The sequence below is a fragment of the Roseibium sp. ROS1 genome (assembly GCF_054658215.1).
Genome location: NZ_BAAGIG010000003.1, coordinates 228797 through 459482 on the forward strand (window position 1 = coordinate 228797; position 230686 = coordinate 459482).

Annotated in this window: 202 protein-coding genes, 3 tRNA genes and 2 pseudogenes (2 of these 207 cut by a window edge); 77 read left to right on the forward strand and 130 right to left on the reverse strand. The window is 58.7% G+C overall.

The genetic code is table 11. The features are described from left to right. The 9 genes from ACYQ6M_RS17205 to ACYQ6M_RS17245 all read right to left on the reverse strand — a co-directional run. On the reverse strand, window positions 1–454 hold the start of the coding sequence (locus ACYQ6M_RS17205) for a Gfo/Idh/MocA family oxidoreductase (protein WP_460074740.1). Its footprint begins 551 nt before the window's first position; only the first 454 of its 1005 coding nucleotides appear in the window; it begins with the start codon at window positions 452–454; its stop codon lies beyond the left edge, outside the window. 103 nt (window positions 455–557) lie between these two features. Then, window positions 558–1385: an ATP-binding cassette domain-containing protein gene (locus ACYQ6M_RS17210; protein ID WP_075284501.1), complete on the reverse strand. Its 828-nt coding sequence runs from the start codon at window positions 1383–1385 to the stop codon at window positions 558–560. A 10-nt stretch (window positions 1386–1395) separates the two neighbouring features. After that, window positions 1396–2484 carry an ABC transporter permease gene (locus ACYQ6M_RS17215; RefSeq protein WP_083660834.1) on the reverse strand — a complete coding sequence of 363 codons (1089 nt, stop codon included), beginning with the start codon at window positions 2482–2484 and terminating at the stop codon, window positions 1396–1398. A gap of 100 nt (window positions 2485–2584) precedes the next feature. Further along, the gene (locus ACYQ6M_RS17220; protein WP_460074741.1) at window positions 2585–3538 is read right to left on the reverse strand and encodes a substrate-binding domain-containing protein; all 954 of its coding nucleotides are present in this window, start codon (window positions 3536–3538) and stop codon (window positions 2585–2587) included. A gap of 209 nt (window positions 3539–3747) precedes the next feature. After that, window positions 3748–4779, reverse strand: a complete 1032-nt coding sequence (locus ACYQ6M_RS17225; protein WP_460074742.1) for an ABC transporter permease — start codon at window positions 4777–4779, stop codon at window positions 3748–3750. Window positions 4780–4789: 10 nt separating this feature from the next. Next, complete coding sequence (locus ACYQ6M_RS17230) at window positions 4790–5809, reverse strand: ABC transporter permease (protein WP_460074743.1); 1020 nt, start codon at window positions 5807–5809, stop codon at window positions 4790–4792. 112 nt (window positions 5810–5921) lie between these two features. Next, a complete protein-coding gene (locus ACYQ6M_RS17235; protein WP_209017830.1) occupies window positions 5922–6878 on the reverse strand; it encodes a substrate-binding domain-containing protein in 957 nt (318 codons plus the stop codon). A gap of 176 nt (window positions 6879–7054) precedes the next feature. Next, complete coding sequence (locus tag ACYQ6M_RS17240) at window positions 7055–8074, reverse strand: sterol desaturase family protein (RefSeq protein ID WP_460075703.1); 1020 nt, start codon at window positions 8072–8074, stop codon at window positions 7055–7057. Window positions 8075–8084: 10 nt separating this feature from the next. Continuing rightward, window positions 8085–9107 (reverse strand): sterol desaturase family protein, encoded by a 1023-nt coding sequence (locus ACYQ6M_RS17245; RefSeq protein WP_460074744.1) that lies wholly within the window; start codon window positions 9105–9107, stop codon window positions 8085–8087. 171 nt (window positions 9108–9278) lie between these two features. Here ACYQ6M_RS17245 and ACYQ6M_RS17250 point away from each other — a divergent pair, with 171 nt between their 5' ends. The 6 genes from ACYQ6M_RS17250 to ACYQ6M_RS17275 all read left to right on the forward strand — a co-directional run bounded on the left by ACYQ6M_RS17250 (window position 9279) and on the right by ACYQ6M_RS17275 (window position 16398). Then, complete coding sequence (locus ACYQ6M_RS17250; RefSeq protein ID WP_460074745.1) at window positions 9279–10307, forward strand: LacI family DNA-binding transcriptional regulator; 1029 nt, start codon at window positions 9279–9281, stop codon at window positions 10305–10307. Window positions 10308–10725: 418 nt separating this feature from the next. Then, the gene (locus tag ACYQ6M_RS17255; RefSeq protein ID WP_460074746.1) at window positions 10726–11418 is read left to right on the forward strand and encodes a hypothetical protein; all 693 of its coding nucleotides are present in this window, start codon (window positions 10726–10728) and stop codon (window positions 11416–11418) included. Window positions 11419–11630: 212 nt separating this feature from the next. Next, window positions 11631–11843, forward strand: coding sequence for a helix-turn-helix domain-containing protein (locus tag ACYQ6M_RS17260; protein ID WP_460074747.1), 213 nt, complete (start codon window positions 11631–11633; stop codon window positions 11841–11843). 127 nt (window positions 11844–11970) lie between these two features. Further along, window positions 11971–13689, forward strand: a complete 1719-nt coding sequence (locus ACYQ6M_RS17265; protein ID WP_460074748.1) for a tyrosine-type recombinase/integrase — start codon at window positions 11971–11973, stop codon at window positions 13687–13689. A 13-nt stretch (window positions 13690–13702) separates the two neighbouring features. Then, window positions 13703–14752, forward strand: coding sequence for a tyrosine-type recombinase/integrase (locus tag ACYQ6M_RS17270; RefSeq protein WP_460074749.1), 1050 nt, complete (start codon window positions 13703–13705; stop codon window positions 14750–14752). Then, the gene (locus ACYQ6M_RS17275; RefSeq protein WP_460075705.1) at window positions 14752–16398 is read left to right on the forward strand and encodes a recombinase family protein; all 1647 of its coding nucleotides are present in this window, start codon (window positions 14752–14754) and stop codon (window positions 16396–16398) included. Before ACYQ6M_RS17270 ends, ACYQ6M_RS17275 begins: the two co-directional genes overlap by 1 nt. Here ACYQ6M_RS17275 and ACYQ6M_RS17280 read toward each other — a convergent pair. From ACYQ6M_RS17280 to ACYQ6M_RS17305, 6 genes are all read right to left on the reverse strand, one after another. Next, a tRNA-Met gene (locus ACYQ6M_RS17280) sits at window positions 16355–16431 on the reverse strand. The two genes, ACYQ6M_RS17275 and ACYQ6M_RS17280, sit on opposite strands and share 44 nt — an antisense overlap. After that, the gene (locus tag ACYQ6M_RS17285; protein WP_460075707.1) at window positions 16393–18417 is read right to left on the reverse strand and encodes a VCBS domain-containing protein; all 2025 of its coding nucleotides are present in this window, start codon (window positions 18415–18417) and stop codon (window positions 16393–16395) included. Before ACYQ6M_RS17285 ends, ACYQ6M_RS17280 begins: the two co-directional genes overlap by 39 nt. Before the next feature lie 10 nt (window positions 18418–18427). Then, window positions 18428–19801: an HlyD family type I secretion periplasmic adaptor subunit gene (locus ACYQ6M_RS17290; protein ID WP_023001593.1), complete on the reverse strand. Its 1374-nt coding sequence runs from the start codon at window positions 19799–19801 to the stop codon at window positions 18428–18430. After that, window positions 19798–21765: an ATP-binding cassette domain-containing protein gene (locus ACYQ6M_RS17295; protein WP_460074750.1), complete on the reverse strand. Its 1968-nt coding sequence runs from the start codon at window positions 21763–21765 to the stop codon at window positions 19798–19800. Before ACYQ6M_RS17295 ends, ACYQ6M_RS17290 begins: the two co-directional genes overlap by 4 nt. A 32-nt stretch (window positions 21766–21797) precedes the next feature. Beyond that, a complete protein-coding gene (locus ACYQ6M_RS17300) occupies window positions 21798–23393 on the reverse strand; it encodes an ATP-binding cassette domain-containing protein (protein WP_460074751.1) in 1596 nt (531 codons plus the stop codon). A gap of 439 nt (window positions 23394–23832) precedes the next feature. Then, window positions 23833–24867: a capsular polysaccharide export protein, LipB/KpsS family gene (locus tag ACYQ6M_RS17305; RefSeq protein WP_460074752.1), complete on the reverse strand. Its 1035-nt coding sequence runs from the start codon at window positions 24865–24867 to the stop codon at window positions 23833–23835. 442 nt (window positions 24868–25309) lie between these two features. Between ACYQ6M_RS17305 and ACYQ6M_RS17310 the strand changes: the two genes are divergently transcribed. Genes ACYQ6M_RS17310 through ACYQ6M_RS17335 form a run of 6 tightly spaced genes read left to right on the forward strand, consistent with a single transcriptional unit; the run spans window position 25310 to window position 31435 of the window. Beyond that, window positions 25310–25990 (forward strand): FkbM family methyltransferase, encoded by a 681-nt coding sequence (locus ACYQ6M_RS17310; RefSeq protein ID WP_460074753.1) that lies wholly within the window; start codon window positions 25310–25312, stop codon window positions 25988–25990. Beyond that, window positions 25987–27018, forward strand: coding sequence for a hypothetical protein (locus ACYQ6M_RS17315; RefSeq protein ID WP_460074754.1), 1032 nt, complete (start codon window positions 25987–25989; stop codon window positions 27016–27018). Before ACYQ6M_RS17310 ends, ACYQ6M_RS17315 begins: the two co-directional genes overlap by 4 nt. Window positions 27019–27055: 37 nt before the next feature. Continuing rightward, window positions 27056–28258, forward strand: coding sequence for a glycosyltransferase (locus ACYQ6M_RS17320; protein WP_460074755.1), 1203 nt, complete (start codon window positions 27056–27058; stop codon window positions 28256–28258). A 3-nt stretch (window positions 28259–28261) separates the two neighbouring features. Continuing rightward, the gene (locus ACYQ6M_RS17325) at window positions 28262–29155 is read left to right on the forward strand and encodes a glycosyltransferase family A protein (protein ID WP_460074756.1); all 894 of its coding nucleotides are present in this window, start codon (window positions 28262–28264) and stop codon (window positions 29153–29155) included. Between the two features lie 58 nt (window positions 29156–29213). Then, a complete protein-coding gene (locus ACYQ6M_RS17330) occupies window positions 29214–30395 on the forward strand; it encodes a glycosyltransferase (protein ID WP_460074757.1) in 1182 nt (393 codons plus the stop codon). Window positions 30396–30397: 2 nt separating this feature from the next. Next, window positions 30398–31435: a glycosyltransferase family 2 protein gene (locus ACYQ6M_RS17335; protein ID WP_460074758.1), complete on the forward strand. Its 1038-nt coding sequence runs from the start codon at window positions 30398–30400 to the stop codon at window positions 31433–31435. A gap of 708 nt (window positions 31436–32143) precedes the next feature. Here the strand turns inward: ACYQ6M_RS17335 and ACYQ6M_RS17340 are convergent. Genes ACYQ6M_RS17340 through ACYQ6M_RS17350 form a run of 3 tightly spaced genes read right to left on the reverse strand, consistent with a single transcriptional unit; the run spans window position 32144 to window position 34943 of the window. After that, complete coding sequence (locus tag ACYQ6M_RS17340) at window positions 32144–33466, reverse strand: RkpR, polysaccharide export protein (RefSeq protein ID WP_460074759.1); 1323 nt, start codon at window positions 33464–33466, stop codon at window positions 32144–32146. Between the two features lie 32 nt (window positions 33467–33498). After that, the gene (locus tag ACYQ6M_RS17345; RefSeq protein WP_460074760.1) at window positions 33499–34158 is read right to left on the reverse strand and encodes an ABC transporter ATP-binding protein; all 660 of its coding nucleotides are present in this window, start codon (window positions 34156–34158) and stop codon (window positions 33499–33501) included. Next, window positions 34155–34943: an ABC transporter permease gene (locus ACYQ6M_RS17350; RefSeq protein WP_460074761.1), complete on the reverse strand. Its 789-nt coding sequence runs from the start codon at window positions 34941–34943 to the stop codon at window positions 34155–34157. Before ACYQ6M_RS17350 ends, ACYQ6M_RS17345 begins: the two co-directional genes overlap by 4 nt. A 595-nt stretch (window positions 34944–35538) precedes the next feature. Between ACYQ6M_RS17350 and ACYQ6M_RS17355 the strand changes: the two genes are divergently transcribed. Further along, window positions 35539–36831 (forward strand): Hsp70 family protein, encoded by a 1293-nt coding sequence (locus tag ACYQ6M_RS17355; RefSeq protein ID WP_460074762.1) that lies wholly within the window; start codon window positions 35539–35541, stop codon window positions 36829–36831. A gap of 69 nt (window positions 36832–36900) precedes the next feature. Here the strand turns inward: ACYQ6M_RS17355 and ACYQ6M_RS17360 are convergent, their stop codons facing one another. Both ACYQ6M_RS17360 and ACYQ6M_RS17365 read right to left on the reverse strand, forming a co-directional pair. Continuing rightward, complete coding sequence (locus ACYQ6M_RS17360) at window positions 36901–37215, reverse strand: DUF1905 domain-containing protein (protein WP_460074763.1); 315 nt, start codon at window positions 37213–37215, stop codon at window positions 36901–36903. A 66-nt stretch (window positions 37216–37281) separates the two neighbouring features. Continuing rightward, on the reverse strand, window positions 37282–37800 hold the full coding sequence (locus ACYQ6M_RS17365) for a glycine cleavage system transcriptional repressor (RefSeq protein WP_460074764.1): 519 nt from the start codon (window positions 37798–37800) through the stop codon (window positions 37282–37284). Between the two features lie 200 nt (window positions 37801–38000). On the opposite strand from ACYQ6M_RS17365, the gene ACYQ6M_RS17370 reads away from it, so the two are divergent. The 3 genes and pseudogenes from ACYQ6M_RS17370 to ACYQ6M_RS17380 form a co-directional block, all read left to right on the forward strand. Continuing rightward, on the forward strand, window positions 38001–38327 hold the full coding sequence (locus ACYQ6M_RS17370) for a hypothetical protein (RefSeq protein ID WP_460074765.1): 327 nt from the start codon (window positions 38001–38003) through the stop codon (window positions 38325–38327). Then, a pseudogene (locus ACYQ6M_RS17375) lies at window positions 38324–38566 on the forward strand (c-type heme family protein); the annotation flags it as partial. The gene ACYQ6M_RS17370 and the pseudogene ACYQ6M_RS17375, both read left to right, overlap by 4 nt. A 192-nt stretch (window positions 38567–38758) precedes the next feature. Then, window positions 38759–39562: pseudogene (locus ACYQ6M_RS17380) on the forward strand (PP2C family protein-serine/threonine phosphatase); the annotation flags it as partial. 143 nt (window positions 39563–39705) lie between these two features. Here the strand turns inward: ACYQ6M_RS17380 and ACYQ6M_RS17385 are convergent. Continuing rightward, window positions 39706–41106: a PepSY-associated TM helix domain-containing protein gene (locus ACYQ6M_RS17385; protein ID WP_460074766.1), complete on the reverse strand. Its 1401-nt coding sequence runs from the start codon at window positions 41104–41106 to the stop codon at window positions 39706–39708. An 85-nt stretch (window positions 41107–41191) separates the two neighbouring features. Then, a complete protein-coding gene (locus ACYQ6M_RS17390; protein ID WP_460074767.1) occupies window positions 41192–41566 on the reverse strand; it encodes a DUF2946 family protein in 375 nt (124 codons plus the stop codon). 406 nt (window positions 41567–41972) lie between these two features. On the opposite strand from ACYQ6M_RS17390, the gene ACYQ6M_RS17395 reads away from it, so the two are divergent. The 8 genes from ACYQ6M_RS17395 (at window position 41973) to ACYQ6M_RS17430 (ending at window position 49697) form a co-directional block, all read left to right on the forward strand. Beyond that, entirely contained in the window at window positions 41973–42212 is a 240-nt protein-coding gene (locus tag ACYQ6M_RS17395; RefSeq protein WP_031269597.1) for a DUF6732 family protein, read from the forward strand. Next, a complete protein-coding gene (locus ACYQ6M_RS17400; protein ID WP_460074768.1) occupies window positions 42209–43369 on the forward strand; it encodes a sirohydrochlorin chelatase in 1161 nt (386 codons plus the stop codon). The genes ACYQ6M_RS17395 and ACYQ6M_RS17400 overlap by 4 nt, the downstream gene beginning before the upstream one ends. Before the next feature lie 22 nt (window positions 43370–43391). Further along, window positions 43392–44033, forward strand: coding sequence for a precorrin-8X methylmutase (locus ACYQ6M_RS17405; protein ID WP_460075709.1), 642 nt, complete (start codon window positions 43392–43394; stop codon window positions 44031–44033). 252 nt (window positions 44034–44285) lie between these two features. After that, window positions 44286–45500, forward strand: a complete 1215-nt coding sequence (gene cbiE, locus ACYQ6M_RS17410) for a precorrin-6y C5,15-methyltransferase (decarboxylating) subunit CbiE (RefSeq protein WP_460074769.1) — start codon at window positions 44286–44288, stop codon at window positions 45498–45500. Beyond that, the gene (cobI, locus tag ACYQ6M_RS17415; protein ID WP_173013955.1) at window positions 45497–46222 is read left to right on the forward strand and encodes a precorrin-2 C(20)-methyltransferase; all 726 of its coding nucleotides are present in this window, start codon (window positions 45497–45499) and stop codon (window positions 46220–46222) included. Before cbiE ends, cobI begins: the two co-directional genes overlap by 4 nt. Beyond that, a complete protein-coding gene (gene cobJ / locus ACYQ6M_RS17420; protein WP_460074770.1) occupies window positions 46192–48114 on the forward strand; it encodes a precorrin-3B C(17)-methyltransferase in 1923 nt (640 codons plus the stop codon). The genes cobI and cobJ overlap by 31 nt, the downstream gene beginning before the upstream one ends. Continuing rightward, window positions 48111–48884, forward strand: coding sequence for a precorrin-4 C(11)-methyltransferase (gene cobM, locus ACYQ6M_RS17425; RefSeq protein WP_460074771.1), 774 nt, complete (start codon window positions 48111–48113; stop codon window positions 48882–48884). The genes cobJ and cobM overlap by 4 nt, the downstream gene beginning before the upstream one ends. Before the next feature lie 183 nt (window positions 48885–49067). Next, a complete protein-coding gene (locus ACYQ6M_RS17430) occupies window positions 49068–49697 on the forward strand; it encodes a class I SAM-dependent DNA methyltransferase (RefSeq protein WP_460074772.1) in 630 nt (209 codons plus the stop codon). Here ACYQ6M_RS17430 and ACYQ6M_RS17435 read toward each other — a convergent pair. Beyond that, window positions 49694–51013 carry a cobyrinate a,c-diamide synthase gene (locus ACYQ6M_RS17435; RefSeq protein WP_460074773.1) on the reverse strand — a complete coding sequence of 440 codons (1320 nt, stop codon included), beginning with the start codon at window positions 51011–51013 and terminating at the stop codon, window positions 49694–49696. The genes ACYQ6M_RS17430 and ACYQ6M_RS17435 overlap by 4 nt on opposite strands. Beyond that, entirely contained in the window at window positions 51003–51893 is an 891-nt protein-coding gene (gene cobA, locus ACYQ6M_RS17440; RefSeq protein ID WP_460074774.1) for a uroporphyrinogen-III C-methyltransferase, read from the reverse strand. The genes ACYQ6M_RS17435 and cobA overlap by 11 nt, the downstream gene beginning before the upstream one ends. Window positions 51894–52023: 130 nt before the next feature. Here cobA and ACYQ6M_RS17445 point away from each other — a divergent pair, with 130 nt between their 5' ends. After that, window positions 52024–53118, forward strand: coding sequence for a cobalt-precorrin-5B (C(1))-methyltransferase (locus ACYQ6M_RS17445; RefSeq protein ID WP_460074775.1), 1095 nt, complete (start codon window positions 52024–52026; stop codon window positions 53116–53118). Beyond that, window positions 53108–53869 carry a cobalt-precorrin-6A reductase gene (locus ACYQ6M_RS17450; RefSeq protein ID WP_460074776.1) on the forward strand — a complete coding sequence of 254 codons (762 nt, stop codon included), beginning with the start codon at window positions 53108–53110 and terminating at the stop codon, window positions 53867–53869. The genes ACYQ6M_RS17445 and ACYQ6M_RS17450 overlap by 11 nt, the downstream gene beginning before the upstream one ends. On the opposite strand, the gene ACYQ6M_RS17455 is transcribed toward ACYQ6M_RS17450, so the two are convergent. Beyond that, window positions 53866–54654: a WecB/TagA/CpsF family glycosyltransferase gene (locus ACYQ6M_RS17455; protein ID WP_229003215.1), complete on the reverse strand. Its 789-nt coding sequence runs from the start codon at window positions 54652–54654 to the stop codon at window positions 53866–53868. The two genes, ACYQ6M_RS17450 and ACYQ6M_RS17455, sit on opposite strands and share 4 nt — an antisense overlap. 163 nt (window positions 54655–54817) lie before the next feature. Continuing rightward, on the reverse strand, window positions 54818–55432 hold the full coding sequence (locus ACYQ6M_RS17460; protein ID WP_055658374.1) for an LbetaH domain-containing protein: 615 nt from the start codon (window positions 55430–55432) through the stop codon (window positions 54818–54820). A gap of 353 nt (window positions 55433–55785) precedes the next feature. Between ACYQ6M_RS17460 and ACYQ6M_RS17465 the strand changes: the two genes are divergently transcribed. The 4 genes from ACYQ6M_RS17465 to ACYQ6M_RS17480 all read left to right on the forward strand — a co-directional run bounded on the left by ACYQ6M_RS17465 (window position 55786) and on the right by ACYQ6M_RS17480 (window position 62297). Further along, on the forward strand, window positions 55786–57006 hold the full coding sequence (locus ACYQ6M_RS17465) for a glycosyltransferase (protein WP_460074777.1): 1221 nt from the start codon (window positions 55786–55788) through the stop codon (window positions 57004–57006). Further along, on the forward strand, window positions 57003–58325 hold the full coding sequence (locus tag ACYQ6M_RS17470) for a glycoside hydrolase family 5 protein (RefSeq protein WP_460074778.1): 1323 nt from the start codon (window positions 57003–57005) through the stop codon (window positions 58323–58325). The genes ACYQ6M_RS17465 and ACYQ6M_RS17470 overlap by 4 nt, the downstream gene beginning before the upstream one ends. A 164-nt stretch (window positions 58326–58489) precedes the next feature. Next, a complete protein-coding gene (locus ACYQ6M_RS17475; RefSeq protein ID WP_139314023.1) occupies window positions 58490–59803 on the forward strand; it encodes an O-antigen ligase family protein in 1314 nt (437 codons plus the stop codon). Window positions 59804–59948: 145 nt separating this feature from the next. After that, on the forward strand, window positions 59949–62297 hold the full coding sequence (locus ACYQ6M_RS17480; RefSeq protein ID WP_460074779.1) for a GumC family protein: 2349 nt from the start codon (window positions 59949–59951) through the stop codon (window positions 62295–62297). Window positions 62298–62315: 18 nt separating this feature from the next. On the opposite strand, the gene ACYQ6M_RS17485 is transcribed toward ACYQ6M_RS17480, so the two are convergent. After that, window positions 62316–63929 (reverse strand): alpha/beta fold hydrolase, encoded by a 1614-nt coding sequence (locus ACYQ6M_RS17485; RefSeq protein ID WP_460074780.1) that lies wholly within the window; start codon window positions 63927–63929, stop codon window positions 62316–62318. A 356-nt stretch (window positions 63930–64285) separates the two neighbouring features. On the opposite strand from ACYQ6M_RS17485, the gene ACYQ6M_RS17490 reads away from it, so the two are divergent. Beyond that, window positions 64286–65194 (forward strand): glycosyltransferase family 2 protein, encoded by a 909-nt coding sequence (locus tag ACYQ6M_RS17490; protein ID WP_460074781.1) that lies wholly within the window; start codon window positions 64286–64288, stop codon window positions 65192–65194. Between the two features lie 31 nt (window positions 65195–65225). On the opposite strand, the gene ACYQ6M_RS17495 is transcribed toward ACYQ6M_RS17490, so the two are convergent. Next, window positions 65226–66089, reverse strand: coding sequence for a polysaccharide deacetylase family protein (locus ACYQ6M_RS17495; protein ID WP_460074782.1), 864 nt, complete (start codon window positions 66087–66089; stop codon window positions 65226–65228). Window positions 66090–66141: 52 nt separating this feature from the next. Between ACYQ6M_RS17495 and ACYQ6M_RS17500 the strand changes: the two genes are divergently transcribed. Then, window positions 66142–67449, forward strand: coding sequence for a lipopolysaccharide biosynthesis protein (locus tag ACYQ6M_RS17500; RefSeq protein ID WP_460074783.1), 1308 nt, complete (start codon window positions 66142–66144; stop codon window positions 67447–67449). A 21-nt stretch (window positions 67450–67470) separates the two neighbouring features. Here ACYQ6M_RS17500 and ACYQ6M_RS17505 read toward each other — a convergent pair whose 3' ends face one another. The 10 genes from ACYQ6M_RS17505 to ACYQ6M_RS17550 all read right to left on the reverse strand — a co-directional run bounded on the left by ACYQ6M_RS17505 (window position 67471) and on the right by ACYQ6M_RS17550 (window position 77427). Beyond that, window positions 67471–69921 (reverse strand): glycoside hydrolase family 2 protein, encoded by a 2451-nt coding sequence (locus ACYQ6M_RS17505; RefSeq protein WP_460074784.1) that lies wholly within the window; start codon window positions 69919–69921, stop codon window positions 67471–67473. Next, window positions 69922–70944, reverse strand: coding sequence for a DUF1839 family protein (locus tag ACYQ6M_RS17510; RefSeq protein ID WP_460074785.1), 1023 nt, complete (start codon window positions 70942–70944; stop codon window positions 69922–69924). It abuts the gene before it with no gap. 11 nt (window positions 70945–70955) lie between these two features. Beyond that, window positions 70956–71864, reverse strand: a complete 909-nt coding sequence (locus ACYQ6M_RS17515) for an amino acid--[acyl-carrier-protein] ligase (protein WP_031269603.1) — start codon at window positions 71862–71864, stop codon at window positions 70956–70958. Window positions 71865–71866: 2 nt separating this feature from the next. After that, window positions 71867–73048, reverse strand: coding sequence for an acyl-CoA dehydrogenase family protein (locus tag ACYQ6M_RS17520; protein WP_023001638.1), 1182 nt, complete (start codon window positions 73046–73048; stop codon window positions 71867–71869). Between the two features lie 3 nt (window positions 73049–73051). Continuing rightward, window positions 73052–73300 carry an acyl carrier protein gene (locus ACYQ6M_RS17525; protein ID WP_006933785.1) on the reverse strand — a complete coding sequence of 83 codons (249 nt, stop codon included), beginning with the start codon at window positions 73298–73300 and terminating at the stop codon, window positions 73052–73054. Window positions 73301–73511: 211 nt separating this feature from the next. Beyond that, window positions 73512–74042, reverse strand: a complete 531-nt coding sequence (locus tag ACYQ6M_RS17530; RefSeq protein WP_023001639.1) for a cytochrome b — start codon at window positions 74040–74042, stop codon at window positions 73512–73514. Window positions 74043–74129: 87 nt separating this feature from the next. Further along, window positions 74130–74912: a class I SAM-dependent methyltransferase gene (locus ACYQ6M_RS17535; protein ID WP_460074786.1), complete on the reverse strand. Its 783-nt coding sequence runs from the start codon at window positions 74910–74912 to the stop codon at window positions 74130–74132. Beyond that, window positions 74909–75961, reverse strand: a complete 1053-nt coding sequence (locus ACYQ6M_RS17540) for a glycosyltransferase family 4 protein (protein ID WP_460074787.1) — start codon at window positions 75959–75961, stop codon at window positions 74909–74911. Before ACYQ6M_RS17540 ends, ACYQ6M_RS17535 begins: the two co-directional genes overlap by 4 nt. A 6-nt stretch (window positions 75962–75967) precedes the next feature. Further along, a complete protein-coding gene (locus ACYQ6M_RS17545) occupies window positions 75968–76366 on the reverse strand; it encodes a 6-pyruvoyl trahydropterin synthase family protein (protein ID WP_055658347.1) in 399 nt (132 codons plus the stop codon). A 38-nt stretch (window positions 76367–76404) separates the two neighbouring features. Beyond that, window positions 76405–77427: a zinc-dependent alcohol dehydrogenase gene (locus tag ACYQ6M_RS17550; RefSeq protein ID WP_228931123.1), complete on the reverse strand. Its 1023-nt coding sequence runs from the start codon at window positions 77425–77427 to the stop codon at window positions 76405–76407. Window positions 77428–77574: 147 nt separating this feature from the next. Here ACYQ6M_RS17550 and mdoH point away from each other — a divergent pair, with 147 nt between their 5' ends. Beyond that, a complete protein-coding gene (gene mdoH / locus ACYQ6M_RS17555; protein ID WP_460074788.1) occupies window positions 77575–79347 on the forward strand; it encodes a glucans biosynthesis glucosyltransferase MdoH in 1773 nt (590 codons plus the stop codon). A 159-nt stretch (window positions 79348–79506) separates the two neighbouring features. On the opposite strand, the gene ptsN is transcribed toward mdoH, so the two are convergent. The 15 genes from ptsN to ACYQ6M_RS17630 form a co-directional block, all read right to left on the reverse strand. After that, window positions 79507–79974 (reverse strand): PTS IIA-like nitrogen regulatory protein PtsN, encoded by a 468-nt coding sequence (gene ptsN, locus ACYQ6M_RS17560; RefSeq protein ID WP_023001645.1) that lies wholly within the window; start codon window positions 79972–79974, stop codon window positions 79507–79509. Window positions 79975–80034: 60 nt separating this feature from the next. Further along, entirely contained in the window at window positions 80035–80622 is a 588-nt protein-coding gene (gene hpf, locus ACYQ6M_RS17565; protein WP_023001646.1) for a ribosome hibernation-promoting factor, HPF/YfiA family, read from the reverse strand. Window positions 80623–80913: 291 nt separating this feature from the next. Further along, complete coding sequence (gene rpoN, locus ACYQ6M_RS17570; RefSeq protein WP_023001647.1) at window positions 80914–82467, reverse strand: RNA polymerase factor sigma-54; 1554 nt, start codon at window positions 82465–82467, stop codon at window positions 80914–80916. 89 nt (window positions 82468–82556) lie between these two features. Continuing rightward, window positions 82557–83312, reverse strand: a complete 756-nt coding sequence (gene lptB / locus ACYQ6M_RS17575) for an LPS export ABC transporter ATP-binding protein (RefSeq protein ID WP_023001648.1) — start codon at window positions 83310–83312, stop codon at window positions 82557–82559. 124 nt (window positions 83313–83436) lie between these two features. Continuing rightward, window positions 83437–84015 carry an LptA/OstA family protein gene (locus ACYQ6M_RS17580; protein WP_023001649.1) on the reverse strand — a complete coding sequence of 193 codons (579 nt, stop codon included), beginning with the start codon at window positions 84013–84015 and terminating at the stop codon, window positions 83437–83439. A gap of 3 nt (window positions 84016–84018) precedes the next feature. Next, window positions 84019–84669, reverse strand: a complete 651-nt coding sequence (gene lptC / locus ACYQ6M_RS17585; RefSeq protein ID WP_208984459.1) for an LPS export ABC transporter periplasmic protein LptC — start codon at window positions 84667–84669, stop codon at window positions 84019–84021. A 45-nt stretch (window positions 84670–84714) separates the two neighbouring features. Further along, window positions 84715–85335, reverse strand: a complete 621-nt coding sequence (locus ACYQ6M_RS17590) for a ribonuclease D (protein ID WP_031269608.1) — start codon at window positions 85333–85335, stop codon at window positions 84715–84717. A gap of 464 nt (window positions 85336–85799) precedes the next feature. Continuing rightward, window positions 85800–86225: a c-type cytochrome gene (locus ACYQ6M_RS17595; RefSeq protein ID WP_460074789.1), complete on the reverse strand. Its 426-nt coding sequence runs from the start codon at window positions 86223–86225 to the stop codon at window positions 85800–85802. After that, window positions 86225–86650, reverse strand: a complete 426-nt coding sequence (gene cueR, locus ACYQ6M_RS17600) for a Cu(I)-responsive transcriptional regulator (RefSeq protein WP_055658337.1) — start codon at window positions 86648–86650, stop codon at window positions 86225–86227. Before cueR ends, ACYQ6M_RS17595 begins: the two co-directional genes overlap by 1 nt. 11 nt (window positions 86651–86661) lie before the next feature. Next, window positions 86662–89019 (reverse strand): heavy metal translocating P-type ATPase, encoded by a 2358-nt coding sequence (locus ACYQ6M_RS17605; protein ID WP_460074790.1) that lies wholly within the window; start codon window positions 89017–89019, stop codon window positions 86662–86664. A gap of 97 nt (window positions 89020–89116) precedes the next feature. Continuing rightward, window positions 89117–89827: an ABC transporter ATP-binding protein gene (locus tag ACYQ6M_RS17610; RefSeq protein WP_023001655.1), complete on the reverse strand. Its 711-nt coding sequence runs from the start codon at window positions 89825–89827 to the stop codon at window positions 89117–89119. Beyond that, window positions 89827–90558 (reverse strand): ABC transporter ATP-binding protein, encoded by a 732-nt coding sequence (locus ACYQ6M_RS17615; protein WP_460074791.1) that lies wholly within the window; start codon window positions 90556–90558, stop codon window positions 89827–89829. The genes ACYQ6M_RS17610 and ACYQ6M_RS17615 overlap by 1 nt, the downstream gene beginning before the upstream one ends. After that, the gene (locus ACYQ6M_RS17620; RefSeq protein ID WP_075281342.1) at window positions 90555–91478 is read right to left on the reverse strand and encodes a branched-chain amino acid ABC transporter permease; all 924 of its coding nucleotides are present in this window, start codon (window positions 91476–91478) and stop codon (window positions 90555–90557) included. Before ACYQ6M_RS17620 ends, ACYQ6M_RS17615 begins: the two co-directional genes overlap by 4 nt. Then, window positions 91475–92338, reverse strand: a complete 864-nt coding sequence (locus ACYQ6M_RS17625; protein ID WP_023001658.1) for a branched-chain amino acid ABC transporter permease — start codon at window positions 92336–92338, stop codon at window positions 91475–91477. Before ACYQ6M_RS17625 ends, ACYQ6M_RS17620 begins: the two co-directional genes overlap by 4 nt. Window positions 92339–92396: 58 nt before the next feature. Beyond that, window positions 92397–93590, reverse strand: a complete 1194-nt coding sequence (locus tag ACYQ6M_RS17630) for an amino acid ABC transporter substrate-binding protein (protein ID WP_460074792.1) — start codon at window positions 93588–93590, stop codon at window positions 92397–92399. Window positions 93591–93802: 212 nt separating this feature from the next. On the opposite strand from ACYQ6M_RS17630, the gene ACYQ6M_RS17635 reads away from it, so the two are divergent. The 4 genes from ACYQ6M_RS17635 to ACYQ6M_RS17650 all read left to right on the forward strand — a co-directional run bounded on the left by ACYQ6M_RS17635 (window position 93803) and on the right by ACYQ6M_RS17650 (window position 97617). Beyond that, complete coding sequence (locus ACYQ6M_RS17635; protein ID WP_055658321.1) at window positions 93803–94504, forward strand: GntR family transcriptional regulator; 702 nt, start codon at window positions 93803–93805, stop codon at window positions 94502–94504. A 35-nt stretch (window positions 94505–94539) separates the two neighbouring features. Continuing rightward, window positions 94540–95988 (forward strand): aldehyde dehydrogenase, encoded by a 1449-nt coding sequence (locus ACYQ6M_RS17640; protein WP_460074793.1) that lies wholly within the window; start codon window positions 94540–94542, stop codon window positions 95986–95988. Window positions 95989–96256: 268 nt separating this feature from the next. Beyond that, the gene (locus tag ACYQ6M_RS17645; RefSeq protein WP_023001662.1) at window positions 96257–97072 is read left to right on the forward strand and encodes a hypothetical protein; all 816 of its coding nucleotides are present in this window, start codon (window positions 96257–96259) and stop codon (window positions 97070–97072) included. A 197-nt stretch (window positions 97073–97269) separates the two neighbouring features. Next, entirely contained in the window at window positions 97270–97617 is a 348-nt protein-coding gene (locus tag ACYQ6M_RS17650; RefSeq protein ID WP_055658316.1) for an SMR family transporter, read from the forward strand. Between the two features lie 100 nt (window positions 97618–97717). On the opposite strand, the gene ACYQ6M_RS17655 is transcribed toward ACYQ6M_RS17650, so the two are convergent. Further along, window positions 97718–97804 (reverse strand) — tRNA-Leu (locus ACYQ6M_RS17655). A gap of 178 nt (window positions 97805–97982) precedes the next feature. Here ACYQ6M_RS17655 and ACYQ6M_RS17660 point away from each other — a divergent pair. Further along, window positions 97983–98957 carry a complex I NDUFA9 subunit family protein gene (locus ACYQ6M_RS17660; protein WP_055659463.1) on the forward strand — a complete coding sequence of 325 codons (975 nt, stop codon included), beginning with the start codon at window positions 97983–97985 and terminating at the stop codon, window positions 98955–98957. A gap of 202 nt (window positions 98958–99159) precedes the next feature. Then, window positions 99160–100422, forward strand: coding sequence for an MFS transporter (locus ACYQ6M_RS17665; RefSeq protein WP_460074794.1), 1263 nt, complete (start codon window positions 99160–99162; stop codon window positions 100420–100422). Between the two features lie 29 nt (window positions 100423–100451). Here the strand turns inward: ACYQ6M_RS17665 and ACYQ6M_RS17670 are convergent, their stop codons facing one another. Further along, a complete protein-coding gene (locus ACYQ6M_RS17670; RefSeq protein WP_460074795.1) occupies window positions 100452–100688 on the reverse strand; it encodes a DUF1127 domain-containing protein in 237 nt (78 codons plus the stop codon). 150 nt (window positions 100689–100838) lie between these two features. Here ACYQ6M_RS17670 and ACYQ6M_RS17675 point away from each other — a divergent pair, with 150 nt between their 5' ends. Continuing rightward, window positions 100839–101867, forward strand: coding sequence for a helix-turn-helix transcriptional regulator (locus ACYQ6M_RS17675; RefSeq protein ID WP_168685881.1), 1029 nt, complete (start codon window positions 100839–100841; stop codon window positions 101865–101867). Window positions 101868–101950: 83 nt separating this feature from the next. Here the strand turns inward: ACYQ6M_RS17675 and ACYQ6M_RS17680 are convergent, their stop codons facing one another. After that, window positions 101951–102757, reverse strand: coding sequence for an undecaprenyl-diphosphate phosphatase (locus tag ACYQ6M_RS17680; RefSeq protein WP_055658273.1), 807 nt, complete (start codon window positions 102755–102757; stop codon window positions 101951–101953). Between the two features lie 218 nt (window positions 102758–102975). Here ACYQ6M_RS17680 and ACYQ6M_RS17685 point away from each other — a divergent pair, with 218 nt between their 5' ends. The 3 genes from ACYQ6M_RS17685 (at window position 102976) to ACYQ6M_RS17695 (ending at window position 107195) form a co-directional block, all read left to right on the forward strand. Further along, complete coding sequence (locus ACYQ6M_RS17685) at window positions 102976–103668, forward strand: glutathione S-transferase family protein (protein ID WP_023001669.1); 693 nt, start codon at window positions 102976–102978, stop codon at window positions 103666–103668. A 67-nt stretch (window positions 103669–103735) separates the two neighbouring features. Then, window positions 103736–104878 (forward strand): tRNA epoxyqueuosine(34) reductase QueG, encoded by a 1143-nt coding sequence (gene queG / locus ACYQ6M_RS17690; protein ID WP_460074796.1) that lies wholly within the window; start codon window positions 103736–103738, stop codon window positions 104876–104878. Window positions 104879–105026: 148 nt separating this feature from the next. Beyond that, on the forward strand, window positions 105027–107195 hold the full coding sequence (locus ACYQ6M_RS17695; RefSeq protein WP_460074797.1) for a hypothetical protein: 2169 nt from the start codon (window positions 105027–105029) through the stop codon (window positions 107193–107195). A 104-nt stretch (window positions 107196–107299) separates the two neighbouring features. Here ACYQ6M_RS17695 and fdhF read toward each other — a convergent pair whose 3' ends face one another. The 18 genes from fdhF to ACYQ6M_RS17785 form a co-directional block, all read right to left on the reverse strand. Next, window positions 107300–110068, reverse strand: a complete 2769-nt coding sequence (fdhF, locus tag ACYQ6M_RS17700; protein WP_460074798.1) for a formate dehydrogenase subunit alpha — start codon at window positions 110066–110068, stop codon at window positions 107300–107302. After that, window positions 110065–111741, reverse strand: a complete 1677-nt coding sequence (locus tag ACYQ6M_RS17705) for an NAD(P)H-dependent oxidoreductase subunit E (protein WP_460074799.1) — start codon at window positions 111739–111741, stop codon at window positions 110065–110067. The genes fdhF and ACYQ6M_RS17705 overlap by 4 nt, the downstream gene beginning before the upstream one ends. 273 nt (window positions 111742–112014) lie before the next feature. Further along, window positions 112015–112545 (reverse strand): RNA pyrophosphohydrolase, encoded by a 531-nt coding sequence (locus tag ACYQ6M_RS17710; protein WP_055658263.1) that lies wholly within the window; start codon window positions 112543–112545, stop codon window positions 112015–112017. Window positions 112546–112575: 30 nt separating this feature from the next. Continuing rightward, window positions 112576–113721: a divergent polysaccharide deacetylase family protein gene (locus tag ACYQ6M_RS17715; protein ID WP_208984457.1), complete on the reverse strand. Its 1146-nt coding sequence runs from the start codon at window positions 113719–113721 to the stop codon at window positions 112576–112578. A gap of 118 nt (window positions 113722–113839) precedes the next feature. Further along, window positions 113840–115171 carry a S41 family peptidase gene (locus tag ACYQ6M_RS17720; RefSeq protein WP_023001676.1) on the reverse strand — a complete coding sequence of 444 codons (1332 nt, stop codon included), beginning with the start codon at window positions 115169–115171 and terminating at the stop codon, window positions 113840–113842. Beyond that, window positions 115168–116547, reverse strand: a complete 1380-nt coding sequence (locus ACYQ6M_RS17725) for a murein hydrolase activator EnvC family protein (protein WP_055658261.1) — start codon at window positions 116545–116547, stop codon at window positions 115168–115170. Before ACYQ6M_RS17725 ends, ACYQ6M_RS17720 begins: the two co-directional genes overlap by 4 nt. Window positions 116548–116828: 281 nt before the next feature. After that, window positions 116829–117320, reverse strand: coding sequence for a GNAT family N-acetyltransferase (locus ACYQ6M_RS17730; RefSeq protein ID WP_460074800.1), 492 nt, complete (start codon window positions 117318–117320; stop codon window positions 116829–116831). A gap of 30 nt (window positions 117321–117350) precedes the next feature. Beyond that, complete coding sequence (rlmH, locus tag ACYQ6M_RS17735; RefSeq protein WP_023001679.1) at window positions 117351–117833, reverse strand: 23S rRNA (pseudouridine(1915)-N(3))-methyltransferase RlmH; 483 nt, start codon at window positions 117831–117833, stop codon at window positions 117351–117353. 80 nt (window positions 117834–117913) lie between these two features. After that, entirely contained in the window at window positions 117914–118297 is a 384-nt protein-coding gene (gene rsfS / locus ACYQ6M_RS17740; protein WP_023001680.1) for a ribosome silencing factor, read from the reverse strand. Window positions 118298–118527: 230 nt separating this feature from the next. Further along, window positions 118528–119163 (reverse strand): nicotinate-nucleotide adenylyltransferase, encoded by a 636-nt coding sequence (locus ACYQ6M_RS17745; RefSeq protein WP_230057653.1) that lies wholly within the window; start codon window positions 119161–119163, stop codon window positions 118528–118530. A 62-nt stretch (window positions 119164–119225) separates the two neighbouring features. Then, a complete protein-coding gene (locus tag ACYQ6M_RS17750) occupies window positions 119226–120506 on the reverse strand; it encodes a glutamate-5-semialdehyde dehydrogenase (RefSeq protein WP_152507299.1) in 1281 nt (426 codons plus the stop codon). A gap of 95 nt (window positions 120507–120601) precedes the next feature. Then, a complete protein-coding gene (gene proB / locus ACYQ6M_RS17755) occupies window positions 120602–121726 on the reverse strand; it encodes a glutamate 5-kinase (protein WP_023001683.1) in 1125 nt (374 codons plus the stop codon). Then, window positions 121726–122772 carry a GTPase ObgE gene (gene obgE, locus ACYQ6M_RS17760; protein ID WP_023001684.1) on the reverse strand — a complete coding sequence of 349 codons (1047 nt, stop codon included), beginning with the start codon at window positions 122770–122772 and terminating at the stop codon, window positions 121726–121728. The genes proB and obgE overlap by 1 nt, the downstream gene beginning before the upstream one ends. Window positions 122773–122818: 46 nt before the next feature. Next, window positions 122819–123361 carry a GNAT family N-acetyltransferase gene (locus ACYQ6M_RS17765; protein ID WP_460074801.1) on the reverse strand — a complete coding sequence of 181 codons (543 nt, stop codon included), beginning with the start codon at window positions 123359–123361 and terminating at the stop codon, window positions 122819–122821. After that, window positions 123361–123930 (reverse strand): GNAT family N-acetyltransferase, encoded by a 570-nt coding sequence (locus ACYQ6M_RS17770; protein ID WP_023001686.1) that lies wholly within the window; start codon window positions 123928–123930, stop codon window positions 123361–123363. The genes ACYQ6M_RS17765 and ACYQ6M_RS17770 overlap by 1 nt, the downstream gene beginning before the upstream one ends. Next, window positions 123927–124532 carry a GNAT family N-acetyltransferase gene (locus ACYQ6M_RS17775; RefSeq protein ID WP_031269624.1) on the reverse strand — a complete coding sequence of 202 codons (606 nt, stop codon included), beginning with the start codon at window positions 124530–124532 and terminating at the stop codon, window positions 123927–123929. Before ACYQ6M_RS17775 ends, ACYQ6M_RS17770 begins: the two co-directional genes overlap by 4 nt. Window positions 124533–124670: 138 nt before the next feature. After that, window positions 124671–124940 carry a 50S ribosomal protein L27 gene (rpmA, locus tag ACYQ6M_RS17780; RefSeq protein ID WP_006933726.1) on the reverse strand — a complete coding sequence of 90 codons (270 nt, stop codon included), beginning with the start codon at window positions 124938–124940 and terminating at the stop codon, window positions 124671–124673. Between the two features lie 50 nt (window positions 124941–124990). Continuing rightward, a complete protein-coding gene (locus tag ACYQ6M_RS17785) occupies window positions 124991–125590 on the reverse strand; it encodes a 50S ribosomal protein L21 (RefSeq protein ID WP_023014642.1) in 600 nt (199 codons plus the stop codon). A 633-nt stretch (window positions 125591–126223) separates the two neighbouring features. Here ACYQ6M_RS17785 and ACYQ6M_RS17790 point away from each other — a divergent pair. After that, window positions 126224–126313 (forward strand) — tRNA-Ser (locus tag ACYQ6M_RS17790). A 163-nt stretch (window positions 126314–126476) separates the two neighbouring features. On the opposite strand, the gene ACYQ6M_RS17795 is transcribed toward ACYQ6M_RS17790, so the two are convergent. Continuing rightward, complete coding sequence (locus ACYQ6M_RS17795) at window positions 126477–127085, reverse strand: NADPH-dependent F420 reductase (protein ID WP_460074802.1); 609 nt, start codon at window positions 127083–127085, stop codon at window positions 126477–126479. Window positions 127086–127176: 91 nt separating this feature from the next. Continuing rightward, window positions 127177–127929: an SDR family NAD(P)-dependent oxidoreductase gene (locus tag ACYQ6M_RS17800; RefSeq protein WP_031269625.1), complete on the reverse strand. Its 753-nt coding sequence runs from the start codon at window positions 127927–127929 to the stop codon at window positions 127177–127179. A 111-nt stretch (window positions 127930–128040) separates the two neighbouring features. On the opposite strand from ACYQ6M_RS17800, the gene ACYQ6M_RS17805 reads away from it, so the two are divergent. Beyond that, on the forward strand, window positions 128041–128943 hold the full coding sequence (locus ACYQ6M_RS17805; protein ID WP_460074803.1) for a LysR family transcriptional regulator: 903 nt from the start codon (window positions 128041–128043) through the stop codon (window positions 128941–128943). Window positions 128944–129135: 192 nt separating this feature from the next. Here the strand turns inward: ACYQ6M_RS17805 and ACYQ6M_RS17810 are convergent, their stop codons facing one another. Genes ACYQ6M_RS17810 through ACYQ6M_RS17830 form a run of 5 tightly spaced genes read right to left on the reverse strand, consistent with a single transcriptional unit; the run spans window position 129136 to window position 133844 of the window. After that, window positions 129136–130644, reverse strand: a complete 1509-nt coding sequence (locus tag ACYQ6M_RS17810; protein ID WP_075281364.1) for a tripartite tricarboxylate transporter permease — start codon at window positions 130642–130644, stop codon at window positions 129136–129138. A gap of 5 nt (window positions 130645–130649) precedes the next feature. Beyond that, window positions 130650–131111, reverse strand: coding sequence for a tripartite tricarboxylate transporter TctB family protein (locus ACYQ6M_RS17815; RefSeq protein WP_460074804.1), 462 nt, complete (start codon window positions 131109–131111; stop codon window positions 130650–130652). Between the two features lie 59 nt (window positions 131112–131170). Continuing rightward, window positions 131171–132124 (reverse strand): Bug family tripartite tricarboxylate transporter substrate binding protein, encoded by a 954-nt coding sequence (locus ACYQ6M_RS17820; protein WP_460074805.1) that lies wholly within the window; start codon window positions 132122–132124, stop codon window positions 131171–131173. Window positions 132125–132150: 26 nt separating this feature from the next. Continuing rightward, a complete protein-coding gene (locus ACYQ6M_RS17825; RefSeq protein WP_173017421.1) occupies window positions 132151–132831 on the reverse strand; it encodes an RraA family protein in 681 nt (226 codons plus the stop codon). A gap of 2 nt (window positions 132832–132833) precedes the next feature. Further along, on the reverse strand, window positions 132834–133844 hold the full coding sequence (locus ACYQ6M_RS17830) for a hydroxyacid dehydrogenase (protein WP_460074806.1): 1011 nt from the start codon (window positions 133842–133844) through the stop codon (window positions 132834–132836). 179 nt (window positions 133845–134023) lie between these two features. Between ACYQ6M_RS17830 and ACYQ6M_RS17835 the strand changes: the two genes are divergently transcribed. Continuing rightward, the gene (locus ACYQ6M_RS17835; protein WP_460074807.1) at window positions 134024–134923 is read left to right on the forward strand and encodes a LysR family transcriptional regulator; all 900 of its coding nucleotides are present in this window, start codon (window positions 134024–134026) and stop codon (window positions 134921–134923) included. Between the two features lie 151 nt (window positions 134924–135074). Here the strand turns inward: ACYQ6M_RS17835 and ACYQ6M_RS17840 are convergent, their stop codons facing one another. The 6 genes from ACYQ6M_RS17840 to ACYQ6M_RS17865 all read right to left on the reverse strand — a co-directional run bounded on the left by ACYQ6M_RS17840 (window position 135075) and on the right by ACYQ6M_RS17865 (window position 141852). After that, on the reverse strand, window positions 135075–136403 hold the full coding sequence (locus tag ACYQ6M_RS17840) for a TRAP transporter large permease (RefSeq protein ID WP_055658240.1): 1329 nt from the start codon (window positions 136401–136403) through the stop codon (window positions 135075–135077). Next, entirely contained in the window at window positions 136400–136963 is a 564-nt protein-coding gene (locus tag ACYQ6M_RS17845; protein ID WP_023001699.1) for a TRAP transporter small permease subunit, read from the reverse strand. The genes ACYQ6M_RS17840 and ACYQ6M_RS17845 overlap by 4 nt, the downstream gene beginning before the upstream one ends. Window positions 136964–137039: 76 nt before the next feature. Then, entirely contained in the window at window positions 137040–138095 is a 1056-nt protein-coding gene (locus ACYQ6M_RS17850; RefSeq protein ID WP_023001700.1) for a C4-dicarboxylate TRAP transporter substrate-binding protein, read from the reverse strand. A gap of 48 nt (window positions 138096–138143) precedes the next feature. After that, window positions 138144–140525 (reverse strand): xanthine dehydrogenase family protein molybdopterin-binding subunit, encoded by a 2382-nt coding sequence (locus tag ACYQ6M_RS17855; RefSeq protein WP_460074808.1) that lies wholly within the window; start codon window positions 140523–140525, stop codon window positions 138144–138146. Beyond that, the gene (locus tag ACYQ6M_RS17860; RefSeq protein WP_075281370.1) at window positions 140522–141022 is read right to left on the reverse strand and encodes a (2Fe-2S)-binding protein; all 501 of its coding nucleotides are present in this window, start codon (window positions 141020–141022) and stop codon (window positions 140522–140524) included. Before ACYQ6M_RS17860 ends, ACYQ6M_RS17855 begins: the two co-directional genes overlap by 4 nt. Next, complete coding sequence (locus tag ACYQ6M_RS17865) at window positions 141019–141852, reverse strand: FAD binding domain-containing protein (RefSeq protein ID WP_460074809.1); 834 nt, start codon at window positions 141850–141852, stop codon at window positions 141019–141021. The genes ACYQ6M_RS17860 and ACYQ6M_RS17865 overlap by 4 nt, the downstream gene beginning before the upstream one ends. A gap of 145 nt (window positions 141853–141997) precedes the next feature. Between ACYQ6M_RS17865 and ACYQ6M_RS17870 the strand changes: the two genes are divergently transcribed. Next, the gene (locus tag ACYQ6M_RS17870) at window positions 141998–142636 is read left to right on the forward strand and encodes a TetR/AcrR family transcriptional regulator (protein ID WP_460074810.1); all 639 of its coding nucleotides are present in this window, start codon (window positions 141998–142000) and stop codon (window positions 142634–142636) included. 267 nt (window positions 142637–142903) lie between these two features. Here the strand turns inward: ACYQ6M_RS17870 and ACYQ6M_RS17875 are convergent, their stop codons facing one another. From ACYQ6M_RS17875 to ACYQ6M_RS17910, 8 genes are all read right to left on the reverse strand, one after another. Then, on the reverse strand, window positions 142904–143809 hold the full coding sequence (locus tag ACYQ6M_RS17875; RefSeq protein WP_460074811.1) for a 2-oxo acid dehydrogenase subunit E2: 906 nt from the start codon (window positions 143807–143809) through the stop codon (window positions 142904–142906). 9 nt (window positions 143810–143818) lie between these two features. Further along, window positions 143819–145249 carry an NAD-dependent succinate-semialdehyde dehydrogenase gene (locus tag ACYQ6M_RS17880; protein ID WP_460074812.1) on the reverse strand — a complete coding sequence of 477 codons (1431 nt, stop codon included), beginning with the start codon at window positions 145247–145249 and terminating at the stop codon, window positions 143819–143821. 16 nt (window positions 145250–145265) lie between these two features. Beyond that, window positions 145266–146609 carry a biotin/lipoyl-containing protein gene (locus tag ACYQ6M_RS17885; protein WP_460074813.1) on the reverse strand — a complete coding sequence of 448 codons (1344 nt, stop codon included), beginning with the start codon at window positions 146607–146609 and terminating at the stop codon, window positions 145266–145268. Further along, window positions 146599–147597 carry an alpha-ketoacid dehydrogenase subunit beta gene (locus tag ACYQ6M_RS17890; RefSeq protein WP_460074814.1) on the reverse strand — a complete coding sequence of 333 codons (999 nt, stop codon included), beginning with the start codon at window positions 147595–147597 and terminating at the stop codon, window positions 146599–146601. Before ACYQ6M_RS17890 ends, ACYQ6M_RS17885 begins: the two co-directional genes overlap by 11 nt. 11 nt (window positions 147598–147608) lie before the next feature. Further along, window positions 147609–148604, reverse strand: a complete 996-nt coding sequence (locus tag ACYQ6M_RS17895) for a thiamine pyrophosphate-dependent dehydrogenase E1 component subunit alpha (RefSeq protein ID WP_460074815.1) — start codon at window positions 148602–148604, stop codon at window positions 147609–147611. Between the two features lie 54 nt (window positions 148605–148658). Next, the gene (locus ACYQ6M_RS17900; protein ID WP_006933717.1) at window positions 148659–149957 is read right to left on the reverse strand and encodes a M24 family metallopeptidase; all 1299 of its coding nucleotides are present in this window, start codon (window positions 149955–149957) and stop codon (window positions 148659–148661) included. 67 nt (window positions 149958–150024) lie between these two features. Continuing rightward, complete coding sequence (locus ACYQ6M_RS17905) at window positions 150025–150831, reverse strand: SDR family NAD(P)-dependent oxidoreductase (RefSeq protein ID WP_460074816.1); 807 nt, start codon at window positions 150829–150831, stop codon at window positions 150025–150027. A gap of 12 nt (window positions 150832–150843) precedes the next feature. Continuing rightward, complete coding sequence (locus tag ACYQ6M_RS17910) at window positions 150844–152598, reverse strand: extracellular solute-binding protein (protein WP_228148059.1); 1755 nt, start codon at window positions 152596–152598, stop codon at window positions 150844–150846. Window positions 152599–152898: 300 nt separating this feature from the next. Here ACYQ6M_RS17910 and ACYQ6M_RS17915 point away from each other — a divergent pair, with 300 nt between their 5' ends. The 8 genes from ACYQ6M_RS17915 (at window position 152899) to ACYQ6M_RS17950 (ending at window position 160810) form a co-directional block, all read left to right on the forward strand. Beyond that, on the forward strand, window positions 152899–153858 hold the full coding sequence (locus tag ACYQ6M_RS17915; RefSeq protein WP_460074817.1) for a sugar ABC transporter substrate-binding protein: 960 nt from the start codon (window positions 152899–152901) through the stop codon (window positions 153856–153858). An 80-nt stretch (window positions 153859–153938) separates the two neighbouring features. Further along, window positions 153939–154736 (forward strand): SDR family NAD(P)-dependent oxidoreductase, encoded by a 798-nt coding sequence (locus tag ACYQ6M_RS17920; RefSeq protein WP_460074818.1) that lies wholly within the window; start codon window positions 153939–153941, stop codon window positions 154734–154736. Between the two features lie 29 nt (window positions 154737–154765). Further along, window positions 154766–155797, forward strand: coding sequence for an ABC transporter permease (locus ACYQ6M_RS17925; RefSeq protein WP_228148060.1), 1032 nt, complete (start codon window positions 154766–154768; stop codon window positions 155795–155797). Window positions 155798–155808: 11 nt separating this feature from the next. Continuing rightward, window positions 155809–156810, forward strand: a complete 1002-nt coding sequence (locus tag ACYQ6M_RS17930) for an ABC transporter permease (RefSeq protein WP_460074819.1) — start codon at window positions 155809–155811, stop codon at window positions 156808–156810. Next, window positions 156807–158318: a sugar ABC transporter ATP-binding protein gene (locus ACYQ6M_RS17935; RefSeq protein ID WP_152511644.1), complete on the forward strand. Its 1512-nt coding sequence runs from the start codon at window positions 156807–156809 to the stop codon at window positions 158316–158318. The genes ACYQ6M_RS17930 and ACYQ6M_RS17935 overlap by 4 nt, the downstream gene beginning before the upstream one ends. Continuing rightward, window positions 158318–159193 (forward strand): NAD(P)-dependent oxidoreductase, encoded by an 876-nt coding sequence (locus tag ACYQ6M_RS17940; RefSeq protein WP_460074820.1) that lies wholly within the window; start codon window positions 158318–158320, stop codon window positions 159191–159193. The genes ACYQ6M_RS17935 and ACYQ6M_RS17940 overlap by 1 nt, the downstream gene beginning before the upstream one ends. Next, complete coding sequence (locus ACYQ6M_RS17945) at window positions 159190–159900, forward strand: ThuA domain-containing protein (protein WP_460074821.1); 711 nt, start codon at window positions 159190–159192, stop codon at window positions 159898–159900. The genes ACYQ6M_RS17940 and ACYQ6M_RS17945 overlap by 4 nt, the downstream gene beginning before the upstream one ends. Window positions 159901–160039: 139 nt before the next feature. After that, a complete protein-coding gene (locus ACYQ6M_RS17950; RefSeq protein WP_168685939.1) occupies window positions 160040–160810 on the forward strand; it encodes a sulfotransferase family protein in 771 nt (256 codons plus the stop codon). 109 nt (window positions 160811–160919) lie between these two features. On the opposite strand, the gene ACYQ6M_RS17955 is transcribed toward ACYQ6M_RS17950, so the two are convergent. From ACYQ6M_RS17955 to ACYQ6M_RS17965, 3 genes are all read right to left on the reverse strand, one after another. Further along, window positions 160920–161642, reverse strand: coding sequence for a FadR/GntR family transcriptional regulator (locus tag ACYQ6M_RS17955; RefSeq protein ID WP_168685941.1), 723 nt, complete (start codon window positions 161640–161642; stop codon window positions 160920–160922). A 197-nt stretch (window positions 161643–161839) separates the two neighbouring features. Next, window positions 161840–162754, reverse strand: a complete 915-nt coding sequence (locus ACYQ6M_RS17960) for a response regulator transcription factor (protein ID WP_152511648.1) — start codon at window positions 162752–162754, stop codon at window positions 161840–161842. Then, window positions 162744–166133: a hybrid sensor histidine kinase/response regulator gene (locus tag ACYQ6M_RS17965; RefSeq protein WP_460074822.1), complete on the reverse strand. Its 3390-nt coding sequence runs from the start codon at window positions 166131–166133 to the stop codon at window positions 162744–162746. Before ACYQ6M_RS17965 ends, ACYQ6M_RS17960 begins: the two co-directional genes overlap by 11 nt. A gap of 300 nt (window positions 166134–166433) precedes the next feature. Between ACYQ6M_RS17965 and urtA the strand changes: the two genes are divergently transcribed. From urtA to ACYQ6M_RS18005, 8 genes are all read left to right on the forward strand, one after another. Then, window positions 166434–167720, forward strand: coding sequence for an urea ABC transporter substrate-binding protein (gene urtA, locus ACYQ6M_RS17970; protein WP_031269634.1), 1287 nt, complete (start codon window positions 166434–166436; stop codon window positions 167718–167720). Between the two features lie 240 nt (window positions 167721–167960). Beyond that, complete coding sequence (gene urtB, locus ACYQ6M_RS17975; protein WP_168685945.1) at window positions 167961–169583, forward strand: urea ABC transporter permease subunit UrtB; 1623 nt, start codon at window positions 167961–167963, stop codon at window positions 169581–169583. After that, complete coding sequence (gene urtC, locus ACYQ6M_RS17980; RefSeq protein ID WP_209168538.1) at window positions 169580–170818, forward strand: urea ABC transporter permease subunit UrtC; 1239 nt, start codon at window positions 169580–169582, stop codon at window positions 170816–170818. Before urtB ends, urtC begins: the two co-directional genes overlap by 4 nt. A 4-nt stretch (window positions 170819–170822) precedes the next feature. Next, the gene (urtD, locus tag ACYQ6M_RS17985) at window positions 170823–171569 is read left to right on the forward strand and encodes an urea ABC transporter ATP-binding protein UrtD (RefSeq protein ID WP_023001728.1); all 747 of its coding nucleotides are present in this window, start codon (window positions 170823–170825) and stop codon (window positions 171567–171569) included. A gap of 114 nt (window positions 171570–171683) precedes the next feature. Then, window positions 171684–172379, forward strand: a complete 696-nt coding sequence (gene urtE, locus ACYQ6M_RS17990; RefSeq protein WP_460074823.1) for an urea ABC transporter ATP-binding subunit UrtE — start codon at window positions 171684–171686, stop codon at window positions 172377–172379. Between the two features lie 175 nt (window positions 172380–172554). Next, the gene (locus ACYQ6M_RS17995) at window positions 172555–173841 is read left to right on the forward strand and encodes an ArgE/DapE family deacylase (protein ID WP_460074824.1); all 1287 of its coding nucleotides are present in this window, start codon (window positions 172555–172557) and stop codon (window positions 173839–173841) included. 328 nt (window positions 173842–174169) lie between these two features. Beyond that, window positions 174170–175477, forward strand: a complete 1308-nt coding sequence (locus ACYQ6M_RS18000; protein WP_055658191.1) for a UDP-glucose dehydrogenase family protein — start codon at window positions 174170–174172, stop codon at window positions 175475–175477. Between the two features lie 279 nt (window positions 175478–175756). Then, window positions 175757–176509 (forward strand): sugar transferase, encoded by a 753-nt coding sequence (locus ACYQ6M_RS18005; RefSeq protein WP_228869449.1) that lies wholly within the window; start codon window positions 175757–175759, stop codon window positions 176507–176509. Window positions 176510–176554: 45 nt separating this feature from the next. Here ACYQ6M_RS18005 and aroQ read toward each other — a convergent pair whose 3' ends face one another. Continuing rightward, the gene (gene aroQ, locus ACYQ6M_RS18010) at window positions 176555–176998 is read right to left on the reverse strand and encodes a type II 3-dehydroquinate dehydratase (RefSeq protein ID WP_055658186.1); all 444 of its coding nucleotides are present in this window, start codon (window positions 176996–176998) and stop codon (window positions 176555–176557) included. On the opposite strand from aroQ, the gene ACYQ6M_RS18015 reads away from it, so the two are divergent. Next, on the forward strand, window positions 176985–177425 hold the full coding sequence (locus ACYQ6M_RS18015; protein ID WP_139314026.1) for a hypothetical protein: 441 nt from the start codon (window positions 176985–176987) through the stop codon (window positions 177423–177425). The two genes, aroQ and ACYQ6M_RS18015, sit on opposite strands and share 14 nt — an antisense overlap. 33 nt (window positions 177426–177458) lie before the next feature. Here the strand turns inward: ACYQ6M_RS18015 and ACYQ6M_RS18020 are convergent, their stop codons facing one another. Further along, window positions 177459–177989 (reverse strand): response regulator, encoded by a 531-nt coding sequence (locus tag ACYQ6M_RS18020; protein WP_023001735.1) that lies wholly within the window; start codon window positions 177987–177989, stop codon window positions 177459–177461. 257 nt (window positions 177990–178246) lie between these two features. On the opposite strand from ACYQ6M_RS18020, the gene ACYQ6M_RS18025 reads away from it, so the two are divergent. Beyond that, a complete protein-coding gene (locus ACYQ6M_RS18025; RefSeq protein WP_023014640.1) occupies window positions 178247–178447 on the forward strand; it encodes a hypothetical protein in 201 nt (66 codons plus the stop codon). Between the two features lie 30 nt (window positions 178448–178477). On the opposite strand, the gene ACYQ6M_RS18030 is transcribed toward ACYQ6M_RS18025, so the two are convergent. The 9 genes from ACYQ6M_RS18030 to ccoN form a co-directional block, all read right to left on the reverse strand. Beyond that, window positions 178478–179149, reverse strand: coding sequence for a methyltransferase (locus ACYQ6M_RS18030; RefSeq protein WP_460074825.1), 672 nt, complete (start codon window positions 179147–179149; stop codon window positions 178478–178480). Between the two features lie 72 nt (window positions 179150–179221). Next, complete coding sequence (ccoS, locus tag ACYQ6M_RS18035; RefSeq protein WP_023001738.1) at window positions 179222–179374, reverse strand: cbb3-type cytochrome oxidase assembly protein CcoS; 153 nt, start codon at window positions 179372–179374, stop codon at window positions 179222–179224. 7 nt (window positions 179375–179381) lie between these two features. Further along, window positions 179382–181628 (reverse strand): heavy metal translocating P-type ATPase, encoded by a 2247-nt coding sequence (locus ACYQ6M_RS18040; RefSeq protein WP_460074826.1) that lies wholly within the window; start codon window positions 181626–181628, stop codon window positions 179382–179384. 10 nt (window positions 181629–181638) lie between these two features. Further along, complete coding sequence (locus tag ACYQ6M_RS18045; RefSeq protein ID WP_023001740.1) at window positions 181639–182151, reverse strand: FixH family protein; 513 nt, start codon at window positions 182149–182151, stop codon at window positions 181639–181641. Between the two features lie 10 nt (window positions 182152–182161). After that, window positions 182162–183625 (reverse strand): cytochrome c oxidase accessory protein CcoG, encoded by a 1464-nt coding sequence (ccoG, locus tag ACYQ6M_RS18050; RefSeq protein WP_075281454.1) that lies wholly within the window; start codon window positions 183623–183625, stop codon window positions 182162–182164. 171 nt (window positions 183626–183796) lie between these two features. Continuing rightward, window positions 183797–184675 (reverse strand): cytochrome-c oxidase, cbb3-type subunit III, encoded by an 879-nt coding sequence (gene ccoP / locus ACYQ6M_RS18055; RefSeq protein ID WP_023001742.1) that lies wholly within the window; start codon window positions 184673–184675, stop codon window positions 183797–183799. Window positions 184676–184678: 3 nt separating this feature from the next. Beyond that, the gene (locus ACYQ6M_RS18060) at window positions 184679–184834 is read right to left on the reverse strand and encodes a cbb3-type cytochrome c oxidase subunit 3 (RefSeq protein ID WP_006933670.1); all 156 of its coding nucleotides are present in this window, start codon (window positions 184832–184834) and stop codon (window positions 184679–184681) included. Window positions 184835–184839: 5 nt separating this feature from the next. After that, window positions 184840–185574, reverse strand: a complete 735-nt coding sequence (gene ccoO, locus ACYQ6M_RS18065) for a cytochrome-c oxidase, cbb3-type subunit II (RefSeq protein WP_460074827.1) — start codon at window positions 185572–185574, stop codon at window positions 184840–184842. A 14-nt stretch (window positions 185575–185588) separates the two neighbouring features. Next, window positions 185589–187244, reverse strand: coding sequence for a cytochrome-c oxidase, cbb3-type subunit I (gene ccoN / locus ACYQ6M_RS18070; protein ID WP_023001744.1), 1656 nt, complete (start codon window positions 187242–187244; stop codon window positions 185589–185591). 393 nt (window positions 187245–187637) lie between these two features. Here ccoN and ACYQ6M_RS18075 point away from each other — a divergent pair, with 393 nt between their 5' ends. Next, the gene (locus ACYQ6M_RS18075; RefSeq protein ID WP_460074828.1) at window positions 187638–188543 is read left to right on the forward strand and encodes a DMT family transporter; all 906 of its coding nucleotides are present in this window, start codon (window positions 187638–187640) and stop codon (window positions 188541–188543) included. Window positions 188544–188566: 23 nt separating this feature from the next. On the opposite strand, the gene ACYQ6M_RS18080 is transcribed toward ACYQ6M_RS18075, so the two are convergent. Next, complete coding sequence (locus ACYQ6M_RS18080; protein WP_460074829.1) at window positions 188567–189448, reverse strand: LysR family transcriptional regulator; 882 nt, start codon at window positions 189446–189448, stop codon at window positions 188567–188569. Between the two features lie 101 nt (window positions 189449–189549). On the opposite strand from ACYQ6M_RS18080, the gene ACYQ6M_RS18085 reads away from it, so the two are divergent. Beyond that, window positions 189550–190872, forward strand: coding sequence for an aminotransferase class I/II-fold pyridoxal phosphate-dependent enzyme (locus tag ACYQ6M_RS18085; RefSeq protein WP_460074830.1), 1323 nt, complete (start codon window positions 189550–189552; stop codon window positions 190870–190872). Window positions 190873–190935: 63 nt separating this feature from the next. On the opposite strand, the gene ACYQ6M_RS18090 is transcribed toward ACYQ6M_RS18085, so the two are convergent. Both ACYQ6M_RS18090 and ACYQ6M_RS18095 read right to left on the reverse strand, forming a co-directional pair. Then, window positions 190936–191985: an AbrB family transcriptional regulator gene (locus tag ACYQ6M_RS18090; RefSeq protein ID WP_075281397.1), complete on the reverse strand. Its 1050-nt coding sequence runs from the start codon at window positions 191983–191985 to the stop codon at window positions 190936–190938. A gap of 100 nt (window positions 191986–192085) precedes the next feature. Continuing rightward, entirely contained in the window at window positions 192086–192832 is a 747-nt protein-coding gene (locus tag ACYQ6M_RS18095) for a glutathione S-transferase family protein (RefSeq protein ID WP_460074831.1), read from the reverse strand. 92 nt (window positions 192833–192924) lie between these two features. Here ACYQ6M_RS18095 and hemN point away from each other — a divergent pair, with 92 nt between their 5' ends. Further along, window positions 192925–194298 (forward strand): oxygen-independent coproporphyrinogen III oxidase, encoded by a 1374-nt coding sequence (gene hemN, locus ACYQ6M_RS18100; protein ID WP_206904960.1) that lies wholly within the window; start codon window positions 192925–192927, stop codon window positions 194296–194298. A 130-nt stretch (window positions 194299–194428) separates the two neighbouring features. Here the strand turns inward: hemN and ACYQ6M_RS18105 are convergent, their stop codons facing one another. From ACYQ6M_RS18105 to ACYQ6M_RS18125, 5 genes are all read right to left on the reverse strand, one after another. Further along, window positions 194429–195142 (reverse strand): Crp/Fnr family transcriptional regulator, encoded by a 714-nt coding sequence (locus ACYQ6M_RS18105; RefSeq protein WP_209017681.1) that lies wholly within the window; start codon window positions 195140–195142, stop codon window positions 194429–194431. A gap of 355 nt (window positions 195143–195497) precedes the next feature. Then, window positions 195498–195854: a response regulator gene (locus ACYQ6M_RS18110; protein ID WP_055658168.1), complete on the reverse strand. Its 357-nt coding sequence runs from the start codon at window positions 195852–195854 to the stop codon at window positions 195498–195500. A 142-nt stretch (window positions 195855–195996) separates the two neighbouring features. Further along, window positions 195997–196614: a response regulator transcription factor gene (locus ACYQ6M_RS18115; protein WP_023001753.1), complete on the reverse strand. Its 618-nt coding sequence runs from the start codon at window positions 196612–196614 to the stop codon at window positions 195997–195999. Window positions 196615–196621: 7 nt separating this feature from the next. Further along, a complete protein-coding gene (locus ACYQ6M_RS18120) occupies window positions 196622–197809 on the reverse strand; it encodes a two-component system sensor histidine kinase NtrB (RefSeq protein WP_023001754.1) in 1188 nt (395 codons plus the stop codon). A gap of 77 nt (window positions 197810–197886) precedes the next feature. Further along, window positions 197887–199059 (reverse strand): pyridoxal phosphate-dependent aminotransferase, encoded by a 1173-nt coding sequence (locus tag ACYQ6M_RS18125; RefSeq protein ID WP_460074832.1) that lies wholly within the window; start codon window positions 199057–199059, stop codon window positions 197887–197889. Window positions 199060–199333: 274 nt separating this feature from the next. Between ACYQ6M_RS18125 and ACYQ6M_RS18130 the strand changes: the two genes are divergently transcribed. Beyond that, window positions 199334–202855 (forward strand): PAS domain-containing hybrid sensor histidine kinase/response regulator, encoded by a 3522-nt coding sequence (locus ACYQ6M_RS18130; protein ID WP_031269641.1) that lies wholly within the window; start codon window positions 199334–199336, stop codon window positions 202853–202855. Between the two features lie 44 nt (window positions 202856–202899). Here the strand turns inward: ACYQ6M_RS18130 and ACYQ6M_RS18135 are convergent, their stop codons facing one another. Further along, a complete protein-coding gene (locus ACYQ6M_RS18135) occupies window positions 202900–205392 on the reverse strand; it encodes a putative bifunctional diguanylate cyclase/phosphodiesterase (RefSeq protein ID WP_460074834.1) in 2493 nt (830 codons plus the stop codon). A 265-nt stretch (window positions 205393–205657) separates the two neighbouring features. After that, complete coding sequence (locus tag ACYQ6M_RS18140) at window positions 205658–206341, reverse strand: response regulator transcription factor (RefSeq protein WP_023001759.1); 684 nt, start codon at window positions 206339–206341, stop codon at window positions 205658–205660. A gap of 455 nt (window positions 206342–206796) precedes the next feature. On the opposite strand from ACYQ6M_RS18140, the gene ACYQ6M_RS18145 reads away from it, so the two are divergent. Further along, complete coding sequence (locus ACYQ6M_RS18145; protein WP_023001760.1) at window positions 206797–207666, forward strand: thioesterase family protein; 870 nt, start codon at window positions 206797–206799, stop codon at window positions 207664–207666. 81 nt (window positions 207667–207747) lie between these two features. Here the strand turns inward: ACYQ6M_RS18145 and ACYQ6M_RS18150 are convergent, their stop codons facing one another. After that, window positions 207748–208290, reverse strand: coding sequence for a hypothetical protein (locus tag ACYQ6M_RS18150; RefSeq protein WP_460074836.1), 543 nt, complete (start codon window positions 208288–208290; stop codon window positions 207748–207750). A 164-nt stretch (window positions 208291–208454) separates the two neighbouring features. After that, window positions 208455–210110, reverse strand: coding sequence for a cisplatin damage response ATP-dependent DNA ligase (locus ACYQ6M_RS18155; protein WP_460074838.1), 1656 nt, complete (start codon window positions 210108–210110; stop codon window positions 208455–208457). 395 nt (window positions 210111–210505) lie between these two features. On the opposite strand from ACYQ6M_RS18155, the gene ACYQ6M_RS18160 reads away from it, so the two are divergent. Beyond that, window positions 210506–212623 (forward strand): DEAD/DEAH box helicase, encoded by a 2118-nt coding sequence (locus ACYQ6M_RS18160; protein WP_075281402.1) that lies wholly within the window; start codon window positions 210506–210508, stop codon window positions 212621–212623. Between the two features lie 252 nt (window positions 212624–212875). Here the strand turns inward: ACYQ6M_RS18160 and ACYQ6M_RS18165 are convergent, their stop codons facing one another. From ACYQ6M_RS18165 to ACYQ6M_RS18180, 4 genes are all read right to left on the reverse strand, one after another. Continuing rightward, on the reverse strand, window positions 212876–214279 hold the full coding sequence (locus ACYQ6M_RS18165; RefSeq protein WP_460074840.1) for a right-handed parallel beta-helix repeat-containing protein: 1404 nt from the start codon (window positions 214277–214279) through the stop codon (window positions 212876–212878). Further along, window positions 214272–214715, reverse strand: coding sequence for a DUF4440 domain-containing protein (locus tag ACYQ6M_RS18170; protein WP_209168524.1), 444 nt, complete (start codon window positions 214713–214715; stop codon window positions 214272–214274). Before ACYQ6M_RS18170 ends, ACYQ6M_RS18165 begins: the two co-directional genes overlap by 8 nt. A gap of 52 nt (window positions 214716–214767) precedes the next feature. Continuing rightward, window positions 214768–215790 carry a ligase-associated DNA damage response exonuclease gene (locus ACYQ6M_RS18175; protein ID WP_460074842.1) on the reverse strand — a complete coding sequence of 341 codons (1023 nt, stop codon included), beginning with the start codon at window positions 215788–215790 and terminating at the stop codon, window positions 214768–214770. A gap of 92 nt (window positions 215791–215882) precedes the next feature. Then, window positions 215883–216806, reverse strand: coding sequence for a DUF4189 domain-containing protein (locus ACYQ6M_RS18180; protein ID WP_460074843.1), 924 nt, complete (start codon window positions 216804–216806; stop codon window positions 215883–215885). 119 nt (window positions 216807–216925) lie between these two features. Between ACYQ6M_RS18180 and ACYQ6M_RS18185 the strand changes: the two genes are divergently transcribed. From ACYQ6M_RS18185 to ACYQ6M_RS18200, 4 genes are all read left to right on the forward strand, one after another. Further along, a complete protein-coding gene (locus ACYQ6M_RS18185; protein WP_460074845.1) occupies window positions 216926–219430 on the forward strand; it encodes a ligase-associated DNA damage response DEXH box helicase in 2505 nt (834 codons plus the stop codon). Then, entirely contained in the window at window positions 219427–220164 is a 738-nt protein-coding gene (gene pdeM, locus ACYQ6M_RS18190; protein WP_023001770.1) for a ligase-associated DNA damage response endonuclease PdeM, read from the forward strand. The genes ACYQ6M_RS18185 and pdeM overlap by 4 nt, the downstream gene beginning before the upstream one ends. Before the next feature lie 50 nt (window positions 220165–220214). Further along, window positions 220215–221168 carry an AraC family transcriptional regulator gene (locus ACYQ6M_RS18195; RefSeq protein ID WP_460074846.1) on the forward strand — a complete coding sequence of 318 codons (954 nt, stop codon included), beginning with the start codon at window positions 220215–220217 and terminating at the stop codon, window positions 221166–221168. Window positions 221169–221279: 111 nt separating this feature from the next. Further along, on the forward strand, window positions 221280–221567 hold the full coding sequence (locus ACYQ6M_RS18200; protein WP_152507352.1) for a putative quinol monooxygenase: 288 nt from the start codon (window positions 221280–221282) through the stop codon (window positions 221565–221567). Here ACYQ6M_RS18200 and ACYQ6M_RS18205 read toward each other — a convergent pair. The 5 genes from ACYQ6M_RS18205 to ACYQ6M_RS18225 all read right to left on the reverse strand — a co-directional run bounded on the left by ACYQ6M_RS18205 (window position 221564) and on the right by ACYQ6M_RS18225 (window position 229098). Continuing rightward, window positions 221564–222694 carry an AI-2E family transporter gene (locus tag ACYQ6M_RS18205; protein ID WP_460074848.1) on the reverse strand — a complete coding sequence of 377 codons (1131 nt, stop codon included), beginning with the start codon at window positions 222692–222694 and terminating at the stop codon, window positions 221564–221566. The genes ACYQ6M_RS18200 and ACYQ6M_RS18205 overlap by 4 nt on opposite strands. A gap of 204 nt (window positions 222695–222898) precedes the next feature. Next, window positions 222899–223681: a TIGR02186 family protein gene (locus ACYQ6M_RS18210; RefSeq protein WP_023001774.1), complete on the reverse strand. Its 783-nt coding sequence runs from the start codon at window positions 223679–223681 to the stop codon at window positions 222899–222901. Further along, entirely contained in the window at window positions 223678–224607 is a 930-nt protein-coding gene (locus ACYQ6M_RS18215; protein WP_031269647.1) for a sulfite exporter TauE/SafE family protein, read from the reverse strand. Before ACYQ6M_RS18215 ends, ACYQ6M_RS18210 begins: the two co-directional genes overlap by 4 nt. Before the next feature lie 78 nt (window positions 224608–224685). Beyond that, the gene (locus ACYQ6M_RS18220) at window positions 224686–224955 is read right to left on the reverse strand and encodes a hypothetical protein (RefSeq protein WP_460074850.1); all 270 of its coding nucleotides are present in this window, start codon (window positions 224953–224955) and stop codon (window positions 224686–224688) included. A gap of 72 nt (window positions 224956–225027) precedes the next feature. Further along, entirely contained in the window at window positions 225028–229098 is a 4071-nt protein-coding gene (locus ACYQ6M_RS18225; RefSeq protein ID WP_460074852.1) for a peptidoglycan-binding protein, read from the reverse strand. A 422-nt stretch (window positions 229099–229520) separates the two neighbouring features. On the opposite strand from ACYQ6M_RS18225, the gene ACYQ6M_RS18230 reads away from it, so the two are divergent. Both ACYQ6M_RS18230 and ACYQ6M_RS18235 read left to right on the forward strand, forming a co-directional pair. Continuing rightward, window positions 229521–229982 (forward strand): MerR family transcriptional regulator, encoded by a 462-nt coding sequence (locus ACYQ6M_RS18230; RefSeq protein WP_023001777.1) that lies wholly within the window; start codon window positions 229521–229523, stop codon window positions 229980–229982. A 332-nt stretch (window positions 229983–230314) separates the two neighbouring features. Then, a protein-coding gene (locus ACYQ6M_RS18235) for an acyl-CoA dehydrogenase C-terminal domain-containing protein (RefSeq protein ID WP_460074854.1) crosses the window boundary here: on the forward strand, window positions 230315–230686 show its start. 1425 nt of this gene lie beyond the right edge of the window; only the first 372 of its 1797 coding nucleotides appear in the window; its start codon is at window positions 230315–230317; the stop codon falls past the right edge of the window.

Here is a 230686-nt window from a genome sequence, read left to right on the forward strand (position 1 = left end):
TGTGCATCATGATCGCCTGGCCAAGCGTTCCGGCCGACAGCGCCTGCTTCATTTCGGCATAGGACTGGTCATAGCGGCGCATGAAGCCGAGCTGCACGAATTTTTCGCCGGCTGCCTGCTCAGCTTCCATGACCTGAAGACACTCGGCAGAAGACTGAGACAGAGGCTTTTCGCACAGCACCTTCTTGCCCGCCCTGATGCAGGCGAGACTGAGCGGTGCGTGGGTGAAGTCCGGGCTCGCAACGATTACGGCATCGACATCGCTGCGGGCAATCACGCCTTCCGGGTCGGTGGCGACATCTGCGGCACCGAGGCTGTCGGCAACCTTTCGTGCGCGTCCTTCGTCCATGTCGCAAACAACCTGGAGCGTTGCTCCAGACAAGTCTTCAGCCACAATTCTGGCATGGTCGGCACCCATGAGGCCCGCCCCGATAACGGCAATTCGCGTTGTCATCTTGGTTCTGCTTTTAGCGTTGAGGTCTACCGGCGGCCTGCGGGATAGACAGGCCGCCGGCGGGAGGAGAAAGAAGGCCAGACAAACCTTCTTTCACATGATTTCATTCTGCCGCCGGTGGCGGCGGGTGGCCTTCGTGAGACTCCATGTAGCCTTCGATGCTGGCCTCGAGATCGGCCATGGACTCACCGCCAGCCATCAGGTCCGCGATCTGTTCGCGGGTCTTCTCGCCCTTGCGGAAATCAGCGGCAACAGCGCCGCGAATTAGAACCGCGAAGTGATCGCCGACCGCCATGGCATGCATCACCTGGTGGGTGATAAAGATGACCGCGAGGCCACGTTTCTTGGCTTCGTTGACAATGCGCAGGACGTGTGCGGCCTGCTTGACGCCAAGTGCTGCCGTCGGCTCGTCCAGGATGAGGACCCGTGCCCCGAAATAGACAGCCCGTGCGATGGCGAGCGACTGGCGTTCGCCGCCCGACAGACCACCGACCAGACGGTCGCCGTCCGTAATCCGGGTGATGCCGAAATCCTGCACCGACTTGACCGCCACCTCATTGGCCTTCTTCCGGTCGAACACCTTGAACGGGCCCCAGCCCTTGGTTGGCTCGACACCGGCAAAGAAGTTCCGCCCAATCGACATCAGCGGATAGGTCCCGCCGAACTGGTGAACGGTCGCGATCCCCATTTCCTGGGCATCTTTCGGCCGCGCGAAGTGGACCGGTTTTCCGTCCATCAGCATTTCGCCACGGGTTGGCTGGTGCACGCCTGAGAGCGTCTTGATGAGTGTCGACTTGCCGGCACCATTGTCGCCGAGAAGGCAGAGGACTTCTCCTTCGTGCACTTTCAGGGAAATTTCGTGCAGGACGTCGATCGGGCCGAAGGACTTGTCGACGTTACGCATTTCCAGAACGGGTGTTTTGTCTGACATGGCTAGGTCCTCACTTTTTCTTTGTGGTCGACGCGCTCGTCGCCATGTTTCGGAACGTGTCGTTCATCAGGACTGCGATCAGAAGCATCACCCCGATGATGAGGTTCGACAGGTTTCGGTCAAAGGTCGTAAAGTTGATGCCCTGCTGGACGATCGCGAGCGTCGCAGTGCCGAAGGCAATGCCCAGGACGTTGCCGAAGCCACCGGTGAGAAGCACGCCGCCAACGACGACTGCGATGATCGTGTTGAAGATCATGGTGAACTGCGTCGTGGTGCTGGCGGAGTTCGACAGAATGGTTTCACTGATGCCGACAAGAGATGCAGCCATTGCGGTCAGCATGAACAGGCCGATCTTGAGCTTGTCGATCGGGATACCGGCATTGCGCGCGCTGTCCTGGTCGCCGCCGAGCGCGAACACCCAGTTGCCCCAGGGCGAGACATGCAGGAAATAGTAGCAGGCTACGATCATCAGCAACCAGATGAAGACCGAGCTCTGCACCCCTTGCCATAGCGTGATCGCGTTGTCTGCACCGCCAATCCGGAACGTGTGATAGGTGCCGAAGACAAATTCCGAGAGCCCATCAGTGTTGCTGTCCGGCAGGCCGAGCTGCGTGGTGTCCGTCAGCAGGATCGACAGGAACAGGGTCAAGCCGCCAACAGCGAAGAGCGTCGCAAGCGTGACGATCAGCGATGGCACTTTGGTCCGCGTTACCAGCATGCCGTTGATCCATCCGATGCCCCCTGCAATGAGCAGGGTGACCAGGATCCCGACCCAGATGTTCAGCCCGTAGAAACCCACGGCAATTGCAAGTGAGATCTTGGCCGCCGGCACCATCGCGCCGACGGAGATATCAAGCTCGCCCGCGATCATCAGAAAGCCGATCGGTATGGCGATAATGCCCACCGTCGATGCAAAGTTCAGCCAACTGGCGGCGCCGAGTGGGCTGAGAAAATTGCGATCCCAGCCGAAATAGCTGAAGAACAGGAAGATGATCAGCAGCCCGGCGAATGCACCGACTTCAGGACGGCGAAACAGTCCGAGAAGGTCGAAGCCGTCGAGGCTCGGCACCGAATTGTTGTTTTGTGTGGCGTCGGTCATTGTGTGTGTCCCTGCAGTGCTGCGGTGGACTGCCCGGCAAGCCGTGCATGAGTGTTCAGACTTGCCCCGGCCGCTTGGTCCGGCCGGGGCTGTTCGAGTGTCAGCGTGCGCCGAGCTTGACGCCTTCCAGCGCGCTTTCGATGTTCGAGGCATCGACGATGGCCGGGCCGGTGAGAACCGGGTCGGTCGCGATCTCGGTACCAAACTTCAGATGCGCGAACAGCATTGAGGTGGCCAGGAAGCCCTGCAGGTAAGGCTGCTGGTCGATGGCCATGGTCTGCTGACCTTCAGCGATCCGCTCCAGAACGGCTGGGCTCATGTCGAACGTTCCGATCATCTGCTTGCCACCGATCTGGCCGACAGCGTTTGCAGAAGCGTCAGATGCCCAGGCAGCAAGGTTGATGATGGCGTCGATGGACTGATCGCCGATGAGTTCGGCTTTGATCGATTCCGCGGTACCGGTCACGTCACCGTCGAGATTGGCCGGAACGCGCAGGGTTGTTACCTTGGCACCGGCTTCGGACGCTCCGTCAGTCACGCCCTTGCAACGTGTTTCAAGGTTGACGGCACCAGGCACCTGAATGTGGCAGAGGATGTGTTTTGCACCTTTTTCGGCCAGATACTTGCCGCCCGCGACACCCGCGACGTATTCGTCAGAGCCGAAATAGTTGATCGCACCGAGGTCGTCCTTGACGTCCTGACCGGCGTTGTACTGTATGATCACGATGCCCTGCTCGGCAGCGGCCTTCAGGGCCGGCACCTGTGCATCCGGCACCCAGACCGGAATGGCGATACCGTCAACTCCCTGCGCGACAGCCTGATTGATCAGGGTCACGAGATCCGGGCCGAAATTGTCGTAGTTCGGGGTGCGCAGATAGTTGACCGTGCCGCCGTTTGCCTCAACCATCAGCGTCGCATCATCGACGCCCTTCTTGATCAGGTTGAAGAAGCCGTCTTCGATCGAACCTGCGATCACGGCGATGTTCTGCGCCATGGCGCTGGTTGACATCATGACAGCAACCGTTGCCGCTACAATTGTCTTTCCGAATTTCATATTACTTCCTCCCATAGACCGTCGACTGACGGGGTCTTCTCCAGAGTTGGGTCGATATGGGCATCATCAGTTCCTCCCAGATGATGCCCGTTCCTTGCCTGTCCTTGCGTCCGGTTCGTCTCAGCGTTTTGCGAACCCGTCAGTCGGTGCCAGGCAAATCCTTGGTCTTGTCACATCACGTGTGCCCTGATCTCGTCCTCACACTTCAATCAGGCCTCCATCACACGGGGTTTTGGCGCTGTTTCTCGTTTCTTCGCTCCGGGCGCATACGAGAGCGCAGCGCGCCGGAAAATCTCGTTCAGGGCAACTGCGACAAGCAACATCAGGCCGACGATCAGGTTCGACCAGTTCCGGTCGATATCGGTGAAGTCGATGCCCTTGGTGACAATCGCGAAGGTGATCGTGCCAACGAAAACACCCGCGACCGAGCCGTACCCGCCGGTTAGAAGCACGCCGCCGACAACCACACTGACAATGATGTTGAAGATGTCGTTCATGCCGCCCGACACCTGCGCGGAGTTGAACAGGATTGCGTGGCACATGCCGACAAAGGAGGCCGAGGTAGCGGTCAGGATGAAGAGCAAAATGGTGATACCGTCGACCGGGATCCCGGCATTGCGTGCGCTTTGCTTGTCGCCGCCGATTGCGAAGATCCAGTTGCCGTATTTGGTCTTGTGCATCACGAACCAGAAGACGACCGCGATAATCACCCACCAGACAATAACTACCTGGTGACTGCCGCCGAACATCAGATGACCAAAGACTGTCTTGGCCCAGTCGGGGGCATTCAGCGGTACGGAAGCGCTGCCTGTGAGAAGTTTTGAGCCAGCCAGGACAATGCCTTGCATGGCCACCAATGTAGCCAGGGTGATAATCAGCGTGGGCACAGTCGTACGCACAGCCAGGACGCCGTTGATCGCGCCGACAATCACGCCGATGGCGAGTGCGCCAAGCACTGCGAAGATCATCGGCAGCTCGTAGTATCCGGAGATAATCGCGGTCGTCATCGCGCCGGCGGGGATCATGGCTCCGATGGAAATGTCGATCTCGCCGGAAATCATCAGCAGACCAACCGGGATCGCGACGATTCCAATACGCGCAGCGTAGTTCACCCAGCTCGCAGCGTTGAAGAGCTGTCCGAGATCGACACCGCCGATCACCACGTAGAAGGCGATCACACCGATCAGGCTCAGGATGGCTGCGGTGGCGGGTTTACGGAACAGGCTTGCGATCATGTCCATTGCTCAGCCCTCACTTCTTCTTCGCCGCCGCGCTCGTGGCGAGCGCTCGGAAGGTATCGTTGGACAGGACCGCCGCCAGCAGGAGGGCGCCGATAATGATCGAACCGATGTTCGGGTCGAGCGAGGCAAAGAAAATGCCCTGATTGACGACTGCGAAGGTCATGGTGCCGAGCACGATGCCGACAATCGACCCCGAGCCGCCGGTCAGCAACACACCGCCGATCACCACGCACATGATCGAGTTGAAGATGAAGGCCTGTCCACCGGCGACCTGGGCAGTCTGATAGGTCATGACCTGCACGACACCGACAAAGGCAGCCGCAAATCCGGAAGTCATGAAGAGGCCGATGGTGACCTTGCTGGTCGGTATTCCGGCATTGCGCGCACTCTCGCGGTCTCCGCCGATCGCAAACGCCCAGTTCCCAAGTGGGGAAACATGCAGGAAATAGAAAAAGACAGCGACGAAGCCCAGCCACCAAAGGATCGCAACGTTGAACATGCCATTGATGAACTGGCCGAGCAGTGCCTTGGTCAGCGGGTCCGGGACGTAGGAAACGCTGGTCGATCCACGGATCAGAACCGCGAAGCCGAGCGTCAGTCCCATGACCGCAAACATCACGCCGATGGTAACGATCAACGAGGGGATTGGCGTGCGGGTGACGAGAATGCCGTTCACGAAGCCGACCAGCAACCCGACGCCGAGGCCACCCGCGATCCCGACGAAGGCCGGCAGATCGTAGTGGCCTGACAGCATCGCCGTCATCATGGCCGACGCGGGTACGACGGACCCGACCGAGATATCGAGTTCCCCGGCAATCATCAAAAGACCGACGGGAAGCGCGATGATGCCGACTTCTGCCGCAATGTTCAGCCAGCTGGACCAGCCGGGAGCACCCAGAAAGACGGGTCCGCCGAGAATGGCAAAGAAGGTGTAGACGACGACGAAACCGATCAGGGACCCGGTTTCGGGACGACGGACCAGCTGGCCTGGCGAAAACCCCTTTCCACGAGTTTGAGTGTGCGTCGACATCTTGAGCGTTACCTGTCTGCGCCGGTTGTCAGATGGGGCCTGGCGCGTTTTTTTTGTTTTGATTTTTGTGGGGTCGCCCTGAAAGCGGGCGACCCGATCGTTCCTGGGATTCCTAGCGGGCGCCGGCTTCGACACCTGCAATGACCAGGTCAACGTTGCTGCTGTCGATGACGCCCGGACCGGTGAGAATTTCACGGGTCGGAATGGTCGTGCCGTACATGACGTGGTTGTTCAGGATCGACACGGCGAAGAAACCCTGCTGGTAACCTTGCTGGTCAATGGCGCAGGCTTGTGTGCCTTGCTGTATGTTGGCCAGGATAGAGTCGTTGAAGTTCATGCCACAGACATGAACCTGTCCCTGCTTGCCAGCCTGCTGGATACCCGAGACGGTCGCGTTGGTGTCGCCGTCGCCGATCGCGAACATCGCGTCGATGTCCGGGTTCTGCAACAGGTGCGCCCGCACTGCCTGGGCAACGGCAGTCGCATCGCCAAAGGCAGTCGCAGGCAGCTGCAGGACTGTACCGGTGCCACCGGCGGCGGCAAGGCCATCGTTGAAGCCGCTACAGAACGCTTCGATATTGGCAGCCCCCGGCAGCGTGTTGACGCATGCGCCGTTCTTGTGGCCGGCCTTGCCGAGGTATTCCCCACCAGCATAACCGGATTTGTAATCAACGGCACCGACATAGTTCATTGCGCCCAGACGGTCGGCCGCTTCGATACCGCCCGCGTTGTAGATCACGAGCGGAATGCCGGCATCGACAACAGCCTTGAAAGCCGGATCCATGGCTTCAGGAACCCAGTCAGGACCGACAATCGCATCCGCACCCTGATCGATCGCCTGGCGGATCAGTTCAGCTGCGTCCGGGCCAAGGTTGTCGTAGTTCTGCGGGCCAAGCCAGGTAACGGATCCGCCCTGGGCCTCAGCAACCTTACCGGCGTCTTCTGCACCCTTTTTCACCCGTGACCAGAACGGATCGTCCGGCTTGCCGCCGATGACGAAGATGTCCGCTGCGATTGCATTGGTGGCGATGATCGCGGTAGCGGCCGCCACCACAAAGGTCTTGATCAGTTTCACTTCAGTCTCCTCCCTAAAGCCTTTGGCGAACAGGTCTCCTCAGAGCTTGGTACATTTGGGCACACCCTTGTTCCTCCCGGATGCGAGCCCTCTCAACTTGCTTCGACCACCTTCCGATCCATCGCTCGCGTCGCGAAACAACTGGCAGGTGCCAAGCAATTCCGTCTCGGCTATTCAGCCGGCACTGCCGTGTTGCGCTGGCTGGTCCGCGCTTTCTTCTGGCGAAAACGTTCCTTCATGCGCTCGTCGGCTTCCTTCGTGCCGTCGTGCCAGGTACCGAACCACCGGTCCCAGGGCAGAACGCCGTCGTCGCAATAGTTCACCTCGAAGTACTTGTGGTGCAGGTAGTGCGCGTAGGCGTGGCTGTTGACAGCCGTATCCTCGGTGACTTCCAGCTTGTCGAAGCCGATGTGTCCCACCACCGCGCCATAGGCTGCCAGGTTCCACTGCCACACAACGACGAACGGGTTCGACCAGAGTACCAGGTGATAGAAGAGCGTTGCGAAGTAGAGCAGGCCTTCGACCGGATGCATCGACATGGACGACCACGGGCTCGGATTGATCGAGTTGTGGTGGACCGAATGAATCCAGCGGTAGAGCGGGCCCCAGTGAATGGCGCGGTGAATGAAGAAGAAGTGGGCCTCATGCAGAAGCGGCGACACCAGGATCATGGTAACGAACCAAACCGGGTTGCTGTCCAGGCTCACCATCGGCACCGCCCCGGAGGCAAACAGCCAGAGCACCAGAACTTCCACGGCTGTCCCGATCGGAACCGTCACGAGGATCGTGCGCAGGAAGTTGTCGAGGTTCTGGCTCTTGAACCAGAACACATCCGAAGGCTGTTCTGCGGGAAAGTTGCCGTTGTACTTGAAGCGTCTGGCCTGCTTGCGCTGAACGTAGTAGCGCAGTTCAAACGCTCCATAGAAAAAGAAGATGCCGCCCATGTTCACGGCAAGAAGCGTCATCGTCCAGACCCAGGAGAGGACCGACATCACTTCCTGCGACGGTAGAACCAGGAACCAGTAGGCCAGCGAGATGGCGAAGAAGGTCAGGTTCCAGCCGCTCAGGTAATCCTTGAAGAACCGAAGCGCTGCCCTGAGGGTTACCTTGCCGCTCCAGGGAAGCTTCAGGGCCTCGTTCGGGCGCCAGTTGCCACGCTTGTCGCGGGTGCCGAAATGAAGATCTTCCATGGTCTCGCCCTCACCCTGCAACCCGTGACCGGGAAGCCTTGGCATTGACGCGTTCCTTCTTCTTGCGGAAGCGCTCCTTCATTTGTTCTTCAGCTTCTTTCGAGCCGTCGTGCCAATAGCCAAACCACTTGTCGAGCGGGACCAGGCCGTCTGCGCCGTAGTTCACCTCGAAGTATTTGTGGTGCAGGTAATGGACATAGGCATGGCTGCCGAGAGCCTTCTCGTCGGTCAATTCGAGCTTGTCGAAACCGATGTGTCCGTTGATCGCGCCGAAGCCGGTGCCATGCAGCTGAAAAAGCATCACGATCGGGTTTGACGGGATGATCAGGTGCCAGAAGATTTCGGCAAAGTAGAGCGCCGATTCCACAGGATGCATCGACAGCGACGACCAGGGGCTCGGGTTGATGGAGTTGTGATGCACGGAGTGGACGTGTTTATAAAGGAACGGCGTATGGATCAGCCGATGAATGCAGAAGAAATGCACTTCGTGGATCGCAGGAACCAGCAACACGAGCAGGCTCAGCCATAGCCAGTTGTCATCCCAGTTCAGCCAGGTTGCCCAGCCGTTTGCAAACACCCAGAGCGCAACAACTTCACAAAGCGTCCATAGTGGGATCGACACCAGATAGGTGCGCAGGAAATTGTCCAGGTTCTGGCTCTTGAACCAGAAAACGTCGGACGGATGTTCCGACGGGAACTTGGCATTGTACTTGAACCGCGTGCCCTGCTTGCGCTTCACGTAGTAGAAGAGCTCGACCGCGCCGTACATGACGAAGATGCAGACTGCATTGACCGCGAACAGCCACAGCGCCCATCCCCAGGACAGTGTCTTCAGTGTTGCGACGTCCGGAATGACAAAGAACCAGTAAAGCAAGGCCGTCGCCATGTGGAAGGCATTCCACGGCCACAGATACTCAAGGAACCAATGGCCGATCTCCTTGAAATTGCCCGTCCAGAACGGTGCAATCTGCGCCAAGGCGTTTGGCGACCAGTTTCCGCGCTTGTCGCGGGTCCCGTATTTGAGATCGTCCATTTTTTCCTCCCGACCGATGTCTGATGCCCTGCTGGAGCGCCGCACCGGATTGACAGAAGGATGCCCGAATGACACAAAAATAATCAATAAGCTTCAGAATGGAATATTTATTTCATACCAAATTGTTTCAATGATATAGAATAATGAGACAAAATGAGATAACCAAACGTCATGACACGACCAACGATCAAGGATCTGGCGGACGCCGCGGGTGTTTCCGTCTCGACTGTGAACCGGGTGTTGAGCGATGCCTCTTCCGTACGCAAGCCAACGAGAGAACGCGTTCGGCATGCCGCAGAGCGCATCGGCTTCTATGGCCTCGGCACCATCGACTACTCAATCCGCGAGAGTGCCGAGGTCCATCGCCTCGGCATCCTGCTGCAACAGGGCAATCGGTCCTTCTATCGCGATCTCGGTGCTGTGCTTACCGAGGCAGCAGAAGACTACCAGGACGGCCGGGTGGAGTTGGTTCTTGAATTCCTCGACGACCTGTCCCCGAACAACGTCGCCGACCGGCTTCTGGCGATCTCCGGCGATTGCGACGCTATTGCCCTGGTGGCGGCGGAGCACCCGCTGGTTTCAGAAGCGATCGACACCGTGCTTCGCGCGGGCACATCGGTCTGCGGGCTCGTCGCTCCGCTCTCCGCCCGAGGCAATGTCGGCTATATCGGCCTCGATCACTGGAAGGTGGGTCGGACGGCTGCCTGGGCCTTCGACAGGATGTGCCGTGAACGTGGCAAGATCGGCATCCTTGTCGGCAACCACCGCTACAGAAACCAGGACCTCAACGAAAGCGGCTTCCGCTCGTATCTGCGCGAGCACAATTCCGGCTTCGCCTTGCTGGAACCACGCTCAACCTTTGAATCCGCAGCCGTCGCCCGGGAAATGACCGAAGAGCTTTTCAAGGAGCACCCGGACATGTGCGGCCTCTTCATTTCGGGCGGCGGCGTCACCGGCGCGGTCGGGGCCCTGCGCGACATCAATCCGGGAAAGGATTTCATCAGTGTCGGCTATGAACTCATCGATGTCACCCGTGCAGCCCTGATCGACGGTTTCCTGACCATGGCCATCTGCCACCCGATGAAGCAAATGGCCCGCGAAACCATCGCAGCCCTCGTCAAGGCCAAACGAACAGGCCCGGATGTCGGCGCGCAGAGCGTGACACTCGGATTTGAGATCTACACGTCGGAGAATGTCTAGAGGCTCAAACCCGCTTGAACAAGAAACCAAGTGGCGGGAAATGTCTGCTATCGCGACCGAGTGGAGACTTGGGGAACGTCAGATGTGGGGCCGTGAAGCTGACGTTAATTGACTAACAGACACAGGTCCTTTTCCTTGCGGCTTGCCATGGTCGCTGATATCCGAGCAGTCGACCTCGGTGCCTCACTGTGGATAGTTGGTGGTGTTTCGTAGACGCCGCGTTGAACGGTTGGCCCGAGAACTCCTATTGCTGTTCCTAATCAATAGGATTTTGGCATTCCCGATGGCCCCAGAGGCGATTTCATATTCCGCTGCTGATCTTGCTGCGATGGCCCGTGCGCTTCGAGTAACGCCGGCAGAGGTCCTGTCTCGCCGGCATCGTTTTGATCAGGCTCTTTTCTGGAGCGGCTTGGGTCGGGTGAGGTCGAACCTTGTCCCGGGTGCGAACCTGATTGACCGTGTGACGAAGCTTCAGAACAGCCTGGCCCGCTTTCTGCGGCAGGCTTATGCGCTTGCCCGACGAGACGGCGAAGACCTCCCGGCAGACATTGCTCCAGAGGAGCTTCCCACACCGTCTCCAGCCCGATATCGCGCGATGGCCGACGCTGTGTTCCAGTGCCTCGGCGTTGACCCTGCAGACGCTATCGACGGGATCGAGGACCGGGCGCTTTCGAACGCCCTGAGCGAGCCGACTGACCGTGATGAACAGCCCCTGACCGCTCTTGTCGTCTCGCTGGCCGCGTTTGACAAGGACAGAGCAGGCGCAATCGACGCGGCCCAGAACCTCACCCACCGCTGCACCCGGTCTATCGAAGACCTGACCAGAATTCGCGGCCTGACCGTACAACCCGGCCACCACGGCGATGGGCAGATCAACAGCTGGCTGGACGATATGCTCGGTCTGTATGAAGAGCTCACCGGCAAACCCGTCGGCATGTCGGTTGCTGCTCCTGGAAGCGACCGCGCCGGCGAAGTCTCGGGTCGCCTGTTCGATTTCCTGGTCGCTGCCGGCAAGCCGATTGGCCTGGAGTTTTCGCCGGACGCCTGGCGCAGCCGGGTGCGCACTGCCCAAAGAAGCGTCCAAAGAAGCGACAAACAAAAACAAAGTTGATTTGGCCATTTAGCGCCGCCAGCCACGCCCTCGTATTTTCCGGGCATGGCGGCAAGGCATTCAGACAAATCTCAAGAGAACAGAGCGGACCTCAAGGCATTGGTCCGGCTGCTGGCGATTGCTGAAGCCCGCCGCCAGTTCAGCTCTTCGACGCCAAACACCTCCCACGATATCCCTGATCTGTTCTCCCCTTCCCAACGGAACGGCAAGTGATGCCCGGCCGAACGCATTACAGCGCGAGCGAGATCGCCGATGCCCTCGGCAAGACCGAGCGCACGGTGCGCCGCTGGATCGCAGAAGGCAGCCTGCCGTCGGTCAAGATCGGCGGCTCGCGGCTGGTCGCGGTGGCGGAGTTCAACCGGCTCCTCGGCATCGAAGACTGGACCCTGCCCGACCTTGGGCAGCGCGCAGAAGCGCACAAGTAAAACACACAACTATCAAGAACTTGGAACCAACTCGGGAATACTCATGCCAAGTAATCGTTCCATCTATTATGGTATATAGTTCCCGAATGTCACGATTTTACACCACATTTCACAAAGAGGCAAAAGAATGCAGAACACCAGTCAAGCAACTTTCAAACCGACCGATGTTGTGACGCTCGCAAATGCAGTGGAGAGTGTGAAGGACATGCCTATCAGTGACATGCTGAAGCGTGACCGCATCTCCGCCGTCAATCGGATTTCCGATCTCGCTGACTTCCCTTTGCACAAGCCTATCGTCGGCCTGGAAGAGCTGCGAACCGCGTTCTGGTCGATCCGCCCGCTAGCACAAGGCATGACGGCAAAAACGCTGTCCAACCTGCGCAGCCTGTTTCGGACGAGCCTGGAAGATGTCGGCCTGCTGGACCCGGAATACAGGGGCGCAGCGCTCAGTCATCCGGAATGGGGCCCCCTCGTCAGACACGTCCAGATGGACAAACGGCTCACCGATGGCATGGCAAGTTTTGCCAACTGGTGCGCGGCAACCGGGAGAGCACCTGCCGACGTCAGTGACGAAGCGGTCCAACTCTTCCACACCTGGCTGACGACGAGAACCTTGAAGCAAAAGCCCAAGGACATCGCCCGGCGGGTTCCGCGGCTGTGGAACGAGGCATGCGAACGGATCGAGGAATGGCCTTCGATCGGGCTTTCACCGATTTCCTTCAAAGCCCCGAGCTTGCACCTGCCGATCGATGCCTTTCCGATCTCCTTCCAGAGGCAGGTCGAAGTCTATCTGGAAGGACGACGCGCACCGGACCCCTTCGATCTCAGTGACAAGGCGCCGAAGAAAGCGCTCAAGGCCTCCACCTTGCGCCAGCAAAGGGAACACATCCGCCTGGCGGCATCCGTCCTTGTTCAAACCGGAACGCCCGTCGCGACAATCCTGTCGCTCGCCGATCTCGTCAATCAGGACGCAATGAAGAAGGTCCTGAGACACTATCATGACAAGGCAGAAGGCAGACCCAATGCCTTTGCTGTCAGCCTCTCAAAAACCCTGCTTCAGATTGCCAGGTACCACCTAGATCTGGCGCCGGAAGAACTCGCCGTTCTGCGCAAGATGGCAAGCCGGCTTCCGGCTCCGGCCCACGATCTCACCGACAAGAACAAGGCGATGCTGCGCGCCTTCGACGGGGAGGCGATGCGGGCCCGATTGCTGCATCTGCCCGAACAGCTTCTGGGAGAGGTCAAACGCGCCTTGAGCGACGACCAGGTTCCTTTCGTGAAGGCACAGGTGGCAATCGCACTGGATATTCTGCTTGTGGCTCCCCTCCGCCCACAGAACCTGATTGCGATGGATAGCCGTGCCCATCTCAGCGACCTCTCTGGGCCGCGCGGACCAATGCGCCTGCGGATCCCTGCCGAGGAGACCAAGACCGGCCAGCGGGATCTGATCCGCGAGATCCCGACGGACGTTGCAATGCGCCTTCGCTGGTACAGGCAGATGATCCTGCCAAGACTTGGTGCAGACCCGATGGGGCCTCTGTTTGTCAATCGAAGCGGCGGGCGCAAGACCCAGCCGACACTCAGTGTGCAGATAACGGACGTGCTTTCGGAGCGTCTGGATATCCATATGACGCCGCACCAGTTCAGGCACTTTTCGGCAGCCCTTTACCTGGATGCCCGGCCGGAGGATTTCGAGACTGTCCGCCAACTCCTGGCCCACTCCTGGTCCAAGACCACCCAGATCTATGCGGGGCTTTCGACACGCCGTGCAAGCAAGGCGTTTTCCAGCCTGGTCGTCAGCAAACGCGACGCGCTGAAGACCAGGCAACAACGCGGCAAACGGTAAGGAGCGCGATCAGATGAAGCATCTACCGATCGAGCAATGGCCAGTCGAAGACCTCAAGGCCCTCACAGGCGCGTTCGAACCCGGAGACATCTTCGATGAGGATCTCGGCGCAGGCGCCCACCTCAGCGAAGGCAGCCGGCGCAAGATCACTTTTTCATATCGCAGATGGCTCGGGTTTCTAAAGGAACACGACCCGGCCGCTTTGGGAGCTCCCCTTGCGGAGCGAGTAACCCGCGATCGGGTGCGCGCCTATGTCAATGACCTCGCTCCTACCAACCGGCCGACCTCCATTGCGATCCAGATCGAGGGGCTGTTTCTGGCAATCCGTCTGATGTATCCTTCCCGCAACTGGAGTTGGCTTCAACAGATCGGTTACAGGGTCGCCGCAAACGGCCGGCCGCTCGATCGTTTCGACAGATTGGCACCGCCCTGGCGCGTTCTGGATCTCGGGTTGGATCTGATGGACACGGCCGATGAGCTTCAGGGCAGAACCCACAAGGCACTGGAGGTCCAGTTTCGCGACGGTCTGTTGATCGCGATCTTGAGCCTGTGTCCACTGCGGCGCAGGAGCCTGGCAGCCTTGAGTGTCTCGGGACATTTCCTCAAGACCGCGGACGGATACGCGCTCCTGCTCCCGGCCGAGGACACCAAGGCACATCGGTCAGAGGAGATCTGCTTGCCTGGCCTGCTGACGCCCTACCTCGAACGTTACCTCTCCGATATCCGTCCCAAACTCCTCAGAGCCGATCCCCACGACATGTTCTGGGTGTCCTGGCGCGGACGCCCGCTCTGTGATGCCCAGATCTACGACAAGTTTCGATACCTGACCGGCAAGGCATTCGGCAAGGGCATGGCGCTCCACCACATGCGCAGGTCAGCAGCAACCCACCTTGCCATCGACTGTCCCGACAAGGTCGGCCTCATTCCCGCCGTTCTACAGCACAAAAAAATGGAAACGTCTGAAGCACATTACAATCTGGCGAACTCCGCCCGAGCCAGTTCCAGTTACGTTTCCCTGATCAAATCGAAGCGCAAGACAAGACGCGTAAAGGAGACCTCGTGATGCGTGTTGCCATTTACGTCCGCTATTCGTCGGATCTGCAATCGGAAGCCTCGATCGAGGATCAGGTCGAGATCTGCAAACGCCTGGCAAAGGCACAGGGCTGGCAGGTGGTCGATATCTATTCGGACCGGGCAACCAGCGGGGCGAGCACTCTCAACCGCTCTGGCTACCGGCAGCTGGAACAGCGTCTGTCCAACAAATCATTCGACATGGTCCTTTGCGAAGGGCTCGACCGTCTGGCACGGCGGCTGAGTGATGTCTCCGCGCTTTACGACCAGTTGGCCTTCAACGGGATCAGGCTGCACACGGTGCAGGCCGGAGAGATCACCCAGCTCCATATCGGTTTGCTTGGGACGATGAGCGAACTCTTTCTCTCGGACCTGAAGGCCAAGACCAAACGCGGGCAACTTGGCAAGGCCCTCCAGGGCAAGATCCCGGGTGGTAAGGCCTATGGATATGACATGAGCACGGATGCGGGTGAGCGAACAATCAATCCACGTGAAGCCGACATCATCCGCCGGATCTTCCGAGACTATGCTTCCGGCATCAGCCCACGCAGTCTGGCAAGAACGTTGAACACTGAAGCCGTTCCCGGTCCAGACGGTCGGCCATGGCGCGATACAACCATTCGCGGCCAGGTGGATCGCGGAACCGGCCTCCTCAACAATGCGCTTTATGTCGGGCGCCTTGAATGGAACAGGTGTTCCTACGTCAAGGATCCGGTGACCGGCAAACGTGTTGCCCGCATAAATCCCAAAGACAATTGGGAAGTGGTTGAAGTTTCCCATCTTCAGATCGTCGGCAACGACTTCTGGCAGAGCGTCAAGGAGCGGCAGGCATCAAACCGGACCCTCATGGCCCGCGATGCGACCGGCAATGCGCTGAACCGGGTTCACCGGAAGAAGTTCCTGTTTTCAGGCCTCCTGACCTGCGGCTGCTGTCAGGGTGCCTATACCATCATGGGCAAGGACCGCTACGGCTGCTCAAATCGCAATCGGGGCAAGGCCACCTGCTCAAATGGCAAAACGATCAAGCGTCAGGCCCTTGAAGCAAGAGTTTTGAAGGGCCTGAAGTCCAATCTGGTGTCTCCGGAACTCATCAGCGTGTTCGTCGAAGAGTACGCCAAAGAGATCAATCGTCTAAATGCCACCAGCCGAACAGAGCTCGAAGCTCTTGAAGCCAACCTTGCGGCAACCGGGTCCAAAATCAATTCGATCATCAAGGCGATCGAGGATGGCCTCTATTCCCCAGCGATGAAGACACGGCTTCAGGATCTGGAACATCAGCATCTGGAGCTAGTCGCCAGGATTGATGCCCTATCGCACGCGGCGCCCGCGTTCACACCCCATCCCAACCTTCATGAAGCCTATCTGCGTCAGGTGCAGAGACTTGAAGAAACGTTGAACGAACCTTCGATCCAGGCTGACGCGATCGATCTGATCCAGTCTCTGGTCACCAAGATTATCTTGGCGCCGGATCCGGCCAACGCTCAGCTGTCAATCACCATTCAGGGCGATCTTGCGCGGATTCTGTCGGTGTGTGCTGAAGTGGGAGGTACAAACAAAAACAGCCCTGACTTTGGTAAGTCAGGGCTGATGTCGGTGGTTGCGGGAGCAGGATTTGAACCTGCGACCTTCAGGTTATGAGCCTGACGAGCTACCGGGCTGCTCCATCCCGCGCTCCGTGGCCGAGGCCGTCGCCGCGCTCAGCACCGGGGCGTCATTGGTGCCGTGGACTGTGATATCGATCCGGTGCGTGGTGCCGTCGGCCGAGTGCACCTCATAGATCGCATGACCCACTTCGCCCGCTGCAAGCGCCTGGATGGCGGGGTTGGTGTTGTCGACGCTATAGCCCCAATTCCCCGAGGGGCCGATGTGCAAGCTGCCGCCGAATGGGTCCGAGACCGCGTGTTCGCCGAACCGGCTGAATTGAAAATGGTTGAAGGCCGTGCCGTCCGGATCGTGGACGGTCAGGGACCCGCTGGTGGCGATGGTGTGCGAAGAGGAATGGTCGACATTCCGATCCTCGGTGATGTCACCCGTGTCGGTGCCGGTGATGATGGCGGCATCCGGTGTGGCCCCCAGAGTCAGAGAGGCTGTCTGGGCGGTGCTTCCACCGTGACCGTCGGTGACCTGGTAGCTGAGCGTGACCGGGCCGTTGTAATCCGGGTCCGGGGTGAAGGTGAAGCCGTGCGCGGCATCACCGGTGATGGTCCCGTGGCTTGCAGACAGACCAGTCACGGAGAGCGTATCTCCGGTGTCGATATCGGTGGCATGGGCCAGCAGCTGTGCCGCCGAGATCTGGAAAGAATGATCTTCCGTTCCTCTGCCGAGATCGACCGGGCTGGACACAACGGGACCGTCATTGCTGCCGGTGACCGTGATGACGAGATTCTGCGTATCCGTCGCCCCGGCGTGGTCGGTTACTGTCACCGGGATCGTCAGCTGCTGGGTCTGGCCGGCGGCAAGGTGCTGATAGGTCGCATGGCTTGGGTCGAAGCTCCAGGACCCGTCCTGGTTCATGGTAAAGCCGTCGACCGCCTGACCGGCCGCGAAGGTCTTTGTGTCGCCGTGATCGACGTCGGTTGCCACCATCTGGCCGGTGACGGACTTCCCGTCCTCCGTCGCCGAGGCCGTCGCAGCCTTCAACACAGGGGCGTCGTTGGTGCCGGTGATAACGACCCGCAATTGATGAGACGTTCCGTCCGCGCTCTGAACCGTAATTCTGTCGGTCAGTGCGTCTCCTGGCTTCAGCCCCTGGACGGCCGCCTGGGCGTTGTCGGCGTGGTAATTCCACTGGCCGTCGGCGTGAATTTCGAAATGTCCATAGGCACCTGCCCCGGCAGGACCGGTGACCTCGGTGAAGTGATCCTGTCCTGGATCAGGGTCGACGATCTGCAATTTGCCGCCGGCAACCAATGATCCTGAAACGACGTTCCGATCTTCCGTCGCAACGCTCGTGTCGACGCCGCTGATCTGTGCAGAAGTCTGAGATGGTGTCTGGGTCGCAATCTGGGCAGGAGTTTGCTGGGTAGTCGCCGGCGGATGCGCGCCGCCAGTGAAGGTCTGCACCCCAGTGAGCAACACGGAGGGCTGCTGCGTTCCGCCGGGAGGTTGAGTTCCTGCCGGTGGCTGTGTTCCACCAAGTGGTTGTGTGCCCGCAGGAGGTTGTATTCCGACTGGCGGAAGAGGCCTTATAGGAGCGTCCGGCAGAGCTGACACATCCACCGAAGGATGAGAGTGTGGCAGCGTTTGAGGGGCGTCTGGCACCCCCACCGAAAAGCCAGGTTGGGACACGCCCGGCGTCTGATGGAGATCGGTTTGATGACCTGATGCAGGCGCCGCATGTTCACCCTGGTAGGTACTCCTCGGTGCAGCCTGTTGCCCGGCAGCTGGCGTGGCAGGCGCAACGCTGTGAGCCTGACCTGATACATCGGCCTGAGCATGACGCGGCGACGGACTGTTTATCACGTCATCATTTAACGTTGGACGCCCTTCCTCCTCATTCTCCAGCAACTGTGTTTCGGCGAGGGGCGTATCCTCTCCTTCCGAGATTGGCGTCCATCCAAAAACTTCTTCTGGCTGGATCTTCCTGGAATCCTTGATCTCCTCCGGCGTGTTCCCCTGATCCTGCGAAGTGGCTTTTTTGTCCGGTTGATCGGCCATCACGGTGCTCCTACCGCTCGCTCAGCGCCAGATCCAGGTTCGTATAGATCGGCTTCCAGATGTATTCGAAGACTGTCTTCTTGCCTGTCAGGATATCCGCCTCACCGGTCATGCCCGGCAGAAGCGAATAGCGACCCGGATCATCACCAAAATGAGTAACGGGGACGGAAACCAGAACTTCGTAGTAGGCGGTTCCGCGCTCATCAACGATCGTTGTTGGCGAAACCTCGATCACCTTGCCGGTCAGAGAGCCGTAGCGACTGAAATCGAAGGAATCGACCTTGAGTTTGGCAGGCTGACCTATGGAAACAAAACCGACATCCCGAGGGGGCAACTGTGCCGTGAAGCGCAAGTCCACGTCCCGTGGAACGATTTCAGCCACAAGCCCACCAGGTTCGATCACCCGGCCGACAATTGTCTCGGGAACCGATTGCACAAATCCGTCCACCGGGCTGCGCAGTTCTGTTGACCACAAGCGCCTCTGGATCCGCTGCATTTGTTCGTCCAGCGCACTGTGTTCCGTGTGGATTTCAGCAATCCGCTGGCGTGCTTCGGAGGCCTCGTTCAATCCGACGCGTTCGAGGTTTTCCTGCAGCTCCGAAATCTGCGCTTCAGCAACGGCGCGCCGTCCTGAAAGGGTCGAAAGCTCATACTCATATCTCGCCTCTTCCTGCACGGCCGCAACCAGCTGAGGACGCGCGGCAAGCCCTCTGTCTACCAGGTCTCGCAGGCTTTCTGTTTCCTCCCGGGCGACGGTGAGTTGCCGCTCGATCGCAGGTTGTTCGGAATCAATTGCCCAGACATCTGCCGCCTTTTCGGCTATCTGGCGATTGATGACGTCTCTTTCATTGGACAGGAAGGCGACCCTCGCCTCAAAAGCGGCCATTTCCCGGTTGATGAGTTCCTCAACAGTTCGCTGGTTTGTTGAAGGTGCCGTGGCCGTCCCGTTCTTGACCGCAATAAGATCCGGCGGTGCCGTGAAAGGAGCGGCAGCTTTCTGGAACTCAGGGGTTCTTGTTTCCACGATCGCCAGCAGCCGCTCACGCTCTAGCGTCAGCGCAAGTGATTTTGTCTGCGCTTCACGGAGCTCCGACTTCAACTCGCTATTGTCGAATATCGCGATGACGTCACCTTTTGCGACCGTCCCGCCCTTGCGCACAACCAATGTTGCCAACGCCCCACCATGTTCGCTCTGCAGGCGCTGCACTTCGCTGACCGGTTCGATTACGCCCCGTGCCTTGGCAACTTCATCAACAGGCGTCGCAACGGCCCACGCAATGAACAGCACCAGGCAGATGCCGATCACGGCTGCAGCCATGTTGGTCAGCCTGACCGCCTTGCCGTCATTCAGTTCAAACTGACTATCCAGATGGGTCGCTTTCATCGACTGGCGTCCTCCGACGGATCGATTGGTTGACTGGTGGGCTTCACAGGACCGAAATAGGCCATGCCGCCATCGTCCAGAATAAGTGCGTTGTCCGCGAGTTCGGCCAGGGTTGTGTCGTGCGTCGCAAGGAAGATCGTTGCCTTGCCCCTGGCTGCTTTCAGGAATTCTTGAAGTTGCTTCCGGCTTCCCGCCGTTGCTGCGCCGGTGCTGTCGTCCAGCAGTATGAACCGGCAATTTGCCGCTGCATCATTGTCTGCAGTCGAGTGCCATTCTTCCCTCAGCTGCGCAAAGGCCTTTTCATCTGTTTCGCCGTGATAATCGCCGATCCGAAGAAGGCATGTGGATCGCGCCAGGTCGTCTGGATCATACTGGCTTACCGAGCGACCATTGATTGACAGGCGCCCTGACTGTGCAGGAACAAGGCCGGAGATCACTTTCAGAAGTGTCGACTTTCCAGCGCCGTTCGGCCCCATGACAATCGTGAGAGTTCCAGGAGCACAATTGAACGAAACGCCTGTCAGGGCCGGCTCCGAACTCTGGTCGAACTTCAGGTAAAGGCCCTTCCCGCTGACTTCCGGCGGGCCTTGCTCCAGCCTTTCGAGCGATGCAGGCTGTGCCTGCGGCGTTCCCCAGGAAAATGACTGCTCGAGCCCCGAGATTGCCTGACGGATCGCCTTCAACCGCGGAATAGCCAGGAAAAAGGCCTGGGAAGGACCTGTGACGCGCCATGTCAGCAACATTGTTCCAATGAGCGCGCCTGCCGTGATGGTGCCGTTCATGGCAAGGGCTATACCGACGCAAAGCGTTGTCAGGGCTGCGCCCGTTCCAAGAACATAGGCAAGAGACTGCAGGGCAGCAGAGCGCTGCGCCTGTCGGTGCTTCACGAAAGCCGCCTGCCGGGCAAGGGATACAAACTTGGTGAACCAGGACCTTCCATGATCGATGTTCCGGATTACCGCGGCCTTCGCACTCAGCTCTGTCAGGGCCTCAACGCGCTTCTGATTTGCATTTTCAAGCTGCGGGTCCAGGCTCTGCCTGGTTTCGCTCAGGATCCAGCTCAAGGCGAAAAACAGCGTCAGATAAATTGCCGGCACTATGGCCATCCAGCCGCCGACAAAAGCAATCGCAAAAATCGACAGCGGCACAAACGGGGCATCAAAGATGGCGGGTGTGTTCTGAGATGCAAAGGCCTCTGCTCCCATCGACGTCGTTTGCAACCTGCCTTGCAGCCGATCGAAACCCAACTTGTGCCGGATTGCGTGGGGCAGGCGCAAAATACGCGACAACGACATCAGGCGGATTACCGCGACCAGACGCGCATATTCGGCCGCAAGGATTCTCGCCCGCATACTCCGCAAAATCACGATGGCAAGAAGTACGACACTTGCGCCAGAAAGCAGCGGGATCAGGCTCTCCGAGGCTTGTGCCCCCAGAACCCGGTCGAAAATCGCCATCGAAAAGAATGGGATGAACAGCGCAAGCGCATTGAGCACGAGCGACAGAAACAGCGCTGTCATGGCGGCCCTGCGCATCCGCGCGCGCACCGAAATGGCAAGGACCGTCGCGACGGAGTGTTCCGGGTTATGAACAAATAGCAGCTTGCCGGCGTTCCTCATGCGGCGGCGAACCTGATCGCGGTCGAGGCCTGCGGAAGATGTCGAGAATTCGCGTGTGTCCTCCCGGACGAGCGCATGTACTCCTTCCCTGTCCTTTACGACCAGGGCACCGTCCAGTCCGCTCAGCCATGCGGCGGGCAGCTTCGCTTCAACGCTCGCGCCGATATCGATAAGATCAAGCACCATCGCCGCGTCATCGAGCGACTGCAGCCCGGTTTTATGTGACATCGCCGCGCCCAGAACTTCGCTGGAACGGCGCCAGCCCAGCTCGGTCAGAACGGCCAGCAGGACGTTTTCAAGATCCGTGCGTTGAACCGGATCATCGCTCGACCATCCGGCAGTCATTGTGGAACTCCCCGACACTTTGGACTGAACATTCATGCGGCGGCTTCCGTCAACGGCACTTGTGGGACGGGAAGATCCACGCAGTTTTCGAACTGCTCGACCAGTCCTCCGGCGTTGTCGAACACAATGGTCGTGACCTTGCCTTCAAGGGCCCTCAAAAGACCGGTCAGCTGATCAATGCCGCGCGCGTCGAGAAAAAGGGAGGGAGATTTCAGCAACAGGACTTGAGGTTCACCTGCCAGAGCTCGAACCAGCATGAGACGCTTGAGGTGCCCATCTGACAGCGGTACACCAAGACCGGGAGACAAACGCGTTTCCAGCCCGTCGCGCAGTCGTCCGATCGCGTCGGCCAGACCGAGCTGCTCGGACAACCACACGGCTCGCCCGGTCGCCTCGCTGTCAAAGGCCGTCATGTTTTCCAGCAGCGTTCCGTTGAAGACGGTGAGCCCTTCATCGCAAACGGACACGCGGCAGTTAAGTGCAGAGACAGACTTTCCGTCTGCCGCGAAAATCTCGGCCCTCTTTAGCGGGCCGGTGCCCTCTGCGTCATTTTCCGACAACGCATGTACCAGTTGGCCAAAGACTGCCGCAGCCTGCTGCCCATTCGAAGGACGAACGACAAGGCACTGTCCGGGTTCGCAGACAACCCGGCAACCCTCGACGTCAAATCGCAGACCAATATTCCCTTCACTTTCCACTGCTGTGCCCTGAAGAGCGTGGGCAGAAGGCAACGCAAGAAGGTCCTGGATGGTCTTGAACGCGGATGCGGAAACCCGGTGCCGGGCAAAGGCATTCACAAGACCAAGAAGACCGGCAACACCCCTTTGCCCGAGGATCAGACAGGCTGCCAGCCCCCCGGTCGTCATGTCACCGGCAAGCACGACCATTGCACCGACACCCAGCACCAGAACCGTTGTCGCCAGACCGCCGGTCTGACTGAGGTTGAGCGAGGCTGCAAGGCTGCTTTCCGAGGTCTCCTGGGCTGCCGCCTTTCGTTTCTCGTGCAGGCGCAACTTGCCGGCAAATTCACCCAGCTTCCCGCGTGCGATAAGCCGGTCAATGTGTTCGCGGCAATTCAAGATAAGTGAAGCTTCATCGGCCGAGGCCTCGAACAAGGCCTTGCCTGCCTTTGCCTGCCTGTAGGCGGAAAACAGTGCCAGAGCGCCAAAGACAACGACCACCGCCAACGGCCCGAACACGGTGGGCCCGCCCAGGAACCAAACCAGGACGAGAAAGGTGACCGCGAAGGGCGCATCGAAGACGGCAAGCGTCGATTGCCCTATCAGGACATCGTTGGACCTGTTGATAGCCGTAAACAGCTCGCGAATGCGCCCGGGGCTGAACTGCCCGAGCCTGTTTGCGTCAATGGAGAGCAGCTTCTCGGCCGTCTTGAACGACAGCTCATATTCCGCCTGCGCCGCAAGCCGCCCCAGGATTGAAGCGCGCGCATATTTCACCAAACCATCCAGCAAGATGGCCAGTGCAACGGCGGAAAAAATGACAAAGGCAGTTCCAACCGCCTGATTTGCAAGAATTCGGTCGTAAACCTGAATAAGCGCGAGTGGCAAGGCAAGGGCAAGAACGTTTGAAATCAACGAAAGAACGATCAACCAGAGACGTATGGTCATAAGTTCGGCTCTCTTTGGCGACAGACATCATCGCACCCGCAATCTGGCCCCCACGCATTGAGCCAGCCAACATTGCCAAAGCCTATTTCGTTTTTCGTGAATTCTTACTTAAGGGAACTAATGAAATTTAGCTGATAAACAACCGAAAAACGTCATGTAATTGCAAAAACTATCAATCTTGCAGAGCTTCTCATTGCAAAAATTACGAATTAAATAATATACGTTAGGAACCGACTCTTACAATGCAGAGATCTATTTAATCAAATGCTCCGCTCTCGCGCCTCAACAAGCCATTCAATTCTAACCACATTCCACAAGCTGCTCGTCTACACCCGCGTAAAACTTGGCTCCTGAAGGCAACTTTTTCAACCGTTGACAATGCTATGTGTGAAACCTCTGTCTAACTTTGCATTCCGGAACTCTTGAGCGCGATCGAGTCTCAGGCCTCACTGCGTGCAAGTCGAATTCGGTCTTCCAGTTGGTGAACCGCCTCTTCAAAGGAGATCTCCCGAACAGGATCGTGTTCCAGGTAGTGGCTGTAGTCGAAATAAAGTGCAGCAAAGACTGCTTCCAGGGATACCGGGTGACGTCGGTTCAATTTCACCGGGTTTCGTTCAACGGTTAAGCCCCAGCCTCCATAGAATGGAACTCCGAAAGTGTGGACCTCACAGCCAGCAAGAATAGCTTCGAACCCCAGTTGACTGGATACGCAATAGACCTTGGCACAGGCCTCCAGAAGCGGCCAGGGATTGATCGCTTCCGGTGTTAAACGCAACCGACCTTCAGTCAGGGCCTTGGCGCAATTCTCATCCACTTGCGCGAGAGCCTGAAGGACTTCATGCGTGAAATGCCCTGCCTTGCGCCCGATCATCGTTTCCGGGTGAACCTTGATCAGAATCTCTGCTTCACGGTTCTCCTGAATGGCGACTTGCAGCATCTGGCGGAAGGTTTCATCTTTTGCAAATGCCCCGGGTATCGACGCATCGCCGACGGTTTGATCAATAACAAGTACCCGATCCCTGCGGTCGGAAGATTGCAAACAAAGCTCTGAAACATCCGAGAAATCGAAACTGTTGTATTTCGAGAGTCGCTTGGACCGGATCAAGTCGATGGCATCGTGGATCTTTTGGTTCTGAATTGGCTTCCCAAAACGCCGGCGAACAAAACACTCCAGATCATTTGGCTGGCGGGCATCGTAATAGATACCTGTTCGATCAAGGACCAGGGAGACCGGCTTTTCCTGGTTGCCAGGTCTAACGGATCTCAAAAATCCATCCTCGAAAGCGACATAAGGAAGATGATGTTTAGCCGCCATTTCTCGAGCGCGCAGCGCAGTCGGCTTGTGCCCCCAACCGGCGACGGCGTCTAACCGCTGGCTAGACAACTGAAAACGGTTTGGCTTATGACCAACCAAGAGCTCAACCGCATGCCGCTGCTTCCATAGGCCGGAGGTACTTAAACCAATTTTTGTCACGTGATTCTTTCCGAAAATGGATTGGGGGTTTTGACAAAACCCCAAACTACTTTTGTTTGAACCGCGGGGGGCATGGCGTCGCACTGTATTGTCGCGGTGCCCCGGATCCTGATCCGCAATTTTCGCTGGTGTAAGCGAACCGGCAACTACGCTTCGGTCTTTTGCGAAGGTGATGGCATCAACGCCCCTAATTGAAGCCAGCATCTGGGGCGGAAAGGGAAGCCTTCACTAACTTTAAGTGGGATGATCAGTTAGAACTGAATGTGTAACCCTCCAAGAGAATATACTCCTTGATTCGACCTATAAAAACCGTAAAAAGAACTCAGCTTAGCTGCAGTCCATAAGTGTTCCTGTAGCCAACTCAAACCTAGAGAAACGAATCACCTGCCCACATCTTACTATTACGCCTGCCACATCGCTACACAAAGCCCGGAAATCAAAAATGTCGCCAGAATCGAAAAGACTTTCTCAAATATTCAAAGATAAAAACGTTGATTTGGTTTTGGATGTAGGAGCAAATCTGGGACAGTTTGCTGAACGGCTTAGGAACGACGCCGATTACACAGGTCAAATCATTTCTTTTGAACCCTTGCCAGAAACATACTCAAAATTAAAAGAAAAATGCGACCAAGATCCAAACTGGTCTTGCTATAAATACGCCTTATCAAGCGTATCGGGCAAGACAAAATTCCACCAAATGAAAAACAGTCAATTCAGTTCACTTTTGAATCCCTCTGCAAGAGAGACAAACATCTTCGAAAATATGAATACTGTTCAATCTGTTCATGACATTGAGATTTATACACTTGATAGTATTTGGCCGGAAATTGTAGCTGAGCATCGTCCTAATTCGACTTTTCTAAAATTGGACACTCAGGGCAACGACATCAACGTCATTCAAGGCTTTCTAAAGAATATTGAAAATGTTGTTGGCTTTCAATCTGAAGTTTACTTTACCGAAATCTACAAAGATACTCCAAAATTTCGAGACGCCTTAGCTTTTTATGAGGGACTCAACTTCTTCATTTCTGCGATGACTCTCCCCAACAGAGGTCATTACCCCAGGCTTATTGATATGGATGTAATCATGCTTAACAAACGCTTTTTTGGAGAACAATCGTGAGGGCGCTTATTGTCGAGTTTGGCGGCAATCACTCTGAGACGATTGGTTTCTTTGCAGAAGCAATGCAAAATATTGACATTGAAACCTTCGTATACTTTGAGGGTGATACTATCTCCAACTCCTTTTTACCATCAATACCGAAAAAGAAGCTTCATATTATCAAAACATTCACTGAACTTGAGACTACTTTAACAGATCAGAATTTACAATTTGTCATTTTCAATAGCGCTCGTAATCTACGTCGTGGCCGCTCAAGGGCTGTTTCTATTCTTCAAAAACTCTTTGCAACAGGTTTTCCGGAAGAAAGAATTATAATTCAATGTCATGCTCGTGGTGATACCGATCTCGACTTCGTGGCGAACTTTAGGACCCAAAAAATTGCACCAACACCACTGTTTGCAGAGAGCGTTTCAGAACATTTTCTCCCAGTATACAATGCACTCACTACTCCTGGAATTGTAGAAAGAATAACGAGCGTTCTGCTCCGAACCATAACGCTCGGAGCGAACGTGACAAAGATTGGTGGACTTGAAAATCACAGTGAAGGGGCTGTTAATTTTGAAATTTTAGAAGAGGCTATTGAAAACTCCCAAACACTAAAAGCATCTCTTTTTACTAGAAGCAAGTTATTTACAAACTTCGACTGTCACGGACTACTTAGCAAACAAAACGTTTCGATATTTGTGGGTAAGACTGATCGTGAAATTGAGCGACATCTCAGACGACGACGTTCGCTTGTCTGGTCTGTGAATAATAGCAACGGCATATACTGTAAAAGAATACTAACAGGATCACTGCCTTTTGGGATTAATTTTAAATATCCTGTACTTTTAGACCCAGATACGTACAAAATATACAAAATCTCAGATCTCCCAGAAATTATAATAACAGGCCCAGATGATCTTCTTAGATTTAATAACGCAATCACCTTCTACAGAACAAACGCCAAGTGGAAAAAATTTTCCGAGGCTCAAATAAAATTCAATCAAGATAAATTTGCATCGTTTATTAAAGATCTACGTTCGTAGTTTCGACAGAGCTAACAAAAATAGGGCACTGGACGGCATGAAAAAAATGGGTAAAAAAATCGCAATAGTTGCGAGGCTACTTGCCGATCGAAGCGGGGGGGCTGAACGCATTGCATGTGAACTTGCTAATTATTTAGACGAAGGCGGATATGAAGTAACCGTTCTTCACTTCGACAAAAGCAACAAGCCACCGTTTTTTCCGATGTCTCCAAACGTTCAATTGATAAACTTATACGGTCATAACACTCTCACAAAAAAACAAAGATGGGGGCGTCTAATTAAAAACCTTCCATTCGTTCCAAAGAATATTCGAGAAAAAGCCCAATGGAATTTCTCCCATGATTTTTTTATGTCACAGTTGCGTAATTACTTTCTGTTCAATGAGACTGAAGTTGCAATAAGCTTCTTACCTTCCGCTAACACTCCGGCCCTATTGGCTACAGAGGGTTTAAGTGTGAAGGTCGTCGCAACTAACCACAATGTCCCAGAACAAGACTATTTATCACCTCAAAGGTGGGACCCAAATCCCCTGGATAGAGAACTCCGCCTAAAGGTCTTAGATAGGGCGGCCGCTATTCACGTACTATCTGAGGAATTTTCTAGTTGGTTTCCTCCGCATTTAGCTAACCGAATTAGAGTGATCCCAAACTATGTCTCTCACCAATTCACGTCTGGACAAGATATTAATGTTAAAAAAGATAATATAATAATGGCCGCAGGCAGACTTGCTTCGGTCAAAAATTACATAGACCTGATCAATGCTTGGAAAATTTTGGCCCCTGAATTTCCAGATTGGCAAGTTAAGCTATTCGGAACAGGCCCATTACAGAATACTCTTCAAAGGAAAATTTTAGAACTTGATATTGAAGACACCTTCTCATTACAAGGGCAAAAAAATGACCTTTATGAAGAGTATCTGCACAGTTCGATATTTTGCCACCCAGCAATTCATGAAGGTTTTGGTCTCGTCGCTGCTGAAGCAATGGCATTGGGAACGCCAGTTGTGTTCTACGGCGATTGTCCAGGCGTAAACTCTTTTGTAAAATCCGGGTATAACGGCCTTGCAGCTGATAGAAACTTAGGGCCTGGCGACCTTGCGGACAAGCTAAGGTATTTGATGAGAGAAAGTGAAGAACGGAAACGACTGGGCGCAAATGCTCAAAATTCGGTGCAGAACTTTTCAGTTGAAAAGTACAAACAGACTTGGTTCAAACTCATAGATTCGTTGATAAGGGATTAATACGTGAAAACGCTAGACGTTCTTATTCCTCACTATAATGACTTGTTGGGTCTCAAGACAAGTTTGTGGTCCGTGAAAAAGCAAACTTGGAACGGGCCTCGACGGATCGTTGTTGTTGACGATGGATCTAGCAACGATGTCCGGAGACGCCTTCAACAGATTCAAGAAAAGTATAATTTTGTACTCCTATTAAACTCAGAAAATAGAGGCCGACCTTACTCAAGAAACAGGCTGCTGGATGCTATCGAGAGTAAGTATGTTAGTTGGCTGGATGCAGGCGACGAATGGTATCCGTCGAAACTTGAAAATCAGTTTGGTACGATAGATGATATAGAATCACTGGACACAAAAAAACGCGCCTGGATCACCACGAATTATGACTGGATTTGGAAGGGTGGCATTACGAAGAAAACGCTTCAAAGAACGGATGGCGATCAGATTAAGAACCTTTTGATTGGCACTTCGCTTCGGGCTTACCTATGGACGCTTCTAGGTACCGCCGAAAGCTTTAAAATGGTTGGTTACTTTGACGAACGGTTGCCCCGCCTTCAAGATTTGGACTATTTTATCAGATTCCAACTTCATGGTGGACGAATTTATAACACGAATAGTTCCGAAGAACCACTTTGTGCTTACCATAAATCGGATGATGGACGCAACGCCCTTCAAATTCGTGATTGTAATAAAATTATATTTGATAAACACCGTACCTTATACAATAGATATGGTGCCGATTTTGTTAAGATGAGATTGTTCAAGATGGAGATGCTCTCCTGGCGCTTCGCTCATAACAACTCTGACCGACGTCTAGCCCGCCGATATATGGCAATTGCAGCATACACCCGCCCCAACGCATTCTTGCAACACTGTTTGCGAAAAAGAGGAATTCGGCCTTAGAATTGCGCACGTTCTCCAAAAATCGCAAAAAATCAACGTTATCAAAGATCAAATTAAGATGAAAATCTGGTTTGTAAACGGCTTCTTTCCTCAATACTCGCAAACCTTTATTATAGATCAAATCCATTCTTTTGAAGAAATCGGCACCTCACATGTTCAGGTTGTAGGTCGTTCTAGAAATAGAAACATCGACGACAAGTATTTTAGTGAATTCAGTTCTAAACCGATATACGCTCGAGATTCTATTGTTATTTTGCTAACTTCCTTTCTTAAAACTCTCTTTGTGAAGCCGAAGTTCCTTTTTTTGCTTATTCAAAAATATCTTTTGAGGAAAATTGATTTTGATACCCTTTCTGTTTGCTTTCAGATTCAATATTTTCCAGATATTTTAATTGCAAATTTTGGTACAAATTATCGTATAGGTTTTCAAATAAAGAAAGAGTTATGTGAATCAGTTAGAAATGTAATTATCTTTCACGGGCATGATATTTCTTCTTATGTAGAATTAAATGGGTGGGAGACCTATCGCTCTATTGGTGATCATGTAGATGCGGCTATTTGCGTAAATGGTATTTGGAACACTGAACTTTCGCAAAATACCGATATCAAAAAAATTGAAACCATACATTTAGGCGTTGACATTCCTGCCAAGCGTCTGTCGCGAAGAAAAAGCGATTCTAGTTTTGATATATTGTTCGTTGGACGATTCGTCGAAAAGAAGGGGTTTTTGACCCTTTATGAGGCCGTTCGTTCACTTTTGCAGGAAGAAAAAACATCCATTCGTGTACACTGCATTGGAGATGGCCCCTTATTCACTGAGTACAAAAGTTTGGTTGAGGGCGGTCCTTACAAAGAACATTTCGTATTCTACGGTTCTAAGAAGCGTGAATTTGTGCATCAAATGATGGAAAGTTGCAACATGCTGGCGCTGCCAAGTCAAACTAGTTCGACAGGTGATAAAGAAGGCATACCAATCGTTCTAATGGAGGCAATGGCCCGAAATCTTCCTGTTGTTTCTACCTACCACAGTGGCATTCCTGAATTGATTACTAATGAAAAAACTGGTCTTTTGGTAAATGAAAAGGACCATCTTGCACTATCCGTAGCAATGCAAAGGATACTCCATGACCCGTCTCTAGCTTCCGAGCTAGCAAAAAACGCCTACTTGCACGTGAATGAAAACCACTCAGTTCGCAAACAGAGCATGCTCCTACTTAAATATGTACAAGAGGCAGTTTGAGCATGCGAATCTCCGTCGTGATACCAACTTACAACAGGAGCAGCCTCCTAGAAAGAAGCGTATACTCTGTTTCAAAGCAAACTTACCCTCCCTATGAGCTAATTATTGTTGATGATCATTCAGATGATTTTAATTATAAATTCTTATGCAATCTAAAACTTCGTTATTCACATTGCCTTAATATTACTATTATTCGGAATGAAATTAATAAGGGTGCAAATTATTGTCGTAATTTGGGTATTAATCGAGCATCGGGCGATTTTATTGCTTTTTTGGACAGCGATGATGCTTGGCTACCTGATAAACTTTTTTCTCAAGTGAACGCCCTGAGGAAGAAAAAGGAAAAAACCACTCTGCCACTCTTGTCTTCTACGGGTAGGTATAGGGTAGATAGTTCCGGCCAGGTAATTTGCCGTCAATTTAGTTACACGCCATATTCTCGAGATAGTATTGTAAGTTCTAATTTTATTGGAACACTTAGTTCAGTCGCCGTTGAGACTTGGATTGCCAAATTCATAGGCGGGTTTGACGAAAAATTGCCAGCTAATCAAGATTGGGACTTTTTTATTCGGCTTAGTGATTTTGTCGAATATGTGGGTGTTCCAGATGCCCTATGTATTTACTTTGATCATGATGAAGAGAGAATCACATCGAATAATAGACAGAGACTTCAAGCTCACTTCTCCATTTTAAGTATGCACTTCTGTCAAATACCCGCTCGTAGCAAAGGAAAAATATACAAGCGTATATCCGAAGATCTTCAAAGTGTAAATAAGTTCAAATCCTCACGTATCGCCTATTCTTTTTATATTCAAAATACTTTTGGCACCAATTTTATTGATTATTTGATAGATAGAAGCACGCAAAGAATGATAATATATATATTCTTTGTAATTTTTGGCCTTCCTGATTTAAGGAAGTCGCGATATTTCCGCTACAGGAAATCTTTTTCTAAGCTATGGAAAAATAAAGATGAAAGAAAGAAAATTCTCCGCCATAAAAAACAAATACTTGCAATCATGCAAAATTCTGTTAATTGACTATTCTAATTAGATTCCCGATGTTACCGCTAATTCCCATATGCAGTATCAAACAATAGTCTAAATACTGGCGCTCTACGTTGAAATATTGTACTATTTTTTACTTGCTTAGTTATTCTTTCTTTTAATTTTATCCTATCTATCATCAGCGTTCACTCAGCTTTGTAGCGCATTCCGAAGGCATGTATCTTTCAACAGGCGTCAAGGCTTCTGTATCCGACTGGCTGGAAACGCTTTAGACCTTCTATGCGGTTTGCACGGCCTAGGAGTTCATCGGTTCCGGCGCTAATCAGAGCAGGCCGAAGCCGCTGACAATGCGGGCACGCGTAGAGCTAGACACCACGAGGCCGTGTCATAACTCTGGAGAGAAATGCCACTTTGCAGGAGGCATATTTGAAGGCAGTGCGATTATGACCCTGGACAGCGGTAGTTCACTGTTTCAGGGATTGTCCGAGCGCAGAAAGCTACCCTCGAAAGCATTGGAAAGTAGGGCGTTACGCGAGCACGCGTGCTCAACCCACAGGTGGTTTTGGCTTCAGCCCGCGATCGCGTCGACATCCAGCCCTAGGGGTGGAAGCCGGCAAGTGCCGCCTGTCATACTTTCGACGACATCGCACAGCCCCGACAGTCCAGAATTGTTAAAAATCCGGCTCTCAGTCGCACTCAGCCCACTGTCGGCAAGGCAGCTTCGTACGAGCACATAAAGGCTCAAGTCCTGTCTCGGACGTTATAGTATAGAAGAACGACTACCGACCAGAGACCGGCTAACACCAGAAAAAGCGCAAGTGAATAGAGGAAGCGACCAGGATATTGCGCGTCCTCGGACAGGGTCGGTCGGATGAAGGTTGCTAGGTAAAGGCTGTTGTTGTCAGCTTCTTGCCTTGCACGCTCCAAGCTTGCCAGCGAAGTGACGTAGAGCTTCTGTGCGAATTCCTCTTCCACCGCCAACTCCGAATAGTCGGCTAGCCTCAGGGACAGGTTGTCGCGGAGATCCTCACTTTCCCCGCTAGCGGACCCGCCAGTGCCGAGGCGCTTGCGTACCGACGCGATCTCGCCCTGGAGTGCAGCGATCTGCTGGTCCAGCATGCGAATACGCGGCGAATCGTCATCGAGGTAGCTTGTCAGGGTCGCCTTTTCCGCCTCGCGACTGGCGCGTTCTTGGTCCAGCCTTGCAATCATCTCAGCGGCGATCTCGGCATTCGCTTCCGGGTCGACTTCCTGGGTTTCTTGGCGGTAGGTTAACATCTGCTTGCGGATAGCCTTAAGCCGGGCTTCGGCCCGTGCCACGGCTTCCTCGGCGTAGCGCACGGTCTGGCGGCGATTAGCTTCTGACAGTTTATTGACAAGGATCTCGCTGTGGTCAAGCACAGCTTCCGCGATAACTACTGAGTCTTCCGGCCGAAAGGTTCGAACTTCGACATAAATAACGCTTGAGGTAGAATCAAAACTAACATCCACCATGTCATTCCAATAATTCAACCTATCTTCAATCGGTAGGTCAGAGCCCATGGAAAACAGAAAATCGGAGCTTTCCCGATTGAAGATCGCATCTAGGTCGATCTCCTGCGGCAAATCCTCCAATATCGCCTGGCTCTGTATATAGTCGGTCACAATATAGCTGTTGGAAGTTGTTGATTCTGAGCTACCGCTACCCATGACCATGCCGAGGATATCCGTGGCAGCCACCGGATTTGAACTGCGCACAGCGAAGGCTGTAGTGCTGTGGTATTGGTCGCTCGCCCAGAAGAACATGTAAACGGAAAAGGCCGCCGACGGCAGCGCGACGAACAGTAAAAAGCCCAGTAGAATAAGACGGTGACGGAGCTTTGTAACTGTCTTTGCAGGCCCTGGCAGCGCGAGATCAAGCAGCTTCTGCGGGTCGAGGCCTGACTTGCGGAGACGTGTGACGAGTTTCCCATCCCATTCTGCGGATTTCGCGACCGCCCCACCCTTCTTTGTCGGAAGTGTGAAGACGGTCCCCTCAGAGTCCGGCTTGCCCTCGGTTTCAGGCAAATTGCTGGCAGAAGACATTTTGTTCAAACCTCGAAACGGAGAAGCCCAGCCTAGCGGCGCGCCATATTTTCGTCATGCAACTTGATCGCATCATCAATGTTGGTGAAATACGTTAACGAACCATCTTCTAGCACAATTCCCGTCGTACAATAGTCCTTCAATGAACCATTGGAATGTGAGACCATGATGATGTCGGAATTCTGTAGCTTTTCCTCAAAGACACGCTTACATTTTTTTCTGAAATTCGAATCGCCAACTGCCGTGATTTCGTCGACAAGATAATAGTCAAAGTCTATGCCCATACTGACGCCGAAAGCCAGTCGCGCTTTCATCCCGGAGGAATAGCTTTTTACTGGCATATGGTAAGATTTTCCTAGTTCCGCGAAGTCCTGAACATACTCGACTAGCTCCTCAGTGTCGTGACCATAAATCCGGGCGACGAACCGCACGTTCTGCTCTCCGGTTAGAGATCCGTTGAAACTGCCTTGGAAACCGAGCGGAAAAGACACGTTAGCCATGCGGATGATCCTTCCAGACGTCGGCTTGATAGTGCCTGCGATTAGCTTCAGCAGCGTCGATTTGCCAGCACCGTTGCGGCCTAGAAGGCCGATGCTATCGCCGCGTGGAACGGTGAAAGACACATCCTTTGCGATGTATCGCGTTTCACCCTTGAACCGAAAGCTTTTGGTCAACCGATCCAGTCGTATCATTTCGGCTCCCGCAGTTTTGCATCGAAAAGCCAGACTAGGAAAAACCCGAAAACAATCGAAAAGATGGCAAGGCCGACGGTATATGGCATGTCGACATAAGAAGCACGGTAGGTCGGATAAAATCCGGTCCGGAACAGACCAATGATATGCACTAGTGGGTTCCAGAGCAAGATTTCCCGATACGGATGGGGAATCGTTTCGGGCAGGAAGAACACGCCCGAGACTATGAACGCCGGCCGGTTTATGATGCCCCAAACCTGCTGGTAGGTGCTACTCAGGTGAAACCAGACAATGTTCGCCGACCCCACACCTGCCCCCAATGAAATGGCTAGCGAGGAGGCCAAGAATATTGGAGCTATATCTAGCTTTTCGAAGCCTGTAACCAAATATAAAAATCCAAACAGCAATATATTTACGACAAAAAGTGTAATTACCTGAAGTATAATCCTGCTCATTATCGCATCAAACGGGCTTACCACAGGATAATTTAGAAGCGCTCTATTTGCTTCGACAGCAGACTGAACTTGATCAGACGTTGAACGATACATGTAAAACAAAGCATAACCAGTGGCGAAGAATAGCGTGAAGCTGCGTCCGAGTGGCGGCGTTCTCGCTATAGCCGAAAACACCGTGGTCAGAATTGCAATGGTCAAAACCGGATCCAGAACCGCCCACATGTAACCGCCGAACTTGTTTCCGTAGCGGGTGGTCATTTCGCGAACGATCAAGGCAAAGGTGATCGCGAATTGGCGTTTCAGGCCTTGGTGTAAAGGTTCTGAGTACATACTGTCAATCTGCAGTTATTGATCTCTGTTGACGCGTTCTTCGAATGCCAACTGGTTGTCTTGACTAGACCTTTAGACAGTTCATGTCCATCTTCTGACAGACCGTACCATAACGGAATTTCGCGCAGCAACATAGTGTCACGATGCCACAATGATTTCGAAGGCGGGATGAATTGCACGAACTGGAAGTGCGAATGTCTGCAGCCTGAGACCGCGACCATCTCCGATCGCGACCACGGAACCGATGAAACTCATAGTGTGCGGTCTGTTTATATCGACCTTGTGGCAAGGTCCTGAAGACAAGCTCCAGGCATCATTGCCAAAATTTTCTTTCAGCAATTCGCCTTTCTCCAGATGGTACCCGCGAGCCGAAGATTGGAGCTGCAACGGATGCAGGATCGAATGCGTCAAAGGCAGCCTGTTTCCGCTTGCGTTTTCGTTTGTTCCCGCCTATCCCGCACAGCCATTTCATTTTTGCTGGATTGCCGTATTCGGAGTGCCCCTACGCGCTCCTGCTTCGGTTTCGAATAAGCCAACGCCATTCAATTGCAAAACGGCACGGGTACAAAACGCTGCGACATAAAGGGACTTTGCCATGAAACAGACCATCGGACTTGATTTCGGCACCTCCAATACGGTCGCGGTTTCGGCGCAGGGTGTGGGGGCGACTGCGTCGATCAGCTTTGTTGATGGCAATGACAGTTTCACATCGCTTCCGACCGTCCTCAGTTTTCTAGACCGGGGGCCGGCCAAGGCGCTGAATGCGGAGGTCGGGCCCTGGGCAATCCGGCAGTTTCTGGAGAGCTTTGGAGACGTACGGTTCATCCAGTCGCTGAAGACCTTTGCGGCGAGCCGCGTTTTCAAGGGGACCGGAGTTTTTGGAGTCCGGTTCGAGTTTGAAGATCTGATGGCAACGTTTCTGCAGCGGGCTTTCGAGCGGGCTGGGGCTGCGTATGATCCCGCGGCAACCCGGCTCGTTGTGGGCCGGCCGGTGGAGTTTGCCGGGCACAATCCGGATGAAGACCTGGCGATGGCGCGGTATCGCAAGGCGTTTCAGAAGGTTGGTTTTGAAGACATCCTCTTTGTTATGGAGCCTGTCGGGGCGGCCTTTTCCTATGCGCAATCGCTGGAACAGGATACGACCATCCTGGTTGCCGACCTTGGCGGCGGCACGACCGACTATTCGATCATGCGATTCGAGACCGAAGCCGGGCACCTGAAAGCGACGCCGCTTGGCCGAGGCGGGGTCGGCATTGCCGGTGACACGTTTGACTACCGCATCATCGATAACGTGGTGCTGCCGAAGCTCGGCAAGGGCACCGCCTACCAGAGCATGGGCAAGATCCTGGAGATCCCGCCCAACCTCTTTTCCAACTTCGCCCGCTGGCACATGCTGTCGATTTTCAAGACCTCAGACGATTTCAAGGAAATGAAAAAACTGCTGCGCTACTGCGTGGAACCGGAGAAGATCGAGCTTTTCATCGATCTGGTGGAAGAGGACCAGGGCTACCCGCTTTATAAATCCGTCTCGGAAACCAAAGCCCTGCTGTCGTCTGCAGACGAGGCGGAGCTGACCTTTGCCCCGCTCGGTTCGGACTTCCGGGCAACTGTGAAACGTGCGGACTTCGACGGCTGGATTGCGCCTGATCTGAAGAAGATGGACCTGGCGCTGGATGTCACGCTGGAAAAGGCCGGTTTGAGCGAAGCCGACATCGACCGGGTATTCATGACCGGCGGCACCTCCTTCGTGCCTGCCGTGCGCCGCCAGTTTGCGGAGCGCTTCGGCCTGGAGCGGATTTCCGGCGGCAACGAGCTGACGTCTGTTGCCAACGGCCTTGCCCTGATCGGGGCACGCACGGACGCGGCTGATTGGGCGCTTGCCGCCTGAGTTCGCCTGCCCGGATCCGGCGGAACGAGCCTGACCGACGGAACTCAAAAGCTCAAACAGCCCTCCCCGTCAGAAACCCGGCGGCACCTGAAGCCAAAGCGATACGTCAACGGTGTCTCCGGCTGCGATCTTCTCATTCTTGCGCACGGCCGACTTGACCGGCAACAGGAAGGAGCCGGACGCCTTGTCCGGCCAGATGGTGGTGCTCCATTCGGCCTCGCCGATCCGCGCCTTTACCTTGATCATGCCCCAGACGCTGCCGTTACGGCTTCCTGTAAAAAACCGGATCTGATCGGCGCAGGCCGGCGGTAACGTCACAAAGGTCCAGCCGCCTGGGCCAGCGGACAGCCATAGTTTGCCGGTAAAATCCAGCCGGTCGAGCATGAAGTTGCAGCCTCTGTCCTGCCAGGCCTGTGTCGTGTCGCTTCCCTCTGGCAGGATTGAGCGACGTCAGTCAATCAGATTGATATCCGCCATCAGGTCTCCTGCCGTCTCCTGAAGTGCGTCGCTCAGGCTTGCAGGGTCCAGTCCACTTGGCAGGCGCAGGTCGGCAGATGCCTTGAACAGGGCCTCTCCCTGCATCGAGCCAGAGACGACTTCCGTTTCCAGATGCTCGATGCTGACACCCTTTTCGGAAAGAACTCGGGTTATATCCCGCAAGATGCCCGGGTGGTCCTGGGAGACGAGATCCAGATGAGCGGATGCGCCTTCCGGCAGCTCTGCACCGGTCTGGTCGGAGCGCAGCGTGATATCGATGCCATCGGCAGAAAGAGCTTGCAGCTTTTCCACCAGTTCGTCCGCATGCAGCCCCTCGATCGCAATGCGCACGATGCCTGCAAATTCGCCGCCGAGGCGGGCCATGGAGCTTTCGATCCAGTTGCCGCCGGTGTCGGCGATGATTTCCGCCATCCGCTCGACCAGGCCTGGCCGGTCCTTTGCAATGACCGTGAAAACAAGATGAGTTTGCATGATGCCCCGCTTGCGCATTGGAACTCGACCATCCTACTAGACAGCCTCAACGTGCTGAAAACAAGACTGCAAAATCTCATCTCGAGCTGTGGCCGTTGCGGCAGACAACCGTCATAATGGCGAGATTGATCGGGTTTCCCTTCAGGCTTTCTTGCCGATCCGCATTCCGTTTCAATTCATACTGAAAATCAGGTTTCCCCATGAAGCAGACAGAACCCCGCCGCGTCGACAAATTCTGGCTCACGCTCATCGAACGACCGGCGGTTTTTCTGGTTCTGGTGCTGATCGGGCTTGGCATGTTGCCCGTTGCCGTGTGGATGGACCTGCGCGCCATTTCAGATGCCTCCCTGCGCTCGCAGGCGGTTGACCTGGACCAGGCCATCGGCAAGATCCGGACCTATTACGCGCAAAACGTGATCGCCCGGGTTCAACAGGCGCCGGGCGACATCACCCGACACACGAATATCACGAAACGCCAGGCGGCATTCCGATCCCCGCCACGCTCTCCATCGAGCTTGGGGAAGTGATCGGCGGCAACGACCATAATCTGCAATACCGATTCGTGTCGGATCTGCCGTTCATGGAGCGCGGGTCACATAACCTGACACCTTTCGAGATCAAGGCACTGAACGATTTCCGACAAAGCCGTGATCCTGCAGACCTGGAGATTGCCTACGAAGGATCGATCTTCGACCGAAAGATCCAGATCGCCTCCCCCGTCATGATGGGCGAGGCCTGCGTTTCCTGCCACAACAGCCACCCGGAAAGTCCCAAGACCGACTGGAAGACGGGCGATGTGCGCGGCATTCAGGCGATCACCATCAGCCAACCCATTGCCGCAAACCTCTGGTCGTTCAAATACCTGCTGCTTTACTTCGGCTGTGCAGGGGCGATCGGTGCTGCGGTCACCGCCCTGCAATGGCACCAGGCAACGCGGTTTCACCGGATGAACGTCAATCTGGAGCACGCGAATACGGAAATCGCGCATCTCAACAAGCAGCTGACGTCCGAAAACCTTCGGCTGGGAGCGGAAATTGAAGTTGCAAGGCAGATCCAGATGATGGTGCTGCCGACCAAGGATGAGCTTGGCGGCATTCACGAACTGGAAATCGCGGCCTTCATGGAACCGGCGGACGAAGTTGGCGGCGACTATTACGACGTGCTGCAGCTGGACGACAAGGTGAAGATCGGCATTGGCGACGTGACCGGCCATGGCCTGGAAAGCGGCGTTCTGATGCTGATGGTTCAGTCCATCGCCGTCGCCCTGCAGGAACGCGGGCCGTCAGATCCGCGCCAGTTCCTGGTTGCACTCAACAGCGCCATCTGCCGCAACCTGAAGCGCACCCGGACCGACAAGCACCTGACGCTGTCCTTCCTCGATTTCGAACCGAACAAGGTAACCTTGTCGGGCCAGCACGAGGAACTGATCATTCTCCGCGACAACGGCCAATGCGACATCGTCGATACGGTCGATCTCGGCTTCCCCATCGGCCTCGATGAAGACATCGAACCGTTTATCGAAACCAGGGAACTGGCGTTCGGTCCCGGAGATCTCATCATTCTCTATACGGATGGCGTGACCGAAGCGGAAAATCCTGACGGTGTGCTGTATGGTCTAGACCGCTTGGTCGCAAGTGCCCAGCGCCACGCTGCACCAAAGGCCGGGCGGGTGCTGGAGGGCATCCTGGCGGACCTCAAGGCCCATATCGACACACAAACGGTGCATGACGACATTACGCTGATGGTGATCCGGCACAAGTAAGCCGGCAGCATTGGCCGCAGCTTGCTGCCGCACACTGCGATCAAAATTTTGGAGGCGTGTTACCCCGGATAGACGCAGCGCCTATCCGGGGTAACAGCAATGTTGAGGGCCCGACAGTGGCCTTTTCAGACCCCCTTACCTCGTCATCCGATGGCCTTTCTCAGAACCGGCACGCGTTTGACAACAAGATAGTCCAGCGCCAGCACGCTCAGCAGCGTGATGCCGACAAGCGGAAAGGCCATGGAAACGGCCAGCATCAGGATCATCGCGCCACGCCAATGCGGCAGGTCGTCCGGCGTTTTCGGCGCAAAAACCCGAAGGGCGGAACTTTTCGGCCGTCGCAGCCACCACATGACCAGCCCGCTCAGGCACAGGAAAATCACCGACAGGCAGAATAGGGTGTTGAGCACCACGTTCCAGAGCCCCATGTCGCCTTCGTGAAAGGCAATGCCGATGGCCATGCCCTTGGCCGGCAGGGAATAATCCGCAAAACCGACATCCGCCAGGATCCGCCCGGTGTATTGATCGATATGCACCGTGCGGTCGACCATCGGGTTCTCTGAGTCGTTGCTCATGGAATCCTGGTTGATGGTCCAGACACCGGTTTCATTGCCGGGAAGGTTCACCCGAAACCGCCCTTCAAAGCCGATTTGCCGGCCGAACGCGGCAATACTGTCCAGATCAATAGGCGTTCCGGCAGCAATCGCGTCGGTGCCGGCATCAGAGCCGGACATCGGCATGCTGGTCTGTTCCAGTCCCCAGGGAACATCCTTTATCGAGCCATGGTTCATCGAGGCGTGGGTGTCGTCGGACAGAGGCACGTTCGACCATTTTTCGGCTGGAAAGGTGCTCCAGGCCTGAACGAATTTCTCGCCCCAGACACCGGCCCAGGAGAGACCACTGACCAGGAAGACCAGCAGGATGAGAGAAACATAGGCGCCGATCACCTTGTGCAGGCTCTTCCAGAGCGCACGACCATTTGCGCGAAGATCCGGCACAAAAGCACTTCCACCGCCTGCCCGCGGCCACCACAGATAAAGACCGGTCACGATCAGTACGATGGCAAGGCCGGCTGCGATCTCGATCAGACGGTCACCAAGATCGCCGATCAGCAGCGTACCGTGAATGTCGTTCAGCAAGTCATACCAGCCGTCACGCCGGATCCAGCTTTCAACGACCGAGCCCGAATAAGGGTCAACTGCCACCATGTAATTGGTACCAGCGTCGTTGACGCGGAAGACATTGGCTCCGTCGGCAGTCTTGGCGCCGATCCATTCCACCAGGCTCGCGCCCTGCCCGCGCGTTGCCAGCGCAGCGTCGGCCTGCTGCGACAGCGCCACTGGTTCGCCGGCAATTGCAACCTTGATGTATTCCCCGTCGCGGCCATCAAGAACGGAAATAAACATCATCGAAAGGCCGGTGACGGCCAGCATGATCAGAAACGGCACAACATAAAGACCGGCGTAAAAGTGCCAACGCCAGGCAGCCAGGTAAAATCGGCTGGGGGTAGACGCATTTACAGCGTCCGAAGGGATGTTGCTCATGGGATCTCCACACCCGAGTGCGTACGTTCGGCGAAAGCCGGACAGACCTCGGGTTCAAAACGAATTCAGATAAGGTTCGGAAAGATCACGTGTTGAGCGGCGGTGCGCGGGCAAAGTTGCGGCCGCGCGGTGTGCTGGAAGCCCAGACCTTTGCAGGTAGAGAAACCGGTTGGCGGGAGATCTCTTCCTGCACGAAAAGGAAAGGCACCCTGTCGGGCGCAGCAAACGCACCGACACCGGCAAAGACGCAATGGCGGGAGGCCTTTTCCGCAGGGCTTTCCTCATCGGAACCAGGCGGTATTTCTGCACCGTTCGCATCCAGCGTAACAGTGCGAAGGCCCTCGGTGGTACACAGCGTGACGGTAAAACCGCCATCCGCGCGCACGTCCGGCATGTACCCCTTGGGCACAAGCGCTGTGACCAGAAACGGCAGCAGAAGCAGTAGCCTGGCTGCCGCCATAAGGTCCGGATGTTTTCGCCGGAAGTTTTCCACGCCCCACTTACCCCGAATCGAGACTGATTGATCACTAATCCAAAGGGATGACAAAGACAAACCGGTTCTTTTCAGGGAGCCGCAAGACGCAACGATTGCCGGTTTCAGGCCATGGCTGCCTCGTGCCAATGGATGTCGCTTTCATGCTTGATCCGCTATGGCCACTCCCCTAAGGTGCGCCCACCTGACGGCGTCCCGTGGAGGGACTGAAAGCCATTCCGGATGAGGTTGACCCAAGCAGGGGACCAAGGCCGGAGCTGTCCAAGGCATCTGCAGATCAACCGGCTCCGCCGGCTTTTGCGCGTGTTTGCTTTCATTCTTCCCGACGCCTGTTGCCACGCTGCCGATCCGGCATCAGCCACTGGGGAGAGACATGATCAGACGGACCATCCTTGCAGGCCTTGCTGCCGCGCTGCCTACCTCCGCCTTCGCCCATGGGGGCCATCTTGGCGAACTCGCCGGTCATTCCCACTGGGTCGGTGTCGCAGCCCTTGCCGGTGCCGCGCTCGTCGCCGGCATCATCGCCCTCAAAGACAAGAAGCAGAAAAAAGCCGAAGACGCGCCTGAAGCCCGTCCGGAAGACGACGAGACTGCCGGAGAAGCTGCTCAATGAGCGAAAAACTCGGACTGATGATCTGCGGCCATGGCAGCCGCAACAAGGGTGCCGTAAAGCAATTTGCACAGCTGGCGGAAGGCCTGACGGCCCGCTTCCCCGATTGGCCGGTGGAATACGGATATCTGGAATTCGCCAACCCGGTCATTCATGACGGATTGAACAAGCTGCGCGAGGCCGGCTGCACCCGCGTTCTGGCCGTGCCGGGCATGCTGTTTGCCGCTGGTCACGCCAAGAACGACATTCCCTCGGTCCTCAACACCTATCAGGCCATGCATCCGGAGATGACGATCTCCTATGGCCGCGAACTGGCCGTCGACACGCGCATGGTGAAAGCCGCCGCTGCCCGTGTTCAGGAAGCGATCGACGCTGCCGACAGCGACGTGCCGCTGCACGAGACCCTGCTGATGGTGGTCGGGCGCGGCGCTTCCGATCCGGACGCGAACTCCAACGTCTCCAAGATTACGCGTATGCTTTGGGAAGGCTTCGGTTTCGGCTGGGCGGAAACCTGCTACTCCGGCGTCACCTTCCCTCTGGTCGGACCCGGCCTCGAACATGCGGCAAGGCTTGGCTACAAGCGCGTCATCGTGTTCCCCTATTTCCTGTTCACCGGCGTACTGGTGCAGCGGATCTATTCGACCACGGACGAAGTTGCCGCCAAACATCCGGAAATCGAATTCCTGAAAGCCGGTTATCTGAACGACCACCCGCAGGTGATCGATACGATGGCCGATCGGGTGCAGGAGATCCTGCAGGGCGCCAATCTGATGAACTGCCAGATGTGCAAGTATCGCGAACAGGTCCTTGGCTTCGAAGCCGAAGTGGGTCTGGCCCAGGAAAGCCACCACCATCACGTGGAAGGCCTCGGCGCGGAAGCAGAATGCAAGCTGTGTGACGAGATCTGCACCGGGGCCTGCGAAAAGCAGGTGCAAGCGGGTGGTCATCATCACCACGACAATGGTCATCATCATCACGATCACTCCCATGACCATGGGCATGACCACGCGCATCATCACGGCCATTCTCATGATCATGCGCACGAGCATGGGCATAGCCATGCGCACGGGCACGGGCACGGGCATGATCACGATCACCACCACCCCTACCCGCACGCAGACCATCCGCACGGCCCCCGGTCGTTGAACCGCGGAGACTGAGGCTGCCGTGAGCACCGAAACCATGCCGTCCTACGACTATGAAAAGGACCCGGCGGCGATTTACCGCCAGTCCTTTTCAATCGTGCGGTCGGAAGCAGAACTGTCTCATCTACCCGACGGGCTGAAACCGGTCGCGGTGCGTCTGATCCACGCCTGCGGCATGACAGACCTTCCGCAGGATCTTGCCTGGTCGGAGGATATCCTGTCTGCCGCGCAGGATGCCTTCGCGCGGGCCGCACCCGTCTTTTGCGACGTGGAAATGGTGGTGCATGGCGTCATTCGCTCGCGTCTTCCGGCTGACTGCGACGTGGTTTGCACCTTGAATGACCCCGCGGTTCCGGCCCTTGCCAAAGAGCTCGGCACGACCCGCTCGGCGGCCGCGGTCGAGCTCTGGCGCGACAGGCTGGAGGGAGCCATCGTTGCCGTTGGCAATGCGCCTACGGCCCTCTTCCATCTGCTTGAAATGATTGCTGCAGGCGGACCGAAACCGGCGCTGGTTCTGGGCTTCCCGGTCGGGTTCGTGGGCGCAGCGGAATCCAAGGAAGCTCTGATCTCCAATCCGTTCAAGGTTCCCTCCCTGGCTGTTCGCGGCCGCAGAGGTGGATCGGCCATGGCTGCCGCCGCAGTCAACGCTCTTGCCGCCGGCCTGCCGGAGGAAACGTAGGATGGCCGGAGATCCGCCGAAAGACGACGAGAAACCAATCGGATTGAAATCCGTCGGCAGCAAAAAGCCTTTGCGGTCACGTGGGTTCCTGTCCCAGCCGGGTGGTTCGGTCAAGACGTCTGCGGACGGCAGTGGTGACCAGCCGGTCCATCACCGTTCACGGGGTGCCCGACAGGTATCGCCAAGCAGTAGCGGCGCGCCACGGGACCTGTCGGTAAAACCGGTGATCAAACCTTATCGTCTGGAGGACAAATGACTTCCTCGACAGACAAGCGCCCCTGGTTGACGCTGGTTGGCCTGGGCGAGGACGGCGTTCTGGCTCCGGGTGGCGCAGAAGCCCTGGCAGGTGCAGATATCGTTTATGGCGGCACCCGGCACCTGGAGCTGACGGGCGGGATCACTGCCGAGAAGCGGACATGGCCCAGCCCCTTTGCAACCGTCTTCGAAGATCTGGCAGCGCTCAGGCAGAAGCGCGTCGCGGTGTTGGCGACAGGCGATCCAATGTGGTTCGGCATTGGTTCGTCCTTGCTGAAACATTTCCCTGCACACGAGCTGATGGTGCTGCCCTCGCCGTCCGCCTTCCAGCTGGCTGCCGCACGAATGGGATGGGCCTTGCAGGAAACCGACTGCCTGTCGGTTCATGGTCGACCAGTCGATCTGTTGCGGGCATCGCTTTACCCGGGCGCCAGGATCCTGTGTCTAACCAGCAATGCGGAAACTCCCCGCCAGGTGGCTGACCTCCTGGCCGACGAAGGCTATGGGCGCAGCCGGATGACGGTTCTGGAGCATCTCGGCGGCACCAGGGAAAGGTGCGTCGCAGGTACCGCGGAAGACTGGTCGACCGAGGTTGCCGATTTTCACACACTTGCTCTGGAAGTGATTGCCGACCCCGGTGTGCGGTTCCGTGCGCGGACACCCGGCCTTGCCGACGATGCCTTTCGCCACGACGGCAAGATGACCAAGCAGGACATCCGCGCCATCACCCTGGCGGAGTTGAAGCCTCACCCCGGCGCACTCTTGTGGGACGTGGGTGCAGGCTGCGGTTCGATTGCCATCGAATGGTTGCGTGCAGCCGACCGAACCCGGGCTATCGGCCTGGAACCGCATGTGGAACGACGGCAAATGGCGGCTGAAAACGCTGTCGCGCTCGGCGTCCCACATCTGGAACTGTTGGACGTGACCGCTCCGGAAGGCCTCCACGATCTGCCACAGCCGGACGCGGTATTTATTGGCGGTGGCCTGACAGCCTCCGGTGTGATCGAGGCCTGTCTTGCAGCGCTAGGCCCCCGGGGACGGCTTGTCGCCAATGCAGTGACCCTGGAGAGCGAGGCCATACTTCTCTCCGCCTATCAGTCTCATGGAGGCACTTTGAAGAAAGTTTCCGTTCACCGGGCAAGCGCCGTCGGCGGCTTGACCGGATGGCGTCCCTTGATGCCCGTGACGCAGTGGAGCCTGACGAAATCATGACAGGCACACTCTATGGCATAGGTCTTGGCCCGGGCGATCCGGAGCTGATGACCCTGAAGGCGCACAGGCTGATCGCAAGCGCACGGGTAATTGCCTACCCCGCACCCGATTCCGGCGAAAGCTTTGCCCGGTCAATCGCTGCCGATGTGATCCCGGATGGGGTGCGGGAAATCCCGATTGTCGTGCCGATGCGGGTCGACAGGTTCCCTGCACAGGAGATCTACGACAAGGCCGCCGAAGAGATAGCCGCCGTTTTGGCAAACGGTGAGGATGTCGTGACCTTGTGTGAAGGAGATCCGTTCTTCTTCGGTTCTTTCATGTATCTGTTCGAGCGCCTGTCCGACCGTTTCACGATAGAAATCGTGCCCGGGGTCACCTCGCTGACAGCCTGCGCCGCTCAGTTGAGACGACCGCTGACGGCACGAAACGATGTACTTACCGTCATTCCAGGCCCGCTTCCGGACGCGGACATCCGCCGCAAGATCGAAGAAGCCCAGGCGGTTGCCATCATGAAGGTCGGCCGTCACCTGACACGGCTGAAGACCTTGCTTTCCGACATGGGGCTGCTGGAAAAGGCCGGATACGTGGAACGTGCCAGCCTGCCGGAGCAGAAGGTTCATCGGCTCATCGACCTTGAGACCGACACCGCCCCCTATTTTTCCATGATCCTCATCTACAAGGGAGAAGAAGCGTGGACGCTTCCCCCATCCTACTCGTCCTGAACCAGGCCGGCCTCGCCGCCGCCGAAGTGATCGCCAGACGGTTTTCAACCGCCCGCATACACGGGCTTGCCGGCCGTGTGCCGACGGCGGACACCCAGTTCAACGAAACGATCGACCATATCCGCCTGTTGTTTCAGGCCGGTCATCCGATCGTCGGCTTCTGCGCCAGCGGCATTCTGATCCGGGCCCTTGCACCGGTCCTGTCCGACAAGACAAGCGAACCGCCGGTGATCGCCGTGTCGGAAGACGGCAAGAGTGTCGTGCCGCTGCTCGGTGGTCATCGCGGCGCCAACGAACTGGCCAAGCTTCTGGCCAGCGCTCTCGGTGGGCACGCGGCGATCACGACGGCTGGGGACACCAAGCTTGGTGTTGCGCTCGACGCCCCGCCCCGCGGCTGGCGTCTCGCCAATCCGGAAGATGCAAAACCGGTCATGGCCGAGCTGCTCTCCGGCGCTCCCGTCCGCCTGGAAGGCCGCGCCGACTGGCTGAAAGAGGCCAAGCTGCAGCTGGCAGACGACGCCGCCATCACGCTTTCGGCAACCGAACATCCGGAAGAAGCAGGTCCGACGCGTCTGGTCTACCACCCGCAGCGCTATGCTGTTGGCGTCGGCTGCGCGCGCGGGTGCGATGCGGCCGAACTGATCGAACTGGTCGAGACCGAACTGGCGGGAGCCAACATTGCCAAGGGCGCTGTTGCCTGCATCGCGACCATCGACCTCAAGGCAGATGAGGTCGCTGTCAATGCTCTCGCCGCGCATCTGGATGTGCCGCTTCGGGTCTTTTCCGCAGAAGACCTGCAGCGCGAGACCCCGCGCCTGAAAAACCCGTCGCCCGTCGTCTTCAAGGAAGTCGGCTGTTACGGAGTGTCTGAAGGCGCGGCACTGGCCGCGTCCGGTGCCTTTGGAACGCTGAAGGTCGAAAAGCAGAAAACCGACAACGCAACTTGCGCCATTGCACGGTCGCCGAAGTGGATTGACACTGACACGGTCGGCCGGGCTCGCGGGCATCTGTCCGTTATCGGTATCGGTCCGGGCAAGGACGACTGGCGCACACCGGAGGCCACCAAGCTTCTGGCGGAAGCAACCGACGTTGTCGGCTACTCGCTTTATCTCGACATTGTTGACCAGCACATTACCGGCAAGACCCACCACAACTTCCCGCTTGGCGCGGAAGAGGATCGCGTCCGCTTTGCGCTGGAAGAAGCTGGCAAGGGCAAGAATGTCGCGCTGATTTCCTCAGGTGATGCCGGCATCTACGCCATGGGTTCGCTGGTCTATGAACTGTTGCACAGGAATGAGGAGTATGGCGGTGTATCGGATGCCGCCAAGCGGGTCAGCGTCACAAACGCGCCGGGCATTTCCGCCCTTCAGGCCTGCTCGGCTCGTATCGGCGCGCCGCTTGGCCATGATTTCTGCGCGATCTCGCTGTCCGATCTCCTCACCCCTTGGGAGGTGATCGAAAGGCGTCTGAGGGCAGCAGCCGAGGGCGACTTCGTGATTGCCTTCTACAACCCGGTGTCCAAACGCCGCCGCACGCAGCTTGCAGCCGCAAAGGAAATCCTGCTGGAGCACCGCTCGGCAGCGACACCGGTCATTCTCGGCGTCAATCTTGGCCGGCCGGAGGAAACCATCCGCGTCACCAGTCTGCATGCGCTCAGCGTCGACGATGTCGACATGCTGACCACTGTGCTGGTCGGTTCGACCAACACTCGCACCGTCATGCGCGGTGACGGGAAACCTTTCGTCTATACGCCGCGCGGTTATGCCAAGCGGATCGACGCACCAAAGCCGTTGGAAGCAGCGCCAGTTGCCACTGAAGCCGAGCCTTCGTTCCAGATGGCAGACGTGACGACCGACATTTCCGACATTCTCGAAACGGATGACAAATCATGACCGTTCATTTCATTGGCGCCGGACCTGGCGATCCCGATCTCATCACCGTTCGCGGCCTGAAGCTCATCCAATCCTGCCCGGTCTGCCTTTTCGCAGGCTCGCTGGTGCCTGAACAGATCGTTGCCGCCGCACCGGAAGGTGCACGCGTCATAGACACGGCCCCGATGACGCTTGACGAGATCATCGACGAGATCAAGGCAGCCCATGGAAAGGGCCAGAACGTTGCCCGGGTTCATTCCGGCGACCCTTCCATTTACGGTGCAACGGCGGAGCAGATGCGCCGTCTGGACGCACTCGGCATCGATTACGATGTAACACCGGGCGTGCCGGCCTTCGCGGCCGCGGCCGCTGCACTCAAGACCGAGCTGACCATCCCGGAAGTTGCCCAGACCATCATTGTCACCCGCACGGCAATGAAATCCTCGGCGATGCCGAACAACGAGGACCTGGACACGCTCGGCAAGAGCGGGGCGACCCTGGCAATTCACCTGTCGATCAGGAACCTGCGGGAAGTCGAACGCCAGTTGACGCCGCATTACGGTGCCGATTGCCCGGTGATTGTCGCCTACCGCGTCGGTTGGCCGGATGAGGCCTTCATTCACGGCACATTGTCGACCATTGCCGCAGAAGTGCGTGCCTCCAAGATCACCCGCACCGCGCTGATCTTCGTCGGCCATGCCTTGAAGCCCGCAGCCGACTTCCGCGACAGCGCCCTTTACGACGCCGACCACGTGCATGTGCTGCGCCCGAAGAAGAAGGCGAAAGCCTGAGGAACCGGCGGAACCAAACCACTTCGCGGCCTTCCACTGTCTGTCAACATCGACATGCGGGAGGTCGCGAAACGCTTCGCAGGTTCATCGAGCAGTGATTTGCCTGTCCGAGAGCGCTCATTTGCATATCGCTCCTGCCCTCGCCTAATCTCAACAGGATTAAGACCGGACAGGAGCAATCTCATGACAGATGAAAACCCACTTCTGAAACGGGCGATTTCTCTCAGCGGTGATCCCGATGCCATTCGCAAGTTCTACGCGGACTGGGCGGAGACCTACGATGCCGATCTGCTTCAGACCATAGGGTATGTCGGCCCCAGGATTGCAGCGGAAGCACTGGTCAAACGCCTGCCCAAAACGGCGTTGGTCCTGGACGCAGGCTGTGGGACCGGTCTCGTCGGGAGCGAGTTGATCAGTCGCAATGCAGCGCTGACCATTGACGGCATAGACCTGACACCGGCGATGCTGGCGCATTCGCGCAGTCGGGGGACCTACCGCAATCTTTCCCAAGCCGACATGATGGGCTCGCTCTCAGGCATTGACGACAACATTTATGACGGCATCGTCAGCGCTGGCGTTTTCACGAATGGCCATGTGGGTCCGGAAGGGATCGACGAACTGCTGCGCATCGCCAAACCGGGTGCTCCCATCGTCCTGACAGTACGCGATAGCGCCTGGGAGGCCGACGGCTTCAAGGCCAAGGTCGAACAGCTGGAACAGGACAGCAAAACAAGGACGCTGGAGATCAGCCACTGTCCCTATCACACCAAGGAAGACGTCTATTGCGAGCTGGTCGTGCTTGAGGTGGTTTAGGCGAGAGCAATGACATGGGCAAAGGAGCCCATGACCGATCCGGCGCGCAGCCCCATCTGTGCCAGTTCGTTGCCTTCGGCATCTTCCGCTGAAAACAGCCGCTCCGCCCCGCCTTCCGACATTATGGAGGCATAGTGGAATTCGTGTGCGGATAGCGGCATTTGCCAGGGTAGGTCACGGAGTGGCATGACTTTTCGGTAGCCGAGGTGACGCTTGTGGGTCTGAAACGAGGTTTCCAGCGGCAAAAGCCCCAGCATTTCGTGGCGCGTGCCATCGGCATCGATCATGCCCTTGCCGAGTGTCATGTAGCCACCACACTCGCCATAGATCAGCTTTCCGGTAGCTGCGGCGCTCAAGACCCCAGCCTTGAACCTGTCTGCCGCAGCAAGCTTTCCGGCATGTAGCTCCGGATAACCGCCGGGAAGAAAAATTGCATCGGCATCAGGTGACGGTGCTTCATTCGCGAGTGGCGAGAAGAACTCGAGCCTCGCGCCCTGCCTTCGCCAGAAATCCAGCAGATGCGGATAGGAAAAGGCAAAGGCAACGTCCCGGGCAATGGCAATGCACTGGCCAAGCGACGCGGGCAGGTGTTCCCTGTTATCACCGGCAGGGCTCAGTGGTGCCGCCAATGTTTCCAGGCGGTTCAGGTCTACATTCCGGGTACACAGGTCGCTCGCCTTTTCCAGAAAGGCTTCCAGATCCGGATGCTCCCCCGCCTGGACAAGCCCCAGGTGGCGTTCGGGAAGGCCTAGTTCCTGAACCCGCGGCAAGACACCCAGCACATCCACGGCGAGCGGTGCCAGCGCTGCGCGCAAGATGGCTTCGTGGCGCGGGCTGCCAACCTTGTTGAGAATAACGCCTGCGAGATTGATATCCGGCCGGAAGCTTTGAAACCCATGAACAAGCGCTGCGACCGACTGGGCCTGTTTGCCGCAATCGACGACGAGAATCACGGGTAGATGCAGCGTTGCCGCCAGATCGGCAGCCGAGCCCTTGCCGCTGGCAGCTCCGTCGAATAGCCCCATGGCGCCTTCGACCACGAGAACGTCATGACCGTCGGCCTGACGGTGGGCAAGCATCTGCAGTGTCGCCGGGTCCATAGCCCAGGCGTCCAGGTTGATGCAGGGCGTCCCGCTGGCAGCTTCGTGGAATTTCGGATCGATGTAATCCGGGCCGGACTTGGCGGAAACGACCGAACGCCCGGCGGATTTCAGTGCGCGCAGCAACGCGAGCGTCAGTGTGGTCTTGCCAGCACCTGACGATGGCGCCGCAATCAGAACACCCTTGGCGCCTGCCTTGGCAGTGTCAGCCGGCATCGGCAGAACGGGAGGATATGCGCAGGCCTAGCGGGTCGCTGTCCAGCACCTTGCCCGACAGGGCGCCGAGCCAGTCGAGCCCCTTGCGCAGACGGACAACCTCACCGACACAAACAACTGCCGGTGGTTCGATCCCGGCAGCCTTCGCGTCTTCAGCGCAGCGGCCCAGCGTGGTTTCCAGAACGTCCTGGCCTGCAAGGGACGCATTGCACACGATACCCACAGGTTCATCCTCAGATCGTCCACCGGCAATCAGTTTGCCGGCTATGACGTCCAGGTGCTTCATCGCCATATACATGACAATGACGGGCGACCCCTTGGCGATACCATCCCAGTTGATCGCGTCCGGGGTGAGGCCCGTCTGGTCATGGCCTGTCAGGAAGGTGACTGCCTGATTGCAGTCCCGGTGGGTTGCGGGGATCCCCGCGTAGGCCAGACCACCGATACCGGCGGTGATGCCGGGAATGATACGGAACGGCACACCGGCCTCGACAAGGCCGAGCGCTTCCTCGCCGCCGCGGCCGAAGACGAAAGGATCGCCGCCCTTCAGGCGAAGCACCCTTTTGCCTTCGCGGGCGTAATCGATCAGCTTCAAGGTTATGTCGCGCTGTTTCGGGCTCGGTTTGCCACCGCGCTTGCCCGCGTAGTCAGTCACGGCTCCCGGTTTGACCCAGGCAAGAATGCTCTGATCGACAAGGGCATCAAACACGACGACATCGGCCTGGCGCAGGCCATTGAGCGCATGCAGCGTCAATAGGCCGGGGTCGCCCGGACCTGCACCGGCAAGCCAAACCCAGCCGGGTTCGAACACGGGTAACCCGCCTGGCAGGTCTCCCGGCAAGCCTTCATGCGGTCGGTTGTTGTCGTCTTCTCCAGTCATGGTTCCTGTTTACCCGCGTGGCCCGGTAACGCCAAGCGCTTCGGCGATCAAAAACGATGCGAAAACGACATTTCATCGCGCACATAAACTAATATGCACAAAGCGGAATTTCATCGTCTATAGAAAGAGCATGTCGAAGGAAGAGCCAAAAGAGCTGCGGCGGGGCTGGACGACGGGAGCCTGTGCGACAGCAGCCACCAAGGCGGCGTATCAGGCCCTTTTGACCGGCGATTTCCCGGATCCGGTCGAAATCACTCTGCCCAAGGGTGGCACGGCCTCCTTTGCGCTGACCCGGCATACGCTTTCAGGAAAATCGGCGTCGGCCGCCATCATCAAGGATGCGGGGGACGACCCCGACGTGACCCATGGCGCCTTGGTCAGTGCAACCGTCAACCTGTTGCCTCCTGGTTCTGGAGTAATCTTCAGGGCCGGAGAAGGTGTCGGCACCGTCACAAGGCCTGGCCTGCCGATCCCGCCGGGCGAACCTGCTATCAATCCGGTGCCGCGCCAGATGATGCGGACGGCAATCGATGAGGTTTCCCAACTGAATGGCGGGGCCGGCGATGTCGAGATAACGGTCTCGATCGAAGGCGGCGCAGAGCTCGCCCTCAAGACGATGAATCCCAGGCTTGGTATCCTGGGCGGCTTGTCCGTACTTGGCACAACCGGCATCGTCCGGCCGTTTTCCTGCGCTGCGTGGATTGCGTCCATTCATCGGGGCATCGATGTTGCGCGCGCAGTCGGGCTGTCACATGTGGTTGGCGCAACCGGCGCCAGTTCCGAAGACGCGGTCAAGGCCCGATACGATCTGGATGAAACCGCCTTTCTCGACATGGGGGATTTCGCCGGCGGTTTGCTGAAATACCTGCGCAGTCATCCGGTCGACCGGCTGACCCTCGCAGGCGGATTTGCGAAGTTCACCAAGCTGGCTCAAGGGGCGCTCGATCTGCATTCGGCCCGCAGCTCCGTCGACTTCGAATTCCTGCAGGATCTTCTGCGTCAGGAGAACGCTTCCGCGGATCTGATTGAACAGGCCGCCTCGGCCAACACGGCCAAGGAGGTGCTGGATGCCTCCCTGGTTGCCGGTATCGATCTCAGCGGCCCACTTGCGCGGCGAACGAAGGACGCCGTCCGCCAGATCCTGCGCGATGCGCCGGTGGATGTGGAAGTTCTGATCACCGACCGCCAGGGCAAAGTGCTGGGAGAAACAGGCTTTGACCGCTAAGGCAGATCATATCCTGCTGCTCGCCGGAACAAGCGAAGCCCGGCAATTGGCCGGAACGCTGGCGGAAACATTTCCGGAAAGTCGCCTGACTGCCTCTTTTGCCGGAGCGGTTCGTGACCTGCCTGATCTTGGCGTCCCGACACGCGTCGGCGGTTTTGGCGGCTCCGAAGGTCTGCTTGCCTTCATGCGGCTCGAAGGGATCACCGTCATTGTCGATGCGACCCATCCCTTCGCTGCCCAAATGAGCCGTAATGCGGCCGAGGCTGCCAAGATGCTCAAGGTACCGCTTGTGCGTCTGGAACGGCCATGCTGGCACCCCGGTGAAGGCGACGCATGGACAAATGTCCTGTCCATGGACGATGCGGCCAAGGCCCTGCCTGACGGCGCGCGCGCCTTCCTGGCCATTGGCCGCAAGGAGATCGAGCGCTTCACTCATCGAAACGATATTTTCGGTCTTGTCCGGATGATCGAGCCGCCCAAAACACGATTACCTTCCGCCTGGGAGCTGATCCTCTCCCGCCCCCCTGCATCTGCCGACAAGGAAGTTTCGCTGTTTCTGGAAAAGAACATCACTCATGTGGTGACGAAAAACAGTGGTGGCAGTCGTTCCTACGCCAAGATCGAGGCTGCGCGGACCTTGAAACTTCCCGTCATCATGATCGCCCGGCCAGAACTGCCGGAAGCCGAAACTGCTCCAACGAATTCAGCGCTCGTTGACCGGTTACGGCAGATCCTTGCACGTGGGAGCTAGCGCGAAACGCCGGACCTGGAAAATCTGATTTTCATCAGGGCAAACAGAAAACGCGGTATGCCGATGACATAGCGGCGGAACAGGCGGCGAGGTTCCTGCAACAGGCGGAACAGCCACTCAAGGCCGGCTGCCTGGAATATCTTCGGTGCGCGGACAACGGCCCCCGACATGAAGTCAAACAGCGCCCCGACCCCGATCGCGACAGGTACAGCCAGCGCCGACCGGTTTTCAACGATGAAAGTCTCCTGCCTGGGGTTCCCCATGGCAACAAGCAAAAGGTCCGGCTTTGCCTCGTTGATCCCCTGGCACAAGCTGTCCAGTTCATCGCTTGCGAAATAGCCGTCTCGGTAGCCAACCACCTGGTGCTTCGGATAGGCAGTCTCGATATGCTCCTTGGCAAGGCGAACCTGTTCTTCCTTGGCGCCGAGCAGATAGATCCGCAGCGGAATGCCGATGTTCGCCAGGATCCGGGGAATGAGGTCAGTCCCGTTCAGATTTTCCGGAAACGGCTCTTCCCTGAGCAGCTTGCTGGCAAGGCTAATACCGATGCCGTCGTTCAGAAGCGTCATTTTTTGGAGTGTTGCAGCGTAGCGGGGATCATCCATCGCTGACAGGAGCGTATGGGCGTTGCAGATGGCAATATCGAGGTTCTGCCGCTTTTGAACGGCGGCCTCGACAAGCTGGATGGCATCCCGGGAGCGAAGACGCCCGATGGCAAACGGACCGATAGCGGTTGCTTCGATCCGGCACCCCAGCAGTTCACTCTCGAAATCTCTTGCCAGCATTCCGTTCCCAGTCTCCCCTTTACGTTCGTCCCGGTTACGACGGCGGCGAACGCATTAGAGCAATATCCGATCGGTCTCTAAGCAGTTGTAAACATAGCCGTTAGAAAGTTCGTAGTTACCGATATTTAATGGGCCTGAAGGGCAGACTGAATCGGAGGGAAAATCAGTCGGCGGTTTCCAACGGCTCACGCCATCCCCGCTTCGGCACGTCACTACGCTCAAACCGCGCCCGCTCCTTGAGCGCCTTGGCAGGATTACCTGCATAAACAGTCCATGGAGCCAGGTCTTTCACCGTTACCGCACGCGCTCCCAGAACAGCTCCCTCGCCGACACGAACCCCGGGACCAACAAAGGCTTCAGCGGCAACCCAGCTATAGGCCTCCAGAACAATGGGTTTTGCGATCAGCAGGAACTTGTCGTCGTTGATGTCATGCGTTCCCGCGCAGATGTGCGCACGTTTGGAGACGACACCGTACCGGCCGATCGTGACAGGACCCATGTTGTAGATATCCGCGCCGTCTGCGATCGCGGCGAAATCCTCCAGGATCAGGTTGCCCGGATGCCATATCCTGGCGGATGGAGCCACATAGACCCCCTCCCCCACTGTCGCTCCGAACTGTCGCAAGAGCCAACGGCGCCAACCATGCAACGGCTGCGTCCAGGAGGCCAGAAGGAACCAGACAATACCCCAGAGGATACGGAACAGCCTGTTCTTCAGGCCGAAGCTTTGCGCACCGAGCGCCCTGGCGTCCCTGTCTTCGTCGATCTGGTTCGGCATTCATCGTCCTCCTGCGCAGTTTCCACCAGCAGGTTGTTCGTGAAACGTGTTCCCGGCCAACATGGGGACGCCACTCAACCTTGGGGGCTGCCTGCCGGCAATGTGACGAACTGTCGTTTAAAGTTAGTTATTTTTGTCGATTGTACATTTCCGCTCTCTCGTGACGCTCCAGAATGAGGCCGTTGGTGACGCAAGGTGCGGCATTCACTCTTTATTGAAACGTAATGAGAGAAGTTTGCCCCGAAAATGACGATCAAACAGGCTGATGGAACGACCTGCGGCCTTGTTGCAATCAAAGACCGATGAGCGCGGCGCAACCGTTCTGCCGCCAATATTCGCTGCCGAGGGAAACAATGGACACAAGAGCAGAATTCGGTGAACCGGGTGCAGCAGCACCCCTCATCCTGCATCTGAGCGCCGACTACCCCAACCCGCAGCAATTCCATCGCAGAACCACCGCAATCGAGCGTCTCGTCACCGGCGTGGACTTCGGCAGGCACATCGTCGTGACTATGGACCGGACCAGCTTGCCCTGGCAGGCCAGCTTCAAGGATTGCGGTGAGATAAAAGGCGTGCGGCTATACTCCTACCGCTATTTCGGCCTGCCGATGGGTATAGGTCTCGCATCGGCGATGCGACGTATCGCAAGACATGTGTTTAAGACGCTGAAGACCGAGCGTGAGACACCTGCCCTTGTTCACGCACATAAACTCTCGTTTGAAGGCATCGCGGGATTGTGGCTGGCAGAACGGTTTGGACCGGATACCCGGCTGTTCATTTCCGTTCGCGGTGAATCGGAGCGCAAGATCCTGCTGTTCAAGCCGACGTACCGGAGCCTGATGCGCCGGATCGCGGCACGTGCAGACAAGATCTATCATATCTCTGCCTGGTTCCGGGACACCTACCACAGGTATGTTCCAGCTCAGCCTGAGAAGGAAAGACTGCTTCCAAACATTGTTGGGAACTCCACCAGCAAAGTGCCGGTTAAGGATCCGATCCCCCGGTTCGTCAGCGTATTCGATCTGGACATGCGCCGCCGGAAAGGCATGTCTGACCTGCTGCAGGGATTTGCCGTTTTCCAAAAAACACACCCGGACATCGGACTGGACCTGATCGGCCCCGGCAGTGCGGAGGCCGTGGAAGCGGCGAAAAAGGAAATTGCCGAACTGAGGCTCGGCGACAGCGTACGGATTCTTGGACCGATGAACAGCAAGGACCTGTTCGAGGTTCTGCCGCACTATCTTGCGATGGCATTGGTCAGCTACAACGAGACCTTCGGGATGGTCTACCTGGAAGCGCTGTTTGCCGGTTTGCCGATTATCTACGGCAAGGATACGGGTATCGACGGTTATCTTGATGATATCGATGTCGGTATCGGCGTGAAACCCGGTGATGTCGCTGGAATTGCGGCCGCTTTCAAGGAATTGGCGGAAAAATCAGCTCACTATCGCAGCCAGATTGTGGCAAGCGAGCAAATCTTGCACGACCGGTTCAACCCTGCAATGATCCTTGAAAGTTACCGTCAGGACCTGGAAGCTGTCTTGACCCCCGATCAACAACGGAGCCGCACGTGACCGCAAAAAAGTCGAAGCGCCTATGGTCCTGGCTGACCGCGCTTGCTTTTGGTCTGGCTTTCCTCGTTTTCGTTGGTGGTTTCGTGTATCTGGACGAACGTCAGAACGCTATCGCTGCCGGAACTCAGGCAGCGAAGGAGGAGACGATCTCGATCCCCAAATTCAAACGGGGTATCAATGTTTCCAGACTGCAAAATTTTGCCTATCGGGATCCCGAGCGGCCGGGAAAATATCTCTGGCCACCGTTCCGGGGCGAATTGTCCAAGGTCTCCGACGCCGAACTTGAACGCCTGCGCGCGCTCGGGTTCGACTTCATTCGCTTTCCGATCGACGCCGGCGTCTTTCTGGCCGCGACGGACAGCGAACGCCGTATCTTGCTGGATGATACGAAATCCATAACGGTGCGCTTACTGGACAGCGGCTTTACCGTGATGGTCGATCTGCATCCGGCTGCATATCTCACGGAATGGGCACCTGTCGACATTTTGCGCGATGCACCCGATGGCCCGCGCTTTCAGGCCTACTCCGATCTTGTGGAAGAAGTCGCCAAGCGGATCCGCGATCTGCCGACGGACAAGGTCGCGCTGGAACTGATGAACGAGCCGCAAGGCGTCTGTTTCGAAGAAGACAGCCAAGACTGGTCTGTCTCTCAAAAGCAGCTGTATGACAGGGCGCGCAGTGTTGCGCCAGACCTGCCGATTGTCCTTACCCCGGGCTGCTGGCGGTCCATGGAAGGCCTCGAGTACATGAGTCTCGACGGCTATGACGACAAGATCATCGTCGACTTCCATTTCTACGAGCCCTTCTATTTCACCCATCAATCCCTCCCCTGGGTACTGGACCCTCTCCGCTATATCGCGGGCCTCAGCTATCCCTGGACGGCGGGTGACGTGGAGACTGCCGAAGAGAGGACACGTCAGCATATCGCCGCCCTCAAGGCAGCCGATGTCGACGTTCCCGACTATGCCTTCGACAAGGCGATGGACGGTGTCAGGGACTACTATAAACGTGAAAGGCCCGACCGGAATTTCATTGAAAGCCGCTTTGACACGATCTCGCAGTGGGCGGAAAAACATGACATTTCCCCGGACCAGATCGTGCTTGGCGAATTCAGTGCTATCCGTCCCCCGAAAGGACTTCCGGACGATGGAAGCAGGCTTGCCTGGATCAGGGACGTCCGCACAGTGGTGGAGGAACGCGGCTTTGGCTGGGCCTTGTGGGACTACTACGAAGGCTTCGGTCTGATGACCGACAACGTCAAAAGAACCGTCGAGCCGGCTATGGTCGATACCTTGGGGCTCAACGCAGACGCGCTATGAACCGCGCCATCCAGGCACGACAGTTGATGCGGAATTTGCAGTCGACTGTGCGAAATCGTGACTGATAGATTGAGCTGACAGCTGCGAATCATGCCTAGTGACTGACCTAGCGGTGCGGGCCGGCAGAAAGCTTCTGCAGCTGCAATTGATCTGGAGACTGGGATTTGACAGTTCACCCCGTTGAACAGTCCGGGCCACAGGCCGCCATGCACGGGCAAACGTTGCTGGACAGGATCTTCAACTGGATTCCGGTGCTGCTGCTTGCCTATCCGATGTTGATCAGCCCATTCTTTCTGGTGTCGTCCGGAGGTGAAGACACCGCGGCCAACATCAGCGCGTCAAAGTCCAACGCATTGAACCAGTTGTTCTGGATCTGCCTGTTCATGGTTCTGCTGGTATCGGCGGGGCGGCGCTTGCTCAACGCGTTTACGGTTCTGAAAAGTCCGCTTATCTGGATCCTGATGCTTTATCTGCTGCTCGCTGTCACGAGCGTGCTCTGGTCTCATGCACCCGGAATTGCGTTTCGCCGCGTGGTCTTGCAGATCATCATTGTGATGAGCCTTGTGATTTCGGTTTCTTTTACGGACGACGCCCGCTCACTGCTAAGCCGACTGATGCTGCTGATGAATACCGTTGTTCTGATGAATGCGGTTGCAGTCGTCCTGCTACCGCCGACACCTATCGGTCACGCAGGCATCTACACCCAGAAAAACAATCTGGGCGCGGTCATGGCTTTGGCCATGATGTTCAATATCTACGGGTTTCTGGTTTCGCGCGGTTTTCTGAAACGTTTCGGCATGCTGATCATTTCGGCACTGGCTTTTGGCCTGCTTGTTCTCAGCCAGTCGAAAACTTCCCTCGGGCTTGCCGTCCTCATGCCGGTCATCGCCTATATTGCAGTCGGCATGGCGTTCCTCTTCCGTATCAATGCGGCATTGCTGCTGATTTTCGGAGCGGTTACCGGCGCCGTTCTTCTGTCCTTCCTCTCGCTCCTTACACGGTTCGGGTTCTCGGACCTGTCTCTGTTCCTGTTCAATGACGAGACCTACACCGGCCGGACGTTCATCTGGGCGTTTGTCGTGGATGTGATTTCCAGAGCTCCGGTACTTGGCCAGGGCTATGCGTCTTTCTGGGCCACGGGGTCCGATTCAATTGCCTTCCGTGAGGCGCCGGGTTTCGTCATTTTGCTGATCCAGGCTCATAACGGTTATCTCGATGTCATGCTCGAACTCGGCATTGTCGGAATTTCGCTATTGTTCCTGGTTATCCTGACCGCTCTGTTTTCCGCAGCCCGGGTCGTTTCCCTGGACTACCGGATTGCCTTTCTCTGCTATTCGTTGATCCTCTTCGTCACCTGTCACAACATGCTGGAGAGCGCCTGGTTTCGTTCCTTTTCCCTGAACTGGCTGATTTTCTTGCTTGCCGCGCTGCTGCCGCATGCAGTGGTTCGCACCTGGGACAATCGTTCGCAGAACTAGTGCCCCCCCTCTCTGGCCGCAGGCAAACGACAGCGGGCTTCGTGGTGTCGGAGCACCGTAGTCTTGCCGCAAATTAGCAGTTCACTAACCATAAGTGCTTACAAGCAATAAGACGCATGCCCGCGAGGACATAAGGTGACTTTTTGTGGACCCCAGACAGGTAGAAAACCCGGCTTACGATAAGGCGGCCCTTCAAGGCCGCGATGCCATTGCTCTGGACATCCTGTCCATTTTTCAGGTCTTGCGTCGCCGCATCTTCCTGATCGCGGCAATTGCATTTGTTTTTGCAGCGTTGACTGCCGCCTACTCCCTGACCATCACACCGATCTTCAGAGCCTCCTCGCAAGTCCTGTTTGACCCAACTGTCCGCCAGCCTTTCGATGACCCGAACCGCCCGAGCCGCACGGGACAAGGCTCGGAAGTGATCGACAGTCAGATGTCGGTCATCCATTCCGACACAGTGCTGCGACCCGTCGCCCGGGAAAACAACCTGGCTGAAGACCCTCACTTCGGCGAAGGCAAGCCGGGGTTGATGAGCCAGTTCAAGAGCCTGATCTTCGGGGCAACCAAGAAGGACGCGGCAACGCTTGAAGCGCAGGAGACCGCCGCGGTCGAAGCTCTTGCAGATGCAACCAGCGTCAAGCGCGTTGGTCAGACCTTCGTCATCAATATTGCCGCGGAATCCCCTTCACCGGTCCAGGCTGCCGTTCTGGCGAATTCGATCGCCGAAAGCTATCTGTCCGACCAGAAACGGCAAGTTGACCTGGCCTCGGACGAAGCCGCCGCCCAGATCGATGATCGGCTGGTGGATTTGCGGGAACGCCTGAGGCAAGCCGAAGAAGAAATCCAGAAATTCCGCGCGGCCAACAAGCTGCAGAACTCCGACGAGGGGTCGCTGCTGACGGGACAGGAACTGACCGGACTGAATTCCAGGCTCATCGATGCCCGTGCGGCACTGGCGGAAGCAACCGCCAAATACGATGAGATCCAGCGGGTTCTGCAAAGCGGTGTCGACGCGGAATCCATCGGAGATGTGGTCAATTCCCCCACGATCTCCTCACTTCGCCAGCAATATGCCACGGCTGCACGCACGGAAGCTCAGCTGATGGCCGATCTTCTGCCCTCACATCCGTCTGTCGTGCAGGCAAGATCCCAGCTGGAACGGTTGCGCAATCTCATCCGGGACGAAATCAGGCGGATTGCGGAATCCACACGCATCGATGTCCAGGTCAATCAGGAACGGGTTTCCAGGCTCGAGCAGCAGCTCGATTCCACGCGAAATCTTTCCGACGTCGACCAGGCGGCCTCCATCAGGTTGCGTGAATTGGAAACGGAAGCACAGGCAACTCGGCAGCTTTATGAGATCGCACTGAGCCGGGCCAAGGAAATTTCGCAGCTCGACCAGGTTGTTCTCCCTAATGCCCGCATCATTTCGCCTGCCATTCTGCCGGAAAGCCCGGTCTACCCGAAACGGAAGATCATGGTGGTGCTGGCCGGAATCCTGGGTCTGCTGTTCGGCACCATAATCGCCGTTGGCGGCGAAGCCATTCGCATTGCCAAAAAACACCTGTTGCCGGAGTTCCTGCAGAACCCCGAACCTGCAATGGCCGTCGCCGGCCCTGCACAGTCGCTTGCTCCCGTAACCACGGCTGTCGACACCGCCCACAATGCACGCTCATCAGTGGGGTTGCCGGGAACGCGGACGAGAAGCAAACGCACTCCCTCCAGGCAAGTGCCCCAATCAGAACCCGGGCTGAAAGTTATCAGCCAGCTGCCCTGGCTGACGGAAACCGACGAAAACGGCAGTGTCCGTCCGCTCAGCTCCGACGCCATCTCTGCCGTACAAGATGCGATCGAGCAGTTTTATTCGGACGAAGCCGGACCTGGATGGTCTTTCGGACAAGGCGTTGACCAGATCATTGCATCGATCCAGAGCGCGCCTGCCCAAAACGGCACGCGGATCGTCTTTCTGACCTCTCCTGCCCTTGGCCATGGCCAGACCATTGCTGCCCTTGCCCTCGCCCTCGGGGCGGCCCAGCGCGGATTGCACGTGCTCCTCGCCGATGGTGAACCGAAACAGCGCATGCTCAGCCACGACCTGAGCATCGACGATATGGAAGACATTGGCGGAACGCTTCGCGAAAGGGTTGTCGACTACGACGAGCTGGATATTTCCTTTCTGTCGCTGGTTTCCGGATTGCCGAAGTACAAGCACCACCGGATGAACATCCGCGAAGCTTTCGATTTCGCAGACATCGCGCGTGACTACGATCTTGTAATCATCGATGGCGTTGCCCTGCCGCAACTTGTCGAAGATGATCCGCTCGCAGGCCTTTCGACGCAATTCCTGGTCACGGTTGCCGAGCGTGAAGAAGATCAGATCTCGATGCCGATCCTGTCGCGTGACCTGCTTACGATCGCAGAAGGTCGGCCTTCCGGTCTCGTGCGAACGATGACCGGCACTCCCCCGCCATCACGCCGTAAATACGCGTGAAACGGATCAGCTGACGCATCACTTGCGAGATCTTGAAGCGGAAACTTTCGCAACGAAGTCAGTCAACAGGGCGAACATCTGTTGACGGGCGGCGATAGGTGTCAGGTTGTGATCCGCATCCTGCAGGCCGTGCATCTCGATGTTCGGATAGGCTTTCAATCCATGCCGGTCGACGCCGAACCAGTTGTGCAACTCAAGAAGCCCCCGGTCGTTGTCGCTATAGACGAGAGACACTGGGACATCACGCTGCTCGAGTTTCTGAAGGCGACTGGTCAGGACCTTGAAGAGCCGGTAATGGCGTGACAGATTGCCTAGAACAGGTGCCAGGGTTCGGTCGACCTTCAACTTCACGGGCCGGGTTACCTTTTTCAGAGCGGAAACCAGATTGATTTCCCCTGACAGAACCCGTTTCAGGGTCTCTGCATCGACCGCCTTGCGTCCATAACTGGACAGCGTCTGTATCGGCTCACGGATAGCCTTGTCCACGTTTTCGTCCGGATCCCAGACCAGTTTGCGTGAGTTCACCAGAAAGGCCGCATTGACGCGGTCATCGTCTGCAGCCGCCAGAAGGGCGAGATAGGCACCGCTGCAACGGCCGAACAGGATAACGTTTTTCACCCCGGTCCGTTCCTTGAGGAACCCGACGGCGGCTCTGACATCCTCCAGTTGCCTGTCAGAATAAAGAACCTGGGACGGCTGATCCGGCCAATAACAGCTCTCACCGATACCAGCCAGATCCGTGCGCAGGACCGCGCAGCCGCTTTCCGCAAGAGACCTGGCAAAGCCGACCGACATGCGTGCCCAGCCAATGGAATGGTCATATCCGGAATTGAGCATGATCACCGCCGTTTCCGCACGTTTGCCACGGGGGCTCGCGAGCACACCGAAGAACATTTTGTCGGGCCCGAAACGCAGCGCCTCCTCCTCGACATCTGGCAATGGCTCCGAAACGGCAGAGACTTCGGCAAGAGCTGCAGTCTCCAATTGCCCTGCCGGGAAATTGGCCTTCACCCAGGCTACAATCCGATCCAGGGTTTGAACCGGGGGGACGGACAGGGTCGGGTCGGACACATAGTCGACGTACCCCTCAAACGACAGGCTCTCGAACTGCAAACCGTTTTCGGCGTAGTGATCTGCAAGTTTCTGATCGCCCGGATGGTCGGCCCTTTGAACAAGCAATGTCTTCAATCCGGAGGGCAATTCCGTCTTGTAGAGATTGAGCGATTTGATTTCGTCGGCTGTTGCGGCCGAGAGCACGAAACCGCCTGCCATCAACCCGCCTTCGGGACCATCCGACGCACTGACCAGGAACGTCGGCTGCGTCAACGCAGTCCAGGCTGCGAGTTCCCGCAGATAAGCTCGTCCCTGGGCAACTGGCGCCAGTAGCACTTGTCCTGCAATCTCTCCGTCTGCTGCCAGGTTGCTTGCGAGACTTGCACCTATCCCCTGTCCGACCACGACAACCCGATCCGGGTTTGCCAATCTCTTGAGTTCGGAAAGGGCTGTTCGAACGGAACCCTGCCATGCCGACTTGTCCTGAATGTCCGCGCTGTCCCCGTGTGAATTCGCGGTAGCCGGATAGTCGAACCGCAGACATGGGTACCCGGATGCAGCAAATTTTTCGCCGAGCATCCTGTAGCTTTTCCGGGAACACAGCTCTTCATACCCCCAGGGGCTCAACAGCAGGATTGCTGTGCCTCCCGCAGCTTGATGAAAATAACCAGCAAGCCCATCAAACGAGATCGGCAAGGCCACAGCAGACGTTCCGGCAACAGGTGTAGCAGAGGAGGTATCAAAACCTTGCCGGTTCATATCACGTGCGAGCTCCAGCTTCATGGCGGGTGAAAGGCGGTCCTTCCAAATTCCGGGGCATCTTGCGCCTTTTTTCTAAGCCATTGTTTAATAATGCTGCAGGAACTTCTGGTGCATTAAAAGATCGTCTCACATCCTGTTGATTGCTTCCAACTCTGCTTCGGAGCCCAGTCTGAATGGAAAAAGTTTCCGTCGCCATAGCGAGCATTGGCCGTGAAACCTTGCTCGATACGTTACGTTCCCTGGCAGCGGTGACCAAACCGGTCGGGATGGAGCTCAACGTGCTGGTGGCCGATGATTCCAAATCCGGTGCGGCGACCAAACTCGTTGCCGGTCACCCCATCAAGTCGCTGGACGTGACCTGTCTTGCCGTGGCGAGCGGTAATATCTCTTCAGCCCGCAACGCATTGCTCGATGCTGCTGATGGCGACTGGCTGATATTTGTCGATGACGACGAATGGGTGGAGCGCGATTGGCTGGAAAAACTCTTCGCCTGCCAGAAAGACTTCAACGCAGACGTCGTGATCGGCCCGGTAAAACCACGCTATCCGGACAATACGCCCGAGTGGATGCGGCGCGCGAACCCGCTTTACACCGACTGGGGGTACCGGGGAAAACGGCTTTACACCGGCCGGGGCGGCAACACGCTGGTGCGGGTTGGTTTTGTTCGTGCGCTGGAACTGAGATTTGATGAAGCCTATGGCCGGACAGGCGGCGAAGACACCATCTTCTTTGCTCAAGCAGCTGAACGCGGGGCACGTATCTTTGCCACGGACGATGCGATCGCGCACGAACATGTTCCCCAAGACCGATTGTCGACGAAGTTCATTCTCAGCCGCGCGACACGGTCAGGCCAATCCTATGGCCAGATGCGCCTCGCCCGGCATCCAGACCCTTTCTGGCACGTTTTTTTCGCATTTGGAGCACTGGCAAAATGTGCCGTTGCCGGTGTTTTAGCGCTCGCATTCCGGCTTCTCGACAAAGGACGATCTTTCCGGATGCGGCAAAAACTTGCGCTCAATACAGGCAAGCTGCGCGCTGTATTCAACCTGCCCCTTGCAGAGCTCTACAGAAAACCGGATTGAACCAGTTGGCGCCTACGCCTCGGACATGCCTTCAAATGCGGAATTTCGCGCGCCGTGCGAAGGCATAGAGGGAGCTTTTCAGGCGCTTCTTGGCCGAAAACATCGGCGGGATGTCACGATCCGGGTCAAAGCCATTTGCAGGCGAAAAGCGCGGACAGAACCATGCCGTCTGATAGGCAAGTCCTGGTGTGCTTGTGAAGACCCGTCGATACCCGGCTTCCTTGAGACGATGCAAAACGTTCGCGTCCAGAGCACCGAACGGGATCGCCGCTTCTGTGACAGCAGCCCCTACCGCATCCTCGATTTTCTTTCGTGCGTCGTAAAGTTCCCGTTGAAAGCCGGCAGCATCCAGCTTGCGCCAGTCGACATGATCGTGGCCGTGGCTGCCGATGACCGATCCCGACGAAACAATCTCCCGCATCTGTTCCGCGGTCAGATAGCCCTTTGCCCCGATACGTGCAGCCAGAACGAAAAAACGACCTGGCCGGCCCGCCTCCACAAGGGCTGGCAACCCAACCTCGTAATCAGACAGGTTGCCGTCATCAAAGGTGATTTCCAGCTTCACTCCGTGTTTCTGCTCAAGTGCAGGAAGGCGTTCAATTGTGCGCTGGTAAGTCTCTATCGGAACGAAGTAATGGCTCTCTTCCGGCGAAACAGGCACCGCTGGTACACCAATACCGTGGAAAGTGAGAACCTGCGTTTTTGCCAGCATTTTTTCTCCGCCTTTTCGAACAGGACGCCAGATCCTTGACGCAGGGAAGTTAAAATAGTTTGTGCAGGTTCGCGTTGCCTGCCTATTAACGGCGCAGTCAGGTTTGGCACCTAGTTTCTGTTGTGACTTATCCGGGGGGCAGATACACAAAATCCGCTCCTGCGGTCCAAGGCCAGCGGCCACGGATCCCGCTTTTTTCGATCAACGGCCCACGCCTCGAGGCAATTTCGTGTCAATGAATTCCAGTTCGGCATCGAGAAAATTTCGCGCGCTTTATGACAAGGCCCTTGGCCTCTCACGACGCCCGCTTGTTGCCAATACAATTTCCTACACGATCAATTTTGGTCTCTTGCTCGTCATTCAGCTCGTCTTTTTCCTGTTCATTTCGCGCGCCTTGGGGGCAGCAGACTACGGTCTGTTCATCACCATCGTCAGTGTCTCCATCATGGCCGGTTTCCTGGTCGGTTTGGGCAGTGAATACCTTCTCCTCCAGCGGGTCGCGGTTGAGCCTCAGTCCTTCGGCAGATACCTCGGGCATTCCCTGATCATGATGGGACTTACCTTTCCGTTTGTCCTGCCCGGGACAATCGCTTTGTTGTACGTCCTCATCGGCGATACCGTTCCGCTATCGACTATCGCGATTGTCACTGTTTCGGATCTGCTCCTCACAAAGCTGGTGATCTTGTCCGCGCAATCCTACATGGCCTTCGACCGGGCCAGAAAACAGATTGTCATCAATGTTCTGGCTGCTTCGTTGAAACTCGCTTTCCTATTCGTTGCCACGCTTCTTCCCGGAAGTCTCACGCTCCAGGAATGGGCGTGGTGGTATTTCGCCGCCGGAATTCTGTCTGCTGTTGCGGCTTGCTGGCTTGTTCTGCGTGATCTCGGCCGGCCGACCTTCACCCTGATCCGGGACGACCTGAAACTCAGCCTTCTCTATTGCATCGAGTTTTTTGCCATCGGCGGCATGAAGGATCTGGACAAGCCGGTGGTCGTTCACACTTTGAGCGCAGATGCAGGCGGGCAGTACTCAGCCGGGTTCCGCATCATCGACGCAGCCTCAGCGCCCGTCAGAGCGTTTCTCTATGCAACCTACACCCGCCATTTTCGCCAGGCACAAGATGGGCAGGCAAGCAGCCTTGCTTTCGGCGTCAAGCTGTTGCCGGTGACGGTGTTCCTCGCCCTGCCGGTCGCAGTTTTCCTGTTGCTGATCGCCGGTTTCATTCCCCTTGTTCTGGGTGAAGATTTCGCGGAAACACCGACAGTCGTTATGTGCCTTGCGTTTTATCCGCTCCTGATGGGGCTTTCCGGTGTAGGGGCGGACATCTTGCGAGCCACCGGTCGTCAACGCGTGCGGATGGCGCTGCTCATCAGTACCAGTCTTTTGTTGATACCCGTCGTCAGCCTTGGCGCTGCGTTAGGAGGCCTGGCCGGGGCAGCGCTTTTCCGCTTTGGCGTCCAGATTGCTTTGACCGCGGGCACCTGGTTCTTCATTTTCTGGACAAAGGCACCTGCGCCCGAACCAGACGAAACCGCAGGCTGATCCGTTGCTTCCAGAAAGGCGTCAGAAGGGCACGCGCCCGGCGAAGTTCAAGGCCGTAAGTTGCCCTTTGGGGGCTGCCTGATCATCGCGTTCTTCGTCTGGCGTTTGTTGCAGTTGAATGCACTTTGCCTCGCCCGGAGCCAGATGGAACCAGTTGTCCTCCGCCTCAAATCCGGGAATGGCAACGACGGTCGATTGCAGGAAGCGCTTGGCACGGATCATCAGTGACCAACTGCCGGCCTCGTCCTGTTCCACACTCACCTCGGGCGCATCGAAATGGCGATGCTGTCCTCGGCCGAGAGGGAAATGATGCGCCTCGGAAATGAGTTCTCCGGTTTGCGTATCGAACAGACGTACCACGGTTACATCATGCGAGGGTGGGCCGAAACGATAGGCGTAGGTGACGTCGAAGAAGGCTCCGATCAGGTCCACAGCATTGAGCGTCAGCGCACTGTTCGGCGCCAACAACAGCTCCTTGTCTCCTGAAACCACCGGCACCTGGCTATCCCTCAGGCAGGCAATGCTGATCCTGACCGGCTTTTCCTCTGCCCTTTCGTTAAGGACGTGAATAGCAAGGCCGTTCGTGCCTTCGTCGGTGACACAGGCAATTACCGGCCTGAATGCGCGCTTGAGGGCATACCACGCGGGTTTGGGCCGTCCGGCTGCATCAACAAGTCCCCACCCGGCACCCATCGAGAGGTCGGAAAGGGTCCAGACCAGTGCGCCCTGGCAATTGGACCCGGGCCGTCGCCATTCGGAAAAGGTCTCGGACATGACCTCACCGGTGACCGCCCGTCCGAGGTCGAGGTATCTGTCCGGATCGCCGTAGCGAAGCGCGGACGGATCGACACCGTAGAGCAGCTTCAGATAGTGATCGCGCACATCCTCGAAGTCCCAGCCGGCGCCGCGGTCCCGCGGTACCCGTGCCTTCCAGCGTGGATCATGCCCCGGTTTCACCGGCAATCCTTCTTCCAGGCTTTGCTGGACGGGAATGTTGGAAAACGCGAGGCACTCACCTGCAAAGCGGACGTCAGCCCGTCTTGCGTCTTCCAGAGGCCGCAGATACGCCCCGACGCCGTAATAGTGGGCGATGCCTTCGTTGGGGGAGAACGGCAGGACCCCGCCGCATGGCGAATTTGCTGCATAGGGCACATCCGGCCGCAGCTCTGTGGCAATAGCCGGCAAGATCTCCTCGCACAGCGGCCCCTTCCAGCGATCCTCGGAAAGCCCCATCATGGCACCCTGCTGGTAGATCTCGCTTCCACCGCACAGAACGGCAAGTGAAGGGCTGCCCATGCTTTCATCCAGCTGATCGCGCAGTTCCGCCTCGACCTCCGCTACGAAGGCGGCATCCTTCACGGGATAATCGTAGTTGGCGAACTGAAAGTCCTGCCAGACCAGCAGGCCCAATTCGTCACATAGCTCAAGGAAGGCGCGGCTCTCGTAAAGCATCGTCCCGCCGATGCGCAGCATGTTCATGCCTGCGTCCCGGGCTTTTTCCAACAGCGGGCGATAGGTTTCGCGGCTGGACGACAGGTTCAAGAGATCCGCATTGGTCCAGACGGCGCCCCGGCAGAAGACCGGCACACCGTTGATCTTCAGGCCGAAGCCGCGTCCATCGGCACCGTGGTCCACCTCGATCCGGCGAAAGCCTGTCTTGTCCAGTGAAAGAGTTTTGTCAGCGGCCTGAACGGTTACGTCGTAAAGAGCAGGCTCGCCGTGCGTGTGCGGCATCCAGGGCTTGGCGCCCTCAGGACGGACGGTCGCCGCATAGCAACCGTCGTCCTGAAGGCTCATCTTCGCCGATGCTCCCGCGCAAGTCAGCACCGGAACGGCATCCGTATTTTCGAGCCTGACCGTAACTGACAGCGCGGCAGTGCCATCCGGAGCCAGGTCCGCAAGAATATGCTTTTCAACAATACGCGGTGTCGTCTGGGGTTCGAGCCTGATTGGGCGGTATGGGCCAACCGCATGGATTTCTGGGCACCAACCAGGCATGTGACCGAGAAGCGTCGTCCGCAAGAGCCTCAGCCCCTGGCTGGTTGCCAACTGAGGCTTCCACCGGGCGCGCGGCCCCTTTGCGTTCAAGTGCGGCTCTAGCGCGCGAAAGCAGATTTTCAGAACGTTGCGATCGGCCAGTTCCACGGGAACATTGTATTTGCGGAACATGTTCCGGCTGGACAGCACCTCAAAGTCGTTCAGGTAAACCTCGGCAATGGTCGCCAACCCGTCCAGGTGCAAGCGATATCGGCCCGGCGGGGCGTCGAACCAGGCTTCATACCAGACGTCTTTGCCATGAAGGGGAGCGGGATTTTCCGGGTCGTAAAGTCCTGCAACCGTCAGAGCACCGGCGACGGTTCCCGGAACGTGTGCCGGAACGAAATCCCACTGGTGCCCCGTCGAAAGCGGTGTTTCAAAGGCACCGGGCTCTGTCATTGACAGCGCCCAGGTCACTTCACCCAGGTCGATCATTCAAGCCCCGGCAGCGCGGACTACGGGAGTAAAACGTGCGTCCTGATCACCGTAGTGGGTGTCGAGAAGTTGCATCAGGTTGTCCCAGGCGTTAACCGCCGGCAGCAAGCCTTCGTCCAGCCCCTGAAACTTCTTGCGCATGACGGCGCGTGCCAGTTTGAACTGCACCATCTTGCAGGTGGAGGAAATGGTCTTGGCCATCTGCACACCCTCGGTCAGATCGTCCCTGCCTTCCGCCACCAGCCATTCGAGATAGGACGAAAACAGCTCGAAATTCGCACCGAGCTGGCGCAGCGTGTTGAAGGCATACAAGTGGAAGAAGCCGAACTCGCGTTCGCAGATCTTTTCCACCTGCGCCGGGAAGACCTGTGCAAAGGCAGCAATCGGGTTCTGCTTTGGGCGGCGCTTCAGGTGATGGCGCAGAAGACCTTCCGAAACGTTCAGGATGTGATCCGGCGTTGGCAGTGTGTCCGGAACCTTCACGAATTCCGTGTATGGCAGGAACGGCGTCGGCTTTTCATGTGCGCCGCGCTGAAACACTCCGTCGAAATCGTCACCTTCCAGCCGGTGCAGGCCCAGACCATGGAAATATTCCATTGTCCTGGCTTCAAAATCCATCCAGTTGACTGCGATCGTGGTCTTGCCGTGGGCCTCGTGATAACCGACACCGTGTGTGTCCGGAAGGAAATAGCTGTCGACTTCGACCAGTGACAGGCGGCCCCGTTCGATCTGTTGCCGGACGTGGGCTTCCACCCGGTCGTAGATCGCAAGTTCCGTGACCTTGAGACCAAAAAGCGCTTCCAGATCCTCTAGCGGCACCTTGAAGAAGGTGAACTGGTCCCCTTCAAAATCCTGGGTGACCGAATAGGACAGACAAGCCTCCGCCGGTAGACCAAGCGACGGCAATACCTCGATCCAGACATCAAGATAGCAATTGGTTTCGGGCCAGTCCCGGTCCTGGGAATGGAGCGGGCTACGCACGTAGGTCGCTGCATTGAAGCGGTCAAACACGGCTTGCGTCATGTTGCGTCCCCTCATCCCCAAAGCGTGGCACGGACGCCTTCAGGCCATTTGGACGTGTCGAAACCATGATGGCGGAAGAGCGCCAGCGCCAGTCGTTCCAGACCGAAGCCGACACAGGCGGTGTGGGCAGGCGTTCCATCAGCCTGACGGATGTTCCAGGCCTTGCCGAAATTGTCCATGTGGTAATTGAAGCTCATGCAGGCCGTCGGCTTTTCTTCCGACGTGATCGGCACAAGCATTTCGAACTTCAATTCCTGTTCACGCTGGCCGGACGCCATGATCTTGCCAGCTCGGCCGAAGAAGGGATCGTTGGCGACATCAACGTTATGCGGGAGCTGCAGCCGCTCCATCATGTCCGAGCCGCGCTGTTTCCAGGTCTCGCGAAAATCCATGGTCTGTTCGGCAGAACCGACACGCACGTATTCACGCTGGCGGAACATCTGCATCCGAGCCGGATCCTTGGAAGGCTCATGGCGGAAGCAATAGGACTGCAGCGCTACGTAGGCTCCCTCGGCCGGTAGTGCACCACGGCGCGAGAGGATCGGATAAAGCGGATAGCAGGCAGCAGGTGTCAGCGCCACCTGGGTCGGTTTCTGATCCTTGGACCAGTCGTCGCCAGCCGCCATGCATTGCAACAGCCCCATGTGGTCATGGTCGTTGCCGCAAAAGGCATGCACTGTTCCTGCCAACTGCGGGAAGTTCTTCATGTAACCGCTGGTTTCGAAATCCTGCATGGTCATTCCCGGCGGGAATACCATTGCTTCGGAGATCTCGTCCTGACCGTATGTGAGGGCAAATTTTTCGAAACGGGCAATAACGTCTTCAAATTCACCGCTGCGGGCATAGAGGCCGTCGACGCCGCTGTCATGCAGGACGCCTTTGGCAAAGAGCTGATCCAGAAAAGAGACTTGCGCGTCCATCATTACCCCAAAAGACTGGTGTCTTGTTTGTTGACCAGGAGCATCGTGGACGTGTTGCCCAGAATACGGTCGTTGGAAATCATCAGCTGCGCCGAATGGGCGTCACGCAGGTGGCGTCCGAGGCTGAACGGCGTACCGTTCTTGTAGCCTGCGATCCCGCAGATCAGCATGCAGTGGTTGATGATTGTCAGGATCGTCTGTGACGTGCCGATCTTCACGTTGTTCATGGCAACGGAGAAGCTCATGGCGTTGAGCGCATCGCTGTCGCCCTTGCAGCCTTCGAACTGTTTCAGGCCGGCAACGACGTTGGCCTTGACCAGCTGCAGCAGGCTTGACGCCTCCGCCAGACGCAGTGCTCCCGGAGGAACCTGGCCGGGAGCCTTGCGCGCAGCGTTCTTCACGAATGCCTGCCCACGGGCAACCGCATCAGCAGCGATGCCATACCAGAGCGCGCCCCAAAGAAGATGGGAAACGGCCAGCATGGATTGGGCCGCAATCTCCGCAAACGGGCGCGGCAGGATCTGGTCAGCCGGAGCTTCCGCCTTGAAAATATAGCCGTCGGAGCAGGTTCCACGCATGCCGAGCGTATCCCATTTGCTGGTCTGCTCAAGCGTGTACTGATCCTTCAGGAAAATGGTCGCAACCTGGTCGGAATGAGCCGCGTCGACATGCCGGCGGGAGGTCACCATGATGGCGTCCGCATTGGCGCCGTAGGAAATCACGGTCGCATCCTTGGTCAGGCGCACGGTGTCGCCCTCGACCTCGACCGCACAGATCGAATTGCGCAAGTTGCCGCCGATGCCCGCCTCACTGGTTGCAGAGGCGATCAGAAGCTGCTCATCGCAGATCCGCTTCTGGAAACCTTCGTGCCAGGCACTGCCCACCGCGTAATCCGCCAGGCTGGCAATCTGGATCTGGTGCATGGCATAAGTCATCGCGGTGGCCGCGCAGGCTTGTCCAAGAATTGCGCAAACATCAGCAATCTCGGTCAGCGTTGCGCCTTCCCCGCCGAATTCCGGACGGATCATGACACCCATCAGGCGTTCCGCTTTCAGGGCGTTCATGCCTTCAACAGGAAAGCGGCCTTCCACATCAACCTTGTCGGCAAACTCGGAAGCGACCTTGGCGGCCCGCTTGGCGCGATCTGCCAACCCCATGGCAGTGATCTTGGCTGCGGCGGTCATGGATTACGCAGCCTGCTCTTTCAGGATTTCGGTAAGAGCTGCGTCGATCGCATCAATGGAGGAGAAAGACTTGCGGTTCAGCAAATGCTCCGGAAATTCGATATCGAATTCTTCCTCGAGCGCCAGCATCACCTGGACGGATGCAAACGAAGACAGACCGGCATCGTAGAGGTCAGCACCGTCCGCGACGTCGTCGATAGAAACCGGCAGATTGCCGTGTTTTGCCAGCAGGGTCCGAATGGTCTGTTTCATTTTAGTCCTTACCATTTTCTAACGGTTACACTTGAACCGGTCCTTGGGTTCCGAGACGGAATTTAGGCCAAAAAACGATAAACTGTAATTAAAGGGCATGGTAAAAAATTACAAAACAGGAACTATTAAAGTTTGTTAAGTTAACACTTCCTCAATCATAAAAAATCTTTCAAGACACTCAACATTACCGCAGAGTATTCGTTCCAAAAACTTAAATCATTCTACCGAGAACACCGTCCTTGCGCACAAGACCGTGATAAAGCGCGGCGGCAATGTGCAGCACCACAGCGGCAGTGAAGAGCAGCCCGAGCACAAGATGAATCTGAAAAAGCTGGTCTGCCAACGCACGGTCCTTGGCGACAATGGCCGGCATGGTGAACAGGCCGAAGACCGAGATTGCCGCACCGTAGGCGGAGGTAGCCACCCACCCGATGAAGGGATTGACCAGCAGAAAACCGTACAGAAAGGCATGGGTAGCCTTGGCGGCAAATTGCTGCCAGAGCGGCATGCCTTCCGGCAAGGGGGCGGGTTTGTGGGTCAGCCGAAAACCGAGACGTACCAGGGTCAATATCATCAACACGATGCCGACCGAGCGATGGTAATCAAACAGCTGGTTCTGCAAGGGGCCGCTGTCGATCCGGATCATGACAAGGCCGGCAGGCACCATTGTCAGCACCAGAATGGCGGTCAGCCAATGGATCAGCCGGGCAATCGGGCTATAGCGTTCATCACTTGCGCCCATATCGCACCTCTCCTCTCCTGCCTGCACACAGTTTAGGCAGACCACCCGGTTTCAACAAGTCCCGGAAGGAAGCCGGATACCCGTGTCTTACGGCAAGGCAGTGAAATCGACGTGACCGACGCTGAGAGTGAGTTGACCGGAAGTGATGTGTTCCTGCCGCAGCGACCACCATTGCGCCAGTTCCGTCTCGTCCAGCGCGACTTCCCTGCCGACGTTGCACCAGCCCCCGAGAAGCTCTTTCAGGAAATCCGCTGACGAACTGTCTGCCTGCCAGTCAGACCGGCCCTGCACCACCTTGTAGCCTCGATCCCGAAACAGTTCGATGGCACGCATGGCAGCGGCCGGACCGAGGGCCGGACCGAACCCCTTGTCAGACAGCTGATGCGTGTTGTGGGCGGCCAACAACGCGGCATCAAAGGGAAGTTGCGGGGTGAAAAGCGCGCGGCCATCGTAGGTAAGGCTTGCCAGAAACGGTTTTCGCGCCTTCACGACCTGATCGACCAGCCGGACAAGAAACGGCTCTGCAACCAAGTCCAGAAAAGCGGATGTAGTCACCGCGTCAACCGCGGCAAACGGCAGCTCCTCCAGATCGCTCGCAAGGTCGATCTGCCGCGTTGTTACCCTGTCCTGCCAGCGCTGCCCGGCAACTTCCAACAGAGCCGGATCGTAGTCGGTCAAAAGCCATTCGATCGAAGTGCCTCGATGCCGAGCAAGAGCCGAGACAGTCGAGCCTGCTCCACTTGCGAGATCCATTATGCGCATCGGCTGACTGCCGAGAGCCGTGAAGAATGCGGTTTCAACGTCCTCATTGCGAGCCGCCAGATCGACCGGTTCGCGCAAGGCAAGCCATGCTGGTGAAAAACCACTCATCGGCCATTATCCTGCAACAGGTCTGCAAACTTCCGTGCCGCATCCGTCCAGTCCGGCAATAGTTCAGCGGCCTTTCTGGCTTCAGTGCTCAATCCCGCACGTTTCTCGCGGTCGGAGATGAGTGTTTCGAGCGCGTCACGCAAAGCATCGACATCCTCTACGCCGCAGTAGATGGCAGCCTTCTCCGGAAGCGTTTCCTTCACCGCGCCGCCACCGCTACCGATTACCGGCAAACCGTGGGCAAGCGCTTCGGTATAAGCCATGCCGTAGCCCTCATACCGGCTTGCGAGCACGAATACCTCTGCCGAGCGATAAAAGTCGCCAAGGTCTTGCGCCGAAACAGCCCCGTGAAGGGTAATCCTGTCTAGAAGTTCCAGCTCACGCGCCTGGCCTAAGAGCGCCTGGTAACATTCAGGATCCGCCTCAAGCCCACCGACGATATCCAGATGCCAGCGCAACTCCTTGAGGCTTGCAAGAGCGGTCAGCAAGAGATCGTAGCCCTTGCGTGGCAGCAAGGTGCCAACCGACAGCAGCCTCGCGACGTCGTTCTGTGGGCGTTCATACGGCTCAGGCTTTTCCGTGCCGGGCAGAACGGCGGTGATGCGGTCCGAAGATATGCCGAAAAGCTCTTCAACCTGAGTGCCTGTTGCGGGACTGGTCACGATGATATGACGGGCAAAAGCCAGCACTTTGTTTTCGCTCTGGAAAAGAGCTTCAGCCTGTTCCTTCGACAAACCGTTTTCGACACAGAGCGGGTGGTGCACAAGCGCAATGAGAGTGATCCGATCCTGCAGTCTTTCCATGGCTCCCGCCATTACCCCAAGTGCGAGACCGTCGACGACAACAAGCGACCCTTCCGGCACCGACGACAGCCGGGCTTCGGCTTGCCGAAGCGTTTCTTCGGTGGGAAACGGAAAGCCGTCCCCAAGCGAAACCAGATCAACCTCCCAGCCAAGCGTGCGCAGACCGGCGACGATCCTGCGATCGTAGCCGTAGCCACCGGTCGGTGTGTTGAAATCTCCGGGATAGGCAAAGACAAGCGCGGGCATGAGCTGTCAGATCCCGGCTTCGTACCAGGCGCGCGCGACGTGGGATTCGGAAATCGTCACGCGGATCGCCTTCAGTTCAGATCCCGGACGTCCGAGCTTGTCCGCTCTGGCAGCCTTGGCCAGATGATCATGGATGTGCTTTGTCAGAAACTCGGTCGTGGTGTTGATGCCTGCAAATTCCGGCACCTCGTCGAGGTTCTTGTAATTCAGAGGCTGCAGGACTTCCTTCAACGCATCATGCGCCCGGCCGATGTCGATCACCACGCCATTGGCGTCAAGGCTGTCGGCCAGAAACGCGGCATCGATGACAAACGTGGCACCGTGCAACGCCTGGGCCGGACCGAACAGTTCTCCCTTGAAGGAGTGGGCAATCATGACGTGATCGCGTACTTCAACTGCAAACATCTTATCATCCTGAAATCATGAGGAAAATTGAGAGCTTTTCAAACGACAGCTTGGTTGGTTCCGTCATATACGACGAGGGCGGCAAGCACATCTGACGCCTTGTTCAACAAATCGGGAAGACGATCCGGGAGCTCGGCAAACGCCACCTTGTGGGTGATGAGACGGTCGAGGGCAGGATCGGCCAGGAGGCCAAGAGCCGTTTCCAGCCTGCGGCGGTAAGTCCAGCGGGCCTGCCGATCGATCGGGATCGTTCCAACCTGACTGGAAACAAGCTTCAGGCGGCGGCAGTGAAAGTCTGCTCCGAGCGGAGCCGTGACCGCATGCGCGCCGTACCAGCTCAGCTCGACGATGGACGTGCCGTCGCCGGCACAGGCAAGCGCCGTCGCCAGTCCCGCCGACGTGGCACTTGTGTGAAACACCAGATCCTGGTTAGCCGGCGCATCTTCCGGCAGTGCAAATTCCAGACCCAGCCCGATGGCAACTTCCGCTCGGTCAGGGTTTGTATCCACGACAGTTACTTTTGATCCGGGTAACCGTCCGGCAACGTATGCGGTCAAGAGACCGACGACACCACCGCCGACCACGCAGATGTGATCCCCCGGTGATGGTTTTCCGTCCCATAACGCATTAAGTGCCGTTTCCATGTTGGCCGCCAAAACGGCTCTTTCGGCGGAAACGCCCTGGGGAACCGGCACGCACGACATGGAGGGGAGCGTAAAGACGCTTTGATGAGGGAAGAGAGAAAACACAAGACAGCCGTTGAGATCCGGGTCTCCTGCAATGACCCTGCCGACGTTTGCGTATCCGTATTTAACCGGAAACGGGAAATCTCCCTCTTGATGCGGCGCCCGCATGCGCTGCCATTCACTCGACGGAACGTCGCCGCGAAAGACAAGGCCTTCCGTTCCCCGGCTTATCCCGCTAAAGAGCGTTTCGACCAGCACTTCGCCGGTTTGCATCTCATTCAAGGAAACAGTCTCCAGTCCGCATCGACCGGGCTCGGTGTACCACAGCGCCTGCGGTTTACCTGTGTCGCGCGTCACCGGTACGTCTGCGGTCATCCTTTATCCTCTGCGGTCATCAACCCTTGCCTTTGTCAACGTTAGGACATTTTGACATGCGCACTATTGCGATGATCGCTCCGATTGGAAGTCAAAAAAATGTTTCGGGTCTTTGACATGCCAAAATTCAATGGATCAATTGCTCCTATGACCGCACGGCGTTTGACGTTCGCGGCCCTTATCGGGCTCAGTTTTGCCGGCCTCGCCACCTTGATGACGCTGACGCTTTCTCCTGGTGGATATACGGCGCTCGACCTTTTCATTCTTGTCTGCTTCATGATCACCCTGCCCTGGACCATCATAGGTTTCTGGAATGCGGTGATCGGCCTCCTCATCATGCGGCTTTCCAGAAACCCTGCTGATGCAGTCTGCCCGATCGAGCACGGCGACCCTACTCAGCCGCTGCGAAGCTCGACAGCGCTGCTGTCCTGTGTCCGCAACGAAGATACAGAAAGTCTGGAAACCAATCTGAACGCCATCGTGTCTCACTTGATACGCGCAGGCGAAGCAGACCGGTTCACCCTTTATGTGCTCAGCGACACCAATATGGACGACGTTGCCCTTCTGGAGCAGCAGATGACGTCCCGGCTGAAAGATCGCTTCGAAGGCCAGATGGAGGTGGTCTATCGGCGGCGCACGGACAATCGCGGTTTCAAGGCCGGCAACATCGAAGACTTCTGCGAACGTTGGGGCGATCGACACGAGTTTGCACTGGTGCTGGATGCCGACAGCTACATGTCGGCCGACGCTATTGTCGGACTGGTGCGCCGCATGGAAGCCAATCCCCAGCTCGGCATTCTCCAAAGTCTCGTGGTTGGCCTTCCGACAGACAGCGCATTTGCGCGTGTCTTCCAGTTCGGCATGCGGCTTGGCATGCGTTCCTACACCATCGGCAGTGCCTGGTGGCAGGGTGACTGCGGCCCCTACTGGGGACACAACGCCATCTTGCGGATCAAACCGTTCAAGGAAAGCTGCCGTCTGCCGGAACTGCCCGGGAAGGGCCCGCTCTCGGGAACCATTCTTTCCCATGATCAGGTGGAAGCCGTCCTGATGCGCCGCGCCGGCTACGAAGTGCGCGTACTGCCGCTTGAAACGGGCAGCTATGAAGCCAATCCGCCTCATCTGCTGGAGTTTATCCGCCGTGACCTGCGCTGGTGCCAGGGCAACCTGCAATACCGCCGGCTGATCGGGCTTCCTGGCCTCAAACCCGTTAGCCGGATGCAGCTGGTGCTGGCTATCCTGATGTTCCTCGGCTCTCCTGCGTGGCTGGGCTTCATGACTTCGGCCGCCATCCTCGGCATGGTCACCGACTACATGCCATATCGCCCTGACACTGGCGCCCTGCTCTTCTTCACCGTCCTGACGATGGTGTTCGCGCCGAAACTGGCAACCGTCGCCGACGTGCTTGCCCGTCCGGACCTTCGCAAGGCCTTCGGCGGGCCGATACGTGTCGTCGTGAGCGTTCTTGCGGAAATCGTCTATTCGGCAATGCTGGCACCGATCATGGCCGTGGCGCACTCGCTGTTCATGGGCGGGCTCCTGTTCGGCAAAACCATCGGCTGGGGGGCGCAGGCACGTGGTGTCCAACGACTGCCGGTCTTGCTGGCGGCCCGCAAGCTCTGGCCGCAGACACTCTTCGGACTTGCAGGTCTTGCCTGGCTTTCCACCCAGCCTATCGATCTGGTGTGGCCGGTCATTCCCGTGGCCATCGGGCCACTTCTGGCAGCTGTCATCGCGGTGACAACCTCGACCAGAACACTTGGCCGGATCGCGATCCGTTCAACCCTGTGGCGTATTCCCGAAGAGACCAATCCCCCTGCAGAGCTCGCAGACCTTCATCTGCCGGCGCTTACCAAAGGTGCAGTCGCCGTCCAGCAGCAAGGGCTCGTTCAGGGCGATGCCAATCCGGCGAAGGCGTGACACGGATCAGGCTCGCGCACTGGGACCTGCCAAGTCCATTGAGGGCTGGGTGACACCAGGTGAACCGTCCAAAGCCTCCTTGCTGGCTGAACGCGCCGCATACGAACCAAAAGACCGGCCTCGCAGCCGGTCTTTTTGCATCAGAGACTTTGAAACGGATTAAGCCGCGTTGGAAGAAGCCAACGGCTGGGTCAGAAGATCGTAGATCTCTTGCGCATCATGGGACGCGCGAATGCCCTGGGTGACAGCGCCGTCGCGGAGCTGGCGCGCGATACGGGCCAGAGCCTTCAAATGGTCGGCACCAGCGCCTTCCGGCGCCAGAAGCAGAAACACCAGGTCAACCGGCTCATCATCGAGAGCATCGAAATCGACTGGTTTTTCCAGCTTCGCGAACAGTCCTACCAGACGGTCGAGCCGTGTCAGCTTGCCATGCGGGATCGCAATGCCGTGACCGACACCTGTAGAGCCCAAACGTTCGCGCTGAAGAAGCGTGTCGAAGATTTCCCGTTCGGAAAGACCGGTCAGTTCAGACGCCTTACCGGCGAGTTCCTGAATTGCCTGTTTTTTGCTTTTGGCCTTGAGCCCGGCAATTACCGCGTCTTTACCCAGAAGATCACCAAGATCCATTAGTCCGCCTACAAGTTTCAGAAGCCGGCTTCCCTGAGGAAGCCGACCCCATCCGCATCCTTATTCGGCAGCCTGATTGGCTACCAATGCTGGATCTATCCAGCCAATATTGCCGTCTGGCCTGCGATAGACAACATTGACACCGCCATTTGCCGCGTTTTTGAACAACACGACCGGCGCTTCGGTCAGATCCAGCTCCATTACCGCCATACCGACGGTCATCGTTTTAACTTTCGCGGAAGTTTCGGCAATCACCAGCGGATTGAAATCCACCGGCACTTCCTCGTCTTCCTCGGGCGAAGCCAGCACATAAGATGCTGCTTCCAGAGCCTCCCGGTCGTGGCCGTTGGGGCCATGATGGTCCTTCAGCTTGCGCTTGTAGCGGCGAAGCCGCTTTTCGATCTTTTCCGCAGCCATATCGAAACTGGCGCGCGGGTCCTGATCCTGCGCGGACACTTGAAGTACAATACCGGTGTCCAAATGCAGGCTGCATTCAGACTTGAAGCCTGTGCCCTCCCTGCTGAGCGTAACGTGGCCTGTGAAGCCGCCTGTGAAATATTTTTCCAGAGCGTCTTCGATTCGGTCTGTGACGTGGACGCGCAGTGCATCGCCTACATCGACATTCTTACCCGAAATCCGCAAAGCCATGGGGACCTCTTCTTTTTCTATTGACCGATAGGTCACCGACGTTGCCGCCGGTGTTGAAACGCGAGACGTTTCAAGCTTACAGAATGGACCAGTCAGCGCCGAAGCGCCATCCCCTGTTTACGTCACGAGGGCGGTGCTATAATTGCGCTCGCTCAAAGAGTCAATTGATTATGAATTAAAGAAACAAAGTTGAAAAAGAGCCGTGTAATTGCCTTGTATTGTTTCAGTGGAAATCTCTGAAACATTTTAAATATTGCACCATCGAGCCCTAACGGCAGATCACATCAGGACTTAAAGTCGCACGTTTTTTTCACGCCGGCGCTGAACAGACGAACCGATCTTCATGGCTTCGCGGTATTTGGCGACCGTCCTGCGGGCAATATCGACGCCGTCGTCCTTCAGAATTTTGACAATCGTATCGTCCGACAGGATCGACTTCGGATCTTCGGCATCGATCATCTGCTTGATCCGGTGCCGGACCGACTCCGCCGAATGGGCATCGCCGCCCACCGTTGCGGAGATGGCGGAAGAGAAGAAGTACTTGAGCTCGTAGATGCCGCGCGGGGTCGCCATGAATTTGTTCGAGGTCACCCGGCTGACCGTCGATTCGTGCATGCCGATTGCTTCCGCGACGGTCTTCAGATTGAGCGGACGCAAATGGGCGATGCCGTAGGTGAGAAACCCGTCCTGCTGCCGGACAATTTCTGTCGATACCTTGAGGATCGTACGGGCGCGCTGATCAAGGCTCTTGGCGAGCCAGTTGGCCGTCTGCAACGAGTCGGTGAGATATTCCTTCTCCGTCTCGTTTCGGGCCGTCTTGATGACCTTGGCATAATAGGTCTGATTGACGAGCACTTTCGGCAGGGTGTCCGAATTCAGCTCGATCGCCCAGGTGCCGTCGTTGGCCGGGCGCACGAAGACATCCGGCACCACCGGCTGCACCAGCGCCGATCCGAAGAGACTGCCGGGCTTGGGATCGAGTGCGCGGATTTCCGCAATCATCTCGACCAGATCCTCATCATCGACACCGCAAACCTTGCGAAGTCCCGGCAGATCGCGTCTGGCCAGCAGTTCAATATTGTCGATCAGCGCTTCCATGGCCGGATCGTAGCGGTTTTTGTCGATGAGCTGCAGCTTCAGGCATTCGGCCAGGTTACGCGCAAACACGCCTGCGGGCTCAAAGGTTTGCAAGATGGCCAGAACGCTTTCCAGCCGTTCGGTTTCGACCCCGAGCTGCTCCGCCGTCTCATCGAAATCCAGGTAAAGGTAGCCGTTTTCATCAAGCGAGTTGATCAGGTGGGTCGCGATCAGCTTGTCGGCTTCATCGCCGATCGCCAGATGCATCTGTTCTTCAAGAGACGTGACCAGGGAGGCTTCGTCGGCAACGAAGGCCTCCAGATTGTAATCTTCAGAAGCACCACTGCTGCCGGCGTTCTTGTAACTGTCACCGGCCTTCAGAAGAGCCGGATCCGGCGATGCAGGCACGCCGGGCTCGTCGGGAAAGACGTTGCCCAGGTCGGTATCCATGCGTGAGGCAATGGCCTCCGACCCGGTTTCCAGATCGTTCTGCATCCAGTCGCCTGTATCGGGCTCGTCGCCCTGGCGGGTCTGATTGTCCGCGCCATCGCCGAACGCGTCTGCAGCGGCGTCCCTGCCGCCATCCCCCTCGCCTCCGCCTTCGGCGATGTCGTTCTTTTCCAGAAGCGGATTTCGTTCCAACTCGGCTTCGACATAGGCAACGAGATCGAGATTGGACATTTGCAACAGCTTGATCGCCTGCATCAGTTGCGGCGTCATGATCAGCGACTGACTTTGTCGCATCTCCAGCTTGGTTGAAATGGCCATTGAGTTCCCAGGCAAGCGTTATTTCAAGTTGGTCTGCTTTTTGCTTCTTGATTGCAGACCGAGTGTATAACGTAGCTGGCGGCGTGTCATCAAAGCGTAAACTGTTCACCCAGATAAAGCCGGCGCACATCCGGATTGGTGACAATTTCCTGGGGGAGCCCTTCCGTCAGAACCTCGCCCGAAGCGATGATGTAGGCGCGGTCGATGAGGCCGAGCGTCTCGCGAACATTGTGGTCCGTTATCAGAACGCCAATGCCACGCTGGGTCAGGTGACGCACGAGCTGCTGAATATCCCCTACCGCGATGGGGTCGATACCTGCGAAAGGTTCGTCGAGCAGCATGAAGGACGGACGGCTTGCAAGTGCGCGGGCAATTTCAACGCGGCGGCGTTCACCACCGGAAAGGGCGATACTTGGCGATTTCCGCAAGTGGGTGAGGCCGAATTCAGCCAGCAGCTCATCTAGCTCCTCCCGGCGTTTCTGCCGGTTCGGCTCGATCACTTCCAGAACGGCGCGGATATTCTCTTCCACCGTCAGGCCACGGAAGATGGACGCTTCCTGGGGCAGGTAGCCGATGCCGAGCCGGGCGCGCCGGTACATGGGCATGCGGGTGATGTCGAAGCCTTCCAGCGAGATCTTGCCCTGATCCGGCCGGATCAGCCCGGTGATCATATAGAAGGTCGTGGTCTTGCCGGCACCGTTCGGCCCCAAAAGGCCGACGGCTTCGCCAGGCTTCACGGACAGGCTCACATATTTCACCACCTGGCGGCGGCCATAGGTCTTGCCGATGCCATCGACGACCAGCGCCTGCGACAGTTCTTCGCCATCGTGGCCCGTTTCCGGCATGCTTCCCTGCAATCCGTTATACTCCGAAGACGTTCTCTTCACTGGCGCGCCGTCCATCCGATCATTGCCGCGGCTTCACATAAGGTCTGAGGCCGACACTGTCGAGTCGAACCAGCCGTCAATATCAGTTGCCGTTTTGGTCGTTGTTCACACTGTTGGGCTGAATGCGCACCTTGACGCGGCCGCTGCCCTGGCCGGACACCTTGCCATTGCCGGCGCTCAGATTGGCCTGGCCGGTCTTCAGATTGACGGTCAGCCTGTTCCCGACGACAACATTCGGTCCCTGGCTGAGCACGACTTCCTTGCCGGTCATCACCATGACTTCCTTGTTCATGTCGAAGCTGGCTTCGTCGCCCTTCGCGGTCTGGTCCTTGGAGGTGATGAACACGCCTCCCGCCGCTTCCAGCTTCGAAATCTTCTGCTGGACGGCGCTTTCTTCGGTCTTCTCAGCACCTGAGCCGACGTAGAACACCTTGAGCCGCTGCGTCTTGAGGCTGGTTTCGCCCTGCGTGACCAGCACATCGCCAACGAAGGTTGCGGTGTTGTTGTTGTCTTCGACCCTCAGTTCACTCGCCTCGATCTCGATAGGCTCACCATCGTTCGACCCGAAGCCGGCGAAGGCATCGGAGAAGGTCTGGGCATGGGCCGAACCGGCAAGAAGGGCTGCGGCGGCGGCAATCGTCATGCGTTTCAGAAAAGTCATCTCTTACTGTCCTTGCGAAGCAGGATTGAGGGTCATCTTGATACCGTCGGAAAACCTGACGATTCCCTTGGCTTTATCATAGTCGAGTTTGCCCGCCACGACACGGCCCTGATCGGAACGAATGGACACGACCTGCGAGGTCTTCAGAGCCCCGTTGCTGAGGTCGATTTCCACTTCAGACAGGTCGACCGTGTAGCCTTCACTCCATTCAAGCTGAATGCCTTCATAGAGCCGCAAGCTCTCCGTCGCGTTGTTGTAGGTACCTTTCAGCGCCACAATCTGCGCGCTCTGGTCCTTGCTGAGCGTGATGTCGGCCCGAATGGTCTCAAGATCGATGACGCGCGGGTCACTGAGGCGCTGGATCGCCCTGTAGGCGGTTACCCGGTAGGAGCGGTCACCATCATGACCCGACAGTTCGGGATGATCCATCACCAGCCCCTCGCTGGTCAGCATCATGTTGGTGGCACCAAGCCCGCTGAGCACGTTGAACAAGACCACGAGCCCGACCATGACTGCCAGAATCAACAGCCCGACGCCAGGAAACAGCCAGCGCATGATGCGCACCATCAGGCTGTGTCGGCGCGCGGCTCGTTGGGCGCGGGTCAATGGTCGCCTGGCCGCATGTCCGTGCATATGATCGCCAACAGCGCTCAATCCATTCTCCGAAATCGTGTGCCCGATCTCCTGGCACCTAAGCCATTACGAGTGGGCGAAAATATCGTTTTCTTCCCAGCCCTTCAGATCGAGTTCTGCCCGCGTCGGCAGGAAATCGAAACAGGCCCGGGCAATATGACTACGTTCTTCACGCTCCAGCATCATTTCCAGCCGTTCCTTCAAGGCGTGCAGATGAAGCACGTCCGAAGCCGCGTAGGCCAGTTGGGCGTCGCTCAATGTTTCTGCAGCCCAATCCGAGCTCTGCTGCTGCTTGGACAATTCAACCCCGAGAAGTTCGCGCGTGATATCCTTCAGTCCGTGGCGATCCGTATAGGTCCGAACCAGTTTGGAGGCGATTTTCGTACACCAGATCGGCGAGACCTGGATGTTCAAATAGTGCTGAAGCACCGCAACATCAAACCGGGCGAAGTGGAATATTTTCGGTTTGGCCGTATCGGTCATCAGCGCAGCGAGGTTCGGCGCCTCGCTCTGACCGCGTGCGATCTGGACCACATCGGCGCTGCCATCGCCCGGTGAAAGCTGCACAACACAGAGCCGGTCACGATGCGGGTTGAGGCCCAGGGTCTCGGAATCGACCGCCACCGCACTTGCCGTTTCATAGGCTTTCAGATCGGGCAAATCGCCCTTGTGATAGCGGATGGTCATGACGTTTCGTCTCCTCTGGCCTGTCCCGAGCACAATTTCTGTCGATGCTCCTGCCATAATGATCCAGCAGGACACCTGTTTCTTATCTTCAATGACCGCACCTGCATTTATGCCATGACACATGAACACAGGTTGAACGACCGCAAATGTTATTGCCTGCCGACTGCCCGCAACAGGCAAACGACAGGCCGCTTTTTCGAATAAGTTTTCCGTCAGGTAAAACATGCGGCGGGATGAGGCAAGCCGGTTGACCGCAGAACCATGCCGATACGTGAAGAGAATGCTATTTCTTGATACGAATTGCCTGGTGGCAGCTCATTGCAATTCCAGTCCCAAGTCGCAATCAATGCACCAGGCACTCGGCCGCCGGCCATCCCTCTTTCATGACCGGTTCGGAAAGATGGCGCGACAGCCGAGGCCAACAAACACCCCTCAGGTTCAAAGCTCGCGCCCGCCCCTCGAGTTCAGTTGATCCCGTTTGCCCGTTGAAGCGCGCGCACATAGACAACGATCTTTTGTACATCCTCCTGGCTGACACCATCCACGGGCGGCATATCGCCAAATGGCCAGTGGTGCGCACGCACGCCACGGGAGACTGCGAGCAGAAAGGCCCCGTCGGCGTGATGGCCAGGCTCGTAAATCTTGTGTACCAGCGGGGGCGCGATGCCATCGCGCCCGGCAGCGTTGTCGCCATGACAACTCGCGCAGTTTTCGCGAAAAAGAGTTTCGCCAGCCAGGGCCTGTCCTTCCAGGGCCGGGACTTGCACCGACACCAGCGCGGCTCCACTAGCGGCAGGCGGTTGTTCCTTTCCGGACACGAGCCCCCAGAACAGAATGCCCAGCACAATAACGGACAAGATCGCTGAAACTGTCAGAAAGATCCTGCTCATCAAGCCTGCCTGCTATCTTCATCCAGCTGATCGTGGTCATGCTGGCCGGACAGATCGTCGATGATCGGACAGTTGGGCCGATCGTCACCATGGCAGGCGGTCACCAGCTCTGACAGAACCTTCTTGAGTGAGCGCAGCTCCTCGATCTTGCGATCCACTTCCTTGATCTTCGCCCGGGTGATCGCCTTGACGTCGGCACTTGCCCGGTTGCGGTCCTCGTAGAGAGACAGAAGTTCACGGCACTCGTCGATGGAAAACCCAAGGCTGCGCGACCTTTGAAGGAACTTCAGCCGCTGGAGATCCGCGTCGATAAAATCGCGATATCCGTTCTCGCTGCGCAGAGGGCGGACGAGGCCGATATCCTCGTAGTAGCGGATCGTCTTGACCGGCAGTCCGCTCTGTTCGGAGGCTTCACCGATATTCATTTTTCTTTTCCTTAAAGCTTCAGCGTGCGCAGACGCAGCGCGTTGCTGATAACCGAAACCGAAGACAGGCTCATGGCGGCGGCGGCCAGCATCGGCGACAGCAGTATGCCGAAGACCGGATAGAGCACACCGGCCGCCACAGGCACACCGACCGCATTATAGACGAAGGCGAAAAAGAGGTTCTGCCGGATGTTGCGAACCGTCTCGCGGGCGAGCTTCCGGGCGCGCAGGATGCCTTCCAGATCACCCTTGAGCAGCGTCAGTCCGGCGCTTTCCACCGCGACATCGGCCCCCGTGCCCATGGCAAGACCGACATCGGCAGCAGCCAATGCAGGCGCATCGTTGACACCGTCACCAGCCATGGCAACCGTTGCCCCCCTGGACTTCAGGTCTTCAATGAGCTTCTTCTTGCCTTCCGGCAACACACCGGCGTGAACCTCGTCAATCCCCAGCAGCTTGGCTACGGCGTCTGCCGTGCGGGGCGCATCGCCCGTCGCCATAACGATCCTGATACCGTCGTCATGCAGGGCGCTGATGGCTGCCCTGGCATTTGCCTTGACCGGATCCGCAACGGCGATGAGCCCAAGAAGCTGCGCTGTCTCACCAGCCTCTTGCACCAGATACATCACCGTCTTGCCCAGCTCAGCCAGTTCTTCGGCACGATCGCCAAGATCGGACAAATCGGCGCCACTTTCGCTGGCAAAAGCGGCGTTGCCAAAAAGAACGACTGCATCATCGACCCGTGCACGCACGCCTTTCCCCGTGACGGCTTCGAAGTTTTCTGCCCTGGGCAGATCCAGATCCTGGCTTTTGACTGCCCCGAGGATCGCTTCGGCAAGCGGGTGTTCCGAGCCTTTTTCAAGCGCGCCGGCCAGCCGCAGAAGCTCCATTTTGCTTTTGCCGGCGGCCGGAACAAGCTCATCGACAACCGGTTTGCCTTCGGTAAGGGTTCCCGTCTTGTCAACGACGATCGTATCCACCGCTGCTAGCCGTTCCAGACCTTCGGCGGTCTTTACCAGAACGCCGGCCTGCGCGCCTCTGCCCGTTGCCGTCATGATCGACATCGGGGTGGCAAGGCCGAGTGCACACGGACACGCGATAATGAGCACCGAGACGGCCGCGACAACCGCGTGAACGAATGCAGGGCTTGGACCTACGAACAGCCACATCACGAAAGCAAGCACCGCCACACCGAGTACCGCAGGCACGAAGTATCCTGCAACGCGATCGGCCAGCCCCTGGATCGGGGCGCGTGAACGTTGCGCCGAGGCAACCATGTCGACGATCTTGGACAACATGGTGTCCGCACCGACCAGCTTCGCCTTCATGGTGAAGGACCCGGTCTTGTTGAGCGTTCCGCCGGTAACCTTGTCTCCCGGGTTCTTTTCGACCGGAACCGGTTCCCCGGTGACCAGGCTTTCATCGACGGATGACCCACCCTCCTTGACCACGCCATCGACCGGAACAGCCTCGCCTGGTCGAACGCGCAACAGATCCCCTGCGAGGATACTCTCAAGCGGAGCGTCGTATTCGTCACCCTCCGGTGTAATTCGCCGGGCTGTCTTGGGGGCGAGGTCCAGCAGGGCGCGGATCGCGTCGCCCGTGCGTTCGCGGGCGCTCAGTTCCAGTACCTGGCCTACGAAGACCAGCGCGATAATCACCACCGAAGCCTCGAAATAAACCGGCATATGGCCCTCCGGTCCCTTCAGCGCATCCGGGAACAGGAAAGGCAGGAAAGCGGCAATCATGGAATAGAGATAGGCTGCACCGACACCGATCATGATCAGTGTCCACATATTGAAATTGCGAGTGACCAGAGACGCCCAGCCCCGCTGGAAAAAAGGCAAGGCTGCCCAAAGGACTACCGGCGTAGCCAGCAGGACTTCCAGGTAGATCGCAACGCTTTCGCCGATCCAGTCCCGGATCGGCACGCCTACCATCGGCCCCATGGTCAGGATCAGAAGCGGGACAGCCGCCAGGGCACTAACCCAGAGCCTGCGGGTAAAATCGACCAGCTCATGGTTTGGTTCGTCGGAAACGCCGCTCTGCGGCTCCAGTGCCATCCCGCAAATCGGGCAGGTTCCCGGACCTTCCTGGACGATTTGCGGGTGCATGGGGCAGGTATAAAGCGCGCCCTTGGCGGACTGTTCCGCCTCCATCGCCTTTTTCTTCCTGCTATTGCCGGACACATAGAAATAGGGATCAGCCTCGAACTTGTCGTGACACTTCGGACTGCAGAAGTGGAACTCCTCGCCCTTGTATTTCAGGCTCGGCTTGCCTTTTCCAAGAGTAACCGACATGCCGCAGACCGGGTCCGTGACCTTGCCTGCCTCGCCAGTCTGGTTCGGCTGGATCGCTGAATCCTGCATGATGTTCGCCCTGATGGATCTTCGATCTCCTCATCAGATAGGCCCTCCAGTTGCTGGAAGGTCAAGGCGGGCAATTGCTTATTCTTCGGCCCGGTGTTTATCCCGATCCGAGATAGGCTTTCTGTACGGCCGGATCATTGAGCAGGGCAGATGCCGTATCAGCGCCTGTGATCAGGCCGTTTTCAATCAGATACCCCCTGTCCGCGATCGCCAGGCTTCGCTTGGCGTTCTGTTCGACCAGAAGGACGCCGATGCCGGTTTCCCGGATGCGCGACAGGTTCTCGAAGAGTTCGCCCGACAGGAGTGGCGACAGGCCAAGGGACGGCTCGTCCAGCATCAGGATGTCCGGGTTCGACATCATGGCGCGGCCGATGGCCACCATCTGCTGTTCGCCACCCGACATGGTCCGAGCGGTCTGGTTGCGCCGCTGTGCCAGTTTCGGAAAGAGAGCAACCACCTTTTCCAGGTTCTCCTGCCGGCTTGCTCGCGCCCGCTCCGGATAGGCGCCCAGCATCAGGTTTTCCCAGACGCTGAGATCGCCGAATATGCCTCGGCCTTCCGGCACGAAGGCTATTCCAGCCTCGACGATCCTGTCCGCTTTCATCTGGCGAAGGGATTGGCCAGCGAGTGCTGCCTCACCACTGACCGTTCCTGCACTGATCCCGGCGATGGCCCGCAACAGCGAACTCTTGCCGGCCCCGTTTGCGCCCAGAATGACGACGATCTCGCCTTTCGATGCGGTCAGGCTGACACCCTGAAGGGCTGCATGAAGACCATAGGTGACGGTGAGCCCGTTGATATCCAGCATCAGCCATCCCCCAGGTAGGCCCGGATGACTTCCGGGTCGGAAAGCACGTCTTCCGGTGTGCCTTCGGCAATCCGGGCGCCCGAGTTGATCACCAGGCACCGGTCGCATAGCGAGCGGATGGCGTCCATGACATGTTCGACAAGAATGATCGTCCGTCCCTCCTGGCGCAGGCTGGCAATCAGATCGATGCCGACCGTCAGCTCGGAAGGATTGAGACCGGCGAGCCACTCGTCCAGAAGAAGGACTTCCGGTTCACTGGCGAGTGCGCGGGCAAGTTCCAGCCGCTTCTGGTCGATGTAGGTCAGCGCGGAGACCGGCTTGCCACTTTGCCTTTCCAGACCGACCCTTGCCAGAAGCTCCGCCGCGAAAGTTTCCACCTCCTTGCCCCAGCGCCTGGCATGGCCGAAGACGCCGCCGGCGATGACGTTTTCCAGCACGGTCAGCTCCGGCAAAATGCGGACAAGCTGGAAGGTTCTGGAAACGCCAGAGCGGGCAATTTCGTGGGGCTTTTTCCTGGTCAGATCCTGCCCCTTGAGAATGATCGCCCCGGAGCTCGGCTTCAGGGCGCCGGAAATCATGTTCATGGTCGTGGACTTGCCGGATCCGTTCGGCCCGATCAGCCCCATCACCTCATGCTCGAGTACCTGGAAACTGACATTGTTGACTGCAACAAGACCGCCGAAGCGCTTGCTGAGGCTTTCCACGTGAAGGATCGGTTGTCCTGATGTCATGACGACCTCCCTGCCAGAAGCTTGCCGAAAAGACCGGTGACACCATTCGGCAGGAAATAGACGATCAAAAGAAAGGCGAGCCCCAGAACCAGCGTGGTGGCATTGGGGAAAGAGACAGAAATCACCTCCCACAGGAGCGTGAAGGGAAGAACGCCCAGAAGCGGGCCGTAAAGTTTACGCGTGCCACCCAGAAGAGCCATGATGACAACGACGAAACTGAGCTCCGGCGAGAACACGACATTCGGTTCGATGTAGTAGTAGCGCGGTGCGACGATGGCACCGACAAGAGCGGCAACGAAGCCGGTGGTCATGAACATCAGGACCTTGGTGCGCGCGGTGTTGATGCCGACATGGCGCGCCACAGCCTCGTCATTGCCGAGAATGCGCAGCGCGAACCCGAGCCGCGACCGCCCCAGCCACCAGCCGAACACGAACACGGCGGCAAGAACGGCAAGCAGCATCCAGTAGATATGCGTTTCATCCAGGTCGGTGAGCACATAGAGCCCGCGGCTGCCGAGGAAATTGTTCTGCACCCAGCTGACGAGGTTGCGGACCATTTCCGCAAGACCGAGCGTGAAGATGACGAAATAGACGCCGGACAAGCGCAGGGTCGCCCAGCCGATCACCGCGGCGAGCGCTGTCGCGACAACGGGGGCGAGCGCCGCCATCGCCCAGAAGCTCTGGTCGTAGTCGCTCATGCCGAGGCCGACCAGATAACCACCGATGCCGAAAAAGGCGCCCGTCGACAGGGCAATGTAGTGGGTCGGCCCGGAAAACAGCGACCATGAAGTGGCAAGGGCGGCATACATCAAAACGGTTACGGCGATCGACAGCCAGTAGCCGTCTGCAACAAAGGGAACGCATGCGGCGGCGGCCAGAAGCGCTGCGGCGCCGGGCATCGCAAGGGCTGAAATGTTCATGCGGGTCTCCTGCCAAACAGGCCCTGGGGCCGAAACAGGAGAACAAGCAGAAAGATCGTGTAGGCAGCAGCCAGGGTCAGCCCCGGATCGATCAGCGTCGCCACGGCGGTTTCCACCACGCCCAGGATCAGCGCAGCCACAATTGCCCCGCGAATGTCGCCGACCCCGCCCATGATCACGATGATCAACGCCTTCATGGTGAAGATGACACCGAACGACGGATCAAGCGTGACGAAGGTTGAAATCAGCACGCCCCCCATCGCCGTGATCGTGCCGCCGATGGCAAAGGCCAGCGCGCTGATGCGTTCGACGTTGATGCCGACAAGACCGGCTGCCATCGGACTGACGGCAACAGCCCGGACAGCCAATCCGGCGTTGGACCGGTTCAGCCACAGATAAAGCGCCAGACTGATGGCCACGGCCCCGCCGAAGGCAACCAGCCGGTTGGCGGCAACCGTCGTTCCGGCAACGTCCACCGGAACGGCAAGGAAGGAATAGGCAAACAGTTCCGGATAGATCAACACCATGGTGCCCACCAGAATGAATGCCATTCCGAAGGTTGCCAGAATGGAGTCCACCTCTAGCTGGCCTTGCGTTTTCGCCCGCCGGACAAGCGGCAGAAGCAGGACGCGGTAGACCAGCCAGCTGGTTGCGAACGCCAATGGCGCCACGAGGAACACCGTGATCAGCGGACTTATGCTAGCCGCGGTAAAGGCAAGAAATGACGCCAGTGCCCCCATGACCAGAACCTCGCCATTGGCAAGGTTCATGATCCGGGCGACGCCGTATTGCAGATTGAGCCCCATGGCTATGAGCGCATAGGTTCCGCCCAGAAGCAGGCCGGAAATCAGGATGTCCATCTAAACTACCAATTCGCGAGACGATCCGGACCGGCCTGAGCGGCCGGTCCGAAGGTCTTCAGTTCCAGCCTTCCTTGGCGACCGGCTCGACCGCAACCGGGACACCGACGCCGGCGACGGCATTGAACTGGCCGTCGTGCCACTGGCCCACCGTCCAGTAGTGCTTCGATTCATTGTGCTTGTCGAAGCTGATCGTGCCGAGGGCGGTGTCAAAGCTGTTGGCCTTGATGTACTCGGTCACGGCCTCGCGGTCCGTACTGTCAGCCCCTTCGATCGCCTGTTCCAGAACCTGCAAGCTGGCATAGTAGGTGGCTGCGGCCCAATATTCAGGCTGATTGCCATGAAGCGCGTTGAAGGCCGCGCGGTATTCCGTCATCGGCTCCAGATCGAGATTGACGCCCCCTGCCCCGAGATTACCTTCGATCTTGCTGCCGAATTTGCCGGCGTAGGCGGGAAACGCTGTCGCGACCGCCGTGTAGAAGGCGCCGACATCGAGATTTTCAATGATAGCCTGTTCCGTCAACGCAAAGGTATCCGGTGGGTAGGAAAAGGCGATGAACGCATCCGGTTCGGTCGCCTTGGCTCCCTTGACCACCGGAGACAGATCCGCCGTGCCGAGGGGGTAGGACTTGTCGAAGACAATCTCGTAGCCAGCCGCCGGCAGAACTTCACGCGCGACGGCCGCAAGCTCTATGCCGAAGGCATCTGCGACATTGACCATGGCCACCTTGTTGCCGATGGCACCGTTGTCACGAAGCTTGTTCAAGGTGTCGCGCAGGCCCTCGACAAAACCGGTCGTGTTGCCGAGGGTGAAGAACATGTTCGGAAACCGTTCGGAAAGTTCCTCGATCTCGTCGGTGATGTTGGTCACCGAGATTTGCGGATAACCGTATTTTGCGAAGATCGGAGCAGCTGCCGCGTTGAAACCGGTGCCCCAGGGCGTCAGCAGAAAATCGACTTCATCCTGCGTGGCGAGACGCTGCACCGCCTTGATCATCTCGGCCGGATTGGATTTGTCGTCATATTCGACCAGCTCCACAGGACGACGCTCGCCACCGACCATCAGGCCGCCGCGTCCGTTCACCTGGCTAACCCAGAGCTCCACATTCGGGCTGTGGCTGGCAGCATCACCTCCTGCCGCCGGACCGGTCATATGCACCACGCGGCCGATCTTGATCGGGTCCGCGGCAAAGGCCGTGGAGGCCAGCAGCGCCGCGGCAAGCGCAGTCGCTCCAAAAACTATTCTACGCATCAGAACTCCTCCCAGTCGCGCAGATCATGCGTTTGATCGCGCCTCAACTTTGTATCCATAAATTTTCAACTTTGCAACATATTGCATCCAATAATGGTGATTTCAGAAATTTTGTAATGACAATGCGATATTTTTGGATACATAAATATGAAAATGCTCATGATAAGGTCCATGCCTTCGAACAGGTATGGATCCGAAAATGGCAAGGACAGATGACGACCAAGGCAAATGAAACAGCCCCGTCCGACAAGCGCGTGCTGGCAGTTCTTCATCGCATGATCATGGACGGCTCGCTGGCACCGGGCTCGAAGATCAGCGAAGTGAGCGTTGCCGACATGTTCGACGTGTCGCGAACACCTGCACGGCTGGCATTGCGCGCGCTGGAGGTGGAAGGTCTCATCAAGAAGCGTGACGGTCGCGGCTTCACGGTGCAGGAATTCAATCTGGGCGACATCAAGCACGCCTACGAGGTGCGCGGTGTACTGGAAGGCCTGGCTGCCGGCACGCTTGCCAAGAGCGGCATGAGCAAGGACGTCGAGGCGACGCTGAAATCCGTCATCAAGGACATGGACATCGCGCTAACCGACACATCGGCGGATGGTGACAAGATCTCGCGCTATCAGGACGGCAATGTCGCCTTTCACGAGACGATCATGCGCCAGTGCGGCAACGACTACATCGGCTATGCGTTCGATCGCATGGAAAGCCTCCCGATGCTCAAGCTGGGCACGGTGGTGTTCAGCGCCGACAAGGCCGAAGAAGACATGATGCGCCTGCGCCTGGGCAACATGCAGCACCGCCTCATCTTCGACGCGATCTCGAAACGCGACCCACAGCGCGCTGAATCGATCATGCGCGAACACGCCAACCAGACACTCGTCTACTCCGCCCTGTTCGCAGGCCCGGACGACTGACGGGACCAAACAAGACCAACACAACGGAGGATCCCATGGACTACGGCCTTTTCATCGACAACGAGGACCAGGCAGCCAGCAACGCGGCTGTCTTCGAACGCAAGAACCCGGTCAGCGGCGAACGCGCCAGCGTGGCGGCAGCCGCGGTGGCGGCCGACGTCGACAAGGCTGTGCAGTCCGCGCAGGCTGCCTTTGCCGCGTGGTCGAAGACTGGCCCGAGTGAACGGCGCAAGATCCTCAACAAGGCTGCCGATCTCATGGAAGAACGCACGCCGCAGTTCGTCGAGGTCGGCATTCGCGAGACAGGGGCGACCGCGCCATGGCTCGGTTTCAACAACATGTTCGCCGCCAAGATCCTGCGTGAAGCGGCCGCTTCCACCACTCAGATCAAGGGCGAGATCATCCCCTCCGACAAGCCCGGATCCTTTTCCATGGGTTACCGCCAGCCCGTTGGCGTTCTGGTCGGCATGGCGCCGTGGAACGCTCCGACCATTCTGGGTGTCCGCTGTTTCGCACTGCCGATTGCCTGCGGCAACACAGTGGTGATGAAGGCCTCCGAGAAATGCCCTGGCCTGCACAGGCTTCTGGGTAACGTCATGGCTGATGCGGGCTTGCCCAAGGGCGTCCTGAACATCCTGACCCACGATGCAGCTGACGCTCCAGAAGTGGTCAACGCGCTGGTCGACCACCCACTGACGCGCCGGATCAACTTTACCGGATCGACCCGCGTTGGCCGGATCATCGCAGAGCGTGCTGCCAAGCACCTGAAACCCTGCCTTCTGGAACTCGGCGGCAAGGCTTCACTGGTGGTGCTCGACGATGCCGATCTCGACGGTGCGGTCAATGCCGCCCGGTTCGGCGCTTTCATGAACCAGGGACAGATCTGCATGTCCACGGAAAAAGTTGTTGTTGATCAGTCCATTGCAGACGTCTTTGCGGAGAAATTCGCGGCCAGCGCCAGCGCGCTTAAAGTGGGCGCGCCAACCGAACAGGTTCATATCGGCTCGGTTGTCGATCGCGACACTGTCGACCATGTCAAAGCCCTGATTGACGACGCCGTTGCGAAAGGCGCAAAGGTTCTGTGCGGCGGCGTGCCGGAGGAAGGCACCGTGATGGCCCCGACCATCGTCGATCTGGTTACTCCGGAGATGCGCATATACGGCGAAGAAAGCTTCGGTCCTGTCACCACGATGATCCGCGCCCGCGACACCGCCCATGCCATCGAGATCGCCAACGACACGGACTACGGCCTTTCGGCTGCCGTCTTCGGGCAGGATACCCGCAGGGCTCTGGAAGTTGCCAAGGACATCCAGTCCGGCATCTGCCACATCAATGGCCCGACTGTCTTTGACGAAGCGCAGATGCCTTTTGGCGGTGTGAAATCCTCCGGCTATGGCCGCTTCGGCGGTACGGCAGGCATCAACGAGTTCACGGAACTGCGCTGGATCACCATCGAAGACCCCGGTCAGGGCTATCCGATCTGATCCATCACCGGTAGCTCGCCGCCTCCCCCCGAAAGTTTGCGGGAGGCGGTTGAGCCAAATCAACTTCACCAGAGGCCCCGCAGCAAGGCTTGCCGGGGCCGTGCTGGGGCTGTGCCGGGGCTTGCCTCCTTTGCAAGGCCCGCCGGGCGGGACGCTGCGTCACCTGGCTTAAACAGGTGTGCCTTCACGCACTGTTAACCATAAATTGCAATATCTGACACACCAATAGCGCGCATTCCCGCGTAATCAGACAAGCGGTGTTTCAGCCATGAAAAGACTATTGCAGTCCCTTCCGATTGCGGCCTTCCTTGCGCTTTCTTCGGCGCCCCTTGCCTCCGCTGCGGATGTCTACTCAGGGCCCGGCGAACTCTATCAGCCATCGACACTGCGCGGCAGCATCGGTCTGCGATACTGGTACAGCCAGTCGCGCTCCGATCTGGACAACAGCGGCTTCGACATTTCCAGCACGGATAATGTGACCTCTCACACCGCGGAACTGGTCGGAACGCTCGAGGACACGACGTCCAACACCTTCTTCAGGGGCTATGTCGGCCTCGGCAGGAGCGACGGTGGCGATGTGCATTTCTCTGGCTACGAGATGGACGAAACCGATGAGACCTCGCTCGGATATGTTGTTCTCGACGGCGGCTGGGGCTTTGCGCAATTTGCAAACAACCAGGTGCGGCTGAAAGGGTTCGTCGGCTACCAGTACCTGTCCGACGACGTTTCGGCGAAATACGGAAATCTGACCGTCGAACAGTCCCGCGACTGGCATGCGATCCGCCTGGGCATGACTGCTGAAGGCGACATCGGCCAACGCGCCGGCTGGTCCGTTGACGTCGCAGGTGTGCCCTGGAGCTACAACAAGATAGAAACCTGGGAAAGCGACTGGACCTATGGTCTGGAAGCAGATGCGATGCTGAATGTCGACCTGACCAAGAACTGGCAACTGGGCGTCGGTGGCCGTTACTGGTGGCTCCACTCGAATTTCGACCGCAGATATGTCGTCACTGGCGAGAAAGTGGTTCTCGACCAGAACTATCACCGCTACGGCCTGCTGCTGGAAAGCAAATACACCTTCTAGAACGTATCGCGTTCAACCAGAAGGATCGTGCATCGCGATTTGCGCCAGACAGCCGCCCGCAAATACAGCCCCAGCCTTCAGAAAGGTCCGCGCACGCGGGCCTTTTTCGTATAAACAGACGAAACGGAAACCACTCGCTCCCTGGAAGGCCTGCGTACCTTCATCCGGGGCTCCCTCACCGCCTTAAAGAGCCAGAGATGCCGAACAGCCTCGCCGCCACCTATCTTTTCCTCGTCGCGGCCATCGTCGCCGAGGTCATCGCAACTTCCGCTCTGGCAAAAACCGAAAATTTCACCCGCCTGCTGCCTTCGATCATCACCGTGGCCGGTTATGCGATCTCGTTCTGGCTGCTGTCCTATCCGATTCGCGTTTTGCCGACGGGAATCGTCTACGCAATCTGGTCCGGAGCGGGCATCGTTCTCATCACCATGGTCGCCTGGCTGGTGTTCGACCAGAAACTCGACCTGCCGGCCCTGATCGGCCTTGGACTGATCCTTAGCGGGGTGGTGATCATCAATGTTTTCTCGAAATCGGTAGGCCATTAGGCCAAAACGCCGAAGCAGCCCCAGAAACGAAAAAAGCTCCGGAAAACCGGAGCTTTTTTAGATTGTTCTGGACCTTGGTAGTGTGTCCAAAACCAAAATTTGGTGCCCAGGAGAGGACTCGAACCTCCACGCCCTTGCGAGCGCTAGCACCTGAAGCTAGTGCGTCTACCAATTCCGCCACCTGGGCTGTGAGGGGGGCTTGTAAGGGTGGTTCCGGGGCTTGTCAATCACTCTGTGCGACTTTTTTTATTCATTCACAGCGAGCCCTTCACAGACCCGCGGCAAAGGGCTAAGAAACTCCCAGACTGAGCCGGCCAAATTCCAGGCCGCCTCTCCTTTTGGACGCGACAGAAGGCATTTTCAGGATGTCCACAGCACTTAACGGCAAACTCGTCACGGTTTTCGGCGGATCGGGATTCCTTGGCCGTCATATCGTTCAGGCGCTCGCCAAGCGCGGTTACCGCGTGCGCGCAGCCGTCCGCCGTCCCGATCTGGCGACTCATCTTCAGCCGCTTGGCGCCGTTGGCCAGATCATGCCGGTACAGGCCAACCTGCGCTATCGCTGGTCGGTCGACCGGGCCGTGATCGGCGCGGATGCGGTGGTCAACGCCGTCGGCATCCTGGCCCCCAGCGGCAAACAGTCCTTCGACGCGGTGCAGAGTTTCGGTCCGCGAGCAATCGCGGAAGCCGCGCGTGCTGCAGGCCTTGATCGGATCACGCATATCTCTGCCATCGGTGCGGACGCGCAGAGCAGCTCCGCCTACGCCCGTTCCAAGGCGGTCGGCGAAGCCGGTGTTCTGGAAACCCTGCCCGGCAGCGTCATCCTGCGGCCATCCATCGTGTTCGGTCCGGAAGACAAGTTCTTCAACAAGTTTGCCGACATGGCCCGCTTCTCGCCTGTGCTGCCGCTGCTTGGTGGCGGCGAGTCCAAGTTCCAGCCGGTTTATGTCTGCGACGTTGCCGAAGCCGTTGCCCGTGCCGTCGATGGCCAGCTTGCCGGTGGCACCACGTATGAACTCGGCGGCCCTGAAGTGAAAAGCTTCAAGTCTTGCCTGGAAGACGTTCTGGAAGTCACCCGCCGCAACCGCGTTCTGTTGCCGCTGCCCTTCCCGGTCGCATCTGCCATGGGCAAGGTTCTGCAGCTCTTCCCCTACGCGCCGTTCACCGCCGATCAGGTCGAGCTGCTGAAAACCGACAACGTGGTGTCTGACAAGGCCAAAGCGGAAGGCCGCACCCTGGAAGGCATCGGCATTCCCCCGGCAACGCTGGCAGCCGTTTTGCCGACCTACCTGGAACGCTACCGCGAACACGGCCAGTACGACGCGCACCGGCCGGCGTAAGGCCTGCTTGCACCTGACTTCTTCGACGGGCCCTTTGGGGCCCGTTTTCTGTTGAAAGAAACTTGCCCGGTGCCGGGCGGGTATGCGCACTCCAGCAGTTCGTCTGCAAGCAGCACCGTTCATCTGCCGCCCCTACCCGGCACAGCTTTTCGTTGCCGCATCCCGCTCCTTCGCCTACCGTCAAAATTGACGGGAGGCGCAGATGTCATTTCTTGCCAAGGTCACGTTACTTTTTGTTGTCTTTGTCGACCTGCTCGGCCAGGGGCTGGTGTTTCCGATCATCAATTCCCTGGTGATGGAACCGTCGACGTCGATGTTGCCGCAGTCCACCAGCGACGCGATGCGCCATTTCGATTACGGCCTCATCATCGGCGTCTTCTTCTTGTGCTGGTTCTTCGGTGCGCCCTACATCTCCAAACTGTCGGATGTCATCGGCCGCAAGAATGCGATCCTGATCTGCCTGTTCGGCGCGCTCGGCGGCTATGCGCTCACCATAGCAGCGCTCTATCTCAACAGCTTCCTGCTCCTGGTCCTGGGCCGCGCGATCACCGGGCTGACTGCGGGCAACCAGCCGATCGCGCAGGCCGCGATGATCGATGGCAGCACGGATGACGAGGACCGCAACCGGAACATGGGCTATATCATCACCGGCGTCAGCTTCGGGCTGGTCGGCGGCCCGCTGCTCGGCGGTCTTTTGTCGGACCCGGTCCTGCTTGGCGACCTGGCGAGCATCAAACTGCCGTTCTATGCCTGTTTCGTACTGGTGCTGATTGCCATCCTGCTGGTGGTGTTCTCATTCAAGGATGCACACGACGCCGAGGCGGAACGGCAGAAATTCGTGTTCAGGCCTTCGGAAATCCTCGAGCTTCTATGGCGTATCCGGAAATATCCGACAGTGATGCGGCTGACGGTGGTGTTCTTCTTCTTTCACGTCGCCAACCTGTCTTTCTACATCTTCGTCGACAACTACCTGACCAGCCGCTTCGGTTACGGCACGCTCGGCGGTTCGATGGTGATGCTGACGATCGGCATTGCCCTCGCCTTTTCCAGCACGTTTCTGGTTGTGCCGGCGCAAAAGCGGTTCAGCAAGGAAGCTATTCTGGGCATGACCTTCACGGTCTGGGCAGTGTCGGCGGCAGCTTTCATAGCCTCGCCCAACGCAATTCTGACCTATGTGCCGGTCTTCTGTTTCTACTTCGCCTTCGGCATCGCCTATCCGACGTTTCTCGGGCTTTATTCGGCAGCCGTCAGCGACAAGGAACAGGGATGGGTGATGGGTGTGACCATCGCCGTCTTCACTTTGGTGGCGGGCGTGATCTCGTTGCTGGGCGGGGAACTGATCGGGCTTGATCTGGATCTGCCGTTCTACGGTGTGATCATCGCGGCCCTTACCGCTCTTGTGGTGATGTTCTTTGCCTGGAACAAGCCGGAGATAAAGGCATTGATGCGCGGATCCGGCGGCTGACAGGAGAACTTGCCAGCCGCCGGAAAAGTTTATCCACGCCCAGGCCCCAACTTGAAGCGGTCGTCGTGCAGCTCGCTGTAGCCGAGCTCTGTGCGTTGCAGGCCGATATCCTTCAGCTCACTCTCGTTCAGGCGAGAAAGTGCTCGGTTAGTTTCCCGGCGGCGAAGATAATTCCGGAACTCTGCGACACAAACACGAAGGGCAGAAAACAGAACACTGCGGCTGTTTGCGCGGCTGCGGAAAATGGTGTCGATCTCAAGGCTCATCTCTCTTCTCCTAAGGGCTGAACGCCCGTTCCTTTCTGGGGACGAGATGAGAATGACAAATCAATCCTGACAGCAGTGAGTCATGTTTGATCCCGTTCTGTTCTCAGGTTATGATTTTTTTTGTTCCGACCTCACAGAGCCCGATTTTCCATGAACCCGATTGAACGCGCACTCGGCATCCTGCTTCTGCTGACCGGCGGCAAACTTGTCCCGGCAACCGTACTTGCCGAACGGTTTCACGTTTCCCATCGCACGATCTATCGCGACATCGACAGGCTGATCGCGCTTGGCGTTCCGGTGGATGCGGAGCGTGGTGCGGAAGGCGGCTACCGGCTTGCCAGCGGTTATCTTCAGCCACCTGTGGCGCTGACCCGCAATGAGACCGCCGCCCTGCTGGCAGCAATGGCACTGGTGCGCTCCAGCCGCACGGTACCGCTGGCAGACGATCTTGCAGCCGCGGAAAAGAAGCTGCTGGCGTCCCTGCCCAAAACGGTTCACGGGCTCTTGAAAGAGGCCGACAGGATCGTGGGCATCGAACCAATCCCGCCCGACATCTTTCATTCCGGCACAAAGGCGGAACCGACGGGCGACTGGCAGAAGGCCCTCGACGGATTCATGGCCGGTATCCTGGATGGCAAACGGGTCCGCTTCGAACACGTCAACCCCACAAGGCGGACCGTGAAAGCCCATGACGTCGAACCCTATGGGGTCATGTTCGACCGGGACCTTTGGTATCTGGCCGGACGCTGCGTCGATACGGACACGCTCAAGGTCTATCGGGCGGACCGGGTGCGGGATCTGGAAATCAGCGGGCTCTTTTTCCGGCCCGACAAGACCTTCTCCATCAAGAGCCTTCTCGGCGGGGCATGGCTTTCGCAGGCGATGCGTCGCTGGGAGCAGGAAGAAGCGATTGCCGAGATCCTGATCACTGCCGCACAGGCCAAGAAGCTGAGCGCCGACTGGTATTACCGTCACGCTGTCTTCACACCGGCTGAAGAAGGCCGGATCCTCGTCAGCATCCCCTCCACCGAGCGGGCCCGCATATTGCCGCTCGTCCGCTGGCTCGGGCCGGGGGCGGAACTGCTTGGCCCGGAGGACCTTCGTCAGGAGCTTGCAAGCGAACTGGAGGCACTGGCGGGGACCTATACGGCCAAGAGACAGCTCAACCGTTCAGCCTGAGCCAAGCCCCGTCACACTCGCTCCATCGGTCCGGACAAGCGCAGCTAAATATGCACGCTGATCCGGACATTGGTAAAGCGGCCTCAGCCCAGGAAATAAAGTCCGGCGAAACCGGCAATGCCCACGAAAATGCGCCACCAGGCAAAGGGCGCGAAGCCGTGTTTGGAGACGAAGTCGAGCAGCCCCTTGACCACAAACACACCGGCGATGAAAGACGCGACAAAGCCGATACCAATGAGCATGGCATCGTCCATCGAGAGCACGTTGCGGTTCTTGTAGAGATCGTAGGCAAAGGCGCCGGCCATTGTCGGCATGGCCAGAAAGAACGAGAATTCGGCCGCCGAGCGCTTGTCGGTGCCCATCAGCAATGCACCGGCAATGGTCGCACCGGAGCGTGAAACGCCGGGCACCATGGCAAGGCACTGGCAAAAGCCGATCTTCAGGCAGAGCGACAGCGGGTAATCCATCACGTTGGTGTAGCGCGGCTTCAGTGGCAGGCGGTCGATCCACAGAAGGACGATGCCACCGAGCAGCAACGTCGTGCAGATAAGCGCGGGCGTTTCGAAAAGCACTTCCTTGATGAAACCATGCAGCAGCACGCCGATGACGGCGGCCGGCAGGAAGGCAATCAGGATACCGGCCACGAAGCGCCGGCTGGAGGGATCGCTTGGCAGCGTAACCAGAAGCGTCCACAAACGGCCGAAATAAACCGACAGGATCGCCAGAATGGCGCCGAGCTGGATCAGAACCTCGAAAGTTTTGCCTGTGCTGTCGAAGCCGAGAAAATGCCCCAGCAGCAGGATGTGACCGGTTGACGAGACGGGAATGAACTCGGTCAGACCTTCGACAATCCCCAAAATGAGAGCATTAACAATCGTTTGGCCGTCCATTGTGTATCTTGTCTCCAAATGGCTTGATGAAAACCAGCCTGACCAAGTATGTCTCGCGACTCAGGGCGTCTCCCAAGTCGCCGCTTATTTGACGAAGCGAAGTCACGCCGTCAAACCCTTGATAACCATATTCGGGGCAAACTCTCCGTTAAGGCGATTGCAGCATTCGGCATTCGCTTTGACGTAGTCTTGCCACAGTTCAGGCTCTTAACCCCTTCATGCTGACGCTCTACCATCATCCGTTCTCGCCATCTTCAAGGTTCATCCGGCTCATCCTGAGCGAATACGGAGCCGCCTTCGAGGAGCATCACGTGAACCCATGGGAGCGGCCTCAGGCGCTCCTGGTGCTGAACGCGGCAGGCACCGTGCCGGTTATCGTGGAAAACGAAGGCCCTGCCATTTGCGGCGCCGGACCAATCATGGAGTATCTGGACGAAACCCGGGGCTATGCGGTTGCCGACCGTCGCTTGATGCCGGATCATCCCGATGCCCGCGCAGAAACGAGACGCCTGGTCGAGTGGAGCCTCGGCAAGTTCGATCAGGAAGTGATCGGCCATCTTGTGCGCGAACGCATCTACAAGCAGATCATGCCGAAGTCCGCCGGCGGCGGCGAACCGGATTCGGCTGCCCTGCGCGTTGCCCGGGCAAACATCCATCACCACCTGAAATACTTCGGCTATCTGGTCGCCTCCCGCCGCTGGGTTGCCGGCGACCGGCTGACCTTCGCCGACTTCGCCCTTGCGGCCTCCCTGTCGTGTGCCGACTATCTGGGCGAAGTGCCCTGGAGCGATCAGGAAGACATCAAGAGCTGGTATGCGCGGGTCAAGTCGCGGCCGTCGATGCGCCCGCTCCTGGGCGAGAAGGTGCTGGGCATGCCGGCCGCACAGACCTATGCGGATCTCGATTTCTGACGCATTCTTCGTGCGTTCAACCGGTTCCGGTTGAACTGAACGTTGTTCCAGCGAGCAGCCGAAGGCCTTGGACCGAAAGACCCAAAAGCTTCTGATCGCCTTTGAGGAGAAGGCCCGCGCCCTCGGTTTCGACGGCGTGAAGATTGCCGCTGCCGACAGCATTCCGGAGGCGGGCGAACGCCTGCGGCACTTCCTGGACAAGGGCTATGAAGGCAGCATGGCCTGGATGGCGGAAACCGCCGACCGCCGATCCTCACCTCAAGCGCTATGGCCGGAGGTTCGCTCTGTCATCATGCTGGCGATGAACTATGGCCCCGGCAGCGCACCGCACGAACATCCCCTCGCCCATCTGGCCGACAAGACCACCGGCGGCATTTCCGTCTATGCGCGACACCGCGACTATCACGATGTCATCAAGGGGCGCTTGAAGGAACTGGCCAGCTTCCTGGTTTCCCGGTCCGGTGGAGACGTGAAGGTATTCGTCGATACCGCACCGGTGATGGAAAAACCGCTCGGGGAGGCTGCCGGGCTTGGCTGGCAGGGCAAGCACACGAACCTTGTGTCACGTGATCTCGGGTCCTGGTTTTTCCTCGGCTCGATCTTCACCACACTGGATCTGCTGCCGAGCGGTGCGGAACGCGATCATTGCGGCTCCTGCCGCGCCTGCCTCGACAGTTGCCCGACGAACGCATTTCCCGCGCCCTACCAGCTCGATGCGAGGCGATGCATTTCCTACCTCACCATCGAACACCCCGGCCCCATTCCGGAAGCGTTTCGCAAAGCCATCGGCAACCGAATTTACGGCTGTGACGATTGCCTGGCTGCCTGTCCCTGGAACAAGTTTGCCGAAGCTGCCAGGGAGGCCAAGTTGATAGCCCGGGAGGAGATGATTACCCCGAAGCTTGCAGACCTCCTGTCGCTGGACGACGCAGCTTTCCGCCAGCTCTTTTCCGGATCGCCGGTGAAACGGATCGGACGGGGAAAGTTTCTGCGCAACGTTTTGATTGCCGCCGGCAATTCCGGAGAAATTGCACTGCTCGGCAAAATCGAAGCGCTGCTGGACGATGCAGACGCCCTTGTTCGCGGCACCGCCGTCTGGGCACTCGGCCAACTTTCTGCACAGGAAGATTTTCAGGCCCGCAAAACCGCGGCGTTGCGCGTCGAAACCGACGAGACCGTGCGTTCTGAATGGCTCCTCGCGCAATCCTGATCCGGCATTTCCCGATTCGACCTTGTCATGTGATTGGTACATAGTCATGGAATGGCCTAGGTCTTGATGAGGACTTGGACGTCCAACCCTATCGGGACCGATCTCGTTCAAACCGCTCGATTCCGATCATTTTATTGGAGCCACGACATTGAATTTTCAGCCCGCCTCCGTTTTCTCGTCCAAACCAGCCAGGGCCCGCGTCCGGCTCCTCATGCTCGGCACCGCGCTTGCGCTGGTTTCCGGCTCCGCCCTTGCGCAGGACACCGGCGAGACCGCCTATGAAGCTTATGTAGAAGGCTTGAAGAGCCTGGGTCTCGAGGTCGAAAACGGTAGCGTCGCTTACGACGAAGGTACCGATACTCTGACCCTGACCGACAGCACGATCTCCTTGAGCGGAACCATCGAGGATATTCCGGCCGAGGAAACGGATGTCACAGGCAATGACGGCGCCACGGATATCGAACCGGAAAAGCTGACCGACCTGACCTATTCGCTTTCATTCAGCAGCGGCACGGTCACCATTACAGGTCTCAGCCATGAAGACGGCGACTTTGACGCCGCAAGCTGGGTCTATTCCGACGATTCAGAAATGGTTCTTTCCGCCAGCGCCGAAGGCAAGGGCCGGTTGAAGATCGACGGCCGGTTGAGCGGAGTTTCCGCGACCAACTACAGCTTCACCATGCCGGAAGTGCCGGCAGAAGACGAGGCGCATCAGGTCAGCCGCTGGCTGCCGTTCGTGAAGGCCGCCCTCCTGACTTCCTACGACGAAGTCAAGGCCGACAACACGGCGATGACCATCGAGGCGCATGAGACCGAAGACGGCAAGGACACTCTTGTTCTGTCAGGCACCATGCAGATTGCCGGCTACCGCATGGCCGACGCTGTGGATGGCCGGATCGGGGAATACACGATCGACAGCATGAGCCAGTCGATGCAGACCCTGGACACGACCTCGGGCCAGATGCTGAACCAGACCACCAGCCAGGGCAAGACCGTTTACACGGACATGGACGCGGCCGCGTTCTTCGATCTGTTCGACCCCGATGTTCCCGAAACCGGCGATGAAGTGGTCATGCTCGGCTCGGCTTCGGCGATCGACTACAAGTCCAAACAGGACATCGCCGACGGGCTGGCGATTGAAATTGCCGTCGACAAGACCTCGATTTCAGAAGTCACCGTTCTGAAGCGTGAAAACAACATCCTTGCCCTGTTCGACAGTCTGTTTGCCAAGCAGGTTCCAGCCCCTGAAGAACTGATCACCGGCGTTTTCCAATTCTACCGGTCGTTCGGCGTCACCGATGCCCGCATCAGCGGTATCAACGTGACCGTGCCGACGCCTGGCCCAGAAAAGCCGATGGAAATCGCCATCAAGGAAATGTCCATGTCGGAGATCAACTCCGACGGTATCGGCGAAATGATGATGGTCGGTCTCGATGCCCCGGACCTGCCGGAAGGAGCATCGGTCAAGATCGACTGGGCGGCGATCGGCGATATCGAATTCGCCGAATATACGCCCATGCGTGCCATGATCAGCACATTGATGGCGGACCCAAGCTTCGGCGAGGATCATCCGATGGAGGTGGCCCGCGCGTTCATGCCGCGCTCTTTCGGTTATGAACTGGAAGGACTGGACGTTGCCGTGCCCGACCTCGGTCGGACCGAAATCGGCAGAGCCGAGATGACGCTGTCCACCACGGTGCCGCCAATCCCGACCAGCTTTCACGCCAGGACCGAAGGGCTGAAAGTGCCTGTCGCGGCCATCGATGACCCGGAAGCCCAGGCATTGCTGGAAGCTCTCGGTCTGGAAACGGTCGTCTGGTCCGACGAAACCCGGCTCTACTGGGACGAGGCAACGCTGGAACTGCGCCTGGAGCGCATGATGGTGGATGTCGAAGGGCTCGGCCGCGCCGAATTGTCCGCACGTCTTGCAAACGTACCGAAGTCCTTGTTCGAGGATCCCGAGAACCAGGGACAAATGGCCCTTGTGGTTGCCCAGTTCGTCGACGCGTCCCTGACCTTCAAGGATGCCGGCCTCACCAAGAAGGGCTTGGCCCACATTGCCGAGGCTCAGAACATCCCCGAAAATGTCTTCCGGGAAGCCCTGGTGGCACAGGCGACGCAAATGACCGCGCCGATCCAGAATGCGGCTTTCACGCAGATGGTTACTGAAGCAGCGTCCAAGTTCCTCGACAATCCGGGGGAACTGAAGGTCACCCTGACACCGCCGAACCCGGTTCCGCTGGCACAGATCCTGGGTTCGATGGCAGCACCGCAAACCCTGCCGGATCTGCTTGCAGTCAAGATTGTTGCCAATTGATTGCTCTGACCACGTGAATGCGAATACCAAAAGGGCGGCCAGTGGCCGCCCTTTTTTACCTTAAGGCAGTTAGCTCGTTCCTTGAGTTGTGGCGAGACCCGGCGTCACTCTGCCGCCTGCTGCTGTCCGACCGTTCCGATCCGCGCTGCACAGAATTTGAACTCCGGGATCTTGCCGAAGGGGTCCAGCTGCGGGTTGGTCAGGAAGTTGGCCGGGGCTTCGCTGAAGCAGAACGGGATGAAGAGCATGCCTGTCGACACGTCCCGGTCTGCGCGCAGGGTCAACGTGATTGCGCCGCGCCGTGTTTCCACCCTCACCTGCTGGCCGATATCCAGACCCGAGCGCTCGATATCGCGCGGGTTCATGGAAACGACTGGCTCCGGTTCGATGGCATTGAGCACTTCCGCACGCCGCGTCATGGCACCGGTGTGCCAATGCTCCAGCATGCGCCCCGTGGTCAGCACCAACGGGAAATCATCGTCTGGAAGTTCATCCGGCGGCACCAGATCCGTCGGCACGATGCGTCCGCGGCCATCTGCCGTCGGGAAGGACTGGCCGAACAGGATCTCGTTGCCAGGCTTGTCCGGGGCATCCGCCGGATAGGTGACCGTCCCGTCGCGCTCCAGCCTTTCCCAGGAAATGTTGCTCAGCGAATTCATGTGCGACCGCATTTCCTCATAGATCGCCGGGACGCCGTCATAGGTCCAGTTCAGGCCCAGGCGGTTGGCGATATCGATGAGGATCTGCCAGTCGGCGCGTGCTTCACCGGGCATCGGCACGCAAGGACGGCCGATCTGAACCTGGCGGTTGGTGTTCGTGAACGTGCCGAGCTTTTCCGCATGGGCGGAGGCAGGCAGGATCACGTCCGCATGCCAGGCGGTTTCTGTCAGGAAGATATCCTGAACCACAAGATGTTTCAGACTGGCCAGTGCTTTGCGGGCATGGGCCTGGTCCGGATCGGACATGGCCGGGTTTTCACCCTGAACGAACATCGCCTCGATGCCACCATCCAGGATATCGTCCATGATCTCCACCACGGTCAAACCGCGCGCGGGGTCGAGCGTGCGGCCCCAGGCGTCTTCGAATTCGGCGCGGATGTCCGGGTTTTCAACTGAACGATAGTCCGGGAACACCATCGGAATGAGCCCGGCGTCGGATGCCCCTTGCACGTTGTTCTGACCGCGCAGGGGATGCAGGCCCGTGCCCGGGCGGCCTATCTGGCCGGTTGTCAGCGCCATGGCGATCAGGCAGCGGACGTTGTCGGTGCCGTGGACATGCTGCGAAACGCCCATGCCCCAGAAGATGATCGACTTGGCACTGGTGGCATAAAGCCTTGCGACTTCCCGCAGGGTTTGTGCGTCGATGCCGCAGACCGGCTCCATCGCTTCCGGCGTGAAGTCGACGATCTTTTCCTTCAGTGCCTCGAAGCCGTCCACGTGAGCGGCAATATACTGGCTGTCGTAGAGGCCTTCGGTGATGATGACGTTGAGGATTGCGTTCAACATCGCCACATCGGTTCCCGGCTTGAACTTCAAGCCGTAGTCGGCAAAGCGCATCAGCCCCTGGCCGCGCGGGTCCATGACGATCAGCTTTGTGCCGTTCTTGGCCGCCTGCTTGATGTAGGTCGCGGCAACCGGGTGGTTCTGCTCAGGACGAGCGCCGATCACGATCATGCAGTCAGCATCGCCGGCCGCATTGAACGGGGCTGTCACTGCGCCCGAACCGATGCCCTCCATGAGTGCAGCCACGGAAGAAGCGTGGCAGAGACGCGTGCAGTGGTCGACATTGTTGGTCTGGAAACCCTGGCGGATCAGCTTCTGGAAGAGATAAGCCTCTTCGTTGGAGCCCTTGGCCGAGCCGAAGCCCGCGATGCCACGGCCGCCCTTGGCGTCATAAACCGCTTTAAGACCACCAACGGCTCGCTCGAGCGCTTCGTCCCAGGTTGCCTCACGGAAATAGTCGAGATGGTTCTCCAGCGTCATGGCAATGTCACCGCGCTTGGGCGCATCGTCCCGGCGGATTAGCGGCTTGGTCAGGCGCTCGGGGCTGGAAACATAATCGAAGCCGAAGCGGCCCTTGACGCAGAGCCGGTTCTCGTTGGCCGGGCCGTCGCGGCCCTCGACGCTGACGATCTTGCCGTCCTTCACCGAGACAGACGTCAGGCAGCCCACACCACAGAAAGGACAGACGCTGTCGACGGTTTCTTCGGCAAAGATCTCGCGCTTGCTGGCACTGGCATCCAGAAGGCTCTTTTCCATCAGGGCCCCGGTCGGACAGGCCGACACGCATTCGCCGCAGGCAACGCAGGTGGAAAGACCCATCGGGTCTGCCAGATCGAACACCGGCACCGTGTGCGAACCGCGATCCGCCATGCCGATAACGTCGTTGACCTGCACTTCCCGGCAGGCTCGCTCGCACAGATTACACGCGATGCAGGCGTCCAGATTGACCGCGATGGCCGGATGGGAAATGTCCTGGGCCGGTTTGGCGCATGGGGCAAAGCGGCTGGTGGAGACACCGACACGGTCGGACCATTTCCAGAAATCACTTTCCGGGTCTGGGTGGTGGTCGCGCGAGGGCTGGTCGGCTGCCAGAAGTTCGAACACCATCTCGCGAGCCTTGGACGCACGTTCGCTGGCGGTCTTCACCACCATGCCTTCGGCTGGGGTGCGAATACAGGAAGCGGCAAGCACGCGCTCGCCCTCGATGTCGACCATACAGGCACGGCAATTGCCGTCGGAGCGATAACCCGGTGCGTCCTTGTGGCAGAGATGCGGAATGGCGACGCCTTCACGCTTGGCAACTTGCCAGATGGTTTCGCCGTCTTCCGCGGTGACCATCCGACCGTCGAGGGAGAAAGTGACCTGGCTCATTTCTCGAACTCCTCCGGGAAAAATTTCAGCACCGACGTGACCGGATTGCTGGCTGCCTGCCCAAGGCCGCAAATGGATGCCGAGCGCATGACTTCATCGAGATCCGTGATCTTCGTCTTGTCCCAATCGCCTGCTGCCAGCAGATGTTCCATCTTCTCCGTTCCGGACCGGCAGGGCGTGCACTGACCGCAACTCTCATGCTTGAAGAAGCGCATCAGGTTCAATGCCACATCGCGCATGTCATCCTGATCGGAGAAAACGACGATCGCGTGGCTGCCGATGAAACAGCCGTATTTGTCGAGCGTACCGAAATCCAGCGGCTCGTCGGCAAGAGATGCGGGCAGGATGCCCCCGGAGGCACCACCGGGCAGGTAGCCCTTGAAGACGTGCCCCTCTTCCATGCCTCCGCAGTATTCTGCCAGAAGCTCGTTCATGGTGATCCCCGCCGGAGCCATCTTGACGCCTGGGTCCCTCACACGGCCGGAAACCGAGAAGGAGCGGTAGCCCTTGTGACCACGGCGGCCGTGGCTGGCGAACCACTCCGAACCCTTCTCGACGATATCCCTGATCCAGAACAGGGTTTCTATGTTGTGATTGAGCGTCGGCCGACCAAACAGGCCGACCTGGGCAATGTACGGTGGGCGGTGGCGTGGCAGGCCGCGCTTGCCTTCGATCGATTCGATCATCGCGCTTTCCTCGCCGCAGATATAGGCTCCCGCCCCGCGGCGCAGTTCGATGTCGATGGTCGTGATGATACCCGCTTCGCGCAGGGCCTCGATTTCCGTCTTCAGGATCCGGAGTACCGCCGGATATTCGTCGCGCATATAGAGATAGATGCGCGCGGCGGAAATCGCATGGGCGGCAATCAGCGCGCCCTCGAGCATCCGGTGCGGGTCGCGTTCCAGGTGAACGCGGTCCTTGAACGTGCCTGGTTCGCCTTCATCGCCATTGATGGTGAGGTATTTCGGGGCCGGCAGGTCGTGGACGATCTTCCATTTCGTGCCGGTCGGGAAGCCTGCACCGCCCAGGCCACGAAGGCCTGCTTCCAGCGCCTTGTCCGCAATTGCCGCTGCATCCAGTTCACCTGCGCGCACACGCTCCAGCAACTTGTAACCACCAGCTTCGCGGTAGGCATCCAGCTTGATGTAATCGGGAACCACCGGATCGGAAGTTCCTTCGAACAAGGCAGCGCGTACGGACACTTCGCTCGCGTTGTCGATGGCCCGCTTGCCGACCTGCACGGCCGGGGCACCGGCACAGCGACCGATGCACGGAACTTTCTGGATGCGGACTTTTGCCGGATCAACCCCGGTTTCAAGCGCAGCAGCCAGAGCGTCCGCCCCCTTGAGCGCGCAGGCAACGCTGTCGCAAACACGAACGGTCAGAGGTGCAGGCTTTGCATTCCCTTCCCGTACAATGTCGAAATGGTGGTAAAAGCTCGCGACCTCATAGACCTCTGCCTGCGACAGGCGCATTTCGTCGGCCAATGCGCGCAGGTGCCGAGCCTCAAGACAGCCAAATGCGTCCTGGATCTTGTGCAGATGTTCAATGAGCAGGTCGCGCCGGCGCGGCTCATCACCCAGCAAATTCCGGACTTCGTCCAGGGCCGCATCTTCCAACTGACGCCCTTTTGGCTGGGACGGCTTGCGTGAAAGCCCCTTGCCGAAAGACATTGGCGTACCTCCCGTATTGCTGGAGCGCATCTGGATTTCGCGTCCGCGCTCCTCTCTCGATCTTCGCGGGTGCGGCTGATGGTTCGAACAGGCGAACCCAGGACCTACCCCGCATTTTGGTCCGGATGTTAGCCGCGCCGAGTCAGCCTGTCTGTTTGAAAAACGACAAGCGGGACTCCAATGCTGACGCTTTGGAGCACCTCACGGACAAAAAGCACCGCGAACCCAGCAGGTTCCAGGGGGCTTTTCAGCCGGTGTTGGATGAGCTTCGTTTTACGAGGTCAGATGTGAAAACGCGGCAACCACGCGCTCATAGACCGGGCGCTTGAACGGCACGATCAAACCGGGCAGCCGGTCGGCATCTTCCCAGCGCCACTCGCTGAATTCCGCGGTGTGGCCGTCCGGTGGCGTGAGGATATCAATTTCGTCTTCCGAGCCGTCGAAGCGGTAGGCGATCCAGCGCTGAGCCTGACCGCGATACTTGCCCTTGCGCGATGCGCGGACGACGTCTTCTGGATAGTCGTAGGCGAACCACTCCGGGGCTTCTTCCAGAAGGGAAACGGACTTGATCGAGGTTTCCTCGTAAAGTTCGCGCCGGGCAGCCGGTTCGGGTGCTTCGCCCTTGTCGATCCCGCCTTGCGGCATCTGCCAGCAATATTCGTAGTTGGAGGAACTGCCTCCATCATCGCGGCTGCCGATCCAGACCTTGCCCGCCTTGTTGATCAGCATGATACCGACGCAGGGCCGATAGGGAAGACCGTCGACGGGTTCCGGAAATCCCGGTCCGAGTGCCAGCTTCGTCACGAATACCTCTTGGTGTTCAATTTCTCAGAATTATCGATCGATGGTCGCGCTGACGGGGACCAGCTGCAGACCGCGCTCTTCAAGATCCTGCACCCACTTTTCCAGCTGGCGCACGGTCACAGGCAATGCGGATGCGGTCGCCACCGCGACACCGCGGGCACGGGCGACGCTTTCCAGCTGCAGCAGCTTGGCGTTAATGTCGTCTTCACGCGGCACTTCGTCCAGCACCACGTCCACCCCACTGAAGGGAACGCGCATTTCCTTGGAGACATCATCGGCGATGGACCGGGAAGATGTGCCGTTGTCGGCGAACATCAGGCCACGCGCCTTCAGTTTTTCCAGAAGGAACTCCATGGAGGGTTTCGTCGCCGTGAAACGCGCGCCCATTTCAGGAATGACGCCGACATAGTTGGTCGCCCGCGTGAGCAGGAACCCAAGCCGATCCATCATTTCATTGGGGCGCAGGCTGACCAGCAGCGTGTGCGGGCCCGGGTCATTGTCGGGAAAATCGAACGGCTCCAGCGGCAATTGCAGCAGCAGTTCATGGCCCTTGGTGCGGGCCTGCTGCATCCACAGGTCCAGGTCTTCACCATAAGGGGCAAGCGCAAAGGTCGTATCGGCCGGCAACCGGGTAATGGCGTTCTGGGTACCGGTTTCACTCAGGCCGAGCCCGGTCACGATGACGGCAATTTTCGGGATCGAGGTGAACTCGCGAACGATGGGCCGGGAATAGGCATCCAGCGGACGAATACCGGCATCGCTGACCTTCGGCAGGAACCCGAAATCGGACCGTTCGCTGACACGGCTGTCCGGATTGATCGACAGGCCGGTTACCGGAGCTTCCGGGCCCAGTCCGTCCGGTCGCATGACCATGTCGTAGCGCGGGCCAAGCAGATCCTTGCTGCTTTCCGGTCGCAGGTTCGGGCCCAAGTCACCGTTGATGCCCGGGCGGATCTCGACCACTTCGATGTCCTGGGAGGTCACGCCTTCGACAATGGCGTCGAGCGGCAGAACGGCAACGGGTTCTCCGCCAAGCGGGTCGTCGACAACAGTGATCCAGACGAGCGTAGAAGTGAGGATCACGCTCAGAATACCGACCCCGATAAGACCGAACGGCAGCCTGACCAGCCGCCGCTTGCCCATGCCTAAAGGAGCTGTGAGATCTTCGCTCGACATATCGTCCTGAGCCTATTGCCCGGTTTCAGGATGTCCCCGAACCGGAAAGTTTGTTTTTGATATACGCAGAACGAGAACGACAAGTCGCGCGCCGGCGGACCGGCGCGCGTTTTTTGATTTAGTTTTTGACAGCCGCGCTGTCGGAGACCGGCGGGAAGGCGCTGTTCACCTGATTACCGCGCAGAAGGTCGAGTGCCAGGTTCAGCTGGGTGTCATCCTTCGGATCGGACGGCACATAGGCCTGGCTACCGGATTCTTCCTCACCTTCGGAAGCTTCCAGGTGGCCACGAAGCCCGGCTTCGCCCTTGGTATCGACACGGCCGACCAGATCGTCCGGCAGATCCTGCAGGGACTCAATGTCCGGCACGATGCCCTTGGCCTGGATCGATGTGCCAGACGGGGTGTAGTACCGAGCCGTGGTCAGGCGGATGGCGCCGTTGGCACCAAGCGGGATGATCGTCTGAACCGAGCCCTTGCCGAAGGACCGCGTGCCGAGGATGGTTGCCCGGCGATGATCCTGCAGCGCACCTGCAACGATTTCCGAAGCGGAGGCCGAGCCGCCGTTGACCAGCACGATTACCGGCTTGCCGGTTGTCAGGTCGCCAGCCCGTGCGTTGTAGCGCTGGGTTTCGTCGGCTTCACGGCCACGTGTCGAAACAATCTCGCCACGGTCCAGGAAGGCGTCGGAAACGGCAATTGCCTGATCCAGCAGACCACCCGGGTTGTTGCGCAGATCGATGACGAAGCCCTTGAGCTTGTCTTCACCGATGTTCGCGGTCATTTCCTCGATGCCTTCCTTCAGGCCGTCGAAGGTCTGTTCGTTGAACTGGGTGACGCGAACATATCCGACGTCATCCTCTTCCCGCCAGCGAACCGAACGGATGCGGATGATGTCGCGGGTGATGGTGATGTCGAACGGCTCGGCGCGGCCCTTGCGGCGCACCGTCACCACGATGTCCGTCTTGACCGGACCGCGCATCTTTTCGACCGCTTCGTTGAGGGTCAGTCCCTGGACCTGTTCGCCGTCGATGTAGGTGATGTAGTCACCTGCCAGGACACCGGCCTTGGCGGCGGGCGTATCGTCGATCGGCGACACGACCTTCACGAGGCCTTCTTCCATGGTGACTTCAATGCCGAGACCACCGAATTCGCCGCGGGTCTGCACCTGCATGTCCCGGAAGCTCTTCGGAGACATGTAGCTGGAGTGCGGGTCGAGGGAGGTCAACATGCCGTTGATGGCGCTCTCGATGAGCTGGGCGTCATCAGGGACTTCCACGTAGTCTGACCGCACGCGTTCGAACACGTCGCCAAACAGGTTAAGCTGCCGGTACGTATCCGTTGCCGCCGCATTGGCCGCTACCGAGACATTGATCGGCATCTGGGACAGTGTCGTGATTGCTGCTGCTCCCATGAGAGCACCCACAAGCAGCAAGGAAGCTTTCCGTATCATCCGCGAGCCTTTTCTTCTTCAGTGCGTGCCCACCAGGGTGTGGGATCGATCGCACGACCGTCTTTCCGGAATTCAACATAAAGGATCGGCTGGGTCGAGCCCAAACCGAACGTCGAAGCGCTTGCCCACTGGGTTGCGCCCATCACTCCGACCGGTTCCCCGGTCAAAACAAATTGCCCCAACTCCGCATCGATCCGGTCCATTCCGGCCAGCAACACATGGTAGCCGTCGCCGGTATTCAGGATCAAGAGCTGTCCGAACGAACGAAACGGTCCGGAGTAGACCACCCATCCGTCGGCAGGTGACGTAATATTGGACCCAGGCCGTGTGGCGATAGATTGACCCTCCGTCACACCGCCGAAATCGTCTTCCTGGCCATAGTCCTTCAAAAGCGTACCGGCAACAGGCTGAGGCAGCTTGCCCTTGGCTTCCTGGAACGAAATGGCCGGTGCCAGACGCCCAGGATCTGCAAAGGGATCATACGAGCGCGACGGATTTTTCCTGGCCTCGAGTGCTGCCTGACGCGACTTTTCCGCCGCCTCCCGGGCGCTCTCGATTTCCACTTCCAGGGTCGCGATCAATTCTTGGAGAGATCCCGCCTTGTCCGCAAGTTCCGCTGCACGCTCCTTCTCTTCCTGAAGGTCCTGTACCGATCTTTGATGTTCCTGCCTTTTCGCGCTCAGAAGAAGCTCCAGCCGGGACTTTTCCTCAGCCAATCGCATCGCGTCGCCGCGCAGGCGGTTTTTTTCCTCAGCAATCACCGTCTTCAGGCGGTGCAATTCCTCAAGATCTGCTGCCAGTGCCTCGGTTTCCACCTTCAGCTCCGGCATGACCGCGTTCAGGAGAATCGCACTGCGCACAGCCGACAGCGCGTCGCTCGGGCGCACGGCAAGCGCCGGTGGCGGACGGCGTCCGATTCGCTGCAGGGCAGCCAGAACTTCTGCCAGCACGTCGCGGCGAGCAATCAGCGACAAGCGCACCGCGTCCTCATTCTCCCCCAGCGCGCGCAGCCGCCGCTCGGTATCGGTCAGTTCGCCTTCCAGGCCCTTGATCGTGTCGGACGTGCTGATGATCTTGGCATTCAACGTGTCCCGGTCGCGATCAAGTGCGCGGATTTCGCGTGCGATGGTCGCCTGCCGGTCCGTCGATACCTCGATATCGCGCGACAGCGCGGCAAGTTCCTCTTCGCGTTGTTTCTTGCGTTCCAGTGCAGCAGTCACCTCAGCAGGCGGAGCCGCCTGTTCCTGGGTGGTGGTCTCATCGACACTTTCCGTCGATCCGGCTGGCAGGGGCAGAACGAGCAAGGCCGCAGTCAGGCCACTCAAGAGCGGGCGGAATTTCTTCCGTCTCTCGAGTTCCGAACGCGCCGCTGTCATGCGATCCGCTATCAACCTGCCTAAGCTCCCAAAGGGTTATCTTCCAATGCGATACACAGTCTGCGTTAACGAACCGTTTACCCTAGTGACCGGCCAATTAACTTCTGCTCCCACCGAGGATCGCATTCCCTCTTCTGTCTGATCGATGACCGTTACGTGGCGAATGCGGCGAGATACAGGCATTCTCGCCTTTTTCCGCCGTTTCAATCGTTAATTTTTGGTCATAGTGCCGTTACGACAACAGGTTTGCCGGCGAAAACCCCATCTCCTGTCCTTCACGATCAGTAATGTCTGTAGACAATATCCTTGGGGTCCGGGCGCGCAGCATCGACATCGAGATGCGCTCCAAGCCTTTCGGCAAGGCGCGCCGAGCGGGTGTTTTCCTGATCCATATAACTGACGAGCGACGGTAGGCTGCGGTCCTGCCGTGCCCAGTCACGAAAGGCCCCGGCCGCCTCGAAAGCGTAGCCCCTACCCTCCGCATGCTCATAGACGAACCAGCCGAGTTCATGTTCCGGAAAAAGCGGACCATGATTGATACCGACCTGACCGAAGACCTCGCCGGAGCCGCGCGCCTCCATCATCAGGGCCCCATGCCCCATCAACTGCCATTGCGCAATGTCGTGGCAGAACAGGCCCCAGGCTGCAAACCGCGATAGCGGGCCTCCCATATACCGGGATCGATCCGAGGCCATCAATGCCTCGTACGCCGGCCAGTCCGACATGGTCATCGGCCGCAGGATCAGTCTTTCAGTCTCAAGTGCCGGTATCACCGGTTCTCTCCCAGGGCTCTTTCAGAAGTCTCACACACGGTGATAAGGGTGACCGGACTGGATCGTCATGGCACGGTAGACCTGCTCCGCCAAAAGAATGCGGGCGATCTGATGCGGCCAGGTCATGGCACCAAGAGCGAGTTTAAGGTCGGCGCGGCTCAGAACTTCCTGGCCGTGACCATCCGCTCCGCCAATGGCAAAGACCACGTCGGGAACACCTTCATCCTTCCAGGCTTCCAGTTTCTGGCTGAAGGCCGGGCTGGTCAGGTTCTTGCCGTTCTCGTCCAGCACCACCAGCCGCGCACCGGCGTTGAGCGCGGCAAGAATTCCCCGCGCTTCTTCCGCCTTGCGGTCATCGGCGCGCTGCGCACGGCTTTCCGGCATTTCGTTGAGGATGACTTCGGTAACGCCGAGACCGCGGCCTGTCTTGCGGGCGCGGTCGATATATCGGTCGAAAAGTTCTTTGTCCGCACCGGCTTTCATTTTGCCAATGCAGAAGAGCGTAAAGCGCATAAGTCCCTGCCGGAGATCGATCCGGTGATAAATCTGCCCGGCAGCAGACGGAGGCCCTGCTTCAGGGCCTCAATGCCGGCTCAGCCGATGTAATGCGGTGCCGCATCCTCTTCCGGTGCCCACATCTTCTCAAGATTGTAGAAGCCGCGAACCTCCGGACGGAAGATGTGTACGATCACATCACCCGCATCGATCAGCACCCAATCGCAAATGTTCAGACCCTCAACCGTTGCCGATCCGGCGCCGGCCGATTTGAGGTCTTTCAGCAAGTGCTCGGCAATCGCGCCCACGTGACGATGGGAACGACCGGACACGATTACCATGTAATCGGCCAGTGAACTCTTGCCTGCGATGTCGAGGGTAACAGCGTCCTCAGCTTTGGAGTCGTCAAGACTGGTGAGGACCGTATCGAGGAGGTCTGCCGCAAGTTCTTTACCTACGGAAGCCTGCAGAGGAGAGGACATGTCTGTCCGCCCACTTTCAAAGGTCATGGTCAGGTGTTGTGCCTTTCGCCGTTTATGCCGTCCCGCGCCCAACGTCGTCACGAACTGAAACGTCCGACTTCGTACGTCACCCGTTTTGGATGCAGGACCGGTTGACCGTACCTCGGCCGCGCTCATCGCGACCGTCCCTATAATACCGCTTCCCGTTTGGCATTTTCAAGACACGCGGGAATTCTTGGCAAATCTGCTGTTTACCGCCTTTGCCCAAGGCGCAGATCGGTGGACGATGTCCGGTCCAATGGCGTGTGCAGGAAAGTCCAGATCGGCGCCTCCATTTCCGGCAGAAGTGCTGCATCTTCTTCAGGAAGCCTATATTTTTCATAGGCTTTTGCCATGGGAGACGACATCACTGACAAGGAGGCTCCCGGCCGGTCGACAATGGCGATCGGCACCGAGCCGACGATGTCGCGCCAGTCCTGCCAGCGATGGAAGCCGGCTAAATTGTCAGCCCCCATGACCCAAACGAATCGAACAGATGGACGCATCTGGCGCAGGGCAACCAGCGTTCTGGCCGTATAGGGTGTTCCCAGAACCTGCTCGAAGGCGGTAACCTTCATGCGTGGATGGTCGGCGAGGTCCGCCGTCAGGCGCAGCCGCCGCTCCAGCGGCGCCAGGTCCGCGTGGCTCTTGAGCGGGTTGCCAGGTGTCACCAGCCACCAGACCTGATCCAGGCCCAGCCGCTTCAACACGGTCGAAGCCACCAGCCGGTGACCTGAATGAGGAGGATTGAAGGATCCGCCGAAAATGCCGATGCGGTTGCCCGGCTCGGCATGGGGCAGTTTCATCCAGTCACGGTCCAGTCCCGCGCCAAGACTCAAGGGGCTCATTCAGGCGAACTCACGATTGGTCATTACGGGCGGGCATTCCTGGCGGTCCTCAAGGGCTGTCGTCACGGGCGGGTCTGGCCGGTGCCATGCACCTTGTACTTGAAGCTGGTCAGCTGCTCCACGCCGACTGGTCCGCGTGCATGCATGCGCCCAGTGGCAATGCCGATCTCCGCGCCCATGCCGAATTCACCACCGTCGGCAAACTGGGTTGAAGCATTGTGCAGCACGATGGCTGAATCCACTTCCCGCTGGAACCGGTCGGCAGTCGCCTGATCTTCGGTCAGGATGCAATCGGTATGGTTGGAACCGTAGCGCGCGATATGCTCCATGGCAGCGTCGAGATCCGCGACCACCTTCACCGAAAGGATCTTGTCCAGATACTCCGTCGACCAGTCGTCTTCGCTTGCCGGCACGATGTTTTCGCAAATGTCGCGCACGATCGCACCGCCCCGGATCTCGCAGCCCTTTTCCTGAAGTGCCTTCACGATCACCGGCAAGTGGCTGTGGGCCACGTCTTCATGCACCAGCAATGTTTCCAGCGCACCGCAGATGCCGGTCCGGCGCAGCTTGGAATTGACGATCACCTCGACGGATTTCTCAAGATCGGCCGCCTTGTCGACGAAGATATGCACCAGGCCTTCCAGATGGGCAAAGACCGGCACGCGAGCTTCGGTCTGCACACGCTCGACAAGGCTGCGGCCACCACGCGGGACGATGACATCGAGGTTGCCTTGAAGACCGCGCAGCATTTCGCCAACAGCGGCCCTGTCGGTCACCGGAACGATCTGGATCGCATCTTCCGGCAGACCGGCGGCGACGAGGCCTTTCTGCAGGGCCGCATGGATCGCCCGGTTGGAATTGATGGTGTCGGATCCGCCACGCAGAACAACGGCGTTGCCGGCTTTCAGGCACAGCGCGCCTGCATCCGCGGTCACGTTCGGGCGGCTTTCGTAAATGACACCGATAACACCCAGGGGCGTGCGCACACGTTCGATCTTCAGGCCGTTCGGCCGATCCCAGGCGGCGATCACGCTGCCGACGGGATCGTCCAGCGCGACAATGTCCTCAAGGGCTTTGGCAATCGCCTCGATCCGCTCTTCCGTAAGCGTGCCACGATCCAGGAACGCTGCCGTCTGGCCGCCTGCCTTCATCGCTTCAAGATCGAGACGGTTGCCTGCAAGAATATCCGGTGTTGCAGCCCGAACGGCGGCTGCCATTTCGGCCAGGGCCTTGTTCTTCTGGTCTGCTGGAGCGATGGCAAGGATCCGGCCGGCAGCACGGGCGCGCTGCCCGATCTCTGCCATCAAGTCCTCGGTCGTCTTTGCCTCGACTACTTCCAGCATACTCACTTGCTCCCGTTTTGCGGCGCTCACCGCCGCCAGTCTTTCCGCGTTTTAGCGCGTTCTGCCTCAAAAGGCATCCATCGGTTCGCTCACACTCACTCGAGCGCGGGCAGTTCCAGAACCAGATCGTCCCGGTGGATCATTTCCGCCCGGCCCGGATAGCCGACGATGGCTTCAATCTCGCGGCTGTTGCGGCCTGCAATCAACTGCGCCTCGTCCGCGTCATATGCAATCAGCCCCCGGCCGATGATCCGGCCTTCCGGGTTGAGCAATGTCACGGCGTCGCCGCGCGAAAAACTTCCCGATACAGATGTCACTCCGGCAGGCAGGAGGCTCTTGCCGGACGTCATCGCCTTGACCGCACCTGCATCCAGCCGGATTTCGCCGCGCGGCTCCAGATGGCCGCCAATCCAGGCCTTGCGGGCGCTGGCAGGTGAACTGAGCGCCGGGAACCAGGTGCCGCGGGCGCCCTGATCCAGCCGCTGAAGCGGGTTGAGTTCCTTGCCGGAGGTGATCACCATCGACGTTCCGGCCGCGGTCGCGATCTTGCCGGCATCGATTTTCGTCTTCATGCCGCCGCGCGAAAGCTCCGACCCGGCGCTGCCGGCCATGGATTCGATTTCATGGGTAATGCGCGGCACTTCCGGCAGGAACACTGCATCGGGGTTCTGCTGGGGCGGTGCGGTATAAAGCCCGTCAATATCCGACAGCAGCACAAGGCAGTCGGCGCTGGCCATGGTGGCAACACGCGCTGCCAGCCGGTCGTTGTCGCCATAACGAATTTCGGAAGTCGCCACGGAATCGTTTTCGTTGATGATCGGTACCGCACCAAGCTTCAACAGAGTGCCGATAGTGGCGCGCGCATTGAGATAGCGCCGCCTTTCTTCCGTGTCGCCAAGGGTCAGCAGGATCTGACCAGCCTTCTTGCCATGCGCGCCGAGGGCATCCGCATAGGCCTGGGCCAGCGCGATCTGACCGGCTGCGGCCGCCGCCTGGCTTTCCTCCAGCTTCAGCGGTCCACCCGGCAGCCCAAGAATACCGCGGCCAAGCGCAATCGATCCGGAGGAGACAAGCAGCACCTCCGCACCGGCATCGGACAGCTTGACCACATCGGCGATCAGCGCGTTGAGCCAGCTACGCTTGAGTTCGCCCTGCTCGACAAGCAGGGCGGAGCCGATCTTGACGACGATGCGGCTGAAGTCTCTCAGACTGCGGGACATCAGGGATGCCAGCCCTCTTGTTCGGGTGCAGGCACCTGGTTGGCTTCTTCTTCCTTGTCCCTGTCAATCGCGCGCACGATCATGCGTAGCGCCCGGTCGACATTGAGGCCGCTGGCCGAGGACAGGATCAGCGGTTTCTGGCCACAGGCTTCCTCGAGGCTCGCCGCCTTTTCGGCAATCAGGTCTTCATTGAGAGCGTCGCACTTGCTGAGCGCCACGATCTCGGGTTTCTCCGTAAGCCCGGCGCCATAGGCATCCAACTCGCCGCGCACGATCCGATAGGCTTCGCCCGGGTCTTCCTGGCCGGAGCCGTCAACCAGATGAAGCAGAACGCGGGTGCGTTCGACATGCCCAAGGAAGCGGTCGCCAAGACCCGTGCCTTCGTGCGCCCCCTCGATCAGGCCGGGAATATCGGCCATTGCAAAGCTGCGACCGTCGATCTGCACGATGCCAAGATTGGGGTGAATGGTCGTGAACGGATAGTCGGCAATTTTCGGCTTTGCAGCCGATACCGTCGCAAGGAAGGTGGACTTGCCCGCATTGGGGAGGCCGACCAGGCCGGCATCGGCGATCAGCTTCAGCCGCAGCCAGATCCATTTTTCCTCGCCTTCAAGGCCAGGGTTGGCCCTGCGCGGCGCCTGATTGACCGACGACTTGAAATGGGCGTTGCCGAAGCCGCCGTTGCCCCCTTTCAGAAGCATCACCTTCTGGCCAAGCTCGGTCAGGTCGGCAATCAGCGTCTCGTTGTCTTCCTCGAAGATCTGGGTACCGACAGGAACCTTCAGCACAACGTCGCCGCCGTGCGCGCCGGTGCGGTTGCGGCCCATGCCGTGAATGCCGGTTTCCGCCTTGAAGTGCTGCTTGTAGCGATAGTCGATAAGCGTGTTCAGGCCGTCGACACATTCGATGATGACATCACCACCCTTGCCGCCGTCACCACCGTCCGGTCCGCCATATTCGATGTATTTCTCGCGCCGGAACGATACGCAGCCCGCTCCGCCATTGCCAGAGCGCACATAGATCTTGGCCTGATCTAGGAATTTCATTTTCTTTTTCTCTTTTCGTCCTGTTTCAGGCCGGATCCCGATCGGATCAATGGCCGTTCAGAAAGTCTGTTCGTGTCATCTCGGTGCGAATGGCGGGCATCGTACAGCCTCGCGACACGCTGGCACAGCCCACTTCACCAACTTCCCGGAAACCCAATTTCCGGGCAACGCCGAGCGAAGCCGGGTTATCTGTCATGGCTTCGCAGGCGACCAACGTGTGATCCGTATTGCCGAACAGCCAGGCGACCGCCGCCTGCACTGCTTCGCTCATATATCCCTTGCCCCAATAGGCGCGCCCCAGCCAATAGCCGATCTCCGGGGTCTCCCGCAACTTTTTGAAGCCGATGCCACCGATCATCAGGCCGTCGCAGTCGATCTGGAAACCGAGTTCCTCCGCCTCCTGCCATGTCGACCAGCGCTCGACAGACAGCGCCAGATAAGCTCGGCCCTGCTCCAGATCGTAAGGGTAGGTAACCCGCGACAGCATCTTGGCAACTTCGTAGTCCCCCAGAAGCTCGGCACAGCGATCCAGATCCTCCGGGCGCGGGGCTCGAAGGACCAGACGCTCGGTCTTCAGAACGGGCGGCATCAGGCTGCTTCCTTGCGGGCATCGAAATCGGTGCGCGCCAGGCGGACGATCACGTTGGAAACCCTGCGGTCCAGTGCCTTCGAAAAACGTTCCGTCATGGAGTAGGGCTTGAAACCCATTTTCCGCAGCAGACCGCGGGAGCGGAAGTTGTCCTCAAAGGCGCGCGCGGCTATGGCGTCCGTCTCGAAGGCTTCAAACGCCCAGGCGAGAGCAGCCTCTACAGCCTCGCTGGCATAGCCATGCCCCTGAAACGCCCGGCCGAGCCAATAGCCGAGTGTCGGCAGGTTCGGCAGATCATCCAGATCACCCGGCGGTTCGATGGCAACCACCCCGATGAACACCCCGCCGAGCGTAATGGCAAACAGCGCTTCGGTTTCGAACGGATCCTTGCCGACCACCGTCTTCAGGAAGGCTTCCGCAGCTCCGTCCTCATAAGGCCAGGTGAACGACGTCATCCAGCGGGCGACCTCGAAATCCTTGCCCGCCAGCGCAACCATGGCTTCGGCGTCCGACATCTCGATCGGCCGCAGGATCAGGCGTCTTGTTTTCAGCTCAGGCAACATGCTCATCGTCCCTGCCCCCATCTTTTCAATGACTTCCAGACAGCCCGCTCCAGCGTATAGCGCTCGATGGGCACCGAGCCACCCGCCCCCAGAGAGCGGATCATGGCCTGGTCGCGATACTGAAATCCGGATTTGACGAGCACCCGGCGCGATGCCGGGTTGGTGACCCTGCAGGATCCCTGCAGCTCGCCGATGTCATGATAGGTGAAGGCATGGTCGACCAGTGCATGCACCGCCTCTGTCGCCAGACCCTGGCCCCAGAAGGGTTCACCCAGCCAATAGCCGACATGCACCGGACCGCCGGGCTCGACATTGGCATACCGCGCGATACCGATCAGCCGACCGGTTAACTTCAGGCGGATGGCAAAGCTTGCAGAACGGGGCTGGTTGATCGCGGCCTTGGCGACCAGCGCCCGGGCATCGTCCAATGCGAAGGGATGCGGCATGGTAGAAAGGTTTGCCGCCACTTTCTTGTTGTTGGCCAGAAACACCATATCGGCCAAATCGTCCATACGCGGCTTGTCGAGCCGCACACGAACCGCTTCCTGCGGCAATGGGGCCGCAGCCAGACTGCTTTCGTCTAATAAACCGTCACTTTCAACAACCATCTTTTCCTCCAGCCAAAACAAATCAAGGGAGAGATGGCGCCCCATCTCCCCCTTGGATCTTGACTGGTCGGATTGCTGACCTGTCTCGAATTGCCGGGGTCTTACGGGACGCCGGCGTTTCGAAACTTCACGTCGGCTTTACTCCGCTGCTTCCGCTACCGGGAGCACGTTAATGTAGGTTCGCTTGTTGGCTTTCGCCTGGAACTCTACCTTGCCTTCCACGGTTGCGAAGATGGTATGGTCCTTGCCCATACCAACGCCGGTGCCCGGGTGCCAGGTAGTGCCGCGCTGACGCGCGATGATGTTGCCGGGAATCACAGCTTCCCCGCCGAATTTCTTGATGCCGAGACGGCGGCCAGCTGAGTCGCGGCCGTTGCGGGACGAGCCGCCTGCCTTTTTATGTGCCATCGTTAGAACTCCTCGTTCTTCGAATACTTTTTAGGTTCGGGAGCGGCGGCTTAGTTGCCAGCCAGTTCCTTGGCCTGCTCAACCCAATTACCGCGTTCGAACTTGCCTTTCAGGCCAGTTTCTTCTTCAACGCGTGCGACGTCGTCAGCCGACATTGCTGCGATCTGAGCGAAGGTGGTGATCCCTGCTTCGTTCAGCTTCTTCACAGCTGCCGGACCGGCGCCATCGAGTTTCTTCAGGTCGTCGGCGCCTTCTGCTGCAGCCGGTGCGGCTTCAGCGGTTTCTTCAGCCTTCGGCGCTGCCTTCTTCGGCGCTGCCTTCTTGGCCGGCTTTGCACCACCGGTCAGGATATCGGTCACCTTCACGAGGGTGAAAGCCTGACGATGGCCGTTGCGGCGGCGGGAATTCTGACGCCGGCGCTTCTTGAAAATGATAACCTTGCGGTTACGGCCCTGTTCGACCACTTCGGCAACCACGGTTGCGCCTTCGACAAGCGGAGCGCCAACGGTGGTGTCGGTGCCATTGCCGACCATCAGAACCTCTTCAAAGGTGACGGTGCTGCCGGCTTCGGCATCGAGCTTTTCGACCTTCAGGAGGTCATCGGCGGCAACAGTGTACTGCTTGCCACCCGTCTTGATCACTGCGAACATGTCTCGCACGTCCTTCTTTTCGTTTTTGACACACCGGAACGGGCTGTTAAACCATCGAACCGGCTGCTTTTCAGGTCGAACCGAGGCGCCTGTCTCTCCAGGTCTTGACCCTGGCTGACAAGTCTTTGTGTCGGGTTGAGCGTGAAGCTTTTAAAGCCCGGCAGGCCTTGAACGACAAACATAACTCGAAAAAGCGAACCTTTTCGAGCCCGCGCAATATAGTCGGCCGGTTCTCGTTGTCAAACGGAAATCTGGCCTTTCTGCCGCAAAACCGCTTGTTTTCGTTTCCCTGGCGCCCCCGCATTCGCGGCGGTTTCTCTCGTGGTCACCACGATTCCCGCAAACAGGGATACGCCAATCGGCGTTGACGGCCGTTATCGGGGCAAGCCGACATCCGGTCAATCCGAATCTCCATGGTGCTCCCTCCTCCCCTTCCCCGAGCTCCCTGCAGACCGCTTTTCGCGTCGTGCAAATACGTCTGCAGGCGGTAAATTCGCGCCCAGGAAGCAGACAAACCGGGCAAAAACAGCCCCAATCCACAAACTGAAAAAAGAACTCATTTCCGGGCTTGCAGGGCGCGCAGAGTGTGTCTATGTTCCGCGCCACTTGAGACCCGTACATCGCAAGTACCGCGGAGAGGTGCCGGAGTGGTTGAACGGGACGGTCTCGAAAACCGTTGTGCGGGTAACCGTACCGAGGGTTCGAATCCCTCTCTCTCCGCCATATTTATCCTTGCGCTACCGCCTTCGGCTACTTGAGCGCATGGCTCCGGGTCGGGACCTTGTCCTCGCTGCTCCGCCATATCTATTCCTGCGCTATCGCCTTCGGCTACTTGAGGCCCGGGTCGTCATCGGTGTCACGTGTAGGGACCGTCGGGTCAGCTCTATCACCTGCCGCCATCGATGAAGAGTTCCAGACCGCTCAGCGCGCCGCCGAGTTCCATCAGCCTCCCGCCTGTCGCCAGCGAGCCGAGGTACACCGGGTGCAGATGGATGTCTGAAACAAGATTCTGTGCGATGGCGACAGCGTCTTCGTCGTCACCGGCCACGAACAGGACTCGCCGCAAACGTTCTTCCAGTAACGGCGCGATCATTGTGGCGACAGGAAGAGTGTTGAACGCCTTCGCGACACGAGCGCCGGGGGCCAGACGGGCGACAATCTCGCTGCCGGACTCTTCCCCCAGATCATCGATCTCGAACGACGGTGCATAGCTGGTGAAGATATTTGTCGCGTCGATCAGGACGCGGTTGTCCCAGTCGATATCAGGCGCAAGCACGTCACTGAGTTTCGTCCATGGCATGGCCAGGACAACGACCGGTTTGTTCATGGCCTCCGCCGCATGGCCGGCGGTAATCCCTTTCCCAAGTCGCGTGATGACATCACGCAGACTTTCCGGCCCGCGGCTGTTGGCCAGGACTATGTTGTGACCGGCAGCGGCCAGCCGGCTGGCGAGGGTCTGCCCGAGCGACGCTGCGCCCAGAATTCCGATTTCCATCGAAGAGACTCCTTGAGAGCGTATCGAAGTGAGCGCGTGGGCCAGACGGCCAGGCCGGTTGTCGGCCCGGACCGTCTGGTCAACCGCGAACTTAAATCTGGTTCATGCCGCCATCGACGAACAGTTCGATGCCGTTGACGAAGCTCGACGCCTCTGAAGCAAGAAAGAGCACTGCGTTGCTGATGTCTTCCGGTCGGCCGATCCGACCCGAGGGAATATTGCCGAGGATGTGGTTCTTGACACCTTCGGCCTGCTCACCGCCGCCGAAGAGATCATTGAGGCCGGCGGTCTCGGTCAGCCCTGGGCTGATGGCATTCACCCGGATATTGCGGTCCTTCAGGTCGAGGATCCAGCTGCGGGCGAAATTGCGCACTGCCGCCTTGGTTGCCGAATAGACACTGAAGTTCGGTGTCCCCGCGGTGCCCGTGGTCGAAGACGTCAGGATGATCGAGGCTCCGTCCCGCAGCAACGGCAGCGCCTTTTGCACGGTGAAAAGAACACCTTTCACATTGGTATCGAATGTCTTTTGATAGTGCTCTTCGCTGATCTCGCCGAGCGGGGCAAATTCACCTCCACCGGCATTGGCGAAGAGTACATCAATCTGGCTGTGCTGCTGTTGGACCGCGTCGTACAGCCGGTCGATATCTGCAAGCACGGACATGTCTCCCTGCACGCCGGTCGTTCGCCCGCCAATGGACTTGACGGCTTCGTCAAGAGTTGCCTGGCGGCGACCGGTGATGAAGACCGATGCCCCCGCAGATGCGAATGCTTTTGCCGTCGCGAGACCGATGCCACTGGTTCCGCCGGTGACAACCACAACCTTGTTCTCGAAGTTCTGTGTCATTTCATTCTCCTGTCTGACGGCACGATTGCCGTTGACATGAAGATGCAAATGGAACGATCGTTTCTGTAGTGGGCAATTTCAACACTTAGCGTTCCATAGAAAGAACGATAGATGCAGCAAGACCTGAATGACCTGGCTTATTTCGCCGAGGTGGTGGCGCATCGCGGATTTGCGCCGGCGGGCCGGGCGATCGGCGTTCCCAAGTCAAAGCTCAGCCGGCGAATAGCGGCTCTGGAAGAGCGTCTCGGCGTAAGGCTGATCGAAAGATCAAGCCGGCGGTTTCGGGTCACCGACATCGGGGAGCAATTCTATGAGCGGTGCCGCAGCATGCAGTCGGAAGCTGAACACGCCCATGCCCTGGTTGCGGAATCCAGGGCTGAACCGCACGGGCTGATCCGCTTCGGATGCCCAACCGGCCTCGTTGAGGTTGTTGCCCCGCTGATAAGCGAGTTCCTGTCTCGTCACCCCAAGGTACGGCTGCAACTGGTAGCTGCCGATCGGGCGCTGGACCTGATCTCGGAACGCATTGACCTCGCCTTGCGTGTGCGTACGGCGTTGACCAGCGATGCCTCGCTGACAATGCGTACGATCGGTACTTCAATCAGAATTCTGGTTGCAAATCCAGGCCTGGCGCAGACCGTTCATCAGGTCGATGACCTGGACAAAGTTCCCTTGCTATCGACAAGTGATAGCGCGGATGAAATCGAATGGCACATCGAAACCGACATCGGCGAAACCCGCGCGTTTCGAAAGCAGGCCAGGATGGGCTGCGCGGATTTTTCGGCAACACGAACGGCCGTGAAGAAGGGTCTCGGTGTAGCGCTATTGCCCGACCACGTCTGCAGCGCGGAACTGGCTACCGGGGATCTTGTACGTGTCCTACCGCAATGGCGAAGTCAGAAAGGGATCGTGCATCTGGTCTTCACGACGCGGCGCGGGTTGCCGCCAGCTGTCCGATCATTCATCGACCATCTTGCCCGCTGTTTTCCAAAGGATGCACTGAGCTACGAATAGCAGTCGAAACCTAACTATGTTGCGGCTCCGCCAGTCCTCCGAAAGGTACGTGTGGCGTATCAACGAGAAACCACAGCAAACGGATCTCACGGAAAGGAATGGAACCGGCAGAAAACCCCGATGCGAACTCATCGCTCTGCACCGGGGTCCTGAATTTTCAGGCAAGTTTCCCGTCAAACACTCAAGGTCTTGTCAGCTGGTAGCCTCTTCCCTTTTGGCGGCCTGAAACCGCCGCTTGATCATCGGCCCGACGACAACCGCGACCGTCAGGGCGACCAGAACCAGGCTGGTCGTATTCGAGAACAGGACCAGCCAGTCGCCGCGTCCGATCCGCAAGGCAAGACGAAGGTTTTCCTCGGCAAACCCACCCAGGATAAGACCCAGGACAACCGGTGGCAGAGGGAACTTGAGTTTGTCCATTACCCAGCCGATCGCACCGAAGCCGAGCATCAGATAGACATCGAACATCCGTCCGTGGATCGAATAAACCCCGATCAGCATCAAGACGATGATGACCGACCCCAGGAGAGGACGCGGGAGATTCAAAAGGCGCGCAAAACTGTTCGTAGCCAGAGCCCCGCCAAGCAGCACCAGAAGGATCGCGCCGAACAGGAACTGCCACATGAAACCGAATACCACGTCCGGATTGTCCCGGAACAGCATGGGCCCCGGCTGCAGACCATGCACCAGCAACCCACCCAGCATGACCGCAGCGACAGCAGTTCCCGGGATGCCAAGTGTCAGGGCCGGGATCAGCGCAGAAGCGGTGTCGGCATTATTTGCTGTTTCCGCGGCCGCAACGCCTTCAGGTTCACCATTGCCCCAGGTATCCGGTGTCTTCGAGGCCCGGCGAGCTTCGTTGTAGGACATGAAAGCAGCCATCGAACCGCCGGCTCCCGGAAGAATTCCGATCCAGATCCCGATGATCGATGAACGGATCCATGTCTTCCAGAAGCGGTACATGCGAGGCAGAGCACGCCAGATCGGCTCCGTTCCCAGTTTGGAACTGTTGACGCCGTCCGTTTTCAAAGGCGTTTCGAGCAGATCGATGACCGGAGGCAGCGCGTAGAGGCCGACCAGCAGAATGACGATATTGACGCCGTCCAGAAGCTCCAGCTGTCCGAAAGTGTAGCGATCATTTCCATAGATCGGGTCCGATCCCACCACTGAGACGAAGACACCGAAACAGGCGCTGATCAGCCCTTTTACCGGGTTGCCTCCCAGCAGGAAGATGATGCTGGCAAGGCCGAACACGGCAACCCAGAACACTTCCGAAGGGCCAAACAGGAGCGTGACCTTGGAGAGCGGAGGCGCGAGCAGCATCAGGGCAAAGGCACTTGCGATGCCGCCGATCGAAGATGAGACGACGGCCACTTGCAGCGCAAATCCGCCCTCGCCCTTTTGCGCCATCGGATAACCGTCGAACGTTGTGGCAACGGCTGCGGGGGTTCCAGGAATGCGCAGAAGAACAGCGGGGATGGCACCGCCATACATTGCACCGTTGTAGATGCCGGCCATCAGACCGAGCGCGACCAGAGGTTCGAGACCGAACGTGAATGGCACAAGCACGGAGATGGCCATTGTGGCGCTCAGACCGGGCATTGCACCGACAACGATGCCCGCAATCACGCCTATGACGACAGCGGCAAAGTTGGCCAGCCCGAAAACTTCGGGAAGTGCGCTGAGAAGATCGGAGTACATTGAGATCACTCCTGCCAGAGGCGTCCTGCCGGAAAGTCTTGCGACATTCCGTAATCGAAGATCAGCCAGATGGCTCCGACGACGACCAGGGTTGCCACTGCAAGTCCAAGTGGGTTGCGATAGCCGAAGAGCCAGGCAACGAGCGGAATGGTTATGGCTGTGCTCGGATAAAAGCCGATCAGGTCGGTGGCCAATGCGTAGCCAAGGATCAGCAGAAAGGCACCTGCGACCCGGCTGGGTGACTTGCTCATGGGCTCGGTTTCTTCACCAGCCGACGCCTTGCGTTGATCGGCGATCAGAAGCAGTAGCGAGAGGATGATCAGCCCGACCAGCATCACGGCTAGCAGCAGGGCAGATATCGGCCTCAATGTCGAGGTCGGGTAGAGAAAAGCAAACGCGGCCGCGGCGATGCCAAGAGCGGTCAGTGTCTCGGGCCGGAGAAGGCGGTGTGTACGATGGTCGGACATGGCACTGGCTTTATCTGAGTAAGAGAGGCCGCGCGGGGGCGTGCCCCGCGCAACGCGCATCAGTTCCAGGGAGTCGTATCCCAGACCTGCTTTGCAAGGGTATGCAGATCCTCGGTCAATGCCTTGAAATCGTCCCCGGTTACCACTTCGACCGGATTTGCGGTTTCCTTCATGGCTTTGAGGAACTCCGGGTCAGAGGCAAGCTGTTCGAATGCGGCCAGAAGCTTAGCCTGTACATCCTCAGGCAGGCCGGCAGGCGCGACGAACCCCCGCATGGAACCGTTTATCAGGTCCAGTCCCTGCTCCTTGAAGGTTGGCAGGTCTGGCGCAAAGTCAGAGCGCTCCGGCGTCGCAACGCCAAGTACATTCAGTTCTTCCTGAAACTCGGCCACCTCGGAAATGTTGAGGATCCCCATTGCCACGTGTCCGCCCATGAGTGCGGTTCGCGCCGGGGCGGAGCCCTTGAACGGTACGATGGTGAACTCGGTTTCGGTCAGGCCTTCAAGCTTGATCAGCGCGAAGTGATCATCGCCTCCGAGGCTGGACATCCCGACGGTGATGGCCCCGGGATTGGCCTTGGCTTCCGCGATCAGCTTGTCGAGCGTGTCGAGACCGCTCGCCTTGGAGGTGACGATCACGTTGGGATCGTTCACCACATTGGCGAGATAGGTGAAGCTGTCGGCATCATATTCCGCTTCACGATCAATCGTGCGCGCCATCATGCCCGGAAGGTTGAAGGTGCCGAGCGTGTAGCCATCCGGAGAAGATCTCGCCGTTTCCGTAATGCCGATCTGCCCACTTGCACCCGGCATGTTCTTGACGACGAGGCTTGCCCCTTCGCCCAGATATTTTTCGATGAACGGTGCAGCGGTGCGAGCCATAACGTCCGTGCCGCCGCCTGCGGAATATCCGACAATGACCTCAATGGGTTTTTCGGGATAGTCGGCCATGGCAGTCCCAGCGACCATAACCAGCGCACCTGCAATTGCAGAAGCCTTCAGGTAAGTAAGCATTTGTCTCCTCCCTTTGTTGAGACTGTTCAGTAATCCGGAAATTCGCAACCACGTTCCTTGAGGGCTGCGTCCACCCAGCTGCGATCGTTCTTGCCTTCAGCGATGGCCTTCATCTGCCGTTCTTCGGCATCCTGTTTCGCCAGGGTCTGACGAAGAATTTTCTCGGCCCCATCCAGGGGAACCGCGAGCACGCCATCGGAATCGCCCAGCACGATGTCACCTGGCTCGATCACCATTCCGTCCAGACTGATCGGAACATTGATTTCACCCGGGCCGTCCTTGTAAGGACCGCGATGGGTTACCCCCGCTGCGAAGGTCGGCAGGTTGGTCTTGAGAAAGGCATCGACATCGCGGATTGCGCCATTCAAGACGAAGCCCGCAACCCCTCGCTTGACGGCGTAGGCAAGCATCAGCTCACCCATGAGGGCATTGGAAAGATCCCCTCCGGCATCGACAACGATCACATCACCGGGTTTGGCCAGGTCGATCGCCTTGTGCAGCATCAGGTTGTCACCCGGACGGCTCTTGACGGTCAGCGCCACGCCGGCCAGGCCGCCGGAGGCATGCATCGGTCGCAGGCGCGGACCGGCGGCTGCGAGGCGCCCCATGCAGTCGGAGACATTGGCAACCGGAAGCTTGGCAAATTCAGCAACGAGTTCCAGCGGCGCAGCTTGTTTTCGGCTGCAAATACGAAAGCCAACCGACATGTTCATTCTCCTGCTTTGGCGTACATGGCACCGGCGTCGGCCAGAAGTGCACGATTTGCTATGCGTTCGCGGGCGACAGGCTGGCCATCCAGAACCTGGAAGATGCCGCGCACGGCTTGCACTCCGACACGTGCACCGGCTTCGCGCGTGACGCCGCCGATATGCGGAGTGACAATGATGCGGTTTTCACTGAAGAACGGATGGTTCGCCTGGGGTGGTTCCACGGCAAAGGTGTCAAGTCCCGCGCCTGCAAGATGACCTGATTGAATTGCAGCGAGCAGCGCGTCTTCGTCAATCAGCCCACCACGCGCCGTGTTGATCACGTAGCTGCCTTCCGGCATGCGCGCGATGGCTTCGGCGTTCAGGATCTGGCGTGTCTGATCGGTCAGCGGACAATGAAGGCTGAGGACATCGGATTGTTCCAGCAGCTCTTCGAGCGAGCTGCAGCGTTTTACGCCCAGTCTTTCGAATACGTCGTTGTCGGCATAGGGATCGTAGCCGATCAGGTTCAGGCCAATGCCCTTGGCAATTCGGCCTGTCGCCTGTGCAATAGACCCCATCCCCAACAGGCCCAGTCGGCTTCCTGCCAGCTCGCGGCCGAGAAAACCTGCCTTTTCCCAGCGGCCGGCACGAAGCCCTGCGTCAAGCGGCAGGATGCGCTTCACGGTGGCAAGCATGAGTGCGATCGCATGTTCGGCGACTGAAACTGCATTCGCGCCCGTTGCAACAAGCACCGGAATGCCGCGGGATGCGGCTGCCTGGAGATCGATGTTGTCGACGCCAACACCATGCTTTGAAATGACGCGCAGCTTTGGAGCCTTTTCAAGGACGTCGGCATCCAGCCGGCCCATCCGCGAGACGATCCCTTCCGCCCCGGTCTCGACCAGAAGCCTGGAGATCACATCGCTGTCTGCATAGGCCGGGGTATGAACGGTTTCGTATCCGTGGTCTTTCACAAGCGCGACAGCACTTGGGTCGAGGTCGGGGCCGGTCACAAGGATTTTCTTGCTCATGCGTACGTCTCTCTGCTCTCCGCAAGCGGAAAGTGATTGTTCTTTGATAGGGGATGAGTGACCGCGTCCGCCTCCCAGCTTGCACGGTTGAATTCCTCCGCCATCTTGGGTAACGGATAGAATGACTTAACAAAAGCGAATTAATCTGGTTCTTATATTAAGAAAAACTGGATGAAGGTATGGACACCCGTCAACTCAAGACCCTGGTCGCTATCGCAACCCATGGCACCTTCACCAAGGCGGCGGAGATCGTAAACCTGACGCCATCGGCAGTCAGTCAACAGATCCAGGCGCTGGAAGTCGAACTGAACATCATCCTGTTCGAACGGTCGTCCCGTCCTCCAAAGTTGACCTCGCAGGGACTTCAAGTCCTTGAAATGGCTCAGGAGATGTTACGTCTCGAAGACGATACCAAGGCAAATCTGCGGGCAGACAAGCTCGCCGGCACCCTCATGCTGGGCTCTGTTCGTTCCAGTGCACTCAATCTGCTGCCGAGAGCCATTGTCCAGATGCGAAACCAGTATCCCGATCTGAAAACCAATCTGAGAGTTTCGCTGTCTTCAACCCTGATTGCCGATGTGGCTTCCGGACGGCTCGATGCTGCAGTGGTCGCGGAGCATGTCGGCATTCCGCCCGCCTTGCGCTGGAGCCCCTTCCTTCGTGAGCCGCTCTGGCTGATCGCACCGGAAGACACAAAATCCGCCGACCCCGCCGACCTGCTTGCCACCTGTCCGTTCATTCGATTTCGCAGCGCCGTGCCGCTTGCCAACCTTATCGACACGGAGATCTCTCGCATGGGGATCGCAACCAACGACGTTGCCGAGATCGACACGATCGGGTCCATCGTCACATGTGTCCGGCAAGGCATGGGAGTTTCCGTTGTACCGCATGTCGCCTTGCAGGAACCGGATCACCAGCGGCTGACAAAACTCCCTTTCGGCAATCCGCAAGTGACAAGGCAAATCGGCATCGTTGAGCGGATCGTATCGCCGCGGGCTGAAATCATCGCGCGTATCCACACGGTACTTGCCGAACTTTGCGCCCCGCATGGCGTAAGCAGAATAGAGGACGTGTCTTGACCATCCTCCGGAGGATCACCAGCCGGTAGGCTGCACCGCCTCATCAATGTGTCTTGTCAAAAAGGCTGTCACCAACGAGGTCGTTCGGTTTCAGGGCCGAGAAAGAAGGCGCTGCCTGGACAAACGGAAGATCCTCGCATTGTTTTTTGCATCACAAGAACAAGGTGGCAATGCCTGGCAGAAGAATAACGAGCAGCAAAACCAGCAGCATGACCGCGATGAATGGCATCGTGCCCGCGAAAATCTGTTCGACGGAAACGTCCGGATCGTTGAGCGTATTGTGCACCGTGAAGACCGAGATGCCGAAGGGCGGCGTCAGGAGGCCGATTTCAACGGCGATCACGATGACGATGCCGAACTGGCTGAGGTCTATACCCATGTGCTGCGCGATGGGCGCTGCGATAGGCACCATGATCAGGAGGATCGACGTGCTGTCGAGGATCATGCCCATGACGAGAATGAGCGCCGAGCACAGAACCATGAAGCCCATCGGGCCGAGGCCGGTTTCGTTGACGAGGCTTGCGATGGCGTTGGGAAGGCCGGCGATCGACAACATGCGCGAATAGTAACTGGCAGCGACAAGCAGCAGCAGGATCGATACCGAGATCACGCCGGTCTGCTTCATCACCCGCCACAGGTTATGGCGGTTGAGGGAACGGCGTGAAAGCGCAACCAGCAGCGCACCGAAGGCGCCGACACCGCCAGCCTCTGTTGGTGTGAAATATCCCGAATAAAGTCCGCCGAGCACCAGAACCACGAGCAGGATGATCGGCACCAGCTTGGCGATCATCCGGCCAAGCGGCATCGGTTCGATCGCGCTGTCGCGCCGGCGCTCCTTCGCAGCAGCCGGATCGGTGAGAACGAAACCCGGGAACAGGACGGTCACGGCAACGAGCATTGTCACGAAGCCACCGGCAAGCATCAGCCCCGGCACGATGCCGGCGATGAACATGCCACCGATGGAGACTTCTGCCAGAACCCCGTAAATAATGAGGAGCAAGCTCGGCGGGATCAGCATACCGAGTACCGACGAGCCCGCGACGGTGCCGGCAGCAAAGGCCGGGCGATACCCGTGACGCTCCATTTCAGGGACTGCGACGCGCGTGAATACCGCCGCCGAGGCAATGGAAACGCCGGTGACCGCAGCGAAGATCGTGTTGGCCGCGACAGTCGCGACCCCGAGCCCGCAGATGACCCGGCGCAGCAGTTCCTCTGCAACTTCGAAGGTGTCCCGCCCGACGTTGGAAACGCTCACCAGCAGCCCCATCAGGACGAAGAGGGGAATGGTCGCAAACAGATAATCGGCAATGCCGCTGTAGACGGTCAGCTCCAGCATCCTGAAGGCAAGGTCGATGTTATTGCGGATGATCCATATCCCGGCAAAGGCCACCAGGAACAGCGCATAGGCTATTTGCATGCCGAGCAGAACCAGAACGATCAACGCGCCGACAAGCAGGAAGCCAATGGTCAACGTCGTCATGAAAAGCTCCGGAACATGCGAATTTCTGTGTGAGCCCGGTAAAACGCGGCCAGAACAGCCACCGCCGAGCCCAGGACCGTTATGCCCCGGAAGGGCCAGGTCGGAATGGTGAAGACGCCCTGGACGCCGAAAAATTCGGACGTCGCCCAGGCACTGGCGAATTTCGGCCAGGAAGCCCAGAGAATGAGACCGAACACGATGACGCCGCAAAGGGAGAACAGGGCCTCGATCAGGCAGACACCTTTCGGCGACACGCTTTCAAGACGCCGGACGAGAAAATCGGCCCGGGTCAGGCGCTTTTGCAGGATGGCAGCGGCAACCTGCAGGAAGACGATGGCAACAACGGTGCGCGCAGCAATTTCCGCAACGCCGGTAATCGGCGCGTTGAAGAAGTTTCGACCAAGGACATCAGCGACGATCAGTATCATGAGCGCGCCGATGGAAAGTGTACCGACCGATGACATGATGGCGGCCGTGCCGCCGAGCATTGCGCCGAAAGGCGCTTCCGAGAATGCCGGGACATAGGCGTCGTCGGCCTCGGTTCTGGTCTCATCCGTCATCGTTACGTCCAGTTCGCTCTCAATAAACCCGCCCGGACAAGATGCCGGGCGGGAGAGGTGTGAGGCAAGGCCGCTCTCAGAGCCCTTCGTCCCAGGACCTCAGCGGTTCCGCACCGCGTGCGCGCAGGGCGTCGAAATAGGCCTTCAGCACGACACGGCCGGCATCGCCGGTCTGTTCCAGCCACGGTTCCACGATATTCGGCAGTCCGTTCACCCAGGCGGTTTTTTCTGCTTCCGGCAGTTCGTGGATCGTCAGACCCGCTTCCTGCATTTCCTTGAGTGCTCGCGTGGCAAGATCCTCGACATATTGACCGTGTGCCGCGGAAGTTGCCTTCGCAGCTTCCCGGAAGGCGGCCTGGACTGGTTCCGGCAGACCGTCGAAGAAGTCCTTGTTGGCCGCGATGCCGCCGAAATACATCGAGCCGATGCCCACGCGGGTGAGTTCAGGCGCGACTTCATAGACGCGGGTCGGCAGAATGCCCGACGCGAAGGACAGCGTACCTTCGGTCACGCCGGTCTGGATGTTGGTGTAATAGGTCGTCAGTGCACCATCGACCGGCGTTGCTCCCGTCCCGCGCAACCAGTTGGCCGAGGTTCCCGGGGCGTTGAGCTTGCGGTTTTCAAGATCCTTCATGGAGTTTACCGGGAAGGTGGCATAGATGTCGTAGCTGTCGGTAATGAGCGACGACAGATGAACCATGCCGTTTTCCGCCCAGCTGTCACGCAGCTCCGGCAGGTTTGCCGAAAGATCATCGAAGATCTCGATGATCATCTTGTGGTCTTCCGTGGCAAACGGCGTGAAATAGGTCACGTTCTGGAGCGGCATGTTCGCACCTTCCCAGACGGTGCCGACCATGCCCACATCGACGATGCCGTCCATGACGGCCTCACGCGTGTCGGTGAATTTGTAGAGCGTGCCGGCGTAGGACTCCACCCAGTCGACCTTGTATTCGCCGGCGGCTTCCAGGATCCGGTTCACTTCCGGCTGGAAGGTGTTCTTCATCGCATAGACCCAGATGTTCTGTTCCGGATGCGACGAACCGATGTTGACCGTGATCGCCTGTTGCGCGGCGGCGAGGCCGGCAGAACTGGCCAGCATGGCCGTTGCGGTTGCCAATGTTACGAACTTCATGATTTTCCTCCCTGCATTCGGAGCCTTATCCTCCCAGGCTCCTCTGGTTCAGTCATTCAAGGTTCCAAGTGCTCTCACGATCCGTTCAGGGGTGAACGGCATTTCTGTCACTTGCGCGCCCATGGGCCGCAGGGCGTCGTTGATCGCATTCATGACGGCGGCCGGAGACCCGGCAGTGCCCGCCTCGCCCGCGCCCTTGGCCCCGAGCAAACTCTCCCCCGTCGGCGTTTCAACGTGCCCGATGATCATGTCGGGCATTTCAGCTGCCATCGGCACGAGGTAGTCTGCCATCGAGCCGTTCAGGAGCTGGCCTTCCGCGTCATAGTGGATTTCCTCAAAGAGCGCTCCGCCCAGTCCCTGAACGATGCCACCCCGGATCTGCTCGTCCACGAGAAGCGGATTGATCACCCGCCCGCAATCCTCGACGCACCAATGCTTCAGCAGCTTCACGATGCCGGTCTCCGTATCGACCTCGAGGTAGGAGGCCTGGACGCCGTTGGTGAAGGCAAAGGGATATTCGGACGTGATGAAGTGCCGTGTCTGGACGAGTTCCCGCGGCAGGCCCTTTGGCAATGTGTCGCCGCGGAAGTAGACGATCCTGCCGAGCTCCTCGAGCGGCATGCGGGCTTCGCCCGAGGTGCTGTCGACCACAGCGCCGTCGCGGATGTCGAGCTGCGCCTGATCGGCCTGGAGCATGGAAGCGGCCACCTCAAGGATGGAATCGCGAAGCGCCCGCGCCGCCTGCAGCGCAGCCTCGCCGCCGATACCGGCCCCGCGCGACGCCCAGGTGCCGCCACCATAGGGCGTCACTTGTGTATCACCGGTAATGACGCGCACACGCGCAGGGGACACGCCAAGACCCTCGGCAACCACCTGGCTCAGCATTGCCTCGGTGCCCTGCCCCTGTTCGGTTACGCCGGACAGCGCAACGATCGATCCGTCCGGATCCATCCGCACCGTGCAACCGTCTTGTGCCGAAATACGCGCGCCGCCGATACCGTACATGAAGGGCGAGGGATTGGTCAGCTCGATGAAGCTTGCAATACCGATGCCCCTGTAGATGCCCTTCTTGCGGAGCTCTGCCTGTTCGGCTCGCAAGCCGTCGTAATCCATCAGCTCCAGAAGCTTGTCCATGGAGGCATGATGCGACAGCCCCTCGAAACGCATGTTCGCGGGAGACGTCACCGGATAGGCATCATCCCTGAACATGTTGCGCCGGCGGATCTCGACCGGGTCCATGCCGATTTCGGCGGCCGCCATATCCACCAGGCCTTCGGTGATCGCGACCGCGATCGGATGGCCGACTGCCCGGTACTGGCAGGTCGGCGTCTTGTTCTGGAAGACGACCGTGGTCCTGGCCCGGTAATTCTGGAAGTCATAGGGGCCACCGCAGAGGTTCACCACCTGGTTGCCTTCGATGGCGGAGGTCCGCGGATAGACCGAATATGGGCCGATCGCCGTCCAGTCATCGACATCCATGGCGAGGATCCGGCCGTCTTCTCCAACTGCAATCTTCGCCTCGATCTGATGATCGCGGGCGTGGATGTCGCTGGAGAAACTTTCCAGCCGGTCGGCAATGAATTTCACCGGCCGTTTCATGATCTTGGCGATTGCCGCGGTCGCCATTTCATCCGGATAGACATGCACCTTGATGCCGTAGGAGCCGCCGACGTCCTCGCAGATGACCCGGACCCGGCTTTCCGGCAGGTCGAGATGAGTGGCCAGAACTGTCTGGATCATGTGGGGCGCCTGCGTCGCATGCCAGGCGGTCATCTGTTCCTCGGCCGGGTTCCAGTCGACCAGCATCGAGCGCGGTTCCAGCGTCACGCCAGTGTGCCGTCCGGTGACGAACCGCGCCGAGACGACCTTGTGCGCGGTCCGGAAGGTTTCGTCCACGTCCCCCTGTTCGTGCAGGCGCCGGAAGGCGAGGTTGTCGCCCATATCCGGATGCAGCACCGGCGTTTCAGGATCGAGCGCGCTCATCATGTCGGTGACGACGTCCAGTTGCTCGTAGTCAACATCGACAAGAGCCGCGCCATCCTCGGCAGCAGCGCGAGAGGTCGCGACAACGGCTGCCACCGGTTCGCCGACCCAGCAGGCTCGGTCAACGGCAATCGCGTGTTCCGGCGGCGATTTCAGGCCTTTCAGATGGGCGAGCACAGCAACCCATGGCTTGCAGACCTCGGCGATGTCCTTGCCCGTGAAGACCCGGAGCACACCCTTCACCGATTTTGCATCCTCGGCGTCGATACGGTTGATCTTCGCGTGCGCGAAGGGCGAGCGCACAAAAGCGACATGGACCATGCGCGGCAGCACGATGTCGTCCACATAGACGCCGCGCCCCTGGACCAGACGCCGGGCATTGGGCCGCGGGACCGTCTTGCCGATATAGGAATTGGGCCGGTCCGGATTACCGAATTGAATGGTCATGCGGCCCCCTTCTGTGCGCGGACACGCGCTACCGATTCAACTGCATCCACGATGGCTTCGTAGCCGGTGCAGCGGCAGTAATTGCCCGACAGATGTTCGCGGATCTGATCGCGTGACGGCATGCCGCCGGCCTCCAGCAGCTCGTTAATGGCAACCAGCATACCGGGCGTGCAGAAGCCGCACTGGAGCGCATTGCGCTCGACAAAGACGTCCTGAAGATCCTTTATCGCGCCCAGGTCCGACAGGCCTTCCACTGTCCAGACGTCGGCACCGTCCGCCTGGGCGGCCAGCATCAGGCAGCCGCGCAAGGCTTTGCCATCGACCTTCAGTGTACAGGCACCGCAGACACCGTGTTCGCAGCTTGCATGGGCGCCGGTAAGGCCAAGCTCGCCGCGCAGGAAATCAACGAGATGCTGACCTGCCGGAACACGCGCCTCGACGGGCTCCCCGTTAACGGTCAGGCTGATGTCGATCTTGTCGCGGAACATCTCCGTCATGCGTTTCCTCCCTCGATCCTGGCGGCGGCGCGGCGTAAGAGGACACCGGCAAGGTGGCGGCGGTAAGCGGCACTTGCCTGGGTGTCCGACGGTGGGTCGATTTCCGCCTGCAGAGCCTGAACGGCGCCATCAATGTTGCCCTGGTCGAGAGCGGCCATAGCCCCTTCGGCAAGGACCGGCTTGGGCCCGACGGAAAAAAGCGACAGCCGGTGTCCATCGGCGCGCTTGACGAGGCACACTCCGGCAAGGGCATAGTCGCCGGATCTCCTGGCAACCTCTACGATGACCTGCGTTTCGCCGGGCTCTGCCTTCGGGACCGAGAGGCCGGTCAGGATTTCCCCCTCCTCGATGGCCGTTTCGAAAATGTCCTGAAAGAAATATTCCACCGGTATGTCCCGCGAGCCGTTGAGGCCCTCCACATGTAGCGTGGCGCCAAGGGCCAGAACGCAGGCTGGAAACTCCGCAGCCGGATCGGCATGAGCCAGCGCACCACCTATCGTGCCGCGGTTGCGGATCGCAGCATGGGCGATGAATTCCACCGCCTGTGAAAGAAGCGGAGCAGACTGTCGGATCAGCGGGTTACGACCAATCTCCGCATGCGAAGTCAGCGCGCCGATCCGCAGACCATCCTGCGTTTCGGTTACCCCGGAAAGCTCGCTCAGGCGGGAAATGTCGATCAGGACGTCGCCTGCGGAGAGACGCAGGTTCAAGGCCGCAACCAGGCTCTGGCCACCTGCAAGCACGCGGCCGTTGCCGTCGCTCGCGGCCAGCATTTCCAGCGCGTTGCGCAAACTGGATGCCCGGGCATAACCGCCCGCCGATGCCTTCATGGCGTCTCCCTCCCGATTTCATCGCGACGCCCTCCAGCATCGCTTATTGAGCATCTGCTCAACTTTATTGATCAGATGATCTATAAAAATCGGAAGATTGCAAGTAGATTATTGCGTGCCGTATGAGGGAGGCAGGAAAAGGAACATGAATGGAATGACCGATGTCGCCGAAACGGGGGACACTTCCAGCCGTCGCAGGCTGCCCCCTTCCGAACGCCGCCAGCAGATCGTTGAAGGTGCCGTCGCCTTCTTCGCCGAGGTCGGCCTTGACGGCAACACACGCGATCTCGCCAAGCGTATTGGCGTCACGCAATCGCTGCTTTTCAACTATTTCGCCACCAAGGACGACCTCATAGAGGCGGTCTACGAAAAGGTGTACCTCGGTCGACTTTCTCCCGACTGGCCGGAGCGGCTGACCGACCGGGAAGTGCCGCTGCGTCGGCGCCTGCTCGATTTCTACACTGAATACAGCACACTCATCTTCCAGTACGCGTGGATGCGGATTTTCATGTTTTCCGGCCTTTATGGCGCAGAACTCAACCGACGCTATCTCAAACATCTGGGTGACGTCATCCTGCTGCCGCTCCTGGGCGAGATCGAGCATGAGGTCAGTTCCGGCGTCACACCGGTCATGGAAGATATCTGGAACCTGCACGGCGGCATCGTCTACATCGGCATCCGACAGCACATCTACCGAACCCCCTGCCCGGACGATCCGTCCGAGGCCATATCAAGAGCGATCGACCGTTTCCTGCTGTCGTTCGGAATCAGTCCCTGCCCTTGAGCTGGTGCTGAAGAGGTTGTCCGCTGTTCAAGCGGCTCATTCACCACCCCCGGAGAGGTACACGCGGGACAAGGCTCCAATCCTGTTCGAAGCGCAGCTGGACAGTCGGAAACGCGATTTCGGTAACTTCGTGGAGAACAGAGATAACGTCGATCCGGCTATCCTCCAGGTTTTTCAAGGACCGCATAGCATCCACAAGCTCCCAGGCAGCTACACACATTCCGGGAACCTCAATCTTGCAGTGAGGTGAATCCAGCAAACAGCCCGTCAGATCAACATCCGCCGAGGCTCTTTCAAAAGACCCGCGTAATAGCTCAGGAAGCGCGCGGCGTCGGCGCCGTTGATGACCCTGTGGTCGTAACTGAGGTCGAGGGGCACCATCTGGACGGGTTGGAAAGCCTCCCCGTCCCAGACGGGGGACATTTCGGTGCGAGTGATGCCGAGAATGGCGACTTCGGGCGGATTGACGATTGGGGTGAAGGCGGTGCCGCCGATGCCGCCGAGGTTGGTGATGGTCATGGACGCACCGCCCATTTCATCAGGGCGCACCTTGCGCTCTTGTGCTCTGGAGGCAAGGTCGGCGATTTCCGCCGCGATCTGCCAGAGGCCTTTCCGGTCAACGTCCCGGATCACCGGCACCATAAGGCCGTGGGCGGTGTCGACCGCGATGCCAAGGTGCACGTAGTCCTTCAGGAACAGCGTCTTGCCGTCCGGACTGAGAGAAGCGTTGAACTTCGGGAACTCCCGCAAGGCCTTCGACAAGGCTTTGGCATGGAAAGCTAGCGCCGTCAGCTTCACGCCGCGCTCGCCGGCTTCCGTCCGCAATTCCTTGCGCAGGGCTTCAATGGCGGTCATCTCCGCGCGGTCGTGATGGGTGACGGCGGGAATGAGCCGCTGGGCGGCGGCCATGTTCTGCGCGGCAACCTGCGCGAACCGTGAGACGGGCTCTTCCGTTACGGAGCCGAAAAGCGCGTGGTCGACGTCCCAGTACCCGCGGTCTCCTGTTTCAACTGGAGAAGCTGAGACCGAAGGCGACATCCCAGTATCGCCTTCGCCTTCCACATCCTCCCGGGCGATGGACGTACGTCCGATGTCGCGCGCGAGTTTCTCTATGTCTATGCCCTTCTGCCGGGCCAGCGCCCTGACTGAAGGCGGTGCGATCACGTCGGACATTTCCACCTCCTACCAGCTTGCCGAAATATACTGGGTTTCCATGAACTCCAGCATGCCTTCATGACCGCCTTCACGGCCAAGGCCGGACTGCTTGGCGCCGCCGAAGGGAGCCGCCGGATCGGAGACGAGGCCGCGGTTGAAGCCGACCATGCCGTAGTCCAGCTTCTCGCAGACCTGCAGGCCGCGTTTCATGTCCTTCGTGAAGACATAGGCAACCAGACCATATTCCGTGTCGTTGGCCCTGCGGATCACGTCGTCCTGATCGGTGAAGGTCTGGAGGGCGGCGACGGGCCCGAAGATTTCGTCATGCACGCAGTCGGCCGTCTCGGGCACACCCGACAGAACCGTGGGCGGATAGAAAAAGCCCGTTCCGCCCGGCAGGTCGCCACCGACTTCGATCTTCGCCCCCTTCTCAACGGCATCACGAACGAAATCCGCAACCTTGTCGCGGGTTTCCGCATTGACCAGCGGGCCGACATCCACGTCCGGGTCAGATCCGTCACCGACCTTCAGTTTTTTCATGGCCTCGACAAGTCGGCGGGTAAAGTCGTCGGCAACGGCTTCGTGTACATAGATCCGATTGGCCGCCGTGCAGGCTTCACCGAGGTTGCGCATCTTGGCCAGCATCGTGCCCTGCACCGCCTCATCAAGGTCGGCATCGTCAAAGACGATCAGCGGTGCGTTGCCGCCAAGTTCCATCGCCGGTTTGAGAACCTGATCGGCCGCAGAATGCAGCAGCTTGCGGCCAACCGCCGTGGAACCGGTGAAGGAGACGACGCGCACGCGCGGGTCGTGCAGCATGTGATCGACAAGCGCGCCGGTGCGCTTGGAAGGCAGCACGTTGACAAGGCCAGCCGGAACGCCGGCTTCTTCCAGGAGGGGCATGAGCGCCAGCATGGTCAGCGGTGTTTCGGAAGCCGGTTTGATGATCACCCCGCAGCCAGCGGCCAGAGCCGGAGCGATCTTGCGGGTGCCCATCGCCGCAGGATAGTTCCAGGGCGTGACAAGAACCGCAAGGCCGGCAGGCTTGTGCTGCACGATGATGCGCGCGCCTGAAGCCGGCGCGTGGGTGATGAGGCCGTCGGCGCGTACGGCTTCTTCGGCAAACCAGCGGAAGAATTCGGCGGCATAGGTCGCCTCGCCCATGGCGTCACTGCGCGCCTTGCCGTTTTCAAGTGTGATCATGCGGGCAAAGTCTTCCAGCCGCGCCGTCATCAATTCCCACGCCTTGCGCAGAACTTCCGAACGTTCGCGCGGCGTTTTGGCGGCCCATTTTGCCATCGCGGCTTCCGCTGCATCCAGCGCGGCATCCGCGTCGTTGATGTCTGCGGAGGCGACGGAGGCAAGCACCTCTTCGGTTGCCGGGTTCAGAACGTCGAACCTTTCGCCGCTCGCTCCCGCGCGCCAGGCGCCGTTAATGTAAAGATCGGTATGGTCCATAATGGTCCCCATCGGTTCAAAGCAGGTGGCGAAGCGGTTGCTCCATCCGACCCGCGAAATTGGAAAGCAGGTCGATCGCCCGAGGTGCAGTCAGTCGGTCACCGGTCCATTCCAGCACGAGAGCGAGATCCTCCCCCTGGCGAAGGATGCTGATGACAGGGCATTTGCCTGCATCAAGCTGAAGCGCCGAGATGCGGCTTGCTCTCAGGTCACGCACCAGCAGATCCACTTCTTGATCATCGTCCGCCGGTTTGACCTGACCAAGCCATAGCGAAGCAGCGGAGTAGGCTTGCGACTGCCACATATTCTCAACGCGGACTTTGGCGGGAAAGTTCCCGAAACTGGCAGCCGCAAATCCGGCTAGCAGAGCTGCCTGATCGGTTTGCCCGCCGTTGTCCTTCGCCCAGGCCACGAAGTCTGCAAATCCGGTACCCGATACCTCTGCCCTGAGTTCGAAGCGCTGCGCCGTGGCACTTGCCGCCGGCGTTTCCGCGCGCAGGGTCTTGAGGGTCTCCAGATCCTTGACGTGAAACGGCTGGGAGTGGCCGGCACCGGCCAGACGCTGCAGGTCCAGCCCTTGTTCCTGCGCAAGCCGCCGTGCCTTGGGGGACGCAAGAACTCTCCCGGCCACCCCGGGCGCTGTCTTGGCCGTCACCCGTTTTTCAGGAGAAGGTGCAGGCGTGTTGGCAGGTTCCGTCTTTTCCTGCCGCTCCGGCGCAGATTCACCAGCTGCAGAGGTTGGTGCTCCAGCCGCCTTGCGCGACACTGCCTTGTCCGGTTTTTGCTCCGAAATCACCGCGATCGCCTGGCCGACAGGCACTTCATCTCCCGCTTCCGCCAGAAGCGCGGCCACGAAACCGTCGCGGCCGGCATTGACCTCAACCGTGCTCTTGTCCGTTTCCACTTCGAAGAGAATGTCGTCAGCCGCAACGGCTTCTCCGGGCTGTTTGCACCAGGCAACCAAAAGGCCCGTGTCCTGAGCCATGCCGAGTGTCGGCATGATCACCTGATGTCCGTCTGGAAGCTCATCCTCCCCGGCCTCCATGCCGCCCGGTGCAGGTTCTGCCGTATCGGCGGCCTTCTCCGGTGAAGGCGCATTGCCTGCCTCTACAGCCCCTTCCGGGGTTTCAGAGATCATCGCGATCACCTGTCCAACCGGAACATCGCTGCCTGCTTCCACGGAGACGTCGGTCAGATAGCCTTCCTTCTGCGCCTCCACTTCCATGGCGGCCTTGTCGGTTTCCACCTCGAAAAGCACATCGCCAGCGGCGACCGCCTCTCCCGGTTTCTTGTGCCAGGCCAGCAATTGGCCGCTGTCCTGGGCCATGCCGAGCGCGGGCATGATCACCTCATGCGGCATGGACCAGCTCCCCGCGACAGATCTTGCGCGCGTTGTCGGCAACTCCTGCGGCATTCGGCACGGTGATGTCTTCAAGGGCGGGCGAAAACGGCACCGGCACGTCCATGGCGCCCATGCGGATGACCGGCGCGTCGAGGTGGTAGAAAGCTTTCTCGCTGATCCGCGCTGCGATTTCCGCCGTCACGCCGTAGCTCTGGTGACCTTCGTCGATGACGATGGCGCGCGACGTCTTGCGGACTGAACGCAGGATGGTTTCCTCATCCAGCGGCACGATCGTGCGCGGGTCGATGATCTCCGCGCTGATGCCCTCGCGAGACAACGTTTCCGCTGCTTCCTCGGCCACCTGCACCATGGAAGAGGTCGCCACCAGCGTGACGTCCCGACCCTCGCGCTTGATGTGCGCCTGACCGAAGGGGATCAGGTATTCTTCCTCCGGCACCGAGGCCTTGTCGTTGTACATCAGCTTGTCTTCGAAGATGACCACCGGATTGTTGTCCCGGATTGCCGTCTTCATCAGGCCCTTGGCCTCGTAAGCCGAAGAAGGCATGGCGACCTTCAGTCCCGGAATGTGGGCGACAAGCGCCTGCAGGGACTGGCTGTGCTGGGCGGCGGAGCGCCGGGTCGCGCCCATGTTGGTGCGCAGGACCAGCGGCACGTTCAGCTTGCCGCCGGACATATAGTGGGTCTTGGCGGCCTGATTGCAGAGCTGATCCATGACCAGATAGAGAAAGTCGCCGAACATCAGATCGACGATCGGCCTCAGTCCGGTCATCGCCGCACCAACGGCAATGCCCATGAAGCCGGGTTCGGATATCGGCGTGTCGATGATCCTATCCGTTCCGAACTCCTCCACCAGGCCGGACAGCACCTTGAACGGCGTTCCGGCCTCCGCGACGTCTTCGCCCAGGAGAATGATCGACGGATCCCGGCGCATTTCTTCCGCGATGGCTTCGTTGACGGCCCTGGACAGGGTGATTTCACGTGTCATGGCATCCCTCCTCAGGCGGCCGTGCCGGCGTAGACATGCATGTCCACTTCCCGCACATCCGGATATTTCGCGTCGAGCGCATATTTGACGGCAGCTTCCGCATCGGCGGCGATTTCATTGTCGATGGCCACCAGTTCGTCGGCGGTCATGATCTTCTGGTCGATCAGCCACTTGCCGAAGTTGGTGATCGGGTCGCGCGCAGACTTCCACTCCGTCTCTTCATCCTTGGTGCGGTAGTAGTCGCGGTTGATATCGCCGACGTGGTGGCCGTGATAGCGATAGGTGTCGAGTTCGATGAAGAACGGGCCTTCGCCCTTTCGGCATCTGGCGGCGAGCTCTCCCGCCAGCTTGTTCACGGCCAGCACATCCTGGCCATCGACCTTGAAACTCTCGATGCCGAAGGCTTCCGCCCGGGCGGTGAGCGAACCGGCCGCGATTTCCTCGGTCTTGGTGTATTCGCTGTAGCCGTTGTTCTCGCAGGCGTAGATGACAGGGAGCTTCCAGAGCGCGGCCATGTTCATGACCTCGTACCAGAGCCCCTGTGCCGTCGCGCCATCTCCGAAGAAACACACGGTGACGTGCCCGGTGCCCAGACGCTTGGCGGTGAGTGCCGATCCGGTGGCAATGCCCATGGAGCCGCCGACAATGGCGTTGGCGCCAAGGTTGCCGTTGGCCTGATCGGCGATATGCATCGACCCGCCCTTGCCCCGGCAATAGCCCTCTTCCTTGCCCAGAAGCTCGCAGAACATTTCCTTGAAATGCGCCCCCTTGGCGACACAGTGACCGTGCCCCCTGTGCGTCGACGTGATCTTGTCTTCGGGCGTCAGCGCTTCGCAGATGCCGACGGCCACGGCTTCCTGACCGGAATACATGTGGGTCAGGCCCGGCATCTTCGCCGACAGGTAAAGCTGGTTGGCGTTGTCCTCGAAGGCACGGATGCGCACCATCTGCGTGTACATGCGCAGATACTCTTCCGTGTTGTGTTTCTTTTTCTTCGCAGCGCTCATCTTGTTGTCCCTTGACTGGGCCCGGCCGCGGCGCGGCCGGGCACGATGGGCAGGTCAGTACCGGTTGGCGATCGGAAGTTCTTCGGCCGGGAACAGGCTGATGACCTCAACGCCCGTGTCCGTCACCACGACTTCCTCCTCGATCCGGGCGGCGGAATAGCCGTCGGCGGCCGGGCAGTAGGTTTCCAGCGCGAACACCATGCCCGTCTTGATTTCCATCGGATGGTCGAGCGAGACCGCACGCGAGATGATCGGCCGTTCGTGCAGGGCCAGACCCAGGCCGTGGCCGAATTGCAGACCGAAGGCTGTCTCCTCGTTGGGGAAGCCGAACTCCTCCGCCTTGGGCCAGACTTCCGCCACCTTGTCGGTGGAGACGCCGGGTTTGATCATGGCGATGGAGGCATCGATCCATTCGCGCGCCTTGACGTAGGCATCACGCTGCGCCGGGGTTGCCCGGCCGATGTTGAAGGTGCGGTAGTAACAGGTCCGATAGCCCTGATAGGACTGCAGGATGTCGAAGAACGCCTGATCGCCCGGACGGAAATAGCGGTCGGTGAAATTGTGCGGATGCGGATTGCAGCGCTCGCCGGAAATGGCGTTGATCGCCTCGACATCATCCGATCCCATCTCGTAGAGCATCTTGTTGGACAGGGCGACAATGTCGTTCTCGCGCACGCCCGGCTTCAGTTCCTCGTAGATCATGTGATAGACGCCATCGACCATGGAAGCCGCCTGCGTCAGAAGCTGGATCTCGTCCCAGTTCTTGATCTCGCGCGCCGCCAGCATGATCTGCTGTCCGTCCACCACGTTAAGTCCCTCTGCCTGCAGCGCATGGAACATGGCGGTTTCGGCATAGTCGACACCGACGGGCATGTCCGCCATGCCGGCGTCCCGGATCAGCCCGGCAATTTCGCGGGCATATTTGCGCATCAGACCGAATTCCGGCGGGATGGTGCCGCGCATGCCGACCACACCTGCCCGGCAATGATCCGGCACCAGCCAGTCGGAGAACTTCTTGTGGTGGACGGCGGCTGAACCGAAGTCCCACACGTAAGGGGCATCATCGCCCGTCAGCAGGCAGAAGCGGCACATCTTGTCCCGCTCCCATTCGCCGATCTTGGTGGCCGAGACGTAGCGGATGTTGTTGACGTCAAACAGCAGCAGCGTACCGGCGGGAGAGGCCTTCAGCGCCTCCCGTGTTCTGGCAAGGCGATACCGGCGCAGCCGATCATGGTCGATACGGCGTTCGAAATCGACGGATGTGTGCCCCCAGGCAGGCAAACGCCCCTCCCAGCGCCAATGCGGTTCGAGATCCTGCGGCGTCAGGAGGTTGGGTAACAGTGCGCGAGACATGGCTCTCTCCTTCGGATGCACCTGCGCACATCCGTCATGTAAAAAAAGAATATTGTTTTTCAGAGTGTTACTGGATGCACCAGCCGCCATCGATGTGGATCATCTGGCCAGTCATGTAATCGCTGTCGGGGCTGGCGAGAAACGACGCGGTGCCTTTGATGTCATCCGGATAGGACACACGCTTGATCACCAGTTCGTTGTTGGCGATGTCTTCGTAAGCCTGTCCGGCCCGTTCCTTGAACCCGATTTCGACAAGGTCCTTGTCGAGCTGTTCCCAAAGCGGTGTCACCACCACGCCGGGGGCATAGCCGTTGACGGTGATGTTGTGTTCGCCGAGCGCAACGGCCCCGCAATGGGTCAACGCCAGGCAGCCGTATTTGGACGTGCAATAGACGGTCACATCCACCAGCGGCTTGCGCGAAGCGATGGAGCCGACATTGATCAGCTTGTAGGGAAAATCCTTTGGCCCTTGCGCAATCATCTGCCGGGCGGTTTCCTGCATGCCCAGCCACATCGCCTTGGTGTTGACGCCCATGATGAGATCCCAGTTGTCCTCATCGATATCCATGAAGAAACGGGGCTTGTTGAGGCCGGCGTTGAAGAGGCCCACATTGATGCTGCCGAAGGCTTCGACAGTTGCCGCCACCGCCGCGGCATTGTCCTCGCGGCGGGTCACGTCCATCTTGACCGCAACCGCCTTGCCGTTACCGGCCGCATTGATCCGCTCCGCGACGGCCTGGGCTTCGTCGAGGTCCAGATCACCAAGACAGATGTTGGCGCCCTGAGCTGCAAAATGCTCGGCGTTGGTTGCGCCCATGCCGCGTGCGGCACCGGTAATCAGAACGTTTTTTCCCTTGAGCCGATTGGGGTCCATGAATTCCTCCCATTAAAGTTTTCCAGCCTCCCGCAGAAGTCGGTCGGCACGATCTTGAGCCATCTGCAACGCGGCTTTTGGCGTCTTCACGCCACGCAACATGTCGTGGCATTCCTCCCCGCAGATGCGGATGATGTCGTTGATTTCCGGGATCGGCGGTCGTGGCCAGAACTGCAATTCGTCCCGCCAGGACATGGCGTCCACCGCTTCAAAGATCGGAGACAGGCGCCGGACTTCCGGGTCCGCGCCAACCGAATAGCGCGGATTAGTGCGGCTGCCGTGTTCGACGTAGAGCTTTTGCGCTTCGGGCGACGTAAAGACGATCAGCGCTTCGGCTGCCGCCTCCAGCCGTTCCGGCGCGATATTGGCCGGAATGCCGAGCAGATAGCCGCCGACTGGGGCGATATTCTGCGCATTCGGGCCGGAAGGATGCGGCAGGAAACCAACCTTGCCGTGAGCCGCACAGGCCGGATTCTGTTCGAAGTAAGGAGCGAGCAAAGTATAGCCGTAGGCCATCGCCACACGTCCGCTGGCGAACGGACGGACGCGCTCGTACCAGGACATCGACAGGATATCTGGCGGCGAATATTGCAACAGCGCCATCAGGTATTCGGCAGCATCGAGTGCACGTTCGGAATAGATGACAGGCCGGTAGCCGCCATCTGCCAGTCGTGAGGCGTCATAACCACCGGCCTGTTTGGGCAAATCCAGAATAGGCTGACCGAAGTCCGCACAAGTCATCATGAATGTATGGCCAAGCGCTGTCCCGCGTGCCGCGTTCCAGGCAATTCCGTATCTGCCCTGAACCGGGTCGTTGAGCCGGGCGGCGGCCTTGAGCAGCGCGTCCGTCGTGAGGGGCGGTTCAAGCCCTGCTTCCGCCAGCAGATCCTTCCGGTAAAACAGCAGTTCCGGCGTGGTCTGCGAAGGCACACCGTATGGCTTGCCTCCCCAGTGAGCTGCCTGCCAGCCGGCGGTGTGAAAATCGCTCGGCTGAAGCCGCTCGACATCCAGCACTTCGTCCAGCGGCAGGAGATACCCGTTCTCGGCAAACTCGCCCAGCCACGGCAGGTCCAGGGCAATCAGGTCATAGCGGCTTGTCGCCCTGTGGGCGTTCTTGACCGCTTCTTCGTGAAGCCGGTCGATGGAAAAGGCCCGCTGCTGAATGGAACACCCGACCACCTGCTCGAACTGGCGTTTCAGACCATGCATCACCATGAAGGTGGGATCGCCATGGACCAGGACACGAAGATCGCCGGACAGTTTCAAGGGTTCAAGCAGGACCTGGGGCGGCTGGATTGTCTGGGCTTCCAGATAGGACCCGCCGAAATAATAGTCCTGTGTGCCGGAGCGCAGATCGGCAGACCCGAACGATTGTGCCGCCATCCTGCGGACCCGGCTGCTGAATTGGGTCCATGCCTCCAGCATGTCGGCGCTCGGATGGAGGGAGTAGCTTCTGCCAGAAGACGTCCTCGGCCTTTGCTCGATCAGGCCGTTGTCGATCATCTCGCGCATGCGGCGGCTGGCTGTCGCGTAGGGAACGCCCGACGCGCCAATGAGCGAGGTCGGGGTCACCGCCTTCGCTTCCAGATGCCTTTTCACCAGATAGGTCGACATTTTGACATAGGGGTTCGGAGCAGATATCTCCAACAGACCATCCATCTCTTCTTCAAAGTTCTCCAGAAAGCTGAGAACCTGGAGGATTTCCGTCTTGGCCTGTTGCGTCAGATAAGTCTTTTCGCGAACCAACTCTCCCTCTTGCTGGTTCATCGCTCGGCTCCAGTTTTCCGGACGGGATGAACCACTGCTGCGTTTCCTCGTTTTGGATATTTTTTGGATCGACATTGAATGTCCTCCTAAGCGTGAGCGACGTGGCCGATTAGAAAAACGGCCAAAAAATCCATTTTGGATATAAGAACATCCATTTTGGATATTTTCGAGGGGGCGTCGTTCTGCCGAGGCGTGCAGGCTTTTGAGTGACGCTCACGGTGGGCGCATATCCGTGTCAGGAGGAGGCACGGTTCAGAATTCAGACCATTCGAAATGGTCTCTCAGGGAGGAAATGAAACAATGAACACTTTCCGTTCGCTGCTTGTCGCCACGACGGCCGTCGCAGGTCTGACCTTGTCTGGTGCAGCCGGTGCAGAAACGATGAAGATCGGCATCACGCAGAACAACGTCGGCGTCGACAGTTACCAGACCACCTATGAAAAGGCCTTCATCGCGGCAGCCGACGCCAATGCGGATGTCGAAACCGTCGTTCTGGACGCCGGCGGCGACGTCGCCCGGCAAATCGCCCAGATGGAAGACCTGATCCAGCAGGAAGTGGACGCGATCATCATCTGGCCGACGAACGGTGAAGCCGTCATCCCGGCCGTCCGCAAGGCCTTCAAGGCTGACATTCCGGTGATTGTGACCAACTCGAACATCGCTGAACAGGGCTTCGAGTTCGTGAAGTCCTTCTCCGGTCCGGACAACATCACCCAGGGCTCCCGTTCCGCCGAGATCATGTGCGACAAGTTCAAGGCCATGGGCATCGAGAACGAGGCCCAGATCGTTCAGATTTCCGGCCAGCCGGGCTACACGACGGCGATCGAACGCGCCAAGGGCTTCGAAGACCGCCTGCCGGAAGTCTGCCCGAATGTGACCCTGGTGGAGACCCAGCCGGGCGACTGGAACCGCGAAAAGTCCCAGAAGGTCATGGAAGCGTTCCTGGTCAAGTATGACGACATCGACGGTGTCTACGCCGGAGACGACAACATGGGTGTCGGCGCGCTGAATGCCGCCAAGGCCGCTGGACGTGAGGGCATCATCTTCGTCGGCGCGACCAATTTCTCCGTCGGTTACGAGGCGATGGAGCGCGGCGAATACTGGGGTTCGATCTACCAGTCGCCCGTTGACGATGCCGAAGCTGCCCTGCAGACGGCAATCGATATCCTGTCCGGCAAGGATATTCCGTTCCTGAACTACTTCGACACACCGAAGATCACCCAGGACAACATGGCCGAATTCGACAAGCCTGTCTTCTGAGCCTGAAGGTCAAGCCCGACTGGGGCGCGAGCCAAGCCTTGCGCCCCATTTTTTCCCAATACATTGACCGGGAGGAAACCATGGGCCGAGTGTCCGGGCGTTCCTGTATCGTCACCGGTGCTGCCCGAGGGATCGGACGTGCCATTGGCGAAGCCCTTATCAACGAGGGAGCGGATGTCTGCTTTGCGGACATCAACGGCGAACAGGCAAGTGCCGTTGCCGAAGCCAACCGCGACCGTGCTGCCGAAACCGGCGCCGGGGTGACATGGGCCCAGGTCGATGTGACCGATCGTGATCAGGTTCGTGCCATGATCGCGAAAACCGTCGCGGCTTTCGGCAAGCTGGACGTCAAGTTCAACAATGCCGGCGTCAACAAGCCCATGAACTTTCTCGATGTCACTGAGGACAACTGGAACTTCATCATGAGAGTGAACGGCCTTGGGTGCCTCATCGGCATGCAGGAGGCTGCCCGTCAGATGATTGGCCAGGGCACCGGCGGCAAGATCATCAACACCGCGTCGATCGCCAGTCGACAGGGGTTCGACAATGTCGCGCCCTATTGCGCCTCGAAATGGGCCGTGGTCTCGCTGACGCAATCCGGCGCAAGAGACCTTGCCAGACACAACATCACCGTCACAGGCTTCGCACCGGGTGTCGTGGCTACCGAAATGTGGGAACAGGTGGACAGGGATCTTCTGGATATCGGCGCCGCCGAACGGCCCGGACAGGCGATGGAGGAATTCTCCTCCGAGATCCTGCGCGGCCGGGTGGCGACACCGTCCGACATCACGGGAACGACCACGTTCCTGGCGTCACCAGAAAGCGATTACATGACCGGTCAGGTGGTGATGATCGATGGTGGCATGACGCTCGTTTGAAACTTTACAACAGGATGAGGGAGGGTCTGTTGTCCGACATATCAACCAAGGCTGCCAGCCGTCCCGGCAGTTCCAAGGAAAAATCCATGAAGCCCTTCAGTCTGTCGGGCGTTGGGGGATTTCTGGCGAAACAGGGCATTCTGATCGCCTTCGCCGTCTTCATGATCGGCTTCACGATCGCCAACCAGCGCTTTCTCGACCCAGACAACATCATGGGCGTTGTCCGCTCCTCTGCAATCCTGGGCGTGATGGCCCTCGGCGTCACCTTTGTCGTCATCAGCGGCAATCTCGACCTGTCCGTCGGGTCGATGATGTCGTTTGCCACCATCGTCGTCCTTGATCTGCACGACAAGCTGGGGCCTTTGCTCGCCATCCCGTCCATGTACGCCATGGTACTGTGCCTGGGCGCCTTCATCGGCTTCCTCGTCGGATATCTGAAGCTGAATTCCCTGATCGTGACCCTTGGCATGTTGTCGGCAATCCACGGACTGACCCTCACCTATTCCGGCGGCAAGAACATGGATATTGCCGACAAGGAAGGCACCTGGTTCAGCGTGTTCGGCCAGTCGACCGTCCTCGGCATTCCGGTACCGATCCTGCTGTTTGCCCTTGTCGCTTCGGTTCTGGGGATCGTCCTTGCCAAGACACCGTTCGGTCGCAAGGTCTACGCGGTTGGAGGCAACGGCACCGCGGCAACCTTCTCGGGCATTCGCAGAGCCCGTGTCGTCTTCACCTGCTACCTCATGTCCGCTTTTTGCGTCGGTACTGCCGGTCTCATCCAGGCCAGCCGGTCACTGGGAAGCCAGAACACGGTTGGTCAGGGGCTTGAGCTTGAAGTCCTGGCTGCAGTCATCCTCGGCGGAGCATCGCTGATGGGCGGCTCCGGCACGATCTTCAAGACCGTTATCGGTGTCCTGATCCTCGGCTTTATCCAGAACGGCCTCTTGCTCGTCGGACTGCAGTTCTATGTCCAGTATGTGGTGACCTGGATCATCATCATTCTTGCCGTGTGGCTGGATATTGCCGCCAAACGCGGCAAGCTCTGGTCGCCGATCGCGTGAGGGAGGGATTGATGGAACCGGGAACCTTGAGCACTTTTCTGAAACGTGGCGCGATCTGGGGCTTCATTCTCGTCGAGCTGGTCTTCTTCTCGGTCGCGGGCGAATTCCTGTCGCTCAGTGACAAGGCCTTCATGGACGTGGACAACATGCTGCTTTTGTTCAAGCAGTCAGCCCCCATCGGGATCATCGCCGTCGGCATGACGATCATCATGATCAATGGCAATATCGACCTCAGTGTCGGCGCCACCTTTGCCCTGAGCGCCGTCGTCCTGCTCGACAGCATGACCTGGCCGGTTTTCGCCGGCCTCGGCGACGGCGTCATTCCCATTGCCTGGGGACTGGCGTTGCTGACAGGGATCGTTCTGGGCGCTCTGAACGGGTTGATCGTCTGGAAGACCGGTGTCGATGCCTTCATCGTCACGCTCGGTTCCATGCTCGGCTATCGCGGCCTTGTGTTCATGTACAATGGCGAACAGCCCACATCTCATCTCAACTGGACGCTGGTTGATTTCGCTGAAGCCCATTTCCTGGGACTGCACACCGCCACCTGGTTCCTGATCGTCGTGACCGCCGTGATCTGGTTCGTGATGAACCGCACGATCCACGGGCGCAACGCCTATGCCATCGGCGACAACCGGTCTGCGGCCATCAATGCGGGTATTCGGGTCGGGCCGCACATGATGATCAACTTCATGATCATCGGCTTTCTCGCCTCCCTGTCTGCCGTGGTGTTTTATTCGGAATCCGGCTCGGTCAATCCCAACGACGGCGAACTCTATGAGCTGTGGGTCATCACCGCCGTGGTTCTGGGTGGCACCAAACTTACCGGAGGCGCGGGATCCGTACTTTCGACGCTCGGCGGCGTTCTGGCCATCCAGCTTCTGCGAAAAGGCCTGGGACACATCGGCGCCGACACGGAAACAGTCAATCTGGTGATCGGCTTGATCCTGATTGCCGTCCTGTTCCTCGACCGCCAATTGAACCTGAAAGGCAAACAGGAGCTGAAAATATGACCGGCACCACCCCAGCCTTGCGCCTGGAAGGCATCGTCAAGACCTTCCCCGGCGTGCGCGCGCTCGACGGTGTGTCCTTTTCCGTCCTGCCCGGCGAAGTGCATGCCCTGATGGGCGAAAACGGCGCCGGAAAGTCGACCCTCATGAAAGTGCTTGGCGGCATCTATCAGCCTGATGAAGGCAAGATCATCGTCAGCGAGCAACCGGTTGTCATGACGTCGCCGCTACAGGCGAAAAGCAAGGGCATCGTCTTCATCCATCAGGAACTGAGCCTCGCCGAGGAACTGACGGTTGCCGAAAACATCTATCTCGGCGAACTGCCGCGAAAGAGCTTCGGCCGGGTCGACTGGCAAAAGCTGCATGAACAGACCAACCGCATTCTGGAGATGCTCAAAGTCGGCTTCGACGCCCGCACGCGTGTCGGCGATCTCTCCATCGCCAACCAGCAGATGGTGGAAATTGCACGTGCCCTGACAGTGGAAGCCAAGGCGGTCATCTTTGATGAGCCAACCGCCTCGCTGACCGATGCGGAAAAGGTGGTTCTGTTCGATGTCATCGACAACCTGAAAGCCGAAGGCGTCGGCATCATCTACATCTCGCACCGGATGGAAGAGATCTTCAGGATCACCGACCGCATCAGCGTGCTGCGGGACGGGCAGTATCGCGGCACACTGAACACAGCCGAAACCAGCGAGGACGAGATCACGCAGCTCATGATCGGCCGCAAGCTCGACCTGTCACGCAACGCCGTCCACCACGAACTGGGTGATGTGGCGCTGGAGGTGCGAGGGCTCTCCTGTGGTTCGCTTTTCCGTGACATCAGCTTCGAAGTGCGCAAGGGCGAGGTTGTCGGCTTTTATGGCCTGGTCGGGGCCGGCCGCACGGAAATCGCCGAAACGCTGTTCGGTCTCAGAGAACCCAGCAGCGGCGCTATTTTCCTGAACGGAGAAGAAACTGCCATTCACTCACCGGCCGATGCCATCGCCAAGGGAATCTCGCTGGTGCCTGAGGACCGCAAGACGCAGGGCCTCGTTCTGGGCATGAACTGCCGGGATAACATGACCCTGCCTCAAGTAGACGACTTGAAAGCCGGCCCATTCGTTGCCGAAGGCGCGGAGATCTCGATTTTCGACCAGTACCGGGACCGGCTCGACATTCGCACGCCCGGCTGGAAGCAGCTTGCCGGCAACCTTTCCGGCGGTAACCAGCAGAAGATCGTGATCGGCAAATGGCTTTCGATGCACCCGAGCGTTCTGATCGTCGATGAACCGACACGCGGGATCGATGTCGGCAGCAAGTCCGAGATCCACAACCTCATCCGTGAACTGGCAAGCCAGGGCTATGCGGTCATCGTGATCAGTTCGGAAATGCCGGAAGTCCTGCATGTAAGTGACCGGATCGTCGCCATGTACAGCGGCGAGATCATCCGGACTTTCACCTCCGAGGAAGTCACCGAAGACAATCTCATCCAGGCCATTTCCGGCATTCGGCCGGACAAGGCCGCCTGATGCAGGTCGGAATTGCAGGGCTTGGCCGGATGGGCGTGCGCATGGCTGCCAATCTGGCTGCTGCCGGTCTGAATGTGAGCGTCTGGAACCGGACAGCAGGAACTGCACAGGCCTTCGCCGCCGCCCACAACGCCTTTTCGGCAGCCAACCCAAAAGACCTGGCGGAGCGGTCGGATGTGGTGATCACCATGCTCGCCGACGATGCTGCTGCTGAGGCAGTCTATCTCGGGCCGCATGGCTTGCTCGAAGCGTCAGGGGGCAGTCGGGTTCTGGCCGAAATGGGTACCATTTCCGTACCCATGGCAGAACGTCTGGCGCTATCGGCACGGGAGAAAGGCCGACGCTTCGTCGATGCGCCGGTTTCCGGTGCCACACAAGCGGCGGCGGATGCCAAGCTGCTCATCATGGCAGGAGCAGAAGCAACTGATGTGCCTGATCTGGCCCGCCTCTTCGAGGTTCTTGGCCGGAAAACCGTCTGGCTTGGCAAATCCGGCGCAGGCGCTGCCATGAAACTCGGCGTCAACATGCTCATTCATGGCCTCAACCAGACATTGTCAGAAGCCCTTACCCTGACCACTGCAGCCGGCATCCCAAAAGAACAAGCCTATGAGGTCGTGGAAAACTCGGCGGCTGCCGCTCCGGTTCTCGCCTATCGCAAGGGGCTTTATCTGGATGAGACTGCGCACGACGTCAGCTTCACGGTCGCACTTGCCCGCAAGGATGTCGGGCTGGCGCTGGAGCTTGCATCCACTTGCGGTGTGATCATGCCGCAGGCGGAACTCAATCATGCGGTTCTGAAGGCCGCCGGATCAGCCGGATATGACGACCGCGACATGGCTTCCATTCTTTCTTTCGTGAACAAGGGTCTGAAATGAAAGCAGTTCTGTTTGTCGGTGGCTGGGAAGGCCACACACCAACCCATTTCAGCGACTGGTATGAGGCCTTGCTTCGCGACAATGGTTTCAGCGTTACCGTCTACGATACGATGGAACCGCTGGAACGCCCGGAGGACCTTGCCGATGTCGACCTTATCACGCCTATCTGGTCTTCGGCCCGGTCGGGTCACCAGCAGGAATTCGGCAACATGACCAAGCCGCAGGAGGACGGGCTGCTGAAGCTCGTCGCCAACGGTTGCGGCATTGCCGGGTGGCACGGACATATGGGAGATGCCTTCCGCGACCGGCCGACCTACCACTTCCTGATTGGAGGCCAATTCGTCGCCCATCCTCCCGGTTGGCCGGACAACCTGCAGCCCAGGGACGACTACATCGACTACGACGTGACGATCTGCAAACCGGACGATCCGATCGTCAAGGGCATCAGGAGTTTCCGCCTCAGGTCCGAGCAATACTACATGCTGGTCGATCCCTCCAACGACGTGCTGGCCACCACGACCTTCTCAGGCGACCATCTGTGGTGGATCGAGGGCACCGTCATTCCCGTTGTCTGGAAACGGCGCTGGGACAAGGGCCGAGTGTTCTACTGCTCCATCGGACACGAACTGGATGACCTGAAGATTCCCCAGGTGACGGAAATTATCCGTCGCGGTGCACTATGGGCAGCAGAAGGCAAATCCGCTTAGTGCCCCGCAAAGAACGCACCCTTCAAGAACCATCAGCTTTGCAATAGGATATTCAAACTTTCACGATCGTCTGGCGCACCTGTGACTGCGCTGATCTGCGCGAATGCGGTTAATACACTGCAGGAACAGGGAGACGTTTTTGAAGTTTGATAGAAAGATCTTCTTCTGCCATATCCCGAAAACAGCCGGCACGTCGTTGCGCCTATCTCTGGAACAGGCTGTCGGAGACGCAGCCGTTGTTCCCTCTCAGGCGCAGATTTCCCATCATGGTGGCCGCTATCCGCCGCTTCACGAGGCCCTGCAGGAGCTTCAGGAGAAACCGGACTATCGCCTGTTTCGGGGACACTACGGCTTCTGGGTCCGGAAATATCTTCCAAAAGATACGCTGACGATCGTAATTCTGCGTGATCCGTTAGAGCGTGTCCTTTCCCACATTCGACATTTTCTTGCAGATGGACGAATTACAGAGGCAGATGCGTTCGAAAGCCTTGATCAGGGAAGATTACCAATTCCCGACAATTCAATATGCAGATATCTCGGTGGAACGCCAATAAAAGCAGTAGGACAAGAGCTGTCAGACCGCTTCCTTGCCTCCAGATTTGATCCGATCGACGATCACGACAGCCTTTTCAAACGTGCTGTTTCGACAGGTCGCTCGGTGGATATCATGGGATTTACCGATGAAATGCCGGATCTCTATGAGAAGATCTCGCAAGAAACCGACCTGCCCCTGACAATGCGGCAGGACAATCCAAGCCGCTATCCTGCGCTTTCGCTTTCAGACCGTCAGCTCGACACCGTCAGGAGACACAATCAACTCGACCTGCAGCTCTATGAGACGATGCGAGCAGAGCGCAATTCCAACAAGTTGACACGGCTCCTAAAAAGAACAGGACTGTACCGAACCTGATCCGCTGCTACGCCCCTGTCAGCCGGAGCCCCCACTTGAGACCGTCGGCTTGCGGGAGTGGAAATCAACTGCACGAACAATCCAGTTGCAGGCAAATAGGCCGGAGGCGCTAAACTCTGGTGCCCAGCTTGACCTGAACGTTGAGACGGGACGCAGCGCCCTGAACATGAGCCGCCATGGCTTCCCGGGCGCCTGTCCTGTCACCTGCCTCAATGGCCTCAAGAACCCTGCAATGCTCACCCAAAGTGATCTCCACCAGATCGTCCTTGGCGTAGATGTCGGATGTCACCCGCGTGGTTTCCTTCAGCCTGGAGGAGATGTAGCAGATGATGCCGAAGAGATAGGAATTGCCGGCGGCCTTGCCGATTGCGCGGTGAAACACGGCGTCGGCTTCCAGCCGCTGTTCGTCGAACCGCTTGTGCCCTTCCAGAATGGCGACTGCCGCCCGCATCTCCCTGAGATCTGCCCCTGTCCGACGCATCGCGGCAAGTCCCGCAGCTTCGATTTCCAGGAGGCCACGCAACTCGAACAGGTCCGCAAGGTTGCCGGACTTGTCGAGTGAGCGGATATCGACCCGGAAGGTTTCGCGCTCCGAAACAGGTTTGACGATGGCCCCGCGCCCTTGGCGCGATTCAATGACGCCATCAGACCGCAGCCTGGCAATGGCTTCGCGCACCACATTGCGGCTGACGCCAAAGGTTCCCGCGAGTGCATGTTCGGTCGGCAACGTATCGCCGGGGTTCAGTTCACCATCCTGAATTTTCGCCATGATGTCTGCTGCGATGCGGTCCGGTAACAGCGATGACCGACGCACTTCCCGAAACTCAGCCATGCCGGGCTCCTCTTCGCATTGCCGGAGGTTATTCGTGTTCTTCAACGGCTTAATGCATCCATAGGCCAAGCTCGGGTGCTTGTCGAGCCGGTCGGCACCTCGACATCAGATGGCCGAAACCCGCCATTCTCACGGATCGAACGCGACTATGGAAGCAGATTGCAGATCGAGCCGAGGAACCCGTTTCCCATGAAGCCCTAAAGCGCGTAGATCACCTCTGCAGCGCGAACGGCAGCGGAGGCCCTGTTCTCAACACCAAGTTTGACGAAGATCTGTTCCAGATGCTTGTTCACGGTGCGTGGCGACAGACCCAGAATTTCGCCGATATCCTTGTTGGACTTGCCCTTGGCGATCCAGATCAGGACTTCCGCTTCGCGCTGTGTCAGTTCAAAGCTGCCCTGCAGCGCCTGGACCTGCCCGGCCTCGTCTTCTGCAGTGACGCGGAACAGGTTTTCATCCGGGCCGACACGGCCAAGCGGGTGAAGTTGCACTGCCAGGTTTTCAGATAAGCCGAGCATGAAACTCTTGCGACGCTCGCCCGAGGAATTCGGCCCGTCCAACCAGTCCCCCAGTGCTCGGCCCAGCCGGAAAAGACTGGTTTCGGCAGCCCCTGTCTTTGCCAGCAGGTTGTGGATCTGCGGTGTCGACCACAGCACTGTCCCCTCCTGCGACACAGCCACCAGATGGCGCCCGGCTGCATCCAGCGCCACATGCGCGCTTTGAACCGACCGGGCATTCTTCAGATGCACCTTGATCCGCGCCTTCAGTTCGTCGACGTCAATCGGCTTGGTGAGGAAATCGACCCCACCGGATTCCAGCGCCTTTACCACATGTTCCGTTTCGGACAGCCCGGTCATGAAAATCACCGGTACGTGCTGGAGCGCCGGATTTTCCTTGATCTGCCGGCAGGTCTCAAAACCGTCGAGGCCGGGCATGATCGCATCCATCAGGATCGTATCCGGTGTAACCTTGTTGCAGATGTTGAGAGCGGTTTCGCCGCTGGTCGCCACCAGAACGGCTACGCCGGTCTTTTTCAGGGCTTCGGTGACGAAGCCGAGCGTTTCCGGGCTGTCGTCGACCACAAGGACCGTATCGCGACGATCATCCGTCATGTGTTTCCAATTCACTCAAGACGTTTTTGTAGGCATCGAAATCGAACCGGGCGAGATGGACATTCAATGCATCGATCAGGGGCAGATTTTCCGGCGTTTTCGCCAGTTCGTTCAATTTGGCCTCGATGCCTTCCACATAACCGATCTCCGCAAGCGAGATGAGATCGGCGACGTGATCGGCACCGGGTGATTTCAAGGGATCCTTTCGGGCAGGTTCCTGGTTTCGCTCGACCGGCTGTTCGGTCCAGACAACACCCATGTGTTTTTGCAGCAGGTCGTAAAGCTGGCCGATGCCGAAGGGCTTTGCAAGGGTTGCCGAATGGTGAGCCGGACCGTCCGGCCGCAAAGCCTTGTCACCGATGTTGGCCGACAGCATGATGATCGGCGCGCTGACGCCTCTGTCCCTCAGGTCCTCGGCCAGTTCCCAACCGTTCATTCCCGGCATCAGGATATCGATCAGGTAGAGATCCGGCCGCAGCGGCTCGACCGTCTCCAGGCAGGCCCTGCCCGTATCCGCCTCGATGACGGCAAATCCGATCGGTTTCAGGATATCGCAGACAAGCGCACGGTGATCCGGATTGTCATCGATCACGGCAACCGTCTTCCGCTCGCCTTCGTAGCCTCGCACCTGTCTTTCCAGACGGATGGTATCGACAGGCCGGTCGACAGCCGCCAGCATCAGCCGCACTTCAAAGGAAGCGCCCTTCCCCGGTTCGCTGGACAGCGCGATGGCTCCACCCATGGTTTCCGTCAGAAGCTTGGTGATGGTCAGCCCGAGCCCCAACCCCGGTGTCTTCGCCCCGTCCGCGGTCTTGCTGCGGCCGAATGGTTCGAAAATCTTGACCTGTTCGTCAAGCGCGATGCCCGGCCGGCTGTCCGAAACGACAAAGCTGGCCACCTGTGACCGGTAACTGACCGAAAACGAAACAATGCCCTCGGAGGTGAACTTGATCGCATTCGACAGAAGGTTCACCAGGATCTGCCGCAGGCGCTTTTCATCGGTTCGGACAAACACCGGCAGGTTGGGAGCGCGCGCATAGTTGAAGCCAAGCCCCTTGGCAGCCGCCTGCATGCGGAACATGTCGACGATCTGATCCAGAAACTCGTGAATGTTGATCTCGTTCGAATAGATCTGCAGCCTTCCCGCCTCGATCCGCGAAATATCCAGGAGGCCGTCGATCAGCCCTGACAGATGCTCGGCACTGCGCCGGATTGTGCTGATCGCAGGCCTGCGGGCTGTCGGCACGCTGTCGTCCCGCTCCAGCACCTGGGCATAGCCCATGACCGCGTTCAAGGGTGTTCTGAGTTCGTGACTGAGGCCGACAACGTAGCGGCTCTTGGCAAGGTTGGCGGCCTCGGCCTCTTCCTTGGCCTTCTGCAGAGCAGCGTCGGTAACACCGTGAGCGTCGATTTCCTTCTGAAGCAGCGCGTTCTGGCGCATGGATTCCTCTTCGGCGACCCGCCGGGTGTCATGAGCAAGCACCAAGAACCAGCAGGCAATACCGACGACGATGGCAAAAACAAAGAAAATCAACAGCACCGTCTGGCCGATGATGCCGGTCGGATCTCCCAGACGGTTTTCCGCCTGGGCATAAATGATCCAAAGCACCAGGCCGATTGCAGCATTCGACAGAACAGAGATGAACGCATAGCGCCCCAGCCGGGACTGCAGGAACGCCATCGCGTTTTCCGGCAGAATGCGGCCCGCGACGGTGCCGACCTGATAGGACAAACGTGCCTTAGGCTTGCAGCTGTCGTGGCAGCGGGCATCGAGTGAGCAGCACAGCGAACAGATCGGCGACTGATAGGCCGGACAATAGGCCATGTCTTCCGGCTCGAACGGGTTTTCGCAGATCGAACAGGCGATGTGCTCTTTCGTCTGCCAGCTCTGGCGCGGCTTGCGAGCCAGGTAGAACCGCCCCCTGGTCGCATAAGCGATCAGGGGCGCGGCAACAAAGGCAATGGCCATGGCCAGAAATGTGGCCAGTGCCTCGGCCGTCTTGCCGAACTCGCCGAAGTGCGCGGCCAATGCGAGACCGGCGGCCAGAAGCATTGCGCCGGTACCAACCGGATTGATGTCGTAAAGATGCGCGCGTTTGAATTCGATTCCCGGAGGCGACAGCCCGAGCGGCTTGTTGATGAAGAGGTCAGCCGAAATGGCGGAAAGCCAGGCCATCGCAATGATGGAAAAGACGCCAAGAGTTTCTTCCAGCAACCGATAGATGCCGAGTTCCATCAACAGCAGAGCGATGCCGACATTGAAGACGAGCCAGACGACCCGGCCGGGATGGGAGTGTGTGAGGCGCGAGAAGAAATTCGACCAGGCAAGCGACCCGGCGTAGGCATTCATGACGTTGATCTTGAGCTGCGCCACCACCACGAATGCCGCCATCAGCAAGAGGACGACGGTTTCGTTCGGGATCATGTAGCCGAAAGCGACCGCATACATGCGCGAGGGTTCGTCGGCATGATCAACCGGAACACCGTGCGACAAAACGAGGACTGCCAGGAAAGAGCCTGCAATCATCTTGGGGGCACCGAGAACAACCCAGCCGGGCCCGGCCAGAAACAATGCAAGCCGGTGCCGGCGGCGGGCATAGTCCTGCGCCGGAAGAAACCGCAGAAAGTCCACCTGTTCACCGATCTGTGCCATCAGCGCCAGAATGACTGCGGAGGCTGCGCCGAAGCTGACCAGGTTGATGCTGTCCCAGCCGCCAGCAGTCGTACGCGGCGCCTGTGTGACCGGGTCGATGCCGGAAAACGTCAACCACTCGCCGACGGCCTGCCAGTCGGTGAAGGCAATGAAGACGAACGGCAGGATGTTCAGGATGATCCAGAAGGGTTGGGTTGCGAGCTGAAAGCGGCTGATCCAGGTAATGCCGTGGGTCACCAGCGGAATGACCGCAACCGCGCTGATAACATACCCCAGCCAGAGCGGCACACCGAACGCGAATTCCAGCGCGCTCGACATGATGGAGGCTTCAATCGCAAAAAGAATGAAGGTGAAGCTGGCATAGATCAGCGAAGTGACCGTCGAACCGATGTAGCCGAACCCGGCGCCACGCGTGAGCAGGTCTATGTCGACGCCGTAGCGCATGGCATATCGGCTGATCGGCAGACCGACGACCAACAGCACCAGGCTGCCGACCAGTATGGCGAGAAACGCGTTGGCGGTTCCGTGGGACAGGGTGATCGCACCACCGATCGCCTCCAGAGCCAGAAAGGAAATGGCCCCGATCGCCGTCTGGGAAATCGCACGTGAGGAAAAGCGGCGTGCGCTCTTGGCGGTGAACCTGAGCGCATAGTCTTCCAGGGTCTGGTTGTTGACCCATTTGTTGTACTGGCGCCGAACAGGCAGAATGCGTTGGCGCGCCCTCACGCGCTCGCCTCCACACCAGCACCGAATGCCCAATAACTGGACATATGACTATTTATTCGGCAAATGCCGTTCTTCATCGCCCGCTTTCCGCCCCGTTTTTTTATTCAGCTCTTCTCTTCAGCACATTTCATGCCGTCTTTGCTTCTGGAATGCCGTGGCAGGCTTTCAAGCCGGTTACGTCAATTGACGTATGTTGCGGTGCAGTGGTGCCAGTGCACGATCCCTTCCTGACAGCGGCACACCTTCCAGCCGCCAATCGCCGGCGTGGGAACCGGTGACGTCAAGCAAAGGGGAACATCCATGAAAAACACATTCACCAAACTCGCATTGGCAGGCCTGATGGCCTCCACGATGATCGGCGGCGCATCCGCCCAGGAAGACACGATCAAGGTCGGCATCCTGCACTCGCTTTCCGGCACCATGGCCATTTCGGAAACCACTCTGAAAGACGCCATGCTGATGCTCATCGAAGAGCAGAACAAGAAGGGTGGCCTGCTTGGCAAGAAACTGGAAGCGGTCGTCGTCGACCCGGCTTCCGACTGGCCGCTGTTTGCTGAAAAGGCGCGTGAGCTGATCGAAGTCAACGGCGTCGACGCCGTGTTCGGCTGCTGGACGTCCGTTTCGCGCAAGTCCGTTCTGCCGGTCTTCGAAGAACTCAACTCGCTGCTGTTCTATCCGGTTCAGTACGAAGGTGAAGAATCCCAGCGCAATGTCTTCTACACGGGCGCTGCACCGAACCAGCAGGCCATTCCGGCCGTCGATTACCTGATGAACGAGGAAGGCGTCGAGCGCTGGGTTCTGGCCGGTACCGACTATGTCTACCCGCGCACGACCAACAAGATCCTTGAAGCCTACCTGAAGTCCAAGGGCGTGGCTGAAGAAGACATCATGATCAACTACACGCCGTTCGGTCATTCCGACTGGCAGACGATCGTGTCCGACATCAAGACCTTCGGCTCCGCCGGCAAGAAAACCGCTGTGGTTTCCACTATCAACGGCGATGCCAACGTGCCGTTCTACAAGGAACTGGGCAACGCGGGCATCAAGGCTGAAGACATTCCGGTTGTCGCCTTCTCCGTTGGTGAAGAAGAGCTCGCCGGTCTCGACACCGCTCCGCTCGTCGGCCACCTGGCTGCCTGGAACTACTTCCAGTCCGCAGATACCGAAGCCAACGCCGAGTTCATCGATGCCTGGCACGCCTACATCGGCGACGACAAGCGCGTGACCAACGACCCGATGGAAGCGCACTTCATCGGCTTCAACATGTGGGTTGAAGCAGTCAAGAAGGCGGGCAGCACCGAGCCGGATGCCGTGATCGACGCCATCGTCGGTGTCAGCGTTCCGAACCTGACCGGCGGCTACTCGGCAATGATGCCGAACCACCACATCACCAAGCCGGTGCTGATCGGTGAAATCCAGGAAGACGGCCAGTTCGAAACCGTCTGGGAAACCTCCGGCCTCGTCGTCGGCGACGCATGGTCCGACTATCTGGACGGCTCCAAGGACCTGATCTCCGATTGGCGCGCACCGCTTTCCTGCGGCAACTTCAACACTGCCACCGGCAAGTGCGGCGGCTCCGGGTCTTAAGGGAGGAGACGGAGCTCGGGCGGGTCTTACGAGACCCGTCCTCTTTCCCCGGTTTTCCAACCGGAAAGGTTTGCCTGGAGAGACGCTCTTAGCTCTCCCCTCATCCTGAGGAGGACCACAAGGTCCGTCTCGATGGATGGGCGGCAATCCCGGAAGCAAGTGACCCATCCTTCGAGACGCCGCAATGCGGCTCCCCAGGATGAGGTCGTCAGGTGAAAGTTCCAAACACCGGTGGACACGATGTCCTTGATGAGATCCTTCCTACTCCTCCTTAGCCTCGCTGCCAGCCTCCTTGCCGCACCGGCACTGGCCCAAAGCGATCCAGAGGCACTCCGTCCGCTGATCAACGACCTGGCCAAGGGCAAATATTCCGAAACCGAAAAGCAGATCGGTGCCCTTGTCGCGACCGGTGACCCGCAGGTGGCCCCTGCCCTCGAGGCCCTGAGCGATGGCGACCTCTACGTGCGCAAGGCCGATGGCGAAGTCTTCATCACCAGGAAGGCCGGCAAGAACTTTGCCCTGATCGACCCGCTGACCATGGAAACGACCGGCGAAGCGGCCAAGGGCGAAATCGACAAGATCAAGGTCAACAACAAGCTGCGCCGGGTGATCCGGTCAGCGCTCGGGTCGCTGACCCTGATGGCGCCCGATCCGAAGGTGCGGATGGCGGCTGCCGAAGCCGTGTTCAAGGCGAAGGATCCGGACAGTATCGAAGCCCTGGATGCCGCCATTGCCGCTGAAACGGACGATGGCGTGCGCAAGGTGATGGAAGAAGCCCGGGCCGCAGCCGTTCTGAACTCAGATATGGACGAGGCAGCGAAACTCCAGGCGGTTTCGACGCTCGGCACGATGGGCAACCGTGATGCTCTGTCGCTTCTGATCGCCGTGCAATCTTCCTCCGAAGGCGCCTTGCGCGAAGCGGCAACCACGGAAATCACCAAGATCGAGAAATCCATCGCCGCCTGGGATGCTGCACAGAATGTCTGGTACGGCCTGTCGCTTGGATCCGTGCTGCTGCTCGCTGCCATTGGTCTTGCCATCACCTTCGGTGTCATGGGCGTCATCAACATGGCGCATGGAGAGATGGTGATGATCGGGGCTTACGTCACATTCGTGGTTCAGGAATTCATTCGCTCCTCCGCACCTGGTCTTTTCGATTATTCCCTGTTCATCGCCCTGCCACTTGCCTTCCTCACCTCAGGACTGGTGGGCGTTGCCATCGAGCGTGGCGTGATCCGCTGGCTGTATGGGCGCCCCCTGGAGACGCTGCTTGCGACCTGGGGCATCTCGCTGGTGCTGCAGCAGGCAGTGCGCTCGATCTTCGGCCCGACCAACCGTGAGGTTGGCAACCCGGACTGGATGTCCGGCGCCTTCGAAATCGGCCAGATGACGATCACCTATAACCGCATGTGGATCATCGTCTTCGCGATGCTGGTCTTCGCCGGACTGATGCTTGTCCTAAAGAAGACCCCGTTCGGGCTCTATACCCGGGCCGTGACCCAGAACCGGCGCATGGCCGCCTCGATGGGCATCCGCACTCCCTGGATCGACGCCCTCACCTTCGGGCTCGGCTCTGGCATTGCCGGGATCGCGGGCGTCGCACTCAGCCAGATCGACAACGTTTCGCCGAACCTTGGCCAGGGCTACATCATCGACAGTTTCATGGTCGTGGTCTTCGGCGGGGTCGGCAATTTGTGGGGCACGCTGGTAGGCGCCATGACCCTCGGTGTCGTGAACAAGTTCCTGGAGCCCTATGCCGGCGCCGTGCTCGGCAAGATCTTCGTGCTCATCTTTATCATTCTCTTTATCCAGAAGCGTCCAAGGGGCCTGTTCGCCCTCAAGGGCCGGGCAGTTGAAGCATGATGACCTCCTTCCTCTTCCGCGCCATGGACGCCCGAGCAGGGATCTTCCTCGCCATCATGGCGGCCGTGATTGTCCTGGTTCCTGCCGGCAACCTGCTTGTCCCGGAAGGCTCTGCCTTCCATGTGCCGACCTACGCGGTCACGCTGATGGGCAAATACCTGACCTACGCGTTGTTGGCGTTGGCGGTAGATCTGGTCTGGGGCTATTGCGGCATTCTCTCGCTCGGTCATGCGGCCTTCTTCGCGCTCGGCGGCTATGCCATGGGCATGTACCTGATGCGTCAGATCGGAACCCGCGGCGTTTATGGCGACCCGATCCTGCCGGATTTCATGGTGTTCCTGAACTGGGGAGAACTGCCCTGGTACTGGTACGGCTTCGACATGTTCTGGTTTGCGGCGCTCATGGTGCTGCTGGTGCCGGGCGTGCTGGCCTTCGTCTTCGGCTGGTTCGCCTTCCGCTCACGCGTCACCGGCGTTTACCTGTCAATCATCACGCAGGCCCTCACCTACGCGCTGCTGCTTGCCTTCTTCCGGAACGACATGGGTTTTGGCGGCAACAACGGCCTGACCGACTTCAAGGACATTCTCGGCTTTGATATTCAAGCCGACACGACCCGCGCGGGCCTGTTTGCAGCCTCAGGCCTGGCGCTGGTCCTGTGTTTCCTCATCTGCCGGGCGATCACCCGATCGAAACTCGGCAAGGTGCTGGTGGCCGTGCGCGACGCGGAGAGCCGGACACGCTTCCTGGGCTACCGTGTTGAACACTACAAGCTGTTCGTCTGGACCCTGTCGGCCATGATGGCCGGTATCGCCGGTGCCCTTTATGTGCCGCAGGTCGGCATCATCAACCCGGGTGAATTTGCACCCGCCAACTCCATCGAGGTGGTGATCTGGGTTGCCGTCGGCGGGCGCGGAACGCTGGTTGGGGCCGTTCTCGGCGCCGTTCTGGTCAACTTCGCCAAGACATGGTTCACCGCCGCCCTGCCCGACATCTGGCTCTTTGCGCTCGGTGGCCTCTTCGTGGTCGTGACCCTGTTCCTGCCGAAGGGCATCGTCGGCACCATTTCCCAGGGCTGGACGGCCTTGCGGCAACGGAAAGTCTCCAAAGACTTCGAAGCCGGGTCGGACCAACCTCCGAGCCAGGCGCCGCAGTCGCCCGCTTCCCCGGCCAACGTCAGCCCGAAAAAATCTGCCTCGACCGTTCCGGCGGATGCCGAAGCCCAGCCCGCGGAGTAAAGCCATGGCACGATCTTCCAGTCTTCTTTATCTCGACGGCGTGTCGGTTTCCTTCGACGGCTTCAAGGCACTGAACGAATTGTCGCTGACGATTGCCCCGGGTGAAATGCGGGCCATCATCGGTCCCAACGGGGCAGGCAAGACCACGATGATGGACGTCATTACCGGCAAGACCCGACCGGACAGTGGCGAGGTTTTTTTCAACGGCACCGTGGACCTTACCGGCGAGGACGAAGCTTCGATCGCCGAACTCGGGATCGGCCGCAAGTTTCAAAAGCCGACCGTTTTTGAGAGCCATACCGTCTGGGACAACCTGGAACTGGCGCTCAAGGCACCGCGTGGCCCATTTGCGACCCTGTTTCATGTCATTTCGGGTGGTGAGAAGAAGCGGGTTGAATATCTGCTCGATCTGATCCGGCTTGGTTCGAAGAGAAGCGAGCTCGCAGCCAACCTCAGCCACGGCCAGAAGCAGTGGCTGGAGATCGGCATGCTGTTGGCCCAGGATCCGAAGCTGCTTCTCGTGGACGAGCCTGCTGCCGGCATGACGGATGCCGAAACCGCCGAAACCGCTGAACTTCTGAAGGATATCGCCAATGATCACTCGGTCGTCGTGGTCGAGCACGACATGGTGTTTGTGCGCTCCCTGGGTGTCAAAGTCACCGTTCTCCACGAAGGCTCGGTCCTGGCTGAAGGCTCACTCGACCATGTCTCAGCCGACGAACGTGTCGTGGAAGTTTATCTCGGACGATGAGGAGTAGGCTTTGTCTTTCGCGTCTCGTCGCTCGTGGAAGTGATACGGCGGTACCGAAAACGAACGAACCAACGGCCACAAGGCGCATCGCGATCAGCCAAGGGAAGTCAGCTCATGCTGCAAGTTGAAAACATCGATCTTCATTATGGCGCCGCCCAGGCGCTGAAGAAGGTTTCGCTGAAGGCCGAGACCGGCAAGGTAACCTGTCTGATGGGGCGCAATGGTGTCGGCAAGACGTCCACCTTGCGTGCCGTGGCCGGTCAGCACGGCATCAGCGCCGGCAAGATCCTGTGGGACGGCGATGACATATCCTCGCTGGCAGCCCACGCCCGCGCCAAGAAAGGCATCGCAATTGTGCCGCAGGGACGCGAGATCTTCCCTCTTCTATCGGTAAAGGAAAATCTTGAGACCGGCTATGCACCGATCCCGCGCAAGGAACGGTTCATTCCCGACACGATCTTCGAACTTTTCCCGGTGCTCAAGGACATGCTGTCCCGCCGTGGCGGTGATCTGTCCGGCGGACAGCAGCAGCAGCTCGCGATTGCACGAGCCCTGGTCACCCGTCCGAAACTTCTGGTGCTTGATGAACCGACGGAAGGCATCCAGCCTTCAATCATCAAGGACATTGGCCGGGCAATCTCGTGGCTGCGCGACCAGGGCACGATGGCCATCGTGCTGGTGGAACAATATTTCGAGTTCGCCCGTGATCTGGCCGACGATTATGCCGTCATGGACCGCGGCGAAGTGGTGCTCTCGGGCACGGGGGCCGACCTTTCTGAAACGGAAGTCCGTCGGTATCTGACTGTTTAGGCCAGGGGCACGTCTCCCAAAGCTCACTTTTCCGCCTCATCGTGGGGAGCCGCTTCGGAGGCGCCGCGAAGGATGATGGGGTTAGGTGTGCTGTTACCCGCATTTGACGCAGGCAGTGCAGTTGATAGGGTGCAGGCAAATCGCCCACCTCATCGTCCTTCCCAGCCGGATCGTCATGTCAGAACCACTTTCCAACGAAGCCATTTCCGCAATCACCGCTGCCGTTGACGCCGCATTCGAGGACGAGATCGCTTTCCTGCAGGAGATCGTGCGGGCAAGATCCCTTCGCGGTGAGGAAGCCGGTGTCCAGAAGATCATTGCAGACGCTCTCCGTGACCGTGCCTATGACGTCGAGACCTATGGACTTGATGTGGCGCAACTGCAGTCTCATCCGGCCTATTCTCCAGCCACTATCGACTACACCGACACGTTCAACGTCAGTGGTCGCAAGAAGTCTGCCCATGGCGGACGTTCGTTGATCCTGAATGCCCACGTCGATGTCGTGCCCACTGCCAATCCGGCAAACTGGACCCATCCGCCGTTTGCAGCCGTGCGCGAGGGCGATTGGCTTTTCGGACGGGGCGCGGGGGACATGAAGGCAGGCCTCGCAGCCAATCTCTTTGCAGTCGATGCCATCGAGGCTGCCGGGTTCAGCTTGAAAGGACCGCTCGAGTTCCAGTCCGTCATCGACGAAGAGGTGACGGGCAATGGCACCGCAGCTGCGATCATGAATGGTGCGACAGCGGACGCGGTTCTCATTCCCGAGCCGACAGACGAAGAGGTCACCTATGCAAATTCCGGTGTCATCAAGTTCCGGATCTCCGTCCAGGGCGTGCCGGCTCACCCACGTGAGCCGGAGTCAGGCCTCAGCGCAATCGAGGCGGCGTTCCTCGTCATCAATGAGTTGAAGGTTCTGGAAGCTCGCTGGAATGAGGAAAAGACCAGCCATCCCGGCTTCGACGACCTGCGCAATCCTGCAAGCCTCAACATTGGCACCATCAACGGCGGCGAATGGCCGGCGTCCATCCCGTTTGAATGCCGTTTCGAAGGCCGGATCGGGTTCTATCCGGGTGACGCCCCGCAAGACCGGATGGCAAGCCTGGAACAGATGCTGAAAACGCTTGGTACGAAGGATCCCCGGCTTGAAAAAGCCAATCCAAAGCTCGAATGGATCGGGACATGTCAGGCTGGATATCTTCTTCCCGAAGGCAGCGATGCGGAAAATGCGCTCGCCGCCGCACACAAGATCACGTCCGAAACTGCGCTCAAACGGTCGATCATGGCCTGCTATCTGGATGCGGCTCTTTACGTGAACCATTGCGGCATTCCCGCCCTGACCTATGGCCCGCTGACAAAGAACATTCACGGCATAGACGAATGCGTGAACCTGCCGTCACTGAAAAGAGTGACGAAGACGATCGCCCTGTTTACCGCTGCCTGGTGCGGCATCGCACCGACGTAGGCCAGTTCAGCTGCACCGAAATGAGGAGGCCCTTCTTCGCACAGGGGCCTTCCTTCCGGCGGAGCACATCCCCTCTTTAGCCAGAAAAATGCTCCCGTTTTTTGTGTCGTTCCGTTAGTCTTCATGACCGGGACGCGTTCAGGCAATTGCAGACGCCTCATCCTGTCCCTTTTCAGAGTAGTGTACGGAGCAGAATTTCAAAATTTCAAACAATACGGTTTCAACGAACTGGTCTTTTGCTGCCGGTCCATGTAATTCGGGCAGCACCTAGCGGGCTTATGGTGATTGACTAGCGCCTGAAGACCACCCAGAAGCAGGAAAATTTAAAATGCGTGTTGCAATGATTGGGACCGGCTATGTCGGTCTGGTGTCCGGAACCTGTTTTGCCGATTTCGGACATGTCGTGACCTGCATCGACAAGGATGCAAGCAAGATCGACGCCCTGAACAACGGACAGATCCCGATCTATGAACCTGGCTTGCAGGAACTCGTTGCAAAGAACGTTGCCGAAGAACGCCTCTTCTTTACCACTGCTCCTGAAGAAGCGATCCGCAAAGCGGATGCCGTTTTCATTGCCGTCGGCACGCCGACACGCCGAGGCGATGGCCATGCCGATCTGTCCTATGTTTATGCCGCGGCAGAGGAAATCGCACGACTGATCGAGGGCTTCACCGTGATCGTCACCAAATCGACCGTTCCGGTCGGCACGGGAGACGAAGTGGAAGCGATCATCCGCAAGACCAACCCTGACGCAGAATTCGCCGTCGTTTCAAATCCGGAATTCCTGCGCGAAGGCGCCGCCATCAGCGACTTCAAACGCCCCGACCGGGTGGTGGTCGGGACCGATGACGAGCGCGCGGTCGAAGTGATGCGTGAGCTTTACCGCCCGCTGTATCTCAACGAAACCCCGATCATCGTGACCCGCCGCCGCACATCGGAACTCACCAAATACGCGGCCAATGCGTTTCTCGCGGTCAAGATCACCTTCATCAACGAAATTGCCGACCTGTGTGAGAAAGTCGGTGCAAACGTCCAGGAAGTCTCGCGCGGTATCGGCCTCGACAACCGCATTGGCGGCAAGTTCCTGCATGCCGGCCCTGGCTACGGCGGCTCCTGCTTTCCGAAGGACACTCTTGCCCTCTCGCGGATCGCCGCGGATGCACAGTCCGATCTGAAGATCGTCGATTCCGTCATCGAGGTGAACGCAGCCCGCAAGAAGAAGATGGCCGACAAGGTGATCGAATTCATGGGCGGCGATGTGAGCGGCAAGACGATCGCGCTGCTTGGCCTCGCCTTCAAGCCCAATACGGACGACATGCGCGAAGCTCCGAGCATCGACATCGTGGAAAAACTGCAGGCTGCTGGTGCCAAGATCCGTGCCTACGACCCGGCCAGCATGGAAGAAGCCGAGAAGGTCATGTCGGGTGTGATGTTCTGCGATGGCCCCTATCATGCCATCGAGAACGCAGATGTGGTTGTAATCGTTACAGAGTGGGATCAGTTCCGCGCGCTTGACCTCGACCGCGTCAAAACTCTGGTCTCTGCACCCAAGGTTGTCGACCTGCGAAATATCTACAAGCCGGACTACATGGAAGCCCGTGGCTTCGAGTACACCAGCGTCGGCCGCAGCTACTAAGCGGCCGGTTCCCACTCCAGAATTTAATATCCTATGCGAACGTCGGGCTAACCCTAGCCCGGCGTTCAATTTTTTAAAAATTAATTAAATTTCACATCACTTTTGACGCCGGAACATTGCTCCCGTCGCGTCACTATGGTAACCAAACCCTTAATGGATAACAATTTTCCCGATCTTGTTACCCAAATATTAACGATACGATCGTGATTGCGACCGCCTCCAGACAGGATGCTGGCGCACATCAAGTGGTCTCGTAAATCGGGTTGAGGCTGGCATATCTTGGCAGACGAAACAGTATCTTACGAAGCAGATGATCACGGACGCGAAGCGATGAATATTGCCGGCTTCGCGACGTGGGGCTATCCGCACCCCGACTTGCTCGATGCAACAAACCGTGCCTCCCGCGACCTCCGGCCGGCACGCGGAGTGATTCAATCCGGACTGAAGAAATGTATTGACCTGACCGGTGCAAGTGCCGGCCTTCTACTGCTTTTTCCCTTATTTGTTGCACTTGCGGTTGCAATAAAACTGACAAGCCGCGGACCGGTATTTTTCCGTCAGTGGCGCTACGGTTTGAATGGCAAGAAGTTTGCCGTTCTCAAGTTCCGGACGATGTACGCCAACCAGTGCGACAGCACCGGGATTTCGCAAACCGTTGCCAACGATCCGCGTGTCACATTGATCGGCGCCTTCCTGCGCAAGAGCAATTTCGATGAATTGCCGCAGCTCATTAACGTGTTGCGAGGAGAGATGTCCCTGGTAGGTCCCCGACCGCATGTGCCCGGCATGCTGGCCGCCGGAATGCCTTATGAGGACTTCCACCCCAGGTATATGGACCGCCACAAGGTGCTTCCGGGCATCACAGGCCTGGCACAGGTCAACGGCTTTCGCGGGGAAACCAAAAACCCTCATGCGGCCCGTATGCGGCTGGCCTATGATCTTGCCTACATCGAGCGTCAGTCGGTTATCCTTGATGTCAAAATCCTCGCGACGACGGTCGCCAGGGAATTCTTCAACGGCAACGGCTACTGAACCGCCGGAAAATCCTCAAGCAGTGTCATGGGCAGAGACGCGGGATCATGCGTCTGCGCACAAAGTTGCCATGCGCTGCAGGGCAAGCAGGTAACCCTCCACACCGCAGCCAGCAATCACCGCATCCGCCCGGGCTGAAACGTAGGAATGGTGCCGGAAGCTTTCCCGTTTGTGGATGTTGGAGACATGAACCTCGATCACCGGGCAGGTGCAGGTATTCAATGCGTCCAGAATTGCGATCGACGTGTGCGTATAGGCCGCCGGGTTGATGATGATACCCGCGGCCGCTTCTCTCGCCTCATGGATCCAATCGATCAGCACGTGTTCGGCATTGCTCTGATGGAATGCGATCTCCAGCCCCTTGGGCGCAGCGGCGGCCTCACACATCGCACGGACGTCATCCAGGGTCTGAGCCCCGTAGATCTCCGGTTCCCGCTTGCCGAGCAGATTGAGATTCGGACCGTTCAGAACATAGATGATTTTTGCCATTGAATTTTCCCTAGACCTTCGTCGACAACTTGCCCCGCACTGGCGATTTTTACCAAGAAATTCGAAGATTTCCGGCAAAAGTTTGTGGACGATTGTTATCGGAGGTGATACCGCGGTCCCGCATCCTTGCGACGCTCGGTTTTACGCATTATTAACTATAAAACTCCAGTGTGAGAAAAAATCGGCTCATCGGGTAACCATGATTAAACTCCGCGAACGGTTGGACACACTTGAAGCTTTGATGGCCGCCATCGAAGGCTACCATCATCTCCCTATCGATGTTCTTTCCCAGTTCCTGCTCGACCACTACACGGTTGATCTTGACGTTCTGGCGCAGTTTGCCGAAGCGGCAGAAAGTGCCCAAGCTCAAGGCGCATCGTCTTATGCGGCAGCGGAAAATCGCGCGGCAGCACAGTCGGCCGCCTGACGCGTCCACATCACATTCAGCTGAATTTTACGCTTAACCGATCGCGGTGAGGTTACCGTCGCCTTCGCCGCCCTGCTGTTGCGGCTGGCCGGGGCCACCTTGCCAGATCTTCTGGCGGTTCCGGATTTCGCGCGGAGCAGGGCCGAAATAGGTGGCCGTCTTGATGAAATCGCGCGGGTGCAGGATCACGCTGGAAACGCGCTGATACAGTGCCTTTGCCGAGATCGGCTTGGACAGCAGCTCGTGTACGCCGAGCCGGCGCGCTTCTACGATCCGGCTACGCTCGGTGTGAGCGGTCACCATGATAATCGGGATATAGGCGAAGGGATTGTTCGGGCTGCGGATCATGCGCACCATGTCCGCCCCGTCCAGGATCGGCATGACCCAATCCAGAATAAGGATGTCAGGGTTCGCCCGGTCCATGGCTTCAAGGCCGGACGCGCCGTCTTCAGCCTCGACAATGCGCCGCGCACCGAACCCCTGCAGCATGGTGCGCAGGATGGTCCGCATGTAAGCACTGTCTTCGACCAGCAAGAATGTCAGAGAGGCAAGATCCAGGCTCACCTAGTCCTCCTTGTTTGACTTAACCTTTGCCATGAAAGTCTGAACAATGAGTTAGTCTCCGGCCGCGAGGAGCCCACAATCATCCGCCGACGCGGCATCGACTTTGAATAGTTTCGGAAAGGCTGAGAAATTACTCGCAATACACTGAGGGATTTCACCTATTGGTAATATTGCGCTCAATTAATCTTTTGGCTGGTTCGATATTAACGGGACTTTCAATTGTACGCCCCCATCTTTCAGGCAAGAAATCGAACTGAATGAGCAGCCTTTTGCAAACGATTGTAAGAACCATGTCCCGGGATCCTGAAACGTTCGGGGAAGACGACCCACTCCCTATGGAGCATGAACCGTCCGACCTCGGCACAAATGCAAGACTGAGAGACAATCTCCTTCTGCTTGCCGGCATAGGGCTCGTCCTGCTTGCCACAGGCATGGCCCTGTCCAACGTCCTCTCCTAAGCTGCCCGTTGTGCCTTGCCGCGGCAGGGCTCAGGCAAGGCGCGGCTTCCGGGCACTGAAGAGTGCCACGCACCCGATCCTTTCAATCGTCACCTCGGCAAAGCGTTTTTCAAGTTCCGCTCGCAAAGTGTCCTGCGTGTCGGCTTCGTTTGAAAAGACACCCTTGCGGTTATAGATCTGCATCAGCTTGCGGGCGGCACCGGACCGCGGCGCATCGCCTTGCAGGATGGTGGAGCCAAAGACCGTTGCCCCTTCATCGAGATGCGGTACCGCATGATCGAAAACCACTGCCTTTTCAGTCATGGTGCCCGGAAGGCAATGAAGCACGTAGTTGAGGCCGATTGTCTTGAAACTGCCGATATCTTTTGGCCACGGCACGAGTGCATCTGCCTGAACGGTGACGGGGTTCAAGCGGGCAATCCTGGCAGCAGCCTTGTCGAGGCACTCCCGGTTGGGATCGAGCAACGTCACCCTTGGATCTGAAACGGGAAACCTGGTCTTGTCCAGGAAGTAACCGGTGCCCACGCCGATATCCAGGTGATTGGCGGAAACATGGTGGTCATAGAGCGCGACCAGGTGAGAGCTCGGACAACGCCAGATCCAGCGGTTCGACAAACCCAGCACCAGGGCATCGTAGATGGCCAGCGACGTTCTGGAATAAACGGCGTAGCCCGGTTTGTGCGCGTCCGGAAACGAATCCATGCATAGCTCCAGTTACCTAAAGGAATGCATGGGGCTAGGCGCACGGGAACACAAAGTCAAGATTGCCGGCAACTACTTGTCTGGCAGGTCGTCGTCGTCAAGGATGCGCCATTTGGCACCTTCGAGATCGTCATACTGGCCGCTTTTCAAGGACCAGAGGAAAGCCCCAAGCCCCAGCGCTCCCAGGAGCAGTGCAATCGGTATCAGATAGATCAGAACGTCCATGTTGATCTCATTCAGCAGCCTGTTGCTGTCGCACTGCGGGTGCGTTCGCCCCTGCGTTCCTGCCGTCCTCTCCCCAGCGCAGCTTGAGTGCGTTTGCGGTAACTGCCAGCGACGATGCGGACATCGCTGCTGCCGCCATCAAAGGTGTGACGAAACCGGCCACGGCAATGGGCACGGCAATGATGTTGTAGACGACCGAAATCCAGAGGTTCTGCTCGATTGCCGCCCTTGCCCGTTTCGACAGCCTGAGCGCATCGGCCACCGGCTGCAATTTGTCACCGAGAAAAACGGCGTCTGCAGCGGCCTGACTGAGATGCACGGCCGAGACAGGCGACAATGAGACATGCGCCCCGGCCAGCGCCGGCGCATCATTCAGGCCATCGCCAACCATCAGGACCTTGCGGCCACTGGCCTGGAGTTCTTCGAGACGTGCAATTTTCTGGGCGGGCTTCATGCCCGAGCGCCAGTCCGATACACCCAGCACAGCCGCGCAATCGGCCACAGCAGGTTTCGTATCCCCGGAGACAATTTCAAGCGCGTAGCCGGCTGATTTCAACTGATCGATCACCGCCCTGGCATCCGGCCGCAGCCGTTGCCGGAAGGCCAACAGGCGGGCAGGATCCGCGCCAAAGCGGATAGCAAGCAGAGAGGCACCCGGGTTCGACTGCAGTGCGGCCTCGACCTGTTCGTCGGATGCTTCGCAGAACAGCGGGCTGCCAAGCCGCAGACGCTGTCCGGCAACCAGGGTTTCAAGACCCGCCCCGGATATCTCGCTGACATCCGGCAGAGGCTGCAGCGCTCCTGTTGCCTTGACCAGGGCTGCCGACAAGGGATGCCGACTGGCCAGGGCAAGGCGTCCGGCCAGCGCAAGCGTTTCGTCATCTGGATCGATGGAACCGCACAGGTCCGGCTCGGTAAGCGTCAGCGTACCGGTCTTGTCGAACAGGATGGTGTCGATATCCGACAATCGTTCGATGGCATCGCCCGAATTGAGCAGGATTCCACACCGGAAGAGCTGCCCGGATGCCACCACTTGCACAGCAGGAACCGCCAAACCGAGCGCGCAGGGACAGGTGATGATCAAGACGGAAATGGCGATTATCAGGGCTGGCTGCCAGTCGAGCCCGGCCAGCAACCAGCCAAGAAATGTCAGCGCAGCCGCGCCATGCACCAGGGGCGCATAAAGGCGGGCGGCTCGGTCTGCAATGCGCACGTATTTGGATTTGGCCTGGGATGCAGCTTCCAGCAGGCGGTTGACCTCATCCAGCAACGTCGCGCCGGAAGCAGCCTGAACCCGGACCTGCAACACCCCTGCTCCGTTTAAGGTACCGGCATAGACCCGCTGACCGGCCGCAACCGGCACCAGCACGCTTTCACCGGTTACAAGGCTCTGGTCAATCTCGGAAACACCGGTTTCAACCACACCATCCACCGGCACCCGCTCGCCGCCCGATACCAGAACCAGGTCGCTTGCGGCGATTTTTGAAAGCGGTACTTCACGGACTGCGCCGTCGGGATGGATCAGCGCGGCAACTTCCGCCTTCAGCGCGGCGATGTTCTCTGCAAAGGATCGCGTTCGCCCTCGCATGTTGTGGTCGAGATACCGCCCGACCAGCAGGAAGAACAACAGCATAACGGCGGATTCGAAATAGGCGTGATGCTGGTGCTGGATGGTCTGGACGACCGACAGGGCAACCGCCAGTGTCACGCCGATCACGATCGGCACATCCATGTTCAACCGGCCGGCAGCCAGGGCGTTGAAGGCGCTACGAAAGAACGGCCGCCCGGAGTAGGCAACCGTCGGCAAGGCAATCAGCGCAGACAGCCAGTGGAAGAAATCCCGGGTTTCCGGGGTGATGTCGGTGGCATTGCCCGACCACACGGAAACGGACAGCAGCATGATGTTCATACCGGCAAAGCCGGAAACCGCCAGGCAGCGCAGCAATTGTTTGCCGGTCTTGTCCTGACGCTCCTTCTGGCTTGCCGGATCAAACGGGTGGGCCTTGTATCCGAGACGTTCCAGCTCGGCGACGATCTCGTCAGCCCCGGTCTGGTCTTCCGACCAGTCGACGGCGAGCCGCTGGCTGGTCAGGTTGACGCGTGCCGTCCGGATGCCCGGAAGCCGTTTCAGACCTCGCTCGATGTCTCCCATGCAGGCAGCGCAGGTGATGCCGTCGACGGCAAGGTCCATGTGGACCGCACCGTCTTCGCCCGGCGTCACGAATGCCTGCCAATCACGCTGATGGACCGTCACGGTACGTGCCTCAGTTCTTGACGAAGATCCGGTTCTCGGACCGGAATTTCCGTTCGCCATCCTGTTCGATTTCCAGGATGAGTGTCCAGTTGCCGTCGGCAAGGTTCTCGACTGTGCCGACATAGCGCCCACCGCCGTCAGCCGTGAAATCGACCTTCACGTCGGCGTCGTCATGAACCGGATTGCGCAAAAGGGCATGAAGGACCACCCCGTAAAGCGGCGTTCCCTGCGCATCGTTGGCCGTGACGACCAGCTTGCCATCCGCACTGCTGGTGCGGGTAAATTCGGTTGAAACCTGCCAGTTCAGGTCTGCCTGAGCCTTGGCGGCCGCGATTTCCTGGTTGTAGGCCTGTCCGGCTTCATAGGAACTTTCCACCACCACGCCCGGGAAAGACCCGAGCGCGAGATAGATGAACACGGCGTTGGCGGTAAAGATCACGCCAAAGAAGGCAAGAAGCCAGACCAGGACCGTCTTTCCGGTGATCGCCTTGGGATCTTTCATGTTCGATTGAACCATCGTCATTCTTTGCTCCTCAAGGTTTTTCCGGTGCCTTGAACGTGTCTTTGGCTGTGACCACTTCGCCCATGACGCTTTCGGTGATCCGGAAGGTAACCGGCGTCGAATGTGGCATCTTTGCCCAGGGCGGCGATGTCACGAGAATACGGACTTCCCGAGTCGTGTCAGGACCGACAGAGATGATCGGACGGCCGGCGAAGGTGTCCTCCGTACCAACAGCTTCCACCATCGTGTTGGCCGGCATGCCTTCCACATGCAGCATGAAATGGCGCTCGTGGCGGCGTTTGTTCGACAGACGCACGGTATAGCCGTTGCGCACGGACCCGTCAGACTGCTCGACGAACACCGGGTTTCTGTCATGCAGAACGCTGATATCGGCGAAATCACGATTGAGCAGTGCGAACAGCATGATACCGCAGACCACGGCGATGATGCCGACATAAATGACCGTTCGGACGCGGACGATCTCGTAGACCGATTCCTTGCCTTCCAGGCGGCGCTGGATGTTTTCGTCCGTATCGTAGCCGATCAGTCCCTTCGGCTTGCCGATCTTTTCCATGACGTTGTCGCAGGCATCGATGCACAGGCCGCACTGGATGCAGTCGAGCTGCATTCCCTTGCGGATGTCGACACCGGTCGGGCAGACCTGGAAGCACTGGTAGCAGTCCACGCAATCGCCAGCAGGCATGCCCTGGTCGGCAAGTTTCTTGTTTTGCTTCAGGGAACCGCGCGGCTCGCCCCTGTCCCAGCGATAGGTGACGTTGAGGGCCTTCTCGTCGGTCATGGCCGCCTGGATGCGCGGCCACGGGCACATGTAGATGCACACCTGCTCCCGCATGAAGCCTGCGAGGAGATAGGTCGTCGTGGTCAGGATGGCGATCCAGACATAGGCAATCATCGGTGCCTGGAAGGTCAGGAGTTCCCATACCAGGGTCGGTGCGTCGTTGAAGTAAAGCACCCACGCACCGCCCGTCCACCAGGCGATCATCAGCCACAGGAAATGCTTTGTCACGCGTTTGCGGACCTTGTCGAAGGTCCAGGGGTCCTTGTCCAGTACGATGCGCTCGCGCCGGTCGCCTTCCACCTTGCGCTCGACCCAGAGGAACAGGTCCGTCCAGACCGTCTGCGGGCACAGATAGCCGCACCAGACGCGTCCAGCGACCGCGTTCATCAGGAACAGTACCAGCGCTGCAAGAATCAGGAGACCGGTGAGGTAGTAAACTTCCTGCGGCCAGATCTCGATGAAAAAGAAATAGGCCCTGCTGCCTTCCATATCGACAAGAACAGCCTGGCTTGGAGCATCCGGGCCGCGGTCATACCGGATGAAAGGCAGGAAATAATAGATGCCCAGCGTGATGAACAGCAGCGCCCACTTGATCCTGCGGAACAGGCCGTGCGTCGCCATGGGATAGATCTTTTTGGCTGATGCAAACCATTCATCGGATTGCGCGCCCTCATGCGTCTCGGTGTCCGTAGACATACCGTCCGTCCTCTTCAACGCGATCCTGCCCCAATAGGATCTTTGGAAAATCATTCGCCACCCACCATTAGCAGCGAGTGCTCAAAATAAACCGGCGCAAAGCGTCACACTTTGCGCCGGATCAAATCGTTCAGGCTATCTGGCGCATTTGTCGCACCAGATCCGCAGGAATTACTGCCCGCCCCCGAAGGAGTGGACGTAGACCGTCAGCGACTTGATGGTCGCCGGATCGAGACGATCGACCCAGGCCGGCATCACGCCGTTGCGCGGATTGTTGATCTGCGCCTTGATGGCGTCCAGCGACTTGCCATAGAGGTAATTGGCAGACAGCAGGCTCGGCGCACCGACATCCTGAATGCCCTTCAGGTCTTCGCCGTGGCAGGCTGCGCAGTTGTCGTCATAGACGGTCTGCCCCGCTGCCAGATCGACGCCTTCGTCGGTCTCAAGTCCCGCGCGGGATGCGACGAAGTTGGCAACCTGATTGATCTCCTCGCGGCTCAACAGCTCATCACGGCCGAAGGCTGGCATTTCGCCGATGCGTGCTTCGTCATGACCGGACCTGATACCGAATTCCAGCGTGGTGTGGATGTTATCCAGCGTGCCACCCCAGATCCAGGTGTCGTCCTGCAGGTTCGGATAACCTTCCGCACCCGTGCCGCCGGAACCGTGGCACGGTGCACAGTTGTCACCGAAAGCTGCCTGGCCGTTGGCCCGGGCAAATTGCAGCAGCTCCTGATCAGTGGAGATGTCCTCAAGCGAGGCTGCCACGATCTTGTCGGCAAAGACCGACCGGTCGGAGATCCCCTTGTCGTAGGCAGCAATCGCCTCGGTCCGCTGGTTGGCACCCAGTACACCGGTGGTGTAGCTGGAGACCAGCGGCCAGGACGGGTAGAGAACCCAGTAGATCACCGCCCAGACAATGCAGGCGTAGAACAGATACAGCCACCATTTCGGCAGAGGATTGTTCAGTTCTTTCAGACCGTCCCATTCGTGGCCGGTGGTTTCGACCCCGGAGATCTGGTCGACTTCCTTGTTATGTGTGTCTGCCATGGATCAGTCCTCCCGAAACGGGATTTGAGCAGCGTCGTCGAACTTTTTCCGGTTCTTCGGCCACAATGCGTAGGCCAGAACGACGCCAAACAGGATCATGAAGTAGAGTAGGCCCCAGGTTTGTGCGAAGCCTGCGAATGCTGAGTATGTCTCGTTCATCGCCCTTACCTCGCGTTTGCCTTGTCGTCATAGATCGAGAAATCGACCATGGTACCCAGCAACTGGAGATAGGCGACAAGCGCGTCCATCTCGGTCACTTCCCTCGGGTTGCCGTCGAAATCGCGGATCGTGGCATTCGGCCAGCGTTCCTCGAAGCCATCAGCCGCTTCCGTGTCCGGTCTCGCCTGACCGAGGATGTCAGATGCGGCATTTGCGATCTGCTCTTCGGTATACGGCACACCGATCACGGTGTTGACCGTCAGGTGAGACTCGATGTCCCGGGTGTTGAGGCGGTTTTCAGCCAGGAACGGATAGCCGGGCATGATGGACGCTGGAACCAGCGCGCGCGGGTCCTTCAGGTGCTCTACATGCCAGTCGTCGGAGTATTTGCCACCGACGCGGGCCAGATCCGGACCGGTACGCTTGGAACCCCACTGGAACGGATGATCGTACATCGATTCCGCAGCCAGCGAGAAATGACCGTAGCGTTCCATTTCATCGCGCATCGGACGCACCATCTGCGAGTGGCACAGATAGCAGCCTTCGCGGATGTAGATATTGCGTCCGGCCAGTTCGAGCGGCGTATAGGGCCGCACGCCTTCGGTCTTTTCGATCGTGCTCTTCAGATAGAAGAGCGGAGCGATCTCGACCAGGCCGCCGATGGCGACCATGACCAGAATGCCGATCAAGAGAACGAAGGAGTTCTTTTCAAAGACTTCGTGTTTTTTCCATGCAGACATAGTCTGTCCCTCCCTTATTCGGCCGGAGCCAGGGAGCCAGCCGGCGTGGCATCGGCTTCTTCAGCCTCGCCGTGACGGACGGTCATCCAGAGATTGTAGGCCATGATCACGGCGCCGAGCACGAAGAGCGCACCGCCAAGAGCACGGATGATGTAGAAGGGATGCATCGCCTCGACGGTTTCCACGAAGGAGTACTCCAGGAAGCCGAGCTGGTCGTAGGCGCGCCACATCAGGCCCTGCATGATACCGGACACCCACATCGCGGTGATGTAGAGAACGATACCGATCGTGGACAGCCAGAAGTGCAGGTTCACGAGCTTCAGCGAATACAGCTGACGCTTGTTCCAGAGCCACGGGATCAGGCAGTAGATCGCGCCGAACGAGATGTAGCCAACCCAGCCCAGGGCACCGGAGTGCACGTGACCGATGGTCCAGTCGGTGTAGTGCGACAAGGAGTTGACCGAGCGCAGCGACATCAGCGGACCTTCAAAGGTGGACATGCCGTAGAAGGCGACCGAAACCACCATCATGCGCAGAACCGGGTCGGTCCGCAGCTTGTCCCATGCACCCGAAAGCGTCATCAGGCCGTTGATCATGCCACCCCAGGACGGCATCCACAGGATGATGGAGAAGGTTGCACCCAGCGTAGACGCCCACTGCGGCAGAGCCGTGTAGTGAAGGTGGTGCGGACCCGCCCAGATGTAGATGAAGATCAGCGCCCAGAAGTGCACGATGGAAAGACGGTAGGAATAGACCGGCCGCTCCGCGCGCTTCGGGATGAAGTAGTACATGATGGCAAGGAAGCCGGCGGTCAGGAAGAAGCCCACCGCGTTATGGCCGTACCACCACTGTACCATGGCATCCTGAACGCCCGACCAGACGATGTAGGATTTGGTCGAGTAGATCGAGACCGGAATGGTCAGGTTGTTGGTGATGTGCAGCATGGCAATCGTGACGATGAACGCCAGATAAAACCAGTTGGCCACGTAGATATGCGGTTCCTTGCGCTTCCAGAGCGTTCCCAGGAACAGCAGCAGGTAGGCCACCCAGACGATGGTCAGCCACAGGTCGGCATACCATTCCGGCTCGGCATATTCCTTGCTCTGTGTCGCGCCGAGCAGATAACCCGTTCCCGCGATCACGATGAAGGCGTTGTAACCCAGGATCACGAACCAGGGCAGGACCTTGCCGGGCATGCGCACGCGGCAGGTGCGCTGGACAACATACATGGACGTTGCCAGCAGCACGTTGCCGCCGAAGGCGAAAATCACCGCGGAGGTGTGCAGCGGGCGCAGGCGCCCGAAATTGGTCCACGGCAAATCAAAGTTCAGCGCAGGCCAAGCCAGCTGAAGAGCGATGATCAAACCGACCGTGAAACCGGCAATGCCCCAGAACATTGCCGCGACCGCACCGAATTTGATCGGTCCGATGTTGTAGTTTGGTTTGCCGTCGATTTCGGCCGGAATCACTTCCCCGCCGTCATCGAAGTAGTTCTTGAAAATCAGAAACACGCTGACGGCGGCGAACAATGCGCCTATGCCAGCGTGGAATGCCATGACCTGATCGAATGTCTTGCCTGCCACGATGATGCAGGCAAACGCAAGCAGCACAAGGAAGATGGCGAAGCCGCCTTCCTCGAGCGAGATCATTTTGGCCTTGTTTTGTGCCATTTTAGCGCCCCAGTCTTGAAATCGTTACAAGGTGCCAACGATGGCACGACCATGCACACGACTCTGAAAATGCCGCGTTGATTCATATCAACATGCCAGCAATTGGCGATGTCGGAACAGCCTCCAAAGGTCAGATTGCATTGCGTAAATTGTCGCGGGCAAGATGAAGGCACGCCGTGAAAGGGATGTGACGCCCGCCTGAAGGACGTAGGCCGGTTTGCGGCAACGTCCTGGCACCCTTGCTCATCCGCCGGCCTTGCGGTTTTCCGAAGCCAAGGACCGGGAAACGTGTTACGCCGTTCTTCCCTCCGCTGAAGGGCGATGCTTTCTGGCGCGTCCGATGGCCCCTGATCTGCCGCTGAAGACCTTCCACCTCGACACGGGACCCCTCCCTTGAACGCTGCATCTCAAAATGGCGCAAGCCTCCATCCCAATATCATCGGCAGCCTCTGGATGGTGGCTGCGATGGCCGCCTTCGCATTGGAAGATGCCTTCGTGAAGCAGGCTGCGGCACAGTTGCCCGTGGCGGAAATCCTGGTGCTGTTCGGCGTCGGCGGAACTATTGCCTTCTTCGGCCTTGCCACAGTCACGGGCGAAAAAGTTCTCAACCGGGACGTTTTCTCGCCTGTCATGCGAGTTCGCTTCGCCTTCGAACTGGTCGGCCGGTTGTTCTATGTTCTGGCGTTGGCCCTGACGCCGCTCTCCTCGACCACTGCCATTCTCCAGGCAACACCGATATTCGTTGTGCTGGGCGCTTCCCTGTTCTTTGGCGAAAAGGTCGGCTGGCGCAGGTGGACAGCAATCTTTATCGGCCTTGTGGGCGTCCTGATCGTGCTCCGACCGACCAGCGACAGCTTTTCTTTGCTTTCGGTCCTGGCCGTCATCGGCATGCTTGGCTTCTCCGGCCGCGACCTTGCCAGCCGCGCTGCTCCAGCGACCCTCAGCACCAATATCCTCGGGTTCTACGGTTTCCTGACGATCATAATCGCCGGTCTTGTCTATGGTCTTTGGGACAGGTCCGCCTTCGTGGTGCCTGAAACAACCGCCCTTCTCGCCCTTGGAACCGCAGTCTTCTGTGGTGTCTTTGCCTATAGCGCCCTGATGAAGGCCATGCGCACCGGAGAAATCGCCACCGTCACACCGTTCCGCTATTCGCGGCTGCTGTTCGGCGTCCTGCTCGGTGCTGTCTGGTTCAACGAGCGGATCGACGCGCAGATGCTGGTTGGCTGCACCGTCATCGTCGGATCGGGACTGTTCATCCTGTGGCGCGGCAACAAGGCGAAGACCCGGCGCACTTGAAACAGGAACAGCCTTTCAGGCACCTAGCCCATCTGACGCAAGGCCTGCAGCACCTGACCGGCCGCACCTTTGCCCCGGCTTGCCGGAAGGGCCCACAGGCAGATCTGATGCTGTAGCGGGACAACTGCTGCAAGAGGCGCCACCAGGGTGCCGGCGGCAAGCTGATCTGCGACAAGTGAGCGGTGCGCCATCAGAACGCCTGCGCCGTTCAGTGCTTCTTCGACCGCAAGAGCATAAAGCGAGAAGACAGGTCCGCGTGGCGCAAACCCCTCGCCCGGCATAGCTTCATCCGCCCATATCCGCCAATCGTCTGCCCAGGCCGTGTCCGTCAAACAAACCGCCTCTTTCAGATCACCAGGCCGTTTGAGCGCCTTTGCAAGGGCCGGTGTGCAGACGGGCAGCAATTCGTCTCCCGAAAACGCGATCCCGTTGTCCGGAACGCTGTCGCAGTAGAAAAGGCAGAGATCGAATGGCACCCGCTTCAGGTTCGGCGGTGTTTCAAGGGCTGTGACCGAAATGTCGATCTCCGGCAACTTCTCGCGTAGCTGCGGCAGTCTGGGGGCCAGCCAAAGCTGCGCCAGCGCCGGCAGGGCCGCGATGTGTATCCTGCCGGGCGCAGCATCACGCCTCAGGTCGCGCACCGCAGTTCCAAGCTGGTCGAATGCGGCGACAAAACCCGGCAGTGCCCGCTGACCAGTGGCCGTCAGGCGGACCCCCTTGGCATGCCGCACGAACAGCGCCGCGCCGATCTCCTGCTCCAGCGCCTTGATCTGCGCTGCGACGGCTCCGGGTGTAACCTGCAGTTCCGCCGCGGCCTGTGCAAACCCACCGAGGCGCGCGGACGCTTCGAACGCTCTCAGTGCGTTCAGCGAAGGCAGTCTGGGGACGGGAGGAGCTACCGACATCTGCAAGACCTATTTTTTCTAGCCCTTGAATTTCTAAAATCTGATTTGCGCGAACACAAGCGGAGATGGACACTTTGTCCAAATAGAACCGGAGTTCCGACATGACCGCGCAAGACAAATGCCCCTGGCTCCCCGCTGTGGCTGCCACCCGTATCGACGAGATCACCCAGGCAACTTCGCCTCTCGGATCCGAAGCAATTGCCGCGCGCATCGAAGCGCTGGCCGAGGCCAACAGGACCATCCACGAGAAAGACTGCTTCAATCTCAACCCCGCGACCAACGTGATGAACCCGCGCGCCGAAGCCTTGCTGGCAAGCGGCATGGGGTCCCGTCCCTCGCTCGGCTACCCGGGTGACAAATATGAGATGGGCCTCGAAGCCATCGAGGAAATCGAGGTGATCGCAGCGAACCTTGCCTGCGAAATCTTCCGGTCGGCTTATGCGGAAATCCGGGTCGCCTCGGGCGCGCTGGCAAATCTTTATGCATTCATGGCAACCACAAAGCCGGGCGACGCCATCATCGCACCGCCTGCGTCCGTCGGTGGCCACGTCACTCACCATGCGCCAGGCTGTGCCGGTCTTTATGGCCTGGATATCCACGAAGCACCCGTCGATGCCGACGGCTACACAATCGATCTGGAAGGTCTGCGCGCCCTGGCCCTGAAGGTCCGGCCGAAGCTGATTACCATCGGCATGAGCCTCAACCTGTTCCCGCACCCGGTAAAAGAAATTCGGGCCATCGCCGATGAGGTCGGCGCCTTTGTCCTGTTCGATGCAGCCCATCAGTGCGGCATGATTGCCGGTGGCGTCTTTTCCGATCCGCTGTCGGAAGGCGCACATCTCATGACCATGAGCACTTACAAGAGCCTGGGTGGTCCCGCTGGCGGGCTGATCGTCAGCAATGACCAGGATCTTGCCCGCAAGCTCGACAAGATTGCCTTTCCAGGGCTGACAGCCAACTTTGACGTTGCAAAGTCTGCCGCGCTCGCCATCACCCTTCTGGATTGGCGCGATTTCGGCAAGGCCTACGCAGCCGAAATGGCCGCCAGCGCCGGTGCGCTCGCCGCTGCTCTCGAAGCAGAGGGAATGCCGGTGTTTTCAACCCCTAAGGGGACAACCGCTTCACATCAGTTTGCCCTGGAAGCGGCAGCCTTCGGCGGCGGTCAGGCAGCTTCGAAGAAGCTTCGCCAGGCAGGATTTCTGGCGTGCGGAATCGGACTGCCGATACCGCCCGTCGCCGGTGACATGAACGGCCTGAGGTTCGGAACACCGGAACTGGTCCGTTGGGGCATGACGACGGTCGACATGCCAGAGCTGGCCAAACTGATAGCCGAAGCGCTGCGATCGAACGATCCGTCAGCGATGGCAGGACGCGTGGCCAAATGGCGCCGGAGTTTCAACACGCTCCACTTCATCCACCCTTGAGAAGCGTCACTCAACCTGCAGATCGGCGGTTCTTTGTTCCGCACTCAGGACCGCCAAGCAGGATCAGTTGCTTCGACGCCCCAGAACAAGTCCGGTGATGAAAGGCAGCAGCAGCACCATTCCGGTAAAGCGGGCGATCTGGTGCGCAGCCACAAAGGCCGGGTCGAGATCCAGCATGAAGGCGAGCAGCGTCATCACCTCAAGTCCGCCCGGCGCATAGGCAAGCAGGGCCTGGCCAAAGGGAATGTCCACCAGTTCGGCAACGATCCACGCCCCGGCAAGCGAGGTCAGGAACGCTGCCGCAAAGGCGGCCATGGATGCGCCGAGCACGCTGAGAAACTGGCGCAGTGTCATGGACGCAAAGCGGCAACCGATGTGAGCGCCCATCATGACAAAACACGGCAGCACGATGTAGCCCGGCAGCACAAGGACCAAGAGGCCGGACGCATTGAGGCCCGCACTCATGAAAAACGCACCCGTCAGACCGCCCCCCGGAACTCTGGCCTTGATGGCAAGCCAGCTTGCCGCGAGGCAGAGCGGTATCCCGATCAGGAAGTCCTTGAGACCGGAAACATAAATCGTGCCGCTACCACCGCCCGCCGGTTCTGCGGAGGACACAACGGCGAAAGGCAGCACGGCCACCAGAACGAACAGACGCAAGGACTGGCTGGAGGCGATACGCGGAAGGTCCGCCCCTCGTTCGGTGGCAAGGGCTATGACATAGGAAAGTGCACCGGGAATGGCGCCGAAATAGGCCGTTTCCCTGGACCATTTTGCCCCGTAGTGCAGAACCGCGTAGCCCGCGAACGTGACCGCCACCATGACAGCGATCAGCATGGCCATTGACACCGGCCACTCCGCCACCCGGTCAACGATATCGGGATGAACACCTGCCCCCATGGAGATGCCGATCATGACGAAGAGCGCGTCTCGCAGCGGGACCGGCATGAGCGTCGGCACTTGCGCAAGCGTCGCGATGGCAACGAAGACCATGGCGCCCGACAGCCAGGCCGCGGGAAGCCCGAACAGGTTGAATGTTGCTCCTCCGGCAGCGGCAATGAGAAGTGTGACCGCAAGTCTTCCGGCGGCAGATTGAAACGAATTGGCAGGCATCGGGAACCGTTGAGCTTGGAATGGCTCCTTGAGCTATAAATGGATTGATCGGCCAGCGCATGGTTGATTGCATGGATCAACATGTACGGCCTGTATTTTATCAGGCGGTTGTCCCCGGCAACTGTACAGGACGGGGCTCTGTGAAAGGTTTACCCTCAATTCCTTCCAGTTCACAGGCCCTGTGTATCGCCGGGCGCATTTCCAGCCGTTCGCACAGGGCGCGCAGGTGCGGCGTCGCCGCCAGGGACCACTTGCCTTCATTACGATAGATCTGCGCCCACCTGGCACAGGCAGCAAGATAGTGGTCGAGGATGGAAAGGTCCTGCCCCAGGAGAAATGGTCCGCTCCAAGTGGCAAGTTCAGTTTCCAGATGTGCGAAACTGCCCGCAATCCGCTGGGTCAGCCCGGCGTGAAGGCTCAAAGCTGCCTCCGGTTCGCGAACATATCTTTCCGGCTTGAAGGAGATCCGAAGATCGGAATGCAGGGTGTTTGAGAGAAAAAACAGCCATTTCAGAAATCGGCCGCGCTGTGGAGAGGCCGGCGCCGGGGCCAGACAGCCTTGCGCATCTGCCAGATGCAGGGCGATCGCGGCGGTTTCGAACATGGGGGCATCCTGACCCGGCACTTCCAGAACCGGGATCAAACCTTGGGGATTGAGCTGCCGATATGCTTCCGAATTCTGTTCGGAGATCAACCTGTCAACAGCCACGTAGTCATAGGGCAGGCCCAGTTCTTCCAGTATCATCCTGACAATGAAATTGGCGCTGTCAGGCGAACCGTGCAGGCGATAGCGCTCCAGACCCTCAGGTTTCCGGGTCGGTTTATTTGCGACAAGCAAATCGGTCACCCCAAAGCTCTCCATCGAATTGCGTGTCTTTCAAACGGCTGGACTTGAGCGATATCAAGGCACGACCGGGCGAAGGACGGATAGATCGACACATGATGAAAGATCCGCTCTCCTACGCCATGCGCAACGTACCGCGCTATACAAGTTATCCGACAGCACCGCATTTTCATGACGGCGTAACGGCCGGCGTTTATGCGGACTGGCTCAAGGCGCTTTCGCCGCAGGACTCGCTTTCGCTGTACCTGCATGTCCCCTATTGCCGTGAGCTCTGCCATTATTGCGGCTGTCATACCAAGGCGACCCGTCAGGATGCGCCGCTCAAGGCCTATGCAGCGACACTCGGCCAGGAAATCAATCTGGTTGCCGGGCACATGCCGAATGCCGGTCCTGTCCGGCACATTCACTGGGGCGGCGGCACACCCAGCCTTCTGCCACGGCAGAGCCTGATCGACCTCACCGGCCTGATGCGTGTCAATTTCGACCTTGCACCGGACCTGGAACATGCCATCGAACTCGATCCGAGGCTTGTTACAGAACAGCTCGCCGAGACGCTGGCCATCATCGGAGTGAACCGTGCCAGCCTTGGCGTTCAGGACTTTGATCCCGACGTTCAAAAGGCCATCGGCCGTCTTCAGCCCTACAGGGTCGTCAAACAGGCCGTAGAGTTTCTGACAGCAGCCGGTGTCACCGCACTCAATTTCGACCTGATGTACGGATTGCCCGGCCAGTCGCCGGAAACGATACTCGATACGGTGGAAAAGACGCTCTCGCTGGCACCCGGGCGCATTGCCCTGTTCGGCTATGCCCATGTGCCCTGGATGCGCAAGCACCAGCGCCTGATTGACGAAAGCACCTTGCCGAATGCCGCCGAACGGCTGGCCCTTGCGGACCTCGCCCGCGCAGAACTGCTCAAGGCCGGTTATGTCGCAATCGGGCTTGATCATTTTGCCCGGCCGGACGACAGCATGGCCATCGCCCTTTCGGACGGCTCCTTGAAGCGCAATTTCCAGGGCTATACGACGGACCAGGGCGAACAACTCGTTGGCTTCGGCGTCTCCTCCATCGGACGTCTGTCTGCCGGTTATGTTCAGAACATGTCTGATGTCGGCAACTGGCGCCGGGCAATCATGGCGAGCGAATTGCCGGTATCCAAGGGTTTGGCGCTTTCTGCCGACGACCGTTTGCGGGCGCGGATCATCGAAGAGCTGATGACCAACTATGCCTGCGATCTCGTGCCGGCCTGCCGCGCATTCGGCCTGCCGACAAGCCACTTGAACGATGCTTTCGATGCCTTGCAGGACCTGGCCGCCGACGGCTTGGTCCGTCTGGAAGTAGGCAATGAAACTGCCAGAGTTGAGGTAACTGAGGCCGGACGGCCTTACGTACGTCTCGCAGCCGCCGCCTTTGATGCCTACCTGGCGGCGAGCCAGGCAAGTGGCAAGGCTCGGCATTCTGCCGCGGTTTGAAGAAAATGGCCCCAAGGTGAGACCTCGGGGCCGAATACCGAACTTGCCAGCTTACGGATCGCCGAAGATCGACAACAAAAAAGGGCCGCGAAAATCGCAGCCCTTTCCAGGTCGACTATAAAGCAACGGATCAGTGCATACCTGTCATCTGACAGAGGCTGCAGACCTTGTTGAGATGGATCTGATCGGCGCGGTCGACGCGGATAACGCCCCGGCGTTTCAGATCGGACACAACGCGGCTGACAGTCTCGATGGTCAGACCCAGATAGTCGGCGATTTCCTGCCGGGTCATGTGCAGTCTCAGGTCGAACCCGTCGTCGCTGTCCTCAATCGGCCCAACGCAGCCGACACCACCGCGATCCGGAACGAGATGCATCAGAAAGCTTGCAACCCGTTCGACAGCGGACTTGCGGCCAAGCAGAACCGCATGCTCGTGCAGCACGCGCATCTGGTTGGTCAGGCATCTGGTGAGCGTGCGCTGAAGCGCATCGGAACGTTCGACCTGCTTCAGATCGATTTCCTGAATTTCGGCATTGGTGAGTGTTTCGGCGGTGCAGTCGTTCTCGTCACTGCCGGCTAGACCGAAAATGTCACCGGGACGAAGGACTTCGACAACCTGGCGGCGTCCGTCCGGCAGCAGCTTGTAAAGCATCACCGAGCCCTTCACCAACTCATAGAGCCGCTTTGCGGGATCGCCTTCGTAATAGATCACCGCATGGGTGTCGTATTGGACAGCCTTGCCGCCAAATTCCGAAAACGATGTCTTGCTGGGTGTGCAGATGGGAGCACCTGTCATTCTTGGTGCTGCGCCCTGGCCGGGGGTACCCGCGTCGAAATAAGCCATATGTCCCTCCTTCGTGCCTGTGGCACGGCCTTCATTTGCTACGTCAGCGGGTGATCTCCATTCCTTGGTGCTTCCATTTCCGCACCGCTCGAAAAATCGACCACTGCTTGCAGGTGTCCCGTCCGACACCCCGCAGCTTGCAGGATGCACTCTAAAACGCGGAATGCACACAACGTAATTCGGTCGACTGCGTAAGATAAACTACATATGAGCCGTAACGACGCAGCCGACTAAGGTCTAATCAGGCCGGGACCGCCTGCGCGTTTTGGGCGCGTGAAGCCAACGGCCGCCAAAATCGGCGGCGCTCAATCTCGAACACTCAATTTTCTGAAATTGCTTCAAGCAGGAGGAGAGATCAGATGATCGCCTTCTGAGCCATGGCCGCCGTCAGCATGTCTATCGACAGCGGTTTCCTCAGAATCTTGAGCCCCGGAAGCTCACGAATTTGCTGCAACAGGTTCACTCTCGACTTGCCGGAAATGGCAAGGATGCTCGGAGGTGTTGGCAGGCCCATGAGTTCACGAACGACATCCGTGCCGCATCTGTCGGGAAGGCCGATGTCCACGATCACCCAATCGTCCGACGAAGGAATTCCGCCGGCGAAAAAACTCTCCGCATCTTTGTAAGTTATCGGATGATGATCGAGATCTTCGAGCGCAATCGCCAATGCATCGGCGACTGCTTCATCATCTTCAACAATGTGAACAACCACGAATGTAGATCCTCAAGGCCAGCCCCCAACGCAGACGATCAATCATACATACGCGATATTTTGCTTGCCGGATGTACGCAGAAATACGTTTCGGCATGCCGGTCATTCGGAAATGCATTCCAGCCGTTCACCTGAACCCGGCTTATCCCGAGGCGGAGTGGCCCAAAACAATGCGAACGAGATCCGCCGCATTGCGTGCGCCCAGTTTTTCCATGATCCGCGCCCGGTGCACTTCCACCGTTCTCGGACTGATTCCAAGGGTGCGGCCGGCTTCCTTGTTGGAAGCTCCGTCGGTGATTTCCTTCAGGACTTCCAGCTCACGGCGGGTCAGCAGATCCGCTCCCTGGAAAGAGGCCGTGACGACCTCGTCCTGACGCTGCTTGGTGATGGCGATGCTTTCCTTCACCCGCTCCAGCACGGTTTCAGCGGAAAACGGTTTCTCCACGAAGTCAAAGGCACCGTTGCGGATGGCTTCAACAGCCATCGGAATGTCGCCCTGGCCGGAAATGATGAAGATCGGCGCCGGATAGTGTTCGGCATTCAGCGCCTTGAGAATCTCGATGCCGGAGCGCCCAGGCATGTGGACATCCAGCATGACACAGGCAGGAACAGCCTTGCTTGCAGACTGCACGAAAGTGTCGCCATCCGAGAAGGTTTCGACCACATAGCCTTCCATATTGAAAAGCACCGACAGGGCGTCGCGCACCGCCGGATCATCATCAACGATGTATATGGCCTCCGCGTCAGCTTTCATGTCCATCACTTCCTCAGCTCATTTCTTTCGAACCGTTCGTTTCGGCTCTTTCTGCAACATCTTCTTCGGGCGGGTCTATTGGCAAAGACAACACGAAGGAGGCTCCTCGTCCGTTTGCCCCCTTCTCCAGGCGCAAATCACCACCATGGTTTTGAGCAATCGAACGGGATATCGCCAAGCCCAAACCAACCCCCTTGTGCTTGGCACCCGTAAAGGCCCGGAACAGGTTGTCAACCAGCTCTTCGGGAACGCCCGGGCCGTTGTCCGTAACCCGAAATTCCAGGCGATCTCCATTCCGGCATACGGCCAGCACTACCTTGCGGTCGGCCTGATCGCAGACCGCTTCGCGCGCATTGCGCAGCAGGTTGATGAGAATCTGCCGAATCTGCACCGGGTCGGCCATCAGTGGCGGCAGTCCTCTTGCGATCTCGGCCTTCATGATCGATCTGCCATTGCCGCTGCCGAGTTCCGCCATTTCCAGGCAGCTGGTGACAAAGTCCCGCACTTCGATCGACTGGCGATTGGGCGTTTTCTTTTCCACCAGTTGACGCATGCGCTGGATGATTTCTCCCGCCCGCTCGGCTTCGCGTACCGCCTTGTCGATAACCTCGATGATGAAGGGATCCAGGGATTTGTCGGCACGGGTCTTGCGCGATACGGATTGCAGGTAGAGCAGTACAGCGGTCAGCGGCTGGTTGAGCTCATGCGCAATCGCCGCGCCCATTTCGTCCAGTGCGCTGATCCGGGTCATGTGGAGAAGCTGTGCCTGGGTCTTGGCCAACCGGTCTTCCATCTGTCGGCGCGAGCGCAGGTCGCGCAGGATGCCGATGAATTGTCGTCCGGCCGGTGTCCATGCCTCACCGACAGACAGCTCGATGGGAAAGACCGTGCCGTCCTTGTGACGGGCCTGGACCTCGCGGCCGATACCGATGATCTTCTTATGACCGGTGGTGAGATAGTTGTTCACGTAGTGATCATGCGCGTTGGCATATTCTGCAGGCATGATCCTGTTGACATTGCGCCCCAGAAGGTCGGCGGCTTCATAGCCGAAAAGCCGTTCGCAGGCCTTGTTGAAGGCCAGCACCTGCGCACGATCATTGATCACGACAATGCCGTCGGCCGCGGTATCGAAAACACTGGCAAGACGCGCTTCCGTTACGGCTGCATTGTCATCATCGTGATCTAAAACGTCGTCGCCCACCGTCCCCGCACCCAAATGGAATTCTCGTCCCGTCTAGGTTTAAGGGTTTTCCCGTAGGCCAGCAACCCGTCAGGGCTCTAAATCTCTGGTATCCAAGTGCTAATTCGACGCACTGCTTCCTCCAGGTGATCCTCGCGCCGGGCATAACATAACCTAAGGTGATGTTCACCGCCCTTGCCAAACGCAGTGCCCGGTGCAAGACCCACACCTGTCTGGCGAACAAGGTCCAGCGCAAAGTTGCGCGTGTCCGTGACGCCCTCAATGGAAAAGAAGAGATAGAACGCGCCGTCGGGCGGCAGCACCTTCACGCGGTTAAGGCCCTGCAATCCCTTGAGAACACAGTCACGCCCCTTGCGAGCACGTGCGACCTGCTCCTGCAGGAACGTGCGCCCTTCGGTCAGGGCGGCAACGGCGCCCCACTGCGAAAAGGACGGAACACCCGACGTGGAATACTGGATCAGGTTTTCAAAGACCTGGCCGAGTTCCGGCGGCGCCGAGATCCAGCCAACCCGCCACCCGGTCATTGCCCAGTTCTTGGACATGGAATTCACGAAGATGATGCGGTCGTCTTCTTCGGCGACATCGTAGAAGGAGGGCGAGCGCTCCCCTTCCCCGTAATAGAACAGCGCATAGATTTCGTCCGCGATGATCCAAAGGTCATGCTTTCGCGCGAGATCCAGAAAAGCCTTCAAGAGGTCTTCGCTTGCAACCCATCCGGTCGGGTTGCAGGGCGAGTTCAGGAAGAGCGCGGTCGTGTGCGGCGTGATCGCTGCTTCGACGTCCTCGATGGCCAGCCGCCAGCCGTCATCTTCCTCCCGCATCGGCACACTGACCGAACGCGCCCCGTGAATTTCGATGGCAGCCGATATGTTCGGCCAGGACGGTGTCGGCACGATCACTTCGCGCCCGGCTCCTGCAACCGCCTGCACGGCGAGCTGAATGGACTGCATGCCCGATCCGGTCACATAGAATCGTTCCGGCGAGAAAGGCTTGCCGTAAAGATCCTGATGATAGGTCGCCAGTGCCTCGCGCAGCTGCGGGATGCCGCGCTGGTATGTGTAGAACGTCTCGCCCCGGTCGAGCGACGCTTTTGCGGCTGCGCGGATGAACTCGGGCGTCGGCAGATCGCCTTCGCCTGCCCAGAGCGGGATCAGATCTTTCCGGTCACGTCCGGCATTGAAAACTTCGACGATACCGCTTTCAGGTGCGGTTCTGGCTTCCGGGCTCAATCGCTCGATCAGGCTGGTCACGTGGCAGATCCTTCATTGTCAATTGGCGCCACCTTATCGGGTTTGCTTGCCAATGTTCCATGAAAGGATGTGAAGAAGACTTCACCGAAGGTGATCAATTCACATACCTTGGGAAAGCCTTGAAAGCAGATCAGTCGCAAGGCGAATAGACAGATCGATTTGGCTGTGGTCGGATCGGACAAGGCAGCGTAAGGGGTTGCCGGGAAACAGGTTCGAGCCGGCCCGACAAGAGGCCGACGGACCCCATGCCGCTCGGGAGGACGGTTACCAGATCATGCTGCATGGATGGCTCGTGATACTGGCCGCAACGGCCTACATCCTGTGCTTGTTCGCCATCGCCAGCTTCGGCGACCGGATGCCGCGCCGGTATTCGTCGCGTACGGGCGGCCGCCCCTTCATCTACGCCCTGTCGCTTTCGGTCTATTGTACCTCCTGGACCTTCTACGGCTCAGTCGGCAACGCCAGCCGGACGGGCATCGAATTCCTGACCATCTATATCGGCCCCTTGATTGTTTTCGCGCTCGGTTATCCGCTGCTGCAGCGGATCATCCAGATCTCCAAGACAGAAAGCATCACGTCGATCGCCGATTTCATCGGTGCGCGATACGGCAAGAGCCAGTCGGTCGCAGCACTTGCCACACTGATTGCGGTCATTGGCGTCATTCCCTACATCGCCCTGCAGCTGAAAGCCGTGTCGCTGTCGATCACCACCATGATCGGCCCGCTGATTTCCCCCGGTGACATCTTCACGCCGGTGTTCGATGACGTCACCCTGCTGATCGCCCTCGGCATGGCCATCTTCAGCTGGGCGTTCGGGACAAGACACATTGACGCGACGGAGCACCAGGAAGGGCTGATGCTGGCGATCGCAGCCGAGGCGGTGGTCAAGCTCATTGCCTTTCTCGCGGTCGGCTTCTGGGTCACCTACTCGCTTTTCGACGGCCCGGTCGACCTGATCCGTTCCATCTCGGAAGCGCCTGAAGTCGCGCAGATTTTCGAAAAACCGCTGAACATCGGCAACTGGCTCGTCATGTCGTGCCTGTCGGCCTTTGCGGTGCTCCTGTTGCCGCGCCAGTTCCACGTCACGGTGACGGAGAACAATTCAGACGCCGAGCTGCGCCGCGCGACCTGGATGTTTCCGCTCTATCTGGTGCTGATCAACCTGTTCGTGATCCCGATTGCGGCTGCCGGCCTGCTGCGCTTCGGACAGGACGTCAATCCGGATACCTTCGTTCTGGCCCTGCCCATAGACGCCGGACATCCGTGGCTTGCCCTGTTTGCCTTCATAGGAGGCCTTTCGGCGGCAACGGCCATGGTCATCGTGGCGACGGTTGCGCTGGCCATCATGATTTCCAACGACATCGTTGTGCCGCTCCTGCTGCGCCGGCACAGCGAGGACGACATCGTCAACATCGGCGGCCAGGACATGAGCGACCGGCTGCTGACGATCCGCCGCCTCGCCATCTTCGGCATCCTTCTGCTGGCCTATGCCTACTACAAGGCGGCCGGCAATACCGCGGCGCTCGTTTCCATCGGGCTTCTGTCCTTCGCCGCCATCGCCCAGTTCGCTCCCGCTTTCGTCGGCGCCCTCTTCTGGCGCCGGGCCACGTCTCTGGGGGCCATCGCCGGGCTGAGCGGCGGGTTTGTCTTCTGGGCCTATACGCTGCTGCTACCGACCTTCGCCAAATCCGGCCTGATTTCCGACGGCTTCCTGGAAACCGGCCCGTTCGGCATTAGCGAACTGAACCCGCAAGCCCTGCTCGGGATCACCATGGATCCGTTTATCCATGGCACCCTGTGGAGCCTTTTCGTCAACATTGTCCTGTTTGTTGGCGGCTCCTTCCTGAGAAAGCCTTTGCCTGCGGAAACCCTTCAGGCAAACGTCTTCGTACCGGCCGAGTTCGCGCCCTCCCCCAGCCTGCGTTACTGGCGTACGTCCGTTACCGCCGGAGACTTGCAGGCAACCGTCGCGCGCTATCTCGGCGAAGAGCGGACGGCCCGTTCGTTCCGGCGGTTTGCGAGCGAACGAGGTATCGAACTCGATCCGAAAACTTTGGCGGACGCCAACCTGCTGCGCTTTTCCGAGCAGCTTCTGGCAAGTGCCATTGGCGCGGCCTCGTCGCGCCTTGTGCTGACCTTGATGCTCAAGCGGCACGACCCGTCGACCAAGGGCGCAGTTAAGCTGCTCGACGACGCCTCCATCGCCATTCAGTACAACCGCGACCTGCTGCAGACGGCACTCGATCAGGTGCGCCAGGGCATCGGAGTGTTCGACCGGGATCTGCGTCTCATCTGCTGGAACAGGCAGTTCCGCGACCTGCTGGGACTGCCTGCCGAATATGGTCAGGTCGGCACCACACTGGATGCGATCCTGCGTTTCAACGCGGAACGGGGCGAGCATGGCCCCGGGCCTGTGGAGGCGATCGTCGCCGACCGGATCGAGAAGCTGGTGCTGATCCAGGAAACCTTTCAGGAAAAACTGGAATCAAGCGGAGCGGTGTTCGAAGTCCGCATCAGTCCGATGCCCGACGGCGGCATTGTGACCACCTATACAGACATCACCGAACGGGTTCTGGCGGAAGAAGCGCTCGCCCGCGCCAACGAGACGCTGGAACGCCGGGTCAGGGAACGCACGGAAGAACTCACCCACGTCAACGAGCGCCTGGTGGAGGCCACCCACGCCGCGGAAGAAGCCAATATCGGCAAGACCCGTTTCCTGGCAGCGGCCGGACATGACATCCTGCAGCCTCTGAATGCCGCTCGTCTTTACGCCTCGGTTCTGGTCGACAAGCTTAAGGACGGCGACGACGGCTCGCTGGTCCGCAATGTGGAAATGGCACTGGAATCGGTCGAGGACATTCTCGGCGCCGTCCTCGATATTTCCAGGCTCGACACCGGCGCCCTGAAACCGGAACCAACGGTCTTCCGGCTGGACGAACTGCTGCGCGGAATCGATCTTGATTTCCAGCCTGTCGCCAAGGAAAAGGGGTTGGAACTGCGGATCGTGCCGACGTCCCTTTCGGTGCGGACAGACAGACGCCTTATGCGGCGCCTGCTGCAGAACCTCGTTTCGAACGCCTTGAAATACACTCAGTCAGGCCGGGTCCTTGTGGGGTGCCGCCGACGCGGCAATCGGGTGATCGTGGAAATTCACGACACCGGCATGGGCATCCCGAAAAGCAAGCAGAAGGCGATTTTCCAGGAGTTTCACCGGCTGGATGACGGCATGCGCGTTGCCAAGGGGCTGGGGCTAGGCTTGTCCATTGTCGAGCGCATCAGCCACGTTCTTAACCACCCGGTTGAACTCCGCTCGGAAGCCAACAAGGGCTCGTGCTTCTCGGTCGAACTGCCTCGTTCCGCGGACATGCCCGATCTCGTTCCCATTCCGCAGGCCCCAACCATGGCTGGCCAGCTTGATGGTCTTTGCGTTGTGGCCATCGACAACGAGCCGGACATCCTGAGCGGCATGCGCCACCTGCTGACGAACTGGAACTGCAAGGTGATTGCAGCTGCCGATGACGTGGAGGCGGCAAACGAGCTCAGCAAAGCCGGCCTGACGCCGGACGTCATACTGGCGGACTATCACCTCGACAATGGCACCGGTATCGAGGCGATCTTGAAACTGAGATGGAAATTCGGTCGCCAGATCCCCGCGATCCTGATCACCGCGGACCGGAGCCGCCCTGTGCGCACGGAAGCCGAGGAAAAGGACATCGCCTTCTTCAACAAGCCGTTGAAACCAGCTGCCCTGCGTGCCCATCTGGCCCGCTGCCAGGCAGGCCAGGCGGCGGAATAAGCCGGGTTGGAGCCCGGGAGCCGGACGCTGTCAGCACCAATGCATCAGGACGCTGAGCGGCGCGCTCCAGGGTTCTTCGGCGCGGTGCTCGGCGAACGATCCTGCCAGTCTTCCCTGCGAATCTGGGCGACCCGCATCGGATTGGGATCCGGCTTGCCGAAGTAATAGCCTTGCATGGTGTCGCAGCCGAGCGTGCGCAAAGCATCCACCTGAAACTGGCGCTCCACGCCTTCTGCCGTGACTTCCAGACCAAGGTTATGCGCAAGCGCAATGACTGCAGAGATGATCGCCAGACCGTCGCTGCGTTCGCCGATCTCATCGACGAAGGATTTGTCGATCTTGATCTTGTCGAACTTGTAGTGCCGCAGATACGAAAGAGACGAATAGCCCGTACCAAAGTCGTCCAGCGCGATGCGGATACCAAGGTCACGCAGTTTCTGCAGCTTGATCGATGCTGTGCCGAAGTCGCGCAGGAACACGGATTCGGTGATTTCCAGGACAAGGCGTTCCGGCGGGAACCCCGTTTCCTGCAGCACTGTCAGGATCTGTTCCACCAGATTTGGATCCATGAACTGGACCGGCGACAGGTTGACCGCAACGCTCTCCAGCTCGGGACATTGGGCTGCTGCTGCACAGGCTTTCCTCAGAACCCAACTGCCGAGCGGCAGTATCAGACCGGCGTGTTCGGCAATCGGAATGAACACGTCCGGCGGCACCTCACCACGCTCGGGATGCAGCCAGCGGAGCAGGACCTCGCTGGACACCACCTTGCCGGACCGGGCGTCCACGATCGGCTGAAAATCGACATTGAGCTTGCCGTATTCGAATGCTTCGCGCAGATCCGATTCCAGTTCGCGGCGCTCGCGGACCTCGCGCTCCATGTCCTGCTCGAAGGCGAGCGACCGTCCCCGGCCGCCTTCCTTTGCCTTGTAAAGCGCAATGTCAGCCTTGCGCATCAGATCGTCGACAGTGTCCTTGCTGTCGCACAGACGGGTGAACCCGACGGTGGCACCAATCGCGAAGTCGCGACGGCCAATCCGGAAAGGTTTGCGTGTGACGGCAACCAGTTCCTCGGCAAATGCAAGAGCCGCCTGATCGCTGACGAAACGGCCGAGCGCGGCGAATTCGTCGCCACCGAAACGCGCGAGCATCGTTCTGCCTTCGCCAAGGGCGGTAAACCGGCTTGCGACCTGCCGCAGAAGTTCATCCCCTGCCGGGTGGCCGCTGGTGTCGTTCACGACCTTGAAATTGTCGAGGTCAATGAGGAAGAGAGTCAGTGTGTTCTGGCCATTCTGGTTTTGCTCTTCCAGTTGCGCCTCGGCCTGTTTCAGGAACCAGCTCCGATTGCCGATCCCCGTAAGGGAATCGTGCTCGGCCAGGTGAGAAACAAGGGCGCTTGCCCTGCGGGCTTCGGTGATGTCGGAAGCAACACCGCGGTAACCGGTAAAGGAACCATGGTCGTCGTAGACCGGACGTGCTGCCAGAGACCACCAGCGCTCCTCGCCGTTCACGTCCACCCCGATGACGATTTCGCGGAAGGCCTGCTGACGCTTCATGGCATTTTCCAGCCTGGTCACGGCTGAACGCGCATCGTTCTCGTCCAGGGAATAGGCCAGATCGACCATGCGCATGGTTTCCAGTTCCGCCCGGTCCCGGCCACTGGCATGTAAAAACCGGTCGGAAATGGAATGCAGATTACCGTGGCTATCCGATTTCCAGAGCCAGTCGCTGGACTTTTCCTCGAACTCGTTCAGCAGCAGGGCGATCAGTTCACCGCGTTGTTCCAGCTCGGCTTCAGCAAGGAAATGGGAGGCAAACAGCCAGCCTGCCGAAGCAACGCTGCCGACCACCACCAGCGTGTAGCTGCTCAACAGGAAGACCAGCGGCCACAGCTCCGCGCTGCGTCCGATTGCGAACGATACAAGCGATGCAAGGAAAAGGATCGCAACCCAGCGAAAGGCTGCCTGCGGCACGGTTGCCAGAGTAAAACCGCCACCACACAGCATGCCGGTGGTGACGCAGGAGGCAATCCAGATGCCGTCCGGATCGCCATAGCCGAATGCGGCAATTGGAACGACCGCCCAAAGACCACTGAAAATCGTCGCGTGCAAGACCGCCTTGTTCAGCGATCGCCGCGAGGCAAGATGAATAGGCGATCTGTTCGCTTTCAGCCACTTGTACAGGGTGTAGGCAAGAAAAGCTCCAATGGCCGCAATCCAGACCGCAATGAAACTGAACGGCATGAAGTGCTGAAACGCGAGCGTAATGACGATTACGTTGACGACGTTTGCCAGCACGATAAAGGGTGTCAGGCGCGCGATACTTGCGATCTGCGCTGCACGTACCTTGCGGGCGAGGAGTTCGTCGACCACCGGGTGACCGAACGCGAGCATGAAGGCGCGAACAGGATTGCTTTCCTGCTGTCCGGTCTGCGTGTCCGCGTCAGACTGGAAGTCCACCTTGAGCTGACGACCGGGCAACACGAAGGCCATGCCGATCGTCTTGAAGATCAGTCGCCAATTGAAGCTGGACCGCATTTTCTCTCCGGGTGGCTACTCGCACTCTGCGTGGCAGCGCCCCGCAGCAATGACGGTTACAGCCATTCCCTGAAATTACGGTAAAAACGGTGGTCTGGATTCCGCTATGTTTTTGCAATCCTGACTGGAAAGCTCGACCTCAAGGCCTACAGAAATTGCATCCAGGCAGTTCTCTCTCAGCACGCAAAGCAGAAAACGGTCTCACGCATTGGAGACCGTTTCCAGGTGGAGCCGCCGGAAAGCAACGTGGCGCGTGTGCCTGGCCTCACTGGGCCTGGGCAGCCTCGGCGGTTTCGCCGCCAACCTGCCACTGCCCGGCCTCGATCTTGGACGCTGCAATAACGGCCTGGGTTCTGCTTTCCACGCCAAGCTTTTGCAGGATCGCGGATACATGGGCCTTTACGGTCGCTTCCGAAACGGACAGTTCGTAGGCAATCTGCTTGTTCAGAAGACCTTCGGACAGCATCATCAGAACACGAACCTGCTGGGGGGTAAGCGTTGCAAGGCGCTGGACCAGATCGCCGCTGCCATCGTCGGCGGCAAGGTCGACATCCGGCGGGGTCCACATGTTGCCGGACATGACCTCCGAAATCGCCTCACGGATGACATCGATCCCGTGAGACTTCGGAATGAAGCCGGAAGCTCCGAATTCAACCGCGCGCCGGATGGCCTGCGGATCTTCATTGGCCGAGACCACCACCACAGGAACGCCAGAATATTGGGCCCGCAAGTACATAAGCCCGGAAAAACCGCGCATGCCGGGCATGGACAGATCAAGCAGGATGAGATCGACTTCGCCATCCTGTTCCAGCTTGGCCGTAACGTCCTCCAACGCACCGGCTTCCTCGATCACAGCATCGGGGTATTGTGTTTCGAGCGTTTGACGCAGAGCACCCCGAAACAGGGGATGATCATCCGCGATGATGAACCGATACGATGTCGCCGACACGTTGTTATTCCTCCCTCAACGGTCCGTTTGGCCCGCAGGTTCCGCCAGAGCCATGCGTCGCAGTCATCCTGCACCCGCTCGCTTCTTGATTTTATGGCGAAGCCCCGTTGTTGCGGCCATTGTGAAGTATGTTTGCAACATGGGTTACGCGCAAGTCAAACCATGCTTTTGACCAACACTCCATGTTCACGCGCTGCGCATTCGCTGTTGGCACGGCAAATAGGCTGCCTTTAGGCGCAAGAAAAATAGTTAAGTTAGAACCACCAACAAAAACAACCTAAAGTTTAAATCACGACGCCGCAGTTGATCTTTTCATTTTACCCACTTCCTCAACGTTGCCTGAACTAATTTTCCAGAATCTACATTTCTTGTTGATAATCAATGCAAAGACAGCAACAAATGACCTGTCCAATACACATCACATAATCAAAAATCACTGAGTGCACGAAGCAATTATGACAATTCAGGCAACGCTGTTTTCATTTGTGAACCGTTGGGAATGTGACGAAAACGATCATCTGAACGTCCAGTTCTACTTCAGCCGCTTCGAGGAAGCAGATCGCCAGTTCCGGCTGATGACCGGCTTGAGCGAAACCGTCGTGGGGGCTCGCCGGGTGCGCCACGTGCGCTACCACAAGGAGATGCGTACGGGGGACCTGATCACGGTGCACTCCAGCATCGCCTTCGACGGCCCGCATATGCTCACTGTCATTCACGAAATGCGCGACGCCGCCACGGGAACACTTTCGGCAACAGCTCTCGACGGATATGAGCCGAGCGCCAGCGCCGCGAAGACCTTGCGCCAGCGCTTCCGCGACTTCCAGACGCCAATGATTGCAGAGGCTGGACCAAGGGGGATTTCCGCCGGACCGGCAAATGCACGCGCGACGCTTGCGGCCCTGCAGTCGAAAGGTGCCCAGATCGTCTACCGGGGAACCGTTTTGCCCCGCGATATCGGTCCGGACGGCAAGGCCGACGACAGATTTGCGCTGTCCTGCTGCACGGACGGCGTAGCCCATGTCTGGCAGCGTACGCCGATGACACACGCCTATCTGACGGAAAACGGTTTCGGCCGGGTGGCCGTTGAAATGAAGCTGACCTGGATCACACCGCTGAAGACCGGCGACGCAATGCTGGTGGTTTCCGGCTTTACCGGCGTCAATCCAAAGACCTTCTCGATGCGCCATCACCTGTTTGAAACACGGACGAACCGTCTCGCCGCCGTCCTGGATGTTGTCGCGCTGACGATGGATCTGACCAGGCGTGTTGCCGTGGAACAGCCGGATGAAGCCTATCAGAGCATCAACAAGATGCTGATCGACTGACGTCTCCCGGCCAAGGAACTATGCCGGACACAGCGTGCCCCTGGCAGTGACACGCTGTTTTTTTATCCTGACTTCAGGCGATCAGTTGGCTTCGCCTTCGAAGTCCTTCTGCAGATCGCGAACCATGCCAAAGAAACGACGCATGGCGCTTTCTGTGAAAGTCAGAACCTTTTCCAGTTCCTCATCTTCCTCGGTTGTCGATGGGCTGCGTCCACCCTGACTGGAGCCGGGTGCTTTTGGGCGATCAAGTGCGGAACCGGGTGGCAATTGCTTGTCGGACTTTACGCCATTGCCTTCCAGCTCCTCCACACGGGCTGTCAAGCGATCCACTTCACCGGCCAGCTCGTTGATTTCAGCAAGATAGGCATCTTCTGCCAGCGGCACCGGATTGCAGCGCCAAGCGTCGCTCTGCTCCTTGCAAATGGAGACGGTCCCGTTCTGCCGGTCCACCCTGAGGATATCCTCATCCACCCTGACCAGGGAAAAGCGGTCCGCTTGTCCCTTTGTCACTGCGTCTGCGGTTTCAGGGGAGACGCTGTCCTGGGCGACAGCTGCCGGGGCCAGAAGAACGGCCAAGGCCAGCCCGCGGACCACGGGAGCCAGATATTTGTTGCGGATCGTCATATTGCCTCTCCGGTTGCCGGCCTCGCGCTTTCGCACCCCAGGCATTTCAGTTGAAACAGGGGCACAAGCGTCTGGCCGTTTGTATCTTGCCATGGGTGCCATATTTCCATGGCCAAAGCACGACTTAAGGGCGGGTTTTCAAAAGCGAGTTGTCGAACACCGAATTACCCTTCTTCGCCTGGCAACATTGCCTGAAGCGTTTCCAGCCTGTCGGCCTCTGCCGCCGGCTTGTCCCAACGCAGCCTGGAAATGCGAGGAAAACGCATGGCAACGCCGGACTTGTGCCGGCTGGACCGGTTGAGCCCTTCAAAGGCGACCTCCAGCACAAGCCCCTTTTCAGCGCTATGAACGACTTCCCTCACCGGTCCGAACCGGTTGATGGTGTTGTTGCGCACATAGCGGTCGATTTCACGCAATTCCTCATCGGTAAAGCCGAAATATGCCTTGCCGACCGGAACCAGCTCGGCTCCCGCGTCCCCGTCACGCCAGACACCGAAGGTATAGTCGGAATAAAAGGATGAGCGTTTGCCGTGGCCGCGCTGCGCATACATCAGCACGGCATCGATCAGGTAGGGTTCTCGTTTCCACTTGAACCACAATCCCTTCGGCCGGCCGGTGACATAGGGCGCATCCCACCGCTTCAGCATCAAGCCTTCAACGGCATCGGCGTCGGCAGGAGGCAGATGGGCATGGGGATCGGCGCGCGCGGAGGTGATTTCCTCCCATCCGGTTACCTTCACCATGGGCGACAGATCGATGCTTCCCTCCGGCAATCCGGTGATAAAGGTTTCAAGCGCCTTGCGCCGTTCTGCAAACGGCAGCTCCCTCAAATCGGTTCCGCCGACACTGAGCAGGTCGTAGGCACGGATCGCTGCCGGGAATTCGCGGATCAGCTTTGGCCCGGCGGTCTTGCGGTTGAGGCGTTTTTGCAGATCTGCAAAAGGACGCACCTGACCGTCCGACACGACAAGCAATTCGCCATCAATGCAGGCATCGAATGTCAGCAAATCGAGAATATCGGGAAAGGCCCTGGATATGTCTTCACCGGTCCGGCTGAACAGGCGGCGTACGCGGTCGCCACGCTCTGTCAGACCGGCTGCCGCCTGAACGCGAATGCCGTCCCATTTCCACTCGACCGCAAAGTCTTCCGCGTTCAGCAGCTCCGTGTCCCTGTCCTCGTCCAGGGGGTGCGCCAGCATCACCGGCCGGAAAGGCGCAGGATCGGACGTTTGCGGTTGTCCGCTCAGTCCTTCCGCCCAGGCGAACAGTGCTTCATAGGGTGGCTCCAGCCCGTGCCAGACCTCCTCTACGGAAGCAACGTCCAGTCCACCGAGCTTTGCCACGGCCGTTTTCGCAAGGCGCGCAGATACCCCAACGCGCAAACCTCCCGTCACCAGTTTCAAAAGGGCCCATCTGCCGGTCTCATCCAGCGTGTCCAGCCAGTCGGTCAGCAAACCGGGCACTTCGCTCTTTCCGGCCCCTTCCAGCCGCTTGACCACTTCGGACAGGCTGGGAGCAGCTTCTTTCGGGGCAACCTCTCCGTTTGCAGCCTGCGGCCACATCAGCGCAATGGTCTCGGACAGGTCACCAACAAAATCATAGGAAAGCGCGAACAGCTCCGGGTCCGTCCGCTCGCCGATCAAAGCCCTGAGCAGGGCCGGTTTGGCGTGTTTGAAACTCAACCCACCTGTCAGTGCGGCCAGGGCAAAGCCCCGGTCCGGATCCGCGACCTCCTGGAAATAACGGATCAGGAGCGCTTCCTTGGCGAGGCGCCTGGGTTCCAGCGAAAGCCGGTCGAGCAGATGGGAAAAAGCCAGCATAAGCGCTATACGAACCGCGAAAGCGCCCGGACTGCAAGCTCTTACGTCATAGACAAAAAAAATCAGCTTACCATCTCAAGGCGGGCTGAAAGCTAACACCGGCTCTAGGCCGAGTTCAATTTAGCAACGGCATAAGATAATTGGTCAATGCCTCACAAGATGACCGGTTAAGAGAAACAATAACGCGCTTGTGTCATCTCTCGGCACCTGGCGCACTGAGTAGAAACGCTGCTGTTTTTGCCAGTGCACCACTTTCACGCCTGAAAAATGCGGGATGGACGGCAAGGAAAAATGCCTGTATAAGCCGCGGCCATCCATGGGCCGATAACTGGATGGCCCTATCCGGTAGACTGCTGACTGGCATGCAGAAGATCCGGAGCAGTTGAAAGATTTCTATGACCGATTTGACTTCTCTCGCCCCGGCGCTGAAGGCCGCGCTGGCGAAACGTGGCTATGAAAACCTCACCTCCGTGCAGGAAAGCGTTCTAAGCGACGCTCCGCCGGAAGCCGACCTTCTGGTGTCTGCGCAGACCGGGTCCGGCAAGACCGTTGCCTTTGGCCTCGCACTTGCCCCGACGCTGCTTGACGGCCAGGACAGTCTCGGCCAGGCAGGCGCTCCCATTGCGCTGGCCATTGCCCCGACCCGCGAACTTGCCCTTCAGGTGAAGGAAGAACTGACCTGGCTTTATAATGAAGCCGGCGCCGTAACCGCCTCTTGTGTCGGCGGCATGGATCCGCGCACCGAACGGCGGACGCTGGAACGCGGTGTTCATATTGTCGTGGGAACGCCTGGCCGCCTGCGCGATCATATCGAACGTGGCGCACTGGACCTGTCGGAAATCAAGGCTGTCGTGCTCGACGAAGCCGACGAGATGCTCGACATGGGCTTCCGCGAAGATCTGGAATTCATTCTGGATACCGCGCCGCAGGACCGGCGCACGCTGATGTTCTCAGCAACGGTTCCAAAGCCGATTGCAGAACTCGCCAAGCGCTTCCAGAAAGATGCCGTTCGCCTGTCGACCATCAACGCTCGCGAACAGCACGGCGATATTGACTACGTCGCGCATCCGGTTGCCCCGAACGAGCGCGAAAACGCCATCATCAACGTGCTGCGCCAGCATGAAGCGGAAAAGGCAATCGTCTTCTGCTCGACGCGTGAAGCTGTCAGCCGGCTGACATCGCGCCTTGCGAACCGCGGTTTCTCCATCGTGTCCCTTTCCGGAGAACTCAGCCAGGAGCAGCGCTCCAGCGCACTGGCCGCGATGAAGGACGGCCGCGCCCGTGTGTGTGTGGCAACCGACGTTGCCGCACGCGGTATCGACCTGCCGAACCTCGATCTGGTGATCCACGCCGACCTGCCGACAGGCAAGGCCGCCCTGCTGCACCGCTCCGGCCGGACGGGCCGTGCCGGCCGCAAGGGCACCTGTGTGCTCATGGTTCCCTTCCCGCGCCGCCGCCAGGCAGAGCGCGTGCTGCATTTTGCCGGCATCACGGCGACCTGGAAGGGTGCTCCAACCGCCGACGACATTCGTGCCAAGGACAAGGAACGGCTTCTGGCCGATCCCGCACTCAAGGTGGAACTGGAAGAAGAAGAACTGGCGATCGCGAACGAGCTGCTTGCGCTTCACAGCCCGGAACAGCTTGCTGCCGCCTTCGTCAAGCTGCGTCAGTCGCGTCTGCCCGCTCCGGAAGAAGTTTCCGATCTCGATGAGACCTCGCTCCGAGGCAGGGATGCCGGTTCGCGCGGTGGCCGCAATGCGGAAATCACCGGCAAGTTCGAAGACGGCATTTGGTTCTCGCTGTCGCTTGGCCACCGCCAGCGCGCAGAACCGCGCTGGATCCTTCCGATGATCTGCCGTGCCGGTCACGTCACCAAGAAGGAAGTCGGCGCGATCAAGATCTTCCAGAACGAGCTGTACTTCGAAATCGCCGGCAGTCATGGCCAGCGCTTCGCCGATGTGGTCAAGCGCGAAGGTACTGGCGAGGAAAATGCCACCATCACACTGCTTGATGCACGTGGCGGCAAGATCCCTGCCCCGCCGAAGGAAGACGGCTTCCGCCGTGATCGGTCCGACCGTTCCGGCCCGCCCAAGCGCCGTCCGCGTGGTGCAGATGCACCGGATTATGAAAGCCTCGGTGCCGAAGACAGCATGAAATCCGGCCGGCCGAAGCGCGAGGGCAGAGGCAAGTTCGACGGTCCCAAAGGCAAATTCGACGGGCCGCGCGGCAAGTTTGACGGACCTCGTGGCAAATCCCGCCGCCGGTCCGGTGACGACGATTTCGTGCCGCACCACCCTGCCTACGAGCCTCTGAACACCAAGGAACTGGCGCGCGACCTCGACGGCGGCGACCGCGCTCCCAAGCGCAAGGAACGTGCCGCGGATGGCCCGGACGGCGACCGTCGTAAGCCGCGGACCCGGTCGGCTGCCAACTCCGCGCCGCCCAAGAAAAAGGCCGCAAAGAAAAACAAGCCGTCGCGCGCCGAGCGCAAGGCCTCGAAAACAAAGCCCTGACAGAAAGCCGGTGACCCGTGTCACCGGCAAAGACGATGAACCAGACTTGCCTCGCCTGTCGTCATCCCGGCCAAGCGTAGCGCGAGCCGGGACCGGGGAGGCGCAAGCCTTTCTGTTTTCAGGTTTTTCTTAAAATCATCGGTACCCCGATCCCGGATCCTCGCTTCGCTGCGTCCGGGATGACAAACAGAAGGGCCTGTGAACAACAACAGCCGGTGACCAGCGTCACCGGCTTTTTTCATTTGAACCGGTCTAGGTCTGTCCCGTCTTGCAGGTATCCGGCGCAGGCACGGATGAACCAGCATCGGGCTGGACGATGACAGTGTCCCTGTGCTCGTCATCGGCCAGAAAGCTGTTCTGCAGGAAGCTTCGCGACGAGGGCGAGGCATTCTTGTTGCCTTCTATCACTGTTCCCTCTATCGGCCGGTTCAGCATTTTTGCCCGGAACGGACTGCCGAGATAAAGGTATTCGAAGTCTCCCACAAACAGATTGTCCCGGACCGTGTTGCCGTCGTCCTCGATCCGGATGCCCGTGACAAGGTTCTCGAAGCAGTTGTCCTGATACGTGTTGTCTTCGGCGAAATCCTCGTAAAGGCGCAGCTCCATCGGAAACGGCCATCTGGGAGCAAGCGCGTTCTTGTCGACAAAACCGGCGATGAGTTCCGGGTTGAAGTGATACCCCAGAAAAGTGTCGGACTTCCCCCATGGGCGGTCACCCATCATCGGGGCCAGTGAAACCGGACTGTCGTAAGGGCTCTTGTCGCCGCAGTCCCACATCACCAGATCGCGCGCCTGGCGCGAGGCAACCCAGATGCCGATGTCCATGTTCCGAAAGACATTGCCGCGGATGACGTTGCCGTCCGATCCTTGCAGGCGCGGTCGGCTTTCCGGGTTGGTGGTGTGGAACTCCCAACAGTTCTTGTAGTGAAAGATGCCGCCGAAAGCGTTGCTGTCGAAGATGTTGTTTTCGATCAGGTTATACGCGGATCCATCCACGGACAGGCCTTCTCGGCGGGTCGGGCCGATGCGCCGGATACCCTTGTTGGTGAAGAGGCCATTGTTGCGGATCAGATTGCCGGAAACGACGTTCTTCTGCGACCCATGCTCCAGATAGATGCCAACATGATGACCATCGGCAACGATGGAATTACGGATCGTCGCGCCGACGACGTAGTGATCGACAAAGACGCCTGTCATGTAGGACTTGGTGATGGTCAGATGGTCGAGCACAACCCCTTGGGACGAATTTGCCCGCGCCTCGTCCCGCGCCGCCGCATCATCCGACGGCGTTTGACCTTCAATCAGGATGCCGCCGGTATCGTCGAGGCGACAATCGCGAATGGTGATGTTTTTCAGGCCTGGCCGAATGGTAATGCCGCGCCGGTGCATGCCCGTGATAGTGCCACCGCGGCAATCCAGCAGGATGTTGTCGGCAGAGATGACGACCGGTTCCGTATAACGGCAATCGGTCTCCAGTAACACCTTGCCAGGCGTCATCTCCGGAAGTGTGCAGGCTCGCAAGGTTTCCGGTGCTGGCGTCAATGCCCCATAGATAGCCCGCGTTTCGCCCGCTGCGGTTCCCGACAGAACCGAAAGCAGGCAAAGGATCGGCAGCAGGGCAAGGCACCCTGCCCTCCGGCCTGTCGTTCTATTCATTGACGATGCAGGCAATAACCCAATCCGGTCCGTCCTGGATAAGCTGATAATGGCAGGTGAACTCGAACACGGCTTCGCCGTCCGCCGTTTCCTGGCTCCAATCGAGGGTCACCAGTGCGACCGAGCCGCTCACGTGGCTGGATACGACGTGAAAGTCCGAATGGGACACGCCTTCCTTCTCCAAGGCCTGAAGGAGCGCTTCGATGTTCTCGATCAACTCTTCGTCGTCGTTGAAGACATGCCCCTTCTCGTGCTGCCAGATGATGGTCGGCAGGGCGAAGCAGTCGCAGATCCTGTCGATGTCATAATCGTTGAAGCCGGCCTGATAGTCGTCAAAGAGCTGTGCAATCGCCTCTTCGGCTTCGCCGTTGGCACCAGCCCCGGCGCCGTTTGTCTGGCCGTTGCCGGCACCTGCAAATTCACCGTCGTCCGCCATGACTGCCTCTCCCCCAAAAGGAAATAAATGCCGCAATTTCGCGTGGACCGGATCAGCCTTGTGCGGCCCGCGCAACGTCGGCGTCCTCGCCGTCGTCATAGCCTATCATATTGAGCGGGCGGGCGTTTCGTCCATTCAATTCGCACCAGTGGACAAGTGCCTCCTCCGCGCCATGGGTCACCCAGATCTGCTCGGCACCCGTTTCCAGAATGGTGCGGCAAAGGTCGTCCCAGTCGGCATGGTCGGACAGGATCAGAGGCAACTCTGCCCCTCTTTGACGCGCCCGCGCCCGAACACGCATCCACCCCGAGGCCATTGCCGCGACCGGGTCGCCGAACCGGCGGGACCAACGGTCCGAGAGCTGGCCGGGCGGACACATGACGATTTCACCGGCAAGCTCCTTGCCGCGCTGGCCGACAGGTTCGACATCGCCAAGTTCGATCCCCTGGCTTCGGTAATAGGCCGTCAGCTTCTCCAATGCGCCGTGAAGGTAGACCGTCTTTTGGTAACCGGCCGCCCGCAATTCTGCGAGAACACGTTGCGCCTTGCCGAGCGCATAGGCACCGACCAGATGGGTCTGCTCCGGAAACAGCTCCAGCGACGACAGCAGCTTGGCGATCTCCTCTCGCGCCAGGGGATGACGAAACACCGGCAGACCGAAGGTCGCCTCGGTAACGAAGGTATCGCAGGGTACCACTTCGAAAGGCGCGCAGGTCGGGTCTGCCTGCCGTTTGTAGTCTCCCGATACGACGGTTCGCCGCCCGGCAGATGACAGCAGAACCTGTGCAGAGCCAAGTACATGACCTGCCGGGTGCAGCGAGATCTCGACATCCCGAAGCTTCAACGTCTCGCCATATCCGATCGCCTGCACCGATCCGCAGAAGTTCTCGCCATAGCGGATTGCCATGATGTCGAGGGTCTGGCCCGTTGCCAAAACCGCGCCATGGCCCGAACGTGCATGATCTGCGTGGCCATGCGTGATGACCGCCCTTTCGACCGGGCGGACGGGATCGATATGGACACCTGCTTCAGGACAATAGAGGCCTTCGGGTGTCAGCGTCAGTAGATCGGACATCCGTCGCTAGATAGGTCTGATTTGCGGATCTGCCATGGCCATTCGGCGAAAAGGTCGCATGGCCATGGCGTCGTGGTTCACTGGCAAGTGGCTCACTGACAATAGGAATACTCGATACGGCAGCCGCTTGCGCCGCTGTTCGAGCACCAGCCCATGGCAAAGTTCATCGCTGCCTGCTCGCTGTCGCCAGCGCCAATACCGTTGCTGGAAGGCGAAACGGCCAATGCATGGCACCTTGCCTGGGTGGCGTCCGCAATCCGGCATTGATTGTTGCCGCAATATTGCATGGCGAATTGTTCCGCGGCTGCCCTGGTGGGGGCAGCGCCATGACCAAAGGCTCCGCCAGGTGCCAGAGCAAACGCCATCCAGCCACCACCGAGTTGCTGAGCCACTTTCGTGGCCGGCTGCGCAGACGCCTGCGCACCACAAGCTTGATAGACACCGGCAATCTTCGAGCCGTTGGAGCACATGATTCCGCCCCACTGGAAACCGCGCAATCCGCTGTCGGCCACAACTTCAAACCAGTCGTAGCCGTCCATTCGAACACCACTGTTTTTCAGGATGGTGACCCAGGTCCCCTCCGAAAGGCTGCCGACCTGCGCGAAATTCGTTCCCGGACCTGCGCGCAACTTGCCCCCTCGAGATTGGCCCTGGAGATTCAATTGCGTTTCATTTTTTCCAACAGCGTTGCTTGCCTGGCTCTGACCGATGGAATCTGGCGCCGCTATTTCGCAGTTATGCGACACATCGCCAAGCCAGAGTTCAGGAACGGCTTTAGCCCGCTCAAAAGAGATTTCCTCGTCATCGTTGAAGTAACCACCTCGCCCGTCCGGTACCAGGATTGTCTTGCCGTTGATATCCTCGAGAATTGCGCGCCCTTCTTCCGGGATCGTTTCAATGAAGACGAACTCATTGCCGAGTTTGCAACGGTAATTGAGGCTTTCCGAAGCATTTGCGCTTCCGCCTGCCCAAAGAACGATTACCGACAAAAGTCCCATAAATACCAATGTTTTCAAAAGAACCTCCCCTAGGTCATATTCGCGCAGAATTGACCAAAGGTCACCTGAACACAAGCTGAACAATCAAGGAACATTCCCCCTCGCCTTTCACCCATCCCTGGCCTAAAACCAAAGCCATGGACGTGCAGTTGCTACCAAACAGATTCCAAAGCTGGTTTGCCTCGCGGGGATGGGCTCCAAGGCCCCATCAGCTGCAACTGATCGATCATCTGCAACAGGGCCATTCCACCCTGCTGATTGCGCCTACGGGTGCCGGGAAGACCCTGGCAGGCTTTCTGCCCAGCCTGGTGGAACTGGAAGCGCGGGGAAAGCGCAAACCCGGTTCCGCGGGCAATGGCATCCACACACTTTACATCTCGCCGCTGAAGGCACTTGCGGTCGATATTGCCCGCAACCTGGAGGCTCCGGTTTCGGAAATGGATCTTGCCGTCCGGCTGGAAACCCGCACCGGTGACACGCCCTCTCACAAGCGCCAGCGGCAAAAGCTCAATCCACCGGACATTCTGCTGACCACGCCGGAACAGATTGCCCTGCTTCTGTCGGATCCGGCCTCGGCACGGATGTTTGCCTCGCTTCGAACCGTCATTCTGGACGAGTTGCACGCGCTGGTGACTTCCAAGCGTGGCGACCTCTTGGCACTTGGCCTGGCACGGCTAAGACGTCTTGCCCCGAACCTCAGGACCATAGGCCTGTCGGCGACTGTCGCCGAACCGGATGACCTGCGCGCCTATCTTGTCGATCAGCCCGACCCGGACGGCCGGGCGCTGTCTCATGTCGTTGAGGTCGCCGGTGGTGCCAAGCCCGACATCTCGATCCTGGAGAGCGAAGAACGCGTTCCCTGGTCCGGTCACTCGTCGCGCTATGCCATTGCCGACATCTACAAGCTGATCAAGGCGCACAACGTATCGCTGCTGTTCGTCAACACGCGCAGCCAGGCCGAAATGGTGTTTCAGGAACTCTGGCGCATAAACGACGACACGCTGCCGATCGCGCTGCATCATGGCTCGCTTGATGTCGGCCAGCGGCGTAAGGTCGAAACGGCCATGGCCTCCGGTGCGCTGAAGGCAGTGGTCGCGACATCTTCGCTGGATATGGGCATCGACTGGGGCGATATCGATCTGGTGGTCAACATCGGTGCGCCGAAAGGGGCCAGCCGCCTTGCCCAGCGGATCGGCCGTGCCAACCACCGCATGGACGAACCTTCCAAGGCGGTTCTCATTCCTTCCAACCGGTTCGAGGTGCTCGAGTGTCAGGCGGCCCTTGCCGCGTCGATGCGCGGTGATCAGGACACGCCGCCGCTGCGCCAGGGCGCGCTGGACGTGCTTGCCCAGCATCTGCTCGGCCTTGCCTGCGCAGACCCGTTGGATGCAGTAGATGTCTTTAATGAAATACGGTCCTCTGAAACCTACAGGCATCTCGACTGGGAGACGTTCGAGCGGGTTCTCGATTTCGTCGCCACCGGCGGCTACGCACTGAAGAGCTACGATCAATATGCCAAGCTGCGGAAAGGCCAGGACGGGCTTTGGCGGATTTCCCACCCGAAGATCGCGCAGCAATACAGGCTGAATGTCGGCACCATCGTCGAAGCACCGATGCTGAAGGTGCGGCTGGTGCGCTCCAAGGCCGCCGGGCGAAGAACACCCGTCGGCCGCGGCGGGCGTGTTCTGGGTGAGATGGAAGAGTATTTTCTGGAGCAGATGGCACCGGGCGACACGTTTCTTTTCGGTGGCGAGGTCGTGCGTTTCGAGGGCATCCGCGAAAACGAGGCCTATGTCTCGCGCACCACATCGGACAATCCGATGATCCCGTCCTACATGGGCGGAAAGTTTCCGCTCTCCACCTATCTCGCTGAAGGCGTCCGCACGATGCTGGCGACACCCGAGAGCTGGAAGGCGCTGCCCGAACAGGTGCGCGACTGGCTGAACATCCAGAGGGAGAAATCCGTCCTGCCTGCAAGGGACGGCTTGCTGGTGGAGACGTTTCCGCGCGCCAACAAGCACTACATGGTCTGTTATCCGTTCGAGGGACGATTGGCGCACCAGACACTTGGCATGCTGCTGACCAAGCGTCTGGAGCGGCTGGGTGCGAACCCGCTCGGCTTCGTCGCCAACGACTATGCGCTTGCCATATGGGGCCTCGGAGACCTGTCTCTGCTGTTTTCTTCTGGCAGAATTCTTCTCGACCGATTGTTCGAGGAAGACATCCTCGGCGACGATCTGGATGCCTGGCTCGCCGAATCCAGCCTCATGAAACGTACGTTTCGTAATTGTGCCGTCATTGCCGGTCTGATCGAACGCCGCCATCCGGGGCTGGAGAAGTCAGGCCGGCAGGTAACCGTATCCTCGGACCTGATCTATGACGTGCTGCGAGCCCATGAACCAGACCACATATTACTCAAGGCAACCTGGAACGACGCCGCCGAAGGACTTTTGGATATCTCGCGTTTGGGGGAACTTCTTGCCCGGATCCGCGGACGAATCACGCATACTGAACTTCCGCACGTCTCTCCCCTTGCCGTGCCAATTCTCCTGGAAATAGGGAAGGAACCGGTCTACGGGGAGGCCATGGACACGCTGTTGGCAGAGGCAGCCGAAGAACTCGTACTGGAGGCTATGGAATGAGTGCCCTGACATCCCATTTGCGCAAATATGCTGCTGCGCCGGTATGTCATGACATTCAGATCAATGGCCAGCTGGTCGGTCTGCACGACAGCGGGATCTTGTGGTGGCCGGACGAGTCCACCCTGATCGTCGCGGATCTCCATCTTGAAAAAGGGTCCAGCTACGCCCGGCGCGGCGTGATGCTGCCGCCCTATGACACCGGAGCAACGCTGGAGAAACTTGCCGGCGTAATCGATGCCTTCGATCCGGCTTGCGTCATTTGCCTTGGCGACAGTTTCCACGATCCCGACGGCTCCGACCGGTTGCCAGCCCCCTACCGCGCGATGCTGACGACCCTTCAGCTCGGCCGTGAATGGATCTGGGTGACGGGAAACCATGATCCGATTGCACCGGTGCGCCTGTGCGGTGTAACGGTCGACGAAATCACCATCGGCCCGCTGACCTTCCGGCACGAACCAATCGAGAAGGTCGGTTCCACGTCGACCGCAGGAGAAATCTGCGGACATCTGCATCCGGCCGCCCGCGTGCGCCGCTTCGGCCGCTCGATCCGGCGGGCCTGCTTCGTTACCGACGGCACCCGTCTTGTCCTGCCCGCCTTTGGCGCGTTGACCGGTGGGCTCAATGTCACCGATGAAGCCTATGGCATGCTCTTCCGGCGGCGGCAGTTTTCCGTTTTCATGCTCGGTAATGACCGCCTGTTCCCCTTCACTGCCAGCCGTCTGGTCGGGGACTGACACTTCATCTGCCGCTTGTGCTCATGGCTGCCGTTGGCTAAGCCAGAGCTATGCTGACGAATTCTCCCGTACAAGCTTGCCACTCCGTCCAGACCGACAGTGCTTCGCCGGCAATCGCTGCACTGAGTGATGCCGTTCGGAAGTTTGCGAAAACGGAAGGGGTCACTCCGTCCCCACTCGGCTCCGTCTGGGCTCTGAAACTGTCGGAATGCCTTCCCTATCACCGAGGCCGGAACAAGGGACTTTCCGTCGCCGTTGCCGTCTCCGGGCTGAAACGCGTTTGCCTGGGTGACAAGCAGATCGTCAATGACCCCGGCCACGTGATCGCGTTTCATGGTGACGCTTCTTACAGCGCAGTTGTCGAGGGCACACCTGCAAAGCCCTATCTGGCCCTCAAACTGCAATTGTCACCTGAGCTGATTGCTCAAACACTGGTTCGCCTTGCAGAAACCGATGCCCATGCGTCTTCCCCGGCCAAAGGTGCGCTTATCTCCTGTGAACCACTGGACGATGAACTCGCCGGTTCGCTGCTGCGCCTCGTGACCTCTTTTCGGGATCCAGCCGACTGCAATGTTCTGGCACCGCTATGCCTGCAGGAAATCTGTTACCGGATCCTGCGGTCCGACGCCTTTGGCGTCTTGAGGACCCTGGTCAGTGCAAGGGACGAAAGGCTGGTCAAGGCCTTGCGCTATATCGAGACCCATGCGGCACGACCGGACCTGACGATTGCCGAAATCGCAGCCGAAGTTGCCATGAGCCCCTCCCATTTCGCACATGGTTTCACTGCTCTGTTCGGTCAGTCCCCGCTTCAATACCGCAAGCAGGTACGTCTCGACCGCGCCCGGCAACACCTACTGACGTCAAACGCCAGCGTGGCCCGTGCAGCCGAGGCTGCCGGCTATGCAAGCACGTCCCACTTCACGCGTGATTTCAAATCCGCTTTCGGTTTGGCTCCGCGCCAATATGCCGAAACTCTGGACCCGCCTCGCCAGAACGATACTTGAGGAAAGTTCCGCAGGATCGGGCAGCCGTTCAGCAGGAATGGACCTGTCGCCAGCTGCCTTGGCTGTTTATCCCATGCCGACAACATACAGCCGACGCGGAAAGGATCCCCCATGGCCATCAAAGTTGTCGTTCAATTCAACGCTCTCAAGGACCGGCAAGAGGCGTTTGAAACCATCATGCACTCGGTTTCGGCCGATCTTCAGGGCGTGTCCGGATGTCAGGGTGTCGAGGTTCTGAAGGACCTGGATGATGCATGCCGCTTCACGCTTGTCGAAAGCTGGGAAAACGAAGCAATCCACAAGGCACATATCGAAGGACTGATTGCTGATGGAACCTGGGCCATGATTTCCGGCCATCTCGCCGAAGATCCGGTAAGTGGCTATTTTCAGACGCTCTAGCGATCGGGCAAGGTCGTCACTTCAGGCGGCCTTTTCTCGCCCGCCTTCACCCAAGCAATGATCAGTTCGTAGAACACCGCCAGGATGACGGGCCCGAGGAAGAGACCGATCAAGCCATAGGCAATGGTGCCGCCGAGAACGCCGATCAGGATCACCAGCATCGGCACATCCAGGCCACGGGACATCAGGATTGGCCGCAGGACATTGTCAATGAGCATCACCGGAACCATCAGCACAGTGAACAGGAGTGCCGGCACCAGTTCCCAGGAGCTCCAGGCCCAGATGATCGTGGGAATTATCACCAGTGCCGGACCAATCTGGATGATGCACAGGATCAGCGCCACGAAGGTCAGGACGCCGGCAAGCGGCACGGAAAACGCTATCAGCACGATCCCCGTCAGCCGCCCCTGGACGACAGCAACACCGATGACACCGCGCGAGACGTTGCGGATGGTGGCACCGGCCAGATCGACAAATTCCGATCCGCGCGGCGCGATGATGCGGTCGGCAAACAGCTTGCTGCCCTTTGCCAGAGACGGGGCCGGCACAAACAGGCAACCTGCGAGTATGATGGAAACGATGAAGAACAGCACGCTACCACTGAGCGAAGCCAGAACACCGAGGATGCGGCTGCCGGCCGGCACCAGCGTCGGCCCGACCTTGGCCAGGAGTTGTTCCAGCCCCTGACCGGCGAGTTGCCAGAATTCGGAAATCTTGGCACCGACGACCGGCAACCCGGCGAGTTTCTCAGGCAGGGGCGGCAGCTTGAGGACGCCGTTCGCCATGCCGTGGTACCAGCCCTGAAGCGTGTCCACGAGACTGACGATCAACACGGCAACGGGACCGATCACGATTGCAAGACAGCAGAGCGTTATCAGGACTGCTGCCAGAACCTTTCGTCCACCAAGCCTGGCGGCGAGCCAGTCAAACACCGGATAGAGTGCGACCGTCAGCACCACCGCCCAGACCAGGAACAGAAAGAACGGCGCGACGAGCTGAAGTGAAAAATAGGCAAAGAGCCCCAGAACGCCGAGGCGGATGGCGATATCGATGACCTTTGCATCCAGTGTCGGGTCAGGTTTCACAACTGTTTCCACCCGTGGTGTGGATGAGGGTTCTTCTGTCATGTCCGCCTGCCCCAACAGCCTGAAAAATCTTTGGACTCGAGAATAGCCGCGGCGGCGGCAAGCGCCAGCGGAAAGTGCGCAAACATGCGGTTTCCGACGATAACATTCGACGGTCAGTCAGATGGGTAAGACCGGTAGGACACAATCGGCTCGAGAAGGCAAACTCAGGCAGGCCGAGATCGGGCGGGCCGAGATCGGGTCTGCCTAGTCCTTGCGGAAGATCACACCGGCGAGCCAGCCTGTGAAAATGGCCAGTGACACCGCGAGGAGGCCATAGAAGAACGGATAGGACTGCGCCAGTTCAAAGGTGACCTGTTCGAAACCGCTTTTGGCAACAGCCAGCGTCTGCTCCGTCTGGGCTACCACCTCGCCATGGAGGAAGAGGAAGCTTTTGACCTTGTAGTCGCCCACCGGGATGTTGGCTGGCAGGGGAATATTGGTTCGGAACATTGTGTCGGTCAGAAAGGTGATCGAGGTTTGTTGTTCCGAGTAAAGACCCATCTGCTCCCGCAGCCGGACGAAGGCGCGGCGAAAATCATCCCTGTCTGACAGAGCGACATTGGAAACGCCCGAGACAGCCAGGTTGATGTGGTTGAGGCCGATACCAAGGTCGTCAAGAACCGTGCGGTTCGCAAGGTTGCCGATATTGATGGTGCTGGCGACCGCGTAGTAGGAAGGAACGTTCTGGAACCGCTCGGCCTCCCGGTTCACCCAAACGCCCAGAAAACGGCCCTTGCGCCGCGTGGTGATGTCCTGCGGTGGTCCCTCCACGACGATGGCCAGTTCATAGCCGCTCGGATCGTTGGGTTGGCGCTCGATGTTGCTGGCTTGCCCGAAGATGACGATTTCCGTGCCCGTGAAATTGGACTGGATCGAGATCAGATCCGAGGACAGGGACGTCACCAGTTCCTGGTTCGGCCGGCTCTGGGCTGCAGCGCCGGTTACCAGGCCAACGACAATCGACAGAAGCAGGATCAGCCGGCTCATGCCCCTGCCCCCTTCCGGATCGCGATGGAATAGAAATCGTCCGGCGTCAGCAGCAGGTCGACCGCAAAGCGCAAGCCGACAGCCAGGACCAGAAGCGCAAGCAGCAGACGCAATTGATCGCCGCGCAGGTTCTGGCCCATGCGAGCCCCGAACTGGGCTCCGATCACACCGCCGACCATCAGCGTCATGGCCAGAACGATGTCGACAGTCTTCGTGCCCATGGCATGGAACACGGTCGCGGCTGCCATTGTGAAAAGGATCTGGAACAGGGATGTGCCGATGACGATGCTGGTGGGCACGCGCAGCAGGTAAATCAGCGCAGGCACCATCATGAAGCCGCCGCCGATCCCCAGGATCGTGCCGAGAAAGCCGATGATCGCGCCAAGGCCGACAACCGGGATGATGCTCACATAAAGCTTGGAGCGCCGGAAACGGACCTTCAGCGGCAGCCCGTGGATCCAGTTATGCTGTCCGGGTTTGCGGGCTTTGGGCGCAACGCCGGACTTGCGCCGACGGATGGCACGGATGGATTCGAACAGCATCAGGCCGCCAATGGCGCCCAGGAACGTCACATAGGACAGCGAAATCACGACATCCAGCTGACCGATGGACTGCAGAACCTCAAACAATATGACGCCGATAAACGACCCTATAACACCGCCGCAGAGCAGGATTGTGCCGAGTTTCAGGTCGATGGCCTTTCGTCGCCAATAGGTGACGACAGCCGATGACGAAGAGGCAACCACCTGCGTGGTGACAGTGGCAACGGAAACCGCTGGCGGGATACCGGAGAAGATCAAAAGCGGTGTCAGCAGGAAGCCACCGCCAATACCGAACAGCCCCGACAGAAAACCCACGGCGCCGCCCATGCCGAATATCACGAAGATATTCACCGGAATCTCGGCTATGGGCAGGTATAATTGCACGGGATCAACCGGAAATCTGCAGAAATGACTGCGTAAAGATTACGATGAAATGGTTAAAGACCTGTAGAGTCCAGCATGTCAACCGGCCAGCAGGTCTGTTTGGTTCGGTTCGCCGATTTTAGACAAGTGCCAGGCGGAATTCGACCATTGCGTTGCGCAAATATCCCGCGTTCCGGTCTGTTTTTGAAACCACGCCCATAGGGCTTCACGTTCGAATATCTGACTGGATTCAGGCTCTGCCTTTTCCATCGGCAAATTGCCTGTAGCGCCGTTACCGAAGAAAACTCCATTTCGTGTCACCTGGAAAAAACAATGCGGGCCGCAATGTGAAAACACCCAGCCGGGCATCTGGCCTGGCTGGGTGCTTGTTTCATCAGGTCGCCGTTTGTCGCGCCCACCCCGGATACACCAAGGGATGGTCTAGATCGCCTGGCTCTTCAACTCTTCCAGCAGACGGTTGTCGACTTCTCCGGTTTCCGGCATTCCGATGCTCCGCTGGAAGGCGCGGATCGCGCTGCGGGTGCGCGGACCCATCTGGCCGTCCGGGGTACCGGTGTCAAAACCAAGGTAGTTGAGCTTGTCCTGGGCTTCCTTGACCATGGCCGTGTTGTCGGGCGCCTGGATCGACACCTTTTCCGCCGGCAATGTAGCGCTGTCCACCCAACCCGGCTCCATCGTCACCTTGTTGGCCGCCGCGTTCGGTGTCTTCAGCTTGAAGTTTTCGACCGCGAGCCGGGCATTGGCCAGGGTTTCCTGATCCATCATGTTGGCGACATCGTCGCGGCGCTTGGCTGCTTCCGGATCGCCCTGATCGGCCGCTATCGCGAACCATTTGTAGCTGGCTACCAGGTCCTTATCGACGCCTATGCCTCCGGCATAGAGGATACCCAGGTTGAACAGGCTGTCCTTGACACCGAAATTGGCGGCTTCTTCGAACCACTTGGCAGCAGCTGCATAGTCGGGCTGTTCACCACCTCCCTCGGCATAAAGAACCGCGAGGTTATGCATGGCCTTCGCATTACCGGCTTCGGCTGCCTTGGAATACCAGGCCTTTGCCTTCGGCAGGTCCTTGTCGACACCACGGCCTTTTTCGTAGAGGCTTGCGAGCCTGTACTGGGCAGGCGCAAGTCCCTTGTCGGCCGCTTTCTGATACCAGACTGCTGCCTTGGACAGATCCGCCGATACACCGCTGCCTTCGGTGAATTTCACACCCACCAGGAATTCTGCAGCCGCATTGCCACTGGCAGCAGCGCTACGCAGCGCCATCGGGCCAACGCCTTCCGGCGGCAGGTTTGCAAGGAGGCTTGCCGGGGCGCCGGCTTCGCTTGCCGGTTGGAACCCGGACACAGTGCTTTCACCTGCTTCGCCGAAGCTGCTTGCAACGCCTGCGGGCGGCGCGAACGCCAGTTCGGTTTCAGGGGCAAGCGGACCGGACGCGGAAGCAGCCTCAACATTGCTGCTTTCTGTGACCGGTGTCGTATGCGGCGGCGCGGACTGCGCTGATGCAACAGCCGGGGCCTGTTCTGACATCGTGTCGGCTGTCTCGTCCGGCATCGCGCTGACAGCCCCGGTTTCTGCGCCTTCGGCCGCAGATCCGACGCCGCGGCTTTCTGCCAGAGCGACCTCGCTAGTAACCTCAACGTCCGGCTGCACGTCGGCTTGTGCCGGAGCAGCGTCTGCCATTTCCGGCGCAGGAATCGCTTCAACGGTTTCCGGCGTGTTCGCGGCAAGCTGATCGGCCTCTTCCGGGCCACCGGTTGCCAGGCGGAACACCTGCAGTGTTCCGATCAACAGGACAACGGCGGCAGCTGTATAGAGAATGGCCCGACGACGGCCGCTGGAGGCCTGCGGAGCTTCCGGTGCCGGGCGATCACCCGGCAGAACGGCAGAATCCTGGGTTTCAAACGCCTGATCGGCAACGTCCTCGGCATTCAGCTCCAGATCTCCGACCGGTTCGGCCTTGTCTTCCTTCGCAGCGGACTTGTCGCGCTTGAGAACGTTGCGCAGCCAGCCGACACGGGCCTTGCCGCGTTCCTCGTCGGCAGCTTCAGGTTCTTCCGTTACCTTCTGCCGCTTTTCCAGCTGGGCAGCTTCCGCCGAAGCTGCCTGTGCTGCACGGCGGGCAGCTGCGATGAAGTCTGCCTTGCGATCACGGGTCCGGTCATCGGCTCGCGGTGCCTGCGGTGCATCAGCGGACTGCTGCTCGCCTTCCGTCTTCCTGGCCTGTGGGGCCTTGGAGAACAACGGGGCCGGTTCATCAACCTTGATAGGGGAGAAGCTGGAGGACGGCGTTTCACCGAAGTGGTCGGCACGTTCCAGGTTGTCCAGGCGCTCGGTCAGAGAGCCCAGCACGGACTTGACCCCGTCAAAGGTGTTCCGCGTCCGTTCGTCAGTACCTTCAGCAGCGTCAAGCAACCGCTTCAGATCGGACTGAAGCTCCGTGATGGCCTGATCGTACTGGCCGTTTCTCGGTGCCGGTGCGCTTTCGATCGCTTCCCTTGCCGCTTCGCGGGCGATGCCCACAACGTCCGAGCGGGTTTTTTCCAGGCCCTTCTCGATCCGCTCCAGGAACGGTGAGAACTGCTCCATGCTGAACGCCTGAGTGGACGTGCTTTCGATCTGTTCCGCGAGCGCGGCAACCTTGGCTCCAAGCTGTTCGAAGCGGCTGTCGTCGGTAACTTCGGCCCCCTTCGACACGATCTGTGCCAGATCGGCAATCCGCTGCTCGAGCGCTTCTGTCGATGCCGGTGCCGACACGCTGGCACGCATGGATCCGATCTCCGCGCGCAGCTTGTCGAGGTCCGATGTCGTGACCGTGTCTTTCGGCTGATCCAGACGAGCAGTCAGATCGTTCAACCGCTCCTGAAGCTGGGCCATGAACTTGGTGTCCGGCGCATTGCCGCCGGACCGCATCGCGGCTGCATCCAGAACCGGCACGGGGCGCGCAGACTTCTTTTCGATCGCGTCGATCTTGCCGGAGATCGTTTCCAGACGCTGTTCCAGCGCTGCAAAGGCGCCCGTGTCGGTCGACGGAAGCGGACCTGCCTGCTCCATCCTCTCGAGACGGTCAACGATTTCGTCGAGGCGCCGGTCAACCTGACCCAGATGCTGAGTGTCCACCGGAGCTGCACGGTCGTCGGCCATCATGCCGACGATGTCTTCCAGGCGGCCCTGCAGCCTGGAGATCGTTTCCGGCTCGGGCATGCGCTGTTCCATGGCGGACAGACGGCTGTCCAGGCCGCGCTGTTCCCGGGCCAGGACTTCCAGATCGTCAAGGCGGCCGGACACGAATTTCATCCGGTCATCGATACCCTCGACAAGACCCTTGATATCGATCTGTTCGACAAAGCCGCGCACTTCACGCAGTTCCGCGCGAAGCGGTTCGATATCGGCATGGCCCTTGCGCTGCAGGAGCTCTTCCATACGTTCGGCAATGCTGACGACCCGGTCTTCCAGCACCATCATGTGCTCGGACCGCGGCAGCGCGGCAAAGGCGTCCTCGATTTCATTGAGGCGCGCGGTCACACCGCGCAGGACGCGGGGATCTACAGACGCACGGGACAATTCATCAAGGCGCTGCAGGATATGGGCATACCCGTGCTCCAGGGTCTGGAGTGCCCCTTCCACGTTCGTGCGGCCGACCATGTCCTTCAGGTCGGCGACTTCCTTGCGGATCTCGCGGGCCAGCTGGTCGTTCTTCTTGTCGGCACGCAGACGCTCGACCATGTCGGACAGGCGACGCAGTTCCGCATTCTGCCGGCTCACGGTTTCGTTGGTGCCGCGCGACAGGCCGCCAAGTGCCTCGCGCAGCGAACCAAGCTCATCGCGAACCTGATTGAAGGCCTGTTCCTGCGGCGCTCTCAATGCGTCAATTCGGCGGCCAAGGTCCTTGTAGATATGCATGGACGCTTCGCTTCTGGAGCGTACGTCCCGGTCGCGCTGGCGAGAGGGCTGCGGCGCATATTGCGCTTCGTAGGCATCATCCTCGTCATAATAGGGTTCGTCAGCCGGCAGATTGTCGATGGCATAGCTTCCCGGGCGAGGACGTGGCTTCGGCGCCGGCCGAAGCGGCTCATCCCGGTAGTCCGCGCGATGCTCCTGACGATAGTCTTCCCGCGGGTCCGGGCTCGCAAGCCCCTGCACCTGTTCGTCCAATCGGTCGAGCGCACCCATGACTTCATCAATGCCCGGCTCGCGGCGAGACACCCTGCGGCGCGGCGCAGACTGGTGAGGCTCCGGCCGACGCACTTCGGGCCGGCGTGGTTCCGCCTGGTCGGCCAGAAGCCGGTCCAGCTCGTCTGCCACGGCGTCGAGATCCTCGTCACGTTCCTCGGAGGGATAACGGTCATTTTTGCCAAGCGCCGTTGCAGTGCGCGTCAACCGTTCTATGCGGTTTCGCGCCGGCTCGCGGCGTGGTGCATCGTAAAAGTCGTCGCCTTCATACGCATCACGGCCGCGGCGTCCTGCCTCGTTTTTCTTCCAAGCCGGCATCTCTTGACCCTGGGCTGACGGTCATTCAGACCGCTGATGAAACAGGCTGCGCCATGATTCCGTCGAGGACGGGACAGGCACAGCGTTTTGAAAGACTTTGTCGTTTTAGGGTAAACAGGCCGTTAATTGGCCTTGCTAAATGCGAAAACAGACCGTTTTCGAATGAAAATCCGATGTTCACGCGATCAGGGTGACGCGAATCGGCAAACGCTGCGTTAACGAATTTTTCCCCTGCGACCTTCCGTGACTGGACCTTAACGCAAACGTAAGCTAAACAGTGCGCAAGAAACCGGCTGAGCCACTGTGCACACAACCGCATCGCCTGAGAACGCACTGGAGATCATGTCTTCGGAGCGGGTTTCGAAAACTGCAAAACATCAACGATGAGCCGGACAACGGCTGCAAAACGAGAACAAACTGCTATGAGCGAAGCGCTTTCGATCCTCAATGAAGACGATCTTGTGGACGTTGTGTCCGCAAACGACGACAGCACAAAGAAAACCCAGTTCACAATCGGCGACCTGGCGAAAGAATTCGACTGCACCCTGCGCACGCTGCGCTTTTACGAAGACAAGGGGTTGCTCAACCCCAAGCGCGACGGCCTGAACCGCGTCTATAACCGCCGCGACCGTGCCCGCCTGAAACTGGTACTGATGGGCAAACGCGTTGGCTTCTCCCTGTCCGAGATCCGCGACATGCTCGACCTTTACGACCTGCGCGACGGTCAGGTGACGCAGCTCCGCGTCGCGCTGTCCAAGTTCAACGAGCAGATCGCCGTTCTGGAAGATCAGCGCAAGGACATCGAACAGGCCATCGAGGAATTGTCGCGCACTGTCGAGATCGTTTCCGGCATGCTGAAGCACAAGGAAGCGGAAGAGGCATAAGTCCCTTTCCTTTCGACCTCAGAGTTTTGAAACCGCTGGCGGCAACGCCGGCGGTTTTTGTTGGTGCGTCCGCCAACTTGCAATTTTTGCGAGAATTGACACCCTTTTTCCAAATACTGTGAAATTCCCCAAAAACGACACGTCGCAACACGATTTCGCGTACGGGACCTTCGGAAATCATTCCCATCAGCATGTTTTAGGCGTATTTTTTTGACAACCCTTCCGTTGGGACACCACTTGCCGGGCAATAACAACACGCGTATATAGGTCTCAAGGTGACGTTTACGGAAACGTAAGGTCGAGACATAAACGGCAGATCTGGGAGGATTTCCATGCCGAGCTATACCGCTCCCGTCGATGACACGCTTTTCCTGTTGAAGGACGTGTTCGGCTATGACCGATATTCCAACCTGCCAGGTTTTTCCGATGCACCTCTCGACCTTGTGGAAGCGATCTTGCGCGAAGGTGGCAAGTTCGCGGAAGAAGTTCTCCAGCCGTTGAACCAGACCGGCGACAGCGAAGGCTGCACGCGCAACGACGACGGCACGGTCACGACACCAAAAGGCTTTCTGAAAGCCTACAAGGCGTTTTGCGAAAACGGCTGGGGTACCTTGTCGGCGGACGCGAATTACGGCGGACAGGGCCTGCCGCATACTCTGACCACCGTCTTCAATGAATTTGCCTCTTCGGCAAACATGGCCTTT

What these genes read in the sequence shown, in the direction of transcription:
- ACYQ6M_RS17210 (WP_075284501.1), bottom strand. Translation starts at nt 1,385, where the DNA reads ATGTCAGACAAAACACCCGTTCTGGAAATGCGTAACGTCGACAAGTCC.
- ACYQ6M_RS17215 (WP_083660834.1), bottom strand. Translation starts at nt 2,484, where the DNA reads ATGACCGACGCCACACAAAACAACAATTCGGTGCCGAGCCTCGACGGC.
- ACYQ6M_RS17220 (WP_460074741.1), bottom strand. Translation starts at nt 3,538, where the DNA reads ATGAAATTCGGAAAGACAATTGTAGCGGCAACGGTTGCTGTCATGATG.
- ACYQ6M_RS17225 (WP_460074742.1), bottom strand. Translation starts at nt 4,779, where the DNA reads ATGGACATGATCGCAAGCCTGTTCCGTAAACCCGCCACCGCAGCCATC.
- ACYQ6M_RS17230 (WP_460074743.1), bottom strand. Translation starts at nt 5,809, where the DNA reads ATGTCGACGCACACTCAAACTCGTGGAAAGGGGTTTTCGCCAGGCCAG.
- ACYQ6M_RS17240 (WP_460075703.1), bottom strand. Translation starts at nt 8,074, where the DNA reads ATGGAAGATCTTCATTTCGGCACCCGCGACAAGCGTGGCAACTGGCGC.
- ACYQ6M_RS17245 (WP_460074744.1), bottom strand. Translation starts at nt 9,107, where the DNA reads ATGGACGATCTCAAATACGGGACCCGCGACAAGCGCGGAAACTGGTCG.
- ACYQ6M_RS17250 (WP_460074745.1), top strand. Translation starts at nt 9,279, where the DNA reads ATGACACGACCAACGATCAAGGATCTGGCGGACGCCGCGGGTGTTTCC.
- ACYQ6M_RS17260 (WP_460074747.1), top strand. Translation starts at nt 11,631, where the DNA reads ATGCCCGGCCGAACGCATTACAGCGCGAGCGAGATCGCCGATGCCCTC.
- ACYQ6M_RS17265 (WP_460074748.1), top strand. Translation starts at nt 11,971, where the DNA reads ATGCAGAACACCAGTCAAGCAACTTTCAAACCGACCGATGTTGTGACG.
- ACYQ6M_RS17270 (WP_460074749.1), top strand. Translation starts at nt 13,703, where the DNA reads ATGAAGCATCTACCGATCGAGCAATGGCCAGTCGAAGACCTCAAGGCC.
- ACYQ6M_RS17275 (WP_460075705.1), top strand. Translation starts at nt 14,752, where the DNA reads ATGCGTGTTGCCATTTACGTCCGCTATTCGTCGGATCTGCAATCGGAA.
- ACYQ6M_RS17285 (WP_460075707.1), bottom strand. Translation starts at nt 18,417, where the DNA reads ATGGCCGATCAACCGGACAAAAAAGCCACTTCGCAGGATCAGGGGAAC.
- ACYQ6M_RS17290 (WP_023001593.1), bottom strand. Translation starts at nt 19,801, where the DNA reads ATGAAAGCGACCCATCTGGATAGTCAGTTTGAACTGAATGACGGCAAG.
- ACYQ6M_RS17295 (WP_460074750.1), bottom strand. Translation starts at nt 21,765, where the DNA reads ATGACTGCCGGATGGTCGAGCGATGATCCGGTTCAACGCACGGATCTT.
- ACYQ6M_RS17300 (WP_460074751.1), bottom strand. Translation starts at nt 23,393, where the DNA reads ATGACCATACGTCTCTGGTTGATCGTTCTTTCGTTGATTTCAAACGTT.
- ACYQ6M_RS17310 (WP_460074753.1), top strand. Translation starts at nt 25,310, where the DNA reads ATGTCGCCAGAATCGAAAAGACTTTCTCAAATATTCAAAGATAAAAAC.
- ACYQ6M_RS17320 (WP_460074755.1), top strand. Translation starts at nt 27,056, where the DNA reads ATGAAAAAAATGGGTAAAAAAATCGCAATAGTTGCGAGGCTACTTGCC.
- ACYQ6M_RS17330 (WP_460074757.1), top strand. Translation starts at nt 29,214, where the DNA reads ATGAAAATCTGGTTTGTAAACGGCTTCTTTCCTCAATACTCGCAAACC.
- ACYQ6M_RS17335 (WP_460074758.1), top strand. Translation starts at nt 30,398, where the DNA reads ATGCGAATCTCCGTCGTGATACCAACTTACAACAGGAGCAGCCTCCTA.
- ACYQ6M_RS17340 (WP_460074759.1), bottom strand. Translation starts at nt 33,466, where the DNA reads ATGTCTTCTGCCAGCAATTTGCCTGAAACCGAGGGCAAGCCGGACTCT.
- ACYQ6M_RS17345 (WP_460074760.1), bottom strand. Translation starts at nt 34,158, where the DNA reads ATGATACGACTGGATCGGTTGACCAAAAGCTTTCGGTTCAAGGGTGAA.
- ACYQ6M_RS17350 (WP_460074761.1), bottom strand. Translation starts at nt 34,943, where the DNA reads ATGTACTCAGAACCTTTACACCAAGGCCTGAAACGCCAATTCGCGATC.
- ACYQ6M_RS17355 (WP_460074762.1), top strand. Translation starts at nt 35,539, where the DNA reads ATGAAACAGACCATCGGACTTGATTTCGGCACCTCCAATACGGTCGCG.
- ACYQ6M_RS17360 (WP_460074763.1), bottom strand. Translation starts at nt 37,215, where the DNA reads ATGCTCGACCGGCTGGATTTTACCGGCAAACTATGGCTGTCCGCTGGC.
- ACYQ6M_RS17365 (WP_460074764.1), bottom strand. Translation starts at nt 37,800, where the DNA reads ATGCAAACTCATCTTGTTTTCACGGTCATTGCAAAGGACCGGCCAGGC.
- ACYQ6M_RS17370 (WP_460074765.1), top strand. Translation starts at nt 38,001, where the DNA reads ATGAAGCAGACAGAACCCCGCCGCGTCGACAAATTCTGGCTCACGCTC.
- ACYQ6M_RS17385 (WP_460074766.1), bottom strand. Translation starts at nt 41,106, where the DNA reads ATGAGCAACATCCCTTCGGACGCTGTAAATGCGTCTACCCCCAGCCGA.
- ACYQ6M_RS17390 (WP_460074767.1), bottom strand. Translation starts at nt 41,566, where the DNA reads ATGGCGGCAGCCAGGCTACTGCTTCTGCTGCCGTTTCTGGTCACAGCG.
- ACYQ6M_RS17395 (WP_031269597.1), top strand. Translation starts at nt 41,973, where the DNA reads ATGATCAGACGGACCATCCTTGCAGGCCTTGCTGCCGCGCTGCCTACC.
- ACYQ6M_RS17400 (WP_460074768.1), top strand. Translation starts at nt 42,209, where the DNA reads ATGAGCGAAAAACTCGGACTGATGATCTGCGGCCATGGCAGCCGCAAC.
- ACYQ6M_RS17405 (WP_460075709.1), top strand. Translation starts at nt 43,392, where the DNA reads ATGCCGTCCTACGACTATGAAAAGGACCCGGCGGCGATTTACCGCCAG.
- cbiE (WP_460074769.1), top strand. Translation starts at nt 44,286, where the DNA reads ATGACTTCCTCGACAGACAAGCGCCCCTGGTTGACGCTGGTTGGCCTG.
- cobI (WP_173013955.1), top strand. Translation starts at nt 45,497, where the DNA reads ATGACAGGCACACTCTATGGCATAGGTCTTGGCCCGGGCGATCCGGAG.
- cobM (WP_460074771.1), top strand. Translation starts at nt 48,111, where the DNA reads ATGACCGTTCATTTCATTGGCGCCGGACCTGGCGATCCCGATCTCATC.
- ACYQ6M_RS17430 (WP_460074772.1), top strand. Translation starts at nt 49,068, where the DNA reads ATGACAGATGAAAACCCACTTCTGAAACGGGCGATTTCTCTCAGCGGT.
- ACYQ6M_RS17435 (WP_460074773.1), bottom strand. Translation starts at nt 51,013, where the DNA reads ATGCCGGCTGACACTGCCAAGGCAGGCGCCAAGGGTGTTCTGATTGCG.
- cobA (WP_460074774.1), bottom strand. Translation starts at nt 51,893, where the DNA reads ATGACTGGAGAAGACGACAACAACCGACCGCATGAAGGCTTGCCGGGA.
- ACYQ6M_RS17445 (WP_460074775.1), top strand. Translation starts at nt 52,024, where the DNA reads ATGTCGAAGGAAGAGCCAAAAGAGCTGCGGCGGGGCTGGACGACGGGA.
- ACYQ6M_RS17455 (WP_229003215.1), bottom strand. Translation starts at nt 54,654, where the DNA reads ATGCTGGCAAGAGATTTCGAGAGTGAACTGCTGGGGTGCCGGATCGAA.
- ACYQ6M_RS17460 (WP_055658374.1), bottom strand. Translation starts at nt 55,432, where the DNA reads ATGCCGAACCAGATCGACGAAGACAGGGACGCCAGGGCGCTCGGTGCG.
- ACYQ6M_RS17465 (WP_460074777.1), top strand. Translation starts at nt 55,786, where the DNA reads ATGGACACAAGAGCAGAATTCGGTGAACCGGGTGCAGCAGCACCCCTC.
- ACYQ6M_RS17485 (WP_460074780.1), bottom strand. Translation starts at nt 63,929, where the DNA reads ATGCTCGGCGAAAAATTTGCTGCATCCGGGTACCCATGTCTGCGGTTC.
- ACYQ6M_RS17490 (WP_460074781.1), top strand. Translation starts at nt 64,286, where the DNA reads ATGGAAAAAGTTTCCGTCGCCATAGCGAGCATTGGCCGTGAAACCTTG.
- ACYQ6M_RS17500 (WP_460074783.1), top strand. Translation starts at nt 66,142, where the DNA reads ATGAATTCCAGTTCGGCATCGAGAAAATTTCGCGCGCTTTATGACAAG.
- ACYQ6M_RS17505 (WP_460074784.1), bottom strand. Translation starts at nt 69,921, where the DNA reads ATGATCGACCTGGGTGAAGTGACCTGGGCGCTGTCAATGACAGAGCCC.
- ACYQ6M_RS17510 (WP_460074785.1), bottom strand. Translation starts at nt 70,944, where the DNA reads ATGACGCAAGCCGTGTTTGACCGCTTCAATGCAGCGACCTACGTGCGT.
- ACYQ6M_RS17515 (WP_031269603.1), bottom strand. Translation starts at nt 71,864, where the DNA reads ATGGACGCGCAAGTCTCTTTTCTGGATCAGCTCTTTGCCAAAGGCGTC.
- ACYQ6M_RS17520 (WP_023001638.1), bottom strand. Translation starts at nt 73,048, where the DNA reads ATGACCGCCGCAGCCAAGATCACTGCCATGGGGTTGGCAGATCGCGCC.
- ACYQ6M_RS17525 (WP_006933785.1), bottom strand. Translation starts at nt 73,300, where the DNA reads ATGAAACAGACCATTCGGACCCTGCTGGCAAAACACGGCAATCTGCCG.
- ACYQ6M_RS17530 (WP_023001639.1), bottom strand. Translation starts at nt 74,042, where the DNA reads ATGGGCGCAAGTGATGAACGCTATAGCCCGATTGCCCGGCTGATCCAT.
- ACYQ6M_RS17535 (WP_460074786.1), bottom strand. Translation starts at nt 74,912, where the DNA reads ATGAGTGGTTTTTCACCAGCATGGCTTGCCTTGCGCGAACCGGTCGAT.
- ACYQ6M_RS17540 (WP_460074787.1), bottom strand. Translation starts at nt 75,961, where the DNA reads ATGCCCGCGCTTGTCTTTGCCTATCCCGGAGATTTCAACACACCGACC.
- ACYQ6M_RS17545 (WP_055658347.1), bottom strand. Translation starts at nt 76,366, where the DNA reads ATGTTTGCAGTTGAAGTACGCGATCACGTCATGATTGCCCACTCCTTC.
- ACYQ6M_RS17550 (WP_228931123.1), bottom strand. Translation starts at nt 77,427, where the DNA reads ATGACCGCAGACGTACCGGTGACGCGCGACACAGGTAAACCGCAGGCG.
- mdoH (WP_460074788.1), top strand. Translation starts at nt 77,575, where the DNA reads ATGACCGCACGGCGTTTGACGTTCGCGGCCCTTATCGGGCTCAGTTTT.
- ptsN (WP_023001645.1), bottom strand. Translation starts at nt 79,974, where the DNA reads ATGGATCTTGGTGATCTTCTGGGTAAAGACGCGGTAATTGCCGGGCTC.
- hpf (WP_023001646.1), bottom strand. Translation starts at nt 80,622, where the DNA reads ATGGCTTTGCGGATTTCGGGTAAGAATGTCGATGTAGGCGATGCACTG.
- rpoN (WP_023001647.1), bottom strand. Translation starts at nt 82,467, where the DNA reads ATGGCCATTTCAACCAAGCTGGAGATGCGACAAAGTCAGTCGCTGATC.
- lptB (WP_023001648.1), bottom strand. Translation starts at nt 83,312, where the DNA reads ATGCCGGAAACGGGCCACGATGGCGAAGAACTGTCGCAGGCGCTGGTC.
- ACYQ6M_RS17580 (WP_023001649.1), bottom strand. Translation starts at nt 84,015, where the DNA reads ATGACTTTTCTGAAACGCATGACGATTGCCGCCGCCGCAGCCCTTCTT.
- ACYQ6M_RS17590 (WP_031269608.1), bottom strand. Translation starts at nt 85,335, where the DNA reads ATGACCATCCGCTATCACAAGGGCGATTTGCCCGATCTGAAAGCCTAT.
- ACYQ6M_RS17595 (WP_460074789.1), bottom strand. Translation starts at nt 86,225, where the DNA reads ATGAGCAGGATCTTTCTGACAGTTTCAGCGATCTTGTCCGTTATTGTG.
- cueR (WP_055658337.1), bottom strand. Translation starts at nt 86,650, where the DNA reads ATGAATATCGGTGAAGCCTCCGAACAGAGCGGACTGCCGGTCAAGACG.
- ACYQ6M_RS17605 (WP_460074790.1), bottom strand. Translation starts at nt 89,019, where the DNA reads ATGCAGGATTCAGCGATCCAGCCGAACCAGACTGGCGAGGCAGGCAAG.
- ACYQ6M_RS17610 (WP_023001655.1), bottom strand. Translation starts at nt 89,827, where the DNA reads ATGCTGGATATCAACGGGCTCACCGTCACCTATGGTCTTCATGCAGCC.
- ACYQ6M_RS17615 (WP_460074791.1), bottom strand. Translation starts at nt 90,558, where the DNA reads ATGACATCAGGACAACCGATCCTTCACGTGGAAAGCCTCAGCAAGCGC.
- ACYQ6M_RS17620 (WP_075281342.1), bottom strand. Translation starts at nt 91,478, where the DNA reads ATGAACATTTCAGCCCTTGCGATGCCCGGCGCCGCAGCGCTTCTGGCC.
- ACYQ6M_RS17625 (WP_023001658.1), bottom strand. Translation starts at nt 92,338, where the DNA reads ATGGACATCCTGATTTCCGGCCTGCTTCTGGGCGGAACCTATGCGCTC.
- ACYQ6M_RS17630 (WP_460074792.1), bottom strand. Translation starts at nt 93,590, where the DNA reads ATGCGTAGAATAGTTTTTGGAGCGACTGCGCTTGCCGCGGCGCTGCTG.
- ACYQ6M_RS17635 (WP_055658321.1), top strand. Translation starts at nt 93,803, where the DNA reads ATGACGACCAAGGCAAATGAAACAGCCCCGTCCGACAAGCGCGTGCTG.
- ACYQ6M_RS17640 (WP_460074793.1), top strand. Translation starts at nt 94,540, where the DNA reads ATGGACTACGGCCTTTTCATCGACAACGAGGACCAGGCAGCCAGCAAC.
- ACYQ6M_RS17645 (WP_023001662.1), top strand. Translation starts at nt 96,257, where the DNA reads ATGAAAAGACTATTGCAGTCCCTTCCGATTGCGGCCTTCCTTGCGCTT.
- ACYQ6M_RS17650 (WP_055658316.1), top strand. Translation starts at nt 97,270, where the DNA reads ATGCCGAACAGCCTCGCCGCCACCTATCTTTTCCTCGTCGCGGCCATC.
- ACYQ6M_RS17660 (WP_055659463.1), top strand. Translation starts at nt 97,983, where the DNA reads ATGTCCACAGCACTTAACGGCAAACTCGTCACGGTTTTCGGCGGATCG.
- ACYQ6M_RS17665 (WP_460074794.1), top strand. Translation starts at nt 99,160, where the DNA reads ATGTCATTTCTTGCCAAGGTCACGTTACTTTTTGTTGTCTTTGTCGAC.
- ACYQ6M_RS17670 (WP_460074795.1), bottom strand. Translation starts at nt 100,688, where the DNA reads ATGAGCCTTGAGATCGACACCATTTTCCGCAGCCGCGCAAACAGCCGC.
- ACYQ6M_RS17675 (WP_168685881.1), top strand. Translation starts at nt 100,839, where the DNA reads ATGAACCCGATTGAACGCGCACTCGGCATCCTGCTTCTGCTGACCGGC.
- ACYQ6M_RS17680 (WP_055658273.1), bottom strand. Translation starts at nt 102,757, where the DNA reads ATGGACGGCCAAACGATTGTTAATGCTCTCATTTTGGGGATTGTCGAA.
- ACYQ6M_RS17685 (WP_023001669.1), top strand. Translation starts at nt 102,976, where the DNA reads ATGCTGACGCTCTACCATCATCCGTTCTCGCCATCTTCAAGGTTCATC.
- fdhF (WP_460074798.1), bottom strand. Translation starts at nt 110,068, where the DNA reads ATGAGCCAGGTCACTTTCTCCCTCGACGGTCGGATGGTCACCGCGGAA.
- ACYQ6M_RS17705 (WP_460074799.1), bottom strand. Translation starts at nt 111,741, where the DNA reads ATGTCTTTCGGCAAGGGGCTTTCACGCAAGCCGTCCCAGCCAAAAGGG.
- ACYQ6M_RS17715 (WP_208984457.1), bottom strand. Translation starts at nt 113,721, where the DNA reads ATGTCGAGCGAAGATCTCACAGCTCCTTTAGGCATGGGCAAGCGGCGG.
- ACYQ6M_RS17720 (WP_023001676.1), bottom strand. Translation starts at nt 115,171, where the DNA reads ATGATACGGAAAGCTTCCTTGCTGCTTGTGGGTGCTCTCATGGGAGCA.
- ACYQ6M_RS17725 (WP_055658261.1), bottom strand. Translation starts at nt 116,547, where the DNA reads ATGACAGCGGCGCGTTCGGAACTCGAGAGACGGAAGAAATTCCGCCCG.
- rlmH (WP_023001679.1), bottom strand. Translation starts at nt 117,833, where the DNA reads ATGCGCTTTACGCTCTTCTGCATTGGCAAAATGAAAGCCGGTGCGGAC.
- rsfS (WP_023001680.1), bottom strand. Translation starts at nt 118,297, where the DNA reads ATGTCCTCTCCTCTGCAGGCTTCCGTAGGTAAAGAACTTGCGGCAGAC.
- ACYQ6M_RS17745 (WP_230057653.1), bottom strand. Translation starts at nt 119,163, where the DNA reads ATGAGCCCCTTGAGTCTTGGCGCGGGACTGGACCGTGACTGGATGAAA.
- ACYQ6M_RS17750 (WP_152507299.1), bottom strand. Translation starts at nt 120,506, where the DNA reads ATGCTGGAAGTAGTCGAGGCAAAGACGACCGAGGACTTGATGGCAGAG.
- proB (WP_023001683.1), bottom strand. Translation starts at nt 121,726, where the DNA reads ATGTCCCGCAGTCTGAGAGACTTCAGCCGCATCGTCGTCAAGATCGGC.
- obgE (WP_023001684.1), bottom strand. Translation starts at nt 122,772, where the DNA reads ATGAAATTCCTAGATCAGGCCAAGATCTATGTGCGCTCTGGCAATGGC.
- ACYQ6M_RS17765 (WP_460074801.1), bottom strand. Translation starts at nt 123,361, where the DNA reads ATGCCGCCCGTTCTGAAGACCGAGCGTCTGGTCCTTCGAGCCCCGCGC.
- ACYQ6M_RS17770 (WP_023001686.1), bottom strand. Translation starts at nt 123,930, where the DNA reads ATGAGCATGTTGCCTGAGCTGAAAACAAGACGCCTGATCCTGCGGCCG.
- ACYQ6M_RS17775 (WP_031269624.1), bottom strand. Translation starts at nt 124,532, where the DNA reads ATGGTTGTTGAAAGTGACGGTTTATTAGACGAAAGCAGTCTGGCTGCG.
- rpmA (WP_006933726.1), bottom strand. Translation starts at nt 124,940, where the DNA reads ATGGCACATAAAAAGGCAGGCGGCTCGTCCCGCAACGGCCGCGACTCA.
- ACYQ6M_RS17785 (WP_023014642.1), bottom strand. Translation starts at nt 125,590, where the DNA reads ATGTTCGCAGTGATCAAGACGGGTGGCAAGCAGTACACTGTTGCCGCC.
- ACYQ6M_RS17795 (WP_460074802.1), bottom strand. Translation starts at nt 127,085, where the DNA reads ATGGAAATCGGAATTCTGGGCGCAGCGTCGCTCGGGCAGACCCTCGCC.
- ACYQ6M_RS17800 (WP_031269625.1), bottom strand. Translation starts at nt 127,929, where the DNA reads ATGACACAGAACTTCGAGAACAAGGTTGTGGTTGTCACCGGCGGAACC.
- ACYQ6M_RS17805 (WP_460074803.1), top strand. Translation starts at nt 128,041, where the DNA reads ATGCAGCAAGACCTGAATGACCTGGCTTATTTCGCCGAGGTGGTGGCG.
- ACYQ6M_RS17810 (WP_075281364.1), bottom strand. Translation starts at nt 130,644, where the DNA reads ATGTACTCCGATCTTCTCAGCGCACTTCCCGAAGTTTTCGGGCTGGCC.
- ACYQ6M_RS17815 (WP_460074804.1), bottom strand. Translation starts at nt 131,111, where the DNA reads ATGTCCGACCATCGTACACACCGCCTTCTCCGGCCCGAGACACTGACC.
- ACYQ6M_RS17820 (WP_460074805.1), bottom strand. Translation starts at nt 132,124, where the DNA reads ATGCTTACTTACCTGAAGGCTTCTGCAATTGCAGGTGCGCTGGTTATG.
- ACYQ6M_RS17825 (WP_173017421.1), bottom strand. Translation starts at nt 132,831, where the DNA reads ATGTCGGTTGGCTTTCGTATTTGCAGCCGAAAACAAGCTGCGCCGCTG.
- ACYQ6M_RS17830 (WP_460074806.1), bottom strand. Translation starts at nt 133,844, where the DNA reads ATGAGCAAGAAAATCCTTGTGACCGGCCCCGACCTCGACCCAAGTGCT.
- ACYQ6M_RS17835 (WP_460074807.1), top strand. Translation starts at nt 134,024, where the DNA reads ATGGACACCCGTCAACTCAAGACCCTGGTCGCTATCGCAACCCATGGC.
- ACYQ6M_RS17840 (WP_055658240.1), bottom strand. Translation starts at nt 136,403, where the DNA reads ATGACGACGTTGACCATTGGCTTCCTGCTTGTCGGCGCGTTGATCGTT.
- ACYQ6M_RS17845 (WP_023001699.1), bottom strand. Translation starts at nt 136,963, where the DNA reads ATGACGGATGAGACCAGAACCGAGGCCGACGACGCCTATGTCCCGGCA.
- ACYQ6M_RS17850 (WP_023001700.1), bottom strand. Translation starts at nt 138,095, where the DNA reads ATGAAGTTCGTAACATTGGCAACCGCAACGGCCATGCTGGCCAGTTCT.
- ACYQ6M_RS17855 (WP_460074808.1), bottom strand. Translation starts at nt 140,525, where the DNA reads ATGACCATTCAATTCGGTAATCCGGACCGGCCCAATTCCTATATCGGC.
- ACYQ6M_RS17860 (WP_075281370.1), bottom strand. Translation starts at nt 141,022, where the DNA reads ATGACGGAGATGTTCCGCGACAAGATCGACATCAGCCTGACCGTTAAC.
- ACYQ6M_RS17865 (WP_460074809.1), bottom strand. Translation starts at nt 141,852, where the DNA reads ATGAAGGCATCGGCGGGCGGTTATGCCCGGGCATCCAGTTTGCGCAAC.
- ACYQ6M_RS17870 (WP_460074810.1), top strand. Translation starts at nt 141,998, where the DNA reads ATGAATGGAATGACCGATGTCGCCGAAACGGGGGACACTTCCAGCCGT.
- ACYQ6M_RS17875 (WP_460074811.1), bottom strand. Translation starts at nt 143,809, where the DNA reads ATGTCCGACGTGATCGCACCGCCTTCAGTCAGGGCGCTGGCCCGGCAG.
- ACYQ6M_RS17880 (WP_460074812.1), bottom strand. Translation starts at nt 145,249, where the DNA reads ATGGACCATACCGATCTTTACATTAACGGCGCCTGGCGCGCGGGAGCG.
- ACYQ6M_RS17885 (WP_460074813.1), bottom strand. Translation starts at nt 146,609, where the DNA reads ATGCCGCATGAGGTGATCATGCCCGCGCTCGGCATGGCCCAGGACAGC.
- ACYQ6M_RS17890 (WP_460074814.1), bottom strand. Translation starts at nt 147,597, where the DNA reads ATGACACGTGAAATCACCCTGTCCAGGGCCGTCAACGAAGCCATCGCG.
- ACYQ6M_RS17895 (WP_460074815.1), bottom strand. Translation starts at nt 148,604, where the DNA reads ATGAGCGCTGCGAAGAAAAAGAAACACAACACGGAAGAGTATCTGCGC.
- ACYQ6M_RS17900 (WP_006933717.1), bottom strand. Translation starts at nt 149,957, where the DNA reads ATGTCTCGCGCACTGTTACCCAACCTCCTGACGCCGCAGGATCTCGAA.
- ACYQ6M_RS17905 (WP_460074816.1), bottom strand. Translation starts at nt 150,831, where the DNA reads ATGGACCCCAATCGGCTCAAGGGAAAAAACGTTCTGATTACCGGTGCC.
- ACYQ6M_RS17910 (WP_228148059.1), bottom strand. Translation starts at nt 152,598, where the DNA reads ATGAACCAGCAAGAGGGAGAGTTGGTTCGCGAAAAGACTTATCTGACG.
- ACYQ6M_RS17915 (WP_460074817.1), top strand. Translation starts at nt 152,899, where the DNA reads ATGAACACTTTCCGTTCGCTGCTTGTCGCCACGACGGCCGTCGCAGGT.
- ACYQ6M_RS17920 (WP_460074818.1), top strand. Translation starts at nt 153,939, where the DNA reads ATGGGCCGAGTGTCCGGGCGTTCCTGTATCGTCACCGGTGCTGCCCGA.
- ACYQ6M_RS17930 (WP_460074819.1), top strand. Translation starts at nt 155,809, where the DNA reads ATGGAACCGGGAACCTTGAGCACTTTTCTGAAACGTGGCGCGATCTGG.
- ACYQ6M_RS17935 (WP_152511644.1), top strand. Translation starts at nt 156,807, where the DNA reads ATGACCGGCACCACCCCAGCCTTGCGCCTGGAAGGCATCGTCAAGACC.
- ACYQ6M_RS17940 (WP_460074820.1), top strand. Translation starts at nt 158,318, where the DNA reads ATGCAGGTCGGAATTGCAGGGCTTGGCCGGATGGGCGTGCGCATGGCT.
- ACYQ6M_RS17945 (WP_460074821.1), top strand. Translation starts at nt 159,190, where the DNA reads ATGAAAGCAGTTCTGTTTGTCGGTGGCTGGGAAGGCCACACACCAACC.
- ACYQ6M_RS17955 (WP_168685941.1), bottom strand. Translation starts at nt 161,642, where the DNA reads ATGGCTGAGTTTCGGGAAGTGCGTCGGTCATCGCTGTTACCGGACCGC.
- ACYQ6M_RS17960 (WP_152511648.1), bottom strand. Translation starts at nt 162,754, where the DNA reads ATGACGGATGATCGTCGCGATACGGTCCTTGTGGTCGACGACAGCCCG.
- urtA (WP_031269634.1), top strand. Translation starts at nt 166,434, where the DNA reads ATGAAAAACACATTCACCAAACTCGCATTGGCAGGCCTGATGGCCTCC.
- urtB (WP_168685945.1), top strand. Translation starts at nt 167,961, where the DNA reads ATGTCCTTGATGAGATCCTTCCTACTCCTCCTTAGCCTCGCTGCCAGC.
- urtC (WP_209168538.1), top strand. Translation starts at nt 169,580, where the DNA reads ATGATGACCTCCTTCCTCTTCCGCGCCATGGACGCCCGAGCAGGGATC.
- urtD (WP_023001728.1), top strand. Translation starts at nt 170,823, where the DNA reads ATGGCACGATCTTCCAGTCTTCTTTATCTCGACGGCGTGTCGGTTTCC.
- urtE (WP_460074823.1), top strand. Translation starts at nt 171,684, where the DNA reads ATGCTGCAAGTTGAAAACATCGATCTTCATTATGGCGCCGCCCAGGCG.
- ACYQ6M_RS17995 (WP_460074824.1), top strand. Translation starts at nt 172,555, where the DNA reads ATGTCAGAACCACTTTCCAACGAAGCCATTTCCGCAATCACCGCTGCC.
- ACYQ6M_RS18000 (WP_055658191.1), top strand. Translation starts at nt 174,170, where the DNA reads ATGCGTGTTGCAATGATTGGGACCGGCTATGTCGGTCTGGTGTCCGGA.
- ACYQ6M_RS18015 (WP_139314026.1), top strand. Translation starts at nt 176,985, where the DNA reads ATGATTTTTGCCATTGAATTTTCCCTAGACCTTCGTCGACAACTTGCC.
- aroQ (WP_055658186.1), bottom strand. Translation starts at nt 176,998, where the DNA reads ATGGCAAAAATCATCTATGTTCTGAACGGTCCGAATCTCAATCTGCTC.
- ACYQ6M_RS18025 (WP_023014640.1), top strand. Translation starts at nt 178,247, where the DNA reads ATGAGCAGCCTTTTGCAAACGATTGTAAGAACCATGTCCCGGGATCCT.
- ACYQ6M_RS18030 (WP_460074825.1), bottom strand. Translation starts at nt 179,149, where the DNA reads ATGGATTCGTTTCCGGACGCGCACAAACCGGGCTACGCCGTTTATTCC.
- ccoS (WP_023001738.1), bottom strand. Translation starts at nt 179,374, where the DNA reads ATGGACGTTCTGATCTATCTGATACCGATTGCACTGCTCCTGGGAGCG.
- ACYQ6M_RS18045 (WP_023001740.1), bottom strand. Translation starts at nt 182,151, where the DNA reads ATGACGATGGTTCAATCGAACATGAAAGATCCCAAGGCGATCACCGGA.
- ccoG (WP_075281454.1), bottom strand. Translation starts at nt 183,625, where the DNA reads ATGTCTACGGACACCGAGACGCATGAGGGCGCGCAATCCGATGAATGG.
- ccoP (WP_023001742.1), bottom strand. Translation starts at nt 184,675, where the DNA reads ATGGCAGACACACATAACAAGGAAGTCGACCAGATCTCCGGGGTCGAA.
- ACYQ6M_RS18060 (WP_006933670.1), bottom strand. Translation starts at nt 184,834, where the DNA reads ATGAACGAGACATACTCAGCATTCGCAGGCTTCGCACAAACCTGGGGC.
- ccoO (WP_460074827.1), bottom strand. Translation starts at nt 185,574, where the DNA reads ATGTCTGCATGGAAAAAACACGAAGTCTTTGAAAAGAACTCCTTCGTT.
- ccoN (WP_023001744.1), bottom strand. Translation starts at nt 187,244, where the DNA reads ATGGCACAAAACAAGGCCAAAATGATCTCGCTCGAGGAAGGCGGCTTC.
- ACYQ6M_RS18080 (WP_460074829.1), bottom strand. Translation starts at nt 189,448, where the DNA reads ATGTCGGTAGCTCCTCCCGTCCCCAGACTGCCTTCGCTGAACGCACTG.
- ACYQ6M_RS18085 (WP_460074830.1), top strand. Translation starts at nt 189,550, where the DNA reads ATGACCGCGCAAGACAAATGCCCCTGGCTCCCCGCTGTGGCTGCCACC.
- ACYQ6M_RS18090 (WP_075281397.1), bottom strand. Translation starts at nt 191,985, where the DNA reads ATGCCTGCCAATTCGTTTCAATCTGCCGCCGGAAGACTTGCGGTCACA.
- hemN (WP_206904960.1), top strand. Translation starts at nt 192,925, where the DNA reads ATGATGAAAGATCCGCTCTCCTACGCCATGCGCAACGTACCGCGCTAT.
- ACYQ6M_RS18105 (WP_209017681.1), bottom strand. Translation starts at nt 195,142, where the DNA reads ATGGCTTATTTCGACGCGGGTACCCCCGGCCAGGGCGCAGCACCAAGA.
- ACYQ6M_RS18115 (WP_023001753.1), bottom strand. Translation starts at nt 196,614, where the DNA reads ATGGACATGAAAGCTGACGCGGAGGCCATATACATCGTTGATGATGAT.
- ACYQ6M_RS18130 (WP_031269641.1), top strand. Translation starts at nt 199,334, where the DNA reads ATGCTGCATGGATGGCTCGTGATACTGGCCGCAACGGCCTACATCCTG.
- ACYQ6M_RS18135 (WP_460074834.1), bottom strand. Translation starts at nt 205,392, where the DNA reads ATGCGGTCCAGCTTCAATTGGCGACTGATCTTCAAGACGATCGGCATG.
- ACYQ6M_RS18145 (WP_023001760.1), top strand. Translation starts at nt 206,797, where the DNA reads ATGACAATTCAGGCAACGCTGTTTTCATTTGTGAACCGTTGGGAATGT.
- ACYQ6M_RS18150 (WP_460074836.1), bottom strand. Translation starts at nt 208,290, where the DNA reads ATGACGATCCGCAACAAATATCTGGCTCCCGTGGTCCGCGGGCTGGCC.
- ACYQ6M_RS18155 (WP_460074838.1), bottom strand. Translation starts at nt 210,110, where the DNA reads ATGCTGGCTTTTTCCCATCTGCTCGACCGGCTTTCGCTGGAACCCAGG.
- ACYQ6M_RS18160 (WP_075281402.1), top strand. Translation starts at nt 210,506, where the DNA reads ATGACCGATTTGACTTCTCTCGCCCCGGCGCTGAAGGCCGCGCTGGCG.
- ACYQ6M_RS18165 (WP_460074840.1), bottom strand. Translation starts at nt 214,279, where the DNA reads ATGAATAGAACGACAGGCCGGAGGGCAGGGTGCCTTGCCCTGCTGCCG.
- ACYQ6M_RS18170 (WP_209168524.1), bottom strand. Translation starts at nt 214,715, where the DNA reads ATGGCGGACGACGGTGAATTTGCAGGTGCCGGCAACGGCCAGACAAAC.
- ACYQ6M_RS18175 (WP_460074842.1), bottom strand. Translation starts at nt 215,790, where the DNA reads ATGTCCGATCTACTGACGCTGACACCCGAAGGCCTCTATTGTCCTGAA.
- ACYQ6M_RS18185 (WP_460074845.1), top strand. Translation starts at nt 216,926, where the DNA reads ATGGACGTGCAGTTGCTACCAAACAGATTCCAAAGCTGGTTTGCCTCG.
- pdeM (WP_023001770.1), top strand. Translation starts at nt 219,427, where the DNA reads ATGAGTGCCCTGACATCCCATTTGCGCAAATATGCTGCTGCGCCGGTA.
- ACYQ6M_RS18195 (WP_460074846.1), top strand. Translation starts at nt 220,215, where the DNA reads ATGCTGACGAATTCTCCCGTACAAGCTTGCCACTCCGTCCAGACCGAC.
- ACYQ6M_RS18200 (WP_152507352.1), top strand. Translation starts at nt 221,280, where the DNA reads ATGGCCATCAAAGTTGTCGTTCAATTCAACGCTCTCAAGGACCGGCAA.
- ACYQ6M_RS18205 (WP_460074848.1), bottom strand. Translation starts at nt 222,694, where the DNA reads ATGACAGAAGAACCCTCATCCACACCACGGGTGGAAACAGTTGTGAAA.
- ACYQ6M_RS18210 (WP_023001774.1), bottom strand. Translation starts at nt 223,681, where the DNA reads ATGAGCCGGCTGATCCTGCTTCTGTCGATTGTCGTTGGCCTGGTAACC.
- ACYQ6M_RS18220 (WP_460074850.1), bottom strand. Translation starts at nt 224,955, where the DNA reads ATGCCCGGCTGGGTGTTTTCACATTGCGGCCCGCATTGTTTTTTCCAG.
- ACYQ6M_RS18225 (WP_460074852.1), bottom strand. Translation starts at nt 229,098, where the DNA reads ATGCCGGCTTGGAAGAAAAACGAGGCAGGACGCCGCGGCCGTGATGCG.
- ACYQ6M_RS18230 (WP_023001777.1), top strand. Translation starts at nt 229,521, where the DNA reads ATGAGCGAAGCGCTTTCGATCCTCAATGAAGACGATCTTGTGGACGTT.